This is a genomic window from Bradyrhizobium aeschynomenes (genome assembly GCF_013178945.1).
Taxonomy (GTDB): domain Bacteria; phylum Pseudomonadota; class Alphaproteobacteria; order Rhizobiales; family Xanthobacteraceae; genus Bradyrhizobium; species Bradyrhizobium aeschynomenes.
On sequence record NZ_JABFDM010000004.1, the window covers coordinates 1 to 227294 of the forward strand.

Annotated in this window: 207 protein-coding genes, 2 tRNA genes and 1 pseudogene (1 of these 210 running past the window's edge); 84 read left to right on the forward strand and 126 right to left on the reverse strand. The window is 65.9% G+C overall.

Annotation, left to right across the window (positions count from 1 at the left end):
• From HL666_RS12975 to sdhC, 10 genes and pseudogenes are all read right to left on the reverse strand, one after another.
• A pseudogene (locus HL666_RS12975) lies at positions 1-320 on the reverse strand (OmpA family protein); the annotation flags it as partial.
• 245 nt (positions 321-565) lie between these two features.
• The gene (locus HL666_RS34195) at positions 566-784 is read right to left on the reverse strand and encodes a hypothetical protein (protein ID WP_246739280.1); all 219 of its coding nucleotides are present in this window, start codon (positions 782-784) and stop codon (positions 566-568) included.
• Complete coding sequence (locus tag HL666_RS12980) at positions 784-1269, reverse strand: pyridoxamine 5'-phosphate oxidase family protein (RefSeq protein WP_172113055.1); 486 nt, start codon at positions 1267-1269, stop codon at positions 784-786. Before HL666_RS12980 ends, HL666_RS34195 begins: the two co-directional genes overlap by 1 nt.
• Before the next feature lie 91 nt (positions 1270-1360).
• Positions 1361-2188, reverse strand: a complete 828-nt coding sequence (locus HL666_RS12985; protein WP_172181820.1) for an FkbM family methyltransferase — start codon at positions 2186-2188, stop codon at positions 1361-1363.
• A 136-nt stretch (positions 2189-2324) separates the two neighbouring features.
• Positions 2325-4280, reverse strand: coding sequence for an ABC transporter ATP-binding protein/permease (locus HL666_RS12990; RefSeq protein WP_172113057.1), 1956 nt, complete (start codon positions 4278-4280; stop codon positions 2325-2327).
• Positions 4281-4340: 60 nt separating this feature from the next.
• Positions 4341-6491 carry an ATP-binding protein gene (locus tag HL666_RS12995; RefSeq protein WP_172113058.1) on the reverse strand — a complete coding sequence of 717 codons (2151 nt, stop codon included), beginning with the start codon at positions 6489-6491 and terminating at the stop codon, positions 4341-4343.
• A gap of 122 nt (positions 6492-6613) precedes the next feature.
• Entirely contained in the window at positions 6614-7396 is a 783-nt protein-coding gene (locus HL666_RS13000) for a succinate dehydrogenase iron-sulfur subunit (protein WP_172113059.1), read from the reverse strand.
• A gap of 34 nt (positions 7397-7430) precedes the next feature.
• Entirely contained in the window at positions 7431-9269 is a 1839-nt protein-coding gene (gene sdhA / locus HL666_RS13005; RefSeq protein ID WP_172113060.1) for a succinate dehydrogenase flavoprotein subunit, read from the reverse strand.
• Positions 9270-9272: 3 nt separating this feature from the next.
• A complete protein-coding gene (gene sdhD, locus HL666_RS13010) occupies positions 9273-9647 on the reverse strand; it encodes a succinate dehydrogenase, hydrophobic membrane anchor protein (RefSeq protein WP_172113083.1) in 375 nt (124 codons plus the stop codon).
• 20 nt (positions 9648-9667) lie between these two features.
• Entirely contained in the window at positions 9668-10066 is a 399-nt protein-coding gene (gene sdhC / locus HL666_RS13015) for a succinate dehydrogenase, cytochrome b556 subunit (protein ID WP_015663402.1), read from the reverse strand.
• Positions 10067-10636: 570 nt separating this feature from the next.
• Here sdhC and HL666_RS13020 point away from each other — a divergent pair.
• On the forward strand, positions 10637-10894 hold the full coding sequence (locus tag HL666_RS13020) for a hypothetical protein (RefSeq protein WP_172113061.1): 258 nt from the start codon (positions 10637-10639) through the stop codon (positions 10892-10894).
• A gap of 7 nt (positions 10895-10901) precedes the next feature.
• Here the strand turns inward: HL666_RS13020 and HL666_RS13025 are convergent, their stop codons facing one another.
• Positions 10902-12428: a malonate--CoA ligase gene (locus HL666_RS13025; protein WP_172181821.1), complete on the reverse strand. Its 1527-nt coding sequence runs from the start codon at positions 12426-12428 to the stop codon at positions 10902-10904.
• Positions 12429-12607: 179 nt separating this feature from the next.
• On the opposite strand from HL666_RS13025, the gene HL666_RS13030 reads away from it, so the two are divergent.
• A complete protein-coding gene (locus HL666_RS13030; RefSeq protein WP_172181822.1) occupies positions 12608-13366 on the forward strand; it encodes an SDR family oxidoreductase in 759 nt (252 codons plus the stop codon).
• A gap of 859 nt (positions 13367-14225) precedes the next feature.
• Here HL666_RS13030 and bamA read toward each other — a convergent pair.
• A complete protein-coding gene (bamA, locus tag HL666_RS13035; protein WP_172181823.1) occupies positions 14226-16730 on the reverse strand; it encodes an outer membrane protein assembly factor BamA in 2505 nt (834 codons plus the stop codon).
• Between the two features lie 884 nt (positions 16731-17614).
• On the opposite strand from bamA, the gene HL666_RS13040 reads away from it, so the two are divergent.
• The 3 genes from HL666_RS13040 (at position 17615) to HL666_RS13050 (ending at position 22259) form a co-directional block, all read left to right on the forward strand.
• Positions 17615-18829, forward strand: coding sequence for an aminotransferase class I/II-fold pyridoxal phosphate-dependent enzyme (locus HL666_RS13040; protein WP_172132613.1), 1215 nt, complete (start codon positions 17615-17617; stop codon positions 18827-18829).
• Positions 18830-18840: 11 nt separating this feature from the next.
• On the forward strand, positions 18841-21315 hold the full coding sequence (locus HL666_RS13045) for a DNA translocase FtsK (protein ID WP_172181824.1): 2475 nt from the start codon (positions 18841-18843) through the stop codon (positions 21313-21315).
• Between the two features lie 176 nt (positions 21316-21491).
• Entirely contained in the window at positions 21492-22259 is a 768-nt protein-coding gene (locus tag HL666_RS13050; protein ID WP_172182290.1) for an outer membrane lipoprotein carrier protein LolA, read from the forward strand.
• Positions 22260-22275: 16 nt separating this feature from the next.
• On the opposite strand, the gene HL666_RS13055 is transcribed toward HL666_RS13050, so the two are convergent.
• On the reverse strand, positions 22276-23361 hold the full coding sequence (locus tag HL666_RS13055) for a DUF2336 domain-containing protein (RefSeq protein ID WP_172181825.1): 1086 nt from the start codon (positions 23359-23361) through the stop codon (positions 22276-22278).
• A gap of 228 nt (positions 23362-23589) precedes the next feature.
• Here HL666_RS13055 and HL666_RS13060 point away from each other — a divergent pair, with 228 nt between their 5' ends.
• From HL666_RS13060 to HL666_RS13070, 3 genes are all read left to right on the forward strand, one after another.
• Complete coding sequence (locus tag HL666_RS13060) at positions 23590-25128, forward strand: YifB family Mg chelatase-like AAA ATPase (protein WP_172181826.1); 1539 nt, start codon at positions 23590-23592, stop codon at positions 25126-25128.
• Positions 25129-25229: 101 nt separating this feature from the next.
• On the forward strand, positions 25230-25709 hold the full coding sequence (locus HL666_RS13065; RefSeq protein WP_172181828.1) for a hypothetical protein: 480 nt from the start codon (positions 25230-25232) through the stop codon (positions 25707-25709).
• Between the two features lie 135 nt (positions 25710-25844).
• A complete protein-coding gene (locus tag HL666_RS13070) occupies positions 25845-28085 on the forward strand; it encodes a PAS domain-containing hybrid sensor histidine kinase/response regulator (RefSeq protein WP_172181829.1) in 2241 nt (746 codons plus the stop codon).
• A gap of 521 nt (positions 28086-28606) precedes the next feature.
• Here HL666_RS13070 and coaA read toward each other — a convergent pair.
• The 7 genes from coaA to hisB all read right to left on the reverse strand — a co-directional run bounded on the left by coaA (position 28607) and on the right by hisB (position 33375).
• The gene (coaA, locus tag HL666_RS13075) at positions 28607-29563 is read right to left on the reverse strand and encodes a type I pantothenate kinase (RefSeq protein ID WP_006612656.1); all 957 of its coding nucleotides are present in this window, start codon (positions 29561-29563) and stop codon (positions 28607-28609) included.
• Between the two features lie 34 nt (positions 29564-29597).
• On the reverse strand, positions 29598-29921 hold the full coding sequence (locus tag HL666_RS13080; RefSeq protein WP_172113676.1) for a phosphoribosyl-ATP diphosphatase: 324 nt from the start codon (positions 29919-29921) through the stop codon (positions 29598-29600).
• A gap of 80 nt (positions 29922-30001) precedes the next feature.
• Positions 30002-30778, reverse strand: coding sequence for an imidazole glycerol phosphate synthase subunit HisF (hisF, locus tag HL666_RS13085; RefSeq protein WP_172181831.1), 777 nt, complete (start codon positions 30776-30778; stop codon positions 30002-30004).
• Positions 30779-30789: 11 nt separating this feature from the next.
• Positions 30790-31524: a 1-(5-phosphoribosyl)-5-[(5-phosphoribosylamino)methylideneamino]imidazole-4-carboxamide isomerase gene (gene hisA, locus HL666_RS13090; RefSeq protein ID WP_172181832.1), complete on the reverse strand. Its 735-nt coding sequence runs from the start codon at positions 31522-31524 to the stop codon at positions 30790-30792.
• 60 nt (positions 31525-31584) lie between these two features.
• Entirely contained in the window at positions 31585-32235 is a 651-nt protein-coding gene (hisH, locus tag HL666_RS13095; RefSeq protein ID WP_172181834.1) for an imidazole glycerol phosphate synthase subunit HisH, read from the reverse strand.
• Entirely contained in the window at positions 32232-32756 is a 525-nt protein-coding gene (locus tag HL666_RS13100; protein WP_172113672.1) for a DUF2628 domain-containing protein, read from the reverse strand. The genes hisH and HL666_RS13100 overlap by 4 nt, the downstream gene beginning before the upstream one ends.
• Positions 32757-32781: 25 nt before the next feature.
• A complete protein-coding gene (gene hisB, locus HL666_RS13105) occupies positions 32782-33375 on the reverse strand; it encodes an imidazoleglycerol-phosphate dehydratase HisB (protein WP_172132601.1) in 594 nt (197 codons plus the stop codon).
• A gap of 195 nt (positions 33376-33570) precedes the next feature.
• Here hisB and hslV point away from each other — a divergent pair, with 195 nt between their 5' ends.
• From hslV to HL666_RS13130, 5 genes are all read left to right on the forward strand, one after another.
• Positions 33571-34131: an ATP-dependent protease subunit HslV gene (gene hslV, locus HL666_RS13110; protein WP_006612664.1), complete on the forward strand. Its 561-nt coding sequence runs from the start codon at positions 33571-33573 to the stop codon at positions 34129-34131.
• A gap of 3 nt (positions 34132-34134) precedes the next feature.
• Positions 34135-34734, forward strand: a complete 600-nt coding sequence (locus HL666_RS13115; RefSeq protein WP_172181835.1) for a DUF2585 domain-containing protein — start codon at positions 34135-34137, stop codon at positions 34732-34734.
• Positions 34735-34747: 13 nt separating this feature from the next.
• Complete coding sequence (locus tag HL666_RS13120; protein WP_172181837.1) at positions 34748-35260, forward strand: GNAT family N-acetyltransferase; 513 nt, start codon at positions 34748-34750, stop codon at positions 35258-35260.
• Between the two features lie 6 nt (positions 35261-35266).
• Positions 35267-36571: an ATP-dependent protease ATPase subunit HslU gene (gene hslU, locus HL666_RS13125; protein ID WP_172113667.1), complete on the forward strand. Its 1305-nt coding sequence runs from the start codon at positions 35267-35269 to the stop codon at positions 36569-36571.
• 217 nt (positions 36572-36788) lie between these two features.
• Entirely contained in the window at positions 36789-37910 is a 1122-nt protein-coding gene (locus tag HL666_RS13130; protein ID WP_172181838.1) for a hypothetical protein, read from the forward strand.
• A gap of 3 nt (positions 37911-37913) precedes the next feature.
• Here the strand turns inward: HL666_RS13130 and HL666_RS13135 are convergent, their stop codons facing one another.
• The 3 genes from HL666_RS13135 to HL666_RS13145 form a co-directional block, all read right to left on the reverse strand.
• On the reverse strand, positions 37914-38489 hold the full coding sequence (locus tag HL666_RS13135; protein WP_172132598.1) for a Smr/MutS family protein: 576 nt from the start codon (positions 38487-38489) through the stop codon (positions 37914-37916).
• Positions 38490-38501: 12 nt separating this feature from the next.
• Positions 38502-40145, reverse strand: a complete 1644-nt coding sequence (gene mltA, locus HL666_RS13140; RefSeq protein WP_172181840.1) for a murein transglycosylase A — start codon at positions 40143-40145, stop codon at positions 38502-38504.
• A 163-nt stretch (positions 40146-40308) separates the two neighbouring features.
• Positions 40309-41010 (reverse strand): Tim44/TimA family putative adaptor protein, encoded by a 702-nt coding sequence (locus HL666_RS13145; protein WP_172113663.1) that lies wholly within the window; start codon positions 41008-41010, stop codon positions 40309-40311.
• A gap of 391 nt (positions 41011-41401) precedes the next feature.
• On the opposite strand from HL666_RS13145, the gene secB reads away from it, so the two are divergent.
• Complete coding sequence (gene secB / locus HL666_RS13150; RefSeq protein ID WP_172113662.1) at positions 41402-41890, forward strand: protein-export chaperone SecB; 489 nt, start codon at positions 41402-41404, stop codon at positions 41888-41890.
• Positions 41891-41950: 60 nt separating this feature from the next.
• Here the strand turns inward: secB and dnaQ are convergent, their stop codons facing one another.
• Genes dnaQ through HL666_RS13170 form a run of 4 tightly spaced genes read right to left on the reverse strand, consistent with a single transcriptional unit; the run spans position 41951 to position 44776 of the window.
• Complete coding sequence (gene dnaQ, locus HL666_RS13155) at positions 41951-42649, reverse strand: DNA polymerase III subunit epsilon (RefSeq protein WP_172181842.1); 699 nt, start codon at positions 42647-42649, stop codon at positions 41951-41953.
• A 33-nt stretch (positions 42650-42682) separates the two neighbouring features.
• A complete protein-coding gene (gene coaE, locus HL666_RS13160; RefSeq protein ID WP_172181844.1) occupies positions 42683-43282 on the reverse strand; it encodes a dephospho-CoA kinase in 600 nt (199 codons plus the stop codon).
• A 35-nt stretch (positions 43283-43317) separates the two neighbouring features.
• Entirely contained in the window at positions 43318-43926 is a 609-nt protein-coding gene (locus HL666_RS13165) for a Maf family protein (RefSeq protein ID WP_172182292.1), read from the reverse strand.
• 10 nt (positions 43927-43936) lie between these two features.
• Complete coding sequence (locus tag HL666_RS13170) at positions 43937-44776, reverse strand: pyruvate, water dikinase regulatory protein (RefSeq protein ID WP_172113658.1); 840 nt, start codon at positions 44774-44776, stop codon at positions 43937-43939.
• A gap of 414 nt (positions 44777-45190) precedes the next feature.
• Here HL666_RS13170 and hemJ point away from each other — a divergent pair, with 414 nt between their 5' ends.
• From hemJ to HL666_RS13205, 7 genes are all read left to right on the forward strand, one after another.
• Entirely contained in the window at positions 45191-45613 is a 423-nt protein-coding gene (gene hemJ, locus HL666_RS13175; protein WP_172113657.1) for a protoporphyrinogen oxidase HemJ, read from the forward strand.
• A gap of 239 nt (positions 45614-45852) precedes the next feature.
• Positions 45853-47118, forward strand: a complete 1266-nt coding sequence (gene rho, locus HL666_RS13180) for a transcription termination factor Rho (protein ID WP_006612678.1) — start codon at positions 45853-45855, stop codon at positions 47116-47118.
• A 405-nt stretch (positions 47119-47523) separates the two neighbouring features.
• On the forward strand, positions 47524-48858 hold the full coding sequence (gene mnmE / locus HL666_RS13185) for a tRNA uridine-5-carboxymethylaminomethyl(34) synthesis GTPase MnmE (RefSeq protein ID WP_172132594.1): 1335 nt from the start codon (positions 47524-47526) through the stop codon (positions 48856-48858).
• Positions 48859-49093: 235 nt separating this feature from the next.
• Positions 49094-50983 (forward strand): tRNA uridine-5-carboxymethylaminomethyl(34) synthesis enzyme MnmG, encoded by a 1890-nt coding sequence (gene mnmG / locus HL666_RS13190; protein WP_172181846.1) that lies wholly within the window; start codon positions 49094-49096, stop codon positions 50981-50983.
• Positions 50980-51648, forward strand: a complete 669-nt coding sequence (gene rsmG / locus HL666_RS13195) for a 16S rRNA (guanine(527)-N(7))-methyltransferase RsmG (protein ID WP_376698595.1) — start codon at positions 50980-50982, stop codon at positions 51646-51648. The genes mnmG and rsmG overlap by 4 nt, the downstream gene beginning before the upstream one ends.
• A 31-nt stretch (positions 51649-51679) precedes the next feature.
• Positions 51680-52531 carry a ParA family protein gene (locus HL666_RS13200; protein ID WP_172113653.1) on the forward strand — a complete coding sequence of 284 codons (852 nt, stop codon included), beginning with the start codon at positions 51680-51682 and terminating at the stop codon, positions 52529-52531.
• Between the two features lie 159 nt (positions 52532-52690).
• Positions 52691-53584, forward strand: coding sequence for a ParB/RepB/Spo0J family partition protein (locus HL666_RS13205; protein WP_172113652.1), 894 nt, complete (start codon positions 52691-52693; stop codon positions 53582-53584).
• 445 nt (positions 53585-54029) lie between these two features.
• Here the strand turns inward: HL666_RS13205 and holA are convergent, their stop codons facing one another.
• Genes holA through leuS form a run of 3 tightly spaced genes read right to left on the reverse strand, consistent with a single transcriptional unit; the run spans position 54030 to position 58239 of the window.
• Entirely contained in the window at positions 54030-55058 is a 1029-nt protein-coding gene (holA, locus tag HL666_RS13210) for a DNA polymerase III subunit delta (RefSeq protein ID WP_172181849.1), read from the reverse strand.
• 18 nt (positions 55059-55076) lie between these two features.
• Positions 55077-55628: an LPS assembly lipoprotein LptE gene (lptE, locus tag HL666_RS13215; RefSeq protein WP_172113650.1), complete on the reverse strand. Its 552-nt coding sequence runs from the start codon at positions 55626-55628 to the stop codon at positions 55077-55079.
• Positions 55615-58239 carry a leucine--tRNA ligase gene (gene leuS / locus HL666_RS13220; RefSeq protein ID WP_172181850.1) on the reverse strand — a complete coding sequence of 875 codons (2625 nt, stop codon included), beginning with the start codon at positions 58237-58239 and terminating at the stop codon, positions 55615-55617. Before leuS ends, lptE begins: the two co-directional genes overlap by 14 nt.
• 325 nt (positions 58240-58564) lie before the next feature.
• Between leuS and HL666_RS13225 the strand changes: the two genes are divergently transcribed.
• Entirely contained in the window at positions 58565-59551 is a 987-nt protein-coding gene (locus HL666_RS13225; RefSeq protein WP_172113692.1) for a GGDEF domain-containing protein, read from the forward strand.
• 24 nt (positions 59552-59575) lie between these two features.
• Here the strand turns inward: HL666_RS13225 and HL666_RS13230 are convergent, their stop codons facing one another.
• Positions 59576-61276: a sensor domain-containing diguanylate cyclase gene (locus tag HL666_RS13230; protein WP_172113648.1), complete on the reverse strand. Its 1701-nt coding sequence runs from the start codon at positions 61274-61276 to the stop codon at positions 59576-59578.
• A 113-nt stretch (positions 61277-61389) separates the two neighbouring features.
• On the opposite strand from HL666_RS13230, the gene HL666_RS13235 reads away from it, so the two are divergent.
• Positions 61390-62076 carry a YggS family pyridoxal phosphate-dependent enzyme gene (locus HL666_RS13235; RefSeq protein WP_172113647.1) on the forward strand — a complete coding sequence of 229 codons (687 nt, stop codon included), beginning with the start codon at positions 61390-61392 and terminating at the stop codon, positions 62074-62076.
• Between the two features lie 25 nt (positions 62077-62101).
• Here the strand turns inward: HL666_RS13235 and HL666_RS13240 are convergent, their stop codons facing one another.
• Together HL666_RS13240 and HL666_RS13245 are read right to left on the reverse strand one after the other, a co-directional pair.
• Positions 62102-62887, reverse strand: coding sequence for a 2-keto-4-pentenoate hydratase (locus HL666_RS13240; protein WP_172181851.1), 786 nt, complete (start codon positions 62885-62887; stop codon positions 62102-62104).
• A 20-nt stretch (positions 62888-62907) separates the two neighbouring features.
• Positions 62908-63429, reverse strand: a complete 522-nt coding sequence (locus tag HL666_RS13245; RefSeq protein WP_172181852.1) for a L,D-transpeptidase family protein — start codon at positions 63427-63429, stop codon at positions 62908-62910.
• 276 nt (positions 63430-63705) lie between these two features.
• Here HL666_RS13245 and HL666_RS13250 point away from each other — a divergent pair, with 276 nt between their 5' ends.
• Positions 63706-64392 (forward strand): response regulator transcription factor, encoded by a 687-nt coding sequence (locus tag HL666_RS13250; RefSeq protein WP_006612692.1) that lies wholly within the window; start codon positions 63706-63708, stop codon positions 64390-64392.
• A gap of 66 nt (positions 64393-64458) precedes the next feature.
• A complete protein-coding gene (locus HL666_RS13255) occupies positions 64459-64902 on the forward strand; it encodes a cyclic nucleotide-binding domain-containing protein (RefSeq protein WP_172113644.1) in 444 nt (147 codons plus the stop codon).
• 16 nt (positions 64903-64918) lie between these two features.
• Here the strand turns inward: HL666_RS13255 and HL666_RS13260 are convergent, their stop codons facing one another.
• From HL666_RS13260 to rsmI, 4 genes are all read right to left on the reverse strand, one after another.
• Positions 64919-65734, reverse strand: coding sequence for an exodeoxyribonuclease III (locus HL666_RS13260; protein WP_172132587.1), 816 nt, complete (start codon positions 65732-65734; stop codon positions 64919-64921).
• 120 nt (positions 65735-65854) lie between these two features.
• The gene (gene gshB / locus HL666_RS13265) at positions 65855-66796 is read right to left on the reverse strand and encodes a glutathione synthase (protein ID WP_172132586.1); all 942 of its coding nucleotides are present in this window, start codon (positions 66794-66796) and stop codon (positions 65855-65857) included.
• A gap of 34 nt (positions 66797-66830) precedes the next feature.
• Positions 66831-67241, reverse strand: coding sequence for a YraN family protein (locus HL666_RS13270; protein ID WP_172113641.1), 411 nt, complete (start codon positions 67239-67241; stop codon positions 66831-66833).
• Positions 67228-68187 carry a 16S rRNA (cytidine(1402)-2'-O)-methyltransferase gene (gene rsmI, locus HL666_RS13275; protein WP_172181853.1) on the reverse strand — a complete coding sequence of 320 codons (960 nt, stop codon included), beginning with the start codon at positions 68185-68187 and terminating at the stop codon, positions 67228-67230. The genes HL666_RS13270 and rsmI overlap by 14 nt, the downstream gene beginning before the upstream one ends.
• A 304-nt stretch (positions 68188-68491) precedes the next feature.
• Between rsmI and HL666_RS13280 the strand changes: the two genes are divergently transcribed.
• Positions 68492-69712: a penicillin-binding protein activator gene (locus HL666_RS13280; protein ID WP_172113639.1), complete on the forward strand. Its 1221-nt coding sequence runs from the start codon at positions 68492-68494 to the stop codon at positions 69710-69712.
• A 40-nt stretch (positions 69713-69752) separates the two neighbouring features.
• On the opposite strand, the gene hemW is transcribed toward HL666_RS13280, so the two are convergent.
• Genes hemW through rph form a run of 3 tightly spaced genes read right to left on the reverse strand, consistent with a single transcriptional unit; the run spans position 69753 to position 72251 of the window.
• Complete coding sequence (gene hemW / locus HL666_RS13285) at positions 69753-70910, reverse strand: radical SAM family heme chaperone HemW (protein WP_172181854.1); 1158 nt, start codon at positions 70908-70910, stop codon at positions 69753-69755.
• Positions 70897-71541, reverse strand: a complete 645-nt coding sequence (rdgB, locus tag HL666_RS13290) for an RdgB/HAM1 family non-canonical purine NTP pyrophosphatase (protein WP_172113637.1) — start codon at positions 71539-71541, stop codon at positions 70897-70899. Before rdgB ends, hemW begins: the two co-directional genes overlap by 14 nt.
• Positions 71538-72251, reverse strand: coding sequence for a ribonuclease PH (gene rph / locus HL666_RS13295; protein ID WP_172113636.1), 714 nt, complete (start codon positions 72249-72251; stop codon positions 71538-71540). The genes rdgB and rph overlap by 4 nt, the downstream gene beginning before the upstream one ends.
• Before the next feature lie 176 nt (positions 72252-72427).
• Between rph and hrcA the strand changes: the two genes are divergently transcribed.
• The 3 genes from hrcA to HL666_RS13310 all read left to right on the forward strand — a co-directional run bounded on the left by hrcA (position 72428) and on the right by HL666_RS13310 (position 75976).
• Entirely contained in the window at positions 72428-73516 is a 1089-nt protein-coding gene (hrcA, locus tag HL666_RS13300; RefSeq protein WP_172113635.1) for a heat-inducible transcriptional repressor HrcA, read from the forward strand.
• A 119-nt stretch (positions 73517-73635) separates the two neighbouring features.
• Positions 73636-74256: a nucleotide exchange factor GrpE gene (gene grpE / locus HL666_RS13305; RefSeq protein ID WP_172113634.1), complete on the forward strand. Its 621-nt coding sequence runs from the start codon at positions 73636-73638 to the stop codon at positions 74254-74256.
• Between the two features lie 202 nt (positions 74257-74458).
• On the forward strand, positions 74459-75976 hold the full coding sequence (locus HL666_RS13310; protein ID WP_172132584.1) for a hypothetical protein: 1518 nt from the start codon (positions 74459-74461) through the stop codon (positions 75974-75976).
• Here HL666_RS13310 and HL666_RS13315 read toward each other — a convergent pair whose 3' ends face one another.
• Together HL666_RS13315 and HL666_RS13320 are read right to left on the reverse strand one after the other, a co-directional pair.
• The gene (locus HL666_RS13315) at positions 75977-76576 is read right to left on the reverse strand and encodes a class I SAM-dependent methyltransferase (RefSeq protein ID WP_172113632.1); all 600 of its coding nucleotides are present in this window, start codon (positions 76574-76576) and stop codon (positions 75977-75979) included.
• Positions 76573-77658, reverse strand: coding sequence for a glycosyltransferase family 2 protein (locus tag HL666_RS13320; protein WP_246739909.1), 1086 nt, complete (start codon positions 77656-77658; stop codon positions 76573-76575). The genes HL666_RS13315 and HL666_RS13320 overlap by 4 nt, the downstream gene beginning before the upstream one ends.
• 249 nt (positions 77659-77907) lie before the next feature.
• Here HL666_RS13320 and HL666_RS13325 point away from each other — a divergent pair, with 249 nt between their 5' ends.
• The gene (locus HL666_RS13325; protein ID WP_172132583.1) at positions 77908-78603 is read left to right on the forward strand and encodes a class I SAM-dependent methyltransferase; all 696 of its coding nucleotides are present in this window, start codon (positions 77908-77910) and stop codon (positions 78601-78603) included.
• A 19-nt stretch (positions 78604-78622) separates the two neighbouring features.
• Here HL666_RS13325 and pncA read toward each other — a convergent pair whose 3' ends face one another.
• Positions 78623-79342 carry a bifunctional nicotinamidase/pyrazinamidase gene (pncA, locus tag HL666_RS13330; RefSeq protein WP_172181855.1) on the reverse strand — a complete coding sequence of 240 codons (720 nt, stop codon included), beginning with the start codon at positions 79340-79342 and terminating at the stop codon, positions 78623-78625.
• A 184-nt stretch (positions 79343-79526) separates the two neighbouring features.
• Here pncA and HL666_RS13335 point away from each other — a divergent pair, with 184 nt between their 5' ends.
• Complete coding sequence (locus HL666_RS13335; protein ID WP_172132582.1) at positions 79527-81053, forward strand: hypothetical protein; 1527 nt, start codon at positions 79527-79529, stop codon at positions 81051-81053.
• 14 nt (positions 81054-81067) lie between these two features.
• Here the strand turns inward: HL666_RS13335 and HL666_RS13340 are convergent, their stop codons facing one another.
• A complete protein-coding gene (locus tag HL666_RS13340; RefSeq protein WP_172132581.1) occupies positions 81068-82003 on the reverse strand; it encodes a hypothetical protein in 936 nt (311 codons plus the stop codon).
• A 521-nt stretch (positions 82004-82524) separates the two neighbouring features.
• On the opposite strand from HL666_RS13340, the gene dnaK reads away from it, so the two are divergent.
• From dnaK to HL666_RS13380, 8 genes are all read left to right on the forward strand, one after another.
• Positions 82525-84420, forward strand: coding sequence for a molecular chaperone DnaK (dnaK, locus tag HL666_RS13345; protein WP_172113627.1), 1896 nt, complete (start codon positions 82525-82527; stop codon positions 84418-84420).
• A gap of 142 nt (positions 84421-84562) precedes the next feature.
• Positions 84563-85693, forward strand: coding sequence for a molecular chaperone DnaJ (dnaJ, locus tag HL666_RS13350; RefSeq protein ID WP_172113626.1), 1131 nt, complete (start codon positions 84563-84565; stop codon positions 85691-85693).
• Positions 85694-85921: 228 nt separating this feature from the next.
• Positions 85922-86524 (forward strand): class I SAM-dependent methyltransferase, encoded by a 603-nt coding sequence (locus tag HL666_RS13355; RefSeq protein WP_172113625.1) that lies wholly within the window; start codon positions 85922-85924, stop codon positions 86522-86524.
• Between the two features lie 45 nt (positions 86525-86569).
• Positions 86570-87148 carry an NADPH-dependent FMN reductase gene (locus HL666_RS13360; RefSeq protein ID WP_172113624.1) on the forward strand — a complete coding sequence of 193 codons (579 nt, stop codon included), beginning with the start codon at positions 86570-86572 and terminating at the stop codon, positions 87146-87148.
• 6 nt (positions 87149-87154) lie between these two features.
• Entirely contained in the window at positions 87155-87886 is a 732-nt protein-coding gene (gene pyrF / locus HL666_RS13365; protein ID WP_172132580.1) for an orotidine-5'-phosphate decarboxylase, read from the forward strand.
• 33 nt (positions 87887-87919) lie between these two features.
• Positions 87920-88222 (forward strand): DUF1330 domain-containing protein, encoded by a 303-nt coding sequence (locus tag HL666_RS13370; protein WP_172113622.1) that lies wholly within the window; start codon positions 87920-87922, stop codon positions 88220-88222.
• Positions 88223-88303: 81 nt separating this feature from the next.
• Positions 88304-89122, forward strand: a complete 819-nt coding sequence (dapB, locus tag HL666_RS13375; RefSeq protein ID WP_172113621.1) for a 4-hydroxy-tetrahydrodipicolinate reductase — start codon at positions 88304-88306, stop codon at positions 89120-89122.
• A gap of 24 nt (positions 89123-89146) precedes the next feature.
• Positions 89147-89770 (forward strand): 2,3-bisphosphoglycerate-dependent phosphoglycerate mutase, encoded by a 624-nt coding sequence (locus HL666_RS13380; RefSeq protein ID WP_172132578.1) that lies wholly within the window; start codon positions 89147-89149, stop codon positions 89768-89770.
• A gap of 804 nt (positions 89771-90574) precedes the next feature.
• Here the strand turns inward: HL666_RS13380 and HL666_RS13385 are convergent.
• From HL666_RS13385 to HL666_RS13400, 4 genes are all read right to left on the reverse strand, one after another.
• A complete protein-coding gene (locus tag HL666_RS13385; RefSeq protein WP_172181856.1) occupies positions 90575-91468 on the reverse strand; it encodes a restriction endonuclease in 894 nt (297 codons plus the stop codon).
• Between the two features lie 45 nt (positions 91469-91513).
• Positions 91514-91771 carry a hypothetical protein gene (locus HL666_RS13390; protein ID WP_172181857.1) on the reverse strand — a complete coding sequence of 86 codons (258 nt, stop codon included), beginning with the start codon at positions 91769-91771 and terminating at the stop codon, positions 91514-91516.
• Between the two features lie 250 nt (positions 91772-92021).
• Positions 92022-92921, reverse strand: coding sequence for a methylated-DNA--[protein]-cysteine S-methyltransferase (locus tag HL666_RS13395; RefSeq protein ID WP_172181859.1), 900 nt, complete (start codon positions 92919-92921; stop codon positions 92022-92024).
• Between the two features lie 455 nt (positions 92922-93376).
• Positions 93377-93910 carry a DUF2244 domain-containing protein gene (locus HL666_RS13400; RefSeq protein WP_172181861.1) on the reverse strand — a complete coding sequence of 178 codons (534 nt, stop codon included), beginning with the start codon at positions 93908-93910 and terminating at the stop codon, positions 93377-93379.
• Between the two features lie 22 nt (positions 93911-93932).
• Between HL666_RS13400 and nth the strand changes: the two genes are divergently transcribed.
• The 4 genes from nth to HL666_RS13420 all read left to right on the forward strand — a co-directional run bounded on the left by nth (position 93933) and on the right by HL666_RS13420 (position 98512).
• Complete coding sequence (nth, locus tag HL666_RS13405) at positions 93933-94766, forward strand: endonuclease III (RefSeq protein ID WP_172181863.1); 834 nt, start codon at positions 93933-93935, stop codon at positions 94764-94766.
• Between the two features lie 574 nt (positions 94767-95340).
• Positions 95341-96393, forward strand: a complete 1053-nt coding sequence (locus HL666_RS13410) for a type III polyketide synthase (RefSeq protein WP_172113615.1) — start codon at positions 95341-95343, stop codon at positions 96391-96393.
• Complete coding sequence (locus HL666_RS13415) at positions 96390-96896, forward strand: isoprenylcysteine carboxyl methyltransferase family protein (protein ID WP_172113614.1); 507 nt, start codon at positions 96390-96392, stop codon at positions 96894-96896. The genes HL666_RS13410 and HL666_RS13415 overlap by 4 nt, the downstream gene beginning before the upstream one ends.
• Entirely contained in the window at positions 96893-98512 is a 1620-nt protein-coding gene (locus HL666_RS13420; RefSeq protein WP_172113613.1) for a DHA2 family efflux MFS transporter permease subunit, read from the forward strand. Before HL666_RS13415 ends, HL666_RS13420 begins: the two co-directional genes overlap by 4 nt.
• On the opposite strand, the gene HL666_RS13425 is transcribed toward HL666_RS13420, so the two are convergent.
• Together HL666_RS13425 and HL666_RS13430 are read right to left on the reverse strand one after the other, a co-directional pair.
• Positions 98450-99202, reverse strand: coding sequence for a sulfate transporter family protein (locus HL666_RS13425; protein ID WP_172181865.1), 753 nt, complete (start codon positions 99200-99202; stop codon positions 98450-98452). The genes HL666_RS13420 and HL666_RS13425 overlap by 63 nt on opposite strands.
• A gap of 239 nt (positions 99203-99441) precedes the next feature.
• Positions 99442-102129, reverse strand: a complete 2688-nt coding sequence (locus HL666_RS13430) for a heavy metal translocating P-type ATPase (protein WP_283814790.1) — start codon at positions 102127-102129, stop codon at positions 99442-99444.
• A gap of 50 nt (positions 102130-102179) precedes the next feature.
• Between HL666_RS13430 and HL666_RS13435 the strand changes: the two genes are divergently transcribed.
• Positions 102180-102455, forward strand: a complete 276-nt coding sequence (locus HL666_RS13435) for a metal-sensitive transcriptional regulator (protein ID WP_006613634.1) — start codon at positions 102180-102182, stop codon at positions 102453-102455.
• 189 nt (positions 102456-102644) lie between these two features.
• On the opposite strand, the gene HL666_RS13440 is transcribed toward HL666_RS13435, so the two are convergent.
• Positions 102645-103625: a YiiX/YebB-like N1pC/P60 family cysteine hydrolase gene (locus HL666_RS13440; RefSeq protein WP_172181869.1), complete on the reverse strand. Its 981-nt coding sequence runs from the start codon at positions 103623-103625 to the stop codon at positions 102645-102647.
• 191 nt (positions 103626-103816) lie between these two features.
• On the opposite strand from HL666_RS13440, the gene HL666_RS13445 reads away from it, so the two are divergent.
• Positions 103817-105223 (forward strand): flavin monoamine oxidase family protein, encoded by a 1407-nt coding sequence (locus HL666_RS13445; protein ID WP_172181871.1) that lies wholly within the window; start codon positions 103817-103819, stop codon positions 105221-105223.
• Between the two features lie 272 nt (positions 105224-105495).
• Here the strand turns inward: HL666_RS13445 and HL666_RS13450 are convergent, their stop codons facing one another.
• The 7 genes from HL666_RS13450 to rpmI all read right to left on the reverse strand — a co-directional run bounded on the left by HL666_RS13450 (position 105496) and on the right by rpmI (position 112156).
• Complete coding sequence (locus HL666_RS13450; protein ID WP_172181873.1) at positions 105496-106440, reverse strand: MBL fold metallo-hydrolase; 945 nt, start codon at positions 106438-106440, stop codon at positions 105496-105498.
• Positions 106441-106472: 32 nt separating this feature from the next.
• On the reverse strand, positions 106473-107249 hold the full coding sequence (locus HL666_RS13455; protein WP_172181875.1) for a sulfite exporter TauE/SafE family protein: 777 nt from the start codon (positions 107247-107249) through the stop codon (positions 106473-106475).
• A complete protein-coding gene (gene pheT, locus HL666_RS13460; RefSeq protein WP_172181877.1) occupies positions 107246-109654 on the reverse strand; it encodes a phenylalanine--tRNA ligase subunit beta in 2409 nt (802 codons plus the stop codon). The genes HL666_RS13455 and pheT overlap by 4 nt, the downstream gene beginning before the upstream one ends.
• Positions 109651-110136, reverse strand: coding sequence for an endonuclease domain-containing protein (locus tag HL666_RS13465; protein WP_172181879.1), 486 nt, complete (start codon positions 110134-110136; stop codon positions 109651-109653). Before HL666_RS13465 ends, pheT begins: the two co-directional genes overlap by 4 nt.
• A 155-nt stretch (positions 110137-110291) precedes the next feature.
• Entirely contained in the window at positions 110292-111374 is a 1083-nt protein-coding gene (gene pheS, locus HL666_RS13470; RefSeq protein WP_172181881.1) for a phenylalanine--tRNA ligase subunit alpha, read from the reverse strand.
• 144 nt (positions 111375-111518) lie between these two features.
• Positions 111519-111878, reverse strand: coding sequence for a 50S ribosomal protein L20 (gene rplT, locus HL666_RS13475; protein ID WP_172113603.1), 360 nt, complete (start codon positions 111876-111878; stop codon positions 111519-111521).
• Positions 111879-111955: 77 nt separating this feature from the next.
• Positions 111956-112156 (reverse strand): 50S ribosomal protein L35, encoded by a 201-nt coding sequence (rpmI, locus tag HL666_RS13480; protein WP_008539890.1) that lies wholly within the window; start codon positions 112154-112156, stop codon positions 111956-111958.
• A 264-nt stretch (positions 112157-112420) separates the two neighbouring features.
• Between rpmI and HL666_RS13485 the strand changes: the two genes are divergently transcribed.
• Positions 112421-112786 carry a hypothetical protein gene (locus tag HL666_RS13485; protein WP_172113602.1) on the forward strand — a complete coding sequence of 122 codons (366 nt, stop codon included), beginning with the start codon at positions 112421-112423 and terminating at the stop codon, positions 112784-112786.
• Between the two features lie 72 nt (positions 112787-112858).
• Here the strand turns inward: HL666_RS13485 and infC are convergent, their stop codons facing one another.
• The gene (gene infC, locus HL666_RS13490) at positions 112859-113398 is read right to left on the reverse strand and encodes a translation initiation factor IF-3 (RefSeq protein WP_172113690.1); all 540 of its coding nucleotides are present in this window, start codon (positions 113396-113398) and stop codon (positions 112859-112861) included.
• Between the two features lie 323 nt (positions 113399-113721).
• On the opposite strand from infC, the gene HL666_RS13495 reads away from it, so the two are divergent.
• Positions 113722-114507 carry an alpha/beta hydrolase gene (locus tag HL666_RS13495; protein ID WP_172181883.1) on the forward strand — a complete coding sequence of 262 codons (786 nt, stop codon included), beginning with the start codon at positions 113722-113724 and terminating at the stop codon, positions 114505-114507.
• A gap of 11 nt (positions 114508-114518) precedes the next feature.
• Here the strand turns inward: HL666_RS13495 and queG are convergent, their stop codons facing one another.
• Entirely contained in the window at positions 114519-115697 is a 1179-nt protein-coding gene (gene queG, locus HL666_RS13500) for a tRNA epoxyqueuosine(34) reductase QueG (RefSeq protein WP_172182294.1), read from the reverse strand.
• Entirely contained in the window at positions 115646-116338 is a 693-nt protein-coding gene (locus HL666_RS13505) for a glutathione S-transferase family protein (RefSeq protein ID WP_172181885.1), read from the reverse strand. The genes queG and HL666_RS13505 overlap by 52 nt, the downstream gene beginning before the upstream one ends.
• 357 nt (positions 116339-116695) lie before the next feature.
• Here HL666_RS13505 and HL666_RS13510 point away from each other — a divergent pair, with 357 nt between their 5' ends.
• Positions 116696-117502 carry an undecaprenyl-diphosphate phosphatase gene (locus HL666_RS13510; RefSeq protein ID WP_172132561.1) on the forward strand — a complete coding sequence of 269 codons (807 nt, stop codon included), beginning with the start codon at positions 116696-116698 and terminating at the stop codon, positions 117500-117502.
• Between the two features lie 120 nt (positions 117503-117622).
• On the opposite strand, the gene HL666_RS13515 is transcribed toward HL666_RS13510, so the two are convergent.
• A complete protein-coding gene (locus HL666_RS13515) occupies positions 117623-118591 on the reverse strand; it encodes a complex I NDUFA9 subunit family protein (RefSeq protein WP_172181887.1) in 969 nt (322 codons plus the stop codon).
• A 225-nt stretch (positions 118592-118816) separates the two neighbouring features.
• On the opposite strand from HL666_RS13515, the gene HL666_RS13520 reads away from it, so the two are divergent.
• Positions 118817-118903, forward strand: a tRNA-Leu gene (locus HL666_RS13520).
• Between the two features lie 972 nt (positions 118904-119875).
• Here the strand turns inward: HL666_RS13520 and HL666_RS13525 are convergent.
• From HL666_RS13525 to HL666_RS13540, 4 genes are all read right to left on the reverse strand, one after another.
• Complete coding sequence (locus tag HL666_RS13525; protein WP_172181889.1) at positions 119876-121486, reverse strand: ORC-CDC6 family AAA ATPase; 1611 nt, start codon at positions 121484-121486, stop codon at positions 119876-119878.
• A gap of 12 nt (positions 121487-121498) precedes the next feature.
• Positions 121499-122143 (reverse strand): hypothetical protein, encoded by a 645-nt coding sequence (locus HL666_RS13530; protein ID WP_172181891.1) that lies wholly within the window; start codon positions 122141-122143, stop codon positions 121499-121501.
• Positions 122144-122469: 326 nt separating this feature from the next.
• The gene (locus HL666_RS13535) at positions 122470-123588 is read right to left on the reverse strand and encodes an NAD(P)-dependent oxidoreductase (protein WP_311975762.1); all 1119 of its coding nucleotides are present in this window, start codon (positions 123586-123588) and stop codon (positions 122470-122472) included.
• A gap of 6 nt (positions 123589-123594) precedes the next feature.
• Positions 123595-123981 carry a hypothetical protein gene (locus tag HL666_RS13540; protein WP_172181895.1) on the reverse strand — a complete coding sequence of 129 codons (387 nt, stop codon included), beginning with the start codon at positions 123979-123981 and terminating at the stop codon, positions 123595-123597.
• Positions 123982-124173: 192 nt separating this feature from the next.
• Between HL666_RS13540 and HL666_RS13545 the strand changes: the two genes are divergently transcribed.
• Entirely contained in the window at positions 124174-124524 is a 351-nt protein-coding gene (locus HL666_RS13545; protein ID WP_172113593.1) for a hypothetical protein, read from the forward strand.
• Positions 124525-125133: 609 nt separating this feature from the next.
• Here HL666_RS13545 and HL666_RS13550 read toward each other — a convergent pair.
• The 3 genes from HL666_RS13550 to HL666_RS13560 form a co-directional block, all read right to left on the reverse strand.
• Complete coding sequence (locus HL666_RS13550) at positions 125134-126426, reverse strand: TRAP transporter large permease (RefSeq protein WP_172113592.1); 1293 nt, start codon at positions 126424-126426, stop codon at positions 125134-125136.
• The gene (locus tag HL666_RS13555; RefSeq protein WP_172113591.1) at positions 126417-126962 is read right to left on the reverse strand and encodes a TRAP transporter small permease; all 546 of its coding nucleotides are present in this window, start codon (positions 126960-126962) and stop codon (positions 126417-126419) included. The genes HL666_RS13550 and HL666_RS13555 overlap by 10 nt, the downstream gene beginning before the upstream one ends.
• A 109-nt stretch (positions 126963-127071) precedes the next feature.
• Positions 127072-128043 carry a TRAP transporter substrate-binding protein gene (locus HL666_RS13560; RefSeq protein ID WP_172113590.1) on the reverse strand — a complete coding sequence of 324 codons (972 nt, stop codon included), beginning with the start codon at positions 128041-128043 and terminating at the stop codon, positions 127072-127074.
• A gap of 503 nt (positions 128044-128546) precedes the next feature.
• Here HL666_RS13560 and HL666_RS13565 point away from each other — a divergent pair.
• From HL666_RS13565 to ptsN, 7 genes are all read left to right on the forward strand, one after another.
• Entirely contained in the window at positions 128547-129161 is a 615-nt protein-coding gene (locus HL666_RS13565; RefSeq protein ID WP_172113589.1) for a ribonuclease D, read from the forward strand.
• Between the two features lie 150 nt (positions 129162-129311).
• Positions 129312-130013: an LPS export ABC transporter periplasmic protein LptC gene (gene lptC / locus HL666_RS13570; RefSeq protein ID WP_172113588.1), complete on the forward strand. Its 702-nt coding sequence runs from the start codon at positions 129312-129314 to the stop codon at positions 130011-130013.
• Positions 130014-130017: 4 nt separating this feature from the next.
• Positions 130018-130710, forward strand: coding sequence for an LptA/OstA family protein (locus tag HL666_RS13575; RefSeq protein WP_172113587.1), 693 nt, complete (start codon positions 130018-130020; stop codon positions 130708-130710).
• Between the two features lie 373 nt (positions 130711-131083).
• A complete protein-coding gene (lptB, locus tag HL666_RS13580; protein ID WP_172181897.1) occupies positions 131084-132118 on the forward strand; it encodes an LPS export ABC transporter ATP-binding protein in 1035 nt (344 codons plus the stop codon).
• Positions 132119-132329: 211 nt separating this feature from the next.
• Positions 132330-133967 carry an RNA polymerase factor sigma-54 gene (gene rpoN / locus HL666_RS13585; protein ID WP_172181899.1) on the forward strand — a complete coding sequence of 546 codons (1638 nt, stop codon included), beginning with the start codon at positions 132330-132332 and terminating at the stop codon, positions 133965-133967.
• Positions 133968-134039: 72 nt separating this feature from the next.
• Complete coding sequence (gene hpf, locus HL666_RS13590; protein WP_172132552.1) at positions 134040-134642, forward strand: ribosome hibernation-promoting factor, HPF/YfiA family; 603 nt, start codon at positions 134040-134042, stop codon at positions 134640-134642.
• 329 nt (positions 134643-134971) lie between these two features.
• Positions 134972-135433, forward strand: coding sequence for a PTS IIA-like nitrogen regulatory protein PtsN (gene ptsN, locus HL666_RS13595; RefSeq protein WP_008962742.1), 462 nt, complete (start codon positions 134972-134974; stop codon positions 135431-135433).
• 441 nt (positions 135434-135874) lie between these two features.
• Here ptsN and HL666_RS13600 read toward each other — a convergent pair whose 3' ends face one another.
• The 9 genes from HL666_RS13600 to HL666_RS13640 form a co-directional block, all read right to left on the reverse strand.
• Positions 135875-136381, reverse strand: coding sequence for a GNAT family N-acetyltransferase (locus HL666_RS13600; protein WP_172132551.1), 507 nt, complete (start codon positions 136379-136381; stop codon positions 135875-135877).
• Positions 136382-136541: 160 nt separating this feature from the next.
• Positions 136542-136805 carry a BQ00720 family protein gene (locus HL666_RS13605; RefSeq protein ID WP_172113582.1) on the reverse strand — a complete coding sequence of 88 codons (264 nt, stop codon included), beginning with the start codon at positions 136803-136805 and terminating at the stop codon, positions 136542-136544.
• Between the two features lie 58 nt (positions 136806-136863).
• Positions 136864-137289, reverse strand: coding sequence for an Hsp20 family protein (locus tag HL666_RS13610; protein ID WP_006613108.1), 426 nt, complete (start codon positions 137287-137289; stop codon positions 136864-136866).
• Positions 137290-137423: 134 nt separating this feature from the next.
• Positions 137424-138503 carry a sn-glycerol-3-phosphate import ATP-binding protein UgpC gene (locus tag HL666_RS13615; RefSeq protein ID WP_172113581.1) on the reverse strand — a complete coding sequence of 360 codons (1080 nt, stop codon included), beginning with the start codon at positions 138501-138503 and terminating at the stop codon, positions 137424-137426.
• Positions 138504-138640: 137 nt separating this feature from the next.
• Positions 138641-139489, reverse strand: coding sequence for a sn-glycerol-3-phosphate ABC transporter permease UgpE (ugpE, locus tag HL666_RS13620; RefSeq protein WP_172113580.1), 849 nt, complete (start codon positions 139487-139489; stop codon positions 138641-138643).
• Positions 139489-140370, reverse strand: coding sequence for a sn-glycerol-3-phosphate ABC transporter permease UgpA (ugpA, locus tag HL666_RS13625; RefSeq protein ID WP_172113579.1), 882 nt, complete (start codon positions 140368-140370; stop codon positions 139489-139491). Before ugpA ends, ugpE begins: the two co-directional genes overlap by 1 nt.
• Positions 140371-140455: 85 nt before the next feature.
• A complete protein-coding gene (ugpB, locus tag HL666_RS13630; protein ID WP_172113578.1) occupies positions 140456-141772 on the reverse strand; it encodes a sn-glycerol-3-phosphate ABC transporter substrate-binding protein UgpB in 1317 nt (438 codons plus the stop codon).
• A 190-nt stretch (positions 141773-141962) separates the two neighbouring features.
• Entirely contained in the window at positions 141963-143165 is a 1203-nt protein-coding gene (locus tag HL666_RS13635) for a CaiB/BaiF CoA transferase family protein (RefSeq protein WP_172113577.1), read from the reverse strand.
• Between the two features lie 155 nt (positions 143166-143320).
• A complete protein-coding gene (locus tag HL666_RS13640; RefSeq protein WP_172181901.1) occupies positions 143321-143746 on the reverse strand; it encodes an organic hydroperoxide resistance protein in 426 nt (141 codons plus the stop codon).
• Positions 143747-143916: 170 nt separating this feature from the next.
• Here HL666_RS13640 and HL666_RS13645 point away from each other — a divergent pair, with 170 nt between their 5' ends.
• Positions 143917-144378: a MarR family winged helix-turn-helix transcriptional regulator gene (locus HL666_RS13645; RefSeq protein ID WP_172181903.1), complete on the forward strand. Its 462-nt coding sequence runs from the start codon at positions 143917-143919 to the stop codon at positions 144376-144378.
• A gap of 4 nt (positions 144379-144382) precedes the next feature.
• Here HL666_RS13645 and HL666_RS13650 read toward each other — a convergent pair whose 3' ends face one another.
• The 3 genes from HL666_RS13650 to HL666_RS13660 form a co-directional block, all read right to left on the reverse strand.
• Positions 144383-144634, reverse strand: coding sequence for a GIY-YIG nuclease family protein (locus tag HL666_RS13650; RefSeq protein WP_172181905.1), 252 nt, complete (start codon positions 144632-144634; stop codon positions 144383-144385).
• 195 nt (positions 144635-144829) lie between these two features.
• A tRNA-Ala gene (locus HL666_RS13655) sits at positions 144830-144905 on the reverse strand.
• Positions 144906-144986: 81 nt separating this feature from the next.
• Positions 144987-145394 carry a TIGR02300 family protein gene (locus HL666_RS13660; protein WP_172113573.1) on the reverse strand — a complete coding sequence of 136 codons (408 nt, stop codon included), beginning with the start codon at positions 145392-145394 and terminating at the stop codon, positions 144987-144989.
• Positions 145395-145543: 149 nt separating this feature from the next.
• Between HL666_RS13660 and aroA the strand changes: the two genes are divergently transcribed.
• From aroA to HL666_RS13720, 12 genes are all read left to right on the forward strand, one after another.
• A complete protein-coding gene (gene aroA, locus HL666_RS13665; protein ID WP_172132545.1) occupies positions 145544-146881 on the forward strand; it encodes a 3-phosphoshikimate 1-carboxyvinyltransferase in 1338 nt (445 codons plus the stop codon).
• Entirely contained in the window at positions 146878-147516 is a 639-nt protein-coding gene (cmk, locus tag HL666_RS13670) for a (d)CMP kinase (protein ID WP_172181907.1), read from the forward strand. The genes aroA and cmk overlap by 4 nt, the downstream gene beginning before the upstream one ends.
• A gap of 249 nt (positions 147517-147765) precedes the next feature.
• Positions 147766-149475, forward strand: coding sequence for a 30S ribosomal protein S1 (gene rpsA / locus HL666_RS13675; RefSeq protein WP_172181909.1), 1710 nt, complete (start codon positions 147766-147768; stop codon positions 149473-149475).
• Between the two features lie 414 nt (positions 149476-149889).
• Positions 149890-150870, forward strand: a complete 981-nt coding sequence (gene sppA, locus HL666_RS13680; RefSeq protein WP_172181911.1) for a signal peptide peptidase SppA — start codon at positions 149890-149892, stop codon at positions 150868-150870.
• Between the two features lie 169 nt (positions 150871-151039).
• Positions 151040-151363, forward strand: a complete 324-nt coding sequence (locus HL666_RS13685) for an integration host factor subunit beta (protein WP_172181913.1) — start codon at positions 151040-151042, stop codon at positions 151361-151363.
• Positions 151364-151440: 77 nt separating this feature from the next.
• Positions 151441-151833, forward strand: a complete 393-nt coding sequence (locus tag HL666_RS13690; protein ID WP_172181915.1) for a lipopolysaccharide assembly protein LapA domain-containing protein — start codon at positions 151441-151443, stop codon at positions 151831-151833.
• An 80-nt stretch (positions 151834-151913) separates the two neighbouring features.
• Entirely contained in the window at positions 151914-152573 is a 660-nt protein-coding gene (locus HL666_RS13695) for a phosphoribosylanthranilate isomerase (protein ID WP_172181917.1), read from the forward strand.
• Complete coding sequence (gene trpB / locus HL666_RS13700; protein WP_172181919.1) at positions 152570-153793, forward strand: tryptophan synthase subunit beta; 1224 nt, start codon at positions 152570-152572, stop codon at positions 153791-153793. The genes HL666_RS13695 and trpB overlap by 4 nt, the downstream gene beginning before the upstream one ends.
• Positions 153790-154626: a tryptophan synthase subunit alpha gene (trpA, locus tag HL666_RS13705; RefSeq protein ID WP_172181921.1), complete on the forward strand. Its 837-nt coding sequence runs from the start codon at positions 153790-153792 to the stop codon at positions 154624-154626. Before trpB ends, trpA begins: the two co-directional genes overlap by 4 nt.
• A gap of 94 nt (positions 154627-154720) precedes the next feature.
• The gene (accD, locus tag HL666_RS13710) at positions 154721-155659 is read left to right on the forward strand and encodes an acetyl-CoA carboxylase, carboxyltransferase subunit beta (protein WP_172181923.1); all 939 of its coding nucleotides are present in this window, start codon (positions 154721-154723) and stop codon (positions 155657-155659) included.
• Complete coding sequence (locus tag HL666_RS13715) at positions 155656-156993, forward strand: bifunctional folylpolyglutamate synthase/dihydrofolate synthase (RefSeq protein WP_172181925.1); 1338 nt, start codon at positions 155656-155658, stop codon at positions 156991-156993. Before accD ends, HL666_RS13715 begins: the two co-directional genes overlap by 4 nt.
• 12 nt (positions 156994-157005) lie before the next feature.
• A complete protein-coding gene (locus HL666_RS13720; RefSeq protein WP_172113562.1) occupies positions 157006-157746 on the forward strand; it encodes a metallophosphoesterase family protein in 741 nt (246 codons plus the stop codon).
• On the opposite strand, the gene HL666_RS13725 is transcribed toward HL666_RS13720, so the two are convergent.
• The 12 genes from HL666_RS13725 to ubiE form a co-directional block, all read right to left on the reverse strand.
• Positions 157747-158760 (reverse strand): ATP-dependent DNA ligase, encoded by a 1014-nt coding sequence (locus tag HL666_RS13725; RefSeq protein WP_172182296.1) that lies wholly within the window; start codon positions 158758-158760, stop codon positions 157747-157749.
• 140 nt (positions 158761-158900) lie between these two features.
• Positions 158901-159224, reverse strand: a complete 324-nt coding sequence (gene trxA, locus HL666_RS13730) for a thioredoxin (RefSeq protein WP_006611141.1) — start codon at positions 159222-159224, stop codon at positions 158901-158903.
• Between the two features lie 99 nt (positions 159225-159323).
• Positions 159324-162797 carry a double-strand break repair helicase AddA gene (addA, locus tag HL666_RS13735; protein WP_172181927.1) on the reverse strand — a complete coding sequence of 1158 codons (3474 nt, stop codon included), beginning with the start codon at positions 162795-162797 and terminating at the stop codon, positions 159324-159326.
• Positions 162791-165937 (reverse strand): double-strand break repair protein AddB, encoded by a 3147-nt coding sequence (gene addB / locus HL666_RS13740; RefSeq protein WP_172181929.1) that lies wholly within the window; start codon positions 165935-165937, stop codon positions 162791-162793. Before addB ends, addA begins: the two co-directional genes overlap by 7 nt.
• A 451-nt stretch (positions 165938-166388) precedes the next feature.
• Positions 166389-167111, reverse strand: coding sequence for a nucleotidyltransferase family protein (locus tag HL666_RS13745; protein WP_172113559.1), 723 nt, complete (start codon positions 167109-167111; stop codon positions 166389-166391).
• Between the two features lie 153 nt (positions 167112-167264).
• A complete protein-coding gene (locus HL666_RS13750; protein ID WP_172113558.1) occupies positions 167265-167570 on the reverse strand; it encodes a PilZ domain-containing protein in 306 nt (101 codons plus the stop codon).
• A gap of 255 nt (positions 167571-167825) precedes the next feature.
• Positions 167826-169355 carry a tRNA (adenosine(37)-N6)-threonylcarbamoyltransferase complex ATPase subunit type 1 TsaE gene (gene tsaE, locus HL666_RS13755; RefSeq protein ID WP_172181937.1) on the reverse strand — a complete coding sequence of 510 codons (1530 nt, stop codon included), beginning with the start codon at positions 169353-169355 and terminating at the stop codon, positions 167826-167828.
• Positions 169352-171859, reverse strand: coding sequence for a sensor histidine kinase (locus HL666_RS13760; RefSeq protein WP_172113556.1), 2508 nt, complete (start codon positions 171857-171859; stop codon positions 169352-169354). Before HL666_RS13760 ends, tsaE begins: the two co-directional genes overlap by 4 nt.
• Positions 171860-172052: 193 nt before the next feature.
• On the reverse strand, positions 172053-172511 hold the full coding sequence (gene dut / locus HL666_RS13765) for a dUTP diphosphatase (RefSeq protein WP_172113555.1): 459 nt from the start codon (positions 172509-172511) through the stop codon (positions 172053-172055).
• Positions 172508-173935, reverse strand: a complete 1428-nt coding sequence (gene coaBC, locus HL666_RS13770; RefSeq protein ID WP_172181939.1) for a bifunctional phosphopantothenoylcysteine decarboxylase/phosphopantothenate--cysteine ligase CoaBC — start codon at positions 173933-173935, stop codon at positions 172508-172510. The genes dut and coaBC overlap by 4 nt, the downstream gene beginning before the upstream one ends.
• A gap of 272 nt (positions 173936-174207) precedes the next feature.
• Entirely contained in the window at positions 174208-175782 is a 1575-nt protein-coding gene (gene ubiB, locus HL666_RS13775; protein ID WP_172181940.1) for a 2-polyprenylphenol 6-hydroxylase, read from the reverse strand.
• Complete coding sequence (ubiE, locus tag HL666_RS13780; protein WP_172132534.1) at positions 175779-176540, reverse strand: bifunctional demethylmenaquinone methyltransferase/2-methoxy-6-polyprenyl-1,4-benzoquinol methylase UbiE; 762 nt, start codon at positions 176538-176540, stop codon at positions 175779-175781. Before ubiE ends, ubiB begins: the two co-directional genes overlap by 4 nt.
• Positions 176541-176645: 105 nt before the next feature.
• Between ubiE and mutM the strand changes: the two genes are divergently transcribed.
• A complete protein-coding gene (mutM, locus tag HL666_RS13785; protein ID WP_172113551.1) occupies positions 176646-177527 on the forward strand; it encodes a bifunctional DNA-formamidopyrimidine glycosylase/DNA-(apurinic or apyrimidinic site) lyase in 882 nt (293 codons plus the stop codon).
• Positions 177528-177594: 67 nt separating this feature from the next.
• Positions 177595-178089 (forward strand): Crp/Fnr family transcriptional regulator, encoded by a 495-nt coding sequence (locus HL666_RS13790; RefSeq protein ID WP_172181941.1) that lies wholly within the window; start codon positions 177595-177597, stop codon positions 178087-178089.
• Positions 178090-178305: 216 nt separating this feature from the next.
• Here the strand turns inward: HL666_RS13790 and HL666_RS13795 are convergent, their stop codons facing one another.
• Both HL666_RS13795 and HL666_RS13800 read right to left on the reverse strand, forming a co-directional pair.
• Positions 178306-179109 (reverse strand): nucleotide-binding protein, encoded by an 804-nt coding sequence (locus tag HL666_RS13795; protein ID WP_172113550.1) that lies wholly within the window; start codon positions 179107-179109, stop codon positions 178306-178308.
• A gap of 449 nt (positions 179110-179558) precedes the next feature.
• Positions 179559-180941, reverse strand: coding sequence for a peptidoglycan-binding domain-containing protein (locus HL666_RS13800; protein ID WP_172181943.1), 1383 nt, complete (start codon positions 180939-180941; stop codon positions 179559-179561).
• Between the two features lie 141 nt (positions 180942-181082).
• Here HL666_RS13800 and HL666_RS13805 point away from each other — a divergent pair, with 141 nt between their 5' ends.
• Positions 181083-181886 (forward strand): HesA/MoeB/ThiF family protein, encoded by an 804-nt coding sequence (locus HL666_RS13805; RefSeq protein WP_172182298.1) that lies wholly within the window; start codon positions 181083-181085, stop codon positions 181884-181886.
• Positions 181887-182098: 212 nt separating this feature from the next.
• On the opposite strand, the gene HL666_RS13810 is transcribed toward HL666_RS13805, so the two are convergent.
• On the reverse strand, positions 182099-183100 hold the full coding sequence (locus tag HL666_RS13810; protein ID WP_172113548.1) for a 2-hydroxyacid dehydrogenase: 1002 nt from the start codon (positions 183098-183100) through the stop codon (positions 182099-182101).
• Between the two features lie 352 nt (positions 183101-183452).
• Between HL666_RS13810 and HL666_RS13815 the strand changes: the two genes are divergently transcribed.
• Complete coding sequence (locus HL666_RS13815; protein WP_172113686.1) at positions 183453-183974, forward strand: SH3 domain-containing protein; 522 nt, start codon at positions 183453-183455, stop codon at positions 183972-183974.
• Between the two features lie 115 nt (positions 183975-184089).
• On the opposite strand, the gene irrA is transcribed toward HL666_RS13815, so the two are convergent.
• Entirely contained in the window at positions 184090-184563 is a 474-nt protein-coding gene (irrA, locus tag HL666_RS13820; RefSeq protein WP_042340464.1) for an iron response transcriptional regulator IrrA, read from the reverse strand.
• Positions 184564-185038: 475 nt separating this feature from the next.
• Between irrA and fabA the strand changes: the two genes are divergently transcribed.
• The 4 genes from fabA (at position 185039) to HL666_RS13840 (ending at position 190004) form a co-directional block, all read left to right on the forward strand.
• The gene (gene fabA / locus HL666_RS13825) at positions 185039-185560 is read left to right on the forward strand and encodes a 3-hydroxyacyl-[acyl-carrier-protein] dehydratase FabA (RefSeq protein WP_172113547.1); all 522 of its coding nucleotides are present in this window, start codon (positions 185039-185041) and stop codon (positions 185558-185560) included.
• Positions 185561-185636: 76 nt separating this feature from the next.
• Positions 185637-186860: a beta-ketoacyl-ACP synthase I gene (fabB, locus tag HL666_RS13830; RefSeq protein ID WP_172181944.1), complete on the forward strand. Its 1224-nt coding sequence runs from the start codon at positions 185637-185639 to the stop codon at positions 186858-186860.
• Positions 186861-187001: 141 nt separating this feature from the next.
• Complete coding sequence (gene fabI / locus HL666_RS13835) at positions 187002-187802, forward strand: enoyl-ACP reductase FabI (protein ID WP_172113545.1); 801 nt, start codon at positions 187002-187004, stop codon at positions 187800-187802.
• A 228-nt stretch (positions 187803-188030) separates the two neighbouring features.
• A complete protein-coding gene (locus HL666_RS13840) occupies positions 188031-190004 on the forward strand; it encodes an autotransporter family protein (protein ID WP_172181946.1) in 1974 nt (657 codons plus the stop codon).
• Positions 190005-190041: 37 nt separating this feature from the next.
• Here the strand turns inward: HL666_RS13840 and HL666_RS13845 are convergent, their stop codons facing one another.
• The 10 genes from HL666_RS13845 to rimP form a co-directional block, all read right to left on the reverse strand.
• Positions 190042-190884 (reverse strand): hypothetical protein, encoded by an 843-nt coding sequence (locus HL666_RS13845; RefSeq protein ID WP_172113543.1) that lies wholly within the window; start codon positions 190882-190884, stop codon positions 190042-190044.
• 224 nt (positions 190885-191108) lie between these two features.
• Positions 191109-191558 (reverse strand): GNAT family N-acetyltransferase, encoded by a 450-nt coding sequence (locus HL666_RS13850; RefSeq protein ID WP_172181947.1) that lies wholly within the window; start codon positions 191556-191558, stop codon positions 191109-191111.
• Positions 191559-191798: 240 nt separating this feature from the next.
• Positions 191799-193955 carry a polyribonucleotide nucleotidyltransferase gene (pnp, locus tag HL666_RS13855; RefSeq protein ID WP_172132527.1) on the reverse strand — a complete coding sequence of 719 codons (2157 nt, stop codon included), beginning with the start codon at positions 193953-193955 and terminating at the stop codon, positions 191799-191801.
• Between the two features lie 360 nt (positions 193956-194315).
• Positions 194316-194585, reverse strand: coding sequence for a 30S ribosomal protein S15 (rpsO, locus tag HL666_RS13860; RefSeq protein ID WP_009025947.1), 270 nt, complete (start codon positions 194583-194585; stop codon positions 194316-194318).
• Between the two features lie 2 nt (positions 194586-194587).
• On the reverse strand, positions 194588-195682 hold the full coding sequence (gene truB / locus HL666_RS13865; protein ID WP_172181949.1) for a tRNA pseudouridine(55) synthase TruB: 1095 nt from the start codon (positions 195680-195682) through the stop codon (positions 194588-194590).
• Positions 195682-196098, reverse strand: a complete 417-nt coding sequence (gene rbfA, locus HL666_RS13870; protein ID WP_172113685.1) for a 30S ribosome-binding factor RbfA — start codon at positions 196096-196098, stop codon at positions 195682-195684. Before rbfA ends, truB begins: the two co-directional genes overlap by 1 nt.
• Positions 196099-196259: 161 nt before the next feature.
• Complete coding sequence (infB, locus tag HL666_RS13875) at positions 196260-199019, reverse strand: translation initiation factor IF-2 (RefSeq protein WP_172181950.1); 2760 nt, start codon at positions 199017-199019, stop codon at positions 196260-196262.
• A 77-nt stretch (positions 199020-199096) separates the two neighbouring features.
• A complete protein-coding gene (locus HL666_RS13880) occupies positions 199097-199810 on the reverse strand; it encodes an RNA-binding protein (RefSeq protein WP_172132526.1) in 714 nt (237 codons plus the stop codon).
• Positions 199811-199876: 66 nt separating this feature from the next.
• Positions 199877-201490: a transcription termination factor NusA gene (gene nusA / locus HL666_RS13885; protein ID WP_172132525.1), complete on the reverse strand. Its 1614-nt coding sequence runs from the start codon at positions 201488-201490 to the stop codon at positions 199877-199879.
• A gap of 14 nt (positions 201491-201504) precedes the next feature.
• Positions 201505-202266 (reverse strand): ribosome maturation factor RimP, encoded by a 762-nt coding sequence (gene rimP / locus HL666_RS13890; protein WP_172113535.1) that lies wholly within the window; start codon positions 202264-202266, stop codon positions 201505-201507.
• A gap of 426 nt (positions 202267-202692) precedes the next feature.
• Here rimP and HL666_RS13895 point away from each other — a divergent pair, with 426 nt between their 5' ends.
• On the forward strand, positions 202693-203769 hold the full coding sequence (locus HL666_RS13895) for a DUF2336 domain-containing protein (RefSeq protein WP_172113534.1): 1077 nt from the start codon (positions 202693-202695) through the stop codon (positions 203767-203769).
• Positions 203770-203779: 10 nt separating this feature from the next.
• Here the strand turns inward: HL666_RS13895 and HL666_RS13900 are convergent, their stop codons facing one another.
• The 16 genes from HL666_RS13900 to murJ all read right to left on the reverse strand — a co-directional run bounded on the left by HL666_RS13900 (position 203780) and on the right by murJ (position 219330).
• A complete protein-coding gene (locus HL666_RS13900) occupies positions 203780-204514 on the reverse strand; it encodes a tRNA (guanine(46)-N(7))-methyltransferase TrmB (protein ID WP_172181952.1) in 735 nt (244 codons plus the stop codon).
• Positions 204511-205641, reverse strand: a complete 1131-nt coding sequence (locus HL666_RS13905; protein WP_172181953.1) for a M20 family metallopeptidase — start codon at positions 205639-205641, stop codon at positions 204511-204513. Before HL666_RS13905 ends, HL666_RS13900 begins: the two co-directional genes overlap by 4 nt.
• 326 nt (positions 205642-205967) lie before the next feature.
• The gene (locus HL666_RS13910; protein WP_006615449.1) at positions 205968-206384 is read right to left on the reverse strand and encodes a helix-turn-helix domain-containing protein; all 417 of its coding nucleotides are present in this window, start codon (positions 206382-206384) and stop codon (positions 205968-205970) included.
• Positions 206385-206618: 234 nt separating this feature from the next.
• Positions 206619-208214, reverse strand: coding sequence for an apolipoprotein N-acyltransferase (gene lnt, locus HL666_RS13915; RefSeq protein WP_172182300.1), 1596 nt, complete (start codon positions 208212-208214; stop codon positions 206619-206621).
• An 11-nt stretch (positions 208215-208225) separates the two neighbouring features.
• A complete protein-coding gene (locus tag HL666_RS13920; protein WP_172113531.1) occupies positions 208226-209401 on the reverse strand; it encodes a hemolysin family protein in 1176 nt (391 codons plus the stop codon).
• A 2-nt stretch (positions 209402-209403) separates the two neighbouring features.
• The gene (ybeY, locus tag HL666_RS13925; protein WP_172113530.1) at positions 209404-209913 is read right to left on the reverse strand and encodes an rRNA maturation RNase YbeY; all 510 of its coding nucleotides are present in this window, start codon (positions 209911-209913) and stop codon (positions 209404-209406) included.
• Positions 209914-209976: 63 nt separating this feature from the next.
• Entirely contained in the window at positions 209977-211014 is a 1038-nt protein-coding gene (locus HL666_RS13930; RefSeq protein WP_172113529.1) for a PhoH family protein, read from the reverse strand.
• A 4-nt stretch (positions 211015-211018) separates the two neighbouring features.
• Positions 211019-212422: a tRNA (N6-isopentenyl adenosine(37)-C2)-methylthiotransferase MiaB gene (gene miaB / locus HL666_RS13935; protein WP_172181955.1), complete on the reverse strand. Its 1404-nt coding sequence runs from the start codon at positions 212420-212422 to the stop codon at positions 211019-211021.
• A gap of 56 nt (positions 212423-212478) precedes the next feature.
• Complete coding sequence (locus HL666_RS13940; protein WP_172181956.1) at positions 212479-213198, reverse strand: HAD family hydrolase; 720 nt, start codon at positions 213196-213198, stop codon at positions 212479-212481.
• Entirely contained in the window at positions 213191-213643 is a 453-nt protein-coding gene (locus tag HL666_RS13945) for a Fur family transcriptional regulator (RefSeq protein WP_172113526.1), read from the reverse strand. The genes HL666_RS13940 and HL666_RS13945 overlap by 8 nt, the downstream gene beginning before the upstream one ends.
• Positions 213644-213686: 43 nt before the next feature.
• Positions 213687-214169, reverse strand: coding sequence for a ribosomal protein S18-alanine N-acetyltransferase (gene rimI, locus HL666_RS13950; RefSeq protein WP_172113525.1), 483 nt, complete (start codon positions 214167-214169; stop codon positions 213687-213689).
• On the reverse strand, positions 214169-214867 hold the full coding sequence (gene tsaB / locus HL666_RS13955) for a tRNA (adenosine(37)-N6)-threonylcarbamoyltransferase complex dimerization subunit type 1 TsaB (protein WP_172181958.1): 699 nt from the start codon (positions 214865-214867) through the stop codon (positions 214169-214171). Before tsaB ends, rimI begins: the two co-directional genes overlap by 1 nt.
• Positions 214868-215364: 497 nt before the next feature.
• Positions 215365-215934: a NifU family protein gene (locus HL666_RS13960; protein WP_172113523.1), complete on the reverse strand. Its 570-nt coding sequence runs from the start codon at positions 215932-215934 to the stop codon at positions 215365-215367.
• Between the two features lie 108 nt (positions 215935-216042).
• Positions 216043-216537, reverse strand: coding sequence for a universal stress protein (locus HL666_RS13965; protein ID WP_172181959.1), 495 nt, complete (start codon positions 216535-216537; stop codon positions 216043-216045).
• Between the two features lie 116 nt (positions 216538-216653).
• Complete coding sequence (gene trpS / locus HL666_RS13970; RefSeq protein ID WP_172113521.1) at positions 216654-217706, reverse strand: tryptophan--tRNA ligase; 1053 nt, start codon at positions 217704-217706, stop codon at positions 216654-216656.
• Positions 217707-217755: 49 nt separating this feature from the next.
• Positions 217756-219330: a murein biosynthesis integral membrane protein MurJ gene (gene murJ, locus HL666_RS13975; protein ID WP_172181961.1), complete on the reverse strand. Its 1575-nt coding sequence runs from the start codon at positions 219328-219330 to the stop codon at positions 217756-217758.
• A gap of 69 nt (positions 219331-219399) precedes the next feature.
• On the opposite strand from murJ, the gene HL666_RS13980 reads away from it, so the two are divergent.
• Positions 219400-220401: an adenosine kinase gene (locus tag HL666_RS13980; RefSeq protein WP_172113519.1), complete on the forward strand. Its 1002-nt coding sequence runs from the start codon at positions 219400-219402 to the stop codon at positions 220399-220401.
• Between the two features lie 224 nt (positions 220402-220625).
• Here HL666_RS13980 and HL666_RS13985 read toward each other — a convergent pair whose 3' ends face one another.
• Positions 220626-221819, reverse strand: coding sequence for a serine hydrolase domain-containing protein (locus HL666_RS13985; protein ID WP_172132516.1), 1194 nt, complete (start codon positions 221817-221819; stop codon positions 220626-220628).
• A gap of 342 nt (positions 221820-222161) precedes the next feature.
• On the opposite strand from HL666_RS13985, the gene HL666_RS13990 reads away from it, so the two are divergent.
• Together HL666_RS13990 and HL666_RS13995 are read left to right on the forward strand one after the other, a co-directional pair.
• A complete protein-coding gene (locus HL666_RS13990; protein WP_172113517.1) occupies positions 222162-222482 on the forward strand; it encodes a hypothetical protein in 321 nt (106 codons plus the stop codon).
• Between the two features lie 161 nt (positions 222483-222643).
• Positions 222644-224137 carry an NAD-dependent succinate-semialdehyde dehydrogenase gene (locus HL666_RS13995; RefSeq protein ID WP_172181962.1) on the forward strand — a complete coding sequence of 498 codons (1494 nt, stop codon included), beginning with the start codon at positions 222644-222646 and terminating at the stop codon, positions 224135-224137.
• A gap of 32 nt (positions 224138-224169) precedes the next feature.
• On the opposite strand, the gene HL666_RS14000 is transcribed toward HL666_RS13995, so the two are convergent.
• Complete coding sequence (locus HL666_RS14000; protein ID WP_172113515.1) at positions 224170-224772, reverse strand: hypothetical protein; 603 nt, start codon at positions 224770-224772, stop codon at positions 224170-224172.
• 292 nt (positions 224773-225064) lie between these two features.
• Here HL666_RS14000 and HL666_RS14005 point away from each other — a divergent pair, with 292 nt between their 5' ends.
• Positions 225065-225748, forward strand: a complete 684-nt coding sequence (locus tag HL666_RS14005) for a phytanoyl-CoA dioxygenase family protein (protein WP_172181964.1) — start codon at positions 225065-225067, stop codon at positions 225746-225748.
• Between the two features lie 58 nt (positions 225749-225806).
• A complete protein-coding gene (locus HL666_RS14010) occupies positions 225807-226436 on the forward strand; it encodes a glutathione S-transferase family protein (RefSeq protein WP_172113513.1) in 630 nt (209 codons plus the stop codon).
• 44 nt (positions 226437-226480) lie between these two features.
• Here HL666_RS14010 and HL666_RS14015 read toward each other — a convergent pair whose 3' ends face one another.
• Positions 226481-227294, reverse strand: partial view of a mandelate racemase/muconate lactonizing enzyme family protein gene (locus HL666_RS14015; protein ID WP_172181966.1) — the 3' portion only. 275 nt of this gene lie beyond the right edge of the window; the window shows 814 of its 1089 coding nt (coding positions 276-1089); its start codon lies beyond the right edge, outside the window; it ends in the stop codon at positions 226481-226483.

Sequence of the window (227294 nt, forward strand, 5' to 3'; positions counted from 1 at the left end):
GGTGGGGGCGGCGGAGGCGGGGCCGGGCGCGGTGCCGCAGCGGGCGGTGGAGGCGGAGGTGGCGCCGGGCGCGGCGCGGCAGCGGGCGGCGGAGGCGCCTGATGCGGAGGCGCAGCCGGCGGCGCGGCGCCAGGACCCTGACGTTGCGGCTGTCCCTGCTGCGGCTGCTTCGGTCGACCGTCGGGACCGACCTCTCCGCCAGGCCCGCCCGGACCTTGGGCCATGATCATGGGCGCGCTCTGCGCGTAGGATGCGGAGTTCGTCAGTTGCATCGCCGACAGCGCGGTCGTCGCAAGCAGCAGAACGCGAAGTTTGCTCATGTGTCCTGGTTTCCCGAAACGTTCTTTTTGAAGCACGGAGTGATCAACGTTTATGCGTTAGGCTGGATTGTGGCGCAGTTCAAACCCGCGAGCGGATTTATTTCGACGCGAACTGGTCGCCGGACCACTGCCATTCATGTTTCATTCAGTCATGATTTTCAAAGGCTTGGCGGAACACCACGCGAAGAAAGCCGGCATCCGGCCGGCCTTCTCTCTTGTCCATCATGATCACGGTTCAACCGCGGTCAATCCGTGACCGGATTGGGGGTGGTCGGACTGAGCGGGCCGCGGCCCGGTACTTCGTCGGGTGCCTGTCCCGGCAACTCACGCGGCGGCGCAGGCGTATCCGGCTCATGCACCGGCGGCGGCACTTCGGGGCTGGGGTTGCCGACCGGGTCCTCGGGCGGCGGCTCGACGGGGTGCCCGGGGGTTGCAGGCGGGATTTCTGGCGGCTCGATCGGCATCACATCGCGACCTTGCGATTGTCGCCGACGTCGGGCCGCGTGCCGGTCACGGCAGCCGCGGCCATCTTGACGTAGCTCACCACCGTGCCGGGCGAATCCCAGAACTCGGCGTCATCAGGCGTAATCCGCAGCAGGCGAATGTTCGGATCCTCGGCGCTGTCCCACCACGCCTTGGCCGTCGTCGTGAACAGCTCGCGGATCTTGACCCGATCGTTGGAAATGGCCGCGGTGCCGGTCAGCGAGACGTATTTCTGGCTGCCGGCATCGGCGAAAGCCAGGTTCACCTGTGGCGAACGCGCGATCTCCTCGTCCTTGTGATGCCGCGCATCGGTGAGGAAATAGATCATGCCTTCATCGCGGGCGAGATAGGCGCTCATCGGCCGCGACCGCAGCCTGTCACCGTCGCGGGTGACCAGCATGGCGAAGCCGATCTTCTTCATCAGATCCCAGACGCGATCCTGATCGCGCATGTCGTCGGTGCTCATGATTCGCTCCTGAATGATCAGGAACGTCAACGCCGCGCGGCCCCGCGATGTTCCGGGCTGTGCCGCGGAACTGCCGTGAATCCGCTCTCCCTCAGTCGCGCAGGAGGAGGGTGTTGCTGCGCGTGCGGCCGACCTCGCGGTAGCCGCGGCTGGTCATGTCGGCGAGACAATCGTTCTGCCACTCGTCGCGCGACAAGTGCTCGATCACGATAGCCCGCGGCCACAGCACGGAGGGCGCGTCGCGGAAGAAGCAGGTCAGCACGCGGTCCTCGAAGCCTTCGACATCGATCTTCAGCGCGTCAAGCTTTGTTGCACCGGCTCGTTCCAGGATGGCCTGCAGCCGCAGCGACGGGACCCTGAAGGCCTCGCCGCCGGCGGTGCCGGTGACGACGTGGCTGGCGCCGAGATTGTCACCGTCGGTTTCGATCATGACCTCGCCGTCGCTGTCACCCGCCGCAGCGGCGACGAGCGTGACTTGGGCCAGCGCGGATGCATCGCGGTTGAAGCTGAGCCGCGCATGGGTCACCGGGTGCGGCTCGATCGCGATCACGCGACCGCGCGGCCCGACGTGACGCGCGAGCGGCAAGGCGAATGTCCCGACATTGGCGCCAACGTCGACGGCGACGCCTCCTTCCGGGAGGTGGCTGCGCAAAAAGTCGAGCTCCTCGCGGTTGTAGTCGGGATTGAACAGCGCACCGCGCTCGGTCGCGCTGACCTGATGGTGGAAGCGGAAATTGGCGCCCTGATAGTCGACGTCGAGCGGTCCGGCCCGCAGCAGGTTGACGAACCGCGTCAGCATCGGTCGGAATGCACCGCGCTTCAACCCCGAACCATGCGCCAGCCGGATCACCAGGGCCTGCGCGGCATTGGGTGCGAAGGCTCCGAAAGGGGCCGGAGAAGGATCGTTGTCGGGCGTCAAGGTCGGGTCCTGGAATGAGGGCGCCGAGTGATAGCCGGTTTTGCCGCCGACTCCAATGCAGCCGAGATGGCCGCATTGTGGTCTCACCGCGACAACGCCCCGGCTCGCGCCAGACGTGCCGATGTCTCTGCGCCGGTCAGGCCGCCTTGCGCTGGCGCAGGAAGCGTCCGATCAGGCGCCGCTTGCCCTTGCGGGGAATGAGATCGATGTCGCTGACGAGCTTGGCGCCGCCCTTGCGCCGCTCCAGCACGATCTTGCGGCTGTGGAAAGCCTCGAGCTCGGCGCGATGCGCGACGCTGACGATGGTCGCCTTGGGCAATTCGCTCGTCACCATCTGCATCATCTGGTCCTGACTCTTTTCGTCGAGCGCGGACGTCGCCTCGTCGAGAACGACGATGTCGGGCCTGTGCAGCAGCAGGCGTGCAAAGGCAAGACGCTGCTTCTCGCCGCCGGACAGCGTCTGGTCCCATGGCGCCTCCTCCTCGATCCGATCCCTGAGATGATCGAGGCCGACCTTGTGGAGCGCTTCTCCAACCTGGTCCACGCTCCAGTCCTCGGCGGCGCCCGGATAGGCGACGGCACGGCGGAGACTGCCCGAGGGGACGTAAGGCCGCTGCGGCAGCATGAACAGCTGGCGGTCGGGGTGGAAGTTGATGCTGCCGCCACCCCAGGGCCAGAGGCCGGCGATCGCACGCACCAGCGTGCTCTTGCCTGTCCCCGATTCACCGGCGACGAGCAGTCGCTCGCCGGCATCGACCACGACCTCGGTCTCGCCGACGACCGCGGTGCCGTCGTCGAGCGTCACCGACAGATCATTCAGGGTCAGCATCGCCTCGCCCGTGGTCTCGCCACGCTTGATGCGGCCGAGACCATCGCCGCGCTCGGCGCGCTCCAGCGCATCCAGCGACATCATCAGCGAGGCGATACGGCGAGCGCAGGCGTTCCAGTCGGCGAGCCGCGGATAGTTGTCGACGAGCCAGCCGAAGGCCGTCTGCACGATCGTGAACGCGCTCGCCGCCTGCATCACCTGGCCGAGCGTCATGCTGCCGTCGAGGAATTTTGGCGCGCACAGCAGCAGCGGCACGACCGGCGCGATGAGACTCGAGCCCTGCGATACCAGGGTGGTGCGCATGTGCTGGCCGGCGAGCCGCGCCCATTGCCGCAGCACGTTGCCGAAGGTCCTGTCGATGCCGGCGCGCTCCTCGGTCTCGCCGCCAAGCAGCGCGATGCTTTCGCCATTCTCGCGCACGCGCGTCAGGGTGTAGCGAAAATCGGCCTCGGCCTGGTTCTTGTCCTCGGAGGTCTGCACGAAGCGGCGGCCGATCGTCATGATCGAGCCCGAGGCGATGGCCGCGTAAACGATCGCCGCGATCACCAGAAAGCCCGGGATGGTGAACTCGGTGCCGCCGAGGTGCAGCGTCAGCGCGCCGCCGATTGTCCAGAGCACGACGATGAAGGTCACGGCCGAAAGCAGCGCCGAGCTCACGCCTGCCACGAAGTCGACGGGCGAGTCCGTCGCGATGCGAAGATCCTCGGCGATCCGGTATTCCGGGTTCTTATGATCGCCACTGACGAGATTGAGCTGATAGTAGCGTCCGTTGGTCAGCCAGCGCGTCACCACGCTATTGGTCAGCCAGGCGCGCCAGCGCCGCTGGATCGCCATGCGCGCGTAGACTTGCGCAACGCCGAGGATGACGCTGCCGATCGCCAGGGGGAAGAAGATCGCGGTCAGATGAAAGACGGTCGCGGAATCGCGTTTCTCGATCGCATCGAAGATCGACCTGTTCCAGACATTGATGCCGTATTGGAACGCGACCGTGCCGACGATCAGGACGAGGAGACCGATCGTGAACGGCCACGCCAGGCGATCGCCCGTTTTTCCCCAGTAGCCGCGTGCGCTGATCCAGAACCGCGTGAGCAGATAGCGTTTGCGAACCTGCTCGGCCTCTTCAGGCGTCAGCTCCGGATCGGGCTCGACGACCTCCGGTGGTGGTGGCTCGACGTGATCGCCATTTTCGGCGGCGATCTCGATGATCGGCGCCGGCGCAGGCTCCGAAACAGCGGGCCGCTCGGTGTCCTGGACCTGTCCCATGCCGCAATAACAGCAGCCTGAGTAGAAGGTTCCCGGCCAGGGTTCCCCGTTTGCAACCGGTTAGCGCACCTCCGAATTCGGCGCCACCGGCGGCGCACGATGGTGCGGCACCGGGGCGACCTTGTGCAGCACGCGCGACAATTCCTCGATGGAGTAGGGCTTGCGCAGCAGCTCGAAGCCATTGGTGCCCTGCTGGGCCAGGACGTGGCTGTAGCCGCTCGCGAGCACGACGGGAATGTTCAGATCGAGCCGGCGAATCTCCTCCGCGAGCTCGAGTCCCGTCATTCCCGGCATGACGACATCCGTGAACACCACGTCGAACCGGCTGGCGCCGCCGACCAGCTCTTCCAGGGCGTCCCTGGCATTGTCGACCAGCGTGGTGAGATAGCCGAGCTCGGCCAGCGCCTCGGTCGCCGATCTCCCGACATCGATGTTGTCCTCGACCACCAGCACCGACATGCCCCGCCCGCCGATCGGCGCCGCGTGGCCGGCAGCTTCGCTCCGCGGCTCATGCGACGGCGCTACCCGCGGCAGATAGAGCGTGAAGGTGGCGCCGCGGCCGACTTCGCTGGTCACGCCGATTTCACCGCCGGACTGCTTGGCGAAGCCGAACACCTGCGACAGACCAAGACCGGTGCCGTGGCCGATGGTCTTGGTGGTGAAGAACGGCTCGAAGATGCGGCTGAACTGGTCCTGCGGGATTCCGATGCCGGTGTCCTGCACCGCAATGGCGACATAGCCGAGCGGCGGGCGGTGGTGCGGCGCGACGGGTGTTGGCAGATCGGACGCGGGGGCAACGGCGATGCTCAGAAGTCCTTGACCGGCCATGGCGTCGCGGGCATTGACGGCCATGTTGATCAGGGCCGTCTCGAACTGGCCGGCGTCGGCATTGACGTAGCAGGGCTCGGGCGGCACCGAAGTCACGACCTCGATGCGCGAGCCGACCAGGGTCTTGGTCATGTCGCGCAGGGCGACGACGCTGCGGCCGATGTCGAACACCTCGGGTTTCAGGGTCTGCCGGCGCGCAAAGGCCAGCAGCTGCGAGGTCAGCTTGGACGCCCGTGCGACGGTGTCAGAGATCGCGTCGATATAGCGCTGCCGCCGCTCGTCCGGCAGGTTGGGGCGGCGCAGCAGGTCGGCCGAGGCGCGGATCACCGTGAGCAGGTTGTTGAAGTCGTGCGCGACGCCGCCGGTCAGCTGGCCCAGCGCCTCCATGCGCTGGCCATGCTTGAGGGCATCCTCGGCCTCCAGGCGACGGGCGGCCTCGACGTAGAAGTGCTCGGTCCGGCGCCGGGCGAGGGTGAGGAAGATGATCAGCAGGACCGTTGCAGGAATGCCGAAGATCAGGTGCCGGCTCATGGTGCCAAGCCAGCGGTTGCGGATCGTCGCCGTGTCCAATCCGGCGGAGACGTAGACAGGATAGCCGGCCAGACGCTGGTAGCCGACGCGGCGCTCGATTGCATCAAGCGGCGAGGTCTCCGTGACCAGTCGGTCGGTGTCGGCGGCCATGGCCGGGATGTCGTGCGGGGCCGGGCCCGCGCTTCGCTCCGTCACCGGGAAGCGGGCGAGAACGAGACCGTCAAACCGCCGCAGCGCGAAGTAGCTGCCGGGGGCACGTCCGATGCGGGCATAGAAGTGCTCGAAATAGTCGGGCAGCACGGACGTCTGGATGATGCCGGTGAAGCTGCCGTCGTCGGACTGGCGGCGGCGGCTGATGCTGAAGAAGGCTGCGCCCTGATAGGGCGAGCGCGGCGTCAAGGTCGCGCCGATGAAGGTGCCGACGCTCTCCTTGACATGGGCGTCGAAGTAGTCGCGGTCCAGGAACGACATGTCCGGTGCCGGGTAGAGCATGCTGTTGACCAGCGGCCGGCCATGGGCGTCGAACACCCAGGCCGACTTCAGCTGCGGCAGCGCATCCGACAGCTGACGCAGTCGTGCATGCAGCACCTGCTCGCGCGCCTTGATATCCGCATCGGTGAGGTCGCGAACGATCTCGTCGATTTCCGACAGGCTGCGATCGATGGTCTCGAACACCTTCAGCGCATGCTCGTGGACGACGTCCAGCGAGCGGCGGATCTCGCGGTCGGCTTCCTCATAGGTCGTGCCGTAGGACACATAGCCCGCGATGAGGAAAAGCGCGACGGGCAGCGCCAGCGATGCGACCATCATCCAGCGCAGCATCGTCAGCGATTTGCGTTGTGCGGTCTGCACGGTCGCTCCGGCCCCAGAAGGCCACGAGCTTAACGCAATCGTTGCCGGCGACAAACCAGCTGCGCCCGGAACTTATGACGTTTCCGGGCGCGAAAGGTACAACGGCGAACCCTGCCGGGCGGCTAGATCTGCCGCTCGACCAGCTTGAGCTTGAGCTCGGCGATCGCCTCGGCCGGGTTCAACCCCTTCGGGCACGCCTTGGCGCAGTTCATGATGGTGTGGCAGCGGTAGAGACGGAACGGATCCTCGAGATTGTCGAGCCGTTCGCCGGTCGCCTCGTCGCGGCTGTCCTTGACCCAGCGCGTCGCCTGCAGCAGCGCGGCCGGACCGAGATAGCGCTCGCTGTTCCACCAATAGCTCGGGCACGAGGTCGAGCAGCAGGCGCACAGGATGCACTCGTAGAGGCCGTCGAGCTTCTCGCGATCCTCGTGGCTCTGCCGCCATTCCTTCTGCGGCGTCGGCGAGGTCGTCTTGAGCCAGGGCTCGATCGAGGCGTACTGGGCGTAGAAGTTGGTGAGGTCCGGCACGAGGTCCTTGACCACCGGCTGGTGCGGCAGCGGATTGATCTTGACCGCGCCGTCCTTGACGTCGTGCATCGAGCGGGTGCAGGCGAGCGTGTTCTGGCCATCGATGTTCATCGCACAGGAGCCGCAGACGCCTTCGCGGCAGGAGCGGCGGAAGGTCAGCGACGGGTCGATGTGATTCTTGATCCAGATCAGGCCGTCGAGCACCATCGGGCCGCAATCGTTGACGTCGACATAGTAGGTGTCGACGCTCGGATTCTTGCCGTCGTCCGGATTCCAGCGATAGACCTTGAACTCGCGGACCTCGGTGGCGCCCGCCGGCTTCGGCCACGTCTTGCCGCCGGTGATCTGCGAATTCTTCGGAAGTGCGAACTCAGCCATTTCGATAGGCCTTCTCAGGTTATGACGGACGGGCTCAGTACACCCGCGCCTTGGGCGGAATGTACTGGACGTCGTTGGTCATGGTGTAGTTGTGCACCGGGCGGTAATCGATCGTCGTCTTGCCGTCCTTGTTGTCGATCCACGCCAGCGTGTGCTTCATCCAGCTCTTGTCGTCGCGGTCCGGGAAGTCCTCGCGCGCATGCGCGCCGCGGCTCTCGGTGCGATTGACCGCGGAGTCCATGGTCACCACCGCCTGGGCGATGAGATTGTCGAACTCGAGCGTCTCGATCAGATCGGAATTCCACACCAGCGAGCGGTCGGACACGGCGATGTCGCCGATGCCGCCATACACCTTGTGAATGAGGTTATGGCCTTCCTGCAGCACCTCGCCGGTGCGGAACACGGCGCAGTTGGTCTGCATCACGTGCTGCATGCTCTCGCGCAGTTTCGCCGTCGGCGTACCGCCGGACGAATGGCGGTAGTGATCGAGACGGCCGAGCGCGAGATCCGCGGAATCCTTCGGCAGATCGGGCTGCTTGCCGTTCGGCGTCAGCTTTTCGGCCAGCCGCAGCGCCGCGGCGCGGCCGAACACTACGAGGTCGATCAGCGAGTTGGAGCCGAGCCGGTTGGCGCCGTGCACGGAGACGCAGGCCGCCTCGCCAACGGCCATCAGGCCGGGAACGATCGCATTGTCGTCGCCGTCCTTCTTGGTCAGCACCTCGGCGTGATAGTTGGTCGGGATGCCGCCCATGTTGTAGTGCACCGTCGGCACGATCGGGATCGGCTCGCGGGTGACGTCGACATTGGCGAAGATCTTGGCCGACTCGGAGATGCCCGGCAGACGCTCGGCCAGCACCTTCGGATCGAGATGGTCGAGATGCAGGAAGATGTGGTCCTTCTTCTTGCCGACGCCGCGGCCTTCGCGGATCTCGATGGTCATCGCGCGCGAGACGACGTCGCGCGAGGCGAGGTCCTTGGCGGAGGGCGCATAGCGCTCCATGAAGCGCTCGCCCTCGGAGTTGACGAGATAGCCGCCCTCGCCGCGCGCACCCTCGGTCACCAGACAGCCGGAGCCGTAGATGCCGGTCGGGTGGAACTGCACGAACTCCATGTCCTGCAGCGGCAGGCCGGCGCGCAGCGCCATGCCGCCACCGTCGCCGGTGCAGGTGTGCGCCGAGGTGCAGGAGGCATAGGCGCGGCCATAGCCGCCGGTCGCGAGGATGGTGGTCTGGGCGCGGAAGCGGTGCAGTGTGCCGTCATCCAGCTTCAGCGCGATGACGCCGCGGCAGACGCCCTGGTCGTCCATTATCAGGTCGATGGCAAAGAACTCGATGAAGAACTCCGCGGCATGGCGCAGCGACTGGCCATACATCGTGTGCAGCATCGCGTGGCCGGTGCGGTCGGCGGCGGCGCAGGTGCGCTGCGCCTGGCCCTTGCCGTAGTCCATGGTCATGCCGCCGAACGGGCGCTGGTAGATCTTGCCATCCTCGGTGCGCGAGAACGGCACGCCCCAATGCTCGAGCTCGTAGACGGCGTCCGGCGCGTTGCGCACCATGTATTCGATCGCGTCCTGGTCGCCGAGCCAGTCCGACCCCTTGACGGTGTCGTACATGTGCCAGCGCCAGTCGTCCTGATGCATGTTGCCGAGCGAGGCCGAGATGCCGCCTTGCGCCGCCACGGTGTGCGAGCGGGTCGGAAACACCTTGGTGATGCAGGCGGTGCGCAGGCCCGCCTCGCTGCAGCCGACGACGGCGCGCAGGCCCGCGCCGCCGGCGCCGACCACGACGACGTCGTAGGTGTGGTCCTCGATCGGATAGGCTTTTCCGTTCGTCGCGGGCGCGCCGTTCGCGCTGCCATTTGCTCCGCCGGCCATGGGCTAGACTCCAGTGGACAGTTTGATGAGAGCGTAGATCGAGGCGAGCGCCACGGTCACCGCAAAGAAGTTGTTGGCCATGATCGCAACGAGCTTGAGCGGCTCGTTGTGGACGTAGTCCTCGATCACCACCTGCATGCCGATCTTCATGTGCCAGCAGCTCGCGATTACGAACAGCAGCATGATCACGGCGATCGGGATCGAGCCGAGGATCTGCGCGGCACCGGCCTGGTTGCGGCCGAGCAGCATGATCACCACGACCACGACCGGCACGATCAGCAGGGTCATCGCGACCGCAGTGATGCGCTGGCGCCAGAAATCACCGGTGCCGGAATGGGCTGCCCCGAGATTGCGGACGCGGCCGAGCGGGGTCCGCATCGATTTCGCGCGTGCGTTGCTCATCGGCCGCCTCCCACTGCGTAAGCCACGATCCACACCAGAACGGTCAGGAAGATGCCGCCGATCAGGGCGCCCCAGGTGAGCGCCTCGCGCTCATTGGCCTTGAAGCCGTAGCCGAGGTCCCAGACGAAGTGGCGGATGCCGGACAACAGGTGGTGCAGCAACGCCCAGGTGTAGCCGAACACGATCAGGCGGCCGAGGAAGCTGCCCATAAAGCCCTGGACGTAGGAATAGGCGCTGGGGCCGGATGCGGCGGCGATGAGCCACCAGGCCAGCAGCAGCGTCCCGAAATATAATGCAACCCCGGTGGCGCGATGGACGATCGACAGGATCATCGTCAGCGTCCAGCGGTAGGTTTGCAGATGCGGCGAAAGCGGTCGTTCGATCCTGGCTGTCATTGGTTGCTTTGATGATTTCTTGTGGGCCGTGAACGGAAGGGGCTTGCGGCCGTGTGGATCGGCAAGGCGGCCTTTATTTACGGAGAAGGAACAGGTGTTGCAACGGACAAATGCCTCAAAACCGAACGATGATTCAATGCTACGGGACAGGTGAAGAAAGGATCAATCGCCGCCGTGGCATACCAGAAGGGGGCGCCTCCCGATGAAGCGAACTGAGATTCATCTCTATTCCCTCGGATCCGCTGCGCTCTGCATTCCCGGACCATTAAGTAACGTAGATCGTGGAGCATTGATTCACCGCTTAACTACGGTCGTGGCCTCCCCGGTTTCGCCGAGGCGCGGTCGTCGGGGCCGATGAATCTGCAAACCTGATCGGATGGATTCGCGGGACCCGAGCGAGGTGTCCGACTTCCCGGCCACGCGCCGCCGAGGCCAATCGCCACCAGCCCGCGGGCGTTCCTCCGTCCCGCGCAGCTCCAGGCCGGTCGATTTTGTCGCATGTCGGCGTCCGACGAAGCGGCCTAGGCTGAGTGGGAACGCCGGGAAAACGGCGCATGCGAGGGAGGTCCGATGCCCGTTCCCACGGTCCGGCCGACAACGACCGAACGCCCGGCTGCGCTGCCGGCGCGCAAGGCCTCTTCGCATGAGCCCGCCGAGGAGCCGCTGACCTGCGTGCTCGGCTTCGCCGCCGCCGGCCTGTTCGCGGCCTGCGCCGCGCTCGCCATCCAGCACGAGATCGCATCGCTCGCCGTCCTCGAACTGGTGCTGATCTGCGCCGCGCCGCCGCTGGCCGCACTCGCAGGTCTCGCAATCGCGCGACGGCGCTAGCACGTCGTCACTTCGTATAGATGTCCTTGTACTGATCACGCAGCACGTTCTTCTGCACCTTGCCCATGGTGTTGCGCGGCAGCTCGTCGACCACGAACACGCGCTTGGGCATCTTGAACTTGGCGAGCCGGCCGTCGAGACCCTTGAGAACACCGGCCTCGCTGACGTCGGCGCCCGGATGCTTCACGACGACGGCGGTGACGCCCTCGCCGAAATCGGCATGCGGCACGCCGATCACGGCGGACTCGACCACGCCCGGCATGGCGTCGATCTCGCTCTCGATCTCCTTCGGGTAGACGTTGAAGCCGCCGGAGATCACGAGGTCCTTGCCGCGGCCGACGATGTGCACGTAGCCTTGGCTGTCGATCTTGCCGAGGTCGCCGGTGATGAAGAAGCCGTCGTCGCGGAACTCCGACTTCGTTTTCTCCGGCATGCGCCAATAGCCCTTGAACACGTTCGGGCCCTTCACCTCGATCATGCCGATGTCGTCGCGGGCGAGCTCCTTGCCCGTCTCGGGATCGGTGACGCGCACGGCGACGCCGGGCAGCGGGAAGCCGACCGCGCCGGGGACGCGCTCGCCTTCATAGGGATTCGACGTGTTCATGTTGGTCTCGGTCATGCCGTAGCGCTCGAGCACGGCGTGGCCGGTGCGCGCGAACCACTCGCGATGGGTGTCGGCGAGCAGCGGCGCCGAGCCCGAAATGAAGAGACGCATGTGGCTGGTCGTCTCCTTCGACAGCCGCGGGTTCTGCAGCAGCCGCGTGTAGAAGGTGGGCACGCCCATCAGCACGGTCGCGCGCGCCATCAGGTTGATGATCAGGTCGGGATCGAGCTTCGGCAGGAAGATCATCGACGCCCGCGCGAACAGCGTGACGTTGCTGGCCACGAACAGGCCGTGGGTATGATAGATCGGCAGCGCGTGGATCAGCACGTCGTCCCTGGTGAAGCGCCAGTAGTCGATCAGGGTCAGCGAGTTCGAGGCGAGGTTGTCGTGAGACAGCATCGCTCCCTTGGAGCGGCCGGTGGTGCCCGAGGTGTAGAGGATCGCGGCGAGATCGTCGGAGGCGCGCGGGACGGTGGTGAAGGCGGTGTCGGCCTTGTCGGCCGCCTCGGTCAGCGAGCCCTTGCCGGACGCGTCGAGCGTCTCGACCTTGGCACCCACTTTCGCCGCGAGCGCGCCGATGCCCTCGGCCTTGGAGGGATCGCACACCACGACGGTCGGCTCGGCGTCGCCTATGAAATAGTCGAGCTCGTTGAGCGTGTAGGCGGTGTTGAGCGGCAGATAGACGCCGCCGGCTCGCACCGCGGCCAGATAGAGCACGAGGCCCGACACCGACTTCTCGGTCTGCGCCGCTACGCGATCGCCCGGCTTCACGCCACGCGCCACCAGCACATTCGCCATCTGGCCGGCGCGCGCGACCAGGTCGCCATAGGTGATGCGCTGGCCGTCATGGGTCTCGATGGCGAGCCGGCTGGGATCGTCGAGGCCGTCGAACAGGCGGGCGAACAGATTGGCGTTGGCGGCGTGGTTCATGCAACATTCCCCTGGAGCGGTGGCCGGCCGGCAGTGCCAGCCGGCGGAACATCGTGCTCGACGAAGACGAAAAGGGCCCGGACGGCTGAAAGCAGCGGCTGAAGCGCCGGGGCTGCCGTCTCTGATCGAGGCTGCCTTAGCAAAAACGCCCTTTCGAAGGCAACGGGAGACGCCAGGAAATGACCAAGGGGAAACGGATCGCGTGGATCACCGGGGGCGGTACCGGCATCGGCGAGGCCGGCGCGCTGGCGCTCGCCGCCGCGGGCTGGACCGTCGTGGTGTCGGGCCGGCGCAAGGCGGCGCTCGATGCCGTGGTGGCAAGGATCGCGGCTGATGGCGGCGCCGCCGAGGCCGTCGTGCTCGACGTCGCCAAGGCGGCTGACGTGCAGGCCGCCGCCGACGCGATCCTGATGCGTCACGGCCGCATCGATCTTCTGGTCAACTCGGCCGGCGTGAACGTGCCGCGGCGGCGCTGGGACGACATGACGCTCGAGGGCTGGAACCAGCTGGTCGAGATCAACCTCAACGGCGTGCTGTATTGCATGAAGGCGGTGCTGCCGACGATGCGCGCGCAAGCGGACGGCACCATCATCAACGTCTCGTCCTGGGCCGGCCGCCACGTCTCGAAGATGCCGGGCCCGGCCTACACCGCGACCAAGCACGCGGTGCTGGCGCTGACGCACTCCTTCAACATGGAGGAATGTATCAACGGCCTGCGCGCCTGCTGCCTGATGCCGGGCGAGGTCGCGACGCCGATCCTCGAACAACGCCCGGTGGTGCCGAGCGCCGAGGAGCAGGCGCGCATGCTGCAGCCGGAGGATCTCGGCCGGACGATCGCGTTCGTGGCCAGCATGCCGCCACGGGTGTGTGTGAACGAGATCCTGATCAGCCCGACGTGGAATCGGGGTTTCATCCAGACGCCGGCGAACAGGGAGTGAGATGGATCGATCGCCACCCTCGGCGTCATCGCCCGGCTTGACCGGGCGATCCAGTACTCCGAGACGCCTGTGACTGAATTGAGAGGCCGCGGCGTACTGGATGCCCCGCCTTCGCGGGGCATGACGGCGGGATATGCGGAAAAGTCCTCGCGACACGATGCGCCCGAGCTGTGCTGAAACTCACCGCCCTCAACTCACAGAGGGCGCGGGGAAGGCCGGGCGCTGGCCGCGCCCGTGGCCCGCCTGCAGAAAATAAAGCAGGCGGCAGTCACCACAGGTCTGGCCGAGAACGCCCGGCCTTCCCCGCGCAACGGTTTTAACGGCTGCTTCGCGTTCTCCCTGGTGCGCCGGCTTGCTGGCCACCATCCCCACGCGAAGCCAGAGCTTCGTCGTGAGTTGACATCAGCGTCGGGATGTCAGGACCGCGCGACTTGACCGTGCGTGCCTCGCCGTTCGTCCGCGCAGACTGATCCACGCTGCGTCGACACACGCCCATCGCATCCCACTGCCAACGTCTCGTGACGGTCGCGACACGCCCCTCATGCGGCAGCAGGGACGCGCGGAAATGTGCAGGTGATTTGCCCGACGACACAAGGGCTGATGCTGCGGCAAACTAACACGACGGGCAGTTTGCGCATGAGCGGGATGCTGAAAACGACGTTCACCACTGTCATTCCGGGGCGTGCGCAGCACGAGCCCGGAATCGATACGCCGTCTCCGCTATAGGTCGCACGATGTCGACCACCTGCCGTCTCACCACGGCCTGTGGTTATGATCCCGGGCTCGCGCTGCGCGCGCCCCGGGATGACGGCTGAGAGCCTAGCTGGAGCGAACTCGACGATCCCGCGTGCACCTCGCCTCAGAACGACGTTCCGCCGCCGAACCGGAACTCCTGCACGACGTCGTATTTGCCCTTGGACAGCGGCACCGCGTAGTCGAAGCGCAGCGGACCGAACGGGGAGGCCCAGATCAGGCCGACTCCGACGGAGGAGCGCACCACCTTGCTGTCGTCGTATTGCATGCCGCATTTGCAGGCCGACGTGTTGACCTCGCCGGTGGCCGCCCACGACGTCGGGCCCTGATAGCCCCATAGCGAGCCGGCATCGGCGTAGACCGAGCCCTTCAGGCCGACTTCCTTGGGCAGGAACCAGAACGGCATCTGCAGCTCGGCCGAGGCGCCCCAATATTTGGTGCCGCCGAGCGCGTCGCCGGTGACGCCGAAGCTGCGATAGGTGATGTCGCGCGGACCGATGCCGTTGGAGGCGAAGCCGCGCACCAGCGTCGGACCCATCTGGTAGTGGTCGAGCATGCGCAGGTCCTTGTCGCCGATCTTGTTCAGCACACCGCCCTGCAGATGGATCACGCTGACGATATCGGCCACCAGCGGCGTGAAGTACTTCGCGTCCACGGCCGATTTCAGATAGCTGACATTGCCGCCGACGCCGGCAAAGTCCTGGCGCCAGTCGATCAGCAGGCCGTCGGTCGGGTTCTTGGTGTTGTCGAGCGTGTTGTAGGTCAGCGTGTAGCCGAGCGCCGAGGTGAGCGCCGCGCCATCGTTCAGCTCCTTGCGCACCGCCAGGCTCGACTCGCCGTCGCCGTAGCAGCCGTAGCCGTACACGCCGGAGCTGGTCGAATTGGTCGGATCCACACCGCCGAGCACGCTCTGGACATAGGCCGGCGTCGGGTTGAAGGCGAGCAGCCCGTTGGCCGAGTTGTTGTTGCAGTTCGCGAGATAGGACGGCAGCGTGATCTCCTGCCGGTACAGCGAGTAGCGCAGCTGCAACGAGAGATCCTCGCGCAGCTGGAAGCCGAGCCGCGGGCTGAAGCCGACGGTGCGCGTGCCATAGCTGGTGTAGCTGTTGGCGAGCTGCTGGCGGTAGGAAACGTCGAGACCGAGCGCGATGCGGTAATCGAGCAGATAGGGCTCGACGAAGGACAGCGACACGCCGCGAGTATACTGCCCATAGGTGACGGCCGCCTTGGCATAAAGGCCGCGGCCGAGGAAATTGCGCTCGGAGATCGACACCTCGGCGAGCGCACCGTCGGTGGTCGAATAGCCGCCGGAGATCGAGAAGTCGCCGGTGGATTTTTCCTCGAGGTTGACCACCAGGATGACGCGGTCGCTGGACGAGCCCGGCTCCGCCGAGATCTTCACGTCCTTGAAGAAGTCGAGGTTCTTCAGCCGCCGCTCGGCGCGGTCGACCAGCGCGCGATTATACGCATCGCCCTCGGAGAGGTCGAACTCGCGGCGGATGACGTAGTCGCGGGTGCGGGTATTGCCGCGAATCACGATGCGCTCGATATAGCTGCGCGGACCCTCGTCGACCGAGAACACGATCGCCACGGTGTGCGCTTCCATGTTGCGGTCGCCGCGCGGACGCACGACCGCGAAGGCGAAGCCGCGGCGCGAGGCCTCGATCTGCATCTCCTCGACCGACTTCTCGAGCTGCTCGACATTGTAGAGCGCGCCGACACTGACGCGCGAATAGCCCCGCAGCGTGTTTCCGTCGAGGGCCGCGACGCTGGACTGGAACTGCACCGAGCCGACGCGATATTGCTGGCCTTCCTCGATCTGGAATGTGACCAGGAATCCCTTCTTCTCCGGATCGTACTCGGTCAGCGCGGCCACGACCTGGACGTCCGCATAGCCGTTCTTCAGGTAGAAGCGGCGGATCAGGTCGCGATCGGCCTCGACGCGATCGGGATCATAGATGTCGTTGTTGCCGAGGAAGCTCAGCCAATTCGATTCGTGCGTCTTGATCACGTCGCGCAGCCGCGCCGCCGAATAGGCGTTGTTGCCGACGAAGGTGATCGACTTAACGCCGGTCTTGGCGCCCTCCTCCACGGTAAAGACGAGGTCGACACGGTTGTTGGGCTGCTCGATGATCTCGGGCGTGACGCGCACGTCGTAGCGGCCGGAGCGGCGGTAGATCTCGGCGATGCGCTGCGCGTCGGACTGCACCATCGGGCGCGACAGCGTGCCGCGCGGCTTCGACTGCACTTCGGCCGTGAGCTGCTCGTCCTTGACTTTCTTGTTGCCCTCGAAGGCGACGCGGCCGATCACGGGGTTCTCGACCACGCGAACGATCAGCCGACCGCCCTGCTGCTCGATCTTCACGTCTGCGAACAGCCCGGTCCCGACCAGCGCCTTGAGCCCGTCATCGACCTGGCCGGCGTCGAGCGTGCCGGACGAGCCCGGCTTGAAGTAGGAGCGGATGGTGTCGGCCTCGATGCGCCTGTTGCCCTCGACGGTGATCGAGCTCGCAGCCACGGCGGGCGCCGCCACCGCCCTATCGGGCAGCGACGAAACGGGCATGGCCAGCAACATCAGGGCAAGCACGCCCGGCAGTCTCAGACGCATCATCGACGCTCTTTCGAAATGGAAGTCTCCGGCGCGCCGCATCTGTCGGCACGCCCACGGGAATCGGTGATGCCCGTCAAAGATGGTCGAGATGCGCCAATCTCGTTTCGCGAAATGTCGATTGATGCCGAGTGTGACGAAGTATTTCCGGTCAGACAAACTAACAGCGCAGCGAGGGACCTGCAGCTATCCGCCCATATTGAAGTGTGGCATCCTCACTGGCACCGGGAAGCCACAGCCGGCGTGGACATCTTCGTTAAGAAATCGGCCGGGCCACGCAGCACGGGACGTCTTCCGACATCAAATTCTACAAAATGACGAACACCGGCAATACGCCGGAAAAGCGACCATGCTAACTGGTGAGCATCCGAACTAAGCCCCCAAGTAGTTCGGACAAGGCCCGGTGCGCGCAGATTCCCATACTTATTCCGGCGCACCGGGCCGCCCGTTTTTCGAGTTGACGCGATGCCAGTAGATGCGCCCTCTCCCCTTGTGGGAGAGGGCATGTACGAGGGTGCGGCAGGCTCGGTTAGGTGAGGGGTTTCTCTCCACGAGTGGCGCGCGGAGAGAGACCCCTCACCCAAGCGCGTGCGCAGAAAAGCCGTTGATGCCCTCTCCCACAAGGGGAGAGGGCGCTGTATCGGAGAGCGCGCCCGCGGCTGCCGGCCTATCCGACGCCCGACCGGTTCCCTCCGCCGGCGCCCGAATCACCACAATGTCCGCCGCTGTTGCGAAATTGCCTCTGGATTGGGCGAGGAAAAACGATCAAAACGGGTGGCAGCGCCGATGGTTAATCGCGTCTTAACCTCGCCCCACCTATGGTGACCGCAACGGCACCGGTTCATGGGCGATCGGCGGCTTCCACTGGTTTGGCGCGCGTTTTACGTATGGCAATGACCGCTTCATCCCCCGCGCCCGCTGGCGCCAGCCATTCGGAGAGCGAACGCTCGCCGTTTGCGCGGCTGAACGAGCTGCTCGCCCCCTATCAGCCGGGCAAGCCGATGATCACGCTCGCCGTCGGTGAGCCGCAGCATCCGGTGCCGGATTTCGTCGGGCCCGTGCTGGCGCAGCACATCGCCGATTTCGGCCGCTATCCCGCCGCCAAGGGCATCGAGCCGTTTCGCAAGGCGGCGGCCGGCTGGCTGGCACGCCGATTCGCGCTGCCGCGCGCGGTTGATCCCGAGCATGAAATCCTGGTGCTGAACGGCAGCCGCGAGGGCCTGTTCTTCGCCGCGCATGCCGCGCTTCGTCACGTCGGCCCGCGCCGCGGCAAGCCCGCGATCCTGATGCCGAACCCGTTCTATCCGGTGTATGGCGTCGGCGCCCGCACCGCCGGCTGCGACTCCGTCTATCTGCCGACGACGCGCGACAACGGCTTCCTGCCGGACCTCGACGCGATCGACGAGGCGACCTTGGCGCGCACGGTCGCGTTCTACATCGCCACGCCGGCGAACCCGCAAGGCTCGGTGGCATCAGCGGACTACATGCGCAAGCTGGTCCGGCTCGCCGACCGCTTTGGTTTTCTGATCTTCAGCGACGAATGCTATTCGGAGATCTACACGAAGGCGGTGCCCGGCAGCATGCTCGAGCATGCCGGGCCCGACTACACCAACGTCGTCGCATTCCAGTCGCTGTCGAAGCGCTCCAACGTGCCGGGCATGCGGATCGGCTTTGCCGCCGGCGACCGCAAGTTTCTCGCCGCCTTCCACGAGCTGCGCAACGTCGCCGCGCCGCAGGTGCCGGTGCCGCTGCAGCACGTCGCGGTTGCCGCCTATGCGGACGAGGATCACGTCGAGGAGAACCGGCGTCTGTACCGCGCCAAGTTCGATCTCGCCGACCAGATCATCGGCAACCGCTACGGCTACCGGAGGCCCGATGGCGGCTTCTGCGTCTGGCTCGACGTCGCCGATCGCGGCGGTGACGAGGAGGTGACGGTCAGGCTGTATCGCGACGCTGGCGTGCGCGTGGTGCCCGGCAGCTATCTGGCGCGGTTGCAACCCGACGGCTTCAATCCGGGTGTCGGCTACATCAGGCTGGCGCTGGTGGCCGATGCCGCCTCGACCGGCGAGGCGCTGCACCGGCTGGTCGAGACTCTCGGATAATCGCGGGGCTGATGCGGATGCCGGCGATCGAACGAGTCATTCCCCTGGTCAACCACCTGCCGACGTCGCTGCGCGACGCGTTGGTGCGGCGGCTGCGCGAGCTCGCGGGCCTCTGTTTGATCGCGCTGTGCGGCGTCGCCGCCGCGGCACTGATGACCTGGTCGGTGCAGGACCCGAGCCTGTCCCACGCCACCTCGCGCGCGATCCGCAACATCGTCGGCTATCCCGGCGCGATCAGCGCCGACCTGCTGATGCAGATCCTGGGCCTCGGCTCGATCATGGCGATCCTGCCGCTGGCGATCCGCGGCTGGCGGATGATGACGCACCGGCCGTTCGACCGCGAGGCGCTGCGCTTCGGCGCCTGGGTGCTCGGCGCGGTCATCGCCGCGGGCCTCGCCAGCTGCTGGCCGCGTTCGCATGCCTGGCCGCTGCCGACCGGTTTGGGCGGCGTCGTCGGCGATGCGCTGGTGCGCGCGCCGGCCGTGGTGTTCGGACCGCCCGGCGTGATCTATCGGCTCGTGCTCGGCACGCTCCTGCTCGTCGCGATGATCGGCTGCCTGCTGGTGGCCGGCGGCATGGGTGCGAAGGACGCCGATCCGAGCCTGCTTGCCGACGAGGAAGATGATACGCCGTTGTCCGACCCCGAGGATGACGACGATCGCAAGGCAATCCGGCTGGGCTGGGTGTTCCACGCCATCATGAGCGCCAAGGCGCAGATCGGCTGGTTCCTCTCAACGGCCTATCGCGCGCTGGTCTCCTCCGGACCGCAGCCGCGCACGGCCGCGGCCGGCCGGCAGGAGCCGAGCCTGGCCCGCGGCCAGAAGAAGCCGACGCTGGCGCCCGAGATGGACGGAGACGAGGGCGAGGAGGAAGAGGCCGGCGAGGACGAGGAGGACGAAGAGGAGGAGGAGCCGGCACCGAAGGCGCGCAAGAAGCCGACGCCGAAAACGCCGCCGAAGAAGTCGAGCGACAAATACGACCTGCCGTCGGTCTCGATGCTGGCTGCGCCAAAATCCTCCGATCGCCAGCCGCTGTCGAAGAGCGAGCTGGAAGCCAATTCGCGCGCGCTCGAAGGCGTGCTGCAGGACTTCGGCGTGCGCGGCGAGATCGTCAAGGCGCATCCGGGACCGGTCGTCACGCTTTACGAGCTGGAGCCCGCGCCCGGCATCAAATCGTCGCGCGTGATCGGCCTGGCCGACGACATCGCGCGATCGATGAGCGCGCTGTCGGCGCGCGTCGCCGTCGTGCCCGGCCGCAACGCCATCGGCATCGAGCTGCCCAACGCGCATCGCGAGAAGGTCTATCTGCGCGAGCTGCTGGTCGCCAAGGAGGCCACCGAGAGCGTCGCCAAGCTGCCGCTCTGCCTCGGCAAGAACATCGGCGGCGAATCCATCATCATCGATCTCGCGCGCACCCCGCACATGCTGATCGCCGGCACCACCGGCTCGGGCAAGTCGGTCGCGATCAACACCATGATCCTCAGCCTGGTCTATCGCCTGCGGCCCGACCAGTGCCGGCTGATCATGGTCGACCCCAAGATGCTCGAACTCTCGGTCTATGACGGCATTCCGCATCTCCTCACGCCCGTCGTGACCGACCCGAAGAAGGCCGTCGTCGCGCTGAAATGGGCCGTGCGCGAGATGGAGGAGCGCTACAAGAAGATGGCCAAGCTCGGCGTGCGCAACATCGACGGCTACAACGCGCGCCTTGCCGAAGCCCGCAACAAGGGCGAGGAGCTGACGCGCACCGTCCACACCGGCTTCGACAAGGAGACCGGCAAGGCGATCTACGAGGAGGAGAAGCTCGACCTCGATCCGCTGCCCTACATCGTCATCATCGTCGACGAGATGGCCGACCTGATGATGGTCGCCGGCAAGGACATCGAAGGCACGGTGCAGCGCCTCGCGCAGATGGCGCGCGCCGCCGGCCTGCACGTCATCCTTGCGACGCAGCGTCCGTCGGTCGACGTCATCACCGGCACCATCAAGGCCAACTTCCCGACCCGCATCTCCTTCCAGGTGACGTCGAAGATCGACAGCCGCACCATTCTCGGCGAGATGGGCGCCGAGCAGCTGCTCGGCCAGGGCGACATGCTCTACATGGCCGGCGGCGGCCGCATCAGCCGCGTGCACGGCCCGTTCTGCTCCGACGAGGAGGTCGAGAAGGTGGTGCGCCACCTCAAGGCCCAGGGCTCGCCGGAATATCTCGAGGCGGTCACCGCCGAGGAACCGAGCGAGGAGGACGGCGCGGTGTTCGACGCCACCGGCATGGGCGGCGGCGGGGGCGACGACCTGTTCTCCCAGGCGGTCGCCGTGGTCAAACGCGACCGCAAGGCCTCCACCAGCTACATTCAGCGCCGGCTGCAGATCGGCTATAACAAGGCCGCGTCGCTGATGGAGCGCATGGAACAGGAAGGCATCGTCGGCCAGGCCAACCACGCCGGCAAGCGCGAGATCCTGGTGCCCGAGGAGGAAGGCGGGTTCTGACGGCGCGCTTTGGTCCCAGATCTGCCGTTTCCAGGTCGTAACTTCACGCAATTACGATCACGCTGACCGACCGAACCACGATAGAAACGCGTATGAATCAGGACGTCGTTTTGAAAAGCTCCTTGTTGAACAACCCCTTTTCGCTTCCGCCCGGACGCAGCCTGTCCGCCCGGCTGATGGCCTGCGTCGTTGCGGCCAGCGCCCTGACCGGCGTCGCCGGCCACGCGACCGCCCAGACCACGCCGGCCCCGAAATCCGCAGCGAAGAGCGGCTCCCAGCTCAGCGCCTCCGAGCAGCAGCGCGGCGGTCAGACGACCACCCAGACCGCGCCGCCCAACCCGGTCATTCCCGATCCGCGGCGCAACGTGCCGGCCAGCATCTTCACCTCGTTCGACGCCAACCAGAAGGCGCAGGCCGCCAAGGTCAGCGCCTATCTGTCGTCGCTGCAGACGCTGGTCGGGAACTTCGTTCAGGTCGGCCCCGACGGCAGCAAGACCAAGGGCGATTTCTACATCCAGAAGCCGGGCAAGGTGCGCTTCGAATATGATCCGCCGACGCCGATCGACATCGTGGCCGACGGCTCGTCGCTGGTCGTCCGCGACCGCAAGCTGGCGACCCAGGACGTCTATCCGCTGTCGCAGACGCCGTTGCGCTATCTGCTGTCGGACCGCATCGATCTGTTGAAGGACACCAACGTGATCGCCGTCGCCGCCGACGATCTCTACGTCACGATCACGATCGAGGAGAAGCAGGCGCTGATCGGCACCAGCCGGCTGATGCTGATGCTCGGCGCCAAGGACGGCCAGCTCAAGCAGTGGACCGTGACCGATCCGCAGGGCTACGACACGACGGTCGCCGTCTACAATCTCGACACCACCAAGAAGCTCGATCCGGCGATGTTCAAGATCGACTTCACGACCTACCCGTCGACGCCGCCGGGCTGACGCAGCCGCGTCGTGCTCAGCCGGCTTCGAGCCCGCGCACCTTCCGCTGCGCTTCCGACAGCGCGAGCTTCTCGAAGCGCTTGCGCGCCTCGTCGAGATCGTCGGCCGCGATCGCGTCGCAGCTCGGTCGGGCGCGCAGGATCATGGCGGTCGTCGCCCAGCTGAGCCGCGCCGCCTTGCAGGCGAGCAGCAGGTCCGTGAGGCGATCCTCCTGCAGGAGCGATTCGATCGTCTCGATCGAGACCACGCAGAGCAGCGCCAGCGCCGCGATCACCGCGGGGAAATCGCCGGTCACGCAGAAGCGGTTGACGGCGGAGTCGCCGAGCTTGCCGCTGCGGTTGAGCGTGGCGACCTCGGCCTTCACCTGCTCGTAATCCCAGATCGCGCGCATCGCCGCGCCGGCCGAGCGTGTCGGAGCAGCCTGCAGCGTGGCGCGGGTTGCGGGCGGCGCCGCCTTGATGAAGCGGGTGCGGGCGCCCTCGCTCGCGGCGGCGACGAAGGCGCGCGACAGCTTGGCCGGCAGATCGTTGCGCAGCGCCAGCTTCTCGGCGAGATCCTCGTCTCGCTCGGCAATCTTGAACAGGCTGCGATAGCCGTCCTCGGACAGTTTCGCGGTGAGATTCTGCGCCAGCGCCATGCGCACCGGCGGAAAGCCGCGCGCGATCAGCTGCGTCGTGAGGCTGTCGCCGATGCCGCGGCGGGCGGCGATCGCAACCAGATGCGCCGGGCTCGAGCTCCTGATGAACTCGGCGAGGTCGCGCTCGGTCAGCACCGCGGCCTTCGCCAGCATCGGCCCGGCGACACGCAGCTCGGGATGAACCGCCAACAGCCGCGCGGTGCCGTAAGGCGCGCGCTCGACGCCGGCCAGCGCCATGCTCAGCTCGGCCAGCACGTCGGTCGCCACCTGGGGCATCAGGCGGGCGAACATCTGGTCGTAGAGATCGAGCTGCTCGGCGGGCGCCGGCCGCGGCCCGGCCAGGAACAGGCTCGTCGTGCGTCGCAGAATGTCGGTGGCGAGCTCGGACACCGTCCGCGCCTCGACGGCGGGCGACTTGGCGGCGGGCGACTTGGCGGCCGGAGCGGCCGAAGGCGCTGGGGGCATCACACATCTCTTCTTGTCGGCACCCGTCGCTGTGATCGGGCGCAGGTCGATCAGCATTTTGCGAAAGAATGCGAAGGCCGGACTAAAGGGGCGTTAAGCTCAGTGCGGCCGCAGGACGCTGCACGAGGCCGTCGTTAATGGATTGCCTCGCCGACGAGCACCTCTGTTCCCGTATTGTTCTTGCGAACAGCGCCCGCTTCCGCTAGCCTCGCGGCCGGGAGGGGCATCATGGTCCAGCGCGTTTCCACCGTTGCCTTCGAGGGGATCGAGGCCCGCGCGGTCGACGTGCAGGTCCAGGTTGCACCGGGCCTGCCGGCGTTCGCGATCGTCGGCCTGCCGGACAAGGCGGTGTCGGAGGCGCGCGAGCGGGTGCGCTCGGCGCTGATCGCCTCGGGCCTGGCGCTGCCGGCACGGCGGATCACCGTCAATCTGGCTCCGGCCGACGTGCCCAAGGAAGGCAGCCACTACGATCTGCCGATCGCGCTCGGGCTGATGGCTGCGATCGGGGCGATTCCGCCGGATGCGCTGACTGGTTTCACCGTGCTCGGCGAGCTCGGGCTCGACGGCTCGATCGCGCCGGTGGCGGGCGTGCTGCCGGCGGCGATCGGCGCCAATGCGCGCGAGGAAGGATTGATCTGCCCAGCGGCCTGCGGCGCCGAGGCGGCGTGGGCCAGTCCCGACCTGCAGATCATCGCGGCGACGTCGCTGATCCAGATCGCCAATCACTTCAAGGGCACGCAGGTGCTGTCGCGGCCGCAGCCGAAAATCCAGGAAGCGCCAGCGAGCCTGCTCGATCTGCGCGACATCAAGGGCCAGGAGAGCGGCAAGCGCGCGCTCGAGATCGCCGCCGCCGGCGGGCATCATCTGCTGATGATCGGCTCGCCCGGCGCCGGCAAGTCGATGCTGGCGGCGCGGCTGCCGTCGATCCTGCCGCCGCTGTCGCCGGCCGAGCTGCTGGAGGTCTCGATGATCGCCTCGGTCGCCGGCGAGATCGAAGGCGGCGCGCTGACCAACCGGCGGCCGTTCCGCAGCCCGCATCATTCGGCCAGCATGGCGGCATTGACCGGCGGCGGCCTGCGCGCCCGGCCCGGCGAGATCTCGCTGGCGCATCAGGGCGTGCTGTTTCTCGACGAGCTGCCGGAGTTCGATCCGCGCGTGCTGGATTCGCTGCGCCAGCCGCTGGAGAATGGCGAGGTCTCGATCTCGCGCGCCAACCACCGCGTCACCTACCCTGCCCGCTTCATGCTGGTCGCCGCGATGAACCCCTGTCGCTGCGGCAATGCCTTCGAGCCCGGCTATGCCTGCAAGCGCGGCCGTATCGACCGCTGCACCGCGGACTATCAGATGCGCATCTCCGGCCCGCTGATGGACCGCATCGATCTGCGCATCGAGGTGCCGGCCGTCACGGCTGCGGACCTGATCCTGCCGCCGTCCAAGGAAGGCTCCGCCGAGGTGGCCGCCCGCGTCGCCGCCGCCCGCGATGTGCAGCGCGCCCGCTATGTCAAAGCGGGCCTGCCGCAGATCAGGACTAACGCCGAGGCGCCCGCCGCAGTGCTCGACGAGATCGCCAAGCTCGATGCGCCGGGCCAGAAGCTGCTGCGCGAGGCCGCCGAGACGATGCGCCTGTCGGCGCGCGGCTATCACCGCGTGCTGCGTGTCGCCCGCACCTTGGCCGATCTGGACCATGTCGACACCATCGGCCGGCTGCATCTGGCGGAGGCGCTGTCGTATCGCGCGCTGGCGGAAGACAATCGCCATGCGGCGTGAACGTCTCGTCTTTTTCAACACTCTGGTAACGACTTCTCTTTACGCTCCGACAACCATAAGGCCCGCGTTTCGTCATCAGGCCTTCCGCGTCGGTGCGTGTCATGTTGCGTTTCAAGGTCCTCGTGTCGGCCGTGCCGCTGATCGCGGCTGCGGTTTTTGCCAAGCTCGAATTGGCGCCCTCCCCGCAGCCCTGCATTGCCGTCGGTGCCGACACCGTCTCGCTCGGCTCCGCGCCTTATCCCGCCGATCTCCACGTCGACTTCACCGACGATCCTGCGCAGGCGACGGTCCGCGTGGCGCTGGCGGAGCGTCCGGAGACGGCGGATTTCGTCGTGGTCGACGATGCCCCCGCGCAGGAGGATCGGGGCTGCCGCATCAGCGCCGCAACGCAGCTGGTGGCGATCGCCGCCGATCCGCTTCCGGGTGCGCCGCGCATCTATCTCGGCGTCGACGGCGCGGCCGACGGCGATTTCGACTATCGCATCTACGTCCGCTCCAGCCGCACCACCGCAAGAGAGGTCGCCGCGCTGATCGTCGCGGCCCGTGGCCACGCATCGTCGCCGGCCAACCCGGTTCTGTGAGCCGGGCTAACGCCCGGTTCACCATCTCTGCAGCGCCAGGTCGGGCCTGCATGACCTTTCAAAGTCTCGGCAATACCGACGCCGCATGGTGCGGGTCGGCCACGACATCGGATCGACGGCACCGGGGGGATGGACATGGGACCGCTTTTTCGCATCAGGCTGCGCCTGCGCCGGTTCATGCGCCGTCATCGCACCATCGTCGCGATTCTGCGCTCGCTGATGATCTTCTCCGCCGGCTTCGGCGGTGCCTACGGCTTCATCAAGGCCAGCATCTCCGAGAACTCCGGCTACAACCCGCACACCTTTGCCATCGGCGCCAGCTTCCTGTTCGCGCTCGCCTGCGTCGGCCTGGCCACGCTGAGCATGCGGCTGCGCTTCGTCGCGAAGAAACTTCAGAAGATCGCGCTTCACAACGAGGTGCTGGCCGACCGGAACTGGGAGCTGCAGGAGGCCGAGCAGCGCGCGCGCAATCTGTTCGAGCAGCAGGGCGATCTCATCGTCATGCGCGAGCAGGACGGCGCGATCATCTTCGTCAATGATGCGTTTTGCCAGATGGCCGGTCTCGATCGCGAGAACCTGGTCGGCAGCCGCTTCGCCTTCGCGCTGATCGAGCAGGGCGAGAGCGCGCTGGAGACGAGCGGCACGCGCGTGCACGACCAGCGAATCGAGAGCGCGATCGGGCCGCGCTGGATCGCCTGGCGCGAGGCGCTGGTCCGCTCCGATGCCGGACACCCCGCCGTGCTGCAATGTGTCGGCCGCGACGTCACCGACCGCACGGAGACCGAGCGCGCGCTCGCCGACGCCCGCGATCAGGCCAATGCGGCCAACCGCGCCAAGTCGCGCTTCCTGGCGATGGCGAGCCACGAGATCCGCACGCCTCTCAACGGCATCCTCGGCATGAGCGGGCTGCTGCTGGAGACGCATCTGACGCCGGAGCAGACGACCTACGCCAAGGCGGTGCGCACGTCCGGCGAAGCGCTGATGTCGCTGATCGACGAGCTGCTCGACTATTCCAAGATCGAGGCCGGCAAGCTGGCGCTGGAGGCGCAGCCGTTCTCGCTTGCCGCGCTGATCGAGGAGATCACCGAGCTGCTGGCGCCGCGCGCCCAAGCCAAGCAGCTGGAGATCGCGGCCTACATGGATGAGCGGCTGCCGACCTGGGTGACCGGCGATGCCGCGCGGCTGCGCCAGGTGCTGCTCAATCTGGCCGGCAATGCGATCAAGTTCACGAGCAGTGGCGGCGTCGCTGTCATCGCCGAACCCGGCATCTGGCCGAACGAGATCAGCTTCCAGGTGCGCGACACCGGCATCGGTATCGCCGCCGAGGCGCAGGAGCGCATCTTCCGAGAATTCGAGCAGGCCGACGACAGCGTCGCACGCAGCTTCGGCGGCACCGGCCTTGGGCTGGCGATCTCCGACCGCATCGTCAAGCGGATGGGGGGCCGGATCAGCCTGCAGAGCGAGCTCGGCGCCGGCTCGACCTTCGAGGTTTGCGTGCCGCTGCCGGCGGCGCTGGAGCGCGGCGAGCAGAACAGTTTTCGCGGGCCCGATCTGACCGGACAGTCGATCATGCTGATCGCGCCGCCCGGCCTGCAGGCCGAGCTGATCGAGCGGCGCCTGCAGAACTGGGGCGCGCAGACCTGTCTCGTCGCCGAGACCGAGGTCGCCGAGGCGCTGCTGCCCGAGCGGGCCTGGCACGCTGTGCTGGTGGATGATGCCATCGGCAGCGAGACGGCGCGCGGCCTCGGCATGACGGCGCAGCGTCATACGACGCGGCTGATCGTCCTGGTGACGCCGGTGAGCCGCCACGAGCTGGCGCCGACTGCGCCGTTCAACTTCTATCTGGTGAAACCGCTGCGCGCCGCATCGCTTGCGGCGCGTGTCGGATTTGACGCCGATGGCGCCGCCTCGGCGCTGATCGACGATCCCGTTCCGATGATCGCGCCGCCGATTGCGGCGCGCGCCGGCGCGGGCCTGTCGATTCTCGTGGCCGAGGACAACGACATCAACGCGCTGCTGATGCGCTCGCTGCTGACCAAGCTCGGTCATCACGCCGACATCGCCGTGCATGGCGAGGCCGCGCTCGACTCCTGGCTTGCGGCACGTTCGGCCAGCACGCCCTACGACCTGATCCTGATGGACGTGCAGATGCCCAAGCTCGACGGTATCGCTGCCGCCAAGCGCATTCGGGCGCTCGAGGCCAGTGAGCCCGGCCGCCGCACGCCGATCCTGGCGCTCACGGCCAACACCCTGGTCGAGGACCGCTATGCCTGCTTCGAGGCGGGCATGGACGGCTTCCTCGTCAAGCCGATCGACCGCGACAAGCTGGACGAGGCACTGGCCAATCTGGCCGCGGCGCGGCAGGTGGCGGCGTAGTGATGAGTTTGTAGCACGGGCGGTGCCTGCGCTCCCTCTCCCCGTCCTTCACGGGGAGAGGGTCGGGGTGAGGGGCAGCCACACGGGTGGTGCCAATTATCTGCCGCTCAGAGCCGCCCTGCTCGTCCGAGAGACCGCGAACTAGGCAGCGTATGTGCCATGCCCCTCACCCGGATTGCTGCGCAATCCGACCTCTCCCCGCAAAAGGGCGGGGAGAGGTTGCACCGCGCAAGCCTAATAAGCCGGGCAGTAAGTGGGCATACGCAAGGCAAGCTCTCTCTCCGGGGCATTCCGGGGCATTCGCGCGCAAAATGGCGCAGCCATTTTGAAGCAGCGCGAATGAGCCCGGAATCCATAGCCACAGGCCGCTATTTCTTAAGGGACAATAGCCACGAGCATCTCGGTCCACATGACCGGTCGTGGTTATGGATTCCGGGCTCGCGCTTCGCACGCCCCGGAATGACGGAGACACTATTCAGCCGCCGAAACGTTTCGAGATCTCGCTCGGCTCAGCAGCGAACTCACAACCGCCGCAGCGCCACCGTCTCGATCTCGTGGTCCGCGCCCTTCTTCAGGATCAAGGTAGCGCGCGGCCGGGTCGGCAAAATGTTGTCCTCGAGGTTGGCGAGGTTGGTGCGCTCCCAGATCGCGATCGCGGTGGCGGTGGCCTCTTCGTCCGACAGCAGCGCGTAGCGGTTGAAGTAGGAGCGCGGGTCGTGGAACGCGGTGTCGCGCAAGGACAGGAAGCGCTTCACGTACCATTTGCGCAGCACCGCCTCGTCGGCGTCGATATAGACCGAGAAGTCGAAGAAGTCGGACACGACGGGCACCGCCTTGCCGTCGCGCGGCAAGGGTCCCGTCTGCAGCACGTTGACGCCCTCGACGATCAGGATGTCCGGCTGGTCGATCTCGGTCCACTGATTGGGCACGATGTCGTAGCTGAGATGCGAGTAGACCGGCGCACGCACCGGATGCCGGCCGGCCTTGATGTCCGAGAGGAAGGCGAGCAGCCGTGCCTTGTCGTAGCTCTCCGGAAAGCCCTTCTTCTGCATCAGGCCCTGCCGTTCGAGCACGGCGTTCGGAAACAGAAAACCGTCGGTGGTGATGAGGTCGACCTTGGGCCGCGGCGACCAGCGCGTCAGCAGCGCCTGCAGCACACGCGCGGTGGTCGACTTGCCGACTGACACCGAGCCGGCGACGCCGATGATGTAGGGCATCTTGCGGTCGCGGATGCCGAGGAACTGACGCTGCGCGTAGTACAGCCGCTGCGCCGCATCGACATACATCGACAGCAATCGCGACAGCGGCAGGTAGATGTCCTCGACCTCCTGAAGATCGAGGCGATCGTGCATCGAGCGCAGTTTTGAGAACTCGCCGGGCTCCAAGGTCATCGGCGTGTCGTTGCGCAGCTCGGCCCATTGCTGGCGGGTGAAGACGCGGTACGGATTATATTGTTGTTCGGTGGTGCGCATATCCATGACGCTGCCCTTCGTTTCCCCCGGCCGTCGCGCCCTACTCCGTCTTGCGCGACGCCTTTTCTTCCAAGCCCGATTGACCTGTCCGCTTTGCGAGCACGGCCTCGACCTCGTCGAGCCGGATGTCGCGCGACTTCAACACCACCAACAAATGAAACAGCAGATCGGCGCTTTCGGAGATCAGATGCTCACGGTCGGTGCCGACGGCGGCGATCACCGTCTCGACCGCCTCCTCGCCCATCTTCTTGGCGCACTGCGCCGGGCCCTTGTCGAGCAGCTTGCGCGTATAGGACGCCTCACCGCCCGCCGCGGCGCGCGCGTCGATGATGGCAGCCAGATCGTGAAGCGTGAAGCGGGACATCAGCCAGTTCTCAGGACACGCAGGCCCGCTCCTCAGCGGCCGGACCCGCGTTCATCTAACATTTTTTCGGCGCAATGTCGTCAGGGATCGAGCCGCATCGGCAGGCCCTGACGCAGCATGTGCTCCTTGGCCTGCCGGATGGTAAATTCCCCGAAATGGAAGATCGAGGCGGCGAGCACCGCGGTCGCCCTGCCCTGCCGGATGCCGTCGACCAGATGATCGAGATTGCCGACGCCGCCCGAGGCGATCACCGGCACCGGCACGCTGTCGGCCACCGCCCGGGTCAGCGGCAGGTCGAACCCCTGCCGGGTGCCGTCGCGGTCCATCGAGGTCAGCAGGATTTCGCCGGCACCGAGCGCGACCACCTCCTGGGCATATTCGATCGCATCGATGCCGGTCGTCTTGCGGCCGCCATGGGTGAAGATTTCCCAGCGCGACCCGCCCCCCGCCCGCGGCACCGACTTGGCGTCGATCGCCACCACGATGCACTGCTCGCCGAACTTCTCGGCCGCCTCCTTGACGAACTCGCGCCGCGCCACCGCGGCGGAATTGATCGAGACCTTGTCGGCGCCGGAGCGCAGCAATGTCTTGATATCGTCGATGGTGCGCACGCCGCCGCCGACCGTCACCGGCATGAAGCAGGCTTCCGCCGTCCGCCGGACGACGTCGAGCATGATGCCGCGGTTCTCATGGGTCGCGGTGATGTCGAGGAAGCAGAGCTCGTCGGCGCCGGCGGCGTCGTAGGCGACCGCCGCCTCCACCGGATCGCCGGCGTCGCGCAGATTGACGAAGTTGACGCCCTTGACCACCCGTCCGTCCTTGACGTCGAGGCAGGGAATGACACGGACCTTGAACATGCTGCTCTCCCCTACCCGCGCGCCGCGCGGATCAGCGCCAGCGCCTCGGCCGGATGGAGCCGCCCGTCATAGAGCGCGCGGCCGGCGATGGCGCCTTCGAGCTTTTTCGCACGCGGCGTGAGCATCGCCTTGACGTCGTCGATCGAAGCGAGGCCGCCGGAGGCGATCACGGGAATCGAAATCGCGTCGCCGAGCGCGATCGTGGCGTCGAGGTTGAGGCCCTTGAGCAGGCCATCGCGCGCAATATCGGTGAAGATGATCGCGGCGACGCCGGCGTCCTCGAACCGCTTGGCGATATCGAGTGCGGTGACTTCGGACGTCTCGGCCCAGCCTTCGACCGCAACCTTGCCGTCGCGGGCGTCGAGGCCGACGGCAACGCGGCCGGGAAAGGCTTTCGCGGCGGTCTTCACCAGCTCGGGATCGCGCACCGCGGCGGTGCCGATGATGACGCGGGTGATGCCCTTGCCGAGCCAGGCTTCGACGGTCTTGAGATCGCGGATGCCGCCGCCGAGCTGCACCGGCATCTTCACGACCTTCAGCATCGCCTCGACGGCCTGCGCATTCATCGGCTTGCCGGCGAAGGCGCCGTCGAGATCGACAACGTGCAGATACTCGAAGCCCTGGTCGGCGAAGCTCTTCGCCTGGGCGGCGGGATCGAGGTTGAACACCGTGGCGCGCGCCATGTCGCCCTGCTCGAGGCGCACGCACTGGCCGTTCTTCAGATCGATGGCAGGAAACAGGATCATGTCTGATGTCTTTCAAGAGCGTGCCCTACCCGCATGTTGCAGCGAGCAGGATGGCAGCGCTCACGGCTTCCACTTCAGGAAGTTGGAAATGAGGGCGAGACCGAAACGCTGGCTCTTCTCGGGATGGAATTGCGTGCCGATGGCGGTGTCCTTGCCGACAACAGCGGTGATCGGCCCGCCGTAATCGGCGCGCGCCAGCACCTCGTTCTCGTTGACCGCATTCAAGTGATAGGAGTGCACGAAATACGCGTGCAGTCCTTTCGGCCCGAGCGGCAGCTTCTCCAGCACCGGATGCTCTTGCAGCACATCGAGCGTATTCCAGCCCATGTGCGGGATCTTCAGGCTCTCGTCGCGAGGCGTGATCTTCTCGACGTCACCCGAGACCCAGTCGAAGCCGTCGGTCGTGACATGCTCCTTGCCCCGCGTCGCCATCAGCTGCATGCCGACGCAGATGCCGAAGAACGGCCGCGCCTTGTGGCGCACGGCCTCGGTCATCGCCTCCAGCATGCCGTCGACCGCGTCGAGGCCACGGCGGCAATCGGCGAAGGCGCCGACACCGGGCAGCACGATGCGGTCGGCGCGATACACCGTGTCGGGATCACGGGTCACCACGACCTTCTGCGGATCTTCCATGCTGCGCGCGGCGCGCTCGAACGCTTTCGCGGCGGAATGCAGATTGCCGGAGCCGTAATCGATGATTGCGACGCTCATCGTCCACCTCCGGGTTCGGGGAACAAGCCAATGATGCTCGCATGGGGCAGCGGCGGCGGATGCTGTCCATTGCCGTTGTCACGCGTCGGCGGTGCGGCGCCGCGATCGACGGTGTAGTTGTCGTAACCGAGATCGCTGCGCCTTGCGGCCCAGCGCTCGAAGAAGCGACGCTCGGCGGCGTCGAGATCGTCGGCCACGACGACATCGAGCTGGCGCCATTTGCCGCGCGAGTAGCTCCAGCGCTTGAGGCTGGAGGCTTCGAGCCCGAGCAGGACCGCGAGCAGCAGATCGACCAGCGCAATCGTGCCGCCGCCGATCCCGATCCGGACCAGCAGAACGTCGACGACGATCATCAGCGCGATCCAGCCGAGCATCGCGAGCCACAGACGGTGCCAGGCCAGCCAGACGGCGCCGAGCACGGCGGCCCAGAAATGGAAGCCGTCGCGGATGAACACGAAGCGATCCGTCGAACGCAGATCGGCCCCGGCGGCGAGGGGAGCGTGGATCGTATAGACGGGCATGTCGATAATCCCTTGGGGGAGGCGATCAGCCGCCGAGCTGACCCTTGGTGGATGGCACTTCGCCCTGGTTGCGCGGGTCGATCGCGAGCGCTGCGCGCAACGCCCGCGCCAGACCCTTGAAGCAGGATTCGGCGATATGATGGGCGTTCTCGCCGTACAGCGTCTCGACATGCAGGGTGATGCCGGCATTCATGGCAAACGCATTGAACCATTCGCGCACCAGCTCGGTGTCGAATTCGCCGATCTTGTCGCGCGCAAACGTCGTGCGGAACACCAGCATCGGCCGCCCCGACACGTCGATCACGACCCGGGTCAGCGTCTCGTCCATCGGCATGTGGATCGAGGCGTAGCGGGTGATGCCGGCCATGTCGCCGAGCGCCTGGCGCACGGCCTGGCCGAGGGCGATGCCGACATCCTCGGTGGTGTGGTGGAAGTCGATGTGCAGGTCGCCGACCGCCTTGACGGTCATGTCGATGCGGGAATGCCGGGCGAGCAGATCCAGCATGTGATCGAAGAAGCCGATACCGGTCGCAATGTTCACGACGCCGGTGCCGTCGAGGTTCACGGACACCTCGATATCGGTCTCTTTGGTCTTGCGCTTGATGGTCGCGCTACGCATGGGGTCAGCTTTCCCTTGAAAACGCGGCCCTTTTATCAGGCGGATGACACCTTAGCTACTGCGGGATGACGTGCTCCGGGCTTGATCTCGGGCCATGGTGAGCGGATTTCAAGGCCTGACGGGGCAGGGCAGCGACCCGGTAATTGTATCCCAACCCCTGAGCGCCTAAATCAGGCCATCAACCAGGGACTTTCCATGCACGCATCCTCCCATGAGCCCACCGTCTGGCACGGCACCACGATCCTGACCGTCCGCAAGGGGGGCAGGGTGGTCGTGGGCGGCGACGGCCAGGTCTCGATCGGCCAGACCGTGATCAAGTCCAACGCCCGCAAGGTGCGCAAGCTCGGCAAGGGCGACGTGATCGGCGGCTTCGCCGGCGCCACGGCGGATGCGTTTACCCTGTTCGAGCGGCTGGAGAGCAAGCTCGAGCAATATCCGGGGCAGCTGACCCGGGCGGCCGTCGAGCTCGCCAAGGACTGGCGGACCGACCGCTATCTGCGCCGGCTGGAGGCGATGATGATCGTCGCCGACAAGGAGGTCTCGCTGGTCCTGACCGGGACCGGCGACGTGCTGGAGCCGGAGGCGGGCGTGATGGCGATCGGCTCAGGCGGCAATTACGCGCTGGCGGCCGCGCGGGCGCTGATCGACACCGACAAGGACGCCGAGAGCATCGTGCGCAAGTCGCTCGACATCGCCGCCGACATCTGCGTCTACACCAACCGCAACATCACCATCGAAGCGTTGTCGGCCGAGTAGACGATGACCGCGGGCGAGATCAGTATCGCGTCCCGCCGATCGCCCGGGCTGTGGCTCGGGCTCGTCGTCGCGCTGCTGATTCTGCAAGCCGCGATCCTGTTCGCGATGGGCCGGCTGCCGATCTGCGCCTGCGGGACCGTGAAGCTGTGGCATGGCGTGGTGCAGAGCTCGGAGAACTCCCAGCATCTCACCGACTGGTACACGTTCTCCCACATCATCCACGGCTTCCTGTTCTATGCGCTGACGATCTTGGTGCTGCCGTTCCTGCCCTGGCAGGGCCGGCTGATCGTCGCGATGCTGATCGAGGGCGCCTGGGAGCTGGTGGAGAACTCCAGTCTCATCATCGAGCGCTATCGTGCCGCCACGATCTCGCTGGATTATTTCGGCGACAGCATCGTGAACTCGGTCGGCGACACCATGGCGATGATGACCGGCTTCCTGCTGGCGCGCGTGCTGCCGGTCTGGCTGACGGTACTGATTGCCATCGTGTTCGAGATCGGCGTCGGCCTGCACATCCGCGACAACCTGACGCTCAACATTTTGATGCTGATCTATCCGACCGAAGCGATCCGGCAGTGGCAGGCCGGGCCGCCGCTGCTGTGAGGGCAGGGCGGCGATGACTATTGGCTTCCGTCCGATGACCGAAGACGATCTGCCGGCCGTCCGCGACTGGCTGCAGCAGCCGCATGTCCGGGAATGGTGGGGCGATCCGGACGAGCAGTATGCCTTGATCGATGGCGACCGCGACGAGCCGGCCATGGATCAGTACATCATGCTGATGGATGGGGAAGCGGCCGGCTACCTGCAGTGCTACGCCCTCACCGCGTGGAACGACGGCTTCGGGCCGCAGCCGGACGCCACCCGCGGCATCGACCTGTTTATCGCCGGACATGAGCGCATCGGGCGGGGTCACGGCGCCCTCGCCATCCAGGCTTTTTGTGACCTGATGCTTCAGCGCGGCGTCCCGCGCGTGGTCACCGACCCCTCGCCGGCCAATGTGCGCGCCATCCGCGCCTATGAAAAGGCGGGATTCCGGCGCGAGCGCCTGGTCGACACGCCGGATGGCCCGGCGCTGCTGATGTCCTGCGATCCCGCCGACTTGCCTCGCCGCCCATCCGAGCCTAGCTAGAGCCTCATGACCGACTTTTCCCCTCGTGAAATCGTCTCCGAACTCGACCGCTTCATCGTCGGCCAGGCCGACGCCAAGCGCGCGGTCTCCATCGCGCTCCGCAACCGCTGGCGGCGGCTGCAGCTCGACGCGGGCCTGCGCGAAGAGGTGCTGCCGAAGAACATCCTGATGATCGGGCCGACCGGCGTCGGCAAGACAGAGATCGCGCGGCGGCTGGCCAAGCTTGCGGGCGCACCGTTCCTCAAGGTCGAGGCGACCAAGTTCACCGAGGTCGGCTATGTCGGCCGCGACGTCGAGCAGATCATCCGCGACCTCGTCGAGGTCGCGATCGCCCAGGTCCGGGAGCGCAAGCGCAAGGACGTCGCCGCGCGCGCGCAGCTCGCAGCCGAGGAGCGCGTGCTCGACGCGCTGGTCGGCGCCAATTCGAGTGCTGCGACGCGCGACTCGTTCCGCCGCAAGCTGCGCGCCGGCGAGCTCAACGACAAGGAGATCGAGATCGAGACACAGTCGTCGGGCGGCGGCATGCCGATGTTCGAGATCCCGGGCATGCCGGGCGCGCAGATGGGCGCGATCTCGATCGGCGACATTTTCGGCAAGCTCGGCGGCCGCACCAAGACGCGGCGGGTCACGGTCGAGGCTTCTCACGACCTTCTGATCGCCGAGGAGTCCGACAAGCTGCTCGACAGCGACCAGCTGGTGCAGGAGGCGATCAGCGTGGTCGAGAACAACGGCATCGTGTTCCTCGACGAGATCGACAAGATCTGCGTGCGCGAGAACCGCCACGGCGGCGACGTCTCCCGCGAGGGCGTGCAGCGCGACCTGCTGCCGCTGATCGAAGGCACCACCGTCTCGACCAAGCACGGCGCGGTCAAGACCGACCACATCCTGTTCATCGCCTCGGGCGCGTTCCATATCGCCAAGCCCTCCGATCTCCTTCCGGAGCTGCAGGGCCGCCTGCCGATCCGCGTCGAGCTGCAGGCGCTGACGCGCGACGACATGCGCCGCATCCTGACCGAGCCGGAGGCGTCGCTGATCAAGCAATATGTCGCGCTGATGAAGACCGAAGGCGTCACGCTCGACATCACTGACGATGCCATCGACGCCCTGGCCGACATCGCGGTTGCGGTGAACTCGACGGTCGAGAACATCGGCGCCCGCCGGCTGCAGACGGTGATGGAGCGGGTGCTCGACGAGATCTCGTTCACGGCATCGGACCGCAACGGCGAGACCATGCGCGTCGACGCCGCCTATGTGCAGCAGCACATCGGCGACCTCGCAAAGAACGCGGATCTGAGCCGGTTTATTCTGTAACCGTCGGACCTATTGCCCGAGCGGTCACAACGAATTCCGCTGTCGTCCCGGCGAACGCCGAGACCCATAATCACCAAAGTTGATTGCGACTCGCGATGGCGGCTCCACCCTTGCCTCACCACAAACGCCGGTGGCTATGGGTCCCGGCTCAAGGCCGGGACGACAGTGGGGGGTGGGGTAAGGACCTCCTGAACATCAGCGTCCGCTCGGCCGCCGCATGACCGGCGCGTACAGCAGACACTGGCGATTGATGCTCGCCGTCAACGCCGCCATGATGGTCGGCGTTTTCCTGCACAAGCTCACGCTGCCGCCCTACATTCCCTACATCCATCTGCTCGTCGACTATCACTTCGGCTTCATCAAGCGGGCGCTGATCGGGGCGATCGTGGGGCTGTTCGCCGCGAAGGTACCCGTCTCGCTGGTGTTCGCGTTGGCGGGCAGCATCTGGCTGATGACCTTCGCATTGTTCATTCATCTCTTCCGCCGGACATTCGGATCGAGCGGCTCGCAGCTGCCGCTGTTCGTGTTCACCGCCGGCTCGCCGTTCGTGTTCAAGAACTTCCTGTTCACCCTCGGCCATTTCGACATCTATGGCTGCCTCGGCGCCATCATCCTGTTGCTGTTGCCGGCGAGCTCGCTTGCTTACGTGCTGCTCGCGGCGCTCATCTCGGCGGTGCTGGTGCTGATCCACCACATCCATCTCTTGATGTACGTGCCGACCATCACCGCGATCGTCGTGCTGCGCTACTATCTCGCCCGCAGCATCGCACCACGCGATATCGTCGTTGGCGCGGCTGCGCTGCTCGGCCTCGGCGCGCTGTTCCTCGCGGCGCAATTCCTCGGCACGATGCCGTTGCCGGAGGCGGATTTCGTGAGCTATCTGAAAACGCGCATGGTCGATCCGTCGCGCACCGAGCTGCTGCAATTCGCCTATGTCTGGTACCAGCCGCTGGCCAAGGAGGTGCAGGATACCTGGGCGCGGCTGCCGTCGAATCTGCTCGGCGTGCCCGTCTATGCGCTGCTGCTCTGGCTACATCTGCCGCTGTGGCGGACCCTGCAAAATCACATCGGTGCGCTCGAGCACCAGCGCCACCGGCAGACCGTCATCGCAGCACTCTTGGTGATCAGCCTCGCCTATCTCGTGATGTTCGCGATGGTGTTCGACTATTCGCGCTGGATCTCGAGCTGGGTGATCTGCCTGGTGCTGATGCTGCACGCCGTGAAGACGCTGCCGGCGAGCAAACAGATCTCCGCCATCGATGCCGATGACCGCAAGACGACCATCCTCGGCTGGATAGTGACCGCGCTGCCGCGCGTCGGCATCATCCGGCCGTTCTGACAATCAGCCGCGCGGCCGACGGATGCGGACGTAGAGCGCGCCGGCGCCGCCGTGGCCGACATGGGCTTCCTCGAAACCGACAATCAGCGAGCGGAATTCCGGCAGGCTCAGCCAGTGCGGCACCTGCCGCCGGAGCACGCCGCGTTCGGGATCCGCGCCGATAGTGCCCTTGCCGGTGATGACGAGCACGAAGGTCAGTCCGTCATGCTGGGCGCGATGCAGGAAATGATGCAGCGCCTGGTGCGCGCGGCTCTGGGTCATGCCGTGCAGGTCGAGCCGGGCGTCGATCTCGCTGCGGCCGCGCGACAGTTTCGAGCGTTCCTTCCGCCCGAGCGAGACCAGCGGCGGGATCGCCGGCCTGACCGGCTTGGGGATGACAACGGGCGCGACCGGTCGCGGCGTCGTCATCGCTTTGTCGGCCTGCGGCTCGGCCGTTGCCATTGGCGGGTGGAGCCGCAGCGGACGCGGCGTCTTGCGCAGCGGCTTAACTTGGCGGGCGACCGTCTCCCAAAGCACCCGCTCGTCCTCGGAGAGGCCGCGCTTGCGACGGCCGCGCGGCGGCTCGGGATCATGTGACATGGCAACGGCGGTTCATCGATGGTTGCGGTGGCGCCTGCCATAACGCAATCGGCGGATATTGCGATCACTTTCCAGTCGCGGCCGGGCTTCAGGCAGTGGCACGGGCTGCGGGGCCGCCACGTTCTGCGCGACCGTGGTCGCCGCGCCTGCGTTGGCTGCCGGGGCAGGGGCCTTGGCATCCTTGGAAGGAGCGGCGGCCGCACTGACCTGGTCCTGGCCCTTCGCTTGATCCTTTCCCGTATCCTTGGCCATCTCCTTCGGAGCGTCCTTCCCCGGCTCCTTCGGCAGCACCTGCGGAAACAGTTTTGCGATCTTCTCCGACGGCCGCGCATCCGGCAGCGGCATCTTGCGGCCGCGCGCGACCGGATCGAGGCTGCGCGGCACCAGCATCACGAACTGCATGTTGTGCTTGAGCCGGCCCGAGACCTTGCCGGCTTCCTGTCCGGCGCCGAAATAGAGATCGGCGCGGGCAGGGCCTATGATCGCCGATCCCGTATCCTGCGCAATCATCAGCCGATGAAAGGCGGTCTTGGATTTCTCGGACTCGATCGGCAACTCGCCGGTGATGAAGAACGGCGTGCCGTAGACGTGCAGCGACTTGTCGACCGCGATCGAGCGGCCCGGCGTCAGCGGAATGCCCTGCGCGCCGACGGCCTCATCCTTGTCCGACAGCTGCACCTCGCGGAAGAAGATGTAGGAGCGGTTCGTCCGGCGCAGTTCGTTGGCGCCTTCCGGATTCTGCTCCATCCAGTCGCGGATGCGCTGCATCGACATCTGCTCGCGCGGGATGATGCCGCGCTCGATCAGGACGCGTCCGACCGGCGTATAGGGATGGCCATTGTAGGCATCGTAGTTGATGCGCACGGTCGAACCGTCGTCGAGGCTGATGCGCGCCGATCCCTGGATCTGTGCAAACAACAAGTCCGTCTGATTTCTGAGCCATGCGATCTCCAGGCCGCGGCCCTCGATGGCGCCGTCCTCGATCTCCGCACGGTCATAATAGGGGACCAGCTTGCGCCGACCGATCTTGCGATAGACCGGACCCTTGTTGGGCAGGCTCGTCGCATCCTGCTTGAAGCCGCGGACGAACAGGTTCGACGGGCGGCGATAGACCGGAACGTTGTAGACCTCGTTCTGCGTCCGCGAGCCCTCTATGACCGGCTCGTAGTAACCGGTGACGAAGCCGTCGGCGTCGCCGAGCTTGGAGATCTTCAGCGGCTCGAAGTGGCGTTCGAAGAAGGCTTTCGCCGCGGCGTTGTCGGCGAGCTCGGACGAACGCGCCTCACGACAGGGATCACGCAGGGAATCGCCGAGTGCCTTGTCTTCCGCCGCTGCGCCGTTGGGCCTCGCCGCAATCGGCTTGCAACTGGCGCGGAAGGTCCGGTAGGCCGCGAGCTGATCATCATCGTTCCAGCCGGGCACCTCGCTCCATTCCAGCGGCAGATACTGGCTATTGGTGATCTCGAGCGGCCAGTCGAGCGTGGGGTAGGGCAGGTGGCGTACCGGCGCAGCAGGCGCGGCCGACCGATGGCGGGCACGCACGGCCTCGGCCGCATAAGGCGCAAGCGCCACAGCGGCGACGCTCAAAGCGAGCGCCGGTGTCCAATATCTGAGGCTACGGGCGGAAAAGCCCCGCTTCCAAATTTCGCGAACCATGCCTGCACCGTCAAAGTACCACTCAACGCGAAATTCTGAAAAATGGGATCAAGAAATCAGCGCCGCCCGTCGTCTTGCTCCATTCGCGGCCGTGGCCGGTGTCGACTGCAGGTGCGAACTTTCCGAAACCGGACCGCACAAGGTCCGGGCCACACGGTCCTCGTCAATGACTGCCGGTGCCGACCAGCTTCCAGTTCGGATCACGCGAACCGGTGTCGCGGGCGAAGGTCCAGATGTCGGTGATGTCGGCGACCTTCTCCGGATTGCCGTCGACGATGTTGCCCATCTTGTCGCGGGTCACGGAGATCATCTGCGACACGAACCGCACGGTCAGCTGAGCGGTGCGGTCGCGCGCCTCGGCGCCGACGAGCTCGGCGGTGTCGATCGAGACGAAGCGGGTCTCGGTCTTCTGCTCCTGCTTCTCGCGCTCCTTGATCACGGAGTCGAAGCTGTCATAGACCTCGGACGACAGCAGGTCGCGCAATGCGCGGCGATCGCCATTGGCGAAGGCCAGCACGATCATCTCATAGGCGCTGCGCGCACCGGTGAGGAAATGGCGAGGATCGAATGAGGAGTCGCTGGCGACGATCGCGTCGAGGCCGCGCGCGAGCGGCGTGCCCGGCTCGGCCACCCCGCGCCAGCGGTCGCTCGGCGCACCGAAATCAGCGCCCGTGGCGGGGGCCGCCGGATCGATCGGCGCGCCGGGAACCGGCATGACATGGTTATCGGGCGCGCCCTGCACGGCGTTCCGGGCTGCGCGATCGAATGGGGCTCGCTCGTTGCCGGTGCGCTGGCCGAGCACGGCCCGCAGGCGCACGAAGATGAAGACCGCCAATGCCAGGAAGATGATGGTATAAATATCCACGTCGTGTTCGCTTTCTGACTGACTTGCCGGGCCGGACGCGGGGTCTGGCCACTGGATCCCGTTTACCAAGAACCGGGTAAGGACCCATGAATCGGTCCGTCTCGGGAGGATGTAGTCATCGAATTGGGCCGGGCCAATGGCACATTGTGGCACGGTGATCCTAACCCGTTTCACAGCCAAGGGGAAATCGGATCGCCGCATCCTAAAGCCTGGGTCAACGCTGCCGGCGCGACTGCAGTCGTAACGTGCGACAAATGGAGGCAGACCTTGCCGGAACCGCCATATTTGAGCGTCGCGGCAGCTTCGGCAGGCTCGTCCTTGTGGAACAAGCCGGCCCTATGGTAGCCACGCGCCGCAACGAACCGCCTTTTTGTGCCAGGAGAACACTTCGATGACCAACGGTAACGGCGCCACGTCCGAGGCGGCCCCTCCTCCTCAACTCAACGTGCTGGCGCAATACATCAAGGACCTCTCGTTCGAGAACCCCAATGCGCCGCAATCGCTGGCGCCGCAGGGCCAGGCGCCGCAGATCAACATCCAGATCAATGTCGGCGCCAACGCCCTGAATGAGACCGAATACGAGGTGACGCTGACGATCGAGGGCAAGGCCGAGAGCGGCAGCCAGGTCATGTTCAGCTTCGAGCTGGTCTATGGCGGGGTGTTCAGGCTGGTGAACATTCCCCGCGAGAACCTGTCGCCGATGCTGCTGATCGAATGCCCGCGGCTGCTGTTCCCGTTCGCCCGCGAGATCGTCGCCAACTCGGTGCGTGACGGCGGCTTCCCGCCCTTGATGCTCGACCCGGTCGATTTCGTCGGCCTGTACCGCCAGAACATGGAGCGCCAGGCCGCCGCCGAGGCCGCGCAGGGTCGGCCCAGCTGATCGGTCGAAACTTGATTGAAAGATGAGTGGCGGGCGTGATCCGCGGCAGAGGGCCGGGGATCACGACGCCGGCCAAAATTCCATCCAGATCGGCTTGTCGCCGAGGGTTGCGACGAAGGCGCGATGCGCCTCCCGCTCGGCGTCGGTGACCCGGGGAGCCAGCGGGACGTCACGCTGACGACGCGGCGTATCGCCGGCCGTCCCCACGCGGATCTCCTGCGTATCCTGGGTCAGGATCAGCTGTGACTGCCGCGCTCCGACGAGATCGACGTAGACCTCGGCCAGCAACTCCGCATCGAGCAACGCTCCGTGCTTGGTGCGCCGTGAATTGTCGATCGCATAACGCGAGCAGAGATCGTCGAGCCGGTTCGACACGCCCGGATGCTTGCGCCGGGCCAGCAGCAGCGTATCGACCAGACGGTCACGCGGGATGGCCGCCCGCTTCACCCTGTCGAGCTCGGCATTGATGAAGCCGATGTCGAAGGACGCATTGTGGATCACCAGCGGCGCATCGCCGATGAACGCCAGGAAATCCTCGACCACCTCGTGGAACAACGGCTTGTCCGCCAGGAACTCGCTCGACAGACCATGGACCGCGAAGGCCTCCGCCGGCATATCGCGCTCGGGATTGATGTAGCGGTGAAAGACCTGGCCGGTCGGCATCCGGTTGATGATCTCGACGCAGCCGATCTCGACCAGGCGGTCGCCGCGCAAGGCGTCGAGGCCGGTGGTTTCGGTGTCGAGCACGATCTCACGCATCGGTCAGTCCGTCGATCCAGCAGCGCTGGCGAATCAGGCGCGCCGCTGCGGCATCTTAACGACCTCGGCCAGGATGTCGCGGATCTGCGCCCGCACCGGGTCTATTCCATTGGACGTATCCACGACGAAATCGGCACGCGCGCGCTTCTCGGCATCCGGCATCTGACGCGCCAGCAGCGCATCGAGCGCCTCCTCGGTCATCGTGCCGCGCGCCAGAATGCGCTGACGCTGGATCTCGGGCGACGTCGAGACCACGACCACGGCATCGACGCGCTTGTCGCCACCGGTCTCGAACAGCAGCGGCACATCGACGACCGCGACCGGCACACCGGATCGCTCGGCGTCATCCAAGAACCGCTGGTGATAGGACCGCAGCATCGGGTGAACGATGGCTTCGAGACGGCGGATGGCTTCGGGGTCGCCGACCACCTTCGCCGACAATTTCGGCCGGTCGACCTTGCCGTCGACGGTCGTCCCGGGAAACGCGGCTTCGACCGCGGGAGCCGCCTCGCTCTCGTAGACCTTATGGACGGTCGCGTCGGCGTCGTAGACGGGAACACCGGCTTCCGCGAACAGCTTCGCCGTCGTCGACTTGCCCATCCCCATCGAGCCGGTCAGCCCGAGCACTCTCATCCCCATTCGCTCCCGTGGCCGTGTCGGCGCCGTCGTCAGAACCTGAGCAGCCTAGCGTCGCGGAAATACGCCAACAACGGCAGCAGCGGCAGGCCGAGAATGGTGAAGTGATCACCGTCGATGCGATCGAACAGATGCACGCCGAGACCTTCGAGCTGATAGGCGCCGACGCTCGACATCACCGCCTGGCCGGCCGTGTCGAGATAGGCGGCGACATCGCTCTCGCTCAGGGTCCGCATCGTCATCCAGGCGACGGCGACATGGGAGAACAGCACCTCGCCATTGCGCACGACCGCGATCGCCGAATGCAGCGCATGGGTGCGTCCGGCCAATGCCAGCAGCTGGTGCATTGCCTGCTGCCGGCCGGCGGGCTTGTTGAACATGCGCTCGCCGAGAGCCAGGGTCTGATCAGCGCCGAGGACATAGGAGCCAGGCCTGGTCGCCGCGACGGCGCGAGCCTTGGCGGTCGCCAGATGGAGCGCAACCTCATAGGGCGCGACCAGCCCGGCCTCGGATTGAATGGCCCGCTCGTCCACATCCGCCGGCACGGCCTCGCAGGCGAGGCCGGCATTCTCGAGCAACAGGCGCCGCGCGCGACTCTGCGAGGCCAGAACGAGCGGCTCGTCACCACACCATAGGGTCATCGTCGTCAACTCATTCCGGCAGGCGCTGCCGCTGCCGGTCGGTATAGAGTTTCAGGATCGCGGCCGCCGTCTCTTCGATCGAACGGCGCGTCACGTCGAGCATTACCCAGTTGAACTTTGCGCTGAGCTTGCGCGCGTAGGCGACCTCATCGGTCACCGACTGCTTGTCGACATAGTTCTCATTGCCGGTTTCGGCACCCATGCTGAGCAGCCGATTTTGTCGCACCTGAATGAGGCGTTCGGGCGTTGCGTGCAGGCTGACCACCAGCGGCTTCTTCAGCGTCTCCAGCTGATGCGGGATCGGAATGCCCGGCACCAGCGGCACGTTGGCGGTGCGGACGCCACGGTTGGCGAGGTAGATCGAGGTCGGGGTCTTGGACGTGCGGCTCACGCCCACCAGAACCACGTCGGCCTCCTCGAGACCGTCCACCATCTGGCCGTCGTCGTGCAGCATCGTGTAGTTCAAGGCATCGATCCGCGCGAAATATTCAGCGTTCAGCACGTGCTGCGCGCCGACCCGCCCGGCGGTGGATGCGCCGAGATAGGCCTCGAACAGCTGCATCACCGGACCGATGATCGAGAGACTCGGAATGTTGATCTGCTGGCACTTGGCTTCGAGCCGGCTGACCAGGTCCTTCTCGAGCAGCGTGAACAGCACGATGCCCGGCGCTTCCTCGATCTCGTCGAGCACGCGGTCGAGCTGCTTCTGGCTGCGCACCAGCGGATAGACATGCTCCACCGGCGTCACATTGGCGTATTGCGCGGCAACCGCTCGCGCGACCGTGATCAGGGTTTCGCCCGTCGAGTCGGAAACCAAATGCAGGTGAAAGTAATTTCCGGTGGTGGGCATCAAATCCTTAACGATCTGTGAATCCCTGTGAAGGATGGGGCCAAAAAGGCAGCCGGTGGCCGGCCCCTTTGGATAACCCCGAATCTTCTGCACATGGACGCCGTCCGGGAAAACGCGAGGCGACGAGCCGATGATATCGGGACAGGCTGTATTTGTCTTGGGATAAGCTGTCGAACGTTTTCAGCAAGCATTTGAATCACATCGGACTCACCCCGGAGTTGGAGCTCGAGCCCAGCCTGTTGAAGGATGTGAACAAGCTGCGGGCAGCTTGCGGATGACATTGCATGAGTCCAATCCACCGCTACCTAGACTCAAACCTTAAGATTCTAAAATTATTTGGTTTGGAGGGACGGAGCGAGCGGATATGTCTCGGCACGCAAGCTGATCACGAGCCGAGAGGGTCACCCGTTTCCGATGTATGAGTGGATCAAGGCCCTGCACGTCATTGCCGTCATCGCCTGGATGGCCGGCATGCTCTATCTGCCTCGGCTGTTCGTCTATCATTGCGACGCCGAGATCGGCTCGAAGCAGTCCGAGACGTTCAAGGTCATGGAACGGCGGCTGCTCAAGGCGATCATCAATCCGGCGATCACCGTGACCTGGTTGGCCGGACTGTATCTGGTGTGGGCGGGTCACTGGTATACCAGCGGTTGGTTCCATGCGAAGTTTCTGCTGGTCCTGATCATGTCCGGCGTGCATGGATTGTTCACCCGCTGGGTGCGGGAATTCGGCGCCGACAAGAATACCCGCAGCCAGAAATTTTATCGCTATGTCAATGAGGTACCGACGGTGCTGATGATCGGCATCGTGATTCTCGTGATCGTCAAGCCATTCTGATCGGATCTCTTGGAATACCGCTGCGCCCGAGATGCCTTGCGGACGGCGGCACAATTTTCTATATTAAGGATATCCCACCCCACGCAGGCGGATGTGGTTGCGTTCCGGCTTGACCGGCCGCCGCATCAGGTCTGGTGCCTCATCGGCGCCAACCTTGCTCAGACCTGCGGACCTCATTTCGTCCGCCTTCCCACAGCCACCTCGCATCCCTCCCAAGTCGCTTCCACAGGACCACCCCAATGCGGGAAATCAAACTACAGGACCTCAAGTCAAAGACGCCGGCCGAGCTCGTCTCCTTCGCGGAGGAAAACGGGGTCGAGAACGCCAGCACGATGCGCAAGCAGGAGCTGATGTTCGCCATCCTCAAGCAGCTCGCGATCCAGGAGACCGACATCATCGGTGAGGGCGTCGTCGAGGTTCTCTCCGACGGCTTCGGCTTCCTGCGCTCACCGGATGCGAACTACCTGCCCGGTCCCGACGACATCTATGTCTCGCCGTCGCAAATCCGCCGCTTCGGCCTGCGTACCGGCGACACGATCGAAGGGCACATCCGCAGCCCGAAAGAGGGCGAGCGCTACTTCGCGCTGCTCAAGGTCAACACGCTGAACTTCGAGGATCCCGAGAAGTCCAAGCACAAGGTCAATTTCGACAACCTCACGCCGCTGTTTCCGGACGAGCGTTTCCGGCTCGAGCTGGAAGATCCGACCCGCAAGGATCTGTCGCCGCGCGTGATCGACATCGTGGCGCCGATCGGAAAGGGCCAGCGCGCGCTGATCGTGGCGCCGCCGCGCACCGGCAAGACCGTGCTGATGCAGAACATCGCGCACTCGATCACGGCCAATCATCCCGAGTGCTATCTGATCGTGCTGCTGATCGACGAGCGCCCGGAGGAAGTCACCGACATGCAGCGCTCGGTGAAGGGCGAGGTCGTGTCCTCGACCTTCGACGAGCCGGCCGCGCGTCACGTCCAGGTCGCGGAGATGGTGATCGAGAAGGCCAAGCGCCTGGTCGAGCACGGCCGCGACGTCGTCATTCTGCTGGACTCGATCACCCGCCTTGGCCGCGCCTACAACACCGTCGTGCCGTCCTCCGGCAAGGTGCTGACCGGCGGCGTCGACGCCAACGCGCTGCAGCGTCCGAAGCGCTTCTTCGGCGCCGCCCGCAACATCGAGGAAGGCGGCTCGCTGACGATCATCGCGACCGCGCTGGTCGACACCGGCAGCCGCATGGATGAGGTCATCTTCGAAGAGTTCAAGGGCACCGGCAACTCCGAGCTCATCCTCGACCGCAAGGTCGCGGACAAGCGGACCTTCCCGGCGATCGACATCGCCCGTTCCGGCACCCGCAAGGAAGAGCTCATCACCGAGCCGCAGAACCTCAAGAAGATGTACGTGCTCCGCCGCATCCTCAACCCGATGGGCACGATGGACGCGATCGACTTCCTGCTCGACAAGCTGCGCAGCACCAAGAGCAACTCCGAGTTCTTCGAGTCGATGAACACCTGATCGGCACAGGATCCCGAAACTTTGGCAAGGGCGCTCCTCGGGGGCGCCCTTTCTGTTTGTGGACTAATCTATTTATGGACCAAGCGGTCGCCGTCACTGCTCGTCCTGCCCCGGCATCCACCGCCGGTGCTCGGAGGAATGAGAGAGCGAGAATCTCATCAGCGGTGAGGGTCGATCAGCAAAGACGCTTACGTCGATGACGACGTCCGAAATCACCACTCTCCGCTGATGCCCCTGAGATCTGTCTCGGCGCTGAGGTCGGCGTGCTGGTCCTATCCTTCCAGACGCTGCTGCACAGGTCGCTAGAGACGAGCGGATTGCGGTTCGTCCCACGTCGGCAGTCGGCGTAAAGCATGCCGCGGTAAACCGATTGTCTTTCTGCGCGGCTGAGCCCAACTGAGGATCATGCATCCTCGCGACCAGACCATCTTCGCGCTGTCCTCCGGACGCCTGCCCAGCGCGATTGCGATTATCAGACTGTCCGGCCCGCATGCCGGCGCAGCTCTTCAGACGCTTGCCGGAAAGATCCCGCCGGCGCGGATGGCCACACGGGTCATGCTTCGGGAGCACCAGGGCGAGCCGATCGATGATGCCGTCGTGCTGTGGTTTCCAGGTCCGGCGAGTGCGACCGGTGAAGATGTCGTCGAGTTGCATGTCCATGGCAGTCGCGCCGTCATCGCGACGCTGTTCTCGGTGTTGGCTGTCACGCCGCAGCTGCGCCCTGCGGAACCTGGCGAGTTTACGCGGCGAGCATTCGAGAACGGCAAGATCGATCTGACCGAGGCGGAAGGTCTCGACGATCTCATACACGCCGACACTGATCGCCAGCGTCGCCAGGCGCTGCGGCAGCTGACGGGTCTGCTCGGCGACAGAGCGCGAAGCTGGCGCGAGCAGATCATCCAGGCTGCGGCGCTGATCGAGGCGGGGATCGACTTCGCCGACGAAGGTGACGTGCCGGCCGAGCTGATAGCGCCCGCGCTATCGCGGATCGAACGGCTCCTGACCGATATCCAATCCGTGTTGTCGGCGCAGGGCCGGGCCGAGCGGCTGCGCGACGGTCTGACCGTGGTGATCGCCGGACCGCCGAATGCCGGCAAGTCGACCTTGATGAACCAATTGGCCCAACGCGAGGTGGCGATCGTCTCGCCGCATGCCGGCACGACGCGGGATCTCATCGAGGTGCAGCTCGACCTCGAGGGATATCCGGTGACGGTGATCGATACGGCTGGAATCCGGGAAACGAACGATCCGGTCGAGCAGGAGGGTGTCAGGCGCGCCCGGGACCGTGCCGCTCAGGCTGATCTGGTGCTTTGGCTGGCCGAAGATGATCAAGTGGCCGAGCCCCAGGAGGACGTCCCGGTCTGGCTTGTCCGGAATAAGATCGATCTGCCGACGTTTGAAGGCGTCGGCACGGGCTTGGCTCCGAGTGAAAGTCCCTTGTTTGAGATCTCAGCGCGAAGCGGAGAGGGACTCCCGGCGTTGCTCAAGGCGTTGGTCGGTTTTGCTCGCGACTATTTTGGATCGACCGAGAGTGGGCTCATCACCCGAGAGCGGCAGCGGACTTTGCTCAGCGAGACGGCCGCAGCCCTTCGCCGCAGCATCGCTGCCGTCAATCTTGGTGAGGAGCTCGCTGCGGAGGAATTGAGGATCGCGGCGCTCGCGCTTGGACGCCTTTTGGGCCGGGTCGATGTCGAGGATGTGCTCGACGTGATCTTCCGCGAGTTCTGCGTCGGGAAGTAGGCAGTCCACACACCGTGTCGGGAGATATACTTAACGAAGCGTTGTTTGGTTAACCGACCGTCAATTGTTTCACGTGAAACAGGGGCCGTGGAACCTCAGCTGGTGTTTCACGTGAAACAAAGCAGGTCTGTAGGAGAATCGAACTGTTTCACGTGAAACGCCCGTGGCTGCCGCCCTCCAGTGTTTCACGTGAAACGTCTTCCGGGCGTTGTCGGCAAGCGCTAGATATCCGGTCATGAGCGAGCATCAAACATCCTACGACGTCATCGTCATCGGCGGCGGCCATGCCGGCTGTGAGGCCGCCGCGGCTTCGGCACGCATGGGCGCCCGCACCGCGCTGGTCACCCACCAGTTTGCGACCATCGGCGCCATGTCCTGCAATCCCGCCATCGGCGGATTGGGCAAGGGCCATCTGGTTCGGGAAGTCGATGCGCTGGATGGTCTGATGGGGCGGGTCGCCGATGCCGGGGGCATCCAGTTTCGCGTTCTCAATCGCCGAAAGGGCCCCGCCGTCCGTGGTCCTCGGGCTCAGGCCGACCGGAAGCTCTACGCCGCGGCGATGCAGGAGGCGATCCGGGCGGCGGCCAACCTCGCCGTGATCGAAGGCGAGGCGGACGAACTGGTCGTCAGCGACGGACGTGTTGTCGGACTTCGTCTGGCCGACGGCCGTGCCTTTGCCTGCGGTGCCGTGGTGATCACCACCGGCACCTTCCTCCGCGGTCTCATCCATCTCGGTGACAAGACATGGCCCGCCGGTCGTGTCGGCGAGGCGCCGGCGCTGGGTCTGTCGAGGTCGCTCGAGGCGTTTGGGTTTCGTCTCGGCCGTCTGAAAACGGGGACGCCACCCCGGCTGGATGGCACCACGATCGATTGGTCTGCGGTGGAGATGCAGCCGGGAGACGATCCGCCAGAGCCGTTCTCGGTGCTGACTGCCAAGATCACGACTCCTCAGATCCAGTGCGGCATCACCCGGACGACGCCGTCGACCCACGATGTCATCCGGGCCAATGTCCATCGCTCGCCGATGTACTCGGGACAGATCAAGTCGACGGGACCGCGCTATTGCCCGTCGGTCGAAGATAAGATCGTCCGCTTTGGAGACCGCGACGGCCACCAGATCTTCCTGGAGCCAGAGGGACTCGACGATACGACGGTCTATCCCAACGGCATTTCGACGTCGCTCCCCGAGGAGGTGCAGCTGGCGCTGCTGCCGACCATTCCGGGACTGGAGCGTGTTCGGATGATCCGGCCAGGCTACGCGATCGAATACGACCACGTCGATCCGCGTGAGCTGGAGCCGACCTTGCAGACCAAGCGGATGAAGGGATTGTTCCTTGCCGGCCAGATCAACGGCACGACAGGCTATGAAGAGGCGGCAGCCCAGGGTCTCGTGGCCGGTCTCAACGCGGCGCTCGCGGCGGCAGCCGGGGAGCCGATCGTGTTCGATCGCGCCGACGGCTATCTCGGCGTCATGATCGATGATCTCGTGACGCGGGGGATCACTGAACCCTATCGGATGTTTACCTCGCGCGCCGAGTATCGTCTGACCTTGCGCGCCGACAATGCTGATCAGCGCCTCACCGACAAAGGCATCGCGTTCGGCTGCGTCGGTAGCGATCGGGCGCGCTTCCATCGCGCCAAGATGGATGCGCTCGAAGCGGCCCGCGCGCATGCGAAGTCGCTGACGATCACGCCGAACGAAGCGGCCAGGCATGGCCTGAGTTTGAACCGCGATGGACAGCGACGATCGGCCTTCGAGCTGATGGCTTATCCCGAGATCGGCTTCGCTCAGGTTCAAGCCGTCTGGCCAGAGCTCGGAACGATCGACCCTGTTATCGCGACCCATCTCGAGATCGACGCCAAATATGATGTCTATGTCCGCCGACAGAGCGAGGATGTGGACGCCTTTCGCCGCGACGAAGGCCTGGTGCTTGGCGACATCGACTACGCCCTCGTGCCCGGGCTTTCGAACGAGGCGAGGGCGAAGCTGACAGCCGCCAAACCGTGGACGATTGGGCAGGCGGGCCGGATCGATGGAATGACGCCGGCGGCACTGGGGATCCTCGCGGCGTATCTGCGGCGCGAAGCGCGCGGCAAATCCGCGGCTGAGGCACGTTTCACGTGAAACACTCCGGCTCAGCGATGGCCAACAAGGTGCACGACGCGGATAAGGCCGCGGCGCTCGCGCTGACTCCTGTTTCACGTGAAACGGAGCAGCGCTTGGACCGCTATGTCGCGCTGCTGCTCGAGTGGCAGGCCAAGACCAACCTTGTCGCACCCTCAACCTTGCCGCACCTCTGGACGCGGCACATTTCAGATTCGCTGCAGCTGCTCGATCTCGCGCCCGACGCCAAGATTTGGGTCGACCTCGGCAGCGGCGGTGGCTTTCCCGGCGTCGTCCTGGCGTGCGCCCTGGCCGAGCGGCCCGGCGCACAGGTCCATCTCGTCGAGCGCATCGCCAAGAAAGCGGCCTTCTTGCGCGAAGCAATTCGCGTCACCGGCTCGCCAGGAGTGGTGCATTTGTCTGAGATCGGGGATATCGTGGAGAAGTGGAGTGGGCGGGTCGATTGCGTGACCGCACGCGCGCTGGCTCCGCTACATCAACTCATCGGCTTTGCGGAGCCCTTGGTGAAAAAAGGTGCCAAAGCGCTGTTTCTCAAGGGTCAAGATGTAGAAGCGGAATTGACCGAATCTACTAACTATTGGAAAATTGAGCCGAAACTTCATTCCAGCCGGACGGGCGGGCAGGGCTGGATCGTCGCAATCGATTGCATCGAGCGACAGAGCTGAATTCCGCGAAGACAACCAATGGCGATCGCGCATGGCCGTAATTGATCAGATTTATCAAGAAGATAGAGCCCCTCATCCGGACGGGCATCCGCGCATCCTGGCGCTCGCCAATCAGAAGGGCGGGGTCGGCAAGACCACGACTGCGATCAACCTCGGCACGGCGCTGGCTGCCATCGGCGAGCGTGTGCTGATCGTCGACCTGGATCCTCAGGGCAACGCCTCGACCGGGCTCGGCATCGACCGCGGCAGCCGCAACTGCTCGACCTATGACGTCCTGATCGGCGAGGCCTCGCTGCGCGACGCCGTCGTCGCGACCGCGGTGCCGCGTCTGCACATCGCTTCCTCGACGATGGATTTGTCGGGTCTCGAACTCGAGCTCGGCACCAGCGCCAACCGCGCCTTCCGTCTGCGCGATGCCATTGCGGGGCTCAACAACAACGTCTCGCCGGAGAACGACTACACCTATGTGCTGGTCGACTGCCCGCCGTCGCTGAACCTGCTGACCGTTAACGCCATGGCCGCATCGGATGCGATCCTGGTGCCGCTGCAGTGCGAGTTCTTTGCGCTCGAAGGTTTGTCGCAGCTGCTGCAGACCGTGGAGCAGGTGCGCTCGACGTTGAACCCGAACCTGTCGATCCACGGCATCGTGCTGACGATGTTCGACTCGCGCAACAACCTGTCCAACCAGGTGGTCGCCGACGTACGCCAGTTCATGGGGTCGAAGGTCTACAACACGATGATCCCGCGCAACGTGCGCATCTCGGAGGCGCCGTCCTACGGCAAGCCGGTGCTGGTCTATGACCTGAAGTGCGTCGGCAGCGAGGCCTATCTCAAGCTCGCGACCGAGGTGATCCAGCGCGAGCGCGACCTGCGCACCAACTGATCAATGCCTTTGCTCCGGGTGGCCTCGCGTCACCCGGGTCTCATTGCAGGATGACGGCGGATCCCGGCTGCGGGATTCGCGATCCCTTTTCATTGCGCCGACGCTGCGGTTCGGCAGCAGACGCAAGCGGAGCGTGACGTGAATCCAAAGGAGAAGGCGATGGCGGACGAGTCGCGATCGCGATTGGGCCGGGGTCTTGCAAGTCTGATTGGTGACGTGAACCGCGAAGCCGGCGCGCCGCCGGAGCGGCCGCGCAATCAGCGCAAGGTGCCGATCGAGTTTCTCAAGCCGAATCCGCGCAATCCGCGCAAGACGTTTTCCGACGGTGAGCTTGCGGAGCTCTCCGCCTCGATCAAGCAGCACGGCGTGATCCAGCCGATCGTGGTGCGTCCGATCAAGGGCCAGCAGGATCGCTTCGAGATCATCGCCGGCGAGCGGCGCTGGCGGGCGTCGCAGGCGGCGGGCCTGCACGAGGTGCCGATCGTTCCGGTCGATGTCAGCGACAGCGACGCGCTCGAGCTCGCGATCATCGAGAACGTGCAGCGCGAGGATCTCAATCCGATGGAGGAGGCGCAGGGCTATCACGCCCTCGCCAACGAGTTCAAACGCAACCAGGAAGACATCGCCAAGATCGTCGGCAAGAGCCGCAGCCACGTCGCCAATATGATGCGGCTGACCAAGCTGCCGGCCGAGGTGCAGGGCTTCATCGCGACGGGGCAGATTTCGGCCGGTCATGCCCGCGCGCTCATCAACCTGCCGGATCCGATGTCGGCCGCGAAGAAGATCATCGCCGAAGGGCTGAACGTGCGGCAGACCGAGGCGCTCGCCCATGAAGAGGGCGTCCCCGAGCGCAAGCCGCAGAAGCCGCGCAGCAGTGGCAGCGCGCCGGCTGAGAAGAAGGACGCCGACACGCTTGCGCTGGAGAAGCGCGTCGGCGACGCACTCGGTCTGACCCTCTCGATCAGCCACCGCGATCCCGGCGGCACGGTGCAGATCACCTATCGCAGCCTGGAGCAGCTCGACGAGGTGATGCGTCGGCTGGAGCAGGGTTAGTCGTGGGTTCGGTGGCGCTGACGCGGTGCCATGCTTATGACCGTAGTGTCCTTGTCAGTTTGTTGCTCTGCTCTCACGCCGTCATGGCCGGGCTTGACCCGGCCATCCATCTTTGGTGACGACTTCGTGCGAAGTGGATGGATGGCGGGGTCAAGCCCGGGCATGACGAGCTCCTAGTTAGGAAGAGCCGCTCAACTGACGACGACGCATCAGACCTTTGCTTGCTGATCGCGGTCGCTCAAAGTGGTCCCCACTCTCCCCTCCGTCATTCCGGGGCGTGCGTAGCACGAGCCCGGAATCCATCTCACGGCAGACAATGTGGCCTGATGGATTCCGGGCTCGTCGCGCTGGCGCGCGTCGCCCCGGAATGACACCGGAATTGGGGAGCCGCCTCAGATCCCGTCTCGGACGTCGCTACTCAATTAGCCGGCGTTCCGAAACCAAGTCATCCCTTCCGCCGAGCATTCACCGCGATCGACAACAAGGTTCGTTGCGCGATCGCCGCCGCGAGCCCGGGCTGCTTGCGCATGTCGAGCGCGGCCGTCGCGAGCTGGTCGATGATCGGCAGCAGCCGGGCAGGGGAGAGGTTGCGTAGCGCCGTCTCGGCGCTCGGCTTGCGCGAGAAGTGCAAGCGCGGAAAGCCGCCTTCGAGGATGGATGAGACCGGCGTCCCCGAGGCGACGGCGAGCGCGGATTTGTGCAGCCATGCTGCATGTCGCTGCGCAGCAGAAATGATCACGCCAGGATAGGTGCCGGCGATCATCGCCTTGCCGAACTCGGTCTCGACCACGTCAGGCTTGCCGCCGAAGGCGCCGTCGACGATCGGGTCGAGCTTCATCTCCGAGGCGTCCGCGACCACGGCCATCACATGGTCGAGCGTCACCTCTCCCTCGCCATGCGCGAACAGCGTCAGCTTGCGCACTTCGTTGCGTGACGCCTGCCGGTCGCCGCCGAGCAGCGCCATCAGATAGGCGCGCGCATCTTGCGAGATGCGCAGGCTGGCGATGCGCAATTCGTCGTCGATCAGCTTGGCGAGATCGCGCTCGGTGTCCGGGTAGCAGGCGATCGCGACCGCGGACGCTGCCTTCTCGCAAATCTTGCGCAGCGGCGAATCGGGCCTGACGTCGCCGGCCTCGATCACGATGCGACAGTCGCGCACATTCATCTGGCTGAGCGTCTCGACGCCGCTGGCAAAATTGCGCGATCCGGCACGGACGCGAATGGCGCGGCGGCCGCCGAACAGCGGGACCGTCATGGCTTCGTCGACGAGCCGCGACGGCTCGGCGGCGAGCTCGTCCCCATCGAGCCTGACCACGGAAAACGGATCGTCGGGATTATCGACCGCGGAGGCGATCAGAGCCTCGGCCCGTTCCCGGACCAGGCCGGCATCCGGGCCATACAGCAGGATGAGCGGACGCGCGGCGTCCGGTCTGGCCAGGAAGGCATCGATGTCTCGTCCGCGCAGCGCGACCACGGCGTTGTCAGCCGTGGATCAGGTGCCCGCGGTGAAATAGGCCGCGAGCCGCGTCTTGATCTTCTCGGCCACCTCCTCGGAGGCGCGATCCTCGGCATCGCGGAACGCGCGCTGACGAGCGAAGCGCTGGTACGAGCCGGGGATGTCGTAGGACGTCCGAGCGAACGTCGTTCCGGTCATCACCGACTTGTTCGTGGCCAGATCGACCAGATTGTACTGCACGTCGAGGCCGACGTTTTCGGTGGTCGGCAGGCCGGTCGTCTGCGAGACGATCAGGGAGGACCGGCTGGTCTGGAACCTCAACACCAGCTTGTGGGTCGGGGCGGTGCCGGTCGCGGTGCCATAGAGCTTGAACGCAAGCGCGTTGCGGATGTCGACGCCGATGCGCGCCTCCGGCGAGGCGTTCGGCTTGTCGACCGGCGGCAACTCGATACCCATCAGCTTTTCGCGCAGGCCCGGCGTGCCGTCAGCATGCTCGGCATACATCGGCTGGAAGCAGCCGGCCGTCAGCCCGGCCAATGCGGCCACGGCAACCAGGCGTGCAGCGATCCGAAACCTAGCCGACGACATTCACGATCCTCTTGGGAACAATGATCACCTTGCGGACAGGCTTGCCGTCCAACGTCAGTTTTACTGCATCGAGGGCCAAAACGGCAGACTCAATTTCCGGATTCTGCGCGTTGCTGGCGACTGTGACTTCTCCGCGCTTCTTGCCGTTGACCTGCACGACCAGGGTCATGCTGTCCTCAACCAGCAAATCTCGTTCGATTTGCGGCCAGGCGGCCTCCGAGATCAGCCCGGAATGGCCGAGTACCTGCCAGCATTCCTCGGCCAGATGCGGCATCATCGGCGAGAACAGCTGCACCAGGATGCCCGCCGCCTCGCGGATCGCGAAGGCCAGGTCCGGCGCCGGCTTGGCCGGACGGGCCAGCGCGTCGGCGAGCGCATTGGCGAATTCGCGGATATGCGCCAGGCAGACGTTGAAGTGCAGCCGCTCGATGCCGCCGGTCACCTTGTCCAGCGCACCATGCGCGGCCTTGCGCAGCGCCACCGCGTCGGGGCCAAAGGTGGCCGGACGGGAGGAGGGGGCCTCCGCCGCTGCCGCGACCGATTCGTTGACCAGCCGCCACAGCCGCTGGACGAAGCGCGCCGCGCCCTGCACCCGCTCGTCGCTCCAGATCACGTCGCGGTCCGGCGGCGAGTCCGACAGCATGAACCAGCGCGCGACGTCGGCGCCGTAGCTCTCGATGATGTCGTCGGGGTCGACGGTGTTCTTCTTCGACTTCGACATCTTCTCGATCGGGCCGATCGTGATGTCCTCGCCGGTCGCGCTCAGCACCGCACGGCGGCCGTTGCCGCCGACCTCGATCTTGACCTCGGCCGGGTTGACGTAGGTGCCGTCGGCCTTCTGGTAGGTCTCGTGGACCACCATGCCCTGCGTGAACATGCCGGCGAACGGCTCGTCCATCGCGACGTGCCCGGTCGCCTTCATCGCGCGGGTGAAGAAGCGGCTATAGAGCAGGTGCAGGATCGCATGCTCGACGCCGCCGATATACTGGTCGACCGGCATCATCCGGTTGGCGACCTCAGGCGTCGTCGGCGCGCTCTCGTTCCACGGATCGGTGAAGCGCGCGAAGTACCAGGACGAATCCACGAAGGTGTCCATGGTGTCGGTTTCGCGCGTCGCCTTGCCGCCGCATGTCGGACAGGTGACGTGCTTCCAGGTCGGATGATGATCCAGCGCGTTGCCCGGCTTGTCGAAGCTGACGTCGTCTGGCAGCACCACCGGCAGCTCTTGCGCCGGCACCGGCACCACATCGCACTTGGCGCAGTGGATCACCGGGATCGGGCAGCCCCAATAGCGCTGGCGCGAGATGCCCCAGTCGCGCAGGCGGAAATTGACCTGGCGCTCGCCGACGGCAGCACCGCCGCGTCGTTCGGTCTCCAGCCGCTTCGCGACTTCGTCCTTGGCCTGCGCGATGGTCATGCCGTCGAGAAAGCGCGAATTGATCAGCCGCCCGTCGCCGTCGAAGGCGGTGTCGGTGATGACGAAGCTCGCGGGATCCTGTCCTTCCGGGCACACCACCGGCGTGTTGCCGAGGCCGTATTTGTTGACGAAGTCGAGGTCGCGCTGGTCATGCGCCGGACAGCCGAAGATGGCGCCGGTGCCGTACTCCATCAGCACGAAGTTCGCGACATAGACCGGCAGGGTCCAGCTCGGGTCGAACGGATGCACGGCGCGGATGCCGGTGTCGAAGCCCTGCTTCTCCGCGGTGTCGATCGCCTCCTGCGCGGTGCCGATGCGCTTGATCTCCGCGATGAACGCGGCGAGTTCCGGGTTCTTGGCGGCCTCTGCCTGCGCCAGCGGATGGTCCGCCGAGATCGCCATGAACTTGGCGCCGAACAGCGTGTCGGGACGGGTCGTGAAGATCTTCAGCTCGGTCTCGCCGGCGGGCGTGGTCGCCGCATCCAGCGCGAAGCGGATCAGCAGGCCCTCGGAGCGGCCGATCCAGTTGCGCTGCATCAGCCGTACCTTGTCGGGCCAGCGGTCCAGGCCGTCCAGCGCGTCCAGCAGCTCCTGCGAGTACTTCGTGATCTTGAACACCCACTGGTTCATCTCACGCTGTTCGACCACCGCACCGGAGCGCCAGCCGCGGCCGTCGATGACCTGCTCGTTGGCGAGCACGGTCATGTCGACCGGATCCCAGTTCACCTTGCGCTTCTCGCGCTCCACCAGCCCCGCCTGCATGAAGTCGAGGAACATCTTCTGCTGGTGCTTGTAGTAGGACGGGTCGCAGGTCGCGAACTCGCGGGCCCAGTCGAGCGACAGGCCGATCGAGCGCAGCTGCTTCTTCATCGCGGCGATGTTGTCGTAGGTCCACGCCTTCGGTGCCACCTTGCGCTCGATCGCGGCGTTTTCCGCCGGCAGGCCGAACGCGTCCCATCCCATCGGATGCAGCACGTTGAAGCCCTTGGCGCGCATGAACCGCGCCAGTACGTCACCGAGCGTATAATTACGGACATGGCCGATATGGATGCGACCCGATGGATAGGGAAACATCTCGAGTACGTAGTATTTCGGACGCGGATCGTCGTTCTTGGTGGCGAAGATCGCCTTGTCGTCCCACTCGCGCTGCCAGCGCGGCTCGGCTTCACGGGCGTTGTAGCGTTCGGATGTCATGGAATCGCTTATAATTTTCGAGGATTCGCGTCAGTTTTTCGACGGCGGACTAGGCCACAAAAGCGGCACCTCGGTCAATGGGGCGGCAGATGATGATACCATTTCGTGCAGCTGCTAAGCGACGGTAATCGCGCGTTTTTTGCGAGCCTCGCCGGGGGTGTCGGAGGTCGGGTTGAGGCGCGGTTAAGACTTGAATGGGAGACTGAGTGCATACATCCAGGCTTCAAGCCCGCATCTGGGATCACTCCTCATCGTGTCCGGCGCTACGTTCGACGAGCTTGACTTCGAGTACGCGACGACTGTCGCGGAAAAGGCCATGAAATCCATGGCTCAACAGCGCGTGCCACCGACGCCTAACAACTTCCATCTGTGGTTCAAATACTCACTGGGCTCGGCGTCCGACCTCAAGCGCGCGGTCGACATCCTCGTCAGCAACAAGCGCAAGTTCGACAAGACCACCAATCAGGCGCTGTTCGACACCTATATCGGCCAGCAGGGCACGGAAGCGGCCGTCGTCCATAAAGTCTCGCAGCAGTTGCATGGCGTGATGGACTCCGCCAAAAGTTATCTGACCGCCGCGATCGCCGACAACCGCACGCATATGGAGGCGATCGACGGCGTCGCCGAACGCAGCGAGCAGGGCGTCGATCCGAAGATCCTGATCGAGAACCTCGTCAGCGAGCTCGCCCAGGCGACCGCGCGCGCCGCGAAGCTGGAGGCGAGCTTCGCCGAGAAGTCGCGCGAGCTCGACACCATCAGGGACTCGCTCAACAAATCGGAGCAGCGCGCGCGCACCGATACGTTGACGGGCCTGCCGAACCGGCGCGCGCTCGAAGAATTCTTCCGTCACGTCCAGATCGAGGCAATGGAGCGCGACGAGCCGCTCAGCATTCTCCTGATCGACGTCGACCACTTCAAGAAGTTCAACGACAATTACGGTCACGGCGTCGGCGATCAGGTGCTGCGTCTGGTGGCCAAGGCACTGCGTGAGCGCGTGCGTGAGAAGGATCTGCCGGCCCGCTACGGTGGCGAGGAACTGATCGCGGTGCTGCCGCAGACCGACCTCGAAGGCTGCACGGCGATCGCCGAGCGCATCCGCCGCACCATTGCCGATTGCCAGTTCACCCGGCGCTCCACCGGCGAGGTATTGCCACAGATCACGGTGTCGATCGGCGTCGGCCAGTTCCAGTTCGGCGAGTCGATGGCCGATCTGATAGATCGCTGTGACCGTGCGCTGTACCTGGCCAAGAAGCTCGGCCGCAATCGCGTCGTCACCGAGCTCGAGCTCGACCGCAAGCTGGCGGTCGGCTGACGCTCGCAGCGCCGTCCCGCCGGATCAGCCGGCGCGCGCGACGTCTCTGCTGTCGTCGTCGTCGACACCGCCGAAGCCATGCGTAGCCACCGTGTTGCGGCCACGATGCTTGGCGGCATAGAGCGCGGCATCGGCGGCTTCGATCAGATCGGCGGACGTCAGTGATTCGTGCGCACGCGTCGAGGCGACTCCGACGCTGACGGTGACGCACCGATGCGCCGAGGTCGCATGCGGCAGCTCCAGGTCGAGCACGGCGGCACGGACCTGCTCGCCGATTTCGAGCGCCTGCCTCGCGTTCATGCCGGGCAGCAGCAGGCAGAATTCCTCTCCGCCATAGCGGCCTGCAAAGGCGGTCGTGGAGCCCGCGATCTGCGACAGCGTCTCGCCGAGGCGTGACAGGCAGGCGTCGCCCTCGGGATGTCCATAGGTGTCGTTGTAGAGCTTGAAATGATCGACATCGATCATCAGCAGCGACAGCTCGCTGCCGTTCTGCTCGGCGCGCGCCCACTCGATGTCGATCCGGTTCTGGAAGCCGCGCCGGTTGGCAAGGCCCGAGAGCATGTCGATCGATGCCATCACCGTCAGCCGGTCGTTGGCGGCGATCAGCTCGCGCTCGCGCTGGCCGAGCTTGGCGGCCATCGCGTTGAAGGATTTCGCCAGCGGCACGAACTCGGAGGGCAGATGCTTGGTCGCGACCCGCGCCGACCAGTGGCCATGGCCGAAGCGCTTGGCGGTGGCGGCGAGCATGTTGACGGGACGAACGATCAGCTTCTCGGCGGCGATCAGCGCACCCAATAGCACGATCAGGCAGACCAAGCCCGCCTGCAGATAGGCGTTGCGGATCTCGCGGTCGATCGCGGCGGTCACGCGGGTCTCGTCGATGCTGACGATCAGGCGCGAGCCGGTGTCGGCGATGCGCGTGAAGGTGATGGCGCGCTTGGAGCCGTCAGCGGCGGTGAAGCTCATCGTCTCCGTCGGCTTGCTCGAGCTCGTCGCCGTCTCGGCGAAGGCCGACAGCAGCGGCACGCTGTCGAGCGGCCGGCCGATCAGCTCGGTCCGGTCGGCCGGTGCCGCCAGCACGGTTCCCTCGCTGTCGATCAGCACCGCCGTGATGCCCGGGCGATTGCCAAGATTGCTCATGATCTTGGACATCCATTCCAGGTTCACGCTGGCGAGCATCACCGCATCCGGCTCACCGGTGATCGCACCGACCGGATAGGCAGCCATCACGATCGGCATGTGGGTCGGCTTCGACAGCAGATAATCGCTGAAGACGAAATCGCGCGATTCCTGCGCGCCCCGGAAATACGGCCGGTCGCTGAAGTCGAGCCCGACATATTGATTGTTGGTGGAGCACTGGATGCGGCCGTCGCGGCCGGCGATCATCAGGGTGCGAATCCAGGGCAGCGTCGCCGGCAGGCTGGCCCGCATCATGTCGCAGCTGCGGCTGACGCCGGTGGCCGACGCCCGGACGTAGGCGGTCGACTTCAGCACGGTCTCGACCGACATGATGACCTCGCGCTGCATGTCGGCACTCTGCCGGGCGAGAGCAAAGAATTCCTCGGATGCGAGCGCGATCTGCCGGGTCCTGGCGCCTTCCAGCGACCGGGCGCGCTCCAGCATCAGCGGCGCCACCAGGATCAGGGCGAGCAACGCCAAGCGTGCGCGGATCCCCATCAGCCGGTTCAGCTTCACTCTATTGCGATTGAAGCGGATGCTTGGCATTTCTTTCCCCTACCCCGGCCGTGAAGGGTAAGGAGAAGGGTTCAAGAACCCTTTCTCGAACTCTGTAAAATTGCACCCAAACCCGTAAATCTACCGATCGACGGACCCCCATCGTGCCTGATGCCTCGAATGCCTCAACCTCGTCTGCCCCTCCGGCCCTTGCCGCCGTCGAGCAGGAGATCCTGCGCGCCTGCCGCGAGGCGAAGCGTGAACGCGCCTCGGTGACATTGATTGCCGTCTCAAAGACCTTCGCAGCCGATGCGATCGAGCCGGTGATCGTGGCCGGACAGCGGGATTTTGGTGAAAACCGCGTCCAGGAGGCCAAGGGCAAGTGGCCGGCGCTGATGGCGGCGCATCCGGGTCTGGTGCTGCACCTGATCGGGCCGCTGCAGTCCAACAAGGCAAAAGAGGCGGTGGCGCTGTTCGACGCCATCCACTCGGTCGACCGTCCGAGCCTGTGCGCTGCCCTCGCCAAGGAGATTGCGGCCCAGGGTCGGCATCCGCAGCTGTTCGTCCAGATCAACACCGGCGAGGAACCGCAGAAGGCGGGCATCGCGCCCGGCGACGCCGACGCCTTCCTTGCGGCCTGCCACAAGGATTACGGCCTTCAGATTTCAGGCCTGATGTGCATTCCGCCGGTCGATGAGGCGCCGGGCCCGCATTTCGCCCTGACGGCCAAGATCGCGGCGCGCAATGGTCTTGCAAATCTCTCGATGGGCATGAGCGCGGACTTCGCCACCGCGATCCAGTTTGGTGCGACCCACGTGCGGGTCGGCTCGGCGATCTTCGGGCATCGCTGAGGCACTTGCCTCGCCTTCCTGCCGCTCATTCGAATTGGACCGACACCCGCCCGAGATCGCCGAAGTCGGCCTCCATCACGTCGCCACTGTCGATCGGCAGCGGCGGATGGCAGGTGCCGGTGGTGACCACCTGCCCTGCTCGAGCCGGGATGCCGAGCTGCCGCAGCTCGTTGACCAGCCAGGCCAGAGCCACGCGGGGATCGCCGAGCACGTTGCGGCCATGGCCGATGAAGGTTTCGCCGCGCAGGCTGATGCGCGGCCGCTCCTCGATCAGGTCGCGGCTGCGCCAGTCGGCGGTGGTCGGTTCGCCCAGCACGAACAGATGCGCGCAGGCATTGTCGGCGATCAGCTGCGCCTCGCCGGCGCTGACGAAATCGGCGAAGCGCGAATCCGGGATTTCGATTGCGGGGTGCAACGTGGCGACGGCGGCGAGCACCTCGGCGACATCATAAGGTGTTGGCCGCGGCGGCAGGTCGACACCGAGGCGGAAGGCGAATTCCGGCTCGGCCACGCGCATGGCGTTGCCGGCCATGGAAGCGGCGCCGCCCACCGGGAGCACGGTCTCGGCGAGGATCCGCCCGGCCATCGGGCCGGCGACATTGATATGGCGCTGTCCCGCCTCGCTGGTGGCCGCGATCTTCCAGCCGAACAACGGCTTGTCCGAGTGGTTCTCGAGCGCAGCCTGGATCGCATAGCCTGCGGCGCGGTCATGGGGACGCAGCTCCGGCGGCAGTTCGGCGAGCTTGCTCCCCTGCTGCCAGTGCGAGCGCAGAATGGCCGAGGCGCCGGCAGGCTGATCGGTCGCGCACATGATGTCCTCCCCGTCTCCCGTTATTCGATCACGATCCTGGTGCGCGGGCCGATCCTTTGCAACAGAAGGAGCATCGCAGGCCGGGTCATGGCGACGCAGCCCGCGGTCGGAGCGAAATGCGGCCGCGCCAGATGCAGGAACACGGCGCTGCCGCGGCCCGCGATCCGGGGCCGCGTGTTGTGGTCGATCTCGACGATGAAGTCGTAAAGATGGTCCGGGCGCGCCAGCCGGTCGCCGGGCTGGTCACCGCGCCGCCGGATCGGCTGGTTGTAGTGCCGGTCGGCGGGATCCTCGCACCAGGCGTCGTCGGGGCCGATCAGCCGGACCGGCAGCGAGGTGCGTGGGCGCGGATGCCGGTCGGCGCGCCACCATAGCCGGCGCGGATAGAAGGTCCCGCGCGGAGTGCCGCCGTCGCCCTCCCGCTTGTTGGCCAGGATGCCGCCACGGCCAAGAGCGACCGGGATGACGTGGCCCCAGACCTTGAGCCAGCCGCGCTGTCGGCACCCGGCCTTGGTGCTGATCGCGATCAGCGATGCTGGCATGCCACCAACCTTTGTCCATAAAGATATGAAACAACGTGCCTTTTCATTGCCATGCATTGCCCGGCAATTGCCTTAATGTCGGCGAATGGTCCGCCGCGAGGGTCGACCAGGACATTCATCGCATTCCCTGCCCAATTCTGGAGTAGAGTAGCCGGCGCTTGTGAATCGGTAACAGCCCCCTACTTCAAGACGAAACAGGGCTGATGAGCCTGTTTGCCCACCGTTGACGGCGCCACCTCCCGGATTCCCGCCGGCGCCACCAAGAGGATTGTACCAATGGCCAATGCCCGCAAGATCCTGATCGTGGACGACGACACCGATCTGCGCGACACCCTGATGGAGCAGCTCTCGCTGCATGACGAGTTCGAGGCCCAGGCGGTGGACACCGGCGCCAAGGGCGCCAGCGCGGCAAAGGCCAATTCCCCCGATCTGGTGCTGATGGATGTCGGCCTGCCCGATACCGATGGCCGCGAGGTGGTGCGGTCGCTGCGCAAGGGCGGCTTCAAGGCGCCGATCATCATGCTGACCGGGCACGACACTGATTCGGACACGATCCTCGGCCTCGAATCCGGCGCCAACGACTACGTCGCCAAGCCGTTCCGCTTCGCCGTCCTGCTGGCGCGCATCCGCGCCCAGTTGCGCCAGCATGAGGCGAGCGAGGATGCGGTGTTCTCGGTCGGCCCCTACAGTTTCCGGCCGGGCTCGAAGATGCTGACCGGCGCCAACGCCCGCAAGGTCCGCCTGACCGAGAAGGAGACGGCGATCCTGCGTTTCCTCTACCGCGCCGGCCAGCAGCCGGTGTCGCGCGAGACCCTGCTCCAGGAGGTCTGGGGCTACAATTCCGGCGTCACCACCCATACGCTGGAGACCCACATTTACCGTCTGCGGCAGAAAATCGAGAAAGATGCCGCGAATCCAGAGATTCTGGTGACGGAGGCCGGTGGATACAAGCTGGTGCCGTGATACGTTCGGGGATTGGCGGTTTGCCGTCTATGATATTGGTTCCATTTCGCCTTCCCCGGGCCCTCGATGTCGATCGAAGACGATATTGCGCTGCTGGAGCGCGTCCCGACCCTGCGTCTGTTGGGAAGCGATTCGCTGCGCATGATCGCGATCGGCTCCGAGCAGCGTAACATCCAGAGCGGCGAGACGCTGTTTCGCGAGGGCGACACGGCCGATTGCGGCTATGTCGTCCAGCGCGGCGCGTTGAGCGTCAGCGACGAAGGCGGGGCAGAGATCGTCGCCAGGCCCAGCATGCTGATCGGTGAGCTGGCGCTTCTGGTCGAGATGCGCCGCCCGGCGACGGCGACCGCTCTGGAATACTCCACCGTGGTGCGCATCTCGCGAAGCCTGTTTCAGCGCGTGCTGGAGAGCGATGCCGTGGCCGCGCGCCGCCTGCGCGACGAATTCGCCCACCGCGCCAGCCGAATCGCCAACGACATCCTGATGGCCGGCGCCAAGCTGACGTCGTGACCCCAAGCGCGGACCGCTAGACGTCCAGCGTCACCGTGACCGGGACGTGGTCCGACGGCCTCTCCCAGCTGCGCGCATCGCGCAGGATCTTGAAGTCGCTGACGTGGTCCTTCAGCGCGCGTGACACCCAGATGTGGTCGAGCCGGCGGCCGCGGTCGCCGACGGTCCAGTCGGCGGCGCGGTAGCTCCACCATGTATAGACCTTCTCCGACATCGGGATGCGCTCGCGCGCGACGTCGATCCATTCGCCATGGGCCTGCGCCGCCAGCAGCTTCTCGGTTTCGATGGGCGTGTGCGAGACCACCTTCAGGAGCTGCTTGTGCGACCAGACGTCGTGCTCATGCGGCGCGACGTTGAGATCGCCGACCAGGATGTGGCGGTCGTCGCCGCGCGGATGCAGCGGCTCGCACGCCTTCATCTCGTCGAGGAATTGCAATTTGTGCTCGAACTTCGGGTTCAGCGCGGGATCGGGAATGTCGCCGCCGGCGGGCACGTAGAAATTATGCAACACCAGCGGCTGCGCCAGCTGCGCCTTCTCGCCGAACGCCACCGTGATGTGGCGTGAGTCCACCTTGTCGCAGAACGTGCGGACGTTCGTATCCTCGAACGGCCATTTCGAGATCACGGCGACGCCGTGATAGCCCTTCTGCCCGTTCAGCGCGATGTGCTCATAGCCGAGCCGCTTGAACCGTTTCAGCGGGAAGGCATCGTCGATGCACTTGGTCTCCTGCAGGCACAGCACATCGGGCCTGACCTGCTTGATGAGCTTGGCGACGAGGTCGATGCGCAGGCGCACCGAGTTGATGTTCCAGGTGGTTAGGACGAGACGCATGGGATTTGCGATAGCATGAATTGAGCCGCCGTCAGCGCCCTGGCTGACGACGAGACGGGCCGGAGACAGCGCAGGCCGTGATATCCGCGAGCTTATCCCCAGCCATGATCCGTGAGGAAATCAGCGCCGCTTGGCCTCGATCACGTCCCACACGCGCGCGGCGATGTCCGGGCCGCCGAGCCGGGAGATCGCGCGGATGCCGGTCGGCGAGGTCACGTTGATCTCGGTGAGATTGCCGTCGATGACGTCGATGCCGACCAGCAGCAGGCCGCGGGCGCGCAGCTCCGGGCCGAGCGTGTCGCAGATCTCGCGCTCGCGCGGGCTGAGATCGGTCGCCTGCGCAGCGCCGCCGCGGACCATGTTGGAGCGAAGGTCATCAGCGGCGGGCACGCGGTTGACGGCGCCGGCGAACTCGCCGTCGACCAGGATGATGCGCTTGTCGCCATGCTTCACCTCGGGAAGGAAGCGCTGGATCACCCAGGGCTCCCTGAACGTCACCGAGAACATGTCGAACAGCGAGCCGAAATTCATGTCCTGCGGCATCACGCGGAACACCGCCGCGCCGCCATGGCCGTGCAGCGGCTTCATCACCACGGCGCCGTGCTGATCGCGGAAGGCGTTGATCTCGTCGAGATCGCGCGAAATCAAGGTCGGCGGCATCAGCTGCGGAAAGTTCATTACGAACAGCTTTTCCGGCGCATTGCGCACGCTGGCGGGGTCATTCACCACCAGCGTCTTCGGATGGATGCGCTCGAGGAAATGCGTCGAGGTGATGTAGGCGAGATCGAACGGCGGATCCTGGCGCAGCAGCACGACGTCGAACGATGTCAGCGCCGTCGGCTTCGGCTCGCCGAGCGTGAAGTGATCGCCGACCTGGTCGCGCACGGTCAGCGCCTGCACCGGTGCGTACAGTTCCTCGCCGCGCAACGAGAGCTTGTCCGGCGTGTAGTAGCACAGGCCATGGCCGCGCCGCTGCGCTTCGAGCAGCATCGCAAATGTCGAGTCGCCGCGGATGTTGATGCGCGCGATGGGGTCCATCTGGACGGCGACGTTCAGTTTCATGGGCAGGTCCCGGTCTGTCTGCAGTGGCTCGGTGTCATTGGCTGGCGTCGAACGCCGCGATCAGATGGCGCGGCAGGCTGCGCGGCGCAACCAGAATCGCGTCGAAGCGCAGCTCCAATTCGGCATGGTCGGGATGCGCCATCAGCCAAGCCTGCGCGGCATCGATGATACGATGCTGCTGGCGCGGCGTCACCGCATAGGCGGCGTCGTCGAGCGAGGCGCGCGCCTTGACCTCGACGAAGGCGACGAGGTTGCGTTTGCGCGCAATGATGTCGATCTCGCCATGTGGCGTGCGAAAGCGCTTGGCGAGGATGCGATAGCCCTTGGCCATCAGCAGTGCGGCGGCGCGGGCTTCGGCCGAGAGGCCGGTGCGGAAGGCGGCGACGCGCTCCGGCGCGGCGGTCTTGACGGGCTTGTCGGGGGACGCACGCTCAGTCTTCGCCATCGGCCTCTCCCGACCGCGCGTTCTTGGCAAGCTCGAGCGCGCGCGCATAGACCTCGCGGCGCGGCCGGCCCGACAATTCGACGGCATGCATGACCGCGTCCTTGACGCTCGACCGCGGCAGGAGATCCTTGAGCAGCGCGTCCAGTGCATCCTGCGTCAGCACCGCGGCATCGCGCGGCGGCGGCCCGATCACCAGCACGAACTCGCCGCGCGTTTCGAGTTCGTCGGCCTGGGCGGCGAGCGCGTGCACGGGGCCGCGGAGAACTTCCTCATGCAGCTTGGTGAGCTCGCGACAGATCGCGGCCTGCCGCCCCGCCATGACGCCGGCGAGATCGGCGAGCGTCTCCTGCACGCGGCTGCCCGCCTCGAACATCACGAGCGTGGCCTCGACGCGCGCCAGCTCCGCCAGCCGCGTGCGCCGCGCCTGCTGCTTGGCGGGAAGGAAGCCTTCGAAGAAGAACCGGTCGGTCGGCAGCGCCGCGACGCTCAGCGCGGCGAGCACTGCGGAGGGTCCCGGCAGGGCGGTGACGGCGTGTCCAGCTTCGCAGGCGGCGCGCACCAGCTTGTAGCCGGGGTCGGAGATCAGCGGCGTGCCGGCGTCCGACACCAGCGCAATGGCCGCGCCCTCGGACAGGCGCTGCAGAATCTTCGGCCTGACCGCTTCGGCATTGTGCTCGTGGTAGGCGGCAAGCTCGGCGCCCAGGCCGTAGCGCTCGGCCAGCCGCCGCGTGATTCGCGTGTCCTCGCAGAAGACGATGTCAGCGCCGGCCAGCGTCTCCAGGGCGCGCAGCGTGATGTCGCCGAGATTGCCGATCGGCGTTGCCACGAGGTACAGGCCCGGCCGCGCCCGGTGCGCCATCACGCGCTGTCCTGCCACCAGATATGTCCATGAGGTGGAAGATTTGCCGTCGTCCGGCGAGATGTTCGGGATTGCCTTGGCGCCCATCGGGGTAATTTAAAGGGCCGGGCCGGGGAATGCCACCGTGGAACAGTGGTTCTATGAATGTGAAGGTCCAACCGGCATGGCCGGCCGCGCCGTTCATCGGAGCTTCAAGTTCGAAAATGCACTTCAAAGGGCATTGCTTCGAGCAGGGGATAGGCCGTGCAAAACGTCGATTTGATATTCTGTGTGGCTCTGACAGCCTTTTGTTTTGCTTAACTATTCGTCGACAATATGAGTGAATCAGCACGGCCTGGGGGACGTGCGGTTGGGGAACTTGTGGCCGGTCTCGGCCGAGCGAAGAGATGCCATGGTGGGCCCGCGTCATCCCAGTTCTCACGGTCCGGGACCCCAGGGGGTTGCCCGGCGAACGGCGCTCGGCCTGATCCTCGGCGCGCCGCTGCTGTCGGCATGTTCCAACGTCCAGCAGGGCTTTGGCCAGCTTTCGAACCCATTCGAGCAGCCCACGGCGCCCGCCGGACCGCCGCAGCAGCCGGCGGTGGCCGGTAACGGCCAGGTCAAGGTCGGGCTGATCCTGCCGCTGTCGGCATCGGGCAATGCCGGCGTCGCCGCGCAATCGATGAAGAGCGCGGCCGAGATGGCGCTGGCCGAGTTTCAGAACCCCAACATCCAGCTCCTGATCAAGGACGACGCCGGTAGTCCGCAAGGCGCGCAGCAAAGCGCGCAACAGGCGTGCGACGAAGGCGCGGAGATCATCCTCGGGCCGTTGTTCGCCGGCTCGGTGCCGGCGACCGCGCAGGTGGCGCGGACGCGCAACGTCTCGGTGATCGCCTTCTCGACCGACTCGAGCGTCGCCGGACGGGGTGTCTATCTGCTGAGCTTCCTGCCGGAGTCCGATGCCACCCGCATCGTCGACTATTCCGCGAGCGTGGGAAAACGCTCCTTTGCCGCGCTGCTCCCGGACAATGCCTATGGCACCGTCGTCGAGGGCGCCTTCAAGACGGCCGTCACCCGCCGCGGCGGACGAATCGTGGCGTTCGAGAAATATTCCGGCGACCGCACGATGCCCGCCCGGGCCGTGGCGCAGGCGCTCGGTGGCGCCGATGCGCTGCTGCTGGCCGACGACGGCGATTCGGTCGTGGCGACCGCCGATGCGCTCACGGCGGCCGGTGCGAACCTGCGCAACATCCAGCTGCTGGGCACGGGGTTGTGGGACCATCCGCGCGTTTACAACAGCGCCAGCATGCAAGGCGGTGTCTATGCTGCGCCCGATCCTTCGGGCTTCCGTGCCTTCGCCGGCCGCTACCGCACGCGTTTTGGTGGCGATCCCGTGCGCACGGCGACGCTGGCCTATGATGCCGTGGCGCTGGTCGCCGCGCTGGCGCGCACCCAAGGCGCCCAGCGCTTCGCGCCGGATGTGCTGACCAACTCATCCGGCTTTGCCGGCATCGACGGGCTGTTTCGGTTCCGCAGCGACGGCACCAATGAGCGCGGGCTCGCGGTCATGCGCGTCGGCACCGGCGGCGCGCAGGCCGTGGCCGGTGCGCCCAAGAGCTTCAGCGCGACTTAGCTTCCGCGCGACGCAAACGACGACGAGTGCGCCGATCGGCTCAGGCGGCGAGATCGGCGACGACGGCGTCCAGCACCGGAAAACCCTCCTGCGTGACGCGCAGCCGTCCGTCCGTGTCGACGGCGATCGCGCCCTCCTCGCGCAGCAGCGCGATGCGGCGCGGATCGAGTGCTCGCCCCGAGATCGCGGCATAACGCCGTGGGTCGATGCCTTCGGCGAGCCGGAGCCCCATCAGCAGAAACTCGTCGGCGCGTTCCTCGCGATTGAGCAGATCGTCCGTCATGACGCCGTGTCCAGTGGACTCGACCCGCATCACCCAGGCCTCGGGCCGCTTGTCGGTCGCGGTGGCGTGTCGGATGCCATCGATATCGAGCCGGCCATGGGCGCCGGGACCGATGCCGGCATATTCCTGGCCGCGCCAATAGACGAGATTGTGCCGGCACTCCGCGCCGGGACGGGCATGGTTCGAGATCTCATAGGCCGGCAGGCCGTGACGGGCGCAGACCTCCTGGGTCACGTCGTACAGCGTGCGCGCCAGGCCCTCGTCGGGCGTCTTCAGCTTGCCGGCGGCATGCAGCCCGAAGAACGGCGTGCCCTCTTCGATCGTGAGCTGGTACAGCGACAGATGCTCGGCCGCCTCGCCGATCGCGCGGGTCAGCTCCTCCGTCCACATCGCCGGCGTCTGGTCGGGCCGGGCATAGATCAGGTCGAAGGAATAGCGATCGAAGGCGCCACGCGCGATCGCCACCGCCTGCATCGCTTCCTCCGCCGTGTGCAGACGTCCCAGCATCTTCAGCGAGGCATCGTCCATCGCCTGGACGCCCAGCGAGACGCGGTTGACGCCGGCGGTGCGATAGCCGGCAAAGCGCGTTGCCTCGACGCTGGTCGGATTGGCCTCCAGCGACACCTCGACGTCACCGGCGACGTGCCAGTGCTTGCCGATTGCATCCAGAATCGCGCCGACGGTCTGCGGCTGCATCAGCGACGGCGTGCCGCCGCCGAGGAAGATCGAGGTGACGGTGCGCGGTCCAATGCGGCCGGCGGTGGTCGCGATCTCCTGCGCGAAGGCGCGGGCGAACCGCTCCTGGTCGATGGCGGCGTGGCGGACGTGACTGTTGAAGTCGCAATACGGACATTTCGACAGGCAGAACGGCCAGTGCACATAGACGCCGAACGCTTCGCTGTCAGCGTTGGTCAAGGCAGATCTCCGCGAGCTTCACGAAGGCACGAGCCCGGTGCGACAGGCCGAGTCCGAGCGGCGGCAGGCCGTGCTTCTCGATGCTGGTCATCTCGCCGAAGGTGCGATCGTGCCCGTCGGGCAGGAACATCGGGTCATAGCCGAAGCCGGCGGTGCCGCGCGGCGGCCATACCAAGGTGCCGTCGACCCGCGCCTCGACCTCCTCGATGTGGCCGTCAGGCCAAGCGACGCACAGCGCCGAGACGAAATGGGCGCCGCGCCGGTCGGCGCCGACAGCGCCACGCTCCTGCAGCAGCCGCTCGATCCGCGTCATCGCCGCAGTGAAGTCCTTGCCAGGGCCGGCCCAACGGGCCGAGTAGATGCCCGGCGCGCCGTCGAGCCCATGCACCACGATGCCCGAATCGTCGGCGAAGGCCGGCAGTTGCGCGGCCTCTGCTGCGGCCACCGCCTTGATGCGGGCATTGGCTTCGAACGTCTCGCCGGTCTCGTCGGGCTCGCCGAGCCCGAGTTCGCCGGCCGAAACCGCCTCGATGCCGTAGGGCGCCAGCAGCTCGCGCATCTCGGCGAGCTTGCCGGGATTATGGGTCGCAATGACGATGCGGCCGGTGAGCTTGCGGTGGCTGCTGCTCACGCGACCGCCATCTTCTGCAAGTCGACCAGCCGGGCGACGCCCTTGCGCGCGAGCGCCATCAGCGCCAGGAACTCGGCCTCGGTGAACGGGGTCTTCTCCGCCGTGCCCTGCACCTCGATGATGCGGCCGTCGCCGGTCATGACGAAATTGGCGTCCGTCTCGGCCTCGGAATCCTCGGCGTAGTCGAGATCGAGCACCGGTGTGCCATTGTAGATGCCGCAGGAGATCGCGGCGACGTTGGCGCGCAGCACCTCGGTCTTGATCATGTTGCGCGATTTCATCCAGCGGATGCAGTCGGCCAGCGCGACCCAGGCGCCGGTGATCGAGGCGGTGCGGGTGCCGCCATCGGCCTGCAGCACGTCGCAATCGACCGTGATCTGGCGCTCGCCGAGCGCTTCGAGGTCGATCGCGGTGCGCAGCGAGCGGCCGATCAGGCGCTGGATCTCGACGGTGCGCCCGGTCTGCTTGCCGGCCGAGGCCTCGCGCCGGGTCCGCTCCAGCGTGGCGCGCGGCAACATGCCGTATTCGGCGGTAATCCAGCCGCGTCCCTGGCCCTTGAGCCAGGGCGGAAGCCGGTCCTCGAGCGTGGCGGTGACCAGGACATGGGTGTCGCCGAACTTCACCAGGCACGAGCCCTCGGCGTATTTGACGACGCCGCGTTCCAGGCTCACGGCCCGCAATTCATCTGGTGCACGGCGGCTCGGCCGCATGATTCTCTCCGTAAAAAGGGCAGAAGACCCATCTGCTCGGCCTTGTAGGAGCCGGGACCCGCAGCGGCAAGGGCATAATCGAGCGCGAATCAGCGCCGGAGCACCCGCTCAAGATCGGCTTGCCACCGAGCCGCCGCATGGCCAAATTACATGCAAATGGGTGAGGAGGATATCTGGTGGCCCACCACGATCCGATCAACCTGATGACACCGCCCGCGGGGCTCGCGCAGCTCAACGAGCGGTCGCGCGAGATCTTTCGCCAGATCGTCGAGAGCTACCTCGCGACCGGCGAGCCCGTCGGCTCGCGCAACATTTCGCGGCTGATCGCGGTTCCCCTGTCGCCGGCCTCCGTGCGCAACGTGATGGCCGATCTGGAGCAGCTTGGCCTGATCTATGCGCCGCATACCTCGGCCGGCCGGCTGCCGACCGAAGCGGGCTTGCGCTTCTTCGTCGACGCCCTGATGCAGGTCGGCGACATGACCGAGGCCGAGCGGCAGGCGATCCAGAGCCAGCTCGCTTCCGTCGGCCGCGCCCAGTCGGTGGAAGCAGCGCTCGACGAGGCGCTGACGCGGCTCTCTGGTCTGACCCGTGCCGCCGCCGTGGTTCTCACCGCCAAGTCCAACACGCGGCTGAAGCACATCGAATTCGTCCGCCTGGAGCCCGAGCGTGCGCTGGTCGTGCTGGTCGGCGAGGACGGACAAGTCGAGAACCGCGTGCTGACGCTGCCGCCCGGCGTGCCGTCCTCGGCGCTGACCGAGGCCGCCAATTTCCTCAATTCGCGGATTCGCGGACGGACCCTGGCGGAAGCGCGGCTCGAGCTCGAGACGGCGCTGGCGCGCGACCGGGCCGAGCTCGATCAGCTGACGCAGAAGGTGATCGCCGCTGGGGTCGCCAGCTGGTCGGGCGGTGACAGCGACGACCGTCAGCTCATCGTGCGTGGTCACGCCAATCTGCTCGAGGATCTGCATGCACTCGAAGATCTCGAACGCGTCCGCCGGCTGTTCGACGATCTCGAGACCAAGCGTGGCGTCGTCGATCTGCTCGGACGTGCGGAGAGCGCGGAAGGCGTTCGCATCTTCATCGGCTCGGAGAACAAGCTGTTCTCGCTGTCCGGCTCGTCGACGATCGTCTCGCCTTATTCGGACGCCACCGGACGCATCGTCGGCGTGCTCGGCGTCATCGGCCCGACGCGGCTGAACTATGCCCGCGTCATTCCGACCGTCGATTACGCGGCGCGTCTGGTCAGCCGCCTGTTGGGTGGCTGACATTCGACATGGTTAACCCGCAAACGGCGCCGCCGTCAGGCCGTGCTTGATTTTCCACGCCCAAAGCACGATATCCCGCCCATATCCCAAACCCGTCAGCCGAACTTGCGAGTCTGTCAATGACCGATCCCGACCTGCACAAGAACGATCCGGAAAACCCGGCGCAGGCCAGCGAACCCGTGGTCTCCAAACCTTACATCATGCCTGACGACCCCGAGACCGGCTCAGCGGAGGCTCTCGCCAAGGAGGCCGCCGAAGCACGCGACAGGATGCTGCGCACGCTGGCCGAGATGGAGAACCTGCGCAAGCGCACCGCCCGCGAGGTCGCGGACGCGCGGATGTACGGCATCACCGGCTTCGCGCGCGACGTGCTCGACATCGCCGACAATCTGCAGCGCGCGCTCGATGCCGTGCCGGCGGAAACGCGGGACAATGCCGATCCCGGCCTGAAGTCGCTGATCGAGGGCGTCGAGCTCACCGAGCGCTCGCTGCTCAACACGCTGGAGAAGAACGGCGTCAAGAAGTTCGATCCGACGGGGCAGAAGTTCGATCCCAACTTCCAGCAGGCGATGTACGAGGTCCCGGATGCGTCGGTGCCGTCGGGCACCGTGGTGCAGGTCGTGCAGGCCGGATTCATGATCGGCGAGCGCGTGCTGCGCCCGGCGCTGGTCGGCGTCTCCAAGGGCGGCGCCAAGGCGGCGCCGGCGGCCGGCAACGACCAGTCGAACAGCGCGGCCTGAGGCGGGCGCTGCTGCGGTTTTGACGCCCAGCTTCATTTGAAGACGAGAGGCGCCGATCCGGAATCGGATGCGGCGCCTCAATGCCGTCTGACTTGGCATGTGTCGGCGTTGCCGCCGCCACCAGACAGATCCCCGGCACCGGCAAATTGCGCCTTAACCAACCTCCGCTAGCGTCAGGCCGACTCTCGCAGAGGACCGTTCCATGAGCTCCCAGTTCGAAGCTGTGACGCGCCAGTCGCTGGCTCCGCCGGCGCGTGAGCGGCTGGCCATGACGCCGTGGCTGATGATCGGCGCCGTGTTCATCATCGCCATCCTGCTGCGCCAGGTCGTTCCGTTGAATACCGACGTCAGCTGGCTGTTGGTGGTCGGCGAGCGCATGCTGGACGGCCAGAAGCTTTATCGCGACATCATCGAGATCAATCCGCCGATGGCGGCGTTCGCCTATCTGCCGGGCGTCGCGCTGGGGCGCCTGCTGCATGTCGATCCGCGTCATGTCATCGACGCGCAGCTGCTGTTGCTGGCGGCCGGCTCGCTCTACGTCACCTCACGCATCATCCGGCTGTCGCAATCATCGGCCGCCCTGGGCTGGGGGCCGTTTGCGATCTGGGCCGCGGCCGTCCTGACGATCCTGCCGATGCACGTGTTCGGCCAGCGTGAGCATATCGCCACGCTCACCTTCCTGCCGGGGCTCGCGGTGTATGCGTTGCGCAGCGAGCGCGAGCCCGTGCCGGCCTGGGCGGTCATCGTTGCCGGAATCGGGGTCGGTATCACGCTCGCCTTCAAACCATTCTTCACGTTCCCCGCCCTGTTCTGCATTCTGGCGGGTGTCGTCCGTTCCCGCGCATGGCTTCAGACGTTCGCCCCCGAGAACATCATCGCCGGCATGATCGTGTCGGCCGTCAGTCTCGGCACCTACCTGCTTTATCCCGAGTACTTCACCGTCACCTATCCGCTGGTGCGCGACACCTATCTGTCGTGGTCGATGTCGCCGTCCGTCATCTTCCTGAACATGGCGACGCTTCTCCTCGTTGTCGCGCTCGCGACCGTCGCGTTGACGCGGCGGAGCGGCAGGCTCGGCGGGCCGTTGCTCGCCTTGATTCTCGCCTCCCTCGGATTTGCGATCTCGTTCTTTCTGCAGCGTCGCGGCTGGCCGTATCATTCCTATCCGATGGTCGCGATCGCCATGCTCACGATGGGCTACGCCGTGCTGACGGACACTGACGCCACCTCGCAGCCGCGCCGCTTCGGCGCAGCGACGGCCGTGATTCTGATCGCGGCCTTTGCCCTCGGTCTGCAATGGTTCAACACGAGAATCTATGTCGGTCCATTGCCGGAGGCGCTCGCCAAGCTCAAGCCGCATCCGCGCCTGCTGGTGCTGAGCGGCGAGGCGGCGATCGGTCATCCGCTGGTGCGGGACATCCGCGGCGCCTGGGTGTCGCGGCAGGAGAATCTGTGGATTCGCGAGTTCGTCCGGCTGACGCGCGAGCGGACGTCGGTGGACGCGGTGACCGACGCCCGACTGAACGCGTATCTGGCGCTGGAGCGGAATTGGCTGGTCGAGGACTTCAAGAACGGCAATCCCGACCTGGTGTTGGTCGACAATCTCAGGGGCGGCTGGGGCGATTGGGCGCGCGCCGATGCCGAACTGCCGGAGCTGCTCAAGTCGTATCGGCTGGTCGGAACGGTCGAGGGTGTCGACATCCTCGAACGGGCGGAGTGATTATTTCTGCGCGACGCCGATCGCGAAGGTGTAGGGCACGCGTGAGTAGTTGTCCCTGATCTCGAGTTTCACGCGGGCGAAGGCGCTGCACAGCAGGTCGTAATAGCCGTCACGATCGCGGACGAAGTGGCCGCGATCGTTGTCGAGCAGCCATTTCGCGATCCGCGATTGCCCGTCGCGATAGCAGCCGTCGAGCGTGAACAGCACGCCATCGGCGGCGAGGACGTCGCGGATGTTGGCGAGCGTTGTCTTCAACTCGTCATCGGCGATGTGATGCAGCACGCCGTTCATCATCACGACATCGGCGCCGGCAAACTCCTGGGCCGCGGCCGCATCGAAATGCCGGCAATGGAACGTGCCGAGATGGCCGAAGGACCGCCGCGCATGCGCGATATAGGCCTCGTCGACGTCGAAGCCCGTATAGTCGATTCCGTCGGGAAGATGGCGCAGGATATAGCCGGGGCCGCAGCCGATATCGATGACACGCATGCCCGGACGCAGCGTCAGATAATCCCGGATCGCCTTCAGCCGCGCGCCGAAGAAGCCGCCGGCGTTCTGATAGGCCTGGTACAGCGCCGGATGCTTCAATAGCTCCTTCACGAGGAGGCCTCGTCATAGACCGAGCGGCGCAGCTCCGGCCCGGAATGCGCCAGCAAGGTGTTGAGCGGCGGGCTCTCGATCGTCTCCAGCGAATCGGTCGACAGCTGTGGCACGCGGCCGCGCCGATGAATCTGCGAGATCAGGAACAGCGGCCTGTTCTTGGACTGGATGTAGATCCGCCCGACATATTCGCCGATCAGGCCGAGCACCAGCAGCTGCACCGAGGAGATCATGACGACGAGCAGAGTCAAGCTGGTCCAACCGGGCACGGTGCCGGAGAAGATCCAGCTCATGATTGCGGCAATGCCGACGAAGGTCAGCCCGGTCGTCAGCAGCGCGCCGACATAGGTGGCGATCCGCAACGGCACCATCGAGAAGCTGACCAGCGCATCGGCGGCGAAGCTGATCATCTTCAGCAGTGGATATTTGGTGCTGCCGGCGAAGCGCGGCTTGCGGTCATATTCGTAGGCCACCTGCTTGTAGCCGAGCCAGGCCACCATGCCGCGGATGAAGCGATCGTGCTCCGGCATCTGCACGAGCTGGTCCGAGATGCGCCGGCTCATCAGCCGGAAATCGCCGGTGTCGACGGGAATGTGGACGCGGGTGATCTTCGCGAGCAGGCGGTAGAAGGCCTCGGCCGACCATTTCTTGAAACGGGTCTCGCCGGCGCGGCTGCGGCGCTGGCCATAGACGACGTCGGCGCCTTCGCGCGCCATCATCTCGTACATCGGCGTCAGCAGCTCGGGCGGATCCTGCAGGTCGGCGTCGATCACCAGCACCAGGTCGCCGCGCACGGTGGAGAGCCCTGCGGTCAGCGCCAATTGGTGGCCGTGGTTGCGCGCCAGCTTGACGGCGACGACGTTGCGATCCTCGGCGAGCAGGGCGTTGATCACCTGCCAGGTCTTGTCGGTGGAGCCGTCGTCCACCAGGATCAGCTCGAACCGGTTGCCGCACAGCGCCCGCGCGGCCGCCGTCATCTGGCGGTGAAACTCGCGCAGGCCCTCCTCCTCGTTGTAGCAGGGCACAACGATCGAGACGAACATCTTGCCGGGGCGCGGCATCTCGTCCTGCGCGTCTGACAAATTTGAGGGCCTCATACTACCGGAAAGGACAGCTTGGCGGCATGTCGCGATCGTTGATGACGACGCGTTAATTGTTCACGAAATTAGCTAGCAGCGCGCGCAATCTACGTAGTACTTCGGAGTACGGGCGACTTGTTGATCCGCGCAATGGCAGCCTGGAGTTAAACATTGCCGGCTATACAGGACAGGACGGTATTGGGCTGGCGCCTGCCTTCTTCGAGCACCGCTTCAGGCGCAGCAGTGTGGACGATGGACAAAGCTGAATTCGACCGCTTCGCTGACGCGTATGACCAACAGCATCGTGCGAATATCGCGATCACTGGCGAGGATCCGGCGTATTTCGCCGAGTACAAGATTCGGCTGCTCGAGCAGATCACCGATCGCGATCGGCTGCAGGTGTCGCAGATCTACGATTTCGGCGCGGGCATCGGCAATTCGATTCCGTTCTTCCGGCGGTACTTTCCAGAGGCGATGCTGACTTCGTCAGACGTTTCGGAGCGAAGCCTCGCGCTCGCGCGGCAGCGTCATCCCGGCAGCGGCGAAACCCTGCTGATCGAGAACGACCGCATCCCCTGCGAGTCCGATCGTTTCGACGTGGTGTTCTCGGCCTGCGTGTTCCACCACATCCCTCACGAGGAGCACGTGGCCTGGCTGCGCGAGCTGCACCGGATCACGCGCCCGGGCGGCCTGATCGCGGTGTTCGAGCACAATCCGCTCAATCCGCTGACGGTCCACGCCGTCAACACCTGCCCGTTCGACGAGAACGCCAAGCTGATCTTCGCGCGCCAGCTGTCGAGATCGTTGCAGGCCGCGGGCTGGAGCTCGCCGCAGATCCAGTACAGCCTGTTCTTCCCGCGGGCGCTGGCGCGGCTGCGGCCGCTCGAGGACATGCTCGGCTGGCTGCCGCTCGGGGCTCAATACGCCGCGCTGGCGCGCAAATCCTGATCTCCAGAGCTGCCGCCGTTCATGCAGCAATGTCCCCGGAGGTGATCCGCTTCACACCGGCCGCCGCCATGTCGGTCCAGGCTTTGGCCAGCGAGCCCTGGGTGTCGATGCCGCGGCAGGCGTCCTCGATCACGTAGGTGTCGAGCCCCGCCTTGCGCGCGTCGAGCGCGGTCCAGGCGACGCAGAAATCGGTCGCCAGTCCGGCCACGAACACTTTGCTGATGCCGCGCGCCTTGAGATAGGCCGCGAGCCCCGTGCTGGTCTTCCCGTCCGCCTCGGTGAACGCCGAGTAGCTGTCGACGTCCTTGTGGAAGCCCTTGCGCAGAATCAGCTCGGCCTGCGGGATCGCGAGATCCTTGGACAGCGCCGCGCCGTCGGTGCCCTGCACGCAATGATCCGGCCACAGCACCTGCTTGCCATAGGCCAGGTCGATCAGCTCGAACGGCTTCTTGCCGGGGTGGCTGGAGGCGAACGAGACATGCGCCGGCGTGTGCCAATCCTGCGTCAGAACCACATGGCTGAACGCCTTCGCGATCCTGTTGACGACGGGCACGACCTGCTCGCCGTCTTTCACCGCGAGGCTGCCGCCCGGAAGGAAGCAGTTCTGCACGTCGATCACGAGCAGCGCCGAGGTGTCGTCGGGCTTGATCGACGCGGCTGCGCAAGCTTGCTCGGCGATCGATGCCGCAAAGGCCGAGCTGCCGAGCAGCCGGAGAATCTGCCGTCGGTTCATTCTCATCCTCCCGGGGGTGGAGGCAGCTCGAACGGACACGTGTCCATCGGACTTGCCGGATCTCTCTCGTCGCCGCAAGGAACCGCATTTAGTTACCAATCTTAAACCCAAGATTGTCACGGGTGAAAGCAGCAATTCGTTAAAGGTGCATGGGTACGGTCCGTAAATCTACGGGTAGGGGACCGGTACCATGACCACGAATCTCGATGCGGACGGCGGTCAACTGCAGCCGCTGCACAACGCCACGCTGCGATGGCTGGCGTTGCCGGTCTGGGCACCCCTGCTGCTGCTGTTCGCTGCCGGCATCCTGATGCGGCATCTGGTGGCCTCGAACACGGATGTGAGCTGGCTGCTGATCGCAGGCGAGCGCTGGCTCGACGGCCAGCGGCTGTATTCGGAGATCATGGAGACCAATCCGCCGATGGCGGTGCTGGTCTATGTCCCGGCGATCCTGATCGCGCGTGGCATTGGCGTGCCCGCGGAGCTGGTGCTCGACGTCCTGCTGTTCGTGGCCATCGCGTCGTCGCTCGCCGTGAGCATGCTCATCCTGCGCGACTCCGCGGCGTTGGCGCCCCGCCAGCGATGGCCGCTGGCGCTGATTACGCTCGCCGTTCTTGCCGTGCTGCCCGCCCAGTGCTTCGGGCAGCGCGAGCACATCGCGGTGATCGAGCTCGTGCCGGCGCTTGCGATGCTGGCGCTGCGGATCAACCGCGAGACACCGCCATTCTGGGCAAGCGCGGTTGCCGGCGCCGGGCTTGGACTGGCGCTCTGCTTCAAGCCGCATTTCGCGTTGGCCATGCTGTGCGTGCTCGGCGTCGTGGCGGTGCATCTGAGATCGGCGCGCCTGCTGCTCGCGCCGGAGAACCTCATCGCGGCGCTGCTGGTGTCAGTCTACAGCCTGTGCACCGTGCTGTTGTTTCCGGAATTCTTCAGCGACATGTGGCCGGTTCTTCGCGACGTCTATTCGATCGGCCTGCCGCTGCCGACCATGATTGCGAAGCCGGCCATCCTGCTCTATGCGCTCACCCTGGTCGCGACGCTACTGCTGAAGCGGAGCAGCGGCGTGACGCCGACCTTGATGTTGCTGCTCAGCGCCTCGGCCGCGTTTCTCATGGTCTATCTTCTGCAGCGCAAGGGCTGGCCCTACCATTCCTATCCGATGCTGGCCTTTGCCTTGCTCGGTTTCTTCTACGCCGTCACCGCCGCCCCTTCGGTCCAGACTGGCGCCCCGGCGCAGCGGGGCCTGGCCACATGGGTGGTCGGCGCGGCGCTGCTGGTGCCGGCGCTGGTCTGGTTCAACCGCGCCCTCGACGCGCGCTTTCTGCAGCCGGCGATCGCCCGTCTCGGCATCGCGCATCCGACCATCATGGTGGTGTCCGGCGATCCCGGCATTCCCCATCCGCTGACACGCGCCGTCGGCGGCGTGTGGGCCTCGCGCGAGCAGTGCCTGCTGGCGTCGAGCTATGAGGAATTCGCCCGCGACAGCGGAGCCGACGCGCACGTGCTGGCGCGGCTCGATCCGTACACGGAACGCGAACGCCGCTGGCTCGCCGACGATATCAGGCGGTCGCGGCCGTCGATCGTCCTGGTCGACAATCTGACCGGCGACTGGGGGCAATGGCTTCACGCCAGCCCCGAGCTCGATCGCCTCATGCAGAGCTATCGCCGCACCGAAACGGTGCAGGACATCGATATCTATGTCCGCGAGCCTGAGTGAGCCTCGGCCGTGCGCTAGCCTCTTGGCTGGATCCCGTCCCGGACCGCGCGGAAGCGCGGGAAGGCCGCCGACCACTGGTCGCGCGGCGCGCTGCCGATGATCCGCAGCGTGTTCGGGCCGCCGAAGCGCAACCACTGCACGACGGTGACCGGCGTATTGTCCTTGCCGCTGGTGGCGTCGATCCGCGTTTCATAGGCCGGCAGGCCGTCGATGCGGATCGGCTCGGACATCGTGATGCGGGCATCGCGCACGCCGGGAATGGTCGTGACCGCCTGCTGCGCCACGCGCGCCCGGTCGCCCGCCTCGGGCGCCACGCCGGCGACCAGTCCGATCACCACGAACGGCGCCGCCTCGAAGCCCTTCTCCTCGTCGCCGTCCGCCAGGATCAGCGCGCCCGGTCCCAGGGTGCGGACCGTCTTGAAATTGGAGAGCTCGGTGACCTTGAACGGCATGATCGACAATTGCTCGTCGATCGGCACGTCCTTGCGGACCACCGCGGAGGCGAACATCTGGCGTACGGCGTCGTCGGTGTAGATCTTGCTCGCGGTCTCTGGAATCTGCACCGCCACATAGCCGGAGAAGCCGGTGCCGGGCAGGATCATCGAATAGCGCCGCACGGGGGTGGCGCCGTCACGACCGTTCTCCACGGTGTAGTAGGCGGTGCCCGCTGATGTCTCGATGCTTTCCGGCTTGATGCCGCCGGTGCCGGCCGGATTGGCGGTGAACGCATTCTTGACCTCGCCATATGCCCCGGCCGGCAATTCGGTCAGCAGGACCTTGACGCTCTGATCCTCGGTCTCGAAGCCGGAGAAGGTCTTGGCCTTGCTGAGCCCGACCAGCGGTGCGAGCCCGATGCGGACGCCGGGCGGGAAAATGGCATCCGCCGCCAGCGCCGGTCGCAGCAGGGAGATCGAGACCAGCGCCGCGGCGAGAAGTCGGGAGAACATCATGAGGAAGCTGCCTCGTTTCACAAACCAGTTCGACGGCCGTGATCGTCCCCGCGGTGGCCGTCCTCGGATGGGTGCCTTGTAGCGGGTTTACCGCGGCCGCAACAGGTCGATGGGTGCGACCAGAAGTTCCGCCGGCGGGGACGCGTTGAGGTCCATGGCGACGGAGCATTATGGCTTCGCTAAGCATGATCGAGGTTGCCAGCCGTACCCGAATGAGGGCGACTTTGCGGCCTGAGGGAGCGCTGATGGCGGGTCGGTCGCAGTCACGGCGCCGGCCATCTGGCCGCACCGCGCGCGACGCCGGCCGGAGTACTCCGACTCCCATTGCGGCTTTCACGGAGCGCCGAAAATTCCGCGGCTTTTCCGCGCTCGCGGGTCTCCTCCGGTCCTTGCGGGTGCCTCCCCCCCTCCTATATGACGCTCATCGTCGCAATATCGCGAGCATTTGATCTGAGGGGGTTTTGGATGGGGGCGCCGTCAGGGCCCCACCCAACCTGCCGCAAAAAGAAGGATATGAGACCATGGGAAAGGTCATCGGGATCGATCTCGGCACCACGAATTCGTGCGTGGCCGTCATGGACGGCAAATCGTCGAAAGTCATCGAGAACGCCGAGGGCATGCGGACCACGCCGTCGATCGTCGCGTTCAGTGACGATGGCGAGCGACTGGTCGGCCAGCCGGCCAAGCGCCAGGCCGTCACCAACCCCGAGCGCACCTTCTTCGCAGTGAAGCGCCTGATCGGCCGCCGCTACGACGACCCGATGGTCGAGAAGGACAAGAAGCTCGTCCCCTACAAGATCGTCAAGGCCGGCAACGGCGACGCCTGGGTCGAGGCCGACGGCAAGACCTATTCGCCCTCGCAGGTCTCCGCCTTCATCCTGCAGAAGATGAAGGAGACCGCGGAAGCCCATCTCGGCCAGAAGGTCGACCAGGCTGTCATCACCGTCCCCGCCTATTTCAACGACGCCCAGCGTCAGGCCACCAAGGACGCCGGCAAGATCGCCGGCCTCGAAGTGCTGCGCATCATCAACGAGCCGACCGCGGCTGCGCTGGCCTACGGTCTCGACAAGACCAAGGCCGGCACCATCGCGGTGTACGACCTCGGCGGCGGCACCTTCGACGTCTCGATCCTGGAGATCGGCGACGGCGTGTTCGAGGTGAAGTCGACCAATGGCGACACCTTCCTCGGCGGTGAAGACTTCGACATGCGTCTGGTCAGCTACCTCGCCGACGAATTCCAGAAGGAGCAGGGCATCAACCTGCGCAACGACAAGCTCGCTCTGCAGCGCCTCAAGGAAGCTGCCGAGAAGGCCAAGATCGAGCTGTCGTCGACCACGCAGACCGAGATCAACCTGCCCTTCATCACCGCGGACCAGTCCGGTCCGAAGCATCTGACGATGAAGCTGACCCGCGCCAAGTTCGAGGCGCTGGTGGCCGACCTCGTCGAGAAGACCATCGAGCCGTGCCGCAAGGCGCTGAAGGATGCCGGCCTGACCGCCGGGGAGATCGGCGAAGTGGTGCTGGTCGGCGGCATGACCCGCATGCCGAAGATCCAGGAGATGGTGAAGCAGTTCTTCGGCAAGGAGCCGCACAAGGGCGTCAACCCCGACGAGGTGGTGGCGATCGGTGCGGCCATTCAGGCCGGCGTGCTGCAGGGCGACGTCAAGGACGTGCTGCTGCTCGACGTGACCCCGCTGTCGCTGGGCATCGAGACCTTGGGCGGCGTGTTCACCCGCATCATCGACCGCAACACCACGATCCCGACCAAGAAGAGCCAGGTGTTCTCGACCGCCGAAGACAATCAGAACGCGGTCACCATCCGGGTCTTCCAGGGTGAGCGCGAGATGGCGGCCGACAACAAGATGCTCGGCCAGTTCGACCTGATGGGCATTCCGCCGTCGCCGCGCGGCATGCCGCAGATCGAGGTGACGTTCGACATCGACGCCAACGGCATCGTCAACGTCTCGGCCAAGGACAAGGCGACAGGCAAGGAGCAGCAGATCCGCATCCAGGCCTCGGGCGGTCTGTCGGAAGCCGACATCGACAAGATGGTCAAGGACGCGGAAGCCAATGCCGCCGCGGACAAGAAGCGCCGCGAGGCAGTCGACGCCAAGAACCATGCCGACGCGCTGGTGCACTCCACCGAGAAGGCGCTCGCCGAGCATGGCTCGAAGGTCGCCGAGAGCGAGCGTCGCGCCATCGAGGATGCCGTCAGCGATCTGAAGGAAGCGCTGAAGGGCGACGACGCCGAAGCGATCAAGGCCAAGACCAACACCCTGGCCCAGGCGTCGATGAAGCTCGGCGAGGCGATGTACAAGCAGCAGGCCGAGAGCGACGCGGCCCGCGATGCTGCCAAGGATGACGTCGTCGACGCGGAGTTCACCGAGGTCGACGACGACAAGAAGAAATCTGCTTAAGCGACGGTAGAGGCTGACAGCCATGACCCCCATGCCAAAGAGCGCCGTGAGCGTCTCGTTGGATGGGGGTCATTTTCATTGAACTGGCGCGCGGATGCGCGCGAGCCGTTCAGGTCTGACGAAGTTCGGGCGGGTTTGATTGATGTCCACCAAGCGCTGCTATTACGAGACCCTGGAAGTCGAACGCGACGCCGACGAGACCAAGCTGAAGTCGGCCTTCCGCAAGCTGGCCATGAAATGGCACCCCGACAAGAATCCGGGCGATGCCTCCAGCGAGGTGAAGTTCAAGGAGATCAACGAGGCCTATGAGGTGCTGCGCGACGCCGACAAGCGCGCCGCCTATGACCGCTATGGCCACGCCGCGTTCGAGCAGGGCGCGGGCGGCGGTCCGCATGGCTTCGGCGCCGGCTTCGCGTCGTCGTTCTCCGACATCTTCGAGGACCTGTTCGGCATGGCCGGACAGCGTCGCGGCGGCACCGGCCGCGAGCGCGGTGCCGACCTGCGCTACAATATGGAGATCACGCTGGAGGAGGCCTTCCTCGGCAAGACCGCGCAGATCGAGATTCCGGTCTCGGTGACCTGCGAGTCCTGCTCCGGTACCGGTGCCAAGGCCGGCACCAAGCCGAAGACCTGCGCGATGTGCGGCGGCGCCGGCCGCGTCCGCCAGGCGCAGGGCTTCTTCACCCTGGAGCGGACTTGTCCGGGGTGCCACGGCCGCGGCCAGATGATCGAGGATCCCTGCCCGTCGTGCTCCGGCTCCGGCCGCGTCACGCGCGACCGTACGCTGTCGGTCAATATTCCCCAGGGCGTCGAGGACGGCACCCGCATCCGTCTCGCCGGCGAGGGCGAGGCGGGCCTGCGCGGCGGACCGCCCGGCGACCTCTACATCTTCCTGTCGCTGTCTCAGCACGAGTTCTTCCAGCGCGACGGTGCGGACCTGCATTGCCGCGTGCCGATCTCGATGGTGACGGCAGCGCTGGGCGGCGAGTTCGAGGTGCCGACCATCGACAACGGCAAGACCAAGGTGAAGATTCCCGCCGGCGCCCAGTCGGGCCGCCGCTTCCGGATCGCCGCCAAGGGCATGCCGGTGCTCCGCTCGCGCCAGACCGGCGACATGTATGTCCAGGTCGTCGTGGAGACGCCGCAGAACCTCACGAAGAAGCAGCAGGAGCTGCTGGCCGAGTTCGAGAAGCTGTCGTCCGGTGCCACCCAGCCGGAGGCCGCCGGCTTCTTTACCAAGGTCAAGGATTTCTTCGGCAAGGCGGCGAGCTGAGCCTTAGCGCGGCGGTCGGCCGGGATGTTGCCGAATGATCTCAGTTGCGGGATTTCACGGCCGTCTGCTGCTCTGCACAGCAAAAAAGACCAGATGCATCTGCCAGACTGCGGACCCAGCAGCCTTAATCGTGAGTTACGGTTCGGCTTGACCGCCCCGCCTGCGACCTATACGTCTTTGTGACTCTTTTCTGACATCGCCGTGAAAACGGTCCCGTCTGGTACTGAGATGCCCCTGCAAACGTCCGTGCGTGCGTCGAAAAAGCCTCTCCGTCTGGACGACGAAGTGCGCTTCCTCCGCTCATGGATCGAGAAGCCGCTGCACATGGGCGCCGTCATGCCGTCGGGACGGCTGCTGGCCCGGACCATGGCGCAGTATGTCGATCCTCATGGCACCGGTCCGGTCATCGAGCTCGGGCCCGGTACGGGTGCGATTACGGCCGCGCTGGTCGAGCGCGGCATTGACCAGAAGCGGCTCGTCCTCGTCGAATACAATCCGAGTTTCTGCGCGCTGCTGCGCGACCGCTACCCGCAGGCCAAGGTGGTGCAGGGTGACGCCTACCGTCTCCGCGACACGCTGTGGAACGTGCTGGGCGCGCCGGCCTCCGCCGTCGTCTCCGGCCTGCCGCTGGTGACCAAGCCGATGCTGACACGCATGAAGCTGGTCCGCGATGCGTTCGCGGCGATGTCGCCCAACGCGCCATTCGTGCAGTTCACCTATTCCGTCGTGCCGCCGATTCCGAAATCGCTGCCGGGCGTCACCACCCAGGCGTCCGAGCGCATCTGGATGAACCTTCCGCCGGCGCGCGTCTGGGTGTATCGCAAGCCCTGACCGGCAGCCGCGGCTCGTCGCGGCGGGTCGCTTCCCGGCCGTACGATGTCCGCGCTGAAAATCCTCGTCATTCCCGGATCGACCCGCGCCGGCTCGCACAATGCGAGGCTGGCCGCTGCCGCTGCCTATCGCTTCGTGCAGGCGGACGCCGACGTCACCCGCATCTCGCTGACCGACTTTCCGCTGCCGATCTACGAGGCCGATCTCGAGGCCGGATCCGGCGTGCCGCGCGCGGCCATCGATCTGAAACGGATGATCGACGCGCATGATGGCGTGCTGCTGGTGACGCCCGAATATAACGGCTCGGTGCCGCCGCTGCTCAGCAACGCCATCGCCTGGCTGTCGCGCGTCGACGAGCCGCCGGACGGCCGTGGCGCCGTGTTTCGCAACCGGCCCTTTGCGATCGCCGCGGCGTCCGAGAACCGCTTCGGTGGCGCCCGTGCACTCTCGGCCCTGCGGCTGATGCTGACGGCCTGCAACGCCACGGTGATCCCGAACCAGCTCGCGCTGGCCTTCGCCGACAACGCCTACAACGACATGGATCGGCTCAGGCTGCCGGCCGACGTCGACGCGCTCGATGCGCTGGTGCGGCAGCTGATCGAAACAGCGCAACAGACCACGTGAGGTGACATGCCGACCGAGATTGCTCCACGCGACCGCCTGATCGTGGCGCTCGACCTGCCCGGCGTGGCTGATGCCGAAGCCATGATCACGAGGCTCGGCGATCGCGTGACGTTCTACAAGATCGGCATGGAGCTGACCTATGCCGGCGGCCTCGGCCTCGCCGAGCGCCTCGCGGCTGATGGCAAGCACGTGTTCATGGACCTCAAGCTGCACGACATCCCGACCACGGTGGAGCGCGCGACCCGGCAGATCGCAAAGCTCGGCGCCCGCTTCCTCACCGTGCACGGCTTTTCGCAGAGCATGAAAGCCGCGCTCGCCGGCGCCGACGGCTCCAGCCTCGAGCTGCTCGCCGTCACCGTCATGACCTCCTACGACGATGCCGACCTCGCCGCCGCCGGCTATGCCATGGGCGTCAAGGAACTCGTCGCCAAGCGCGCCGTGCAGGCGAAGGAGATCGGCATCCATGGCCTGATCCTGTCGCCGGAGGAGACCCAGCTGGTGCGCCCGCTGGTCGGCCCTGACATGCAGCTGGTGACCCCGGGGATCCGCCCCGCAGGCTCGGACGTTGGCGACCAGAAGCGGATCATGACGCCGGCGCTCGCGATCGCCGGCGGCGCCGACCGCCTCGTCGTCGGCCGTCCCGTCACCGGTGCCGCCGATCCCGCTGCCGCTGCGGAGGCCATCGTCGCCGACATCGCCAGCGCCGTCGCGCTGGTCGGCAAGACCAATCGCTCGTAAGCAGAAACGCCCAACAACAAGGAGACCCCAGGGATGCCCAAGGCCTATTGGATCGCCCGCATCGACGTGCACAACATGGACGGCTACAAGGAGTACGTCGCGCAGAACGGCGCGGTGTTCCATCAGTACGGCGCCAAGTTCCTGGTCCGCGGCGGTCAGTACGAGACCCGCGAAGGCACCTCGCGCTCGCGCAACGTCGTGATCGAGTTCAAGGACTACGCCACCGCGCTCGCGTGCTACAATTCCCCGGAATACCAGCGCCTGGTCGCGATGCGCGCGCCGCATTCGCAAGGCGATCTGGTGATCATCGAGGGCTATGACGGCCCGCAGCCCTGAGCTGCGCCCGCGCAGCGGCAGCCTCGGTTGCCGCGGCCAACGGCCCCGGCTATAGCCCCTGACGGGGCGGAGGAACGCGAGATGTCGAAGATGCGCTTGATCGTTGCAGGAGCCGGCGGCCGCATGGGCCGGGCCCTGGTGCGTGCGATCGCCGACAGCGACGGCGCCGTGCTCGCCGGCGCGCTGGAGGCGCCGACCTCGGACTTGATCGGCAAGGACGCCGGCGTGCTCGCCGGCCTGCCGGCCAACGGAATCAAGCTTTCGGCCGATCTCTGGGCGATGTCGGCGGACGCCGACGGCATCCTCGATTTCACCGTGCCGGCCGCGACCATCGCCAATGTCGCCATCGCCGCCGAGCGCGGCCTCGTCCACGTCGTCGGCACCACCGGCCTGTCGTCGTCCGACGACGCCGTCATCAAGAGCGTCACCAAGCGCGCCATCGTCGTGCAGTCCGGCAACATGAGCCTCGGCGTCAATCTGCTGGCGGCCCTCGTCAGGCAGGTGGCGAAGTCGCTCGACACCGGCTTCGACATCGAGATCCTCGAGATGCACCACAAGCACAAGGTCGACGCGCCCTCCGGCACTGCGCTGATGCTGGGCCGCGCCGCCGCCGACGGCCGCGGCATCTCGCTGGAGGATCACTCCGCGCGCGGCCGCGACGGCATCACCGGCGCGCGCCGCTCTGGCGACATCGGCTTCGCCTCGCTGCGCGGCGGCACCGCGGCCGGCGATCACAGCGTCATCTTCGCCGGTCCGTCCGAGCGCCTCGTGCTGTCGCACCAGGCCGAGGACCGCATGATCTTCGCCCATGGCGCGCTGAAGGCGGCGCTGTGGGCGCATGGCAAGCCGCCGGGCTACTACACGATGGACGACGTGCTCGGCCTCAAGGATCTTTTCTAGTTCAACGTCGATGGAAGCGAACTGATGAGCGAACGTCTCCTGGTGCTGGTGCGCCACGGCCAGAGCGAGTGGAATCTGAAGAACCTGTTCACCGGCTGGAAGGATCCCGACCTCACCGAGCAGGGTGTCAGCGAGGCGAAGGACGCCGGCCGCAAGCTCAAGGCGCAAGGCCTGACCTTCGACGTCGCCTTCACCTCCGAGCTGACCCGCGCCCAGCACACCTTGAAGCTGATCCTCGACGAGCTCGGCCAGCCCGGCCTGCCGACGTCGAAGAACCTCGCGCTCAACGAGCGCGACTATGGCGACCTCTCCGGCCTCAACAAGGACGACGCCCGCGCCAAATGGGGCGAGGAGCAGGTCCACGTCTGGCGCCGCTCCTACGACGTCCCCCCGCCCGGCGGCGAAAGCCTCAAGGACACCCTCGCCCGCGCGCTGCCCTACTACGTCCAGGAGATCCTCCCCGGCGTCCTCCGCGGCCAGCGCACGTTGGTGGCGGCCCACGGCAACTCGCTCCGCGCCTTGATCATGGTGCTGGAGAAGCTGACCCCGGAAGGCATCCTGAAGCGCGAACTCGCCACCGGCGTGCCGATCATCTACCGCCTGAAGGCGGATTCGACGGTGGAGTCCAAGCTGGACCTGGCGGGCTGATCGACCGGATCGCACCACGCGAACTCATCAGCTAGCCCGTCATGCCCGGGCTTGACCCGGGCATCCATCCCCTTCGCCAGACTCTCTCCAAGATGATGGATGGCCGGGTCAGGTCCGGCCATGACGGTCCGAATAACGCAACGACGACCGAGCCCTGAGATCGCGCAGCTTGCTAACGTGCGTCTCTCCGCGCTCCGCATCATGCGGCCGCGATTCGCCGTCTCCCCGATTCACATCTCAAACAGCCCCGCCCACGGCTCCACGATCTCGCGGCGCTTCCGCCCGAGTCGTGCTTGCACCATGTCCCTCCGAAACATCGAGAGGGCGCAGGGAATGCCGGATGCTGGCCGCACCCATGGCCCGCCTGCAGAAATAAAAGCAGGCGGCAGTCACCACAGGTTCAGCCGAGAACAACCGGCATTCCCTGCGCGATGGTCTTCACGCTTATACGCAGTCTCCCTGGTGCGCCGGGCTTGTTGGCCACCATGCGCGACAATGCTTGCGCATTGCGCGGGACACCAGCATCGGGGTGTCAGGACGCTGCGACTTCACGTCCACGGTCCCACCGTTCGTCGGCGCGCCCGAAGATACGCCGCGGCAGACCCCGGCCACCGCTCTCCGCCCCGCGTGTCGTGACGATCGCGCGCGACGCCCCTGTCGTTGAGGCGGGATGCGGAGATAAGATCATGACTTCAGAAAAATAGCAAGGAAATTATTTTTATCGGAAGTTTTGGCGTCGCGCCGGCGCCTCTAAGGGAAGGATGAACGCGCGATCCCGTACTGCAAAATCAGAGCACGCGTACCTCAAGGCGCGAGAAAATAGACCGGCTCGAGGCGCAGTTTCGATCTCTTCGCTTCCGGGATTTTGCCGTAGTGCTGTTGCCAGAGCATCAGGAACCGATCGAGATCAACCAGCTCGATATGAACGGCGCCTATGCCGGCTTCGCGGCGTGCTTCTCGGGTAAAGCCGCCCGACGAGACGAACAGCCCGATCTCGCGGTCACCGCGCATGATCCCTCTGAGGGCCGCTACATCCTCCCGCGAGGCCGCTTGGTCTCGGTGCTTCACTTGAACCCGAATGTGCGGAGTCTGTGCTCCCAGCGGATCTGTATAGGCCAGGATGTCGGTCCCGCCGTCCGCTCCAGGCTTGGACACGGAACTGGTCGCATAGCCCATGCCTTCGAGCAGGGCGGCTACGAGATCCTGAAATTCGTAGCCGGAGAGCGTGTCGAGATACTCGTCGATCTCAGCCCGCGCCTTTTCCTTCGCATCCTCGAAGAGAACTGACGTTTCCGAAAGGGGCGGCGGTTCCTCGACGGTGGCGACGGTCTCAGCCCCCGGCTTCGCCCTTGGCTGTCCCCACCGCCATTCTCGATAGCGAGATCTCATCAAGCGTTTCAATTCGTCGTCTGGCAATTCGGCGGCCTTCAGGCCTTCCTCGGTCACTAGCCATTGCCCGTCCGACTTCGCGAGCAGCCCTGCCTTGCTGGCCGCGACCGAATGGAAATGGAGCAAGGCGCGCCAACGCGGCAGGCCGGACCCTTTCAGGATCTCCTTGTCGAAGGCATCAAGCGGTAGTTTGGCTTCGATCTCGGCATAGAGATCGCGTGGCCGCTTGCCCTCGGGATGTGATTTCAGAAGCCCCAGAACGAACTTGATCAACGTGACGCCACGATCGACGGCCTTGACCTGGCTCATGGCTTCCTTCCTCGACAAACGAGCCGATCAACCTAACGCCCTTCTTCAGGAACTCTGCTTGGCGATATCAGGCAGCTTCTTGTCCAACGCTTCCCACGACAGAAAATGATGGTTCTTGGTGCTTTTGCCCGGATACCAGCGGAGGCCTCCCTTGCTGACAACCAGGCGGCCGATTTGCCCGTTCCCATTGGTGGCTCGAAACGTAATCGGCTTCTGTTCCTTGCGAAGCTCATGGTCTGACGTCTGAAATGTTACCTTCGCCAAGACATTCCCTCCGGCAAAAATTTTACTCTGGGAAATCACCTATTAGTCCGACCACTCAACCCGATTTGTAGCCGATACGCAACCTAAAGCTGATGTGCTTGCCAACATCGCCGGCAAACCGCCCTTCCTCGGTAAGGAATTTGCCGGCCAAAGGCGCGGTGAAATTTCGTCTGCCGCGAGGTTGATAGTAGGAGCGACGAAATGGGCTTGTAAGTTCGCGGCTAGTGCAGTGCCGACCGCTCTCGATCAGCGCCGTGTCTTCGGCTGATCGCAACACGTGCACTCCCGCCTACCCGATCCCCACCTGCCCAGCCTCCCACCCGATCATCGCTTGCTTCCGCGTCAGCCCCCAATGATACCCCGTCAGCGCCCCCGTCTTGCCCAGCGCACGATGGCAGGGCACGACGAACGAGATCGGGTTCTTCCCCACCGCCGCGCCCACCGCGCGAGAGGCCTTTGGCGACTCCAGCCTTGTCGCGATGTCCGAGTAGCAGACGGCGCGGCCCATGGGGATTTTCAGCAGGGTTTCCCAGACGCGGACTTCGAAGTCGGTGCCGATCAGGACGACGCGGAGCGGCTGGTCCGGGCGCCACATACCCTTGTCGAAGATGCGCTGCGCCAGGCCGGCGGTGCCGGGGACGTCCTCGATATAATCAGCGCGGGGCCAGCGGCTCTTCATGTCGGCGAGGGCGGAGGCCTCCTCGCCGGGGTCGGCGAAGGCGAGGCCGGCGAGGCCGCGCGGGGTCGCCATGACCAGCGCCATGCCGAACGGGCAGGGGTGGAAGCCGTAGCGCAAGGTGGTGCCGGCGCCGCCGGTCTTCCATTCGCCGGGCGACATCGCCTCGTGGGTGACGAACAGATCGTGCAGGCGGCCGGGGCCCGACAGGCCGGAGTCGAGCGCGGCGTCGAGCACGCTGGCCGAGCCTTTCAGCAGGCCCTTGGCGTGGTCGAGCGTCAGCGCCTGCATGAACGCCTTCGGCGTCAGCCCGGCCCAGCGCCGGAACAGATGGTGCAGCTCGTCCGGCGTCAGGCTGGCGGCGTCGGCCATGTCCTCGATGGTCGGCTGCCGCCGCCAGTGCTCGGAGATGAACGCGATCGCGCGGCGCACCGCGTCGTAGTCGCGCAGCGCGGCGGATTGTTGCGGGCCCGGCTTGGCCAGGGCGGAATCGTGAATGGCGAGGGTCATCATGGGTCCGGATGTAGGGCCGCCGGGGAGGGCACTCCACCCGATTTCTGATCGGAGGGCTAGGGGTGGATGTGAGAGGCCTTTTCCTCGACCCGTGCCCTTCCTTGGTTTGCTCCGTCATTCCGGGGCATTCGCGCGCAAGCGCGAGTGAGCCCGGAATCCATACCCACAGGACGACGTGTGAGGCGAGATGCCCATGACCGGCGTGCCCCACACGACGTCCTGTGGGTATGGGTTCCGGGCTCGCGCTCTGCGCGCCCCGGAACGACAGCGGAGATGATGGCGCTGCGGTCGCCCGGGCGGCGAGGTAGGGGGCTTTCGGCGCGGTCGGTGGTTGTGGCGGCCTCTTACCCCAACCCTCTCAGCGCGAGCTAAGCTCGTCGCTGCCCCGTAAGAACGAGGAGAGGGGGCGCGCTGCCGTTCGGGCGGCAGCTCGGCTCCAACGGACTTACGATAGCCTACAGCGGATTAAACACCGGCCCGCGCTTCGCCGCTTGCAACCCTGCCCTCAGGGCCTTCGCAAAGCTCGCTTTTTCCTCCGGTCCCAGGAAGCTGGCGATGGCGACGCGCTGGCCGCGCGCCACCAGGTAGAGGCGCTCGATGCCGAATTCCTCGTGGGTCTCCTGGTCGAGGCGGACCCAGAGCGGGTTGAAGCGCCATTCCATGACGTGGCCCTTGTGGCTGACGCGGCGCAGGCGCAGCTCGGTGAGCGTAATGGTCACGTCCTCATAGGCACGGGCGCGGCGGAAGTTGACGCGGAAGGCCCAGTAGATCGCGAGGGCGTCGAGGCCGAAGAAGCCGAGCACCGGCCAGGCGCCCATCATCACCGAGGCGATGCCGCCGATGAAGCTGATGGCGCAGACCACGGCCATCAGCACCAGGAAGCCGGTGCGGCCGAGCGAGCGATGCGGCGTCAGCCGGGCCGAGAACAGCTCGGGATCAGCGGCGTCGTTGCCGGTCTCCTGATACGCAAAAGCATTGCCTGGCGTCATGGGGCCTCAGTATACCCGGATCATGGCCAAAATCACCCGCCCCCAACGCGCCAAGCCGGCCCCGGTTCGCAAGCCGTCCCCAAAGGCGGTCAAAGCCGCGCCGGGAACGGCGTTCAAATCCGCATCCAAAACGGCGAAGAAGGCCGGCAAGATCAGCCCGGCTGCCAAGGCGGGGGCAGGCTCGGTCAAGCCGGTCAAGACAGGGTTGAAGGCAACGAAACCCTGGACCCCGGCCGAGATCCGCGAGGCCTTCAGCCGGTTTGCGGCGTCGAACCCGGAGCCGAAGGGCGAGCTCGAACACGTCAACCCGTACACCTTGCTGGTGGCCGTGGTGCTGTCGGCGCAGGCGACCGACGCCGGCGTCAACAAGGCGACGCGGCCGCTGTTCGCCGTCGCCGACACGCCGCAGAAGATGCTCGCGCTCGGCGAGGACGCGGTGCGGGACTATATCAAGACCGTCGGCCTCTTCCGCACCAAGGCCAAGAACGTGATCGCGCTCTCGCAAAAGCTGATAGCCGAGTTCGGCGGCGAGGTGCCGCGCACGCGCGCGGAGCTGGAGTCGCTGCCGGGCGCGGGGCGCAAGACCGCGAATGTCGTGCTCAACATGGCGTTCGGCGAGCACACGATGGCGGTCGACACCCATGTCTTCCGCGTCGGCAACCGCACGGGGCTCGCGCCCGGCAAGACGCCGCTGGAGGTCGAGCTCGGGCTGGAGAAGGTGATCCCCGCCGAGTTCATGCTGCACGCCCATCACTGGCTGATCCTGCACGGCCGCTACACCTGCCTCGCCCGCAAGCCGCGCTGCGAACTGTGCCTGATCAAGGACCTCTGCCGCTGGCCGGAGAAGACGGCGTGAGGCGACGCGCAAGGCGAGGTCGGCCCGCTGCGACCCTCCCCTGGAGGAGGGCCATCGCATATGGCGATCGATGTTTTGCGCCTATCTCCCTCCGCGTCGTCATGGCCGGGCTCGTCCCGGCCATCCACGTCGTCCGGCATGCTGAGAACGACGTGGATGGCCGGGACAAGCCCGGCATGACGATCTGGAGACAGTTTCGCGATACGCTCAGAGTGGCCATATGCGATAGCCCTGCTTGGGGGGAGGGTGACAGCTGGACCTGCGCGCGCAGATCAACGCGACGAGAGAAACGATCGTCAAGCCGCGCTGCGAGCTGTGCCTGATCAAGGGCCTCTGCCGCTGGCTGGAGAAGACGGCCTGGTACGTCAAGCGCGACGTAAGGTTGCAAGCAGAGAACGCGTTTGACAGTCACTTTAGCGTCACGCCGCGACGCCGTCTCACCATGGCCGGGCCACATCGCCGCCCGCATTGGTCATAAGATGAAACCCGTCATCCGGGCGAAGTGAGTGGCGCGTGACTGAACCCCGCGTTCTCGGACGTCTGCTGCGCCGGGACGTGGGGAAGGATCAGTTGCATGGACAATACCGCCGCGCTCGTGTCGCTCGCGACCGCTGTGCCGCCGCATCAGTTTCGCCAGAACGAGGTGATGGAGGCGGCGCGCGTCGTGCTGTCGCCGCGCTTTCCGCAGTTCGACACGATGGCGAGCCTGTTCGCCAACACCGGCATCCGCGCCCGCTACGGCGTCAAGCCGATCGAATGGTACATGGAACGGCGCGGCTGGCCGGAGCGGACGGAGGCGTACCTCGACGGCGCGGAGGCGCTGTTCGTCGAAGCGACCAACAAGGCGCTGGCGCAGGCCGATCTCAGAGCTGATGAGATCGACACCATCGTCTCCGTGAGCTCGACGGGCATCGCGACGCCGACCCTGGAGGCGCGCGTCGCCGGCCGCATGGGGTTTCGCTCCGACGTCTCGCGCGTGCCGGTGTTCGGGCTCGGCTGCGCCGGCGGCGTCTCCGGCCTGTCGATCGCCGCACGGCTGGCGCAGGCGCGGCCGGGCACCAACGTGCTGTTCGTGACGTTCGAGCTGTGCACGCTGGCCGTTCGTCATGACGAGCTGAGCAAGGCCAACATCGTCGCACTCAGCCTGTTCGGCGATGGCGCGGCTGCCGCGATCCTGCGGGCCGGGGACGGCGGGGCGACGCGCGTCGAGGCGACCGGCGAGAAGCTGTGGCCGGATACGCTCGACATCATGGGCTGGAGCGTCGATCCCGAAGGGTTCGGCGTGATCTTCCAGCGCACCATTCCGGACTTCGTCACCGAGAACATGGGCCCGGCGGTCAACGAGATCCTCGGCAACATGAAGCTGTCGGCCGGAGAGGTCGATCGCTTCGTTTGCCATCCCGGCGGCGCCAAGGTGATCACGGCGCTGGAGCGCGCGCTGTCGATCGGGCAGGGCACGCTCGATCATGAGCGCGAGATCATCGCCGACTACGGCAACATGTCCGCTCCGACCGTGCTGTTCGTGCTGGAGCGCGCGCGGGCGAAAGGCTTGCCGCCGCGCTCGGTGCTGACGGCGCTCGGACCCGGATTCACCGCAAGCTGCGTTTCACTGAGGCACGCCGCATGACCTTCGCCGCCTTCGTCCTCGCCCTCGTCACGATGCAACGGCTCGGCGAGCTCGTGCTCGCCCGCCACAACACCCGCCGCCTGCGCGCCATGGGCGCGGTCGAGGTCGGGGCGGATCATTATCCGCTGATGATCTCGATGCATGCAGCCTGGCTGGTGTCGCTGTGGCTGCTCGGCGTCGATCAGGAGGTCGATCCCTGGCTGCTCACGGGCTTCGTGCTGCTGCAGGGCCTGCGCTGGTGGGTGCTGGCGACGCTCGGCCCGCGCTGGACGACGCGCATCATCATCCTGCCGGGCGCGCCGCTCGTCAGCGACGGGCCGTATCGCTACATCTCGCATCCGAACTACCTGGTCGTGACCGCCGAGATTGCGCTGCTGCCGCTGGCGCTGCATCTGCCGCTGATCGCGCTGATCTTCTCAGGTCTCAACGCCGCCGTGCTGTTCATCCGCATCCGCGCCGAATCCGAGGCGCTCTCCGGCGTCGGTGGCGGCCAGACGGCATGAGCGCAGCGGCCGCGCCGGAGGAGACGCCGAGCCTCGCCACCTGGCTCGGCTTCGTCCTGATGTGCGTCGGCATGTTCATGGCGATCCTGGACATCCAGGTGGTGGCGACCTCGCTGCCGACCATCCAGGAGGCGCTCGGCATCACGCCGGACGCGATGAGCTGGATCCAGACGGCGTATCTGATCGCCGAGATCATCGCGATTCCGCTGACCGGCCTGCTGACGCGCGTGTTCACCCTGCGCTGGCTGTTCACGGGCGCCGTCAGCGTGTTCACCGCCGCCTCGCTCGGCTGCGCGTTCAGCGGCAGCTTTCACATGCTGCTGGCGTTCCGCGTGCTGCAAGGCTTTTTCGGCGGCCTGCTGATCCCCGTGGTGTTCTCCGCGGTGTTCCTGCTGTTTCCGTCGCGGCTGCATGCGGTGGCGACGACGATCGGCGGCGTGGTCGCGGTGCTCGCGCCGACGATCGGCCCGGTGGTCGGCGGCTTCATCACCAACACCTGGTCGTGGCCCTGGCTGTTCCTGATCAACATCGTGCCCGGCATCATCGCCGCGCTGATGACGCCGAGCCTGCTGCCGAAGCAGCGGATGGATCTGGGCGAGCTGGAGAAGCTCGACCTGTTCGCGCTGATGCTGCTCGCGGTGTCCCTGGGGAGCCTCGAGCTCGGGCTGAAGGAGGCACCGAAGGGCGGCTGGCTATCGTCGAACTGCATTGCGCTGCTGGTGCTCAGCGCGTCCTGTCTCACCCTGCTGATCCAGCGCCTGCTGGCGTCAGGCGATCCGATCCTGCGCATCGGCAGCTTCCAGCGCCGCTCGTTCACGCTCGGCTGCCTGTCGAGCTTCTGTCTCGGCATCGGCCTGTTCGGCTCGGTCTATCTGATGCCGGTGTTCCTCGCCTTCGCGCGCGGCCATGACGCGTTCGAGATCGGCAAGATCATGCTGGTGACGGGCGTCGCGCAACTGGTCGCAGCCCCGCTGGTGACGGCGCTCGACGGCAAAGTCGACGCGCGGGTCCTGACCGCGTTCGGCTTCGCACTGTTCAGCATCGGTCTCGCGGCCAGCGCATTCCAGCCGCCGACCGCCGACTATCAGGAGATGTTCTGGCCGCAGGTGGTGCGCGGCGTCGGCATCATGTTCTGCCTGCTGCCGCCGACGCGGATCGCGCTCGGCGATCTGCCGCCGGCCGAGGTCGCCGATGCCAGCGGCCTGTTCAACCTGATGCGCAATCTCGGCGGCGCGATCGGCATCGCGCTGATCGACACCGTCATCTATGGCCGCGTCACCCTGCATGCGCAGGCGTTCCGTGATCGCCTGATGGCCGGCGACACCGCGACCGCCAAGGCGATCGGGCTCGCGCCGGAGCTTTTGCGCAACCGGCCGCGTGGCGTCACGGAGGAGCAGGCGATCGCCTATGTGCGGCCGCTGGTGGAGAAGGCCTCGCTGGCGCTCTGCGTCAACGAGGCCTGGGCGATGCTCGCCGGCGTGGCGCTGCTCGGCTTCGTTCTCATTCCCTTCGCCCGCAACAAGCCCGCCAGCCTGTCGCCGCGGATGATGGCGCTAGAGGCTGCGCAGCCGGCGCTCCGGCGACGGCTCGATCAGCTCGGGCCGCGGCCCCGATAGCCGCTTGTGCAGATGGACCATGAAAGCCATGCCGAACAGCGGCGTCGCCAGGTTCACGATCGGAATGGTGACGAACGCGGCGATGACCAGTCCGGCCGTGAACACGGTCACCGCATTGTCGCGCCGCATGGCCTTGGCTTCCGCCGGCGGCCGGAATCGCATCGCGGCCAGTTCGAAATATTCCCGGCCGAGCAACCAGGCGGTGGCGACGAAGAAGATCACGAAGCCGGCGCCGGCCAGGAACACGAAGGGCAGGGCGACCAGATAGATCAGGATGGTGAGGCCGGCCGCTTTCAGGCCTTCCATCATGGCGATACCGAACGGCAGCGCGACGCCGGGCCGCTCGGCCGGATAGTGCTCGCGCTCGACGAGGTCGGCGACGTCATCGACGAACAGGCTCGCGATCACCGAGGTGATCGCCGGCATCAGCATGATGCCGCCGAACACGACGCCGAAGCCGGCCGCGATCGAGATGATCCAGGTCAGCACCTCCAGCGTGCCGTGCGAATTCGGCCCGAGCATCGCCTCGGCCCAGCCCTCGCCGGCGGTGGCGAGCCATGTCAGCAACCGCTGCAGCCCGATCGCCAGCACCGTGACCAGCACCAGCGCCAGCCCGATCGACCGCCACAGGATCGACCGCATCGGCGGCGACAGAATCTGCGAAAGCGCCTTGATGGCGGCGTCGATCATGGGCGTGGGACCTCTCTGTTGACCTGGCGAAAGAGGTAGACATGGCGGACCGCCTCGGCAAGCCCGCGCTCCCGCCGGCGGTTCTTCACCCGCGGCTGTCCTTCGAGACGCCCGCCTCCGGCGGGCTCCTCAGGACGAGGAGGAGTGCGCGGCGATCACTGCGGCGGGATCTCGACCCTCATGGTGAGGAGCGCGCCCCTTGGCGCGCGTCTCGAACCATGAGGCCGCGATGCTGCGTCTCAGAGCTTGGCCGCGCGCAGCCGCAGCGCATTGCCCACCACGCTCACCGACGACAGCGACATCGCCGCCGCGGCGATGATCGGCGACAACAGGATGCCGAACACGGGATAGAGAATGCCCGCCGCGATCGGGATTCCGGCCGCGTTGTAGATGAAGGCGAAGAACAGGTTCTGGCGGATGTTGCTCATCACCGCCGCCGACAGCTTGCGCGCCCGCGCGATGCCGCCGAGATCGCCTTGCAACAGCGTGACGCCGGCGCTCTCCATCGCGACGTCGGTGCCGGTGCCCATGGCGATGCCGACATCGGCCGCCGCCAGCGCCGGCGCGTCGTTGACGCCATCGCCGGCCATCGCGACGACCTTGCCGCTCGCACGCAGCCGCGCCACGACCGCGCTCTTCTGCTCCGGCAGCACCTCGGCCTCGACCTCGGTGATCCCGATCTTGCGGGCCACCGCCGTGGCCGTGGTGCGGTTGTCGCCGGTCAGCATGATCACCTTGATGCCGTCGGCCGCCAGCGCCTTCAGCGCCTCGGGCGTCGACGCCTTGACCGGATCGCTGATCGCGAACAGCGCCGCCGGCTTGCCGTCGACCGCCATCGTGATGACGGTCGCGCCGTCCTCGCGCAGCCGTTTGCTCTCGACGCCGAGCGTGTCGCTGATGATGCCGAGCGAGGCGAGATAGGTCGGGTTGCCGAGCACGACCGCCTTGCCGTCGACCTCGCCGCGCGCGCCCTTGCCGGTCGGCGCGTCGAACCCCTTCACGTCGGCCAGCTTGAGCTTGCGCTCGCTGGCATGACGGACGATGGCCTCGGCCAGCGGATGTTCGCTGGCCCGTTCGACACTGGCCGCCAGCCGCAACGCCTCGGCCTCGTCGAAGCCTTGAGCGGTGACGATGCTGGTCACCTTCGGTTTGCCCTCAGTCAAGGTGCCGGTCTTGTCGACGACCAGCGTGTCGACCTTCTCCATGCGCTCCAGCGCTTCGGCGCTCTTGATCAGCACGCCCGCCTGCGCGCCCCGGCCGACGCCGACCATGATCGACATCGGCGTCGCCAGTCCCAGTGCGCAGGGGCAGGCGATGATCAGCACGCTCACGGCGGCGACGAGACCGAACGCGAAGCGCGGCTCGGGGCCGAACGCGTACCAGGCGATGAAAGCCGTGACGGCCGCTGCAATGACCGTCGGTACGAACCAGCCCGCGACCTGGTCGGCGAGCCGCTGGATCGGCGCGCGCGAGCGCTGCGCGTCGGCCACCATCTGCACGATCTGCGACAGCAGGGTCTCGCGGCCGACCTTGTCGGCGCGCATCACGAAGCTGCCGGTCTGGTTCAAGGTGCCGGCGATGACGCGCTCGCCTTCGTCCTTGGTCACCGGCATCGATTCGCCCGTCACCAGCGACTCATCGAGCGAGGAGCGGCCTTCGAGGATGATGCCGTCGACCGGCACCTTCTCGCCGGGCCGCACGCGCAGCCGGTCGCCGACCGCGAGGTCGGCGATCTCGACCTCGTGGTCGTTGCCGTCGGCGTCGAGCCGCCGCGCCGTCTTCGGCGCAAGCTGCAACAGCGCCTTGATCGCGCCCGACGTCGCCTCGCGCGCGCGCAGCTCGAGCACCTGGCCGAGCAGCACGAGAATGGTGATGACCGAGGCCGCCTCGAAATACACCGCGACAGTGCCGCCATGGCCGCGGAAGGCCGGCGGAAACGCCTGCGGCATCAGGGTCGCGATCACGCTGTAGACATAGGCGACACTGGTGCCCATCGCGATCAGGGTGAACATGTTGAGATTGCGGGTCTGGACCGATTGCCAGCCGCGCACGAAGAACGGCCAGCCGGCCCACAACACCACCGGCGTCGCCAGCGCGAACTGGATCCAGTTCGACAGCACGGGATCGATCAGCCCGAGGCCGCCCACGAGATGTCCGCCCATTTCCAGCACGACCACCGGCGCGGCGAGCACGGCGCCGATCCAGAACCGCCGGGTCATGTCGGCAAGCTCGGGATTGGGCGCGTCGTCCAGGCTGATGACATCCGGCTCGAGCGCCATGCCGCAGATCGGGCATGTGCCCGGGCCCTCCTGCCGGATCTCCGGATGCATCGGGCAGGTGTAGATGGTGCCCGCCGGCATCTCCGGCGGCGGTTCGCGCTCGCCGAGATATTTTGCCGGCTCGGCGGCGAACTTGGTGCGGCAGCCCGCAGAGCAGAAATGGAAGGTGTGGCCGTCGTGGTCGAAGCGGTGCTTCGACGTGGCCGGATCGACGCTCATGCCGCAGACGGGATCGATGACCTTGGTGTCATCTTGTGGATGCGCATGGTGATCGTGGCCGCCACAGCAGGACGTTGGAGCCGCGGCGGGTGTGAGATATTTGGCGGGGTCAGCGGCGAACTTGGTGCGGCAGCCCGCAGAGCAGAAATGGAACGCTTGCCCAGCGTGCTCGAAGCGGTGCTTCGACGTCACGGGGTCGACGGACATGCCGCAGACCGGGTCCTTGGCCTTCACCGGAGCAGGCGGCGCACGGTCGTGGCCGCCGCAGCAACCACCGGCGTCCGTCGAGGCGGGTTCGGCACGATCACTGCAACACGCCTCTGCAGCCGTCGCGGTTTGTCTGGTTTCAGCCGTGTCTGTCCCTGGTCCACAGCCGCCTCCGCCGGATTGCTTCGTTGCGACACCATGCCCGCGTTCGGTTTCCGACATTGCCAGCCTCGCCTCTTGAAACCTATACCCTGTAGGGGTATATAGAGCCCATGCGCGACGACATCAAGACTTCCTGTCAGAAACGTTTGAGCCGGATCGAAGGGCAGGTCAGGGGCCTCTCCAAGATGGTCGAGGACAACCGATACTGCATCGACATCGTGACGCAGATATCCGCCGTGCGGGCGGCGCTGCGCCGCGTGGAGGAGGAGATCCTGCGCGATCACGTCTCCCATTGCGTCGAGCACGCGATTGCGTCAGGCGACAAGGCTGATCAACGGCAGAAGATCGCGGAATTGATGGACGTAATCAGCCGGTCGGATCGGTGAGGAGCTACGGCGTGTTGTCGCGACGAACGATCCTGTAGCTTAGTCACTCCGTCATGCCCTGCCATGACCCGTGGAGAAAGACGAGCCCAAAGCTCAGATATCCGGATGCAGGACCATTGCCGTACGGACGGAACGAGCGGCCATCACCTGCGCGTGCTCGGTTCCAGCTCATGCTCCACTAGCAAGAACTCAAACCACAGCCTTGTCGCGGCGTCTGGTGGCCGGACGCGGCGCAATCTTCCGCACGGGCTCGGCGACGAGGAAATGCTCGCTGACAACCAGCCGCTCGCTCACCTTCTCGACCCTCACTTCCTCAGCCTCAACCGGCTGCGCCGCTTCTTCGTCAGCCGCTTCAGGAACGAGCGGCGGCGATGTGACGGCTCCTGGAAACACGGCGAACTCGCCCGCTACCTCCGCGAGCGGCTTCTGCTTGTCGGCCCAGTGGAGCGTGGTGTAGTCGAAGCCGTTGACGATGGTCGGTTTGACGATCTCGAAATACGGCGAGATGTCGAAGTCGCGCGGCATGTACAGCGATGAATCGCGGATGTGCAGGATCTCGCGCTTGGCCCGCCGCGACGGCGCGCGCGTAATCTTCGGCAGGATCGGATAGCGGACGGCGTCGAATGCCTGCGCGATCAGGGCCGAGCAGATCATCTTGGTCGGATCGCCCGAGCCCAGCGCGATCATGCGCCGACGCCAGCGTTGCGGGATCGGCATTGGAATCAGATAACGCATCAGGTCGACGATGTTCTTGGTGTCGTAGCCGAAGCCGATGCGGTTGATGGCGTAGCGGCAGACCGTGTGGCGATCCTCGTAGGTGAGGCCGACGGGCCGGCAGACGCGCGTATGATAGGCGAAGTATTTCGACAACGGCGCCGAGATCACGCCGTCGCCGACATAGGCCTCGACCAGCACATGTGGCTCGCCGTCCGGCTCGACAGCGCCGTCGATCGGACCGACATAGAGCGCGGCATGCGACCAGGTCGACTGTGTCAGGTATTTGATGATGCCGGAAATGCGGCTGTTGCCTTCGACCAGCAGCACGTCGCCGGGCTGAACGTCCTTGCGCAGATAGTCGGGATCACTGGGCGTGAACGGCTCATAGCCCGGGATCTCCTTCTGGAGATAGGCGGCAATCAGCCTGCCAATCTGATCGAGCACGATACCCATAACGCTCCCCGGGCGGTCCTTGCCGGCCGCCTGCTTATCCCTTCTTCCATGATGGTCGATTGCGGTTGCAATTTGGTTCATAGTCGAAGCGTCGCAGACGGTATCACGTTTACCATCCCGGTTGCCGCAGCGCGATAGATGCGGCAAATTCGACGAATTCGCTGCCTTCAAAAGCTTTCGGAAACCATCTCATGAACTTCACGCGCCGCGGCTTTCTCTCTGCGTCCGCGGGGCTTGCCGCCATGCCCGTCTTCCGCAGCGCGCAGGCGGCAGTTCCACGCGAAGCTGACATCGTCGTGATCGGGGCGGGAGCTGCGGGCATCGCTGCGGCTCGCCGTGTCGTGGCCGCCAATCGCAAGGTGATCCTGATCGAAGCATCGCCGCAGATCGGCGGCCGCTGCAGCACGGATGCAGCGACGTTCGGCCTGCCGTTCGATCGCGGTGCGCGCTGGCTGTTCAATGCCGACAGCAATCCGATCGGCAAGCTCGCCCGCGGTGTTGGCGTCGACGTCGTGGCAGCGCCCATCGGCCAGAAGATCCGCGTCGGCCGCCGCAACGCGCGGCCCGGCGAGACCGAGCAGTTCCTCGCCGGCCTGGTGCGCGCCAACCGCGCCATCGACGAGGCCGCGCGCGGCAAGCTCGATACGTCCTGTGCGGCGGCGCTGCCCAAGGACCTCGGCGACTGGGGGAACACCACAGCCTTCGTGCTCGGCGCCGGCGCGACCGGCAAGGATCTCGCTGATCTTTCGGCCATGGACAAGGCGCGTGCCCAGGACCGCAGCGCCCCGCTCGCGTGCCGCCAGGGTTTGGGCACGCTGGTCGGCAAGCTCGGCGAGTCGTTACCGGTGTCGCTGTCGACGCCGGCAACGCGCATCGTGTGGAGCAACCGCGAGGTCGCCGTGGAAACGCCAGCGGGACGGATCGCAGCGCGCGCCGTCATCCTCACGGTATCGACGAACGTGCTCGCGTCGGGCGCGATCAAGTTCACGCCGGAGTTGCCGAAGCGTCAGCTCGAGGCCGCGGCGAAGCTGAGCCTGGGCAGCTATGATCACATCGCATTGATGCTGTCGGGCAATCCGCTCGGCCTGTCGCGCGACGAGGTGATCGTCGAGCAGAGCAACTCGAACCGGACGGGCTTGTTGCTCGCCAATATCGGCGGCTCCTCGCTGTGCACCGTCGACGTCGCCGGCAGCTTTGGCCGGGATCTCTCCACGCAGGGCGAGGCCGCAATGACGGCCTTCGGCAAGGAGTGGATCGGCAAGCTGTTCGGCAGCGAAGCGGCCGCCGCAGTGAAGTCGTCGTCGGCCACCCGCTGGAATCAGGTGCCGGGCGTGCTCGGCGCGATGTCCGCGGCTGCACCCGGTGGCCAGGGCGCGCGCAAGATCCTCGGCGAGCCGCTGGGGCCGTTGTTTGTCGCCGGCGAAGCGACGCATGAGACGCTGTGGGGCACGGTCGACGGCGCCTGGGACTCCGGGGAGCGCGCCGCGGAAGCCGCGCTTCGCCGTATCGGTGCGTTGAAGGATTCCGAGCCGGAGCCGACGAGCGAGCGCCAGCGTGGTCGTCGTCGCAAGGTGAGGTCGGCCTCGCCGGAAGATTGATCTCGGACGCAGCGCTAAGATCGCAACCAAGATGTGGTGGGAGTGACTGCGCGCTCTCGCCTTGTAGGAGAGGGCATGTAGGAAGGTGCAGCAGGCTCGGTTGAGTGAGGGGTCTCTCACCACGAATGTCACTGACCGAGAGAGACCCCTCACCCGATCGCGTGCGTGGATCTGTCGGAGACCCTCTCCCACAAGGGGAGAGGGCGCATGCATGACGATCGCACCGCCATCTTGAGCCGTACTTCGACTGAAATTTGTAGTTCTAAGATCAATTACACCGGCAGCTTCAGCTCCATCAGGTCCTTCGCGACGACGATGCGGCCCGTGTAGTTCTTCTTCACGTCGCGGGTCCAATCCTCGTCGGTCACCTCGGGATCGTCGCCCGGCACGAAGTGACTGAGCACAAGCACCTTGACACCGGCCGCAGCCGCGATGCGACCCACGTCCTCCGTTGTGGTGTGGCTATCCAGCAGATGCTTCTTCAACGTCGATCCGTTCTTGGTCTTGAGGACGAGACGGTCGACCGCCGGCACGTAGAGACATTCGTGCACCAGCACGTCGGCGCCCTTGGCGAACTCCGCGAGCTTCGGGTTGTAGGCGGTATCGCTGGAGAACACGATGGTGCCGTCCGGCGTCTCGAACTTGTAGGCGAAATTATCGGTGATCGGCGGATGCGGCGTGCGGAACGCGGTCACCGTCACGTCGGCCGTCTTCACGACGACGCCGTCGGTGTCGATATCCTTGGCAGTCAGCAGCGGCCTCGGATCTGGCCGGCCCTCGTCATCGATGCGGGTGTCGACGTCGAACTTGTTGGTCTCCCAGAAGCTCCGCGTCATCGCCTCCAGGCCTTTCGGTCCGAACGACTGGATCGGCGTCGACAGCCCCGCGGCCCAGGCGTTGTAGAACAGATTGCCGTATTCCAGATTGTGATCGGAATGATGGTGGCTGATGAGGATGTATTTGATCGACGGGATCGGCACGCCGGCGCTGACGAGCTGGCGGCTGACGCCCATGCCACAATCGATGACGAACGGAGTGCCGTTGACGACGACGAGATTGGCGGGGTTCGAGGCACCGACACCGACGCGCGGCCCACCCTTGGTGCCGAGGAATACGATGCGTGTTCCGGTCTTGGCGCCTTGTGCGAACACCGACGGCGCCGCGATGGCCCCGGCTGAGCCCAACGCAAGCGACAGCATCGTTCGACGATTGATCATGGCGTCCTCCCGCGGGTCTCGCGGCGCGGAGGCTAGCCCCGGCCGAGCACGCCGTCGAGGGCCGGAAGTCCAAAGATCACGGCGATCGCGATCAGCGCATAGCAGATGATGCGGAACACGCGCTCGCTGGCGCGGCCGAACAGTGCGGCGCCGAAAGCGACGCCGACCGCGTAGACCGGCCCGATGAGCAAAGAGAGCTTGAGCGAGTCCCAGGTGATCAGGCTACTGGCGGCATAGCTGACCATCGCGAAGCCGTCAGAAGCACCGAAGAACAGCACGATGTTCGCGCGCGCGACCTTCGGCTCGATCGGCCGTCCCAGCCAGTAGCCGACGATCGGCGGGCCGCCGGTCTGCGCCACGCCGCTGCAGAAACCGGAGACGGCGCCGACGGCGACCGACAGCACCGTGTACGCCTTGCCGCGATAGCGCCAGCCGGAGAGCAGCAGCGCGAGAAGCGCGATCACGAAGCCCGTGATGATCCAGCGCACCGTCACCGGATCGAGCCGGGTGAGGAACCAGGTGCCGAGTGGCACGCCGACCAGGGCGCCGGCGACGATGACGGCGGTCGCCTTGCGATCGGCCTCGCGCCATGCGGCCGGCACGGTCGGTGCCATCGAGACGAAGTCGATCACCAGCAACAACGGCGCGACGAGGCGGGGCGTAGCAAAACTGCTCGCGAGCGGCATGAAGATCAGCGCCGCGCCGAATCCGGAGAAGCCGCGCGCGGTCGCTGCGATCAAGGCTGTGATCGCCAATGCGACCGTCGCGAACAGGTCGAGGTCGGACGGAATGAGCCCGGACAGGCTCATCCGCGCAACGTGCCGCCGGTCTTCTTGGCGACGTCCGCCGTGATCTTCGCCGCGACGCTGTCGATCTCCTCGTCCGTCATCGTCTTGTCGCGCGGCTGCAAGGTCACGGCGATCGCGACGGACTTCTTGCCCTCGTCGATGCCCTTACCCTCGTAGACGTCGAACACGGTGACGTCCGTGATCAGCTTCTTGTCGACGCCCTGCGCCGCACGCACGATGTCGCCGGCCTTGACCCTGCGATCGACGATGAAGGCGAAGTCGCGCGACACCGGCTGGAACGCCGAGAGCTCCAGCACCGACTTGGCGCGCGTTGGCTTCGCCTTGGCCGCGGGGATGCGATCCAGGATGACCTCGAAGGCAACCAGCGGACCGTCGGCCTTCAGCGCTTCCAGCGTGCGCGGATGCAGCTCGCCGAAATGCCCGAGCACGTTCTGCGGGCCCATCTGGATGGTGCCGGACCGTCCCGGATGCATCCAGGCCGGCCCGCCGGCAACGATCTGGAGCGAGGCCATCGGTGCGCCGGCCGCGGCGAGGACCGCGAGCGCGTCGGCCTTGGCGTCATAGGCATTCGCCGCCTGCGAGCCGCTCCAGTGGCGGCCGAGTCCCTTGGAGGACGCCATGCCGCGGCGAATGCCGCTGGCGGCCACGAACTGATCCTCCGGGCGATCGCCCTTGAAGATCTGCCCGACCTCGAAGATCGCGACGTCACCGAAGCCGCGATCGGCATTGGCCTGCACGGTGGTGATCAGGCCCGGCAGCAGGCTCGGGCGCATGTCGGAAAGATCGGACGCGATCGGATTGGCAAGCGCGAGCTCGGCCTTCCCTCCGCCGAACAGTTCGGCCGCGGGCTTGGAGATGAACGACCACGTCACCGCTTCGACCATGCCGCGCGCCGCCAGCGCGCGCTTGGCGCGGCGGGTGCGCAGCTGCAGCGGCGTCAGCACCGGCTTGCGTGGCGCGTCGCCGCGCTCGAACGGCGTCATCGGCACCTTGTCGACGCCGACGATGCGGACGATTTCCTCGACGATATCGGCCTTGCCGTGCACATCGCTGCGCCACGAGGGCACCGCGACCTTCACGACCGGGCCGGTGCCGGCCAGCGTGAAGCCGAGATGGGTCAGGATCCGCCGCATCTCCGGGAAGGGCACCTCGATGCCGGCGAGACGCTTCACCTCGGTGACGGGGAAGTCGATGATGCGGTCATCGCCATAGGCGTTGCCGACGACGACGGTCTCGGACGGCGTGCCGCCGCACAGATCGAGCACGAGCTTGGCCGCCATTTCCAGGCCCGGCACCATGAAGGCCGGATCGACGCCGCGCTCGAAGCGGTAGCGTGCGTCGGAGTTGATGCCGAGCTTGCGGCCGGTCTGGGCGATGTTGATCTCGTTCCACAGCGCCGATTCGATCAGCACGTCGGTGGTATTCTCGTCGCAGCCCGAGGCCTCGCCGCCCATGATGCCGGCCAGCGACTCGACGCCGGAATCATCGGCGATCACGCACATCGTCGGGTCGAGCGTGTAGGTGCGGCCGTCGAGCGCCAGCAGCGTCTCGCCATCGCGGGCGCGGCGGACGACCAGGTTGCCGTTGACCTTCTTGGCGTCGAACACGTGCAGCGGGCGGGCGCGGTCGAACGTCATGTAGTTGGTGATGTCGACCAGCGCGTTGATCGGACGCAGTCCGATCGAGGTCAGGCGCTGCTGCAGCCATTTCGGCGAGGGGCCGTTCTTGACGCCGCGCACCAGCCGCAGCGCGAAGCCGGGACACAGCTTCTCGTCTTCGACCGTGACGGCCACGGGGCAGGGAAATTCGCCCTTGATCGGCTTGATGCCGGGCTCTTTGAGCTTGCCCATGTCGGCGGCGGCGAGGTCGCGGGCGATGCCGTGCACGCCCGTGCAGTCCTGGCGGTTGGGCGTCAGGTTGATTTCGAACATGGGATCGCCGAGCCCGGCCCATTCGGCGTAGGGGGTGCCGATCGGCGCATCCGCCGGCAGCTCCATGATCCCGTCGTGATCGTCGGAGATCTGCAGCTCGGCGGCCGAGCACAGCATGCCGCGGCTCTCGACGCCTCTGATAGTGCCGACCGACAGCGTGATGTTCTTGCCGGGGATGTAGGTGCCGGGCGGCGAGAACACGGATACGAGGCCCGCGCGCGCATTCGGCGCGCCGCAGACGACCTGCACGGGCGCGCCACCGTCGCCGGTGTCGACCATGCAGACGCGCAGCCGATCCGCATTCGGATGCTGCTCGGCGGAGACGACGCGCGCGATCTTGTAGGGCGCGAGCAGCTTCGCCTTGTCCTCGAGATGCTCGACCTCGAGGCCGATCATCGTGAGCTTGTTGGCAAGTTTCTCCACCGGCTCATCGGTGTCGAGATGGTCCTTCAGCCAGGACAGCGTGAATTTCATGGCTGCATGCCTCGGGTCTTGCTGTTGTTCGTATCGGGTGTGTTGTCTTTGCCGCTTGCACCGTCCTCTCCGCTCCCTCCCCCCTTGTGGGGGAGGGCCGGGGAGGGGGGTAAGCCGCGGGCGCGATCGGCGAGAGCCTTGCGGATTGCTTCAACGACGCCTTCCAAGTTCGACGTCACCTGCTCGTTGGTGAAGCGAAGCACCTGGAAGCCTTCGACTGCAAAGAACGCATCGCGCTCGGCGTCTCTTGCCTGTCGCTCGACGAAATCGTGCGACTCGCCGTCGAGCTCGACGACAAGTTTTGCCGAGAAACAGACGAAGTCGGCAATGTAGTTGCGAAATGGCACCTGGCGGCGAAAGCTTGCGCCGTCAATTCGGTCCGCCTTGATGTAGCGCCACAGCAGGGTTTCGGCGCGCGTCATCTCCTGGCGAAGTTGCTTCGCTCTTCTGCGCTGGCGCTCGTTGACAACTGCGTGCGGCATCCGGGGCTACCCCCCTCCCTGGCCCTCCCCCACAAGGGGGGAGGGAACGGAGAGACCGGTGGCTGTCGAAGCAAGCGCGTGGAAAGTCCGGCCCTCCCCCGCAAGCGGGAGAGGAAGTCTCAGCGTCTGCTGGGAGACAGCGAGGCCGGCAACGCTCACGTGCTCAGCCCTCCCGCCAAGGTCGGCACCTCCAGCGGCTTGAAGCCGTAGTGCGACAGCCAGCGGACGTCGCCCTCGAACAGCTGGCGCAGGTCGCTCATGCCGTATTTCAGCATCGCGATGCGGTCGATGCCCATGCCCCAGGCGAAGCCCTGGTACTCGTCGGGATCGATGCCGCAGGCGCGCAGCACGTTCGGGTGCACCATGCCGCAGCCGAGAATCTCCAGCCAGTCCTCGCCCTCGCCGAAGCGGATCTCGCCCTTGTCGCGGCGGCACTGGATGTCGACCTCGAGCGACGGCTCGGTGAACGGGAAGAACGACGGCCGGAATTTCATGTTGATGTGGTCGACCTCGAAGAACGCCTTGCAGAACTCGTGCAGGATCCATTTGAGGTGGCCGAGATGCGAGCCCTTGTCGATGACGAGGCCCTCGACCTGGTGGAATTGCGGCGTGTGGGTCGCGTCCGAATCGATGCGATAGGTGCGGCCCGGGCAGATCACGCGGATCGGCGGCTTCTGGCTCAGCATCGTCCGCACCTGCACCGGCGAGGTGTGGGTCCGCAGCAGCATGCGCGAGCCGTCCGGCTTCGGATTGAAGAAGAACGTGTCGTGCATCTCGCGCGCCGGATGGCCTTCCGGGAAGTTCAGCTTGGTGAAGTTGTAGTCGTCGGTCTCGACATCGGGACCTTCCGCGATCGAGAAGCCCATGTCGGCGAAGATCGTGGTCAGCTCGTCCATCACCTGGCTGAGCGGATGGATGCGGCCGGTCTCAGCCGGCGAATCCTGCAGCGGCAGCGTGACGTCGATGGTCTCGGCCGCGAGCCTCGCGTCGAGCGCCGCGGCCTTGAGCACCTCGCGGCGCGCGGTCAGCGCCTGCGTGACCTTGTCCTTGGCAAGGTTGATCGCAGCGCCCTGCGTCTTGCGCTCGTCCGGCGACATCTTGCCGAGCGTCGCCAGCAGCGCCGAGATCGAGCCCTTCTTGCCGAGGGCGGCGACGCGGACCGCTTCGAGCGCCCCTTCGTCGCCGGCGGCGGCGATCTGGTCGAGGATCGAGGTTTCGAGCGAGGCGAGGTCGGACACGGTCAAAATCTCCGCGGGACAAAAGGCGGCTGGGTTGTCGCCGCGACGGCGACAGGGGTCAAGCGAAAGCAGCGATGTAATCGGACAGCAAAAAGCGGCCGAGAGCGTCGGCCGCTTTTGAAGTCCTCACGATGCGGAAGGCGATCAGGCGGCGAGCGCCGCCTTGGCCTTCACAACGATCGCCTCGAACGCGGCGGGCTCGTTGATCGCGAGATCCGACAGCACCTTGCGGTCGACGGTGATGCCGGACTTGGACAGGCCGTCGATAAATCGGCTGTAGGTGAGCTCGAACGGACGCACGGCGGCATTCAGGCGCTGGATCCAGAGCGCGCGGAAGGTCCGCTTCTTGCGCTTGCGATCACGGAACGCATACTGGCCGGCCTTCTCGACGGCCTGCTTGGCGGTGCGGATCGTATTCTTGCGGCGGCCGTAATAGCCCTTGGCGGCCTTGAAGACTTTCTTGTGCTTGGCGTGAGCGGTCACACCGCGTTTGACGCGAGACATGACGGAAATCCTTGGATTCAGAGATGACGATCAGCCGCGGCTTTGAGGCGGCCAGGGTTTCGGAAGCGAGTGGCCGGTCAGGCGTTCGGCAAGAAGTACTTCTTGACGTTGTCGCCGTCGGTCTTGAACAGCACGCGGGTGCCGCGCAGCTGCCGGATCTGCTTCTTCGTCCGCTTGATCATGCCGTGGCGCTTGCCGCGCTGGGCGTGCATCACTTTGCCGGTGGCAGTCACCTTGAAGCGCTTTTTGGCGCCGGATTTGGTCTTCAGCTTGGGCATTTGGCTCTCCTTAGATTGCCAACGGCAAGCCGCCCGCGAGAGCGGCGCCATCCGGCGAAAATGCTCGTTAGAGCGTTGGTTGTGCTCAGGTTTCGGGTCCAAACGAGGACCCACCCGCACAGGGACATCGCCACGGCAGCCCTTGATCAGCCGGGCGACGAAGGCCGCGCTTATGCCAGAGACGGTGGCGCTTGGCAACGTCGAACCATGGAATCAGCTATTCCGACCCATGATCAGCTTCCGTTAACCAAGCGAGGTCCGCTCATGGTCCGCATCGTCCGCTTCACTGCCGCCGCCGTCCTGGCCGCGGCTGCAATCGTGCCTTCCGCTCCGGCTCGCGCCGCCGGCTTCGACGGTCCCTGGACCGTCCTGATCATCACCGAGGCCGGCAGCTGCGACCAGGGCTACAGCTTCCCGGTGCAGATCAGCGGCGGGCGTGTGACCTCAGCGGGCTCCGCCAACATCACCGGCACGGTCGGCCGCGGCGGCGCCGTCACGGTGCGGGTCTCACAGGGCGGCTCCTCGGCCAGCGGTAACGGGCGGCTGGGCGCGACCTCGGGTTTCGGCCGCTGGAGCGGCAAAGGCTCGGCCGGGACCTGCAGCGGGCGGTGGCAGGCGACGCGGTCCTGATCTGGCCGCTCCAAGAGAAAAGCCCGCCAATCGCGTGGCGGGCCCGGTTTGGCGCGTTGGTATCCCGTGGGCCTAGCGCGGGGCCAGCACCATGACGACCTGACGGCCCTCGAACCTGGCGTCCTGCTCGACCTTGGCGAACGCCGCCACGTCGGACTTCACCTTGTCGAGCAGCTTGGTGCCGATCTCCTGGTGCGCCATTTCGCGGCCGCGGTAGCGCAGGGTGATCTTGACCTTGTCGCCCTCTTCGAAGAAGCGCTGCATCGCCCGCATCTTCACGTCGTAGTCGTGGTCATCGATCATCGGACGGAGCTTGATCTCCTTGATCTCGACGACCTTCTGCTTCTTGCGGGCCTCGGCGGCCTTCTTCTGCGCCGAATATTTGTACTTCCCGTAGTCCATGATCTTACAGACGGGAGGCGAATTGTTCGGCGAAATCTCGACCAGGTCCATGCCGGCCTCGGCCGCCATCTTGATCGCGACAACGGTCTCGACGACACCACGGTTGGTGCCTTCGGCGTCGATCAGCTGGATCTGCGCATTGCGAATCTCATCATTGGTGCGCGGCCCGTCTTTGACGGCAGCGGGCGGGGCTCGATTGGGGCGGCGAATGGGTAGTTCTCCAAGGTTGTGGAAGAAGGCGGCTAGTTTGAAGGAAGATGCCTTTGCGGGCAAGGTCGCGCGTGCTCGGTGCGTCGAAATTCCGCCCCGTCCTCGCGGCACTTGCGTCGCACGCGCAGTCAGCGTGACGGCTTATTCCCCCAAAAGGGACCAGCCGGCCGGGACGGCGCTCACGTGCGCGGGCCGAGCCTTGTGGTTCCGCCCGGGGACATAGAGTGCGCGCATCGCTTTCGCAAGCCGCACGGTATCCCCGCGACCGGATTGACGGAAACGGCCGGCTCGCCCACACAACGTTCGCCATCGGGTAACGATCCATGAACCAAGCAATCGAATCGACCGATCTCCCTGCCTTCATCGCTGTCGGCGCCGGCGAGCAGTCGCGCCAGATCGCGGTGCGGGCGCGTCCGGGCAGGCCGCCGGGGCTGTTTTGGCTCGGCGGCTTCAATTCCGACATGAAGGGCACGAAAGCGCTGGCGCTCGACGCCTGGGCGGCCGAGCGCGGCCGCGCCTGCGTCCGATTCGACTATTCCGGCCATGGCGAATCCGGCGGGCGCTTCGTCGACGGCACCATCGGCTGCTGGCTCGAGGAGAGCGTGGCCGTGTTCCGGCAGTTCTGTCGCGGGCCGCAGGTGGTGATCGGCTCGTCGATGGGCGGCTGGATGGCGCTGTTGCTGGCGCGCGAGCTGTTGAAGCAGCCGGGCGAGGCTTCGCTGGCCGGCCTGGTCCTGATCGCCCCGGCGCCCGACTTCACCGAGGAGCTGATGTGGAAGGGCTTCTCTCAGGAGATCCGGACCGAGATCGAGACCAAGGGCGTCTGGATGCGCCCGTCGGAGTATGGCGAGCCCTATCCGATCACGCGGGCGCTGATCGAGGACGGTCGCAACCATCTGTTGCTTGGCAGCGCCATCAATGTCGGTTGCCCGGTGCGCATCCTGCAGGGTGCGCAGGACCCGGACGTGCCCTGGCAGCATGCCTTTGCGCTGACCCACCGTCTGCCGGCCGAGGATGTGGTGCTGACCATGATCCAGGATGGCGACCACCGGCTGTCGCGGCCGCAGGACATTGCGCGCATGCTGGCGGCCGTCGGCGAGATGGGCTGAGGCGACCGTCGTCAGCATCGCATTTGCCACTCCGCGCGGACACTGTCGTCGGCCTCCGTTGCCAGTGCGCCGGTCGCACGTTGGGCAAATGAGGCCGGGTCGAGCAGCTGACCGAGCGCCCAGGCAGCGGCGCCGCGCACCAGCGGATTCGGATCGGCGGTCAGCCGCTCGGCGGCCGGCAGCAGCGCCACGTCGCCGGAGTTACCGATCGCGATCAGCACGTTGCGCAGGAAGCGGTCGCGGCCGATCCGCTTGACCGGCGACTTCGTGAACAGCGCGCGGAACGCGGCGTCGTCGAGCGACGCCAGCTCGGCCAGCGCGGGCGCCCGCAGTTGCTCGCGCGCTGCCAGCTTCGCCTCACGTCCCACTTGGGCAAACTTGTTCCACGGGCAGGCGGCGAGGCAGTCGTCGCAGCCATAGATGCGGTTGCCCAGCGCATGGCGGAACTCGGTCGGGATCGGCCCCTTGTTCTCGATGGTCAGATAGGAGATGCAACGCCGGGCATCGAGCCTGTAGGGCGCGGGGAACGCCGCCGTCGGGCAGCTGTCGAGACAGGCCCGGCACGAGCCGCAATGATCCTTCTCCGCCGCGTCGGCCGGCAACTCCAGCGTGGTGTAGATCGCACCCAGGAACAGCCAGGAGCCGAAGCCTGACGACACCAGGTTGGTGTGCTTGCCCTGCCAGCCGAGGCCGGCCGCTTCGGCCAGCGGCTTCTCCATCACGGCGGCGGTGTCGACGAACACCTTCACGTCGCAGCCGGCCTGCGCCACCAGCCAGCGCGCCAGGGTCTTCAGGTGCTTCTTGATGACGTCGTGGTAGTCGTCGCCGCGGGCATAGACCGAGATCGCGGCGCGGCTGCGCCGGGCGAGGATCGCACGCGGATCTTCGTCCGGCCCGTAATTGACACCGAGCATGATCACCGAGCGAACCTCGCGCCACAGCGTCCTCGGATCGGTGCGCCGCGAGGGCTCGCGGGCGAGCCAGTCCATGTCGCCGTGCCGGCCCTCGGCAAGGAAGCGCTCGAAGGCAGCGATGCGCTCGGGGCTCACCACCGGCGCGGTGATGCCGACGCAATCGAAGCCGAGCTTCAGCGCCTCGGCCGCCAGCGCCGCCTTCAGGGCGTCTGGCGCGTCTCCGCTCAGAAGTCGAGGTCCACATAGGTGCGGGATGCCGGCACGCCCGCCAGCCAGTCCGACAGCAGCGGACGGAACGAGGGTCGCGACTTGACCCGCGCGTACCATGCCTTGGCGGCGTCGTCCTCGATCCATGGCACGTCGCCGAGATAATCGATCGCGGAGAGATGCGCGGCGGCGGCGAGGTCGGCATAGGTCAGGCGGTCGCCGGCCAGGAAATTGCGCCGTTGCGCCAGCCAGCCGATATAGGCGAGGTGATAGCGCACATTGGTCTTGGCGGCGCGAATCACGTCGGTCGCCGGCGGCCCGCCGCCGTCCTCCTCGTTCATGAAACGCTTGTAGATGCGCTCGGTGACGAGCAGGTTCGAGGCCTCCTCGAAGAACTTGGTGTTGAACCAGTCCATCAGCCGGCGCACCTCGATGCGCTCGGCCGGCGAGGTCGGCATCAGCCGGCGGTCGCCCGCATCCGGCCCGCAGGTCTCATCCATGAACTCGGCGATCACGCCGACGCCGGGCACCGCGGGCATGCCGTCGACCGAGAGCACCGGCGTCGTGCCGGCCGGATTGAGCACGAGAAACGCCTCGCGGCGCTCCCAGGCGCGTTCCTCCACCAGGCGCAGGTCGAGCCCGTACTCGCCGAGCACCAGCCGGACGAAACGCGAATGCGGACAGAAGGGATGGTGGTAGAGCGTGTACATGGAGCCTTTCGACGATTCCGCGGTGACTGGCGCTTAACGAACAATCAAGCATCGGTTCGCACCGAGTCCTGGTCCCGATACCGGCGCACGGCGGCTTTGCGAATCGGACCATTAGCGCATGGTCGGCGAAAGTGTAAGCAGTAGGGCGACGGGCCGGCATGCGGGAAACGGCGTGTCCGGGACCGCGAATCACCCCGCCGGATCCGCGTTCCGGCGTCACCTCTTGCTGATTCGTATTGCCGACGGCGCGCCGGTTCATTCATCCGATGTGGCCGCTCGCAGCGCTTTTTGCAATTGCGGGCGGCAGCCGAATAGGCGAGAAGGGCGGCGTTTTGCCGGCAATCATGGATCGGATCAATGATGTCAGATACGCTGCGGGCGGTGCTTCTCGGCATCATCGAGGGCGTCACCGAGTTTCTTCCCGTGTCCTCGACCGGCCATCTCCTGCTTGCGGAACGTTTCTTCGGGCTCGGCGATGAAGGCTTCTGGAAGAGCTTTGCGATCCTGATCCAGCTCGGCGCCATCCTCGCGATCGTCGCGCTGTACTTCTTCAAGCTGTCCCGCGTCGCCATCGGCGCGCTGACGAACCCTGACGACCGCCGCTTCATCATCGGCGTGCTGATCGCGTTCCTGCCCGCGGTCGTCGTCGGCCTCATCGCCGGCAAATACATCAAGGCGCTGCTGTTCGATCCCTGGGTCGTGTGCTTCTCGCTGATCGTCGGCGGCGCCATCCTGCTGTGGGTCGACCAGATCGACCTCAAGCCGCGGGAGCACGACGCCACGCGCTATCCGCTGATGATGTATCTGTGGATCGGCGTCGCGCAGTGCATGGCGATGATCCCCGGCGTGTCGCGCTCCGGCGCCACCATCGTGGCGGCGATGCTGCTCGGCGGCGACAAGCGCTCGGCCGCGGAGTTCTCCTTCTTCCTGGCGATCCCGACCATGGTCGGCGCCTTCGTCTACGACTTCTACAAGAGCCGCGCCGAGATGACGTCCGATCACCTCGGTCTCATCGCGATCGGCTTCGTCGTCTCCTTCATCACCGCGATGATCGTGGTGAAGGCCTTCCTCGGCTACGTCACCCGCCACGGCTTCGTGCTGTTCGCCTGGTGGCGCGTGATCGTCGGCACGCTCGGCCTGATCGCGCTGGCGCTGGGCAAGTAGCTCTCCGCTCTGTCCGCCGTCATTGCGAGCGAAGCGAAGCAATCCAGGGCTACGCCGCGCGGCTCTGGATTGCTTCGTCGCTTCGGTCCTCGCAATGACGGCGGTTAACAGGTGTGCCCCTCACGCATTCTTGCGCTGAAACTGGCCCGCCGGGCGGAAGCGCCAGAGATATTGCGGGGCGACCGCCTCGAGCGAATCCGGATTGATGCCGAGGCCCTGCAACGTGAGGCCCGCCGCCTTTGCGGCCTCCGACACCACGTTGTCGTGGCGCAGCAGTTCGACCTGGTCCGGCGTCAGCTTCAGTGGCCCCGGCGCGAATTGCAGGAAGGTGGCCTGCAGCTTCGCCAGCCCGAACGGCAGCGGCAGCAGCGGACGGTCGCGGTCGGTGATGTCGAGGATGATCTTGAGGATCTCGCGGAAGCTCAGCACCTCCGGGCCACCCAGCTCATAGGCCGCGCCCGGCTGCGCCTTGCCGTCGACGGCCTCCGCGACGGCGGTCGCGACGTCGCCAACATAGACCGGCTGCATCCTGGTCTCGCCGCCGCCGACCAGCGGCAGGAACGGCGCGATGCGGGCGAGGCCCGCGAAGCGGTTGGTGAACTGGTCCTCGGGGCCGAACACCACGGACGGCCGCATGATGACCGCCTCAGGCACCGCGGCCAGCACGGCGGCCTCGCCGGCGGCCTTGGCGCGGGCGTAAGCAGATGCCGATTCAGCATCGGCACCGATCGCCGAGACGTGCACCATGCGCGCGCCGGCAGCGGCCGCGGCCTTGGCAACGGTGGCGGCGCCCTCGGCCTGCACGGCATCGAAGGTCTGCGCACCGCTCTCGGTCAGGATGCCGACGAGGTTGATCGCGACATGGCTGTCGCGCAGCGCCGCCGCGACCGAGTCGGGATAGCGCAGATTGGTCTGCACGGTGTGGATCTGGCCGACCCGGCCGAGCGGCTGCAAATGGCCGGCGAGCTCCGGCCGGCGCACCGCGACGCGGATGCGATAGTCGCGTTTGGCCAGCGCCCGGACGACGTTGCGGCCGACGAAGCCGGAGCCGCCGAACACGGTGACGAGGGTGTCCAGATTCGATGCCATTGGGATCATTCCTGGGATAGCCGGGCGGTCGATCCGCCCCGGACGAGAAGCCTGTCAGCGGCGATTCGCACCCCGCGGCCCGCCATCTTGCGCCGTTGTATAGCCCATCGTCCGCATTGCGGAAAAGGGAGCCGTGTTTTTGCGCCTGGGGTGAGAAAAATTGTCATCTTGGGCTCCGAGCGGTTTGACAAGCCGCCGTTCGATCCGTACACACCGCCTCCACATGCCCAGGTGGCGGAATTGGTAGACGCGCTGGCTTCAGGTGCCAGTGGCTTAACGGCCGTGAAGGTTCGAGTCCTTTCCTGGGCACCACGCTTCGCTCTTCGAGCTTCGCGTGGCGCCGCCGAGATCAAGGCTCGGCTTTTAGAATTTCCCCTGACATCCCGAAGATGCTGACGGCGCATGATATGTCGCTCATGCGAACAGGCATTGTCGCGCATTGCGGCTGACGCTTTGAGCTCGGTTTCGATTTTGGGATGTCGGGGCGGCCGCGAGCTCCCACCCTCCCCTGGAGGGGGAGGGTCGATCGCCCGCGAAGCAGGCGAGCGGGGTGGGGTGATCTCTCCACGCAGGCCAGCGCCAGAGGAGAGATCACCCCACCCCGCCTCACGTTTCGCTTCGCTCTCCGTGAGGCGACCCTCCCCCTCCAGGGGAGGGTGGGCACCGCCTTCGTGTTGAATGATCACCATGACCGCCGTGGTCTTTCTCGTTCAGGCAAGACCTGTCAGCCTCGCGACGCATCCGCGCCCGAGCTGTGCTGATCGTCTCGCCCTCGAAATTCTGAGGGCGCAGGGAGAGCCGGGTGCCGACTGCACCCATGGCCCGCCAGCGAGAAAAACTGCTGGCGGCAGGAACCACAGGTACGCGCCGGATCATCCGGCCCTCCCTGCGCAACGGTTTTAACGGCTGCTTCGCGTTCTCCCTGGTGCGCCGGCTTGCTGGCCACCATCCCCACGCGAAGCCAAAGCTCCGCCGTGAGTTGATATCAGCATCGGGATATCAGGACCGCGCGACTTGACCGTGCGTGCATCCTTGTTCGTCCGCGCGATTAGCTCACGCTGCAACGACACACGCCCATCGCATCCCACTGCCAACGTCTCGTGACGGTCGCGACACGCCCCTCATGCGGCAGCAGGGACGCGCGGAAATGTGCAGGTGATTTGCCCGACGGCGCAAGGGCCGATGCTGCGACAGACTGGCACGACGGGCAGTTTGGCGATGGGTGGTATGCGGGGGAGCAGTCGCGTTGCCTCTATACGAAAGCCGAGCTAATTAATGAGCACGCTAGCCAGAAAGATACTCAAGCACGGCAGCGATTGCAGCGTTGCGCATGCGCCGTGCCCTGACATCTCCAACGTAAAGCGCTTCTTTCAGCTTTTCTTCAGTTGCATCGAGAACTTCTCCGACCGTCTTTAGGCCCAGTTCTGTGAGCTTTCCCTTTTGCCAATCGGACAAGTCGAGGACATCGATCGACTTGCCAAGCTGCACGCTAAGTGCCGAGACGCGAGGTTCCTTTGTTGCGCTTAACCCGTCGTCGATAAGTGGCTTATAGGATGAATGATTCGAGCCGAGCTCGGTCATACGCTTGGGACCCAGTCCTTTCGCAATGTCGAATGCTGTCGAAGCTGGGAATGACTCAAGCGCGAATAGGCAACCCAAATTTACAATATATCGGGTGCCAATTTCTGCCCGAGTCGCCTTTATTCCTGACCCTTGTTCGCTCACGACACCTGTATATGACAGAACCCGTAGTGCTTCCTTGACCGTCTCAGGCGCATCCCTGTGAATCCAAAAATACGCGCTGGTCGTCTTATCGGTCGCCAGATATTGGTCATTCTTCGACTTGATTTCCGGAAGAACAATGGACTCAAGAAATTGACGTCCCCAATCAATAACAGCCCTATGCCCCGGGTACTTCTCGGCCAGCGAAGAATGTTCGGCCCAGATCTCCGTTCGATAATAAGTCCTGATCACCTCATTGACTTCCGCTGAGTTCACGGTCGGTGCCGCTGAAATTGTCTTCAGAAGCAAGCGTGGATTGCCAGACGCGGCGTACGCCAGGACAGCAAAATTCTTTCCATTCTGCAAAATTTTCTTAGAAACTGCACTGTCGGCCTGCCTCTCGACAATCTCTCTCATGCTTTCGATGTAAGTAGGAGCTAAGACATCTCTATCCAGTGAGATCATTGTGGCGTCGTGCGCCGGCTGAAATGTCTCTCCAAAGCTTGTCACCCCTGGATATACTGCTGCGTTGCAGGTGATACAGTGGCTTCTTAGGTCCCGGAATAGCGTGAAAAACTCGCGCTGCTGTTCAGGCACAAAAATGTGAGCCGCTTCGTCAATAAGAAGCGAAAATCGATCGATCTGCAGTTCGTTACTTAGGTCCTCTAGCGCATCCTTCAGAGTGTCGGTCGAGGGTATCGCATCAGGATCGATTAGTAGGGCGGGATTCTTCCAGGACTGTTCGTAGGCATCGGCGATGCGCTCAATGTTAGACAGTGTGGCTTCAGACGACGCATCCTCCCCCAGCAGTACCTTAGCAATCTGCGGAACTTTGCTTAGGAGGCCGGCCTTCATCAGAGACCGGATAATGGCCGAACAGATTCTCGCTAGCATCCAATTCTTGAACTGCATTGGGTCGCTAGATTGAAGCAGCGAGCTTCGTACAAAACTTATATAGATAGGAAATATGCGGTCGACTTCAAAGTTCTCGTTGAGTTCGCTCTGCGCAACCCTTAACAAAAACGACTTTCCGACTCCACGGCTGCCTACCAAGATTGTTGGATTTCGGCTTTTAAGGGCGCTGATTGTTGACCGGTCTTGTCGACTTTCAACAAAGTATTTCGTCACCTCGTCGGGCTTAATATCCTCTGTCCGAAAGAAAAATTCCGACATTGTACGAATTCCTCAGCGGTAGACCGCCTGAATGGCGGGGAGAGTACCAAGACTGTCGAGAAAAATATCTTCAAGGCGATTCAGGTTCTCTGGACTAAGCGATCCTAAAAAGCGCGACGCGAATGCAAAGATAACGCAGAGCCGGATCGTGTCTGCGAGACTGGCCCACTCTGCAAGGGTCTCCTTTTCGAATCCTGTTGGCGTTCCATTCGGCAGGTGTGTATGCACATTTCCATGAACATGCTCTGAGCATTCGCGGTAGGCTTTTTGAGCAAGTGCAGAGTACTGTTTAGCCGAGTTCGACAGCTCCGGTTGAAACGCGGACATGAATGCAGCGCCGAATACCCCATTATCTTCATGTATTAGCGTACTCCAAACAATGTCCGATCGATTGGCTAGCCAGAGTCGTAGTTTGAGTTCCGATGCTGAAAACTGTATTGATGCAAGTGAAAGCTCGAAGAACAGTCTTAAGCTTATAAACGCATGACGATAGTTGGCGGAAGCAAGCGCGCAGAGCGAGAAGTGATACTCGCGGATTGCAAGTAAGAAAACGTCCGCCTCCGGACGTGCGCTAATCGTGCTGTGCAACAATTCAAAGTCTGACATAAAATTGTGCGATCGATTGAAGGATGACAGAGCGTCTTCGTCGCTCGCCATCGCTCGTAGATGCTCTAGGCTTCGTTCAATCACTGACTTATAATGGCTTATAGAATTCATGTCGCTCGCCCCGGATTGTAACAAGTATCAAGGTGGCTGGATTGCGCGAAGAAGTCGGACTGCCGATTCGACTAAGTCGTTTGATGCCTGAACCGAGCTTTCTAGGATTTTGAGCTGGAATTAATGCTGTCGGGAATCAATCGAAGCAGAGTGTATTGCCCCCTATTTAGGCGTTTTTGCCTGAACGGCCATATCATATGAGGTTCGGCCAGTACGATCACTGCCCGAATACGTGAGATTGGCACCCACAAAGTCCGATCGGCGGCTCATTCCATCCGTGACGCCGCGATCACGCGCGCCAGGACCGGCCAATACAGATCGCCATACCCCGCCTCGATCGCCTCTCCGAGCCGTCGCTCGGCGAGCTCCGCGCCCGGCAGATCGATCTGCACGGACTTGGCGAGATCGAGGGCGTAACCGATGTCCTTGCGCGCATATTCGGTCGAGAACGCGCGCTCGGGAAATGTGTCGGGCAGCATCGCCTTCATGCCGTGGTTGCGCAGTGCGAAGCTGTCGGCGGAGCCCTTGGCGAGGGTCTCGAACAGCAGCGTGGGATCGAGGCCGGCGCGCTTGGCGGTCTCCAGCGCTTCGCCGAGCGCCACCACGGTCTGCATCAGCACCATGTTGTTGAGGATCTTCACGACCTGGCCGGCGCCGACGCCCCCGCAATGGGTGATGTCGGTGGCGAACATCGCAATCAGCGGCCGCAACCTCTCGAACGTGGCCGAGTCGGCCCCCACCATCACGCTCAAGGTGCCGTCCTCGGCCGCCTGCCGGGTGCGGGCGATCGGTGCGTCGGCGTAGGCGGCGCCCTTGGCCGCGAAACGCGCCGCGAGCTCGCGGGTGGCCTGCACCGGCGAGGTGCCGAGGTCCACAATGGTGTGACGCGCCTCGGCGTGTCGGAGCAGGCCGTCGTCGCCGTCGCATACGGCCTGGACATGCTTGCCGCTCGGCAACGCCATGAAGATCAATTCCGCCTCGCGCGCCAGCTCCGCGAGCGATGTGGCTCTGACGACGCCGACCGCGGCGAGTCTCTGCAGCGGTGCATCCGCGCGATCGAAGCCGAGCACCGTGGCGCCGGACTTGAGAGCGAGATTGCGGCACATCGGCTCGCCCATGACGCCCAAACCGATGAATCCGATTGCGCCCATTGCAAGTTCCTCTTCATTGGGCCCTGACCATCTCGACGATGGTCGCCAGCGCTGCCGGTTGGCGGAGTCACGCTCGGAATAGTCGTCTGAATACTCGCCGGTGTCGATCGAGCAAACGACCTGCCGGTGATGTCGGCAATGCGGATCTGGATCGAGAGCGGGGCGCCGCGCGCCGGACCGTGACCCGAACCGACGCGGGTGGCAAACCCATGAATCTGCCGCGATCAGGGCAATGGCCGCCTACTCGGTCTCCGCCTCGCCGCTGACGCCCAGCCGGCGCAGCATCACCGTCAGCGCGATCGCCGGCAGCATGATCCACAGCGTGAAATCATCCGGATGGCGCAGCGCGCCCAGTGTGGCGTGACGGGCGAGGAAGCGTCCGAGCGCCGTGCGGCGCGAGGTCACGCTGCGCAGCAGCAGCGGGACGCCAAAGACAAAGGCCAGGATGACGATCGTCATCGCCAGCGGCCATCCGCCGGGAAACCGGTCGACGCCGCGGGCCGCGAAGCCCACCAGCAGCAGCACGCCGACCAGCGTCACCACGCCGCCGCACAGGCCGGAGGCGACACGGATGAGCAGGTCGTCCCGCATCAGCTCGCGGTCGACCTGGCTGATCAGCTGCTTCATGGCCTTCGCTCCAAGCGCGCGGTTACAGTGAACCGCGATCGTCACTCGAATTCGTGTCGGGAGCACGGTGCAGGTTCGACGCGGGCGTCGCTGTCGGGTGAGCGGCGGCGATGCCGAGCCCTGCGATCTCAGATTGCCGAAGGTAGCATTCTCCCGCTCGGGCTCTGGAGCGCCGTTCGCCAGCCGATCTCATTGTCTCGTTCGCTGTCACGGACACATCCGTTCGGCGCCGGCGGCGCCTATGTCGAGATCGTGAGCCGGCCGACCTTCGCGAGCTTCCGCCATCGCCCGTATTGCAAGGGCGACGCTGCGCATGTCTCCCTGGCGATGATCCCGAACTCGAAATACGACAGCAATTTCGAGACGACGATGCGCGGCATCACAGCGGAGCGCGCGGTCGAGCTGATCAGCGACGCCGGCAAGCGCCGTTTTCCGCTCACGCTGGCGGCGCTGGAGGCCGCGCCGCAGGGGCCCCAGACCTCCGTCCAGATCGTCGGCGCGACCATGGCGGATCTGCAGGCGGCCAAGCGCATCGAAATTTAGGATGACGGGCTCGGCAAGCTCGAATCCGAGCTGCTGATGGGGCTGCAGTTCGACCTCGCAGGCGACCGCCGCAAGATCGGCATCGTCGCGCGCTCCTGTGGGAAGCGAGAGGCGGCGGCGATTTCGTCACTCAGCCGGGCCGTCCAGGCTCCGAGCATGTTGTGCGACCCTCCCCTGGAGGCCAGGGCTATCGCATATGACGATCGAGGTTATGCGCTTGTCTCTCTCCGCGTCGTCATGGCCGGGCTTGTCCCGGCCATCCACGTCGTCCGGCATGCTGAGAACGACGTGGATGCCCGGGACAAGCCCGGGCATGACGGAGTAACTCACGTGCAGGATCGCTCGCGGCGCGACAACCCCGCATCTCTATGTTCGATAGCCCTGGCCTGGACGGGGGGGAGGGTCGGTTCAGCTGCGCGAAGCGCAGGTGAGCCGGGGTGGGGTGATCTCTCCACGCGCACCGGTTTCCGCGGCTTCACCCCACCCCGCTCGCCCGCTTCGCGTGCGATCGACCCTCCCCCTCTAGGGGAAGGTGAGATCGAGGATGTCGCTGTCAGCAAACCATCGCATGCGCGGTTCGCCGGCCGAAGCCGGCGAACCTTGAGAACGCTACCCCTTATACCCCATCAGCAGCCGCGGCAGCCACAGCGAGAAGCCGGGAACGTAGGTCACGAACATCAGCGCGGCGATCAGGGCGCCGTAGAACGGCAGGATGGTGCGCATGACGGCGCCGACCGAGATGCCGCCGATGGCGCAGCCGACGAACTGGGTGGTGCCGACCGGCGGGGTGTTGAGGCCGAGCGCGCAGTTGATCAGCATCAGCATGCCGAACTGCACCGGGTCCATGCCCGCCTTCATCGCGATCGGCAGGAAGATGGGGGTGCAGATCAGGATCGTCGCCGCCATGTCCATGAAGGTGCCGAGCAGGAACAGGATGACGTTGATCAGCAGGAAGATGACCCAGGGCTGCGACGAGACCTTGTTCATCAGGTCGCCGGCGAAATCGGCGACTTCGTAAAGTCCCATCAGGTACTGGAACATGGTGGAGACGCCGATCAGCAGCAGCACCACGCCGGTGGTCTTCACCGCCTTGGCGGCGGCCCGCAGGAAGTTCTGCAGGGTCATGGTGCGGTAGATGAAGAAGGTCAGCAGGATCGTGTAGGTGACCGCGACGGCGGCGGACTCGGTCGCTGTGAACACCCCGGACAGGATGCCCGCCAGGATGATGCCGACGATCAGCAGGCCGGGCAGCGCCGCGGCCAACGAGCGGGCCACCTCGGACCAGCCGGGAAACTTGCCGGCGGGATAGCCGCGCTTCACGGCGACGGCGTAGGCCGCGACCAGCATGCAGACCATCAGCACCAGCGCGGGCAGGAGGCCCGCCGCGATCAGCGCGCCGATCGAGACCTTGCCGCCGGCGGCGAGCGCATAGATGATCATGTTGTGGCTGGTCGGCATCAGCGCGCCGACGAGGGAGGCGTGGGTGGTGACATTGACGGCGTAGTCGGTGTCGAACCCTTCCTTCTTCATCATCGGGATCATCACCGCACCCATCGCCGAGACGTCGGCGACCGGCGAGCCGGAGACGCCGCCGAACAAGGTGCAGGCGACGACGTTGGACATGCCGAGCCCGCCGCGGATGTGGCCGACGAGGTTTTTCGCGAGCTGCACGATCTTGTCGGCGACGCCGCCATGCAGCATCAGCTCGCCGCTGAACACGAAGAACGGGATGGCCAGGAACGAGAAGATGTTCATCCCCGACATCATCTGCTGGAAGATGACGGCGACCGGCAGGCCTTCGTAGAGAATGGTGCAGATCGCGGAGAGGCCGATCGCGAACGCTACGGGGACGCCGAGGATCAGGAAGCCGAAGAAGGTGGCGCCGAGAATGATCAGTTCCATGACGGGACGACCTCTTCACCGCGCAAGAGAGCGATGATGTGCTCGATGGAGAAGGAGACGATCAGCAGTCCGGACACGACCAGCGGGATGTAGCGGACGAGCTCGGGCAGGCCGAGATTGGCGATCTTCACGGTGCCGACGGAGGCGCCGAGGATCCAGCCATTATAGGCCATCGCAATGCCGAACAGCGCGACCAGCACGTGGATCACGAGCTCGATCTTCTCGCGCGTGGCGTCCGGCAGCATGACGAGAAGACTGTCCATGCCGATATGCCCGGCGTCGCGGACGCCGACGGCGGCGCCGATCAGGGTGACATAGAGGATCAGGACCAGCGCCAGGTTCTCGGTCCAGGTCGGGCTGGAGTTGAGCACGTAGCGGCCGAACACCTGGTAGAAGACGATGGTGACGATGACGAGCAGGCCGGCGACGGACAGATACATGCCGAGCCGCGCGATGATCGCGTTGATCCGCGACAGCGGACCGCGTGACGGGCGTCCCTCCCCGTGCTCGTGGTCTCCGACATGTGGGTCCGTCATTCCCGTCCCTCCCCTGGCTTTGCTCCGGCGCCGCCTGATGGCGACGCCGGATGTCTGTTTGTTGTTCTTGGTTGACGTCGCGACTTTGACGTCGAGACGTCGAAGTCGCTTACTTCGTGTCCTGGATGCGCTTGACGAGGCTCGAGAGCTTCTCGTCGCCGGCGAACTTCTGATACACGGGCTTCATCGCGTCGACGAATTCCTGCTTGTTGGCGACCGTCACGACCTGGACGCCGGCGGCTTCGACGATCTTGCGGGAAGCCTGCTCGCGCTCGTCCCACAGCTTGCGCATGACCGGCACGGACTCCTTGGCCGCCTTGCGGACCATCGCCTGGTCTTCCTTGCTGAGCGTGTCCCAGACCTTCTTCGACATCACGAGGACTTCCGGCGCCAGCGAGTGCTCGGTGATGTTGTAGTACTTGGCGGCCTCGAAATGGCGCGAGGATTCGTAGGACGGCCAGTTGTTCTCGGCGGCGTCGACCAGGCCGGTCTTGAGCGCGGTGTAGACCTCGCCATAGGGCATCGGGGTCGGGTTGGCGCCGAGGCTCTGGATCATGCCAACCCAGAGGTCGGACTGCTGGACGCGGATCTTCAGGCCCTTGAGGTCGGCGAGCGACTTGACCGGCGCCTTGACCGTGTAGATCGAGCGCGCGCCGCTGTCGTAATAGGCAAGGCCGATCAGGCCGGCGGGCTCCATGGCGGCGAGGATCTCGTCGCCGATCGGGCCGTCCAGCACGTTGCGCATGTGCTGGGTATCGCGGAACACGAAGGGCAGGCACAGCGCCACGGTCTCGGGTACGAAATTGTTGAGCGGCGAGGAGTTGATGCGCATCATGTCGAGCGCGCCGATCTTGAGCTGCTCGATCGTGTCCTTCTCGGAGCCCAGCGCCCCGTTCGGAAACACCTTGACGCCGAGCTTGCCGCCGCTCGCGGCCGCGAGCTGCTTGCCCATGAACTTGACGGCTTCGACGGTCGGATAGTCGGCGGGATGCACGTCGGCGGAGCGGAAATCGCGGGCGCTCGCCAAGGGCGACGAGACCGCCAGCACGGCGGCCGCAATGATCCCTGTCAGTGTCTTCATCTCGGTTTCCTCCTCATGTGATTGTGCCGTCGTTGGGCAGGTGCTGTCGGCCGCCTTGGGTCGCTCCACTCCAGATGCGAAGTCAAGCGCCATCGTCGTGCCTAGGGGGACCGGCATTTTCTGTCCAAGCCAAAGGCGGCATCGATCAATGCAAGACTTGCATCGATCGACGGAAGGCGTTCTTGCTGCGATGCAAACGGGTGGGCGGGTCCGCTCTCGCGGGGAGGTGATCGTCTCGCAGCACAACCGCGGCGACGCGGCCGGTCCGTCTCCGATGCGGGCCTTGTCCGATGCAGGTGTTGTCGATGCAGGTGTTGGGCCTCCGGTCCGGCCCTTGCGTCGGGGCGGCCGGGCTGGCATTCCCTCGACAGATCCTGGGGCCGGCGCCCCGCGCGTTTGCCGGTTGGTTACCGGCGCCGGGCTACAGCCGGCTCCTGAGCGCTTCCTGCGGCGTCGCTTCGGCCCGTCGCGTCCGACACGATTCGACCGAGGTTTTGACATCCATGACCGTCCGCCTGCACCGTGGCGACCTGCCTGATCTCTCCCGCTACACGACCTCGGTCGCGATCGACACCGAGACGATGGGGCTCAATCCGCACCGCGACCGTCTCTGCGTGGTGCAGCTGTCGCCCGGCGACGGCTCGGCCGACGTGGTGCAGATTCCCAAGGGGCACACCGACGCGCCGAACCTGAAGGCGCTGCTCGGCAATCCCGCCATCACGAAAATCTTCCACTTCGCGCGCTTCGACGTCGCGACGCTGTATCATACCTTCGGCGTGATGCCGCAGCCGGTGTATTGCACCAAGATCGCCTCGCGGCTGGCGCGCACCTATACCGACCGCCACGGTCTCAAGGACCTGGTGCGCGAGCTGCTCAACGTCGATCTGTCGAAGCAGCAGCAGTCGAGCGACTGGGGCGCCGATACCTTGAGCGAGCCGCAGCTCGCCTATGCCGCCTCCGACGTGCTGCATCTGCATGCGCTGCGCGAGAAGCTGGACGTGATGCTGGCGCGGGAAGGGCGGCTGGCGCTCGCCCAGGCCTGTTTTGCGTTCCTGCCGCACCGGGCGGCGCTCGATCTCGGCGGTTTCGAGGCCGAGGACATCTTCGCGCATTCCTGAGGCCCTTGCCCCGTTCACGATCATTAATCTCTCTTAATGATCGAGAGGGGCCCTGCGTCGCGATTTCGCGCCAGTTCCAGGCTGCAATGGCGGGCATGGCCATGGTAGAATGCTCGCTGTTGCGCGCGTCTTGTGCCCGTCGGAGCCCTGGTGAACTCGGTCCATAACCCCGCCTATGACCCCACTCTGCAGGCGCGCTTCGCCGTCGCGGCGCGCCACAGCCGCCTCGTGCGCGCGATGCGAATCGCGGTGCCGGCGGCGGTGGGCGTGGCGATGACCGTCATTCTCTACGTCGCCTTGTTCAACGATTTCCGCGTCACCGTCGATACCGGCAATCTCTCCGGCAACGTGGTGATCTCCGGCCGTAAGATCACGATGGAGACGCCGCATCTGACCGGCTTCACGCCGGACCAGCGGCCCTACGACCTCGTCGCCAAGAGCGCGGTGCAGGACCTCACCGACCCCGATCACGTCGAGCTCAACATCCTCCGCGCCAAGGTGCTCATGGAGGACCAGTCGACGGTGACCTTGAAGGCCAACACCGGCGTGTTCGATACCAAGCAGCAACAGCTCGAGCTGAAGAAGGACATCCTGCTGACGACGTCGACCGGCTATGAGGCGCGGCTGAGCCGGGCCTCGGTCGACATGGCCAAGGGCACCGTGAGTTCGGACGAGCGCGTCGACGTCAAGCTCACCAACGGCACGCTGTCGGCGGACCGGCTGCGCATCACCGAGAATGGCGAGGTGATCCGCTTCGAAGGCAATGTGGTGATGAACCTCGAGAACATGACTCCGCCGCCGGCCACGACGGCGAGCGCCGATCCTGGCCGTACGGCCCGCAACGTGAAGTGATCCCATGACGACGTGCCGTTTGATTCCCGCAGCGTTGCGCGGTGCCGGCGTCGCCGCGCTGGTGCTGATCGCGCTCGCCGATTCGCTGCAGGCGCAGAGCGCCACCACCGGCGTGCCGAACGCGCTGCAGGGGTTTTCGCAGAACCGCGACCAGCCGATCCAGATCGAGGCGGCTTCGCTGGAGATGCGGGACAAGAAGAAGGAGGCGACCTTCACCGGCAACGTCAAGGTCGTGCAGGGCGACACCACCATGACCTCGAAATCGCTGGTGGTGTTCTATGACGGCGGCGCTCAGCCGGGCGGCGGCAAGTCGACGAAGGCCACGCCGGCTGCGACACCGGGGCCGGACGGCAGCTCGGCGATCCGCCGGCTGGAGGCGCGCGGCGACGTCAAGGTGACGCAGAAGGACCAGGTCGTGACCGGCGAGACCGCGGTGTACGACACCAAGACCAACATGATCACGATGCAGGGCGGCGTGGTGCTGACCCAGTGCAAGAACGTGATGCGCGGCGATCGTCTCACGGTGGACATGACGACCGGTGTGTCGCGCGTCGAATCCGACAGCGGCAGGGGCGTGCAGGTACTGCTGCCGCAGGCGGGCTCGGGAGCGGGCGGCGGCGGCGGATGCGGTCCGTCGACAGCCTCGGGCGCCGGGTCTGCCCCGCCGCTTCAGCTCGGTCCAGGCAAACCCAAGTGATCACAAACTGAGTGATCTCAATTATTTAACGGAACGCTCGCGGCTGCAGTTGAACCCTGCCGCAAGCGCCTCTATCTAGCGGTCGGCGGATTCTGTTGCAGGACGGTACAGTTGGCGTATCTCAACGCCGCTGCCTGGACCGCGGCGGGTGATGCCGGACACGATTGCGATCTTGCGAGCGGTCGCCTGCTCTCGCGACCGCGACTTCGCCGTCAAACGATGAACTCCGGAGCGCGGGCGTTGCTCGCGCTTTGGCCGGCCTCGCGGCTCCTGTGATCCGCGAGTGAGGTGACATGCGTTCGCTCGCGGTGAGCGGGCGAGCCAACGCTGCGGCCGGTGACGGGCAGCCTCGAAGGGCGTAAGCGAAGCGGGGATGGTGGATCTACTGGGCATGTTTCGTGGGCGTCCCGCCAAGCGCGGCCAGCGTGGCTCGGCGCGGCGGCGCGACGACATCACGGCCATGGATGATCCGTTCAATCCCTCGCAGGTCGACGATCCCCTCGCCGCGCTCGCCGACTCCGTCCGCAATGAGTCCGCCCGTAACGAGCAGCAGCCGGCGATGCGCATCAATCCGCGCTCGCCTCAGAACACCGAGCAGATCCAGCGCAAGCGGCCCGCCTCGCAGCCGGTGCCAGCCAAGCCGCGCAACAACGGCGCGGGCGGCGGTGTGCAGCTGTTGCGCCGCCCCGGCTTCCTCGCGGTGCACTCGATCGAGAAGAGTTTTGGCAGCCGCCAGGTCGTGCGCGGGGTGTCGATCTACGTCCGTCGCGGCGAGGCTGTCGGCCTGCTCGGCCCGAACGGCGCCGGCAAGACCACCGTGTTCTACATGATCACCGGCCTGATCAAGGCCGATCGCGGCGCCATCGAGCTCGACGGCCACGACGTCACGCGTCTGCCGATGTACCAGCGCGCGCGGCTCGGCATCGGCTATCTGCCGCAGGAAGCCTCGATCTTCCGTGGCCTCACCGTCGAGCAGAACATCCGCGCGGTGCTCGAGGTCGTCGAGCCCTCGCGCAAGAAGCGCGAGCGCGAGCTCGATGCGCTGCTGGAGGAATTCACCATCACGCGGCTGCGCAAGTCGCCGTCGATCGCGCTGTCCGGCGGTGAGCGTCGCCGCGTCGAGATCGCGCGGGCGCTGGCGACGCGCCCGAACTACATGCTGCTCGACGAGCCGTTCGCCGGCATCGACCCGATCGCGGTCGGTGACATTCAGCAGCTGGTGCGCCATCTCACCAATCGCGGCATCGGCGTGTTGATCACCGACCATAACGTCCGCGAGACGCTGGGGCTCACCGACCGCGCCTACATCGTCTATGCCGGGCAGATTCTCACCGAAGGCAGCCCCGAGGAGATCGTCGCCGATCCCGACGTGCGCAGGCTCTACCTCGGCGAGGAGTTCAGGCTGTAGGATTACGGACCCGCTGTTTGTCGGCTTTGTCGCCCCTGCGACAGGCGATGGAAACGCCGCGATTAACGTTGTTTCCAAGGGGTTCGCGAGGGCCGGTAACCTCGTCCTCTCGCCGCGCCATACTCCGTTTTTCTTATTCGTCAAGCCGTGTACATCGCGCGCAGATTAGGATAAGCAAGAATTGGACCAGTAAGGGAATGTTCTTGCTCCCATGGCGTTGACGCAGAGACTAGAATTCCGCCAGTCGCAGTCGCTGGTGATGACGCCCCAGCTGATGCAGGCGATCAAGCTGCTGCAGCTGTCCAATCTCGACCTCTCCACGTTCGTCGAAGAGGAGTTGGAGCGTAACCCGCTGCTGGAGCGGGCCAGCGACGGCCCCGAGGCGCCGGTCGCCGGCGAGCAGCAGATGTCCGAGCGCGCTGAATTCTCCGATGGCGGCGACGCTGGTGGCGAAGATTTCACCGAGGGTGGCGGCAGCAGCGGCGAGAGCTACGAGAGCGCGCCCGAGGACTGGATGAGCCGCGATCTCGGCACGCGTACGGAGATCGAACAGACGCTCGATTCCGGCCTCGAAAACGTGTTCTCCGAGGAGCCCGCGGAAGCGGCCGCACGTACCGCACAGGATGCGGCTCCCACGACCTATACCGAATGGGGCGGCGGCGCTTCCGGTGACGAGGACTACAATCTCGAAGCCTTCGTGGCGGCAGAAACGACGCTGTCCGATCATCTCGCCGAGCAGGCCGCGGTGGCGTTCGTCTCGCCGGCCGACCGCATGATCGGCCAGTATCTGATCGATCTCGTCGATGAGGCGGGCTATCTGCCGGCCGATCTCGGCCAGGCCGCCGACCGGCTCGGCGCCGAGCAGGCCGATGTCGACGCCGTCCTTGGCGTCTTGCAGACCTTCGATCCGCCCGGGATCTGCGCGCGCAATCTGAGCGAATGCCTCGCGATCCAGCTGCGCGAGCTCGATCGCTACGACCCGGCGATGCAGGCGCTGGTCGAGCATCTCGATCTCCTCGCGAAGCGCGACTTTGCCGCCTTGCGCAAGCTGTGCGGCGTCGATGACGAGGACCTCGTCGACATGATCGGCGAGATCCGACGGCTCGACCCGAAGCCGGGTCTCAAATTCGGCACGACGCGCACGCAGACCATGGTGCCCGACGTCTATGTGCGCCCCGGTCCCGATGGCGGCTGGCTGGTCGAGCTCAACAGCGACACGCTGCCGCGAGTCCTGGTGAATCAGGTCTATTACTCCGAGCTCTCGAAGACGATCCGCAAGGACGGCGACAAGTCCTACTTCACCGATTGTCTGCAGAATGCGACGTGGCTGGTGCGTGCACTCGATCAGCGCGCGCGCACGATCCTGAAGGTGGCGACCGAGATCGTGCGCCAGCAGGACGGCTTCTTCACGCACGGCGTCGCGCATCTGCGGCCCTTGAACCTCAAGGCCGTCGCGGATGCGATCCAGATGCACGAATCGACGGTGTCGCGTGTCACCGCCAACAAATACATGGCGACCAATCGCGGCACTTTCGAGCTGAAGTATTTCTTCACGGCCTCGATTGCGTCGGCCGATGGCGGCGAAGCGCATTCGGCGGAAGCCGTGCGCCACCACATCAAGCAGCTGATCGATGCGGAAGATCCCTCCGCAATTCTCTCGGATGACACGATCGTCGAGAAGCTGCGCGCCGCGGGCATCGATATTGCGCGCCGCACGGTCGCGAAATACCGGGAGGCGATGCGGATCCCGTCCTCGGTCCAGCGCCGTCGCGACAAGCAGAGCATGCTGGCCCATGCCCTGTCGTCGCCTGCCAGCGCCGATCGCACCCGGGATACCGCGTCAGTTTGACCGCAGCTCAAGATTGCGCCTTAACCAAATAGGCTTAGTGTCATCATCGGTTCACATGAATCGAGGCGACACATGACCCTGCGGATTTCCGGAAAGAGCATCAGCGTCAGCGAAGCGCTGCGTGGGCGCGTCAGCGAGCGCACCGACGAGGTGCTGCGCAAATATTTCGACGGCAACTATTCCGGTCACGTCACGCTCTCCAAGGATGGTTTCGGGTTCAAGACCGATTGCGCACTGCACCTTGATTCGGGCATCACGCTCGAAGCCGAATCCAACGCGCCGGACGCCTATGCCAGCGCCGACCAGGCGCTCCTGATGATCGAGAAGCGGCTGCGCCGCTACAAGAGCCGGCTGAAGGACCGCTCGGCACGCAAATCCCATGCAGCCAGCGCGGCTCTGGCCAGTCTGGATGGCGCGGTACTCGATGCGCCGAGCTACGTGATCGAGGCGCCGGCCGAGGGCGACGAGGAGATCACCGGCTACAGTCCCGTGATCATTGCCGAGAACACCACCGCGCTGAAGCGGCTGTCGGTGTCGGAAGCGGTCATGGAGCTCGATCTTTCGGGCGCGCCCTGCATGGTTTTTCAGCATGGTTCCAGCGGCCGGGTGAACATCATCTACCGCCGTGCCGACGGCAACATCGGCTGGGTCGATCCTCCCGCCGTGAAGCCGTAGTCGTGCGGATGCTGTCCGGACGACGCGCGGCAGGGGGAAAAATCGGTTCCTGATCAGGTGGTTGGCGAGCCGATTGCGACGTCACGCCACGGTCGTGAACGGGTGCGATGAGGCGGTCGGAACGTTGGTGCCTTCAGGCTGCCACGCTCCGGCGATCTTTAAGGATAGGTGGCGGGAACATGCTTGCGGGTGTTGGCACGGCCGTTGCGTTGGGGTAGAAGCCCCTCGCATCGGACACGGGTTAAGCCCGCCTGCCGCCTCAGCTTCTTGACGCCGGTCTGTCCCGACCTATTTCGCACACTGACGGTTCAATCACCTCGGAACGCCCTATGCCGATTACCGATCTGGTCGCACCCGAGGCGATCCTGCCGGCTTTGAAGGTCATCAGTAAGAAGCAGGCGCTGCAGGAGCTTGCGGCGCGTGCCGCTGCGCTGACCGGGCAGAACGAACGCAACGTGTTCGAGGTGCTGCTGCAGCGGGAGAAGCTCGGCACCACCGCCGTCGGCTATGGCGTCGCGATCCCCCACGGCAAGCTGCCGAAGCTGGAAAAGCTGTTCGGCCTGTTCGCGCGCCTCGAGCGGCCGATCGATTTCGAGGCCATGGACGGCCAGCCAGTCGATCTGGTGTTCCTGCTGCTGGCGCCGGAAGGTGCCGGCGCCGACCATCTGAAGGCCCTGGCGCGCATCGCGCGCCTGCTGCGCGACCAGGACGTCGCCAAGAAGCTCCGCGCCTCGCGCGACGCCCAGGCGATCTATTCGGTGCTGGCCCTGCCGCCGGCGTCCGCGGCCTGACGACTGCTTCCGCGCCTGGTTGCCCGCTTCTGCCTGCTTCCAGCGCGTGTTGCGTTCCCGCGCAATCGCCTCATGCTGAGACTTCGACAATCACCGGTCTCTCCGTTCCCTCCCCCCTTGTGGGGGAGGGTCAGGGAGGGGGGTGGCCCAGGATGCCGCACGCAGTTGGTGAGCGACCGCCAGCACAACGGATCGCGCCAGCGGCAAGGGAAAATGCCGAGCGAGTCGTTCCTCAAATAAGGATCTCAGCTCTTCGCGTCACCGATGCGCATCCGAGGCCGAACGCCGGACGCGTTGTTGAAGCCATCCGCCAATGCGTCGTCGATTGCGCCCGCGGCTACCCCCCTCCCTGACCCTCCCCCACAAGGGGGGAGGGAACGGGGAGGGCGGTGATTGCGGCAGTCCGGAGCATCATGCGAGTCCGTCCAAACGCATTGCGCGCTAGGTCAACGGCTTGATCAGATAGCGCACCGTCTTGGTGCCGCCGTGGATGCCGGCTGTCGCCAGCGGCTCGAAGCCGAGCGCGGCGTGGAAGGCATCGGACTGCGGATTGGGCGGATCGAGATTGACCTCGCAGACGATGCGCTGGTGCGCCGCGGTTTGCGCGTCGCGAATCAGGCTGTCGTAGAGCAGGCGCGCCAGTCCCTGGCCTCGCGCACTCTGCGCCACCACGATCCGATCGACATAGATGAAGCGATCATAGCGGGCGCGGAACCAGCGATAGTTCGGACTGTCGTAGTCGACGTTCTGGTCCAGCGCGATGATCAGTGCATCGGCGTCGCCGATCCGCCAAGCGCGCCACGCCTGCCCGATCAGACGTGCGAGCGCCTCGGGCGTCAGCCAGGACAGCTCGGACGCATGCGCATTGTTGAGCGCGAGCAGACCCGTCGATAGCGAAGCGTCGCTTCGTAGCTCGGCCGCGCTCACCGGTGTGATCAACGGACTCATCTCGACGATCGTCATGGCAAGAAACTGGCAAGAAAAGCGGGCAAGAAAAAAGGGCCGTCCCCTGGCTGGGGACCGCCCTCGTAGAGGGTGCATGAGCCGCTTGAGTCTCACAACAACGGCGTCTCGCAAGACGCCGTCGCGCATGACCTCCCGGTCTGGCCTAGTGCACGCTTACGGCCTGCAACTCGTGGCTCCATGCGTTGGCAATCGCGGCTTCGCGGCTGTCGGTGAGCATGATCGGCGTGCCGTCAGCGGCATGCAAGGCGAACAGCTTCAGTCCCGGCGCGATACGCGGAGCCTGCGGAAACAGTCCCGGCACGTCTTCGGAGCGGATCTGCTTCACATAGGCAATGTGACCCTCGCCCAAGGTGGCCAAGGACTCCAGGGAGACGGGGGATTCAGACGCAACATAACCTTCAGTCATGGTCTCGACTCCTTCTGAGACTCAAGCGGTCGAGTCCGCTACTCGTTCCATCGAACCATTATTCGTGTTCATTGATCGCTATTGTCTTAACGATCCGCTCAGGCTCCGGCCTGGCCAGATCGACCGACAACAACCCGTTCTTCAGGTCAGCCCCGAGCACGTGCATTCCCTCCGCCAGCACGAAGGTGCGCTGGAAGTGGCGCGCGGCAATGCCGCGATGAATGTATTGCCGGGTCTTGTCGTCCTGCTGCCGGCCACGGATGACGAGCTGGTTTTCCTCAATGGTGACATCGAGTTGGTCGCGGGTGAAACCCGCCACCGCCAGCGTGATCCGCAGACGCTCGGGCTGGCCATTGGTGCGTTCGAACCGCTCGATATTGTAGGGCGGATAGCCGTCGGCACCTTTGACGACGCGGTCGAGCACGCGCTCGATCTCGTCGAAGCCCAGCAGAAACGGACTGGAGAGCGAAGGAACACGAGACATGGTTTACAAAGTCCTCTCGAAGCGACTTTGACGTTTCGGGACCCTGATGGCATCCCTTGAGCAGCAATATGGGCACGATCCCGGTCGCGTTCAAGCGCCGGGATGTCAGGGAATCGGCCTGTCTGTGGAAGGGCTTAAACCGGCAGCCTCTGCCGCCCATCGGCCGAGAACAGATGCAGCTTGGCGCGCGGCGCCACGGCGCGGATCCTGGCGCCGATCTCCGGCGCCGTGACGCCGGGCAGCCGCACGATGACGTCGTTGGCGGTCGCGGTCAGCCGGTCATCGCCGTCCGCGTCCTGCCGCGACCCGTAGACATAGGTCTCGGCGCCGACATGCTCGATCGCGTCGACGCGCAGGTCGAGCCCGACACCACCGGCGGGCACGGTCTCGCCGAGCTCGAAATCCTCGGGACGGATGCCGAGCTGGCCGGCCTCGGCCGGGACGGCGTCGGCGCCGTGCAACTGGCGGCGAAGGCCATCCAGCGGCATCAGGTTCATCGGCGGCGCGCCGATGAATGAGGCAACGAAGGTCGTCGCCGGCTTCTGATAGATGTCGAGCGGATTGCCGATCTGCTCGACCTTGCCGCCGTTCATCACCACCAGGATATCGGCGAGCGTCATCGCCTCGAGCTGGTCGTGGGTGACATAAATGGCCGTGGTGTTGAGCCGGCGCTGCAGCTTGCGGATCTCGACCCGCATCGCGATGCGCAGCTTGGCGTCGAGATTCGACAGCGGCTCGTCGAACAGGAACACTTTGGGCTGGCGCACGATGGCGCGGCCCATTGCGACGCGCTGACGCTGGCCGCCGGAGAGCTGGCGCGGCTTCCTTTGCAGCATGGTGCCGAGTTCGAGAATCCGCGCGGCGTCCTCCACCCGGGTCTTGATCTCCGCCTCCGGCATGCGGCGATTGCGCAAGCCATAGGCCATGTTGTTGTAGACGGTCATGTGCGGGTAGAGCGCGTAGTTCTGGAACACCATCGCGATGTCGCGCTCGGCCGGCTCGATCGCGTTGACGACGCGGCCGCCGATGTCGATCTCGCCGGACGAGATCGTCTCGAGGCCGGCGACCATCCGCAGCAGGGTGGACTTGCCGCAGCCGGAGGGACCGACGAGCACGCAGAATTGGCCGTCGCCGACCTCGATGTCGACGCCTTTGATGGCCTCGAATCCGCCGGGATAGATCTTGCGGACGTTGCGGAGCGTGACGTTGGCCATGGGGAGATTACCGGTGATTCTTGAATGGCGCGCGATTGCTGGCGAATGGCGAATGGGGAGGTGCGAATAGGGAAGGCGAATGGGTCCTCATGTTCGAATACCCCTATTCGCCCCTCGCCATCCGCACTTCGCTCCTCTCACTTTTCCGTCTCCACGAGGCCCTTCACGAACAGGCGCTGCATGAAGACGACGACGGCGACCGGCGGCAGCATTGCCAGCACGGCGGTCGCCATCGCGAGCTGCCATTCGGCGAGCTCGTCGGTGGTGGTCAGCATCTTCTTGATGCCGATCACGATGGTCTGCATCGAATCCTTGGTGGTGATCAGCAGCGGCCAGAGATACTGGTTCCAGCCATAGATGAACTGGATCACGAACAGCGCCGCCACCGTCGTCATCGACAGCGGCAGCAGCGTGTCCCAGAAGAACCGCAGCGGTCCGGCGCCGTCGATGCGCGAGGCCTCCAGCAGCTCGTCCGGAACGGTCATGAAGAACTGCCTAAACAGCAGCGTGCCGGTCGCGGACGCGATCAGCGGCAGGATCAGCCCGGCATAGGTGTCGAGCATGCGCAGGTCGGCGACGACCTTGTAGGTCGGGTAGATGCGGACCTCGACCGGCAGCATCAAGGTGATGAAGATGATCCAGAACGCCGTCTTGCGGAACGGGAAGCGGAAATAGACGATCGCGAACGCCGACAGGATCGAGATCAGGATCTTGCCGACCGCGATGCCGATCGCGGTGACGAACGAGTTCAGGAGCAGCACGCCGACGGGCTGGTTCATGAACCGCGAGCCGCCGACGAAGACCGCGCGATAGTAGTTCTCAAGCATCCGGCCGCCCGGCGTGAGCGGCAAATTGCCGCTGACCACGGTCGCCGCGTCATAGGTCGAGGCGATGAAGGCGACGTAGACCGGGAAGGCGAAGATCAGCACGCCCAGCGAGAGCACGATGTAGGCGACGAGGTCCCGGAGCGGGCGATGCTCGACCATCAGTACTGCACCTTGCGCTCGACATAGCGGAACTGGATCGCGGTCAGCGCGATCACGATCACCATCAGCACGACCGATTGCGCGGCGGAGCCGCCGAGATCGCCGCCGAGCCGGCCGTCGGCGAACACCTTGTAGACCATCGTGGTGGTCGAGCCGGCCGGGCCGCCGGCGGTGACCGCGTCGATGATGCCGAAGGTTTCGAAGAACACGTAGACGATGTTGACGACGAGCAGGAAGAAGGTGGTCGGCGACAGCAGCGGGAAGATGATGGTCCAGAACCGGCGCAGCGGACCCGCGCCGTCGATCGCGCCGGCCTCGATCACGCTCTTGGGGATCGCCTGCAGGCCGGCGAGGAAGAACAGGAAGTTGTAGGCAACCTGCTTCCAGACCGCGGCCATGACGACGAGGATCATGGCGTGGGTGCCGTCGAGCATCGGGTTCCAGTTGAAGCCCATGACGCGCAGCGGGCGCGCCAGTGTGCCCAAGGTCGGGTGGAAGATGAAGAACCACAGCACGCCGGCGATCGCGGGCGCGACCGCGTAGGGCCAGATCATCAGCGTCTTGTAGGCAGAGGCGCCCTTGAGGTTCTTGTCGGCTTGCGTCGCGAACAGCAGCGCGACGCCGAGCGACAGCACGGTGACCAGCGAGGAGAACACCACGGTCGTGCCGATGGCGGTGTAATATTCCGGCTGGGCGAACAGCGCCTGATAGTTCTCGAGCCCGACGAATTCGGAATTGAGGCCGAAGGCGTCCTCGCGCAGGAAGGACTGCCAGATCGCCTGGCTGGCCGGCCAATAGAAGAAGATCAGCGTGATCGCGAGCTGCGGCGCCAGCAGCAGGTAGGGCAGGAGCTTGCCGTTGAAGACGACCGACTTTTCCATGGAGCGCGCCGCGAGAGGGATAGAAGTGAGGCTTCCCCTCGGAGCGGAGGGGAAGCCTCTGGGACGGTCTTACTTTGCAGTTTCCTTACTTGGCCGTTTTCTCGAAGGTGCGCAACATGGCATTGCCGCGGGCAACGGCGGAATCCAGCGCCTCCTTGGCGGTCTTCTTGCCGGCGAGTGCGGCCTCGATCTCCTCGGCCCAGACGTCACGCATCTGCACCATGTTGCCGAAGCGCAGGCCGCGCGAATTCTCGGTCGGCGGCTTGTTGGTGAGCTCCTTCAGCGGCGTCTGCGGCACCGGGTTCTTGTCGTAGAAGCCATCGGCCTTGGTCTTCTCGTAGGCCGCGGTGGTGATCGGCAGATAGCCGGACTCCTGATGCAGCTTGGCCTGGCGGTTGGTGTCCGACAGGAAGGTGAAGAACTTGGCGACGCCCTTGTATTCGTTCGCCGTCTTGCCGCCCATCACCCACAGCGAGGCGCCGCCGATGATCGAGTTCTGCGGTGCACCCTGCACGTCCGGATAATACGGCATCGGCGCCGAGGTGAAGTCGAACTTCGCGGTGCTCTTGGCGGTGGCGTAGTAGCCCGACGAGGTCATGAAGATCGCGCATTCGCCCGAGCCGAAGCGGCTCTCGGAGGCTGAGCCGCGCCCGGAATAGTCGTAGGTCTTGTCCTTCTGCAGCTCGACCAGATTCTGCAGGTGCTTGACGTGCAGCGGGCTGTTGAACTCCAGCACGGTGTCGAAGCCGTCGAGGCCGTTGGCCTTGGTGCCGATCGGCACGTTGTGCCAGGCCGAGAACTGCTCGATATGGGCCCAGGACGCCCAGGCATTGGAGAAGCCGCAGGTCTCGTGACCGGCCGCCTTCAGCTTCTTGGCGGCGTCGAACACTTCCGGCCAGGTCTTCGGGATCTCGGCAACGCCGGCCTTCTTCAGCTCGTCCTTGTTGATCCACATCACCATCGAGGACGAGTTGAAGGGGAACGACAGCATGTCGCCCTTCGAGGTCGAATAGTAGCCGGTGATCGCCGGCAGATAGGCCTTCGGATCGAACGGCTCGCCGGCCTCCTTCATCAGCTCATAGACCGGCTTGATGGCGCCCTTGGCGCTCATCATCGTCGCGGTGCCGACCTCGAACACCTGCATGATGTGCGGAGCATTGCCGGCGCGGAACGCGGCGATGCCGGCGTTCATCGTGTCGGGATAGGCGCCCTTGAAGGTCGGCACGACCTTGTAGTCGCTCTGCGAGGCGTTGAATTCCTCGGCGAGCTTGTTGACGATGTCGTTGTTGCCGCCGGTCATGGCGTGCCACCACTGGATTTCAGTCACCGCGAGTGCGGGTGAAGCAGCAAAACCAAAGGTGGCTGCAACGGCAGTCGCGGCAGCGATTTGTCGAAATGACATCAAAATGATCCTCCCATGAACGTCATCGTCGTCGCGGCCGTTAACAGCGCCAGATGACAGTTATGTGAATGTATAGACGTATGATCTCAGGCGGGAAAGCGGTGTGCAGCGCGCCCGCGAAAAGCGGTCAACCGCTGTGCTTCGTCACCGCGTCCGGGTGCGACGCGGCGACGGAGCGCGTGCAATGCGATCAGCGTTTGCGTTGCGTGCAGACGGTTCCCGCGGCCTGCAGCGCCTCGATCTCCGTCGCCGAGTAACCGAACTCGCCAAGTACCTCCGCGGCGTGCTGGCTGAATTTCGGCGGCGTCGCGCGCAGGCTAGGCTTGGTGCGCTCGAGCCGGATCGGCGAGGCCACGCCCTTGTACCAGTCCTTCTCGATGACATCGCCGCGATGGAGCGTGTGCGGATTGGTCAGCGCCTGATCGATCTTCTGCACCGGTCCCGCCGGCAGGCCGGCCGCGAGCAGGCGGTCGCACAGCGGCTCGGCCTCGAACTGGCTGAACACGGCGGCGAGCTCGGCGCGCAGCGCTTCGCGATTGGCGACCCGGTCCCGGTTACGCGCGAAGCGCGGATCGGTGCCGAGCTCGGGGCGGCCGATCTCCTTCGCGAGCTTGCGGAAGGTGCCGTCATTGCCGACGCCGATGAAGATATCGTCGGTCCTGGTCGGGAAGATCGCGTAGGGAACGAGGTTCGGATGCTCGTTGCCGGTCAGCGACGGCGGCTTGCCGTGCATGAAGTAGTTCGCGGTATGCGGGTGCATGATCGCAAGCCCGGTCTCGTACAGCGTGACCTCGAGGAACTGTCCGAGGCCCGACCGCTGCCGCTCCGACAGCGCCATCAGGATGCCGATCGCCGCATAGAGGCCCGTGGTGATGTCGACCAAGGGCACGCCGATCCGCATCGGGCCGCTCTCGGGTGAACCGGTCGCCGCGATCATGCCGGTCATCGCCTGGATGATCGCGTCATAGCCGGGGTTGCCGCCGCGGGGTCCGTCGGCGCCGAAGCCGCAGATGCGGCAGTGCACGAGCTTGGGGAATTTCTCGCGCAGCACGTCGCTGCCGATGCCCCACTTCTCGAGCGTGCCAGGCTTGAAGTTCTCGATCAGCACGTCGGCGGTCTCGAGCATCTTCAGCAGCACCACGCGGCCGCCCTCGGAGGCGAGGTCGAGGCCGATCGAGCGCTTGTTGCGGTTGATGCCGACGAAGTAGGCCGCGTCCTCGTCGTGGAACGGAGGGCCCCAGTCGCGCACCTCGTCGCCGGCGGGCGGCTCGACCTTGATCACGTCGGCGCCGTGGTCGGCCAGGATCTGCGTGCAATAGGGGCCGCCGAGCACGCGCGTGAGATCGATCACGCGCAGGCCGGCCATGGCGCCGGGAGCAAATTGAGGGGTCATCAGGATGATCGCGAGGTTGGTTTCAACTCGCGGTCATTAAGCATTGCCGCAGCGCTCGCGCAAACGAGCTTGCGCGAATGCCGCCCTGGCGAAAACAGAGGGCAAGCCTGCGGCAGGAGCGCGTCGCGTCTCCTGCCGCAAGGCGGAATTCAGTCTCAGACGACCGACAACTTGACGTCGACATTGTTGCGGGTGGCGTTCGAGTAAGGGCACACTTGGTGGGCCTTCTCGACCAGCGCCTCGGCGTCCGCCTTGGCGAGGCCGGGCAGCGAGACCGCGAGCTCGACGGTGATGCCGAAGCCGCCCTCGGAGCGCGGGCCGATGCCGACCGTGGACGTCACCGACGCATCGGACGGAACCTTCGGGCCGCCCTGGGACGCGACGAACTTCATCGCGCCGATGAAGCAGGCGGCGTAGCCGGCGGCGAACAGCTGCTCCGGATTGTTGCCGGGGCCGCCGCCACCGCCGAGCTCCTTCGGGGTGGACAGCTTGACGCTCAGCGAGCCGTCGAGGGTTGCAGCCTCGCCGTCGCGGCCGCCAGTGGCCTTGGCGCTGGTCTTGTAGAGCACGTTCACGGACATGGGGTGTCTCCGGGTGGGGTGTGGAATTCAGCGCTAGTAATATTGCACGCAATTAGATTGCACACAATATAATTGTTCGGTAGAAAAATCGTGATCGGTGCGTCCCGGTCGTTGCCGGATCCCTTTCGCAACGCCCAAGATGCACCCGACGATCCATTCCTGGTGTGACGATGCCCAAGAAGACCACTGCCGACGTTCCGCTGCAGCTCCGCAGCCAGCTCTGCTTCGCGGTCTATTCGACCGCCCACGCCTTCAACCGCGTCTATAAGCCGCTGCTCGACCGGCTCGGACTGACCTATCCGCAATATCTGGTCATGCTGGTGTTGTGGGAGCGCGACGGACTGTCGGTGAAGGAGATCGGCGAGCGGCTGTTCCTGGATTCCGGCACGCTGACGCCGCTGCTGAAGCGGATGGAGGCCTTGCATCTGCTCAAGCGGACGCGATCGGCGCAGGACGAGCGCCAGGTGCTGGTCACGCTCTCCGCGCAGGGCTCGGCGTTGCGCGAGAAGGCGCGGGCCATCGTGCCGCCAGCGATCCTGGACGCGATGGGCTGCTCAATCGCCGAGCTCGCGGATCTGCACGGCAAGCTGGTGAAGCTGCGCGAGCGGCTCGATGCGGCGGTGGAGGGGTGAGCCCTCAGGAACGGCCAAGCAGCCGCTTCTTCGAGAAGGCGCGGCCTGAGTGCGACTTGAGGTAGGCCTCGAAGGCCAAAGCGCGATGTTTGTCCGGGAAGGCGCAATACCAGACCAGCGCCCACGGCAAAAATTTCGAGGTATGGGCAGAGCGCCCGGCGTTGTGATCCTCGAGGCGCTGTTTGATGTCAGCGGTCGCGCCTGCATATTCCTGATCGGGAAAACTGACGCTCCGGATGACGTAGACGTACCACATGCAGGCGTGCTCGCCGCTAAGGATGGCGGGGCCGCATTCTGGTGCGCACCGACGGCGTTGTCAGCCGGGTCAAGTTGGCGCTGGAGGATTTTGTTGCTGAGCAGCCCGGCTTCGCCAAGGGGCTTCGCCGGGCACCACGCTTCGCCCTCAGGGCTCCGTCGTGGCTGCGCCACGCGTAGCCCGGCGGGCGAAGCGTGGTGGAGCCAGGCGGGATCGAACCGCCGACCTCTTGCATGCCATGCAAGCGCTCTCCCAGCTGAGCTATGGCCCCTGAACCGAACCGGCGGTCTGGGTGACCGCCGGGGAGCACCGTGAACCACAGTTCGCGGCTGATCTCAAGTACCTTCGACGATTATTCTTCGTCGCCGCCGACATCGCCGATGATGTCCGTGACATCCTCGTCGCCTTCTTCCTCGTCGGCGATGAAGGTCGAGTCATCATCCTCGTCGTCGTCGAGCGTCTCGTCGATCTCGATGTCGTCTTCCGATTCGGGAACGACGGCCTTAACCTTGCCGGTGTTCTCCTCGGCATCGGCTTCCTCGAGCGACACCAGCTCCTCGGCCTCCGCGGCCTCCGGCGCCACGTCTGCCGTCGCCGCGGCCCGAGCCGCCTCGCCGCGCATGGCGCGGGTCGGAGCGACGGGCGCGATCGGCACGACCTCGCCGGTGTAGGGCGAAATCACCGGATTCTTGTTGAGGTCATAGAACTTTTTGCCCGTGGTCGGGCAAATGCGTTTGGTTCCGAGCTCGGATTTGGCCACGTGCAGGCGTCCTGGCAATGTCTGAAAAGCGGTGTCTCACTTGGCTAGTTGCCGCGCCGCTGTCAATAGCGCTTTCAACCGGAAATCACGGCCCGTGACGGGCGCGGGACCCTGTGATACCTGCCGCTCGGAAACACGAGGATCCCGCCGTGAGCACGTCAGCCGCCCCGACCCCACTCGAATCCCGCGCATCCGGCCCTCTTGCGGGCACGATTCGCGTGCCCGGCGACAAGTCGATCTCGCACCGGGCGCTGATCCTGGGTGCGCTGTCGGTCGGTGAAACCCGGATTTCCGGCCTGTTGGAAGGCGAGGACGTCCTCAACACCGCCAAATCGATGCGGACGCTCGGCGCCAAGGTCGAACGCACCGGCGAATTCGCCTGGACCGTGCATGGTGTCGGTGTCGGCGGCTTCGCCCAGCCCGCCGCGACGCTCGATTTCGGCAACTCCGGCACGGGCTGCCGGCTGGTCATGGGCGCGGTCGCCGGCTGTCCGATCACTGCCGTGTTCGATGGCGACGCCTCGCTGCGCAGCCGCCCGATGCGCCGCATCCTCGATCCGCTGGCGCTGATGGGGGCCAAGGTGACCGCCAGCGCCGAGGGCGGCAAGCTTCCGTTAACCCTGCAGGGCGCCAGCAACCCCATTCCGATCGAATATCGTACGCCGGTCGCCTCGGCCCAGATCAAGTCGGCCGTCCTGCTCGCCGGCCTCGCCGCCCCCGGCGTCACCACCGTGATCGAGCAGGAGGCGAGCCGCGACCACACCGAGCTGATGCTGAAGCATTTCGGCGCCGAGATCGTCACCACACCGGAAGGATCGCATGGCCGGCGGATCGCGTTGACCGGACAGCCTGAGCTGCGCGGTGCGCCGGTGATCGTGCCGGCCGACCCGTCCTCGGCCGCGTTCCCGCTGGTCGCTGCCCTGATCGTCGATGGATCGGACCTCGTGCTATCGGACGTCATGACCAACCCGCTGCGCACCGGCCTGTTCACGACCTTGCGGGAGATGGGTGCCTCGATCGAGGAGGACGACGTCCGCGGCGATGCCGGCGAGCCGATGGCCCGCCTGCGTGTGCGCGCCTCGAAGCTCAAGGGCGTCGTCGTGCCGCCGGAGCGCGCGCCGTCGATGATCGACGAATACCTCGTCCTTGCCGTCGCTGCGGCTTATGCCGAGGGCACGACCGTGATGCGTGGCCTGCACGAGCTGCGGGTCAAGGAATCCGATCGGCTGGAAGCCACCGCGGCGATGCTGCGCGTCAACGGCGTCAAGGTCGAGATCTCCGGCGACGACCTCATCGTCGAGGGCCGCGGCCACGTCCCGGGCGGTGGCGTTGTCGCCACCCACATGGACCATCGCATCGCGATGTCCGCTTTGGTCATGGGCCTGGCCTCCGACAAGCCGGTCACTGTCGACGATACCGCCTTCATCGCCACCAGCTTCCCCGATTTCATCCCGCTGATGCGCAAGGCGGGCGCGGATTTCGCATGATCATCGCCATCGACGGCCCGGCCGCGTCGGGCAAGGGCACCATGGCCAAGCGCCTTGCGGCGCATTATGGCCTCAGGCACCTTGATACGGGCGTCATCTACCGTGCCGTGGCGCATGCGCTGCTGACCGCCGGCATCGACCTGAGGGACGAGGCGCGGGCCGCGGCGGCTGCCATGAACCTGGATCCCTCGACCTTCGACAACCCGGCGCTCAGGTCGCACGCGGTCGGTTCCGCCGCCTCCGTGGTCTCGGCGCTGCCCCGGGTGCGCGAGGCGCTGGTCGCCTTCCAGCGCCAGTTCGCGAGCCGGCCGCCGGGCGCCGTGCTGGACGGCCGCGACATCGGAACCGTGATCTGCCCTGACGCCGAGGTGAAGATCTACGTCGTCGCCGATCCAAGGATCCGGGCGCATCGTCGCACCCTGGAGGCGCAATCGCGCGGCGAGCCCGCCGACGAGGCGGCGATCCTGGCTGACATCCTGGCGCGGGACGAGCGTGACCAGAACCGCGCGGTCGCCCCTTTGAAACAAGCCCCGGATGCTATCTTGCTTGATAACTCCCATTTGGATATAGAGAGCGGCGTCCGGGCCGCCATCGACATCGTCGAGGCCGTTCGAGCGGGCCGTCAGCGGGCTTGATTTCCGCTGATGTCATTGGAGGAACCGCCCGCTCCCGCCCTTGACCGTCGATAGCTCGATTGCGGTTCAATCGGGTCCGATCAGCCGGACGAAACTTCATACGTATCGCATGTGCAGGCATTGCCGGCCCGCGTCGTTGCGCTTTTCGCGCACCCGCGGACGTCTGGGGATTTGTGGACCTCCAGGCACTGCCCATCCGATGCGCCGATCAACCCCAAGCTGGCGAGAATGTCCGCATCTGGAGAACCAATGGCTTCGAGTATCTCTGCTAATTCCTACAATCCCAGCCGCGATGATTTTGCCGCGATGCTGGACGAGTCCTTCACGAAGGGCAACCTTCAGGAAAGCTCCGTCGTCAAGGGCAAGGTCGTCGCGATCGAGAAGGACATGGCGGTCATCGACGTCGGCCTGAAGACCGAGGGCCGCGTGGCGCTGCGTGAATTTTCTGGTCCCGGCCGCGACAGCGAGCTGAAGGTCGGTGACGAGGTCGAAGTGTTCCTCGACCGCATCGAGAACGCGCTCGGCGAAGCCGTGCTGTCACGCGACAAGGCGCGCCGCGAGGAGAGCTGGGGCAAGCTCGAGAAGGCGTTCCAGAACAACGAAAAGGTCAACGGCGTCATCTTCAACCAGGTCAAGGGCGGCTTCACCGTCGACCTGGATGGCGCAGTCGCCTTCCTGCCGCGCTCGCAGGTCGACATCCGTCCGATCCGCGACGTCGCGCCGCTGATGAACAATTCGCAGCCGTTCCAGATCCTCAAGATGGACCGTCGCCGCGGCAACATCGTCGTGTCGCGACGCACCGTGCTGGAAGAGACCCGCGCCGAGCAGCGCCAGGAGCTGGTGCAGAACCTCGAAGAGGGTCAGGTCATCGACGGCGTCGTCAAGAACATCACCGATTACGGTGCGTTCGTCGACCTCGGCGGCATCGACGGTCTGCTGCACGTCACCGACATCGCCTGGCGCCGTGTCAACCATCCGACCGAGGTGCTCTCCATCGGTCAGACGGTCAAGGTCAAGATCATCAAGATCAACCACGAGACCCACCGCATCTCGCTCGGCATGAAGCAGCTGCTGGACGATCCGTGGCAGGGCATCGAGGCCAAGTACCCGCTGCAGGCCCGCTTCCACGGCCGCGTCACCAACATCACCGACTACGGCGCGTTCGTCGAGCTCGAGCCGGGCATCGAAGGCCTGATCCACGTCTCGGAGATGTCGTGGACCAAGAAGAACATGCACCCCGGCAAGATCGTGTCGACCTCGCAGGAGGTCGAAGTGCAGGTGCTCGAGGTCGATTCCGTCAAGCGCCGCATCTCGCTCGGTCTCAAGCAGACCATGCGCAATCCGTGGGAGGTCTTCGTCGAGAAGCATCCGACGGGTTCGGTGGTCGAGGGCGAGGTCAAGAACAAGACCGAGTTCGGCCTGTTCCTGGGTCTCGAAGGCGACGTCGACGGCATGGTTCATCTGTCGGACCTCGACTGGAAGCAGCCCGGCGAACAGGTCATCGACAACTACAAGAAGGGCGACATGGTCAAGGCCGTGGTGCTCGACGTCGACGTGGAGAAGGAGCGCATCTCGCTCGGCATCAAGCAGCTCGAAGGCGACCCCTTCGCCGAGCCGGGCGATGTCAAGAAGGGTGCGGTCGTCACGTGCGAAGTGCTGGACGTCAAGGACGGCGGTATCGACGTCAAGATCACCGGCACCGACTTCACCACCTTCATCAAGCGCTCCGAGCTGGCGCGCGATCGCAACGATCAGCGCACCGAGCGGTTCGCCGTCGGTGAGAAGGTCGACGCTCGCGTGATCCAGTTCGACAAGAAGGCCCGCAAGGTCCAGGTGTCGATCAAGGCGCTGGAAGTCGCGGAAGAGAAGGAAGCCATCGCGCAGTACGGCTCGTCCGATTCGGGCGCGACGCTGGGCGACATTCTCGGCACCGCCCTCAAGAACCGCGATTCGAAGTAAGGCTTCGGACCGCGTGATCAGATCAAAGCCCCGGCTCGCGCCGGGGCTTTTTTTGTGGCGCCGAGACATGTCGTCCAGACCGCGTCCCACCTATCGCCTATGCTCATATGTCGCGGCGAACGAACCTGGAGCTTAGTTACTCCGTCATGCCCGGGCTTGTCCCCGGGCATCCACGTGGCTCCCAAGAAGCCGAACGACGTGGATGGCCGGGACAAGCCCGGCCATGACGACGTGGAGAAAGATGAGCGCAAAATTCGATGGTCGAAAACGGCAAGCCTGCGCCGAGCCCCCCGACCCTTCGGTGGCCCCGGGGCGAGCCTTCCTTTCTTCAAATTGCGCCGCGATTGATGTAATCGGATAACGAGATATTCAGGCTGCGGATGCAAAACGCGCCGAGACTTCCAGGAGCTGTCCATGTCGCTTGATTCCGATGTGATCGTCGATCGCCGCAGGCTGCGCCGCAAGCTGACGTTCTGGCGGGTGGTCGCAGTGCTGATTGCGGTTGCTGCTCTTTCCGCCATCGGCCTCGCGATGTCGCCGCGCGGGCGCACCGCGCTGTCCACCTCCGGCTCGATCGCCCGCGTCAACATCGAGGGCCTGATCCGCAGCGACCATGAGCGCGTCGAGGCGCTCGAGCGGCTCGAGAACTCGTCGGCCGAGGCCGTCGTCGTTCACATCAACTCGCCGGGGGGCACCACCGCGGGCTCCGAGCAGCTCTACGATTCGCTGGTGCGACTGAAGGCGAAGAAGCCGCTCGTCGTCGTGGTCGAGGGGCTCGCCGCCTCCGGCGGTTACATCGGCGCGATCGCCGCCGATCACATCGTCGCGCAGCAGAGTTCGCTGGTCGGATCGATCGGCGTGTTGTTCCAGTATCCCAATGTCAGCGAGCTGCTGAAGACGGTCGGCGTGAAGATCGAGGAGGTGAAATCCTCGCCGCTGAAGGCTGCGCCGAACGGCTATGAGCCGACCAGCCCGGAAGCGCGCGCCGCGCTCGACGCCCTGGTCAAGGATTCCTATGCCTGGTTCCGTGGGCTGGTGAAGGATCGCCGCGCCATGAACGATGAGCAGCTGGAGAAGGTGGCCGACGGCCGCGTCTTCACCGGACGGCAGGCGATCGAGCTCAAGTTGATCGACGAGCTCGGCGACGAGAAGACCGCGGTCGCCTGGCTGGTGGCCAACAAGAACGTCAAAAAGGATCTGCCGGTCCGCGACTACAAGCTGGTGCCGCGCTTCGGCGACCTCACCTTCCTGCGGACCGCGACCTCGGTGGTGCTCGACGCCGTCGGTCTGTCCGGCATCGCGCGGCAGATCGAGCGCACCGGCGTCGTCCAGGCCGTCGATCGGATCGGCCTCGACGGCATGCTGGCGCTGTGGACGCCCGCGCCGGGGAATTGAAACCCGCCAAGACCATGGTCATGACGATTGACACGTGGAGCGTGTGCCGCGGCGTGGCCCGAGATTGGGCCACGAAAGCCGATTCACGGGCCCGATGAATGATTTAGCGTCTTGACAGTCCTGCATATTTTCACGGAAATGGGACTGTCTCCCCGGGTACATTTTCTCGATGATCAAATCCGAGCTTGTTCAGCGTATCGCCGAGCACAACCCGCACCTCTACCAGCGGGATGTCGAGAACATCGTCAATGCGATCCTCGATGAGATCGTCGCGGCGCTCGCCCGCGGGGATCGCGTCGAGCTGCGTGGCTTCGGTGCGTTCTCGGTCAAGCACCGGCCGGCCCGCGCCGGGCGCAATCCACGGACGGGCGCCCATGTCCCGGTCGACCAGAAGAGCGTCCCGTTCTTCAAGACGGGCAAGGAAATGCGCGAGCGGCTGAATCGGGACCATCCCGGTGGCGCTAGCGCCGAGTCCGACGATACGGACGAGTGACGCGTTTTGCGCCGAACGTGCCGGTCGTTCGCGGCTGATTTCGAGGCGAGTCCGGCCAGACTGATACGAGCGAGCGCATGCGAAAATTCCTCACGGTTGTGATCGTCCTTCCGCTTCTGGTGTTGTTCGTCGTCTTTGCCGTCGCCAATCGGCATTTCGTTACCGTATCGTTCGATCCGTTCAACGCGACGGATCCGGCGCTTGCGGCCTCGGTCCCGCTGTTTGCCTTGATCCTCGCGGTTGCGATCCTGGGCGTGATCGCCGGCGGCTGCGCGACCTGGATCGGCCAGCGCCGCTGGCGACGGGCCGCACGCCGCCATCAGGCCGAGGCAGACGCGGCCCGGGCCCAGGTCGCGCAACTGAGCGCAGCGGCACGTGCCAATCAAGGCTCGGCACAATCCCTGGTTCCGGTTGCTCCGGCCCGACTCTTCGCCCCTTATGGGCGAGACAAGCAGGGCGCCGCGTTGTAGAAGGCGCGCAATGCCCGGCCGGCCTTCGGAAGCTGTCGGGCGCTGGTGATCCTTTCCCCCCGGACGTGCGTTGTTCAGTGATGTCCCTGCTCGTCAAAATCTGCGGCCTGACCACGCCCGACACGCTCGGCGCGGCGCTCGACGCCGGCGCCGACATGGTGGGGTTCGTGTTCTTTCCGCCGTCTCCGCGCCACGTCGGCCTGACCGCCGCGCGCGAGCTCGGCCAGCAGGCCAGGGGACGCGCGCTCAAGGTTGCGCTCACGGTGGATGCCGATGATGCGACGTTCGAGAACATCGTCGAGACCCTGCGCCCGGATCTCCTTCAGCTGCACGGCCGCGAGAGCATCGCGCGGATTCGCGACCTTAAGCAGCGCTTCGGCCTGCCGGTCATGAAGGCCATTCCCGTCGAGACGGCCGCCGACCTCGCGCCGCTGGCCGGCTATGCCGACGTCTGCGACCGCATCCTGTTCGACGCGCGGGCGCCGAAGGATGCGACGCGCCCGGGCGGACTGGGGGCCACGTTCGACTGGCATGTGCTTCAAGGGCTGACGCTCGATCGACCCTTCATGGTCTCGGGTGGCCTGAGCGCCGATAACGTCGCCGAGGCCGTGCGGACCACGCGCGCCGGCGGCGTCGACGTGTCGTCCGGCGTCGAGCGGACGCCGGGCGTGAAGGATTGCGACTTGATCAGGAATTTCATTCGCGCGGCGCGGGCCGCTGAAGAGTTGAGCGTTCAATGACGACAGCCATTCCCAATTCCTACCGCAGCGGTCCGGATGACCGCGGTCATTTCGGCATTTTCGGCGGCCGCTTCGTCGCCGAAACCCTGATGCCGCTGATCCTCGATCTGGAAAAGGCCTATGCCGAGGCCAAGGCCGACCCGGCGTTCCATGCCGAGATGACCGGCTATCTCAAGCACTATGTCGGCCGTCCCTCGCCGCTGTATTTCGCGGAGCGCCTGACCGAGCATCTCGGTGGCGCCAAGATCTACTTCAAGCGCGAGGAGCTCAATCACACGGGCTCGCACAAGGTCAACAACGTGCTCGGCCAGATCATGGTCGCGCGCCGCATGGGCAAGAAGCGCATCATCGCCGAGACCGGCGCCGGCCAGCATGGCGTGGCGACGGCAACGCTGTGCGCGCGCTTCGGGCTCGACTGCGTGGTCTACATGGGCGCCGTCGACGTCGAGCGGCAGCAGCCCAACGTGATCCGCATGGAGATGCTGGGCGCCAAGGTGGTGCCGGTGCAGTCCGGCGCCAAGACGCTGAAGGACGCGATGAACGAGGCGCTGCGTGACTGGGTCACCAACGTCCACAACACGTTCTACTGCATCGGCACGGTCGCCGGTCCGCACCCCTATCCGATGATGGTGCGCGACTTCCAGTCGGTGATCGGCGCCGAGACCCGTACGCAGATGCAGGAGGCCGAAGGCCGCCTGCCGGACTCGCTGATCGCCTGCATCGGCGGTGGCTCCAACGCAATGGGCCTGTTTCACCCGTTCCTCGACGATCCCTCGGTGGAGATCTACGGCGTCGAAGCTGCGGGCCATGGCCTGACGCAGCTGCATGCCGCCTCGATCGCCGGCGGCCGTCCCGGCGTCCTGCACGGCAATCGCACCTATCTGCTGATGAACGAGGACGGCCAGATCGACGAGGCGCATTCGATCTCGGCCGGCCTCGACTATCCCGGCATCGGACCGGAGCACTCCTGGCTGCACGACGTCGGCCGCGTGAACTATCTCTCCGCAACGGACGAGGAAGCGCTGGCCGCGTTCCAGCTGCTGTCGCGGCTCGAGGGCATCATCCCGGCGCTCGAGCCGGCGCATGCGATCGCCAAGGTGATGGAGCTCGCGCCGAAGAAGCCGAAGGACCACCTCATGGTGGTGAACATGTCCGGCCGCGGCGACAAGGACGTGCCGCAGGTCGGCGACATTCTGCGTGGAAGGGCGAGGGCACAGTGACCAGCCGGATGGATGCGCGCTTCGCGCAGTTGAAGAAGGAAGGCCGCTCGGCGTTCGTCACCTTCGTGATGGGCGGTGACCCCGATCCGGAGACCTCGCTCGCGATCGTGAAGGCGCTGCCGCAGGCGGGCGCTGATATCATCGAGATCGGCATGCCGTTCACCGATCCGATGGCTGATGGACCGTCGATCCAGGCGGCTGGTCTGCGCGCGCTGAAAGCGGGCATGACCTTGAAGAAGACGCTGGGTCTCGTGCGCAGCTTCCGCGAGAGCGACGCTGACACGCCAATCGTGCTGATGGGCTACTACAATCCGATCTACATCTACGGCGTCGACAAGTTCCTCGATGACGCCAAGAGCGCCGGCGTCGACGGCCTGATCATCGTCGACCTGCCGCCGGAGGAGGACACCGAGCTGTGCATTCCGGCTCTCAAGGCCGGGCTCAACTTCATCCGCCTGGCGACGCCGACCACCGATGACAAGCGGCTGCCGGCCGTGCTCGCGAACACCTCCGGCTTCGTCTACTACGTCTCGATCACCGGTATCACCGGCGCGGCTGCCGCGGATTCCTCCGCCGTGGGCGCCGCCGTGGCGCGAATCAAGCGTCACACGGCGCTGCCGGTCTGCGTCGGTTTCGGCATCCGGACACCGGAGACCGCCCGCGCCATCGCCGCCAATGCCGACGGCGCCGTGGTCGGCACCGCCCTGGTCGACGCGCTGAAGGCGAGCCTGGACGCCGAAGGCCGCGCCACGCCCAAGACCGTCAGCGCGGTCGCCGACCTCGCAGCCGCCCTGGCCCGGGGCGTCCGGGGCGCCCAGCAGGCCGCGGAATAGCCATCAACCACTCGTGTAGGGAGCGCCGCGGCATGGCTTGCCGTGGCGCTGCCGTCCCGCCATATATCCGGGCGACCGCCAAACGGAGCTTTTCATGAACTGGCTTACCAACGTGGTCCGGCCGAAGATCCGCAACATCCTGCGCCGCGAGACGCCGGAGAACCTCTGGATCAAGTGCCCGGATTCCGGACAGCTCGTGTTCTACAAGGACGTCGAGGCGAACCAGTTCGTCATTCCCGGCTCCAACTACCACATGCGCATGGGCGCGGGCGCGCGGCTGAAGTCGATGTTCGACAACGAGACCTGGTTCGACGTCGCGTTGCCCGAGGTGACGCCCGACCCGCTGAAATTCCGTGACGAGCGCCGCTATGCCGATCGCATCAAGGATGCGCGGGCGCGCACCGGCATGAACGATGCCGTGAAGGTCGGTTTCGGCAAGCTCGAAGGCATGGGCGTCGTCATCGCGGTGCAGGATTTCGACTTCATGGGCGGCTCGCTCGGCATGGCCGCGGGCGAAGCCATCGTGCGCGGGCTGGAGCTCGCGCTCGAGAAGAAGTCGCCGTTCATCGTGTTCGCGGCCTCCGGCGGCGCCCGCATGCAGGAAGGCATCCTGTCGCTGATGCAGATGCCGCGCACCACGGTCGCCGTGCAGATGCTGCGCGAAGCCAAACTGCCCTACATCGTCGTGCAGACCAATCCGACCACCGGCGGCGTCACCGCGTCCTATGCGATGCTGGGCGACGTCCACATCGCCGAGCCCGGCGCGCTGATCGGCTTCGCCGGCGCCCGCGTCATCGAGCAGACCATTCGCGAGAAGCTGCCCGAAGGCTTCCAGCGTGCCGAATATCTGCTCGACCACGGCATGGTCGACATGGTCGTGCACCGTCATGACCTGCGCCCGACCCTGGCGCGGCTGTGCCGGCTGCTGACCAAGGCGCCGGCCGTCGAACAGGCAAAACCCGCGCCGCAGCTGCCGCCGCCGGCCAAGCCCGCCGAAGCGGCGGAAGCGCCGGCGGTCGCAACGAGCGCGTGAACGTTTCCGCCGCAAAGCCTTCGCTCGACGAGCTGATCACGCGCCTCTCCGCGTTGCATCCGAGCAAGATCTCGCTCGGGCTGGAACGCATGCACCGGCTGCTCGCGCAGCTGGATCATCCCGAGCGCAAGCTGCCGCCGGTGATCCATGTCGCCGGAACCAACGGCAAGGGCTCCACGGTCGCGTATCTCCGCGCGATCCTCGAAGCCGCGGGACTGCGCGTTCACGTCTTCACCTCGCCGTGGCTGGTGCGCATCAACGAGAGCTATCGACTGGGCAAGGTTGGCGGCGGTGTCCTCGTCGAGGATGATGAACTGATCGACGCGCTGCTCGCGTGTGAGCGGGTGAACGCCGGCGCGCCGATCACCTTCTTCGAGGTGAAGACCGTCGCCGCCTTCGCGCTGTTCGCCAGGCATTCGGCCGATGTCGTGCTGCTCGAAGTCGGTCTCGGCGGTAGGCTCGATTCGACCAATGTGGTCGAGCAGGTCGCTGCGTCCGTGCTGACGCCGATCAGCATGGACCACATGGAATTCCTCGGCGACACCCGTGCGCTGATCGCGGCCGAGAAGGCCGCCATCATCAAGCGCGGCTGCCCGGTGATCTCGGCCGCGCAGGAGCCGGATGCGATGGCGGTGATCGAGCGCGAGGCCAGGCTGCAGCGCGCGCCGCTGTTCGCGGCCGGCGAGAGCTGGCACGTCAGTGTCGAGCGTAATCGTCTCGTCTATCAGGACGATCGCGGTCTTCTCGATCTGCCTGCACCGAAACTGTTCGGCCGGCATCAGTTCGACAATGCCGGTCTCGCGATTGCGACCCTGCGCGCGCTCGATCGTTTCACGCTGACGACGAAGGCGTTCGAGGACGGCATTGTCAACGCCGAATGGCCGGCGCGCATGCAGCGGCTGTCGAACGGCGCGCTGACCGCGATCGCGCCGCAGGGCGCGGAGATCTGGCTCGACGGCGGCCACAACGCCGAAGGCGGCCGTGTCGTTGCGGCTGCGATCGGCGATCTCGAAGAGCGCGTCTCGCGGCAGCTCGTCGTCATCGTCGGCATGATGGGCAACAAGGATGCCGCAGGCTTCCTCGCCAATTTCGCGGGACTGACGCGCCACATCATCGTCGTGCCGATTCCGAACGAGAGCAAGGCGATGGCCCCGGCCGATCTCGCGGCGGCCGCGCGCACGCTCGGCATGCGCGTCGAGATCGCCGACGGCGTCGCATCGGCGCTCGCCGGCATCGCGCGGCTTGCCTATGAGGTGCCGCCGCGTATTCTGATCACGGGGTCGCTTTATCTCGCAGGCCACGTGCTCGACCTCAACGGCACGCCGCCGACCTGAGGAAAACAACACATGCGCTTTGCCGCGATCGCCGACGTGCACGGCAACCATCTCGCACTCGAAGCCGTGCTCGCTGATATCCGTGCGCAGGGGGTGACCGAGATCGTCGACCTCGGCGACATGGCGAGCGGCCCGCTCGATGCGCGAGGGTCGCTCGACAGGCTGATGGCGCTCGACGCCGTGCATGTGCGCGGCAATCATGATCGCTGGCTGATCGATCGGCCATTCGAGACGATGGGCGCCTGGGAGCGGCCTGCCTATCCGCAGCTCGACGCCAAACATCTCGACTGGCTGCGCACGATCCCGGCGACGGCGGTGTATCGCGACCAGGTCTATCTCTGTCACGCGACGCCCGAGGACGACAACGTCTATTGGCTCGAGAGCGTGGCGCCGGATGGTGCGATCACCTGCGCGCCGCTCGATGAAATCGAGAGATTGGCCGCCGGCATTTCGCAGTCGCTGATCCTGTGCGGCCATACCCACACGGCACGCGCCGTCCGCCTGCGTGACGGCCGCCTCATCGTCAATCCCGGCAGCGTCGGCAGCCCCGGCTATTCCTACAACGTTCCACATCCGCATGTCGTGCAGGCCGGCACGCCCGACGCGCGCTACGCGATCCTGGAGCTGACGCCGGCGGGTTGGAGCGTGAGCTTCCGCCACGTGCCCTATGATAACAGCGCGATGGCCGACCTGGCGCGCGCTAATGGCGACGCAGAGTTCGCCTCGGCGCTCGCGACCGGCTGGATCCGCTGATCAGGCGAGCAGCTTCATGGGATCGACGGCCTTCTGCGCGAGCTGATCGAAGGTACATTGCTTCGGCGCCTTGTCCGGACGCCAGCGCAGGATCGAGGTGCCGTGGCGGAAACGCTCGCCGGAGAAGTGGTCGTAGCAGACTTCGATCACCAGCTTCGGCTTCAGCGGACACCATTCTGCCGAGCGCTCGGTCGACCACCGGCTTGGCCCGCCCGGCGCGTTGCCGGTGAAGCCCGACGGCGCAATCAGCGGCTCGAGCTTGTCAGTGAGTGCCGGCTTCTCGTCCTTCTTGAGCGCGGACGTGAAGCCGACGTGATGCAGCAGGCCATCATCGTCATAGAGCCCAAGTAACAGCGAGCCGACCAGCTTGCGTCCGCCTGCACCTCGATTCGTCGCATAGCGGAAGCCGCCGATGACGCAATCGGCCGAGCGATAGCGCTTGATCTTCTGCATGCCGTCGCGGCTACCGGCTTGGTAGGGGAGGTCGATGCGCTTGGCGATCACGCCGTCCGAGCCGCCGCCGGACTGGGCCAGCCAATCCTGCGCGGTTGCGTAGCGCGTGGTCACGGGTGAGAGCCGGAAGGTCGGATGTCCAACGAAGTTCGTCTTGGCGAACGCCTCCAGCGCCGGACGCCGTTCGTGCAGCGTTTGCGCGACCAGCTCCTTTTCCTTCGCCGTTGCCAGCAGGTCGAAGGCGAGGAATAGCGCGGGCGTCTCGGCCGACAGCTTCTTCACCCGGCTCGCGGCCGGATGGATCCGCTGCAGCAGTGCGTCGAACGAAAACGATTTGCCCTGCGGCACCACCAGCTCGCCATCGAGCGTGAAGCTGATCGCCTTCAGCTCGCGTGCGGCGGCGACGATCTCCGGGAAGTAGCGCGCGAGATCCTCGCCCGCTTTGGACTGCATCGTCACCTGAGCGCCGTCACGCGACAGCAGGCAACGGAAGCCGTCCCATTTCGGCTCGTACTGCCACTCCTCGCCGCGCGGGATCGCGTCCACCGAGCGCGCCTCCATGGCCAGAAGGCCTGATTTGCGGGAGGGCGAGCGATGAGCACGGGCGGGCATGGCGGCATCCGAAAACGCGAAAACATACCCCTCAACGCAAACGGCCGGCGAATCCGCCGGCCGTTCGAGAAAAATCCTGGTTCGAATCGTCACATCGACGACGAGATCCACTGCTGCAGCTTGGCCTTCGGCGCGGCGCCGACCTGGCGGGAGGCCATCTCGCCGCCCTTGAACACCATCAGCGTCGGGATCGACATCACGCCATACTTCGATGCCGTCTTCGGGCTCTCGTCGACGTTCAGCTTGACGATCTTGACCTTGTCGCCCATCGCGCTCGCGATCTCGTCCAGGGCAGGGGCGATCATGCGGCACGGACCGCACCATTCGGCCCAGAAATCGACCACGACCGGACCGTCGGCCTTGAGCACTTCGCTTTCGAAATCGGCGTCGGAAACCTTGGCTACGGCGGCCATGGAATTTACCTCGTTGGGTTGGAGGGAGCGGCACGGATGCGCCGCCTCAGCGTGGGTGTCAAAGTATGAATGGGCTGTTGCCGGGTCAAGCGCGCTCACTCAGTCGTGCTGGGATGGCAGCATGGCGTCCAGCGCGGAGGCTGGAAGCTCCATGAATTCAGGGGCTTCGGTCCAGAGCAGGGCGGCCCGGACGGCTCGTCCGGGGTACAACTGGCCGAGCACGGCGCGGTACAAAGCGAGCTGGCGGACATAGGCCTCGGGCACCTCGGCCAGCTCCGAGGGCGGCTGCCGGTTGGTCTTGAAGTCGACGATCAGCACCTCGGCCTCCGTCACGACGAGACGGTCGATCTGGCCGGACACCAGCGCGCGCGGCTGACCGGGGAGCGCCAAACGGCCGACGATCGAGACCTCGGCCCGGCTGCCGGGCGCGAACACCGCGGCAAAGCGCGGGTCCGCGATCACCGCGAGCACGCGGGCGGTGAGCTTGTCGCGCTCGTCCTCCGGCCAGTCCGCCGCATTGCGCAGGAGATAGCGCAGCGCGGCCTCGCGCCGCCGCTCCGGCGGCACGTCGGGCAGCGACTGCAGCAGGCGGTGCACCAGCGTGCCGCGCTGCATCGCGAGGCTGCGCGCGGCCAGCGATTCGCCTGATCGCACCGGCCGTTCGTCCGATCCGGGATCGGACGGCCGGAGCACGGCGACGTCATCCGGCGGCTCGATCGCCGCCGTGCGCAACCAAGCCGGCAACTCGACGGCTGTCTCCACCATCTGCGGCGCCTCGTCCTTGGCGGTCTCGGCGATGTCCTCAGGCCGCGCGTATCGCTTGACCGGTCCGTCCTCGGTCTCGATCACCTCGACCTGCAAGCCCGCCGCATCGAGGCCGCGCGCCATCAGGTCGTACCAGCTGCCGCCGCGGACGTTATTCATGTTGCCCGGCATGCAGCCGCCGATCACCAGCCGATCCGCCGCGCGGGTCATCGCGACGTAGAGCAGCCGGCGATATTCGTCCTCGGTCTCCTTGAGCATCGCCGCGCGCGCCGCCACGACGGTTTGCGGATCGTCGGCCTTGCGGCCGGCCCAGACCACGATCTCCCGTTCGCCATGCGGCACGTGGATCAGCCGCAGCCGCTGCGAATCCGCCGGCGACGAGGTCGTATCGACCAGGAACACGACCGAGGCTTCGAGGCCCTTGGCACCGTGCACGGTCATCACCCTGATCTCGTCGCGCGAGATCTCCATGTCGCGCTTCACCTCGGTGTCGGCGGCGCGCAGCCACGCGATGAAGCCCTGTAACGAGGCCGGCGCCTTGCGCTCGTAGGACAGCGCCAGCTCGAGAAATTCGTCGAGCGCGTCATTGGCCTCGTGGCCGAGCCGCGCCAGGATGCGGCGCCGGCCGCCATCGCCGCCGAGCAGCCAGGCATAGAACGCGAACGGCGTGTCCTCAGCCGCGCGGCGCTCGCATTGCTGCAGGCGTCGGACGACGGCCTGCAGCCCCGGGTCATCAGCGGCATGCGCACTCAGCGCCTCGCGCAAGCTGCCGCGGCGCTGCCAGGCGAGCTTGAAGAGATCGTCATCGTCTAGGCCGAACAGCGGGCTCTTCAGCGCGGTGGCCAGAGCCAAATCGTCCTGCGGCAGCAGCAGCGCGTCGGCGAGGTTCATCAGGTCGATGATCGCGATGTGCTCGGTCAGCTTTAGCCGGTCGGCGCCCGCGACGGGAATGCCGGCGTGCTTCAGCGCCTGAATGACGGCATCGAACGCGGTGCCGCGCCGGCGCACCAGGATCAGCATGTCGCCATAGCTCAGCCGCCGCCGTGCGCCGTCATGGCCGGTCATCGTGCCGACGCGGATCAGCCGCTTGATCTCGGCCTGGATGCGCCGGGACAGCTTCACCTCCGGGCTGGTCACCGAGACGCCGTCGAACGGCGCGCGCCAGCCCTCGATCTCCTTGCGGTCGTCGCGCTCGCACAACGACCACAGCTCGACCAGGCTCGGGCCCGCGTCTGTCAGTGCGTTGTGGATGGGGTAGCCGATATCGGGCGAATGGATGCTGCTGTAGACCTCGCGCTCGCGGAACACGTGATCGACCGCGTGCAGCACCGTCGGGCCGGAGCGGAACGAATAGGTGAACGACACCGGATCGAACAGCAGCCCGGCGTCGGTGAAGCGCTTCTGCAACTGACGCCGGCGCGCGTCGAATTCGTGCGGGTCGGCGCCCTGGAACGAGAAGATCGACTGCTTCTCGTCGCCGACCGCAAAGATCGTCCGCGTCAGCCCATCGCGTGCGCCGGCGCCTGAGGTGAACTCCTCGATGATGTGGGCGACGATGTCCCACTGCCTCGGGCTGGTGTCCTGCGCCTCGTCGATCAGCACGTGATCGACGCCGCGGTCGAGCTTGTAGTGCACCCAGCCGGCGGAGACGCGGTTGAGCATGACGAGCGTCTTGTCGATCAGGTCGTCATAGTCCAGGAGTCCGCGCTCTTCCTTCTCGCGGCGATAGTTCGCCGCCGCCGCGGTCGCGATCTGCAGCAGCGCCTCGGTGCGGTCGCGGACCACGGCGGCGCGGCGCTTCTCGATCAGGCGGTCGAGCCTACGCGCCTCCGCGTCGAACAGACCGGCAAGGCCGGGATTGCTCTCGGCGAACTTCTTGGTCAGCACTGATTTGCGCGGTTCCTTGTCGTCGGTGAGGAACACGCGAAGATACTCGTCGACCTGATCGCTGCCCGAGAACGCCAGCGCCGCGCGCAACTGATCGGCCTGCTTCTGGTCGGTCTTGGCCCCGCCGTCGAGCCGCGCGGCGATATCCTTCCAGTCGGCGCGCGGCAGATTGGGACCATCGAGAATGTCGCGCTCGATCGCCTCCAGCGTCTCATCAGCGCCAATGCCGAGCACCTCGCCGAGCTGCTGCGCCGCGACCTCGACCCGTCCGGCGCCATCGGTCCAGGCCATGAAATGATCGCGGCTGAGACAGGCGTCGCGCACGACCTCCTTGAAGGTCGAATCCGCTGCATTGGCCATCGCCACCTGCAGCGCGCGGCCGACCGCGCTGTCCGGCGCCCGTGCCGCATCCAGCAGCACCTTGAGATTGGCGCGCTCCATCATCTCGGTCTGGTCGCGCTCGTCGAGCACCGAGAACCGCGCCGGCACGTTGGCCTCGAACGGAAACTGCTGCAGCAGCCGCGTGCACAGCGCGTGAATGGTCTGCACCTTCAGCCCGCCCGGCGTCTCCAGCGCGCTGGCGAACAGCTTGCGCGCCGCCGCCCGCAGCTTCTTGTCGGACGTCAGAATGCCGGTGGACTTGATGGCGCTGTCGAGCGCGTCGTCGTCCAGCGTCACCCAATGGCCGAGCGTGGAGAATACGCGCTCGGCCATGTTGGCGGCGGCCGCTTTGGTGAAGGTGATGCAGAGGATCTTCTCCGGCGGCACGCCGTCGAGCAGCAGCCGGATCACACGCTGCACCAGCACATGCGTCTTGCCCGAGCCGGCATTGGCCGACACGAAGGCGGACGCCGCCGGATTCGACGCGCGCGTCTGCGCGTCACGCACGGCCTGCGGAATGGGGCGGGGCGCCTTCACCATTCCTCCACTCCCAGGCCGCCGGCCGCCGACCATTCCTTGATGCGCGCGAGGTCGTCATAGCTGCCGTAGCGGTTGGCCCACATCGACAGGTTCAATGAGGTGTAGCCCTGATTGACGTCCTCGAAGCTGCGGATCAGCTCTTCCAGCTTGGCGCGCGCCTCCTGCGCCGCCTGGTCCGGATGCTGCGGCGTGTCGCTCTTGTTGATTTTCAATTCGAGAATGCGCTCCTCGCCCGGCGGATTGTTGCCGGACAGCCTGACATAGACGAGCTGGCTGATCAGGCTGCCGGCCGGAATGCCCTCGAAGCCGCCCTCGCGCAGGATCGCGGCCTCTAACGTGAGTTGCGGCGACAGGCCCATGCGCACCTGCTTGGCGGTCGGCGGCTGTCCCGTCTTGTAGTCGAGGATGGCGTAGGTGCCTTCGGCCCGCTGCTCGATGCGGTCGGCGCGCGCGGACAGCATGAAGGTGCGGTCCTTGCCGAGCGGAATGCCGATCTCGCCGCGGATCTCCGCGGTGATCGCGCCGATCTGCTCGCGGCGCGCGGTCTCCCATGCTGCGAACCAGCCGGCGATGCGCTGGAAGCGCGGCCACCACAGCGCCCGCGCCTCGGGCCGCTCCATCAATGGCGCGAAATGCTTCTCGCCGATCACGCGCAGCGCATGCGCCGGATGCAGCGGCAGCACCTCTGCATAGGTCTGCGTGAATTCGCCGATCGCTTCGTGGATCGCCGAGCCGCGATCGGCGGCCGACAGCGGCATGTCGACGGGATCGAGCGGATCGAGGCGCAGGATGTAACGCGCGAAGATGGTGTAGGGATCGCGCAGCCAGTCTTCGATGGCAGTCACCGACATCCGCAGCGGACGCGCCTCCAGCGGCGGCTTCGGCGCCGGCTGCTCGACCGGCTTCACCTCGCGGGGCTGATCGAGCACCTCGGCATAGCGCACATAGGTCTCGCCCCGTGCCTCCGCCGCCTTCCAGCGCTCGGCACCGGCGACGGCTTCGAGGCGATGCAGGAAGCGCGAGGCCACGGCCGGCGCGCCGCCGGATTTCGCCGCATGCGTCAGGATCACTTCGGGCGCGCCGAGCAACTGCGCGAAGTCATGCGCTGATAGTCCGATGCGGCGCTCGGGCAGATCGAGGCCGAGCTGATGCCGCATCGGCCGGCTCAGCCAGGGATCGATGCGCGGCGCCGGCGGCCAGATGCCCTCGACGAGGCCGCCGATGATCATGCGGTCGGCCTGCATCAGCCGCGCTTCGAGCGGACCATAGATCTGCAGCTGCGCGCCGTGGCGCTCGGGGCGGCGTACCGCGCGATCGGAGAAGGCGGTGTGGAACAGGTCCGGATAATCCGACAGCGGCGCCATCAGGCCGCAGCGCTCGCCGGAGGCGAGGAGATCGTCGAAGCAGCGCGCCAGCGCCGCGCCGTCGCGGTCGGTGAAGGCGGTGGTGAGAGCGACATCATCGGTCGACAGGGCGATCAGCACCTCGCGATGCCGAGCGGCGAGCTCGGCGAAGTCCTGCGGGCGCGGAGAAGCGAGATTTTCCAGCGGTGCGAGCGCTGCCTGCAATTGCGCGATCAGCGCGCCGGCCTGGTCGAGCTGCTCTGGCCGGAGCCGCGCGCGCGGCTCGGCACGGTGCAGCGACGATGCTTCGCCCTGGTGCAGCTTGGTGTGCTCGTCACGGAAACGCGCGAAGTCGCGCGCCAGACCGCTGGACCCCGCTTGAGGTCGTGTCCCGCGGAGCAGAGCGAGCTCCAAGGTCTCGATCGCAGTCTTCCAGCCAGTCGCGGCGCGGCCGAGCCGGCACAGCGGATGCTTGAGCAGCGCCAGCAGCGTCGGCGGCTCGAGGCCGCGCGCGGCGGCTTCGGCGGCAAGGCGCGCGAAGATGCCGGCCGGCGTTTCCAGCAGCGCGTCACCGCCGGAATCGTCGAAGGTCAGGTGCCAGCGCGTCAGCGCCGCCATCACGCGGCGCGCCAGCGCGCGGTCCGGCGTCACCAGCGCGGCGGATCTGCCGAGATGGCGCGCCTCGCGCATGGCGGTGGCGATCGCCAGCGCCTCCATTTCCGGATTGGGTGCAGGGACCACGGACAGATTGTCCATCGCTTCGGCGATGTTGGCGGCGATGTCGAACTGGCGCAGCCGCTCGTGCCACACCGCGGTCGCCTCCGACGGCCGCATCGCTTCCGAAATCAGCACCTCGCGGCCGCCGCGACCGGGAGGCACGAGTCGAATGACATCGCGCCGCTCCAGGCCGAAGCGCTTGAGCAGCAGGTGCATCGCATATTGCGGATGGTTGACCGCGGGCGGCGTCAACACGCGGCCCGCGCGATCCCGGGCGCCACCGATCGAATTCCACGCGGCGTCGTCGAGATCGGTGTCGAGCCCGGGCAGCACCACGGCGCCATGCGGCAGCTTGGCCACCGCGAGCAGGAATTTTGCAGTCGCCGGCATCGAGCCGGTGGAGCCGGCAGCAATCACCGGGCCGTCCGGATGCGCCGAGAGCCGCGCGGCCTCGGCGGCGATCAGGAGATCGCGCCGCGCGGCCGGCTCGATCCGCTCGATCTCCTGAAGATAAGCCGGCCACGCCGTGCGCGCGATGCGCAGGAACTCCAGCGAATATTGCCAGTATTTGTCGAGCTGATCGGGCACCAGCGCGTCGAGCGCGTCCCACGACACGCCGCGCGTCACCATGTCGTCGATCAGACGCGCGAGGTCTCCGGCCAACGCGAGCGTCGAGGCGGGACCGCCGATCACCAAAGGCGCTGAAACCGGTGTCTTGGCCCAGGCCGCGACCAGCCGCGCCAGTGTGAGCCGGCGCTGCAGATCGTCGAGCCGTTCCGGGATCTCCAGCGGTGCTGGCCCGAGGAACGCGTCGCGATCCTCCGCGAAGGCGAGCTCGTCCTCGTCGATATCGCCCAGCGCGACAAGCCGCGGCAGCACTGCGGCATCGGTCTTCAGCTCGTCCAGGAACATCTCGCGCGCAACGCGGAGCGAACGGCGGGTCGGCAGATACAGCGTCGCCGTGGCGAGCCGCGCCGGGTCGCTGCGCGCCTCGAAGCCGTCGACCAGCCGGCCGTCCACCAGCGCCGCGATCACGCTGCGCAGGAACGGCGCCGAGATGGGAACGGTGAAGACGCGCATGGCCTGCGATTCGCGGGTTGTCTGTGGGCGTCTATATAGGGAGCGCGGCGCGCAAGGTCATATCGGGGGTGTGGATGGGTGTTGATAGGTGCGGGCGGCGCGCAACGGTGCACGGTCGCCGTGATTGCCCGGTCAGGCGCGGCAGTTCTTCCTGGCGCGAGGCGTACCTTCCGGTCAGCGTGTCCCCCACCGGCGTCAGTGAGTTGATCAGGCGGCATCCTTACATTCGGTGTCGTCCCGGGCAAGCCTTCGACGGCGCGCAGCGCGGTCAGAGGCGCCGACCCGGGATCCATAACCACAGGCTTGGGTTTGTTGCGGGATGGTCACGACGAGCCGTCGCAACACGCCCGCCGGTGGCTATGGGTCCTGGCTCTGCGCGCTGGCCTCGCTGCGCGACGCCAGCGCTTGGCCGGGACGACACCGAACTTGAGGAGACGGCGTCGGCCAAATATTACGCCGCGCTCTCCAGCAGCGCCTCTTCCGCCTCGATCACCGCAGCCGGCGTGCCGACATGCATCCAGACGCCTTCGAGGCGCAGGCCATACAGGCGGTCCTGCTCATTGGCCTTGTCGAACATCTTCGTCAGCGAGAACTCGCCCTTCGGCGCGCCGTCGAAGATCGCAGGCGAGATGATCGCCGCGCCGGCGTAGACGAACGGCACCACCTGGTGCTCCCTGCGTTTGCGCAGGCTGCCGTCGGCGAGCATGGCGTAGTCGCCGAGGCCGGAATAGCCGATCGAGGTCGCAGTCGGCGCCATCAGCAGCATGATATCCATGCGCTCGGGGTCGAACGCATCGGCGAGGCGCGCCAGATTCTGGCGCACGCCCTCGATCCACATCGTGTCGGAGTTGACATGGAAGAACGGCGCGTGGCCGAGCAGCGGCAGCGCCTTGACGACGCCGCCGCCGGTGCCGAGCACCTGGTCGCGCTCGTCGGAGATGGTCACGCGCGGTGAGCTGCGCGTCGCCGTGTGTTCGATGATCTGGTCGGCAAGGTAATGCACATTGACGACGGCCTCGGTGACGCCGGCATCGGCCAGGCGGTCGAGCACGTGGTCGAGCAGCGGACGGCCGGCGACGCGCACCAGCGGCTTGGGCATCGTCTCCGTCAGCGGTCGCATGCGCAATCCGAGACCGGCGGCGAGGACCATGGCTTTGTGCGGCTTGACGGGCATTTTCGGACAATCTCGATCAGAAGTGGCGCGAGCGAATCATAGCACGTGAAAAAGTGCAACGTCTCGATCGGCTGCGATAGCCCGGCCCGATGACGAATATGCGACGGAGGCGCTGGCCGTCCCCGACACAAGATGACGCAGGCGGCGATCTGATCAGGCCTCGGCGGTGGCGCGCTTGTTGCTCTTCTTCTTGCCCTGCTTCAGGAAGGTGACGCCGATCTGGTCGCCATTGACCCAGGCCAGCTCGCAGCGCCGATAGGCGAGGCCGGTCGACGACAGCAGCAGGAAGAATTCCTTCAGATGCAGGCCCTCGACGGAGCCCTCGACCGTCAGCTTGGCGCCGGTCTCGGAGACGTCCTCGATGGTGCAGTTGCGCCGCCAGGTGCCGTCGATGCCCATCATGAAAGCTGGAATGCCGCGCTCGAAGACGACGCGCTCGCCCTTCATCCGCTCTGCCATCGCAACCTCCATTCCGCACGGCGCCAAGCGCCGCGAGGGGCAAGGTAAAGGGGGATGGCTAAGAACCGGTAAAGCTACGGGGTGTGGTTTGACGCGGAGCCGCCGCCCACACCCCCGTCGTCCCGGCCTTGAGCCGGCCCATAGCCACCGGCCGTGGTGAGGCGGTCAACTGCCAGTCCCGTCCCTCGATAGCGTCCGCGGTATGGGTCCCGGCGTTCGCCGGGACGACGGCCTTTCTGTAGGCGCGATCGTGCCTCAGCTCACGCCCGCCGGCGGCGGCACGTTTGCGGCGTACCACGCCCGCACCGGGTCGAGCGCGGTGTGCGCCAGCGAGCGGTGCAGATAGTCCCAGATGCGGGGCTGGTGCTTGAGGTAGTGCGGCTTGCCGTCGCGGCGGTTGAGGCGGGCGAAGGTGCCGAGCAGGCGGGTGTTGCGCTGGGCGGAGAGGATGGCGTAGTCGGCATGGAAGGCGTCGGCGTCGAAGTCGGGGGATGCGGCGGCCCGGGCGGCGACGTATCGGGCGAGCAGGGTCTGCTCGATGTCGGCCGGGACGTCGATGCGGGCGTCCTGGGCCAGCGACACGACGTCGTAAGCGGGCGGGCCCATCACCGCGTCCTGGAAATCGATCACGCCGACTCGTGCGATGCCCTCGCGCGCCGGGAGCCACAGCAGGTTCGGCGAGTGATAGTCGCGGATCACCCAGGTCTTCTTGCCGGCAAGCGGTGCCTCCAGCAGGTCGCGCCACATCTCCAGGAATTCGGCGCGCAGCACCTGCGAGGGTTCGACGCCGCGGTCGGGCAGATACCATTCGAGCACTAGACTGATCTCGATCAGCATCGCGTCGATGTCGAAGGTTGGGACCGTGTAGGTCACCTGCGGCGCCAATGGCAGCACCGACGGCACGTCCTGCCCATGTAGCGCGGCCAGCAGATCCGTCGCAGCCTCGTAGCGTTCGACGATCGGCCGTGGCGGATCGCCTTCGATGACGCCCTCGCGGCCGAGGTCCTCGGTGATGAGAAAACCATGATCGAGATCGGCGTCGTTGATCTTCGGCGCGGAGACGCCACGCGCGCGCAGCGCGCCAGCCATCGCCACGAACGGGCGGACGTCCTCGGCGAGATGCACCGCGCCGCTATAAGGCTTGCCGTTGTAGATCGCCGGACCATCGGGCCGCTTCGGCGAGTTCATCAGGATGAAGACGCGCTCGCCCTTGTGCAGCCGTGCATAGGAGCGGGTCGAAGCATCGCCCGCCATCCGCTCGCGGCGCGATTTGGCGTGACCAGCTTCGGTAAGGAATTCGCGCAAGACCTTGAGCCGCGCGACCACAATGGCTGCTCCGCCGCTGCCGGTGATCTCGGCGCTGCGGGCAGTGTCACCCTGCGCTGCATCATGGCGGAGCGCGATGTCGATCCGATCTGTCGGCAGCGTCGTGCCGGCGCGGTCCGGCCATTCGACCAGCACCACCGTGCCATCCGGCAGTGGCGACAGGCCGATCTCCTCCAACTCGGACGCATCGCTGATGCGGTAGAGATCGGCATGCACCAGAGGGAAGCTCGGCAGGTCGTAGCTCTGCGCCAGGGTGAAGGTCGGGCTGGGCACCTCCAAATCGTTGTCGGAAGCAAGATAGCGGATCATCGCCCGCGCCGCAGCGGTCTTGCCGGCGCCGAGATCGCCCGTCAGCGTGATCAGCACGCCCGGGCCGATCAGCAAAGCGAGGTCGGCCATCAGGGCGGCGGTTGCGGTCTCGTCCGCCAGCGCGGTCGTGAATGTCTGTCGGTCGGTCATTCCGCAGCGTTGCGTTGCGCGATGTGGTCGGTCGGGAAGTCACAGGTGACCGTGGTGCCCTTGCCGACCACCGAATCCATCCGCACCTTGCCGCCGTGCAACTCGACGAAGGAGCGCACCAGCGACAGGCCGAGCCCGGCGCCGCGATGGCGCGAGCCCTGCGAGCGGCTGACGAACCAGTCGAACATCTGGTCCTTGATATCGGCCGGAATGCCCGGGCCGGAATCCGTGACCGCGAAGGCGACGCTGTGATCGGTGCGGCGGGCCGACACGATCACGGTCGAATCCTGCGGCGAGAAGCCGACGGCATTGGCGAGCAGATTGTACAGCACCTGCACGACGCGGCGCTCGTCGCCGACGAAGCTGCCGACGTCGGCGGCGACCTCGACCTTGAGACGGATACGGTCGGTGGCGAGCCGGTCCTGCACGCCCTCGGCGGCGGCCTCGATCGCCTTGGCGGCGTCGACCGGCCCGAGCTCGAGTTTCATGGCGCCGGCATCGATGGTGGCGAGGTCGAGAATGTTGTTGGTCAGCGCCAGCAGTGCGTTGGTCGATTTGGTGACGTAGTCGAGATACTCGGCCTGCTTCGGCGTCAGCGGCCCGGTCGACGGGTCGGACAGGAAATGCGCGAAGCCGATGATGGTCGTCAGCGGCGCGCGCAGCTCGTAGGACACGTGGTGGACGAAGTCGATCTTCATCTGCCCGGCGGCTTCGAGCGCCTCGTTGCTCTCGCGCAGGGCCCGCTCGACATTCTCGGTGTCGGTGATGTCCTGGAAGGTCAGCATGGTGGCGCCGTCGGGCAGCGGCCGGCTCATGCAGTCGAGCACGCTGCCGTCCTTGCGCTCGAGCTTCAGCGCGACATCGAGTCGGTTCTCGATCGAGGTGATGGCCTCGCGGATCGTGCGCCAGGCGACGCTGTCGTCATAGAGCGGGCGGCACCAGGATTCGACGGTGTCGATGTGCGGATGCTCTCGCAAGGAGTCCGGGGACAGCCGCCACATCTTTGCGAAGGCCGGATTGAACAGCTCGACCCGGCCGTTGCTGCCGAACACTGCAACGCCCTCGGCGAGGCTGTCCAGCGTCTCGCGCTGGACCCGGATCAGGCCGTCATAGCGGCGAGCCAGCGCGAAGCTCTCGGTGACGTCGTCGAACAGATAGGTGACGCCGCCTTCCGGGTTGGGCGTGGTGACGACCGACAGCGCGCGTCCGTCCGGCAGAAACCAGGTGTCCTTGGCGGCTTCGACCGCGCGATACGCCTCGTGCAGCTTGGCCTTCCAGGCGCGGAAGTCCGCCTGCTCCGGCAGCTTGCGCGACGCGCGCAGGCGGTCGAGCACGGAGGAATCATCCGGCTGGCCGTCGAGGAACGTCGGATCGAGATCCCAGAGCCGGCGGTAGGAGTCGTTATAGAAGGCGAGGCGACGCTGGCCGTCGAATACGGCAACGCCCGACGACAACTGGTCGAGCGTGCGGCGGTGCGCCTCGTGCATGCGCACCAGCGCGTCGGTCAGCGCCGCGACCTCGCTGGCGTCGATGGCGACCCCGGCACTGCCGCCGCCGAGCGTGAAGGCGCGCACGTCGTGGATGCGGCGCTCGCCGCCCATGACGATCGGCAGCCGTCCTTCGAAATGTCCGCCGACGCCGAGCGCACGCTGCAGGTCGGTACGGTCGGCGGAATCGAGCAGCTCGAGATTGCGGCTGATCGCATCGGGGATGTCGCGTGCGTCGGCGGCGCGGGCATAGGCAGCGTTGACGTAAGACAGCGCGCCGTTGGGCTGCCGTGCCCAGATCGGCCAGGGCAGTGCCGACGCCAGCGCGCGCAGCGATTCCGTCTCGTCGCCGAGCGCCTTCAATCTGATCTGGGTCTCGGCGAGCTCGCGGCGCAGGCCCGAGAGCTCGCGCATCCGCACGATGGCCTGGCCGCCGATGGCACGTCCCATCACCTCGATCGCATGGCCATGCGAGGTGGTGAGATTGAGCATGAACCCCTCACCCGCCTCGCGCAGCGCCTCGACCGCGCGGTCGAGCTGCAATGCGGGCTCCGGCGGCAGCCAGGTTCCAAACGCGAGAATGCGCTGCGGCTGATCGGATGGTACCAGCATCGAGGTGTCGCCTGAGATCTGCGGACGGTGGCCGCCGGCAGGCCAGGCGATCAGGATCTGCGGCTCGGCGAACAGCAGCGCGCGGTAGCGGTCGGCCTGCAACTGCAGCTCGGCGACGTCGGCGCGCAGCCGCGCCTCCTTTCGCGCAGCAGCCAGCCGCGTGCGCACCAGCGCGATGGCCGCGACCACGGAGAAGCCGAGCAGCGCCAGCATCGCCGTGACCTCGGCGACATCCTGGCGGCTCAGCTCGAACAGCGTTGAGATGGTATCCGCTGGCACGCCGTCGCCTGCGAGGCCCGGCGTTGCCGGCGCGAGCGCAGTCGCAGCGAGCCCCATCAGCCCTTTGCGCGCGAGTGACGTGCACGACAGCAGCGTCTGACGCATCACCACGATCACGCCCGACATATTTGCCCCAAACCGCACGAAGTTCCGCGCGGCGCCGATATCGCGTCGACCGCGCCGTTTCACGAATCAATCAACAATAACCGCTTCGGGACTCCAGCGGTAAGAGTCCAGACCGTGAACGGTGGTTGCACGGGATGAAAATGCGTTCATCGATGGGCATAGCCGAGTCGGAACTGTGGCGAAGTCCCGTAGTTCAACGGCCCGTCGAGCCGAAGCCGCCGCTGCCGCGCGCCGTCTCCGACAGGGTCGTCGTGATCGCGAGCTCGGCGCGCACGACCGACGCGATGACCATCTGCGCGATGCGCTCGCCGCGCTTGATCGTAAACGGGTCCTGGCCGTGATTGATCAGCAGCACGCAGACCTCGCCGCGATAGTCCGCGTCGACCGTGCCGGGTGAGTTCAGTACGGTGACGCCGTGCCGCGCCGCGAGCCCCGAGCGCGGCCGCACCTGCGCCTCGAAACCGTCGGGCAGTGCAAGCGAGAGTCCCGTCGGCACCATGACGTGGCGGCCGGGGCCGAGCACGACGGGCGCATCCGCCGGAACCGCGGCGAGCAGGTCCATGCCGGCGGCATGTGCGGTCTGGTAGGCCGGGAGCGGCATGCCCTGGCCATGCGGCAGGATCTGAACGTCGATCGCGATGGTCTGGCTCACGCAGAAGGCCCCACGGTTCTGGCGATCTCGGCGACCAAGGCGGTCGCAACCTCGTCCTTGGTCATGATCGGCCACGACGCGACATGGACGCCGTCGGCGTCCTTCGTCAAGAGATGCACGGTGTTGCGGTCACCGCCCATCACGCCGGTCGCCGGCGAGACGTCGTTGGCGACGATCCAGTCGCAGCCCTTGCGCGCGAACTTGGCTTTGGCGTTGTCGATCAGATGCTCCGTTTCGGCCGCGAACCCGATCACGAGGCTCGGGCGCTTCTCCGTGAGTTTGGAGATGGTGGCGAGAATGTCCGGGTTCTCGACCAGCTGCAGCGGCGGGATCGCCTTGTCCGTCTTCTTGAGCTTCTGGCCGCCTGCGTTGGCGACGCGCCAGTCGGCCACCGCCGCGGCGAAGATCGCGACATCGGCGGGCAGCTCGGCCTCGACGGCCTCGAGCATCTGCCGCGCCGATTCGACATGCGTCACCCTGACGCCCTTGGGATCGGTGAGCTCGACCGGCCCCGCGATCAGCCGCACGTCGGCGCCCGCGGCCTGCGCGGCGGCGGCGATCGCAAAGCCCTGCTTGCCGGAGGAGCGGTTGGCGATATAGCGCACCGGGTCGATCGGCTCATGCGTCGGCCCGGCGGTGATCAGCACGCGGCGGCCGGCGAGCGGGCGCGGCACTGGCGGCTTGAGCATCGCGACCACGGCGTCCGCAATCTCGGTCGGCTCGGCCATGCGGCCGACACCGGCCTCGCCCTTCTCGGCCATCTCGCCGGCGTTCGGTCCGATCATGTGGACGCCGTCGCGCTGCAAAGTCGCGGCATTGCGGCGGGTCGCGGGGTTGCTCCACATCATCGGGTTCATCGCCGGCGCCAGCAGGATCGGCCGGCTCGCGGCGAGCAGGATCGCGCTGGCGAGATCATCGGCCGCGCCCTGCGCCATCTTCGACATCAGGTCGGCGGTCGCGGGTGCGACGACAATGAGATCGCAGTCGCGCGCCAGCCGGATGTGGCCGACGTCGAACTCGCTGCGTGCGTCGAACAGGTCGGTGAACACGCGGTCGCCGGACAGCGCTGACGCCGCGAGCTCGGTGACGAACTGCGTGGCCGCTTTCGTCATGACGCAGCGGACCTGGATGTGGCGCTCCCGGAGGCGCCGGATCAGGTCGAGCGATTTATAGGCCGCGATGCCGCCGCCGATGATCAGGGTGACGCGCGCCTCGCGGGCAATGCCGGGGTGCGGGACGTGCGGTTCGGGAGGGGCGGCGGGAGGCGGCGGCGCTGACGGTGGCTCCGACGGATCGACCGGTTCGATCAGCGCGCGCAGGATGACGCGGACTTCCTCCTCGACGGAGCGGCCGTTCTGCGCGGAGCGCACGCGGAGGTAGGTTTTGAGAGAATCGTCGAGTTTGCGGATGGTCAGGCTGGCCATAACCGCCTCCCAGCATTGCCCTTATGAAGGCAATGCTAGCAGAAAATGAATGCAGTGCAATCAGAAGGCGGCCCATGGAGCCCAGCTCTCAGCTGCCGTCATTCCGGGGCGCGCGCAGCGCGAGCCCGGAATCCATAACCATGAAAGGCTATGGTCGCGAGATCGCAGTGGCGCCCGTCTTCGTCAAACGACGGCTCGGGGATATGGATTCCGGGCTCGCCCTTGCGGGCGCCCCGGAATGACCCCGTGGAGAGGGCGGCGCTCTCGTCGCATCAAAGCCTGAGCACCGCGAACAGGATGCCGATGAACGTCAGCGCGATGACCCATAGCGCGATGGCGCGCCAGCGGCTCTTCTTGCCTTCGGTGCGGCCCATCGCGGCGATGGTTTCCGGCGACAGGCGCAAGCCGTCGCGGGTCATGGTCTCCATGTGCTCCAGCACGGCGGCGGCGCGGGCGGCGAGCACGGGCAGGGTCGCGCTGAGCCGGAGCAGGTCGCCGACGCCGGACACGGCGCCTTCGATGCGGCCGAGCGGGCCGAGATTGCGCTCGATCCACTCGCGCACCACGGGGTCGGCGACCTTCCAGATGTCGAGCTTGGGATCGAAGCCGCGCGCCACGCCCTCGACCACCACCATCGTCTTCTGCAGCAGGATCAGCTCGGGGCGGGTGCGCATGTCGAACAGGCCGGTGACCTCGAGCAGCAGCGTGAGCAGCTTGGCCATCGAGATCTCTTCGGCCGTGCGGTTGTGGATCGGTTCGCCGATGGCGCGGATGGCTTGCGCGAAATTCTCGACCGAATGGTGCGGAGGCACGTAGCCGGCCTCGAAATGCACCTCGGCGACGCGGCGATAGTCGCGGGTGATGAAGCCGAGCAGGATTTCGGCCAGGAAGCGCCGCTCCTTCATGCCGAGCCGGCCCATGATGCCGAAATCGACCGCGACGAGGCGTCCCTGCTTGTCCAGGAACAGGTTGCCCGGATGCATGTCGGCGTGGAAGAAGCCGTCGCGGAGCGCGTGGCGCAGGAAGCTCTGGATCACCTTGCGGCCGAGATCGGGCAGGTCGACATTGGCCTGCGCAAGGCGGACGTGGTCGTTCAGCGCAATGCCGTCGATCCACTCCATGGTCAGCACGGTGTTGGCGGTCCGGTCCCAATCGACCGCGGGCACGCGGAAGTCGGGATCGTCCTTGATATTTTCCGCCATCTCGGACAGCGCGGCGGCTTCCAGGCGAAGATCCATCTCCATCGCGACCGAGCGCGACATCGTGTTGATGACCTCGACCAGACGCAAGCGGCGCGCTTCCGACGAATGCGCCTCGGCCTTCTCGGCGACGAAGAAGAAGTCCGCGAGGTCGCGGCGGAACCGGGCTGCGACGTTGGGCCTGAGCACCTTGACCGCGACCGCGTGGCGGATGCCCTCGCGCTCGACCTCGCCACGATGCACCTGCGCGATCGACGCGGCCGCGACCGGCGGGCCGAGCGAGGCGAACAGCTGGCTGATTGGACGCTCGAGCGCGGTGGCGATGACCGCCTCGGCCTCGGCCTGCGGGAACGGCGGCAGCCGGTCCTGCAGCGATTCGAGATCGCGCGCCATGATGACGCCGACGACGTCGGGCCGCGTCGCCAGGAACTGGCCGAGCTTGAGATAGGCTGGCCCCATCCGCTCCAGCGCCCGCGACAATCTTGGCCCGGACTTGGCGCCGGGACGCTCGACCAGGCGCGCCAGCTTCAGCGCGAGCTGGCCGGGCGGCGGCGCCAGGCTGGGATCGACGGCGCCGAACACGCCCTCGCGCGCGAACACCAGGGCGGCCCGGGCGAGCCGCGTAATATGAGTGAGTGCGGAGATCACAAACGCCAGCCGGAATGAAGCGCGACGATGCCGCCGGAGAGGGTCTGCCAGGACACGCGCGAGAAGCCGGCAGCCGAGATCATTTCGGCGAAAGCGTTCGGTCGCGGAAACTGGCGGATCGATTCGACGAGGTAGCGATAGGATTCGGCATCGCCGGTGACGGCGCGGCCAAGCTGCGGGATCACGTTGAACGAGAACAGGTCGTAGAGCCTGTCGAGCCCGGGCACCTCGACGGTCGAGAACTCCAGGCACAGGAAGCGGCCGCCATGCTTGAGCACGCGATGGGCCTCGGCCAGCGCCAGCTCGATCTGCGGCACGTTGCGGATCCCGAACGCGATCGTATAGGCGTCGAAAGAGCGGTCGGGGAAGGCGAGCTTCTCGGCATTGCCCTCGACGAACGAGACCTTGTCCTCGAGATACTGCTTCAGCGCGCGCTGGCGGCCGACCTCGAGCATGTCGCCATTGATGTCGCAGACGGTCGCATGGAAGCCTGCGCCGGCCTTCTTGGCGGCGCGGAAGGAGATGTCGCCGGTGCCGCCGGCGACGTCGAGCAGCGCGAACGGCGCGTCGCTCTTCGGCGGGTTCAGCGTGTTGATCATGATGTCCTTCCAGACGCGGTGCAGCCCGCCGGACATCAGGTCGTTCATCAGGTCATAGCGGGAGGCCACGCTGTGAAACACGTCGTTCACCAGCGTCTGCTTCTCGCCCAGCGGCACGTCCCTGAAGCCGAAATGAGTGGTCTGGTCCGTCTGATCCATCACCCTTACTCCGATACGGCACCATAGCGCCGGTGCGGCCAAGGCGCTATCACGTCAGCCGGACAAGGTGAATGGTCGTGGATGCAAAAGGTGAAATGAAGCGGCATGCCTGAGCTGCCTGAAGTCGAGACCGTCCGGCGCGGGCTGCAGCCGGTCATGGAAGGGGCCGTCATCGTCACCGCCGAGGCCCGGCGCGGCGATTTGAGGTTTCCGTTTCAGCCCGATTTTGCGAAGCGCCTGCAGGGCCAGACCGTCCGAGGTCTCGGCCGTCGCGCGAAGTATCTCCTGGCCGATCTCGGCTCCGGCGACGTGCTGCTGATGCATCTGGGCATGTCCGGCTCGTTCCGGGTGATCAAGCAGGATGACGAGGAGACGCCGGGCGAGTTTCACTATCCGCGCGGCAAGGACAGCGTGCACGACCACGTCGTGTTTCACATGTCCTCCGGCGCCGACATCGTCTTCAACGACCCGCGCCGCTTCGGTTTCATGAAGATCATCGGTCCTGGCGAGATCGAGACCGAGCCGCATCTGAAGGATCTCGGCCCGGAGCCGCTCGGCAATGCATTCGACGCCGCGATGCTGGCGCGCGCCTGCGCCGGCAAGAAGACCAGCCTCAAGGCGGCGCTGCTCGACCAGCGCGTCGTTGCGGGCCTCGGCAACATCTATGTCTGCGAGGCGCTGTTCCGCGCACATCTGTCGCCGCGCCGTCTGGCCGCGACGCTCGCCACCAAGAAGGGCGAGCCCACGGACCATGCCAGGCGGCTGGTCGATGCGATTCACACCGTGCTCAACGAGGCGATCCGCGCGGGCGGCTCGTCGCTGCGCGATCATCGCCAGACGACGGGAGAGCTTGGCTATTTCCAGCATTCGTTCCAGGTCTACGACCGCGAGGGCGAGCCGTGCCGGACCGATGGCTGCGGCGGCGTAGTCAAGCGCTTCGTTCAGAACGGACGGTCGACATTCTGGTGTCCGAAGTGCCAGCGGTGAGGTGACGGCCGACGCTCGGCGTCCAAGCGCGGCTTGTCGCGACCGGACGCGGGCGTATATTGGCACCATGGCTGTCAGCTCGCCCGATCTGAAAGCATTCCTGCTCGCCACGCCGTTCTTTGGCGGCCTGTCGAACGCGAGCCTCGACCTGCTGATCTCCATGCTGGTCGTGCTTGAGTTCGACAGCCGTGCCACCATTGTCGCCGAGGGCGAGCCGGGCCGCTCGATGTTCGTCGTGCACAGCGGTACGCTCGAGGTCAGCGAGCGTCTCGAGACTGGCGGCGCGATCCGCATGTCGAGCCTTCAGCCCGGTGATTTCTTTGGCGAGATGACGTTGCTGGAGATGCAGAACAGGTCGGCGACGGTGGTCGCGGAAACGCCGACCGTGCTGTACGAGCTGACGGCGCAGCAGCTCTATGCGTTCTACAAGGCGGATGCCCACGCCTATGTGATCGTGATGCAGAACATCAATCGCGAGCTGTGCCGTCGCCTGCGCCGTGCTGACGACCGGATCAAGGCGCTGGAGATGCGGAAGACGGACGCGCGGTCGTCTGGCTTCTGAACCGCGGTAGCAGCTGTCTCATTTGAAGACGCGAAAATCGCAGCACCGACACCGGTCTCTTCGTTGCCCGTCATGCCCGGGCTTGTCCCGGGCATCCATGTCGTTCCGCGAGTGCCGGCCGACCTGGGTGGCCGGGACAGGCCCGGCCATGACGAGTTGTCGAGTGCGACGTGCAATCGCGCTGTCCGCGCCGTCAGAGGTCGCAGATCATTCAAACTACAATCCTGCCTTCCAGTCGATGCCGTTGTCGGCCCAGGTCGGATAGACCCGCGCGACCGGCAGCTTGGGCTCCTCGGCGGGCGGTGTCAGCATGATCGGGAATTCGAGATCGGAGTGCTCGCTGGCGTCCTTCAGCTCACCCGCCTCGTGCATGACGTGGTCGCCGGCGAGCTTGCCGGCGGTCCAGCGCCACAGGCTCTTGATCTCTTGCGCCGACTTGCCGTCGGTGTCGAACTCGCTGACTCCCAGGCCGGCGGCAAGCGCGTCCTGATGGTCGTTGCGCATCATGATGAAAGGTTGGGCCAGCACCTCGGCGATGTCGCGCGGCGCATCGGCATCGAGCGCCGATGTCGCGTCGCTGATGCGGTGGCCGCCGCGGATGGGCGCCTGGTTGAGCACGAAGGCGAACGGTTTGCGCCACGCGCGGACGACGCTGAGCGTCGGCGCCGTGGCTTCGATGTCCGCGACGCTGGGGCGCGCCGGGATCAGGCAGAGATCGCAATAGCGGATCGCCGCGGTCGTCGAGGCGGTGATGCCGGCGCCTGTGTCGATCACGCACACGGTCACGCCGTCGCGGGCCAATGCCTCCAGGCGGGGCTCGATCATCTTCGCATCGTACACGGCCTCGACGATCGGCTCGCCGGCGTTGCGGCGCGCCTGCCATTTGGTGAGCGTGCCCTGGCGGTCGGTCTCGATCACGCGCACTTTGTGGCCGGCCTGCTGGGCCGCCACGGCCAGACCGATAGCCAGCGTGCTCTTGCCGCTGCCGCCCTTCTGCGTGGCCAAAACGATCGTGTACATCGGGAGACAGTCCTTCGGATGTTGACGGAACTAATGAGAACGCCAAAGCTGAGTTGCATCGCGATTGCGCTATGCGGAGCTATTCTCGCTCAGGACAGTCCCGGCCCGATCCAACATGAGAGGATCGCGGTGGTCCGAATCAGCACGCCGACAGAAACTGTTCGAACTATCTCACGCTCGGCCTGCGATTGGACAGACCGGTTGATTACGGCGGGAGCCGTTCCGAGTTGATAGCAAGGTGCTAGGAAGTTGAGCGATCGCGCCGCGCAGGAGCGCTCGGCATCGGCGAGCACCATCCGATGCAGTCGCGATGCTGCACATCAGATCCCCGCCGGCCGCCGTTGGGCCCTTAATTTTTTGTAAAATGACATGCTTAATTTTGCGTAAACGCCTGCTCGCGCTGCGGTGCGCGCCACGCCGGGGAGGCGGCAGACTCTCAGGGGCGTGCGCTATTTGCGCACGCAGATCACCCGGACCGTCGCAGCCTTGGCGTCGAGTGAGCTGCCATCGAGCTTGACGCCATGCGACGCCAAAAAGGCGCGGGTCGCCTCGACGCTGACCAACGCGGCCTGAGCCGCCGGCACCGCGGCAGCTCCCGCCACCATGGCAGGCTTGAGCAGCACGACGCCCGCGAACTTGCCGTCGCCGTCGAGCGCAGCCGCGCCCGAGAAGCCAAGGCCGGGCGCCGGCGCCAGCGAGGTGTCGCCCGAACCATTGCCGGTGAGCTGCGCCTTCACGTTGCTGATTCCGGCACCACCGCCCTGGCTCTGCGGATCGGCGATGCCGACGATGTCGAGGGTCGATTTCGCGTTGCCGCCAGACAGCATCAAGGGCTTGAGACCGCGCGCGCCATAGATGTGCAGCAGCGCCAGCCCGCGCTCCTTGTCCTCTGCGACGCGCTCGGCATGGCCAAAGCCGGGAATGGTGATCGCGACGCAGCCATCGGTGACCTCGCGGTCCGCGATGATGGCACCGTCCTGGCTGGCGATGAGGCCGGTGCCGTAATCGACCTTGCGTCGCGGCGCCGGCTGGGCGGCCAGCGCCGCCGGCGGGAAGGCGTTGAAGGCGCTCGACATCGCGATCACGACCGGCTCGACCGTGTTCTCGGTGGCCTGGTCGTACAGGATGGTCAGGATGCGCACCTCGTCGCCCCTGAAGGTGCCGCGGATGTAGAACTTCTTCAGGTTCTGCAGTCCGGACAGCACGAAGAAATCGGGCTTCACGACGCTGTAGTCGACGGTGCGGCCCGGCTCCTTCTTCTCGCGGTCGGCCAGTGCCGCCGTGGTCGGGTTGGCCTCCTTGCGGCGCGACAGCACCACCTGCACGGTGCCGGTGGGCGAGGTCCATTTCGAGCCGTTGCCGTCGCTGGTCTGCTGCGGCACCAGCTTGGTCGGAATGCCCACGCGCGCGCCGCTGGTGGACTCCGTCATGATCTTCCAGCCCACGCTCTCCTGTTTGCGGCGTGCGGTGTCCGCAAGCACGGCGCGCTCCTGCGGGTTGAGCACGCCGGTCGGCTTGCCGCCCTTGAGCTTCTGGTACTCCTTGATCGCATTGACCATGCGCTCGCTGACGTCGCCGGTGATCGCGCCATTGTATTGGCCCACCCAGGCGAGATCGGATTGCAGCGCCAGCCGCTCGGCCTGTCCCATCGCATTGGCGGTGTCGGCCGGCGCCTGCACGCCGGGCCGCACGGCCTGGGTGGCGACGGGCTTGGGCTTGACGCCGGGGAGCTGGCCTTGCGCTGATGGTGCGGGCGCCGTCTGCGCCTGCGCCGCCGAGCACGTGGCGATCGCGGTTGCGCATATGAAGGTTGCCGTGGCCAGCCGTCTCATGACAAATCCCGATGCTCTTGCCGCTGACATAAGTAAGCACATCTGCTTGGTCGGTCACAATCCGGCGAGGGTTCAGTGTGGAGAACCGCTGCCTCCATCATGGACCGACGGCAATGCGGCAGCGGAGGGAAGTCCGTGGCGATGCTAAGCGACGAGGAACTGGAGCGTTATGCCCGTCACATCGTTTTGCGCGATGTCGGCGGTCCTGGTCAGGCGGCGCTGAAGCGCGCCTCCGTGCTGGTGATCGGCGCGGGCGGGCTCGGCGCGCCGGCGCTGATGTATCTCGCCGCCGCCGGTGTCGGTACGATCGGCGTGGTCGATGATGACGTGGTGTCGCTGTCCAATCTGCAGCGCCAGGTCATCCATGCGACGCCCGACATCGGCCGTCCCAAGGTCGACAGCGCAGCCGAGCGCATCAACGCGCTCAATCCGCATGTCCGTGTCGTGGCGCATCGTGGATGGCTCAACGCCGACAACGCGCTCGATCTGATCGGCGGCTATGATCTCGTGCTCGACGGCTCCGACAATTTCGACACCCGCTATCTCGCATCCGATGCCTGTTTCCTGGCGAAGAAGCCATTGATCACAGGCGCGCTCGGGACCTTCGATGCATCGCTGACGACGATCCGCGCGCATGAGCGCAATGACAAGGGCGAGTTCAACTCGACCTATCGCTGCCTGTTCCCGGAGCCGCCGCCGCCCGGCACCGTGCCGGCCTGCGCCGAAGCCGGCGTGATGGGCGCGCTCGCTGGCATGCTCGGCTCGATGATGGCGCTGGAGGCGATTCGCGAGATCGTCGGCTTCGGCGAGGGCCTCGTAGGGAGACTGCTGATGCTGGATGCGCGGACCATGCGGTTCGAGACGCTGCGCTACGGGCGCGATCCGGCGAATCCGCTCAATGGCGATGGCTTGGTGATCGCGGATCTGAGCGCGCATCGGAAGTGACGCGTGGCGCGGGCCGAGTGGCTCGCCATACGTTCCGCCGTCGTCCCGGACAAGCTCATCGGCGCCACGCGTCGGTGAGCGCCGATCCGGGACCCATACTCCGTGAAGGCCATGAGGCGCGGGGACGGGCGGCATGCCCGTTACAGACATCACGCGGTATGAGTCCCGGCTCAAGGCCGGGACGACACCGTGTGCGAGGCTGGCTGACGGGCCTACAGCATGCTCGGCAGCACGCGGTCCGGCGGGCGGTGGTTGTCGAGGAAGGTCTTGATGTTGATGATGACCTTCTCGCCCATCTCGACGCGACCCTCGATGGTGGCCGAGCCCATGTGCGGCAAGAGCGTCACCTTGCCGGCCTTGGCCAGCCGCACCAGGCGCGGATTGACGGCGGGCTCGTGCTCGAACACGTCGAGGCCGGCCCCGGCGATGTCGCCGGCTTCGATCAGCCGCGTCATCGTCTCCTCGTCGATCACCTCGCCGCGCGCGGTGTTGACGATGTAGGCATCCTTGCGGATCAGCTTCAGCCTTCGGGCCGACAGCAGATGGAACGTCGCCGGGGTGTGCGGACAGTTCACCGAGATGATGTCCATCCGCGCCAGCATCTGGTCGAGGCTTTCCCAATAGGTGGCGCCGAGCTCGTCGGCGATCACGGGGGCGACCGGGCGGCGGTTGTGATAATGAATCTGCAGGCCGAAGGCGCGGGCGCGTCGCGCCACCGCCTGGCCGATGCGGCCCATGCCGATGATGCCCAGGCGCTTGCCGCCGATGCGGTGGCCGAGCATCCAGGTCGGCGACCAGCCCGCCCAATTCTTGCCCTCGGTCAGGATCGAGGCACCCTCGATCAGCCGCCGTGGCACCGCCAGGATCAGCGCCATGGTCATGTCGGCGGTGTCCTCGGTGAGGACCTTCGGCGTATTGGTCACGGTGATGCCGCGCGCCACCGCCGCCGCGACGTCGATATTGTCGACGCCATTGCCGAAATTGGCGATCATGCGCAGCTTGCATTCAGGCTGATTGAGAATGTCCGCGGTGATGTGATCGGTCACGGTTGGAACCAGCACCTCGGCAGTCCGCACGGCGTCGGCGAGCTGCTCCTGGCTCATCGGTTCGTCGTCGAGATTGAGCCGTGCGTCGAACAGCTCGCGCATGCGGGTCTCGACCGAGTCCGGCAGCTTGCGTGTCACCACGACGAGGGGCTTTTTCCTACCTGACATGTGCTGCTCTCATGAGATCCTTCAGACCTCATTAACCGGGTTCGCCGAAACTACCGTCGTCGCTTGAGAAGAGCGCTTCCCTGGACTGGTCGTGTCGGATCTCGCAGGTGGGCCGATCCGTCCCTGACAGGGTTTCGCGAGCGATTCTCAGGCGCTTCCTGGCCGCTTGTGTTCGGTCCTGTCTAGCAGAAGGCCGGGCCAAGACAAGAAGCCAACGGCGGGTCGGGACTGGCGCTTTCGGCAAGCCCTCTCTGTGCACGAAGGGGGGCAGCCGGGCGGTTCAATGGGGATCGGGCGAAGGATCGCATGCGACGAGCGCGCGTTCCTTGCGAGGGAGAGCGAGTTGAGTTCAATGGCGTTGGGGCGTTTTGGTGCGGTCGCAGTTCTCGTTGTCTGTCTGCTCGATGGGGTCGGCGGCGCGTTGGCCAAGGATTCGGCTCTCAGCACCAGCGGCCTGCCGGTGCCGCGCTATGTCAGCCTGAAATCCGACCATGTGAACGTCCGCGCCGGTCCGACCAAGGACAACGACGTGGCATGGGTCTACACCCGCTCCGGGCTGCCGGTGGAGATCACCGCGGAATATGAGAACTGGCGCCGCGTGCGCGATTCCGAAGGCTCGGAAGGCTGGGTCTATCACTCGCTGCTGTCCGGCCGCCGCACCGCGGTGGTCACGATGAAGAACAAGGACGAGCTCGCGCCGATCTATGAGAGCGCCGACGCGACCAGCGCGGTCACGGCGCGGCTGCAGGCAGGGGTCGTGGCGCAGGTGAAGAAGTGCGGCAATGGCTGGTGCCGCGTGCTCGGCAACGGCTTCGAGGGCTGGATCCAGCAGCAGCGGCTGTGGGGCGTCTATGCCGACGAGCAGGTGAACTGACGCGTCGTCGACGCGCGGCGTTGGCCGCGTTGCCGACGCACTCTCGACATCAAAATGCCCGCGCCGGGCGGGCATCGGTTCGACTTAGATGATTGTCTGAGATCGTTGCCGCGTCTCAGCGCTTCTTGCGCAGCCGCACCACCATGTCGATGCGCGCGATCTCGTAACCCTCCGGAGCCTCCGGCAACTTCGACAGCGCCAGATGCTGGTCAGGAATGTCGACCAGCTCGTGGTTGTTCTCGAGATAGAAGTGGTGGTGCGCCGTGACGTTGGTATCGAAGTAGGTCTTGGTGCCGTCGACGCTGACCTGACGCAGCAATCCGGCATCCGTCAGCTGGTTCAACGTGTTGTAGACGGTGGCCAGCGAGACCGGAACCTTGGCCAGCGTCGCTTCCTCGTACAGCATTTCGGCGGTCAGATGCCGCGCACCCTTGCCGAACAGCAGCCAGCCCAAAGCCATGCGCTGGCGCGTCGGACGCAGCCCCGCAGTCTGCAGCATTTCGTTGACGTCGTGCCACGGGCAACCATTGAGCGCAGGCTGCCGCCCGGTCCCCAGCCCTTCCGGACTGGCCCGGTCGTGACCACTCATCGAAGCGTTGTTGCTGGCGTCCACTTCAAGCACCAAAAAATTCACACTGACCCATCCCGATATAGGAAGAAACCCTGTCAGATGCAAGCTTATCGCAACTAACGTATCTAGAACGCCCCTAAACTGCAATTCGTGCGCGGCCCGGTTGCACGTCCCGGTCTGCCGTCAAATTACCCGGACACGCGCATTGACGCCGCAATCCCCTATGTTAGAGAGCGCGCGGACCCGATTTGACCTGCCATGGCGGGCGCGGCCGGACGACATGGCAGCCATCGCCATTTCGATCGTCCGGCGCGGGGCCGCCAGCCGGCAGAGGTCATCGTCGTCCGGCGCGATCGTGGAACGTTCGCGCCGGGGGAATGGCCGCAAGGCGGGCGGGGGGCATGGACGGGTCGACGCGCGAAGGGGCATCTCGCGCGGCACATTTTCCACCTGGGATCGTTCGACGGGGATCGTTGAGAAAGGCGCATCAAGCATGCTGGATCGGCGCGGCAGTTATGAATACGAAGACCTGCTGGCCTGCGGCCGCGGGGAGCTGTTCGGCCCCGGAAATGCGCAGCTGCCGCTGCCGCCGATGCTGATGTTCGATCGGATCGTCGAGATCACCGAGACCGGCGGCGAGTACGGCAAGGGTCTGGTCCGCGCCGAGCTCGACGTGAAGCCGGATCTCTGGTTCTTCGGCTGCCATTTCAAGAACGATCCCGTCATGCCGGGCTGTCTCGGCCTCGACGCGATGTGGCAGATGGTCGGCTTTTTCCTCGGCTGGACCGGCGGCGCAGGGCGCGGCCGCGCGCTCGGCCTCGGGGATCTCAAATTCTCCGGCCAGGTTCTGCCGACCGCCAGCAAGGTTGTGTACAACGTCGACATCAAGCGCGTGATGCGCTCAAAGCTGGTGCTCGGCATTGCCGACGGGTGGCTTTCGATGGATGGCGAGATTATCTATCGCGCGAAGGACCTGAAGGTCGGCCTGTTCAAGCAGGGCGCCGCGCCGTCTTGAACCGACGGGCTGCGACGACAGACAGTGCAGCAGGCGTGACTGCAACAGAACACACGAGCAAGGCGAGGCGGACATCATGAGGCGGGTCGTCATCACGGGCATGGGCATCGTCTCGTCGATCGGCAACAACACTCAGGAGGTGTTGGCGAGCCTGTACGAGGCGAAGTCCGGCATCTCCCGTGCTGAGAAATATGCCGAGCTTGGTTTTCGTTCGCAGGTGCAAGGTGCGCCGACGCTGAATCCGGCCGAGGTGGTCGACCGTCGCGCGATGCGTTTCCTCGGTGAAGGCGCGGCGTGGAATCACGTTGCGATGGAGCAGGCAATTCAGGATTCCGGACTCGAATCGTCCGACGTGTCCAACATCCGCACCGGCATCATCATGGGTTCCGGCGGGCCGTCGACGCGGACGCTGGTCGAAGCCGCCGACATCACCCGCACCAAGGGTCCGAAGCGGGTCGGCCCCTTCGCAGTGCCGAAAGCGATGTCCTCGACAGCGTCGGCGACGCTCGCGACCTGGTTCAAGATCAAGGGCGTCAACTACTCGATCTCGTCGGCCTGCGCGACCTCGAACCATTGCATCGGCAATGCCTATGAGATGATCCAGTACGGCAAGCAGGACGTGATGTTCGCCGGCGGCTGCGAGGAGCTCGACTGGACGCTGTCGGTGCTGTTCGACGCGATGGGCGCGATGTCGTCCAAGCACAACGACACGCCCGCGACCGCGTCGCGTCCGTATGATGTGAGCCGCGATGGCTTCGTGATCGCCGGCGGCGCCGGCGTCCTCGTGCTGGAAGAGCTCGAGCGCGCCAAGGCACGCGGCGCCAAGATCTATGGCGAGATTGTCGGCTATGGCGCGACCTCGGACGGCTACGACATGGTCGCGCCGTCGGGCGAGGGGGCCGAGCGCTGCATGCAGATGGCGCTGTCGACGGTGAAGACCAGGATCGACTACATCAATCCGCACGCGACCTCGACACCGGCCGGCGATCCGCCCGAGATGGAGGCGATCCGGAAGGTATTCGGCGTCGGTGAGAAATGTCCCCCGATCGCCGCGACCAAGGCGCTGACCGGTCATTCGCTCGGCGCCACCGGCGTCCAGGAGGCAATCTATTCGCTGTTGATGATGAAGAACGGCTTCATCTGCGAGAGCGCCAACATCACCGAGCTCGATCCGGTGTTCGCCGACATGCCGATCGTGCGCAAGCGCATCGACAACGCCAAGCTCGGCACCGTTCTGTCGAACTCGTTCGGCTTCGGCGGCACCAACGCGACGCTGGTCTTCAAGCACCTCGACGCTTAGAATCTTGAACGGTACTGGTTCCTCGGCGCCGGCCGGACAACAGCGCGAAGCTCTTTCGCCCCGCTGTCCGGCTATCGGCGTCTTCGGAGACTGACGATCATCCCGGCTGGGTCGGCCCCGGCATGACGAAGGAGAGTGAGCATGCAGGGTCTGATGGCAGGCAAGCGCGGTCTGGTCATGGGCATCGCCAACGACCATTCGATCGCCTGGGGCATCGCCAAGACGCTGGCTGCGCACGGGGCCGAGATGGCCTTCACCTATCAGGGCGACGCGCTCGGCAAGCGCGTGCGTCCGCTCGCCGATGAGCTCGGCGTCAAGCACGTGCTGCCCTGCGACGTCGAGGACATCGCCAGCGTCGACGGCGTTTTCTCTGCGCTGCGCGAGGCCTGGGGCGGGCTCGACTTCATCGTCCATGCCGTGGCCTTCTCCGACAAGAACGAGCTGAAGGGTCGCTACGCCGACACCTCGCGCGAAAACTTCTCGCGCACGATGCTGATCTCCTGCTTCTCGTTCACCGAGATCGCCAAGCGCGCCGCGGAGCTGATGCCGGAGAGCGGCGGCAGCATGATCACGCTGACCTTCGACGGCTCGAACCGGGTGATGCCGAACTACAACGTGATGGGCGTCGCCAAGGCGGCGCTGGAGGCGTCGGTGCGCTATCTCGCCGCCGACTACGGCCGCCGCAGCATCCGCGTCAACGCGATCTCGGCCGGGCCCGTACGTACGCTCGCCGGCTCCGGCATCGGCGATGCGCGTTTCATGTTCGCGTTCCAGCAGAAGCACTCGCCGCTCGGTCGCGGCGTCACCCTGGAGGAACTCGGCGGCTCCGCGTTGTATCTGCTGTCGGAGCTGTCCGGCGGCGTGACGGGCGAAATCCACTACGTCGATTCCGGCTACAACGTCATCTCAATGCCGCGGCCGGAGGACCTCAAGGGCGAATAACCCCGGCCTTCGCCGCTCCCGGCGGCTGCCCGAAGGCAGCCTTGGATGATCCGCTCGATTTTTCCCAGTTGAAGACGATCCGTCCACGCGGATAATCAGGCGTCATTTGGCGCTACTCCGGCAGCGACGTTTTCGCTCGATGCGAGACTGAGGCATCTTCGATCCGTCAGCCTCGGCTGTCAGAAAGCCGGTTGCGCCGGCAGCAAGACAAGTCGTGGGGGCGATGCGATGCTGCGTTGGAGAACCTCCGTCATCGTGATGTCCGCGATGATGGGCGCTACATGTGTCGCAGGCTGCGCCCGCCCGGCGCAGGCGCAATCGACCGTCTGGGACTCCACGATCTCCAATACGAACTGGTACGTGCCGACGGCGCAGCTGCTGGCTTACATCTCGCCGAAGACCGGCTTCACGAACCCCATTCCCATTGGTGATCAGACGCTGTGGACCCTTGGCACTGCAACAAATGGCGCCTTCACCGGGACCAGCGTCGCCCAGCTCAGGATCGGTCCGGCGTTGCTGACCGACACCTCCACCATCCAGGGCTTCGTCACCACCAGCGGCCAGATCACGATGCTGTTCACGCCGACCGGAGGCGGCACGGCGACGGTCGGGCTGGGATACATGCGCGCGGTCAACGGTGTGACCAGCATGGAAATGCAGATGATCACCGGCGACAGTCTGCTGGTGACGCATTGGGCCTACATGCTGCCCTACGATCCCGCGACTTTCACGCCACCGCCATCAGCCCCGGTGCCCGCCAATTCGGTGCCGCAATGGGCTTGGACGGAGGGAACGCCGTGGCGGATCGTCAGCCCGGCCTTGTTCGGCACCCAGGCGCCCGGCCGGTTCGTCATCACCAGCTATCAGAACGGCTATTTCTGGGGTGCCGGGATTGCGCCGGCCGGCAGTACGGCGGGTGGCTTCACCTTGCTCGGCTCGGTCACCCCGGAGGGAAGCGTCCTGTTCAACACGCTGTCCCGTGGCAGCCTGACCAGCCTCTACGGTGCGATGAGCGGCAACGCGTCGAATGCGCAGATGGTCACCTCGACCTATGATCTCACGGGAAGCATGACCGGCGATCTGGCGACGATGGCGCTGATCCAGCCCTATGGCACGGCGCTTCGGTCGGCCGGCGGCCGCGTCGGCCTGGAGGCCGCCGACATGCTGTACCGGCTGTCGACGACGTCGGCGGGCTGGAGCGGGTCGATGGCGCCGGGATTTGCCGCGCTCGATAATCTCAGCGGCCCTTCGCTCAGCAATGCCGTCAAGCAGACGTTGCCTGTGCTCACCGGCGCGGCGTCGCAGGCGACCTACGTGACGCAGCAGGCGTTTCGGCAGACGATGATCAACCGGCTCGACGATATCGGCCGTACCGGCCGGCATGTCTGGATGCAGCCGCTCGGCGGCACCGCGCGGCAGGCGGACCGCGATGGCATCGCGGGCTACGGTGCCTCTGGCGGCGGCCTGGCCTTTGGCGCCGATGCCGCGCTTTCGCAGCGGGCGATGGTCGGCGGTGTGTTCGGCTATTCGCGGCAGACGATCACCGGAAGCGATGATGCCGTGCCGAACCGTCTCGGCCTGTCATCCTATCAGCTCGGACTGTACGGAGCTTACGCGATCCGTCCCGACCTGATGCTGGACTATCAGCTCGACGGAGGATGGAGCGACAATGGTGAAAGCCGTTCGCTCAGCTTCGCGAACATGTCGGCCGGCGGAAGCTATCGCTCCTCTACGGGTCATGGAGGCGCCGGCCTCAAGACGCGCATCCCGGTGGCAGACAGTTTCGCGCTCATTCCGTCGCTGCGCCTCGACTATGGCATGGTCCGCAGCAACGCCTATCGCGAGAGCGGCGCCGGCGGCTTCAGCCTGAATGTCGATCCCCAGACCTATCAGGAGCTGACGGCCACCGCCGGCCTGAAGGCCGTCTATCAAGTCGCACGCCAGGTCCGTCTGACGGCCGACGTCGGTGCCGGCTACAACGCTCTGAACCAGCGGCTGCAGATCGGTGCCGCCTTCTCCGGCGGTGGCGACGGCTTCGTCACCAGCGGCCTCGGCCTGTCACCCTGGACCTACTCGGCTGGCCTCGGGGTCGCGACCGCAGGCACCGATCGCCTGGAGTTGAGCATGCGATACGGCGTCAATGCGACCTCATCCGGTCTCGTCCAGCACTCCGGGCACGCGGTGCTGAAACTGAGATTGTGACCGGGCAGCGCAGCTTCGTCGCGATGGAGGACGACGTCTATTCGCGTGCGAAATAGACCGGCAGGCGCTGATCTAGGCGGAACTTCAGCATCGAGCGGGCCATGTCGCGCAACACCGTGTTGCTGGCGGCGTCTGCGGGCGTCGTTGGGAAGTTGGCGTTGTCGACGTCACCGGCGCGCGAGGGCGGCCCGATGCCGGTAGTGAGACGCGACATCAGCGAGCCGGCGCTGCCGGCGACCGCGCGCTTCTCGAACGTCGTACCATCATAGAGCTCGATGTCGATCATGATGAAGACGTGCGTGTAGCGGCCAAAACCCTCGCCGCGGTTGATCACGCCGACGCCCAGCACCGTGTCGTAAGTCGATGGCTCGCGTCCGGCCCGGCGCGTGACGACGAGGTAACGAGCGCAGCGTGTCGTGCCCGCGACTCGCTTGACGATCGCGGGAAGCATGTCGTTGTCGGCAGTCACCCGATCCGACCGATAGAATGCGTCGAACGCGCCTTTGGGGACGGCAATGCGACGGACCGCGGCGCCGCCGGCGGCGGCCATCACGCGCGCATGGACGAGATCATCGAAGCCCCAGGTCACCGGCACTTCGGTGTAGTCATCGCTCAGGCGAGTGATGCCGTTCTTCTGCACTGTGAAGACGTCGCCGAGCGCTGCGATCACCCCGGTCTCGCAGGGGCCGCTCTCTCGTCCGGCCGCTCCGGCACCGGCCTTCGGACCCGCGCCGCCGATCTTGGGCGCCGCCTTCGCAGCCGACGTCGACGATGGAGATTGTGCCGGCGCCTCGCTTGAGGTGAAGGCGAGCGCGAGCAGCAGCGGCGCGAGCCCACGCCAGAGCGATCTGGTGAACGCGCGGTGATCCGAATACGTCATGGCGGATCTCATGTCGTCTGGGCCTGTCCTTGTCACTGCGCTTCCGAGTTGAAATAGGCCGGCATGTCGCGATCGAGATGCCCGGCGACGAGACGGGGCGGTTCGAGAACGACGGAAGCCGTCCGGGAACCTGACCCTAGTTCCCCAGGAAAGGCGCGCGCAATGCCTTTCCGGCCACAGGCGAGACATGTCGCTAATGCACGCGGCGCAATCAGGCCCGGGCTTTAGCGCTTCCAGCGATAATACTTCATCATCCGCCCGTGCACGGGGTCGGCCTGCGTCTTTTCCAGCAGGAAGCCTTCGCGCTCGTACCAGCGCCACGCCTTCTCGTTGCCCTCGGCGCAGCGCAGCCAAACCTCGTCGGGCAGCAGCTCGCGGGTGAAGCCGAGCAGACGGCGGCCGAGCGAGCGGCCCTGATGAGAGGGAGCGATCATCAGCTGGTCGAGATAGAGCTTGGGCATGTCGATCGCGAGCATCGCCGCGAGCGCGCCGCCGTCATCGACGACATAGAGGCTCCAGCCGCCGGCCACCTCGCGCGGCACGCGCGCCTTCAGCAGGCTCAGCAGCGTGTCGCTCGGGCGCTCCAGCCCGGTCGAGCACCAGCTCTCCATCCAGAGCCTCGCGATGGCGTCATATTCGTCCGGCCTCGCGGGACGGATGATCAGCTCGGACATCGGACGTAGGGTCTCCAGCAAGACGTAGAGGGAACGTAAGCCCTCTTCATCGTCATTGCGAGGAGCCAGCGGATCCCGATGCGCGCGGCCCGATTGCCGGGCTCGGCGGCGAAGCACTCCAGAGTCCCGGGCGCGGCCCTGGATTGCCTCGCTTGCGCTCGCAATGATGCGGATGGGCCGGCACAAATAAAAAGGGCGGCTCGAAAGCCGCCCTTTGTGTCTCATCCAAGATCGCGCGGCTTACTCGCCGGCGGCTTCTCGCGCCTCGGCGGGCGCATCCTTCTGCTTGGCTTCGAGGTCCTCGCCGGTGGTCTGGTCGACCGCCTTCATCGACAGCCGGGTCTTGCCGCGGTCGTCGAAGCCGAGCAGCTTGACCTTGACCTTGTCGCCTTCCTTGACGACGTCGGAGGTCTTCTGCACGCGCTTGTCGGCCAGCTGCGAGATGTGCACGAGGCCGTCGCGGGTGCCGAAGAAGTTCACGAAGGCGCCGAACTCCATCACCTTGACGACGGTGCCGTCGTAGATCTGGCCGACCTCCGGATCGGAGGCGATCGACTTGATCCACTTGATGGCGGCCTTCATCGCCTCGCCATCGCTGGAGGCGACCTTCACGGTGCCGTCGTCCTCGATGTTGACCTTGGCGCCGGTCTTCTCGACGATCTCGCGGATCACCTTGCCGCCGGTGCCGATCACTTCGCGGATCTTGTCGGTCGGGATCTTGAAGGTCTCGATGCGCGGCGCGTATTCGCCGAGCTCGGCGCGGGCTGCGGTCAGCGCCTTGGACATCTCGCCCAGGATGTGGATGCGGCCATCGCGCGCCTGGCCGAGGGCCACGCGCATGATTTCCTCGGTGATGCCCTCGATCTTGATGTCCATCTGCAACGAGGTGATGCCGCTCTCGGTGCCTGCGACCTTGAAGTCCATGTCGCCGAGATGGTCCTCGTCGCCGAGAATGTCGGACAGCACGGCGAAGCGGCTGCCCTCCAGGATCAGACCCATCGCAATGCCCGCGGTCGGCCGCTTCAGCGGCACGCCGGCATCCATCAGCGCCAGCGAGGAGCCGCAGACGGTGGCCATCGACGATGAGCCGTTCGACTCGGTCACCTCCGACACGACGCGCGTCGTGTAGGGGAACTCGTGGTGCGGCGGCAGCACCGGGTGGATCGCGCGCCAGGCGAGCTTGCCGTGGCCGATCTCGCGGCGCTTGGTACCGCCGAGGCGGCCGGTCTCACCGACCGAGTAGGGAGGGAAGTTGTAGTGCAGCAGGAACGTCTCTTTGTACGTTCCCGACAGTGCGTCGATGTACTGTTCGTCCTCGCCGGTGCCCAGCGTGGTCACGACCAGCGCCTGCGTCTCGCCGCGGGTAAACAGCGCCGAGCCGTGCGCACGCGGCAGCACGCCGACCTCGCAGACGATGTTGCGGACCGTCTTGGCGTCGCGGCCGTCGATGCGCTTGCCGGTGTCCAGGATGTTCCAGCGGACGATCTTGGCCTCGAGCTCCTTGAACACGGCGGCGACACGGAGCTTGTCGTATTTCGGCTCCTGCCCCTCGGGGAAGAAGTAGGCCATCACCTTTTCCTTGACGGCGCCGACGGCAGCATAGCGCTGCTGCTTGATCGGAATCGCATAGGCGGTGCGCAGGTCCTGCTCGGCGATGCCGAGCATCTCCTTCTCGATCGCGCTGTTGTCGATGATCGCGACGTCGCGCGGATCCTTGGCGGCCTTCTCGGCGAGCTCGATGATCGCGTTGATGACCGGCTGGAAGTGACGATGACCGAACATCACCGCGCCGAGCATGATGTCCTCGTTGAGCTCCTTGGCCTCCGATTCCACCATCAGCACGGCGTCCGAGGTGCCGGCGACGACCAGGTCGAGCTGGGTGTCGGCCATCTCGTCGAGGGTCGGATTGAGGATGTATTCGTCATTGGCGAAGCCGACGCGGGCCGCGCCGATCGGGCCCTTGAACGGAACACCCGAGAGGGTCAGCGCAGCGGACGCGCCGACCAGCGCCACGATGTCCGGATCGTTCTCCATGTCGTGCGACAGCACGGTCACGATGACCTGCGTCTCGTTGCGCCAGGAGTCGACGAACAGCGGGCGAATCGGGCGGTCGATCAGGCGGGAGACCAGCGTCTCCTTCTCGGTCGGACGGCCCTCGCGCTTGAAATAGCCGCCGGGGATGCGACCCGCAGCGTAGGTCTTTTCCTGATAGTCGACGGTCAGCGGCAGGAAGTCGACGCCCTCGCGCGGCGCCTTGGCGGCGACGACGGTCGCGAGCACGACGGTCTCGCCATAGGTGGCGACGACAGCGCCGTCAGCCTGGCGGGCGATCTTGCCGGTTTCCAGCTTGAGCGGACGCCCACCCCAGTCGATCTCGACGGAATGCTTGGTAAACATGGGTATCTTCTTTCATGAGATGATCGAAGGCGGACCCCCCTGAAACAAAAAAACCATGCGCAAGATTGCAGGACGCTGGAAAACGATCAGCGCCCTGCGATCCTGCCATGGTTTTCTTATTTCGGATGGCGTCCATCCTTCTCGTAAATAACGGGCACCTTGCCCGTCACGCCCAGCGGCCGGATTGCTGCTGAGGCGTACTGCACCGTCTGGGCGGAATCGGCGGGTCAGCGTATCGCTTCTTTCCGGATTCCGGCCAGACCGCATGATCCCGGACTTAGCGAACGCCGCAATCTGCGGCGTTCTCAGGACCATGCCATCACGCGCGCGAACCAGCGCGCGCTCATTCCGTAGCGAAGCTCAACGACGGATGTTGTGCTTCTCAAGCAGCGCCTTGTAGCGCGCCTCGTCGTTCTTCTTCAGATAGTCCAGCAGCGAACGGCGGGTCGACACCAGCTTCAGGAGGCCGCGGCGGGAGTGGTTGTCCTTGCCGTGGGTCTTGAAATGGCTGGTCAGGTTGTTGATGCGTTCCGACAGGATCGCAACCTGCACCTCGGGAGAACCGGTGTCACCGGCCTTGGTGGCATTCGCCTTGATGATTTCCGCCTTGCGCTCTGCGGTCACCGACATCGTCAGTCTCTTTCGTTGCGACCGGAGCTAGCAGTCAGTCCGGTCAGGTTGAACACGCGCTTGGGGATGAGTTCGCCATTGCCAATTTCGGCAAGCGCCAGAAGGCGGCCTGCGACCGTGACATAGACTGTGCCGCTACTATGGGGCGCATCCCGTCCGCGCAACAAGACGGCCTGGCCCCGATGGAGCCTTGCCGCATCAGCCCGAGTGACGGCCAGTGCCGGGATGTCGTCCAGCGCGGTCTCAACGGGCAAGAGTGCGTCGGCGAGGCTTCCCTCACCGGACGCGGCTCTATCGCACAAAGCCTCCAACTGTTCCAGCGGAATCATGTCGTTCTCGGTAAACGGACCGACCAGGGTCCGCCGGAGCGCGCTGATATGGCCGTAGCAGCCGAGGATTCGGCCCATGTCGCGGGCCAGCGCCCGGACATAGGTTCCCTTGCCGCATTCCGCCTCGAACACCGCGTGATCGGGGTCGGGCTGGTCGACGAGGGTCAATTCGTGGATCTCGACCGGGCGCGGCTGCAACTCGACGACCTCGCCGTCCCGGGCGAGGTCATAGGCGCGCTCGCCCTGGATCTTGATGGCGGAATAGCGCGGCGGCGTCTGCTCGATCCGGCCGGTAAATTGCGGCAGCAGCGCGCGAATGGCCTCCGCGTCCGGCCTCTGCTCGCTGGTGTGGACCACGCGGCCCTCGGTGTCGTCGGTATCGCGCTCCTCGCCCCAGCACACCGTAAAACGGTAGCGCTTGCGGCCGTCCATCACGAACGGAACGGTCTTGGTGGCTTCGCCCAGCGCAATCGGCAGACCGCCGGAGGCGAGCGGATCCAACGTTCCGGCATGGCCGGCGCGCTTGGCCTGGAACAGGCGCTTCAGGATGGCCACGGCCTGCGTCGACGTCATGCCGATCGGCTTGTCGAGCACAACCCAGCCGTGGACGTCGCGGCGGTCGCGGCGAGGCTGGTTGCCCTGCTTCTGTCTGCTGCGCGGGTCGTTGTTGTCGCGCGGCGCGCGCCCGTCGGAAAAATTGCTGGCTTTGACAACGGTCGGCTCGGCGCTCAGCGCATCGACAGTGCCGGTTTCGGGGGGAATGGTCATCAGCTCTCTTCCGAATCCGAATGGAGGTCTCTCTGCACCGCGGGTGTTCGCAGTAATTTCTCGATCCGTTCTGCTTCGTCGAATCGCTCGTCGACGCGGAAGCGGATGTCAGGTGCAAATTTCAGGTTAACGCGGCGCGCGACTTCGCCGCGCAGGAACTTCTTGTTGCGCTCGAGCGCGGCGAGCACGACGTCGGTGTCGCGTCCGCCGAGCGGCATGATGTAGATTGTGGCGAGCTTCAGGTCTGGGGACATGCGGACTTCGGGCACCGTAATGATGTGTCCCTCCAGGTCCGGATCATGCGCGTGACCCTGGCTGAGAATGTCGGCGACAGCGTGACGCACGGTCTCGGCCACGCGCAACTGACGCTGCGAGCCGCCGGAAGCTGCGCTCCCTCTCTGGTGATGGCGAGGCATTTTGCAAAAATCCAACGGATCATCGCCCGGCGTCAGCGCGGGCGAGAGGATCATTCTGATTGAGTTCAACGACGCTTGGTTAAGTTCAAGATGCGCAGCGATTCCGCAGACGCACGGAATCGCTGCTCACTTGATCGCAGCGCGCTCTGTAGGATTCGGACTTACAGCGAGCGCTGAATGGTCTCCACGCGATAACACTCGATGACGTCGCCGACACGCATGTCGCCGTAGTTCTCGAAGGCCATGCCGCATTCCTGGCCGGCCTGCACTTCCTTCACTTCGTCCTTGAAGCGCTTCAGCGTCGACAGTTTGCCCTCGTGAACCACGACGTTGTCGCGGATCAGGCGGACATTGGCGCCGCGCTCGACGGTGCCGTCGGTGACGCGGCAGCCGGCGACCTTGCCGACCTTGGAGATGTTGAACACCTCGAGGATCTGCGCATTGCCGAGCATGGTCTCGCGAAGCGTCGGCGCAAGCAGACCGCTCATCGCCTTCTTCACGTCGTCCACGAGGTCGTAGATGATGTTGTAGTAGCGGATCTCGATGCCGTTGCGCTTGGCGAGCGCGGCGGCTTCCTTGTTGGCTCGGACCGAGAAGCCGATGATCGCGGCGTTGAAGCCTTCGGCCAGCGTCACGTCCGACTCGCTGATGCCGCCGACGCCGGCATGCAGGATCCGGGCGGCGACCTCTTCAGTGCCGAGCTTCTCGAGCGAGCCGAGGATGGCTTCCAGCGAGCCCTGCACGTCGGCCTTGATGACCAGCGGGAATTCCTTGCGGCCCGCGGTCTTCAATTGCGACATCATCTGCTCGAGCGAGCCGCGCATGCCGGAGATCGAGGCAGCGGCGTTCTCGCGCTTCTGGTGCGCACGATAGCTGGTGACCTGGCGGGCGCGGGCTTCGTTCTCGACGACGGCGAGACGATCGCCGGCTTCCGGCGGACCGTTGAAGCCGAGCACCTCGACCGGCACTGACGGACCCGCCTCCTGCAGGGTCTCGCCCTGATCGGAGATCAGCGCGCGGACGCGGCCCATCTCGGCGCCGGCGACGATGATGTCGCCGACACGAAGGGTGCCGCGCTGGACCAGCACGGTGGCGACCGGACCACGGCCGCGATCAAGCTTGGCTTCGATCACGGTGCCCTCGGCCGGACGATCCGAATTGGTCTTCAGGTCGAGGATGTCGGCCTGCAGCGCGATCATCTCGAGCAGACGATCGAGATTGGTCTTGTTCTTGGCGGACACCTCGACGTCGACGACCTCGCCGCCGAGCGATTCGACCTGCACCTCGTGCTGCAGCAGCTCGGTGCGGACGCGCTCGGGGCGGGCATCGGGCTTGTCGATCTTGTTGATCGCCACGATCATCGGCACCTTCGCCGCCTTGGCGTGGTTGATGGCCTCGATCGTCTGCGGCATGACGCCGTCATCGGCCGCGACCACCAGCACGACGATGTCGGTGACCTTGGCGCCGCGGGCGCGCATCGCGGTGAACGCGGCGTGGCCGGGCGTGTCGATGAAGGTGATCTTCTTGCCGCTGTCCGGCGCCGTCACCTGATAGGCGCCGATGTGCTGGGTGATGCCACCGGCCTCGCCCGAGACCACGTTCGCGTGGCGCAGCGCGTCGAGCAGCGAGGTCTTGCCGTGGTCGACGTGGCCCATGACGGTCACGACCGGCGAACGCGGCTCGGTGTCGGTCGAATCGTCGACGACGTCGAACAGGCCCTCTTCCACGTCCGACGCGGCGACGCGCTTGACGGTGTGGCCGAGCTCTTCGGCGATCAGCTGCGCGGTGTCGGCATCGATCACGTCGGTGATCTTGTGCATCGCGCCCTGGCGCATCAGCAGACGGATCACGTCGACCGCGCGCTCCGACATGCGGTTCGCGAGCTCCTGGATCGTGATCGCTTCCGGAATCGTGACCTCGCGGATCAGCTTTTCCTTCTGCTCATTGGCGGCATGGCCCTTCAGGCGCTGGGTGCGGCGGCGGAACGAGGCGATCGAGCGCTCGCGCACGTCATCGGCCGTGAGCGCCGTGACAACGGTCAAGCGGCCGCGCTGCTTCTGCGGGCCTGGCTTGTGCGTGGTCTTCGGCGGCGGGGCCGGACGCGCGGCGCCGCCGGGACCCCGGCGGATCTGCCGCGGACCCTCATCCTCGTCGGGACCTGCGGCGACACCCGGTGCGCGGCCGAGCGGGCCGCCGCCGGCCGGGCGGGCTCCGGCAGGACGTGCGCCGGCGGGCTGCGCGCCACCGGGGCGCGAGCTGGTGCCGATCTGCTGCGGCCGGCTGCCCGGCGCGCCTTGCGGGCGGCCCGGAGCCTGCGCGGGCCGGGCCGGCGCGGTCACCGTGGGCTGCGGCGCTGACGATGTCGTCGGGCGGGGCGCCTCGCCTTCGCCAAAGCGCTTCTTGGCCTCGAGCTCGGCCTTGCGCTTGGCTTCCTCTTCGTGGCGATGACGCTCTTCCTCGGCCTTGCGGCGCGCCTCGGCAGCCTCGCGCTCGGCGCGTTCGGCGGCTTCGCGCTCGGCACGGCGGCGGGCTTCCTCCTCGGCCTGGCGGCGTTCCTCGATGTCGCGGACGCGGGCGTCGGCCAGCGCGCTGGCGCGGGCCGAGCGCTCATCCTCGGTCAGGGTCCGCAGCACGACGCCGGACCCGCTGCGCTGAGGCCCGGACGAACGCGGCCCCGATGGGCGGTTGCTCGGCGGCGGCGGCGGTGGCGCCTTGGCGACGGTCGGCTCCGGCGCATGCGGCGCATCGGGCGCCCCATCGCCGACGCGGCGCTTGGTGCCGCGCTTCTCGACCACCACCTGCTTGCTCCGGCCGTGTGGGAAGCTCTGACGCACCGTGCCAGTCTCGACGCGCGGCTTGAGCGTCAAGGTCTTGCTCGGGACACCGAGTTTCTTGTCGCCCGGAGTGTTTTGATCGGCCATTCAGTCGTCCTAATCTCGTTTACCAGCGTGCGGGTCTGCCGCACCGTCCCATTCGTGCAATCGTCGCGTATTCGTAGCTATGTCGTCGAAGTCGAAGCAGATTTCGTGGCCGCGGTTCCGGCAATCTTGTCAGCGTCGGCCGACCGGTATCGGACCAGTGTCTGGCTGCGCGACAGGAATGTCCTGCTCGCCGGGCCTGCGAGCACGGCAGCATGTATCACATTTGAGCGCCCAAGTGCCAAATCCAATTCTGCCGAAGTGAGACAGCAGATGATCGGAAATGGCAGGGCTTGGCCCTGGTCCCCGTCAGGCGTCCGGACCAGGGCGTCGAGCTTGCGGATCCCGTCGGCTGCGCCGTCCGCAGCGTGGATCAGGGCCGCCAAGGTGGTCCGCGACTGGCGCTGCGACAGCGCCGCTTCCACCTTGGAGAAACCCGAGACAACCTGGCCCGCCTTGGCGGCGATGCCCAGCGCCTCGATCGCGCTGCGGGCCAGCAAGGCCTCGAGATCCTCGGCAAGTGTCGGATGGACGCGGACGTTCGCCTTGAACCCGCGGCTGAAATGGTGACGCCGCACCGCTTCCGCAACCGCCTGTCGTGATGCGGTGATCCACAACCCCCGCCCGGGCAGCTTGCGCTTGATGTCGGGCACGACCTCGCCCGACGGGCCGACGACGAAGCGGATCAGCTCGCCGATCGGCCGCACCTCGCGGCTGACCGCGCACATGCGCATGGTCGCGGACTTGTCGGTCCGCGGTCCATTGTCGAGCTCGGGGTCGGCCAAAGCGAGCATGCGGTGATGCGGCTCCTCATCTCAAGCGATCATGGTCATGGCGGCTGTCATCACGGCGTCCATGGCTCAGGCGGTCTGTTCTTCGGATTCATCCTCGGCATCGGCCTCGGCCTTGGCGAGATCGGCCTCGCTGATCCAGCCCGCCTTGACGCGGGCCTGCATCACCATGGCTTCGGCGTCGTCGCGGGATACGTCGAGGCCGTCGAGAATGCCGGGGAATTTGGTGGCTTCCCCGCCGTCCTTGCGCTCGGTCCAGCCGACCAGATCGTCGGTGGCGCAGCCGGCGAGATCGTCGACCGTCTTGATGTCGTTCTCGCCGAACTTGACCAGCATCTTGGTGGTCACGCCGGGCACCGCCTTCACGGCGTCCTCGACGCCGAGCTCCTTGCGCTTGGCCTCGAGCTCGGCCTCCTGCTGCTCCAGGAACTCGCGGGCGCGGGTCTGCAGCTCGGTCGCGGTCTCCTCGTCGAAGCCTTCGATGCCGGCGAGATCCTTGAGATCGACCAAAGCGAGCTCCTCGACCGAGGTGAAGCCTTCGGACGCCAGCAGCTGGCCGACGACCTCGTCGACGTTCAGTGATTCCATGAACACGCGGGTGGAGTTCTCGAAGTCGGCCTGGCGGCGCTCGGACTCCTCCTGCTCGGTCAGGATGTCGATGTCCCAGCCGGTCAGCTGCGAAGCGAGGCGGACATTCTGGCCGCGGCGGCCGATCGCCAGCGACAGCTGGTTGTTGGTGTCGGGCACGACCACCTCGATGCGCTCGCGATCCTCGTCGATGACGACCTTGGCGACTTCGGCCGGCGCCAGCGCGTTGACCACGAAGGTCGCGATGTCGGGCGACCACGGGATGATGTCGATCTTCTCGCCCTGCAGCTCGTTCACCACGGCCTGGACGCGCGAGCCGCGCATGCCGACGCAGGCGCCGACCGGGTCGACCGAGGAATCGCGGGAGACGACGCCGATCTTGGCGCGCGAGCCGGGGTCGCGGGCGACCGCCTTGATCTCGACGATGCCGTCATAGATTTCTGGCACTTCCTGCGCGAACAGCTTGGCCATGAACTGCGGATGGGTGCGCGACAGGAAGATCTGCGGGCCGCGGGTCTCGCGGCGGACGTCGAAGACGTAGGCGCGGACGCGATCGCCGTTGCGGAACACCTCGCGCGGCAGCATCTCGTCGCGGCGGATGATCGCCTCGCCACGGCCGAGGTCGAGGATCACGCTGCCATATTCGACGCGCTTGACGACGCCGTTGACGATGTCGCCGATGCGGTCCTTGAACTCCTGGTACTGCCGGTCGCGCTCGGCCTCGCGCACCTTCTGCACGATGACCTGCTTGGCCGACTGCGCGGCGATGCGGCCATATTCCAGCGGCGGCAGCGTATCGGCGATGGTGTCGCCGATCTGGGCGCCCGGATTGGCGCGGCGGGCATCGTCGAGCGAGATCTGGTTGGAGGGGTTCTCGACCTTCTCGACCACCAGCATGTGGCGCGACAGCCGCAGCTCACCCTTCTTCGGATCGATCTCGGCATGGACGTCGGTCTCGCTGCCATAGCGGGCGCGGGCGGCCTTGGCGATCGCGTCTTCCATGGCGGCGATCACGATGCCGCGGTCGATCGACTTCTCGCGCGCGACGGCGTCGGCGATCTGCAGCAGTTCCAACCGGTTGGCGCTGACGGCCATGGGTCTAGTCTCCTCTAATCAGGATCGATCTCGCCTCTGCGCGCGCGATCGGCGGCGAGGCGATGTTTCTTGGTGTTGGTCGGCAGCGGCTTCTTGACCGGCTGCTTGTCCTTCAACTTCGGTTTTGGCTTGGCCTGGGCCGCAGGCTTGGCGTGCGGCGCCAGCGGCGGCGCCAATCCGAGGTCGCGCTTCTTCTCGCGCTCGGCGGCCTTGCCGCGGCGCATGGACTCGGCGATCAGCTCGTCGGTCAGCACCATCTTTGCGTCGCCGATGTCGGCCATCGGTAGCACGACCTCCGGGTCCTGGTCCTTCGCCACGTCGTCGCGCGTGATGCGCACGCCATCGCCTTCGACGCCTTTGATGATGCCGCGGAAGCGCTTGCGGTTCTGGTAGGCTACGGCCATCTCGATCTTGACCAGATGACCGATGTGACGCTCGAAATCGGAGCGGCGGACCAGCGGCCGGTCGATGCCCGGCGAGGAGATCTCGAGCCGATAGGCGCGATCGATCGGATCGGCGATGTCGAGCACGGGCGATAGCGCCCGCGACACCGCCTCGCAATCCTCGATCTGCATCGAGCCGTCGGGGCGTTCGGCCATCACCTGCACCGTGCAGCCGGACTCGCCGGAGATGCGGATCCGCACCAGCCGGTAGCCCATTGCCTGCAACACCGGGTCGGCCACGGCAGCCACGCGCGCCGCCACACCCGGCTCGACGACGAGCCGGGGCTCGGTCAGAAGGTCGGTGTCAGCGGTTGCGAGGGTCGGTTCCGTCATCGAGGCGTCGATCGCGTGTCTTGCTGCTTGCGGCCGTCAGGCCTGGCCGATCGCGCTCACCGGATCGATCGCGCCGATGGCAGGGCGATCCAGGTAACAAAAAAGAGCGGGTCCGGAAGGGCCCACCCTCACTACGCGATCGTATATGAGATGATGTTTGATGGCGCTCATATAGCCGCTTTGGCGCCTGACGGCAAGGGTCGTCTCGGCCAAAAGGGATCGTCTCGACCAAACAGGCCCGGAACTGCAGAAAGCCCTTCGCGTCGGCGATCCGGCCCTGGACGCACGCGACGGCTCGGAATCAGGTGCCTAACCCTTCATTCACCAAGATACGCTAAAAACAGAATGAATTCGGGCGCTTTTGCTCTGGAGCCGTGAGGGGCGGAGCGCGCGGACGTGTGTTGTGTTGCGTATCGGGTAGACATCATGACCCCCGCCACCGCATTGATCCCCGGACTCGACGGGATCGTGAGGCATCGTGACGCCGAGCGCGGCCTCGAGGCGACACGGCGCATCGCCGACCTGTTTTTCGAAGATGCCGGCAGGCTGCGTCCCGAGCACATCAATCTGTTCGATGGGTTGCTGATCGATCTGGTCCCACTCGCGGATCAGCAAACGCGGATCGATCTGGCCGAGCGGCTGTCGCGGCTTGCCAGGGCGCCGCGTGCCGTCGTCGGCCAGCTCGCCCGTGACGACGAGGTTGCGGTGGCCGGTCCGCTGCTGCGTCGTTCTCCCGTGCTCGACGACGACGTGCTCATCGATGTCGCGCGCGACAAGGGCCAAGGCCATCTGCTGGCGATGGCCGAGCGTCCACGTTTGTCGGCCGACATGACCGACGTGCTGGTGCGGCGCGGTGACAGGGATGTGGTGCGGCGGACCGCAGCCAATCCCGGTGCGGCGTTCTCCGAGCCCGGCTATACCGAGCTGATCAATCGCGCGAGCTTCGACGGCGTGCTGACGCTCACGGTCGGCAAGCGCGAGGATCTCTCCGACGATCATCTCAAGAGACTGCTCGATGGCGCGCTCGACGTCGTCAAGCGGCGGCTGTTCGATGTGGTCGGACCGGAGCGGCAGGCGAAGATCAGGCAGGCCTTGGCGATGCCCGGCGACTTGACCGGTGCGAGCGCAGGCCAGCGCAATTTCGTTCCCGCGCAGCGGATCATTCTTGCGCTGTATGAAGCGAACACCCTCGACGAGGCTGCGCTGCTCGGGTTTGCGCGCGCCTACAGATATGAGGAGGTCATCGCTGCGCTGGCTGCGATGACCGGGCTCAAGCTCGCGACGCTCGATCGTCTCGTCTCCGGCGACCGCCACGACCCGCTGCTCATTCTCGGGCGCAAGATCGGGCTCGACTGGGGCACCGTGCACGCGCTGATCCTGCTCCGGCTCGGACGCAAGCGCGTGCCGGCACAGCGCGACATCGAAGCGATCAAGCTCAACTACGCGCGTCTGCTGTCATCGACGGCCGAGCGCGTCGTCGCGTTCTGGAAAACGCGCCACTGACGCGCCCGCGTCAGCGCCGCCGGAAGATCAAGTAGTTGGCGACGCGGCCTTCGCGCGTCGCCTTCCGGCCGTAGCGCGTCATCGTGTAACCCGGCCACGGTAGACGCCAATCATCGGCCCGTTCCGCCGTCCAGACGAAATCCGGCGAGCGCAGCAGGTGCCACAAGGTCCAGGCGCAATAGTCGGCGATGTCGCTGACGAAGCGGAATTCGCCGCCGGGCTTCAGCGCGCGCGCCATCGCGGCGATGGTCGCGTCCTGCACGAAGCGCCGTTTCCAGTGCCGTCGCTTCGGCCAGGGATCTGGGTGGATCAGGTCGATCCGCTGCAGCGACTGCGGCGGCAGCCAGGCGAGCAGCTCGGCGGCGTCGCCTGCCAGGAGCCTGACATTGCCGATGTTGTCGGCCTCGATCGCGGACAGGATCTTGGCCATGCCGTTGACATAGGGCTCGCAGCCGATGAAGCCGGTGGTCGGAAACGCCTTGGCTTCTGCAGCCAGATGCTCGCCGCCGCCAAAGCCGATCTCGAGCCGCAGCGCTTCGACGGGGGGATCGTATAGCGCCGGCAGCACGGCGTCGGCCGGGGCGGAAAGATCGAGCGCGAGGTGCGGCAGCAGGTTCTCGACCAGGTCGGCCTGGTGCGCGCGGAGCTTGTGGCCCTTGCGCCGGCCGAAGAACGAGCCCTGGCCGTGCAGGGCCTCATTGCCGGTGTGATCGTCATCGACGGGCATGGAGATCGCGGCGCTCATCGCAGGGTCTGGAACAGGCGGTGGAGAAGCCGCGTCCGCGGCTCGATCGAGGAGATGTACATCTGCTCGTAATGCGTATGCGCGCCCTTGCCGTCGACGCCGAGCCCATCGAGCGTTGCGGTGAAGGGCGCGGTGAAATTGCCGTCGGAGCCGCCGCCCGTGTAGGTGTCGGCGAGCTCGAAGCCGATTTCTTCCGCCAGCGATCTGGCGTGCTCGAACAAGGCTGCGCCCGCGTTGCCTTTGACATAGGGAGGCCGGTTGACCTCGCCCTTCACTTTGACGGTGACGCCCTCGCTGCGGGATGTGAGACCAAGAATCTTGGGCACGATCTCGTCGGCATCCGCAGGCGTCGGCAGCCGCGCGTCGACCTCCGCATAGGCTTCCTCTGCGATCACGTTCGGGCGCGTACCGCCCCGGACCACGCCGACATTCACCGTCACGCCGCGCGCGGGATCGTTCAGCGCTTCGAGCGCATGGATCACGTTGGCGAGTTCGCGGATCGCACTGCGTCCATCCTGTGGACGCGCGCCAGCGTGGGCGGGGACGCCGCGGATCGCAACGTCGAAGCGCGCGACACCCTTGCGTCCGGTGACGATCTTGCCGCCGTCGCGCGCCGGCTCGGTCACCAGCACGTATTTGGCCCTGCGGCCTTCCTCCTCGATCAGCGCGCGCGACGTGGGGCTGCCGATCTCTTCATCCGAGACGAACAAATGAGTAATGCCGAGCGGCGATCGTTCTCCGTCCGCGCAGAGCTGACGAAAGGCATGATGAGCGAGATAGGCGCCGCCCTTCATGTCGTAGATGCCGGGGCCGAATGCGACGTCGCCGTCGATCGCGAACGGCAGGCGCTCGATGAAGCCGAGCGGATGCACCGTGTCGAGATGGCTGAGCACGAGGATGCCCGGCTCGTTCTGTCCCCACGCCGAGCGCACCAGCAGATGGTCGCCGCAGCCATCGCGGCCGGCGATCCGTTCGACCGAGGCGTCGAGCCCGCGATAGCCGTCGGCGACCAGCGAAGCCAGCTCGTTGACGCGATCGGGCGCCTCGGTTGGGGTCTCGATCTCCACCCAGCGGCGGATGCCTTCAAGAATTGTGCGACTATCGAACGGATTGCTGTTGGCGATCATGAGCTTTGCGAGCAGTTCTCTATGGTTAGCAAATGGTAGTCGGGGAGGATGGCGTGGAGGACCGGTTTTCGCCCGGGGCGCGCCGGCGCGCCGCCAACTCCCCGCGCCACATGCGCACAAAATGATTTAGAGCGCGACAGCATTTCCCGAAGGATAGCCAGCGCGCTCTATTGGTCGTGATCTGGTCTGTCTATCGGCTCATTCGTCCGGCGGAACGGCGCGTGCCCAGTGCGTCGTTCGCCAAACGTGGTCTGCTAATGGCCCCCCGAGGCGCTGACATTCATATGAGAGTGTCCGCAATAGGAATGTCAGCGCCGGCGCATCAGCTAGCCTTCCTCTGGAGCCTCGCGATCAGCAATCTGCTCGACCAGGTCGACGATGCTGCGCCGAAGCTTGGAATCGTGGATCCGCGTGAATGCGCGGGTCAACGCCAGTCCTTCGGAGGTTGCCAGAAAATCAGATACATAGGCGGGAGAAGCGCCCTCGCCGAAAGCCTCACCGTTGGTCCCGCCACTGGGGACGCCTTCGAACAGGAACGAGACAGGGACCTGCAGGACTTCTGAGATCTGCTGGATCCGGCTGGCGCCGACTCGATTGGTGCCTTTTTCGTACTTCTGTATCTGCTGGAACGTGAGTCCGAGAGCCTCACCAAGTTTTTCCTGGCTCATGCCCAACATGATACGGCGCATCCGCACCCGGCTGCCGACATGCTTGTCAACAGGGTTGGGCGCTTTCGTCGACATCTCTCAACTCCTTAGAATCAGGCCTCGGAACGAGGCGGTCGCAGTATGCCTCAGGCGCTCACACCGTCAATTTCTGCGCGCAGATCGTACTAACGAAGACGGGCTGAGCAACGGACTGGACGGCTCATGCTGCCGCGCGAGAATGCGAATTGCAGCAGCTATCTGTCAACACTTGGGGTTTTGCTTGTCAAAAAAAATCTTACGCAGCCGGAAAGAATCCAGATCTTGCTGTCGTCAGGGAAGCTTTTGAGCAACACGTCTGCGAACGACAGTGCTCAGGGCGAGCACTAACAGGATTGCGGCCGGAATGTCGCCTAATCGCGCGTAAACTGTGGGCTGCAGTGCAAGAGGCAGCGCGGAATCGAGCACGCCTTCGGCGCCGAGAGATAGTTGCGACGTGATGCGGCCGACAGGATCGATCACCGCGGAGATCCCTGTGTTCGCTGATCGAACTAATGGAAGGCCCTGTTCGATAGCGCGCCACTGCGCCTGCTGCAGATGCTGATGAGGACCGGTCGAGATACCGAACCAGCCATCATTGGTCAGGTTGACGATCCAACCTGGACGCTCCTCGTGGGGCACGCCGTCGCTCGGAAAGATCGCTTCGTAGCAGATCAAAGGAAGAACACGCGGTGCGTGTGGCACGTCCAGGTTGTGTCGCACCGTGCCTGCAATGAAGCCGCCCTGCACCCGCGTCAGCTGCTCCAGGCCGATCCGCTCCAGCAGGTTCTGGAACGGGAGGAACTCGCCGAACGGCACCAGATGGAGCTTGTCGTAAACCGAGAGCACGGTGCCGTCGTGATCGATCACATAGATCGAATTGTAGGCCCGGGTGATCGGCGTGTTGCGGGGCCCGTCCGGGGCGCGGACCGAACCGGTGATCAGCACCGTGCCCGGCGACAGCAGATCGGCGATCTGCCCCATCGCGTCCGCCTCACGGGTCAGGAAGAAGGGAAACGCCGATTCCGGCCAGATCAGGACGTTGGTGTCGCGTACGCCGGTCGCCTTCGGCCCCGCGGCGCGGTCCGACAGCGCCAGATAGCGCCGCATCACCTCGGCCTTGGCGCCGTAGTTGAATTTGACGTCCTGCTGCAGGTTGGGCTGCATGATCCGCAGCCTGAAGTCGGGAACGAAGGCGGTCGGGTTCAGGCCGAGCCGGATGGCGCCGAACACGCCCATCAGGACGAGGAGAGCGGCGGCTGCGGCCGGCACCCGCAAGCGCGCTCGCCAGGTCTTGCCGTCGATCAGCACGGCGGGGCTGGCAAAGATCGCGACCGTCAGGAACGTCATGCCCCAGAGGCCGATGAGCGAGGTGGATTGCGCCAGGGCCAGCGGCTGCGACAGCGCATAGCCGAAGCTGTTCCAGGGAAAGCCGGTCAGCGCGTGGCCGCGCAGCCATTCGCTTGCGGTCAGGCAGACTGCCAGCGCGAGGATGCGGGTCGAGTCGCGCGTCCAGATCAGCCGGGCCACGGCAAAGCCCAGTGCCGGGAACAGCGCCAGATAGGCCGGCAGGCCGAGGACGGCGAACGGCATCAGCCAAGCGAAGGTCTGCGCATCGACCAGGAACGCGTTGCCGATCCAGTACAGGCCCGGCACGAAATAGCCCATGCCGAAGCAGAATCCGGTGAGGGCCGCAGCCGGGATGCCGCGCCGCCGCCCCGCCGCCGCGCCGTCGATCAGCCAGACCAGGACCGGAAAGGTGAGTGCAAGCACGGGCCAGGCGTTGAATGGCGCCATCGCCAGTGCGGAGAGGGCGCCGGCGGCGATCGCGATGCCGGCGCGCTTCCAGCCCCAGGCCAGCACGACGCCAAGGGCGAGGCCGCGGATCATCGAGGGACGGATCACTGTGAGTTCGCTCCGTCGCCGCCTCGTGCTGGGCTGCTGCCGTCACCATTCGGCACCGGGCCGGCCTCTGCCGGCCGCGGCGGCTCAACCGGTGCGCCCGGGTCCGGCGCAGTCACTTCCGGTGCGGCCTCGCGGCGCCGGCTCTCGCGTGGCGGCCTTGGCACGGGCCGCTCCTTGCGCGGCGCGATCCGCAGGCGCTTGACGCGGCGCGGGTCGGCGTCGAGCACCTCGACCTCGAAATTTCCGGGGCCGGAGATCAACTCGCCGCGTACCGGCAGCCGGCCGACATGGTTGACGAGATAGCCGCCCAGCGTCTCCACGCCTTCGCCGGCTTCGCCGGTGACGAACTCCTCGCCGATCACGCGGCGGACGTCGTCGAGGCTCGCGCGGGCATCGGCGATGAAGGCGTTGTCGGCCTGGCGCATGATCGCCGGCGGCTCGTCGCTGTCGTGTTCGTCGTCGATCTCGCCGACGATCTGCTCGACGATGTCCTCGATCGAGACCAGCCCGTCGGTGCCGCCATATTCGTCGACGACCAGCGCCAGATGGATGCGCGAAGCCTGCATCTGGGCCAAGAGGTCGATCGCCCGCATCGACGGCGGCACGTAGAGCAGCTTGCGGATGATGTTGGCCTCGAACAGCGGCATCGACAGGTCGACGGCCTTGAGATCGAGACCGGCCGGCAGCGGCTTCTTGCGCCGCGCCTTCACGTCATCCGGAACCCGCGCCTGCGCGGTGGTGTAGGCGAGCAGATCGCGGATGTGCACCATGCCTTCGGGGTCGTCGAGCGTGTCGTTGTACACGACGAGGCGCGAATGCGACGCGCTCTCGAACAGGCTCATCAGCTCGCCGAGCGTGATGTCGCGCCGGACCGCGACGATGTCGGCACGATGCACCATCACGTCGGCGATGCGACGCTCATGCAGATCGAGGATGTTGCGCAGGAGCGTGCGCTCGACTGCGGAGAAGCCGATGTCGTCGGGCGTCGAGGCATCGAGCACGACCTGTAGGTCGTCGCGCACCGAGCCGCCGCCCTTCCAGCCGAACAAATTGCGCAGCGCGCGCAGCAGCCAGTTTTCGCTCGGCGAGCGACCGAGCTCGGAGGGCGGCACCACGGCCGGAAGATTGCGCGTGTTGCGCGGGTTGTCGTGGATGGGCTCGGAATCGGCCATGGTCAATTCGTCCGTTCCCGGTCGGCGTAGGGATCGGGGATGCCGAGATGGGCCAGGATCTCGCGCTCCAGCGCCTCCATCTCCTCGGCCTCGTCGTCGGTCTCGTGATCATAGCCGATCAGGTGCAGGAAACCGTGCACCGTGAGATGGCTGAGATGCTGGTCGAACGGCTTCTGCTCCTCGTCGGCCTCGCGCCGCATCGTCTCATAGGCGATCGCGATGTCGCCGAGCATCCGCGGCGCATCGTCATCGCTCCGCGGTCCGGTCGGCTGCAGCGCCGGAAACGACAATACGTTGGTCGGCTTGTCGATGCCGCGCCAATTGTTGTTCAGGGTGCGGATGCCGGCATCGTCCGTCAGCATCACTGCGACCTCGGCCTCGCCGACGTCGGCGTCCACCGTCTCCGCTGCGGCGATGATGGCGCGATGTATGACGTCCTCGGCGTCAGGCTGGTCCTGCCAGCACTCGGCTGCGACGATCACCTCGGTGGTTGGAATGGGACTTTGTGGCATCCTGATCGAGTTCTGTGCGGATGGCGCTGACATCACACGCCGATCGGCGTGCTTGCTCTGAGGTCAGCGGGCCTTCGGGCCTTCATAGGCTGCAACGATGCGCGCGACCAGCTCGTGGCGAATGACGTCCTCGCCGGTGAACCTCACCTGCGCGATCCCTTCGACGCCGTCGAGCAGCCGCGCAGCTTCCGCGAGGCCCGACGTCTGGCCGTTGGGCAGGTCGACCTGCGAGGGATCGCCGGTGATGATCATGCGACTGTTTTCGCCGAGACGCGTGAGGAACATCTTCATCTGCATCGATGTCGTGTTCTGCGCCTCGTCGAGGATGATCGCGGCATTGGTCAAGGTACGCCCGCGCATGAAGGCGAGCGGCGCGATCTCGATCTCGCCGGCCTGCAGCGCGCGCTCGACCACGCGCGCATCCATCAGATCGTAGAGCGCGTCGTAGATCGGGCGCAAATATGGATCGACCTTTTCGCGCAGGTCGCCGGGCAGGAAGCCGAGCCGCTCACCGGCTTCGACGGCAGGCCGCGACAGGATGATGCGATCGACTTCCTTGCGCTCGAACAGCTGCGCGGCGTGCGCGACCGCGAGCCAGGTCTTGCCGGTACCGGCCGGACCGATGCCGAACACCAGCTCATGGCGCTTCAGCGCGCGGATGTAGGAATCCTGCGCGGCCGTGCGGGCGCGCACCGGCCGCTTGCGCAGGTTGATGCTTTCGAACCCGCTCTTGGCGCCCTTGGCGTCGAACTCGAACAGCGATCCCTGCGCGACCACGGCGCGAATTGCGCCTTCGACATCGCCCTGCGCCAGATCCTGTCCCTTGACGGCCTGGGCATACAGCGACTCCAGCACCCGGCGCGCGGCATCGCAGCCGTCCCGCGAGCCGCCGATCGTGATGTGGTTGCCGCGCGAGTCGACGACGACTCCGAGCCTGCGCTCGAGCAAAGCGAGGTTCTGGCCGTAGGGCCCGACCAGGGCGGAAGCGGCGCGGTTGTCGTCGAAATCGATGACGACCTGAGTCTCGGGGGGCATGGACATGTCGCGGTCGAACTTGCGGCTGGGAGCGAGCGAAGAGGAATCCGATGCGCTCTTGGGCAAGTGCTCAGCCTCCGATGGACACAAGGGGCAGGGCGGCGTCCGGAATCGGAGCCGTTGTCGTCGTGACGAGTTCGCCGAGCAGGCTGTAGCGCTCGAGGCTGTCGATCCGCACGGGGAGGACCTGACCGATGATGTCGTCGGACGCCATCACATGGGCCGGCTGCAGATAGGCGGTCCGTCCGACCAATTGACCAGGCTTGCGGGCCGCGCGTTCGAACAGCACGTCGACAACCGCGCCAATTGCAGCCCTGTTGAAGGCCGCCTGCTGGCTGTCGATCAAGCTCTGGAGGCGCTCCAATCGCTCGTCCATCTCGGTCGCTGACACCATCTCCTGCATGTCCGCGGCCGGGGTTCCCGGACGCGGCGAATACTTGAATGAATAGGCTGCAGCGTAGCCGATTTGGTCGATCAGCGCGAGGGTGGCACGAAAATCTTCCTCGGTCTCGCCGGGGAACCCGACGATGAAGTCCGAAGAGAATGCAATGTCCTGGCGGGCCGCGCGAAAACGGTCGACGACTTTGCGATAGTCGGACGCGTTATGTTTCCGATTCATGAGGCCGAGGATCCGGTCGGAACCGGACTGCACCGGCAGGTGCACGAACGGCATCACCGATCTGAGGTCGCGATGCGCCGCAATCAGGTCGTCGTCGACATCGTTGGGATGGCTCGTCGAGTAGCGGATCCGCGCCACGCCGGGAATCTCGGCGATGCGATGGAGCAACCGCCCGAGTGTCCAGGCGCGGCCGTCGGGACCTTCACCGTGATAGGCGTTGACGTTCTGGCCGATCAGCGTGATCTCGCGGACGCCGTTCTCGGTCAGTTGAATGACGTCATCGACGATCCGCGCCACCGGGCGCGACATCTCGCTGCCGCGGGTATATGGCACCACGCAGAAGGTGCAGAACTTGTCGCAGCCTTCCTGCACGGTCACGAAGGCCGAGATGCCGCGGGCGCGGATGGCCTCGCGGCTCGGCCTGGGCAGCAGGCCGAACTTGTCCTCCGCCGGGAATTCAGTGTCGATCGCCGGTTCGCCCCGGTCAGCGCGTGCCAGCAGCTCCGGCAGATGATGATAGCTTTGCGGCCCGACCACGACGTCGACCGTCGGCGCGCGCGCGATGATTTCGGCGCCCTCGGCCTGGGCCACGCAACCGGCCACGGCGATCTGCATCGCGCGCCCCGACTTTGCAGCCTCCTCCTTGGCCACCCTGAGACGCCCGAGCTCCGAATAGACCTTTTCGGAGGCCTTCTCGCGGATATGGCAGGTGTTGAGGATCACGAGGTCGGCGTCGCCGGCATCGGCGGTCTCGACGAAGCCCTCAGCCCCCAGCGTGTCCACCATGCGCTGGGCATCGTAGACGTTCATCTGGCAGCCATAGGACTTGATGTGCAGCTTGCGCGGCGGCGTCATGAACCCTTGCATGCGGTCGGGGGCACGCCAATTTCGGCGCGGGGCTCAGATATAGGCTAGACGGCCGAAAATCCAGCGAGGGGGACGGTTTTCTCGCCGAGCCTGCTGAGAATGAGTGGCAATTGCCGCATGTCGTCGAAAACCAGCGTTGCGCCGGCCGCCCGCAGACTGTCGGCATAGCCGGGACGGCAATGGCTGCCGCCGTGAAACCCGAGCACGGCCATGCCAGCGGCCAGCGCGCCCCGGATCCCGGCGAGGCTGTCCTCGACCACCACGCAGGCCGCGGGCCGCGCCTTCATCTGGGCCGCCGCGAACAGGAACAGGTCCGGGGCGGGCTTACCGTTCTCGACCTGGGAGGACGAGAAGATGTGCGGAGCAAGGCGATCATAGAGCCTGGTCGCGCCGAGGCTCACGCGCATGCGCTGGTGGGAGCCGGAGGAGGCGACGCAGACCGGCACGTCGATGCCGTCGAGCGCTTGGCCGATGCCGTCCACGGCGCGCAGATCCTGCTCGAAGGCGCGGAACAGCTGGTCCTGCAGCCTGGCGTTGAAATCTTCGGGAAGGCTGCGGCCGAGCTCGGCCTCGACTTCGAATGTCGCCTGCTTGGACGAGCGTCCCAAGAAGCGATCGAACACCTGATCGGCCGTGATCGGATAGCCACACGACGTGAGAACGTCGGCGTGGGCCTGACAGGAGATCACCTCACTGTCGACCAGCACGCCATCGCAATCGAAAATGACCAGATCGAGGTTGGAAGCCGGCGTGACGTCAGCCATTCGTCTCTTCGTCGAGCGGTACGCAATAGAGCTCGAGCCGATGATCGACGAGCTTGTAGCCGAGCCGGCGCGCGATCTCCGCCTGCAGCTTCTCGATTTCCTCGGAGGTGAACTCGATCACCTTGCCGTCCCGCAGGTTGATCAGATGATCGTGATGGCTGTCGCGCATCTGCTCGTAGCGGGCACGGCCCTCGCGGAAGTCGTGACGCTCGATGATGCCGGCGTCTTCGAACAGCTTCACGGTGCGGTAGACCGTCGAGATCGAGATCTTGTCGTCGACGGCGACGCAGCGCCGGTACAGCTCTTCGACGTCGGGATGGTCGCAGGCTTCGGCGAGCACACGGGCAATGACCCGGCGTTGCTCGGTCATCCGCATGCCGGTGGCGGCGCAACGGGCCTCGATGCCGGTGGAGTTGAGCGCTGGCGTTGGTTTCAAGGAGGTCATCGTGTCTCGCCTCAAGGATGCGCTTTCTGCCACCAAGCGCAGGTTACGACAAGTCCCGGCGCATCAGAAGCGCATTCAGCTGTTCCCCGCCGGGCTGAAGGTAATAACGTTCCCGTCGACCGACGGTCGCAAATCCGGCGCGTTCGTAGAGTCGGCGGGCCGGCTGGTTGTTTTCCTCGACCTCGAGAAACACCGTCCGGACCCCGCGGCCTGCAAGATGCCCGAGATGCTGCAGCAGCAGATCACGAGAAAGCCCTCGTCCGCGCTGATTTGGGTCAAGGGCGACCGATAAAATTTCTGCCTCGTCCGCGCCGATCCGCGAGACGATGAAGCCGATCAGCTTCCGCCCGAGCCGCAGGCGATGGATCATCGTGTTGCGCTCGGCCAGCATCGTCTCGAATTCGCCTTCGCCCCAGCCGCGATGAAACGAGGCGGCGTGAATCTGGGCCAGACGGGGGGCGTCCCGCAGCGAGGCGGTGTCGATGGAGGGTTTGGCGCGGCCAAGCCACCGGAAGAACATGTTCATTACGAAGCGGCCGTCCGCACCGGTTCGAGCGGCGCGCTTGCGGGCGGCTTGACGTCGGGCGCGCGCAGGTAGAACGGCCGCGCCGGCGCGTGGGCGGGGTCCGCCGCCGCCCCGAGCCAGGCGACCCACGTGATGTCGGGGCCGGCCTCGGTGTCGACCGCGACCGGCGCGGCCCCATTGCCGGGCCACCGTCCGGCCAGGATCGCCGCGGCGTTGCCGACGAGATGAGGGGCACCGAAGCGTGCAGCGGCCAGCACGTCGTCGATCGCCCCCACTTGCGGTGCGACCAGCTCTTCGCCGCTGCCGCTCACGACTTGATAGTAGACATGGTCGTGCCGGGCATCGATCGCGGAGATCACCGGGCCTGCGCGGTCCTCGCTGACAATGGGCGCTGCGTAGGCAGAGAGCGTGGTGACGCCGACCACCGGCTTGTGGGCTGCCAAAGCAATGCCGCGCGCGGCGGAGAGTCCGACGCGCAGTCCCGTGAAACTACCGGGGCCGGTCGTCACGGCGATCCGGTCGAGGTCGGAAAAGCCGACACCGGATTGCTGCATGACGCGCGCCAGCAGCGGCATCAGCGCCTCCGCGTGGCCGCGCTTCATGGGCAGCGTGTCCTGGGCGCGCATCGCGGCCGAATCAGTGTCCAGGACGGCGGCGGCGCAATGGTCGAGGGCGGTATCGATGGCGAGTATCAGCATCCGTCAGATTCGCGTTTGAAAGGGGCGCCCAATACCGATTGTGGTACCTTGATAAAGTCAGTTGACGCCTTCTTACATCCTGACCCGAAAAAACGCATCAAGGCTCAACCGACGAAAAGCTAAACTACTGAACTAGCAGCTATTTGAGCAAATCTTTCCGGGCCTGTGGGAATTGTCCCCCGCATTTCGCGGCCGATGCGCCGTGCCCAGGCGCCCGCGCGGCTCCCAGCGTCAGGAGCAGAGGGCGTCCCATGTCGTTCTGGCGAGCCCGCGCGGTATCGCGCGATGCGATGGCTCAGGTCGATGCGACCAACAGGGCGCTACAGAGCGTCAATGAGAATGAGTATGTGTCATCGACGGCGCAAGCGGTCGGCGAGCAGCGCGTCGAGATGTCGGAGCGCATGCGCCACAAGCGGCCGCTTCCATTGGCAAGGCAGGTAGGAGGCGAATGGGCGAATAGGGAGCAGCGTTTGAATCTGCTCGCCACTCGCCCCGTTTCACATCGGACGGACTTCGACGACCTCGGGCACGAAGTGCTTCAAGAGGTTCTGGATGCCGTGCTGCAAAGTCGCCGTGGATGACGGGCAGCCGGAGCAGGCACCCTTCATGTTGAGATAGACGATGCCGTCCTTGAAGCCGCGGAAGGTGATGTCGCCGCCATCATTGGCGACGGCGGGGCGGACGCGGCTCTCGATCAGGTCCTTGATCATGCCGACGGTCTCGGTGTCGGCCTCGTCATAGAACTCGTCGTCCTCGTCGGCGGACTCGTCATTGGCGGCGCTGCCGTCGGCGAGCAGCGGCGCGCCGGACATGTAGTGCTCCATGATCGCGCCGAGGATGGCCGGCTTCAAATGCTGCCATTCGCCGTCGCTCTTGGTCACCGTGATGAAATCGGCGCCGTAGAACACGCCGGTGACGCCGTCGACGCCGAACAGGCGCTCGGCGAGCGGGGAGCGGGCGGCGGCGTCCCGGCTCGAAAATTCCATCGTTCCGGCCGGCAGCACGACGCGGCCCGGAATGAACTTCAAGGTGGCGGGATTGGGGGTGGCTTCAGTCTGGATGAACATGGTTTTCTCCGGCAGCGCCGGTTCAAGGCCGGCCTGTGACGTTGTCATAGCAGATGGCAAGGAGACGCGCACGATCAAGGGGACAGCGCGTGGATTTCGTCCTTAAGCCTATGAAAGCGCGTCGATATCGGGGTCCTTGAGGTCGCCGGGCACGATCACCAGGGGGATCGGGAACGCGCCGATGGTCTTGGTGACATGGGTGACCAGCGGTCCCGGGCCGTCGACGCCGGAGTTGGCTGCCAGCACCAGCAGCGCGATGTCGCTGTCGTGCTCGATGGTGGCCAGGATCTGGGCCGTCGGCTCGCCCTCGCGGATCACCCGTTCCGGCGCGGCTGCGCCGATGGCGGACAGCAGCGCTGCCGCCTGGTCGAGCGCGGCATTGGCCTCGTCCTGCGCTTCGGCCCGCATCAGGTCGGCGACCCCCAGCCATTGCTGGTTCTGGTCCTCGGTCTCGATGATGTGCAGCGTCACGATCCGGCCGCCGGCGCGCATGGCCCAACGCCCCGCATAGCGAATGGCGCGGTCCCATTCCGCGCTGTCGTCGACGACGACCAGGCATTTCGGCGCATGGCCGGTCTGGTAGCTCTGCCGCTGCGCCGCCATCCTCGTTCCCGCCTGTTGCTGCGAGTCGATCCGGCCGCGATGCTGCCACAGCCCGTCTCCGTTGGGGAGAGGGGCGTCGGTTCCGTAGCGGCGGGATTTGCGGCTTGCAGCTCCGTTCAGGGCTTGCGGATGAATCCAACGATGTCCTTCGCGGTCTTCATCGTCTCGGCCGCGATGGTCTGGGCCCGCTCGCCGCCATCGACGAGCACGGAATCCACATAGCCCGGGTCCGCCGTCAGCCGCTTCATCTCGGCCGCGATCGGGCCGAGCTTGGTGACGCACAGCTCGACCAGCGCGTTCTTGAAGCTGGAGAACTGGCCGCCGCCGAAATCCCTGAGCACGTCGGCCTTGCTGCGGTCTGACAGCGCCGCGTAGATGCCGACGAGGTTGTCGGCCTCGGGGCGGGTGTCCAATCCCTTCTCCTCGCTGGGCAGCGGCTCCGGATCGGTCTTGGCCTTGCGGACCTTCTGCGCGATCGTATCGGCATCGTCGGTCAGGTTGATGCGCGAGTAGTCCGAGGCATCGGACTTCGACATCTTCTTCGTGCCGTCGCGCAAGGACATCACGCGCGTCGCGGGCCCGGTGATGAACGGTTCCGGCAGCGGGAAGAACAGGCCGTCGCCAAAACCCTGGGCTCGGATCGCGTCGCCGAAATCATTGTTGAACTTCTGCGCGATGTCGCGCGAGAGCTCGAGATGCTGCTTCTGGTCCTCGCCGACCGGAACATGGGTGGCGCGATAGAGCAGGATGTCGGCAGCCATCAGCACCGGATAGTCGTAGAGACCGACCGACGCATTCTCACGATCCTTGCCGGCCTTCTCCTTGAACTGCGTCATGCGGTTCAGCCAGCCGATGCGCGCAACGCAGTTGAAGATCCAGGCGAGCTCGGCATGTCCCGAGACCTGGCTCTGGTTGAACACGATATGCTTCTTCGGATCGATTCCGGCTGCGATGAAGGCTGCGGTCACCTCGCGGGTGTTGCGCGCGAGCTCGGCCGGACCGCCCCAGACGTCGATCGGCATCGTGATGGCGTGCATGTCGACGACGCAATAGATGCAGTTGTGCGTCTCCTGCATCTTCACGAAGTTGACGATCGCGCCGAGATAGTTGCCGAGATGCAGGTTGCCGGTCGGCTGGACGCCCGAGAAAACCCGTTCCACGAAGGCCATGGTCGCTGTTCCAGATGATGGATTTGCTGCGTCGTTTGGCACGGGCGCCTCAAAGGTGCAAGTCGCCAGCGGGCAGGTCGCGGGCGGGCCGCTGCCGGATCGCGAGCATCGTCTCGCGCAAGCTGACGACGCCGAGGGCGGCCAGGAGCGTCGCGTACAGGATGGCCGCGCCGCCGATCAGGGCGGTGAGCAGGAGCGCGGCTCCAAGATGATGGCCGCCGTCCGCCTCGCCGGCATGGGCCGCCGCGATCCAGAGCACTGCGGCCATGATGGCTGCGGCGAGTGCGATCCGCGGCAGCCGGCGCCGTGATGCCGGCTGGAGATCGAAGCCGAAGCGCGTGCTGCCGCGCCGGAGCAGCACGGCGGCGTTGGCCCAGGCGCCGAGCGCGAGTCCGGCGGCGATGCCGCTGACCGCAAAGATCTGGCCGAGCAGGAACGCCAGCGCGATCGCCGTGCCGCATCCGATCAGCGTCGCGCGCAGCGGCGTCTGTGTGTCCTCGCGTGCGAAGAAGGCCGGCTGCAGCGCCTTGGTCAGGACCTGCGCCGGCAGCGCGGCGGCGAGCCAGGTCAAGACCCGTGCTGTCGCGGCGGCATCCTGCGAGCCGAACGCGCCGTGTTCGAACAGCAAACGAACGATCGGCTCGTTCAGGATCATCAGTCCGAGCGTCGCGGGCAGTGCGAGGCCCATCGTCAGCTCCACGCCGCGCGATTGCACGCGCGACAGCGCCTCCTTGTTGCCGGCCTGCAGCGCGCGCGTCAGCTCCGGCACCAGCACCGTGCCCGTCGCCACGCCGACCAGGCCGAGCGGCAGCTCGATCAGGCGGTTGGCGAAATAGAGCCATGACACGGCCGAGGGCGTGGTCGACGCGATGATCGCGCCGCCGATCACCAGCAGCTGCGGCGCCGCGCTCGCCACCATGCCGGGCAGCGCCTTGGCGAAGAAGCCGCGCATCTCGGCATCGAGCGAGACGCGCACCGGCGAGGCGACGTTGCTCCTGCCGCCGCGCTGCGCCAGCATCGCGAGCTGCAGCAGACCGGCGATGCCGATCGTGGCGGCGAGCAGCAGCGCGGCCCGGGAGGGATCCGCATGTTGCGTTAGCAGCACGATCGTCACGGCGATCAGCGCAACGTTGAACAGCAGCGGCGCGAACGCGGCCAGCGCGAAGCGGCCGCGGGCACTGGAAAGCGCGAGCAGCACCGTCGAGGGACCGGCGAAGGCCAGATAGGGCAGCATCAGCCGGGCGTCGTTCACCGCAAGGGTGAGCGTCTCGTCACCGGCAAAGCCCGGCGCGAGCACCATCATCGCGATCGGCATCAGCAGTGCCAGCGCGATCGTGGCTGCGAGCAGGCAGGCGCTGACGGTGCCGAGCACGCGGCCGGCAAAAGCTGCCGCCTGCGTCGATCCCGCCTGCTGGTATATTCGCAACCACGCCGGCACCAGCGCGGCGTTGAGTGCGCCTTCCGTCAGCAATCGCCTGGCGACGTTGACGAGCTGAAACGCCGCGAGAAACGCGTCCGCAACCGGTCCGGCGCCCAGCAGCGCGGCCATCAGCGCGTCCCTGCCGAAGCCGAGCAGGCGTGAGGTGAGTGTTCCTGACAACACGGTCACGAATGATCGGATCATGAGGCTTCTATAGCAGCGCTGCTTGTGATAGGCCGCAGCGTTTGCAAACGCCGTAAACGGGGCCAGTGGATGACTGACGCGAAATACGATGTTCTCGGCATCGGCAACGCGATTTTCGACGTGTTGGTGCAGGCCGATGAAGCCTTTCTCGCCAGGCACGGCATGACCAAGGGCGGCATGGCCTTGATCGACGAGGCCCGCGCGGCGGCGATTTACCGTGACATGGGACCGGCGACCGAGATGTCGGGCGGCTCGGCAGCCAACACCATCGTCGGCCTCGCCAGCCTCGGCGCGCGCGCGGCTTATGTGGGCAAGGTCAAGGACGATCAGATCGGCCGGATGTATTCGCATGACATCCGCGCCGCCGGCGTCGCCTTCGACACGGCGGCCGCGACCGATGGGCCGGCCACCGGCTGCTCCTACATCCTGGTGACGCCGGATGGCGAGCGCACGATGAATACCTATCTCGGTGCCGCGCAGAACCTCACGGCGGCCGACATCGATCCCGCTCAGATTGCAGCCGCCCGCATCATCTATCTCGAAGGCTATCTGTGGGATCCGAAGGACGCCAAAGATGCGTTCGTGAAGGCCGCGACGATCGCGCACGATGCCGGCCGCGAAGTCGCGCTGACCCTGTCGGACTCGTTCTGCGTCGACCGCTATCGCGACGAATTCCTCGAGCTGATGCGCGGCGGCACCGTCGATCTGGTGTTCGCCAACGAGGCTGAGTTGCATTCGTTGTACCAGACCTCAGATTTCGACGGCGCGCTGAACCAGCTGCGCGAGGATGCCACGCTCGGCATCGTCACCCGCAGCGACAAGGGCTGCGTCGTGGTGTCGAACGACGGCGTGATCGCGGTGCCGGCGCATCCGATCGAGACGCTGGTGGATACGACCGGCGCCGGCGACCTGTTTGCCGCGGGCTTCCTGTTCGGGCTGGTGCGCAAGTCCGGTTACGAGATGGCCGGCAAGCTCGGTGGCCTCGCCGCCGCCGAGGTGATCCAGCACATCGGCGCCCGGCCGCAGGTGTCGCTGAAGGAGCTGGCGGCGCAGAACGGGCTGAAGGTCTGACTGACATCGGCGCCAGACTCGCGGATGCGGCTTGGTCAGTGGCTCCCACCTCTCCCCGCCTGAGGGGGAGAGGTCGGATCGCATCGTCAGATGCGATCCGGGTGGGGGTTACAGCTCGCTCCACGCGCACATCCCGCGCGTTTGGTAGCTGATTAGTTCGTGTTGCCGAAGGCCTGGAACGCAGTGAGCTCCGCGATCACCCGCCGCTCCACGCTCTCGGCTGTTCATGCCGCCTTCTTGCCGCCGGCAGCATCCAGCCCGGCATACACCCCGCGCTCGAAGCCCGCGAACGTCTCCAGGCACAGCCGGTCTGCGAACGGCAACAGCTGCATCAGGATCACGCCGGTGACGTCGCGGGCCGGATCGATCCAGTAGTAGGTGTTGGCAAGGCCTGCCCAGGCGAGGCTGCCGGCGCTGCGTCCCTCCGCTGTCTGCGACGTCGTGATCATGAAGCTGAGGCCCCATTTCTTGACGATGTCGGGATAGAGATCGACGTCGTTGGTCACGCCGGGCACGGCCGCGGCCATCTTCGTCATCTCCAGCTCGCCGATGTGATTGTCGCGCATAGCCGCGACCGTCTCGGGCTTGAGCACCTGGTTGCCGTTGCCCCGGCCGTTGTTGAGGATCATCCGCGTGAAGCGGATGTAGTCGCCCGCCGTTCCGTAGAGGCCGCCGCCACCCATGTGGAATTCCGGCTCCTGCTCGATCTCGAACGGGATCGGCGCCAGCGTGCCGTCCTCGCCGCGCGCATGCATGCCGACCAGGCGTTCGCGTTGCGACGGCCCGAGCCTGAAGCCGGTATCGTCCATGCCGAGCGGTGCGAACAGATGGTCGCGCAAATACGCATCGAGCGTCTGACCGCTCGCGGCCTCAACCGCCTTGCCGACGAAATCGATGTTGATGCCATATTCCCAGCGCGTGCCGGGATCGGACGCGAGCGGCAATTTCAGCGCGTCGTTCTTGCAGGTGATGATGCCGGGCGTGCCGGCCTTCTGCACGTAGGTCGCCATGTCGCCGTTCCACATGTCGTAGCAGAAGCCCGCGGTGTGGGTCATCAGATGGCGCAGCGTGATCGCGGTCTTCGCCGGCCGCAGGATAGGCTCGCCATTGGCATCGAAGCCGTCGAGCACCTTGGGCGCCGCGAGATCCGGCAGCACCTGCCCGATCGGCGCATCCAGCGACAGCCGGCCCTGCTCGACCAGCTGCATGCCGGCGGCGCAGGTGATCGCCTTGGTCATCGAGGCGATCCAGAACACGCTGTCGGTGGTCATCGGATCGTCGCGGCCGAGATCGCGCTTGCCGAAGGCGCCTTCGTAGATGATGCCGTTGCTGTCAGCTGCGATGGCGACGACGCCCGGAATCTCCTTGGCCTCCGCCTTCTGTCGTAGCACGCCATCGATGTCGGTCTTGTTCTGCATGGTCTCCTCCGTTCCGTTCTTGTTGACGGTACGGGATTGTTCCCTGCCAAGATCGGAGCGGCAAGAACCCTCGCCGACGCATCTGGTCGCGATCTCGTGATGATGCGGCGCGAACGAAGACGAGGCGGGAGAACCGGGGCCGCGACGCCACAGCGCTTCAAAATCCTCAGAGAATCATGATTAGTTCCATCGAGCCGCGAGTCCGTCACATGGGCGCCATGTTCCCACCACGGGCCTCGGACTGTTGTGAGTTGCAACCATTTTTGCATTAAAGGGTTCAACAACCGGCTTTTTCGAGCCGACGGTATGGCTATGGCGGCAAATTCCGCCAGTGGGGGCGATATGATTTCGAAGTGGAGCGAGTGGAAGCGGTATCCCCGCCCGGGTCGTGGTGACAATATCGAGGCACCGATCACCCCGGGGATCTATGAAGTGCGCGTCGCCGCCACGGGGGCGCTGTATGCGTTCGGTGCGGTCGACAATGTGGCGCAGGCGCTGGCGCTGCTCCCGGTCGGGCAGAAATCCTGGTTCGGGCGCCGCGATCCCGCCACCTTGCCGGACCTCGAATACAGGACGTGCGCGACCTCGACCAAGGCCGACGCCAAGGCCGCGGCCGAGCGTATGATCGGCCGTCGCGAGACCTACATGAGCGGCGCAGCCTGAGACCGCGCTGAGCGGATACGGGTCCCGTCACCGCATTTGGTGCTGTCAGGGCACGGTTGGCCCGGTCGAATGTACCGTTCGTGAGGCGCACACACCGTGCGCCTGCGCCGTGCGGGGGCTATATTCGGAGCGAGATACCGACCGCTTCGAGGAGATGCCCAATGACACCGCCCGCCGCCGCCCGCGCGTCCGACGCCACCCTCAGCCTGCGCGACCGCCTGAAGGATCCGTCGCTGCTGCGTGAGCAGAGCTATATCGATGGCGGCTGGGTCGGCACGCCGGAGTTCCCGGTCGTCAATCCCGCCACCGGCGTGGCGATTGCGAAGGTTGCGCAGCTCGGCGCTGCCGAGGCTACGCGCGCCGTCGAGGCCGCCTCACGCGCCTTTCCGCTGTGGGCCAGGCTGACCGCCAAGCAGCGCTCCAATACCTTACGCAAATGGTTCGAGCTGATCATTGCGAACCGCGAGGATCTCGCGCTGATCCTGACCTCCGAGCAGGGCAAGCCGCTGACCGAGGCGCTGGGCGAGGTCGACATCGGCGCCGCCTATATCGAGTTCTTCGCCGAGGAGGCGCGCCGCGTCTATGGCGAGACCATTCCGACGCAGAAGCCCGATGCGCGCCTGCTGGCGCTGAAGCAGCCGATCGGCGTCTGCGGCGCGATCACGCCGTGGAACTTCCCGAACTCGATGATCACCCGCAAGGTGTCGCCGGCGCTCGCCGCCGGCTGCACCGTGGTGCTCAAGCCGGCCAACGAGACGCCGCTGTCGGCGCTGGCGCTTGCCGTGCTGGCCGAGCGCGCCGGCATCCCCGCGGGTGCGCTCAACATCGTCACCGGCGACGCGCCGCCGATTGGAAAAGTGCTGTGCGAGCATCCCTCGGTGCGCTTCGTGGGCTTCACCGGCTCCACCGAGGTCGGCAAGATCCTGTATCGCCAGTCGGCCGGCACGGTGAAGAAGCTCGGCCTCGAGCTCGGCGGCAACGCGCCCTTCGTGGTGTTCGACGATGCCGACGTCGATGCGGCCGTCGAGGGCGCGATCGTCTCCAAATATCGCAACATGGGCCAGACCTGCGTCTGCGCCAATCGCCTCTATGCGCAGGATGGCATCTACGACGCCTTCGTCGAGAAGCTCGCCGCCAAGGTCTCGGCCATGAAGATCGGCGAGGGCACGGAAGCCGGCGTCACCCAGGGCCCGCTGATCAATGCGGAGGCGGTCGAGAAGGTCGAGCGCCACATCGCTGATGCGGTCAAGGGCGGTGCGACGATCGTCACCGGCGGCAAGCGTCATGCGCTCGGCCGCACCTTCTTCGAGCCGACCGTGCTGCGGGACGTGAAAGCCGACGCGCTGGTCGCGCATGAGGAGACGTTCGGCCCGCTGGCTCCCGTCATTCGTTTCAAGGACGAGGCCGACGTCATCGCGATGTGCAACGCGTCGCCGTTCGGTCTGGCGTCCTACTTCTACGCCCGCGACCTCGGCCGCGTCTGGCGCGTGGCGGAGGCGCTCGAATCCGGCATGGTCGGCGTCAACACCGGCCTGATCACCACCGAGGTCGCACCGTTCGGCGGCGTCAAGGAGAGCGGCCTCGGGCGCGAGGGCTCACATCACGGCATCGAGGAATATCTCGAGATCAAATATGTGATGATGGCGGGAGTCTGAACTTCGAGCGTCTGAACTTCGAGAATCTGAGCTCAGGCCGTCTTGGGCAGCTTGTCCACCGGAACGAGGTAGGACTTGTTGCCGACCTGGAAGATGACCTTGCCGCTCTTGCCGTCGGTCGTCGAGATCTGCGACTGACCGAACATGATGACGTTGTTGTAGACGATCCCGGTGCCCTGTCGCGTGACGCCGTTGGTCGTCACGCTGACCTGGGCCTCCTTGCCGTTGACGGAGAGCACGCGAAAGCTCGCGCTCTGGCCGTTTTCGCCGTTGTAGCCGGCCCAGCTGCCGACGAGATTGCTCTCATTGGCGGGCGGGGCCTGCTTTTCGAGCATTGCGGTGGCCTTGCCGCCGCCGGCCGAGAACAGCAGCACCGCGTTCTTGCCGTTCTTGGTGCCGAGCGTGACCGCGCCGAAGTCGATGGTCGAGCCGTTGACCTCGCCGATGCCGCGCTCGGTGCGGCCGTTGTGGGTGTACTCCACCGTGGCGGCGGCGCCTCTGATGTTGACGACCTTGAAGCTCACGGCCTGGCCGTTGGCGGTCCAACTGCCCTTCCACTCGCCCAGCAGGTTGCTCTGGCGATAGACGCGCTCATTGGCGGGCGAGATCTGGTTGGTGCTTTGGATGGCTACCATGTGTGCTTCCAAGGAGCTCGGATCGCTCGTTTACCCCGTTTGTCGGATCGTTGCAGAGTGTTGCTAACGAGAGGTAGGTCGAGAGGGTTAACGAACGGTGAACCGGCGTCGGCGATCCGGCCGTTCCGCACTGCGGCCCATCGCCTCAGCGTCGTCTGCAGCGATGGACGTCACGGCCGGATGAATGCGACGGCGCGAAGCGCCACCGACGGGCGCAAGCGAGCTTGCCGAGGCGCGCCGGATCGTCGACCATGACGCGGCGAACCACGACCCCTCAATGTGCGAGCTCACCATGTCTGCAGCCCTCACGCGTGTCGGCGTCGGCCAGCTTCCGGATGCGGAGGCACGCCGCCTCGATGCGGACGGCTATCTGCTGTTGCGCGGTGCCATCCCGGCGGACTGGCTTGCGCCGCTGCGCGATGCGTTCGAGGCCGGCACGCTGCCATCCGAGCAATGGCCGGTGCCGCGCGGTCGCGACTGGCGCCACGCCATGGTCGATCTCGATGCCACCGTGCAGCGCGTCTGCCGCCTGCCGGTGATGCTCGCGGCCGTGCATCACATCCTGAAGGCGCCGTTCTTTCTCGGCCAGGTCGAAGGCCGCGAGCCGCTGCGCGATGGCGGCCAGCAGCCGCTGCATCGCGACAGCATCGAGCGCACGCGCACCGACGCGGTCTCGGCGCTGGCCTTTCTCGATCCGTTCGGCCCCGCCAATGGCGCGACGCAGGTGGCGCCGGGCACGCATCGCCAAGACACGGATGATGCGCAGGCTGCCCCGTTCGTCACGACCGGCGAGGCCGGCGACATCCTGCTGTTCGACGTCAACGTGCTGCACGGTGCGACCCGCAACGGCAGCGGCGCGCGCCGCCGCTCGCTGCTGATCACCTACGCCACCTCGGTCCAGCAGGAGGAGTGGCGCCGGACGCGCGCTCTGCGCGCGGTGCGGATGGATCAGGACGACATTTTCGGCGCGGAGTAGTCGCGCCGTCCCGCCCCTGTTGCGCACCTCCCAGCCAGATCATGCAAAGAGATTGCCGATGAAGCTGTACGATTCCGCGACTGCGCCAAGCCCGCGCCGCGTGCGCATCTTCCTCAGCGAGAAGGGCGTCAAAATTCCTACCGTTCAGCTCGACCTGCGTGCCGGCGAGCAGTTTCAACCGGAATTTCGCGCGCTCAATCCGCAATGCACCGTCCCGGTTCTGCAGCTCGACAGCGGCGCAGGGATCACCGACGTCATCGCCATCTGCCGCTACATCGAGGAGCTGCATCCCGCGCCGTCCCTGATGGGTCGAGACGCGGAAGAGCGGGCGTTGATCGAATGCTGGGTGCGGCGGATCGAGTGGGATGGCATCGTTGCGATCCAGGAAGCGTTTCGCAACAGCGCGCCAGGGCTGGAGCATCGCGCGCTGCCCGGACCGCTGCCGCTCGACCAGATTCCGGCACTCGCCGAGCGGGGCCGCCGGCGCGCCACGCATTTCTTCGCATGGCTCGACGCGCGACTGGCGGATCATGCCTACGTCTGCGGATCCGACTTCACGATCGCCGATATCAGCGCTCTGGTGGCCACCGATTTTGCGGCGCGGGCGAAGCTCGACCTGCGCGCTCAGTTGCGCCATCTCGAGCGATGGTACGACGACGTCGCGAGCCGCCCCTCCGCGAAGGCGTGATAGGCTCCTCCCCTGGGCGAGAGAGCGGCGAATCGCGCGCGGCATCACCCCGCGAGCTTCGCCAGCCCCTTCCAGTCGAACGCGATCCCATGCCCCGGCCTCGTCGGCGCGAGCGCCATGCCGTCGTCGAGCACGAGCGGATCGGCGATGTAGCGGTCGAGGCCGAAGCCGTGGGCTTCCAGGAAAGAGCGGTTAGGACACGCCGCGAGCAGGTGCACGGTGATGTCGTGCGCGCCGTGGCTGGTCACCGGCAGGTTGAACGCCTCGGCCAGCCGCGCGATCTTCATGAACGCGGTGACGCCGCCACAATTTGTCACGTCGGGCTCCGGATAGGACACCGCGCCGGCGGCGATGTAGTTCTTGAAGTCCCACAGCGAGCGTAGATTTTCGCCCGCCGCGATCGGCACGCCGCCGGCGCCGAGGATGCGGGCATGACCGGCGATGTCGTCCGGAATGGTCGGCTCCTCGAGCCAGGTGAGATCGAACGGCAGCAAAGCGCGGGCGGCGCGGATCGCCTCCTCGACCGTCCACTTCATGTTGGCGTCGGCCATCAGCGGAAAGCCGTCGCCGAGATGCTGCCGCATCGCGCGCACGCGCGCGACGTCGGCGGAAAGCGCGGGCCGGCCGACCTTCATCTTGATGGCCCGAAAACCCTTGGCGAGATTGTCGTCTGTCTGCTTGAGCAGCGCGTCGACGGAGAGATCGAGGTCGATGCCGCCGGCATAGCAGGGCACGCTGATATCGAAGCCGCCGAGCAGGCGGAACAGCGGCAGCTTGGCCCGACGCGCCTTGAGGTCCCACAGCGCGATGTCGAGCGCCGACAGCGCCAGCACGACCGGGCCGCCGCGCCCGCCATAG

Bases quoted from the DNA above. Each gene is read 5' to 3' on its own strand.
- HL666_RS34195 (WP_246739280.1), bottom strand. From the start codon at position 784: ATGCCGATCGAGCCGCCAGAAATCCCGCCTGCAACCCCCGGGCACCCC.
- HL666_RS12980 (WP_172113055.1), bottom strand. From the start codon at position 1,269: ATGAGCACCGACGACATGCGCGATCAGGATCGCGTCTGGGATCTGATG.
- HL666_RS12990 (WP_172113057.1), bottom strand. From the start codon at position 4,280: ATGGGACAGGTCCAGGACACCGAGCGGCCCGCTGTTTCGGAGCCTGCG.
- HL666_RS13000 (WP_172113059.1), bottom strand. From the start codon at position 7,396: ATGGCTGAGTTCGCACTTCCGAAGAATTCGCAGATCACCGGCGGCAAG.
- sdhA (WP_172113060.1), bottom strand. From the start codon at position 9,269: ATGGCCGGCGGAGCAAATGGCAGCGCGAACGGCGCGCCCGCGACGAAC.
- sdhD (WP_172113083.1), bottom strand. From the start codon at position 9,647: ATGCGGACCCCGCTCGGCCGCGTCCGCAATCTCGGGGCAGCCCATTCC.
- sdhC (WP_015663402.1), bottom strand. From the start codon at position 10,066: ATGACAGCCAGGATCGAACGACCGCTTTCGCCGCATCTGCAAACCTAC.
- HL666_RS13020 (WP_172113061.1), top strand. From the start codon at position 10,637: ATGCCCGTTCCCACGGTCCGGCCGACAACGACCGAACGCCCGGCTGCG.
- HL666_RS13025 (WP_172181821.1), bottom strand. From the start codon at position 12,428: ATGAACCACGCCGCCAACGCCAATCTGTTCGCCCGCCTGTTCGACGGC.
- HL666_RS13030 (WP_172181822.1), top strand. From the start codon at position 12,608: ATGACCAAGGGGAAACGGATCGCGTGGATCACCGGGGGCGGTACCGGC.
- bamA (WP_172181823.1), bottom strand. From the start codon at position 16,730: ATGATGCGTCTGAGACTGCCGGGCGTGCTTGCCCTGATGTTGCTGGCC.
- HL666_RS13040 (WP_172132613.1), top strand. From the start codon at position 17,615: ATGGCAATGACCGCTTCATCCCCCGCGCCCGCTGGCGCCAGCCATTCG.
- HL666_RS13045 (WP_172181824.1), top strand. From the start codon at position 18,841: ATGCGGATGCCGGCGATCGAACGAGTCATTCCCCTGGTCAACCACCTG.
- HL666_RS13050 (WP_172182290.1), top strand. From the start codon at position 21,492: ATGGCCTGCGTCGTTGCGGCCAGCGCCCTGACCGGCGTCGCCGGCCAC.
- HL666_RS13055 (WP_172181825.1), bottom strand. From the start codon at position 23,361: ATGCCCCCAGCGCCTTCGGCCGCTCCGGCCGCCAAGTCGCCCGCCGCC.
- HL666_RS13060 (WP_172181826.1), top strand. From the start codon at position 23,590: ATGGTCCAGCGCGTTTCCACCGTTGCCTTCGAGGGGATCGAGGCCCGC.
- HL666_RS13065 (WP_172181828.1), top strand. From the start codon at position 25,230: ATGTTGCGTTTCAAGGTCCTCGTGTCGGCCGTGCCGCTGATCGCGGCT.
- HL666_RS13070 (WP_172181829.1), top strand. From the start codon at position 25,845: ATGGGACCGCTTTTTCGCATCAGGCTGCGCCTGCGCCGGTTCATGCGC.
- coaA (WP_006612656.1), bottom strand. From the start codon at position 29,563: ATGGATATGCGCACCACCGAACAACAATATAATCCGTACCGCGTCTTC.
- HL666_RS13080 (WP_172113676.1), bottom strand. From the start codon at position 29,921: ATGTCCCGCTTCACGCTTCACGATCTGGCTGCCATCATCGACGCGCGC.
- hisF (WP_172181831.1), bottom strand. From the start codon at position 30,778: ATGTTCAAGGTCCGTGTCATTCCCTGCCTCGACGTCAAGGACGGACGG.
- hisA (WP_172181832.1), bottom strand. From the start codon at position 31,524: ATGATCCTGTTTCCTGCCATCGATCTGAAGAACGGCCAGTGCGTGCGC.
- hisH (WP_172181834.1), bottom strand. From the start codon at position 32,235: ATGAGCGTCGCAATCATCGATTACGGCTCCGGCAATCTGCATTCCGCC.
- HL666_RS13100 (WP_172113672.1), bottom strand. From the start codon at position 32,756: ATGCCCGTCTATACGATCCACGCTCCCCTCGCCGCCGGGGCCGATCTG.
- hisB (WP_172132601.1), bottom strand. From the start codon at position 33,375: ATGCGTAGCGCGACCATCAAGCGCAAGACCAAAGAGACCGATATCGAG.
- hslV (WP_006612664.1), top strand. From the start codon at position 33,571: ATGCACGCATCCTCCCATGAGCCCACCGTCTGGCACGGCACCACGATC.
- HL666_RS13115 (WP_172181835.1), top strand. From the start codon at position 34,135: ATGACCGCGGGCGAGATCAGTATCGCGTCCCGCCGATCGCCCGGGCTG.
- HL666_RS13120 (WP_172181837.1), top strand. From the start codon at position 34,748: ATGACTATTGGCTTCCGTCCGATGACCGAAGACGATCTGCCGGCCGTC.
- hslU (WP_172113667.1), top strand. From the start codon at position 35,267: ATGACCGACTTTTCCCCTCGTGAAATCGTCTCCGAACTCGACCGCTTC.
- HL666_RS13130 (WP_172181838.1), top strand. From the start codon at position 36,789: ATGACCGGCGCGTACAGCAGACACTGGCGATTGATGCTCGCCGTCAAC.
- HL666_RS13135 (WP_172132598.1), bottom strand. From the start codon at position 38,489: ATGTCACATGATCCCGAGCCGCCGCGCGGCCGTCGCAAGCGCGGCCTC.
- mltA (WP_172181840.1), bottom strand. From the start codon at position 40,145: ATGGTTCGCGAAATTTGGAAGCGGGGCTTTTCCGCCCGTAGCCTCAGA.
- secB (WP_172113662.1), top strand. From the start codon at position 41,402: ATGACCAACGGTAACGGCGCCACGTCCGAGGCGGCCCCTCCTCCTCAA.
- dnaQ (WP_172181842.1), bottom strand. From the start codon at position 42,649: ATGCGTGAGATCGTGCTCGACACCGAAACCACCGGCCTCGACGCCTTG.
- coaE (WP_172181844.1), bottom strand. From the start codon at position 43,282: ATGAGAGTGCTCGGGCTGACCGGCTCGATGGGGATGGGCAAGTCGACG.
- HL666_RS13165 (WP_172182292.1), bottom strand. From the start codon at position 43,926: ATGACCCTATGGTGTGGTGACGAGCCGCTCGTTCTGGCCTCGCAGAGT.
- HL666_RS13170 (WP_172113658.1), bottom strand. From the start codon at position 44,776: ATGCCCACCACCGGAAATTACTTTCACCTGCATTTGGTTTCCGACTCG.
- hemJ (WP_172113657.1), top strand. From the start codon at position 45,191: ATGTATGAGTGGATCAAGGCCCTGCACGTCATTGCCGTCATCGCCTGG.
- rho (WP_006612678.1), top strand. From the start codon at position 45,853: ATGCGGGAAATCAAACTACAGGACCTCAAGTCAAAGACGCCGGCCGAG.
- mnmE (WP_172132594.1), top strand. From the start codon at position 47,524: ATGCATCCTCGCGACCAGACCATCTTCGCGCTGTCCTCCGGACGCCTG.
- mnmG (WP_172181846.1), top strand. From the start codon at position 49,094: ATGAGCGAGCATCAAACATCCTACGACGTCATCGTCATCGGCGGCGGC.
- HL666_RS13200 (WP_172113653.1), top strand. From the start codon at position 51,680: ATGGCCGTAATTGATCAGATTTATCAAGAAGATAGAGCCCCTCATCCG.
- HL666_RS13205 (WP_172113652.1), top strand. From the start codon at position 52,691: ATGGCGGACGAGTCGCGATCGCGATTGGGCCGGGGTCTTGCAAGTCTG.
- lptE (WP_172113650.1), bottom strand. From the start codon at position 55,628: ATGTCGTCGGCTAGGTTTCGGATCGCTGCACGCCTGGTTGCCGTGGCC.
- leuS (WP_172181850.1), bottom strand. From the start codon at position 58,239: ATGACATCCGAACGCTACAACGCCCGTGAAGCCGAGCCGCGCTGGCAG.
- HL666_RS13225 (WP_172113692.1), top strand. From the start codon at position 58,565: ATGGCTCAACAGCGCGTGCCACCGACGCCTAACAACTTCCATCTGTGG.
- HL666_RS13230 (WP_172113648.1), bottom strand. From the start codon at position 61,276: ATGCCAAGCATCCGCTTCAATCGCAATAGAGTGAAGCTGAACCGGCTG.
- HL666_RS13240 (WP_172181851.1), bottom strand. From the start codon at position 62,887: ATGTGCGCGACCGATCAGCCTGCCGGCGCCTCGGCCATTCTGCGCTCG.
- HL666_RS13245 (WP_172181852.1), bottom strand. From the start codon at position 63,429: ATGCCAGCATCGCTGATCGCGATCAGCACCAAGGCCGGGTGCCGACAG.
- HL666_RS13250 (WP_006612692.1), top strand. From the start codon at position 63,706: ATGGCCAATGCCCGCAAGATCCTGATCGTGGACGACGACACCGATCTG.
- HL666_RS13255 (WP_172113644.1), top strand. From the start codon at position 64,459: ATGTCGATCGAAGACGATATTGCGCTGCTGGAGCGCGTCCCGACCCTG.
- HL666_RS13260 (WP_172132587.1), bottom strand. From the start codon at position 65,734: ATGCGTCTCGTCCTAACCACCTGGAACATCAACTCGGTGCGCCTGCGC.
- gshB (WP_172132586.1), bottom strand. From the start codon at position 66,796: ATGAAACTGAACGTCGCCGTCCAGATGGACCCCATCGCGCGCATCAAC.
- HL666_RS13270 (WP_172113641.1), bottom strand. From the start codon at position 67,241: ATGGCGAAGACTGAGCGTGCGTCCCCCGACAAGCCCGTCAAGACCGCC.
- rsmI (WP_172181853.1), bottom strand. From the start codon at position 68,187: ATGGGCGCCAAGGCAATCCCGAACATCTCGCCGGACGACGGCAAATCT.
- HL666_RS13280 (WP_172113639.1), top strand. From the start codon at position 68,492: ATGGTGGGCCCGCGTCATCCCAGTTCTCACGGTCCGGGACCCCAGGGG.
- rph (WP_172113636.1), bottom strand. From the start codon at position 72,251: ATGCGGCCGAGCCGCCGTGCACCAGATGAATTGCGGGCCGTGAGCCTG.
- grpE (WP_172113634.1), top strand. From the start codon at position 73,636: ATGACCGATCCCGACCTGCACAAGAACGATCCGGAAAACCCGGCGCAG.
- HL666_RS13310 (WP_172132584.1), top strand. From the start codon at position 74,459: ATGAGCTCCCAGTTCGAAGCTGTGACGCGCCAGTCGCTGGCTCCGCCG.
- HL666_RS13325 (WP_172132583.1), top strand. From the start codon at position 77,908: ATGGACAAAGCTGAATTCGACCGCTTCGCTGACGCGTATGACCAACAG.
- pncA (WP_172181855.1), bottom strand. From the start codon at position 79,342: ATGAGAATGAACCGACGGCAGATTCTCCGGCTGCTCGGCAGCTCGGCC.
- HL666_RS13335 (WP_172132582.1), top strand. From the start codon at position 79,527: ATGACCACGAATCTCGATGCGGACGGCGGTCAACTGCAGCCGCTGCAC.
- HL666_RS13340 (WP_172132581.1), bottom strand. From the start codon at position 82,003: ATGATGTTCTCCCGACTTCTCGCCGCGGCGCTGGTCTCGATCTCCCTG.
- dnaK (WP_172113627.1), top strand. From the start codon at position 82,525: ATGGGAAAGGTCATCGGGATCGATCTCGGCACCACGAATTCGTGCGTG.
- dnaJ (WP_172113626.1), top strand. From the start codon at position 84,563: ATGTCCACCAAGCGCTGCTATTACGAGACCCTGGAAGTCGAACGCGAC.
- HL666_RS13355 (WP_172113625.1), top strand. From the start codon at position 85,922: ATGCCCCTGCAAACGTCCGTGCGTGCGTCGAAAAAGCCTCTCCGTCTG.
- HL666_RS13360 (WP_172113624.1), top strand. From the start codon at position 86,570: ATGTCCGCGCTGAAAATCCTCGTCATTCCCGGATCGACCCGCGCCGGC.
- pyrF (WP_172132580.1), top strand. From the start codon at position 87,155: ATGCCGACCGAGATTGCTCCACGCGACCGCCTGATCGTGGCGCTCGAC.
- HL666_RS13370 (WP_172113622.1), top strand. From the start codon at position 87,920: ATGCCCAAGGCCTATTGGATCGCCCGCATCGACGTGCACAACATGGAC.
- dapB (WP_172113621.1), top strand. From the start codon at position 88,304: ATGTCGAAGATGCGCTTGATCGTTGCAGGAGCCGGCGGCCGCATGGGC.
- HL666_RS13380 (WP_172132578.1), top strand. From the start codon at position 89,147: ATGAGCGAACGTCTCCTGGTGCTGGTGCGCCACGGCCAGAGCGAGTGG.
- HL666_RS13385 (WP_172181856.1), bottom strand. From the start codon at position 91,468: ATGAGCCAGGTCAAGGCCGTCGATCGTGGCGTCACGTTGATCAAGTTC.
- HL666_RS13395 (WP_172181859.1), bottom strand. From the start codon at position 92,921: ATGATGACCCTCGCCATTCACGATTCCGCCCTGGCCAAGCCGGGCCCG.
- HL666_RS13400 (WP_172181861.1), bottom strand. From the start codon at position 93,910: ATGACGCCAGGCAATGCTTTTGCGTATCAGGAGACCGGCAACGACGCC.
- nth (WP_172181863.1), top strand. From the start codon at position 93,933: ATGGCCAAAATCACCCGCCCCCAACGCGCCAAGCCGGCCCCGGTTCGC.
- HL666_RS13410 (WP_172113615.1), top strand. From the start codon at position 95,341: ATGGACAATACCGCCGCGCTCGTGTCGCTCGCGACCGCTGTGCCGCCG.
- HL666_RS13415 (WP_172113614.1), top strand. From the start codon at position 96,390: ATGACCTTCGCCGCCTTCGTCCTCGCCCTCGTCACGATGCAACGGCTC.
- HL666_RS13420 (WP_172113613.1), top strand. From the start codon at position 96,893: ATGAGCGCAGCGGCCGCGCCGGAGGAGACGCCGAGCCTCGCCACCTGG.
- HL666_RS13425 (WP_172181865.1), bottom strand. From the start codon at position 99,202: ATGATCGACGCCGCCATCAAGGCGCTTTCGCAGATTCTGTCGCCGCCG.
- HL666_RS13430 (WP_283814790.1), bottom strand. From the start codon at position 102,129: ATGTCGGAAACCGAACGCGGGCATGGTGTCGCAACGAAGCAATCCGGC.
- HL666_RS13435 (WP_006613634.1), top strand. From the start codon at position 102,180: ATGCGCGACGACATCAAGACTTCCTGTCAGAAACGTTTGAGCCGGATC.
- HL666_RS13440 (WP_172181869.1), bottom strand. From the start codon at position 103,625: ATGGGTATCGTGCTCGATCAGATTGGCAGGCTGATTGCCGCCTATCTC.
- HL666_RS13445 (WP_172181871.1), top strand. From the start codon at position 103,817: ATGAACTTCACGCGCCGCGGCTTTCTCTCTGCGTCCGCGGGGCTTGCC.
- HL666_RS13450 (WP_172181873.1), bottom strand. From the start codon at position 106,440: ATGATCAATCGTCGAACGATGCTGTCGCTTGCGTTGGGCTCAGCCGGG.
- HL666_RS13455 (WP_172181875.1), bottom strand. From the start codon at position 107,249: ATGAGCCTGTCCGGGCTCATTCCGTCCGACCTCGACCTGTTCGCGACG.
- pheT (WP_172181877.1), bottom strand. From the start codon at position 109,654: ATGAAATTCACGCTGTCCTGGCTGAAGGACCATCTCGACACCGATGAG.
- HL666_RS13465 (WP_172181879.1), bottom strand. From the start codon at position 110,136: ATGCCGCACGCAGTTGTCAACGAGCGCCAGCGCAGAAGAGCGAAGCAA.
- rplT (WP_172113603.1), bottom strand. From the start codon at position 111,878: ATGTCTCGCGTCAAACGCGGTGTGACCGCTCACGCCAAGCACAAGAAA.
- rpmI (WP_008539890.1), bottom strand. From the start codon at position 112,156: ATGCCCAAGCTGAAGACCAAATCCGGCGCCAAAAAGCGCTTCAAGGTG.
- HL666_RS13485 (WP_172113602.1), top strand. From the start codon at position 112,421: ATGGTCCGCATCGTCCGCTTCACTGCCGCCGCCGTCCTGGCCGCGGCT.
- HL666_RS13495 (WP_172181883.1), top strand. From the start codon at position 113,722: ATGAACCAAGCAATCGAATCGACCGATCTCCCTGCCTTCATCGCTGTC.
- HL666_RS13505 (WP_172181885.1), bottom strand. From the start codon at position 116,338: ATGTACACGCTCTACCACCATCCCTTCTGTCCGCATTCGCGTTTCGTC.
- HL666_RS13510 (WP_172132561.1), top strand. From the start codon at position 116,696: ATGATGTCAGATACGCTGCGGGCGGTGCTTCTCGGCATCATCGAGGGC.
- HL666_RS13515 (WP_172181887.1), bottom strand. From the start codon at position 118,591: ATGGCATCGAATCTGGACACCCTCGTCACCGTGTTCGGCGGCTCCGGC.
- HL666_RS13525 (WP_172181889.1), bottom strand. From the start codon at position 121,486: ATGTCGGAATTTTTCTTTCGGACAGAGGATATTAAGCCCGACGAGGTG.
- HL666_RS13530 (WP_172181891.1), bottom strand. From the start codon at position 122,143: ATGGCGAGCGACGAAGACGCTCTGTCATCCTTCAATCGATCGCACAAT.
- HL666_RS13540 (WP_172181895.1), bottom strand. From the start codon at position 123,981: ATGAAGCAGCTGATCAGCCAGGTCGACCGCGAGCTGATGCGGGACGAC.
- HL666_RS13550 (WP_172113592.1), bottom strand. From the start codon at position 126,426: ATGGAACTGATCATTCTCGGCGCCACCTTCTTCGGCTTCCTGATCCTC.
- HL666_RS13555 (WP_172113591.1), bottom strand. From the start codon at position 126,962: ATGACGGACCCACATGTCGGAGACCACGAGCACGGGGAGGGACGCCCG.
- HL666_RS13560 (WP_172113590.1), bottom strand. From the start codon at position 128,043: ATGAAGACACTGACAGGGATCATTGCGGCCGCCGTGCTGGCGGTCTCG.
- HL666_RS13565 (WP_172113589.1), top strand. From the start codon at position 128,547: ATGACCGTCCGCCTGCACCGTGGCGACCTGCCTGATCTCTCCCGCTAC.
- HL666_RS13575 (WP_172113587.1), top strand. From the start codon at position 130,018: ATGACGACGTGCCGTTTGATTCCCGCAGCGTTGCGCGGTGCCGGCGTC.
- lptB (WP_172181897.1), top strand. From the start codon at position 131,084: ATGGTGGATCTACTGGGCATGTTTCGTGGGCGTCCCGCCAAGCGCGGC.
- rpoN (WP_172181899.1), top strand. From the start codon at position 132,330: ATGGCGTTGACGCAGAGACTAGAATTCCGCCAGTCGCAGTCGCTGGTG.
- hpf (WP_172132552.1), top strand. From the start codon at position 134,040: ATGACCCTGCGGATTTCCGGAAAGAGCATCAGCGTCAGCGAAGCGCTG.
- ptsN (WP_008962742.1), top strand. From the start codon at position 134,972: ATGCCGATTACCGATCTGGTCGCACCCGAGGCGATCCTGCCGGCTTTG.
- HL666_RS13600 (WP_172132551.1), bottom strand. From the start codon at position 136,381: ATGAGTCCGTTGATCACACCGGTGAGCGCGGCCGAGCTACGAAGCGAC.
- HL666_RS13605 (WP_172113582.1), bottom strand. From the start codon at position 136,805: ATGACTGAAGGTTATGTTGCGTCTGAATCCCCCGTCTCCCTGGAGTCC.
- HL666_RS13610 (WP_006613108.1), bottom strand. From the start codon at position 137,289: ATGTCTCGTGTTCCTTCGCTCTCCAGTCCGTTTCTGCTGGGCTTCGAC.
- HL666_RS13615 (WP_172113581.1), bottom strand. From the start codon at position 138,503: ATGGCCAACGTCACGCTCCGCAACGTCCGCAAGATCTATCCCGGCGGA.
- ugpE (WP_172113580.1), bottom strand. From the start codon at position 139,489: ATGGTCGAGCATCGCCCGCTCCGGGACCTCGTCGCCTACATCGTGCTC.
- ugpA (WP_172113579.1), bottom strand. From the start codon at position 140,370: ATGGAAAAGTCGGTCGTCTTCAACGGCAAGCTCCTGCCCTACCTGCTG.
- ugpB (WP_172113578.1), bottom strand. From the start codon at position 141,772: ATGTCATTTCGACAAATCGCTGCCGCGACTGCCGTTGCAGCCACCTTT.
- HL666_RS13635 (WP_172113577.1), bottom strand. From the start codon at position 143,165: ATGACCCCTCAATTTGCTCCCGGCGCCATGGCCGGCCTGCGCGTGATC.
- HL666_RS13640 (WP_172181901.1), bottom strand. From the start codon at position 143,746: ATGTCCGTGAACGTGCTCTACAAGACCAGCGCCAAGGCCACTGGCGGC.
- HL666_RS13645 (WP_172181903.1), top strand. From the start codon at position 143,917: ATGCCCAAGAAGACCACTGCCGACGTTCCGCTGCAGCTCCGCAGCCAG.
- HL666_RS13650 (WP_172181905.1), bottom strand. From the start codon at position 144,634: ATGTGGTACGTCTACGTCATCCGGAGCGTCAGTTTTCCCGATCAGGAA.
- cmk (WP_172181907.1), top strand. From the start codon at position 146,878: ATGATCATCGCCATCGACGGCCCGGCCGCGTCGGGCAAGGGCACCATG.
- rpsA (WP_172181909.1), top strand. From the start codon at position 147,766: ATGGCTTCGAGTATCTCTGCTAATTCCTACAATCCCAGCCGCGATGAT.
- sppA (WP_172181911.1), top strand. From the start codon at position 149,890: ATGTCGCTTGATTCCGATGTGATCGTCGATCGCCGCAGGCTGCGCCGC.
- HL666_RS13685 (WP_172181913.1), top strand. From the start codon at position 151,040: ATGATCAAATCCGAGCTTGTTCAGCGTATCGCCGAGCACAACCCGCAC.
- HL666_RS13690 (WP_172181915.1), top strand. From the start codon at position 151,441: ATGCGAAAATTCCTCACGGTTGTGATCGTCCTTCCGCTTCTGGTGTTG.
- HL666_RS13695 (WP_172181917.1), top strand. From the start codon at position 151,914: ATGTCCCTGCTCGTCAAAATCTGCGGCCTGACCACGCCCGACACGCTC.
- trpB (WP_172181919.1), top strand. From the start codon at position 152,570: ATGACGACAGCCATTCCCAATTCCTACCGCAGCGGTCCGGATGACCGC.
- accD (WP_172181923.1), top strand. From the start codon at position 154,721: ATGAACTGGCTTACCAACGTGGTCCGGCCGAAGATCCGCAACATCCTG.
- HL666_RS13720 (WP_172113562.1), top strand. From the start codon at position 157,006: ATGCGCTTTGCCGCGATCGCCGACGTGCACGGCAACCATCTCGCACTC.
- HL666_RS13725 (WP_172182296.1), bottom strand. From the start codon at position 158,760: ATGGAGGCGCGCTCGGTGGACGCGATCCCGCGCGGCGAGGAGTGGCAG.
- trxA (WP_006611141.1), bottom strand. From the start codon at position 159,224: ATGGCCGCCGTAGCCAAGGTTTCCGACGCCGATTTCGAAAGCGAAGTG.
- addA (WP_172181927.1), bottom strand. From the start codon at position 162,797: ATGGTGAAGGCGCCCCGCCCCATTCCGCAGGCCGTGCGTGACGCGCAG.
- addB (WP_172181929.1), bottom strand. From the start codon at position 165,937: ATGCGCGTCTTCACCGTTCCCATCTCGGCGCCGTTCCTGCGCAGCGTG.
- HL666_RS13745 (WP_172113559.1), bottom strand. From the start codon at position 167,111: ATGCCCGTCAAGCCGCACAAAGCCATGGTCCTCGCCGCCGGTCTCGGA.
- HL666_RS13750 (WP_172113558.1), bottom strand. From the start codon at position 167,570: ATGGCAGAGCGGATGAAGGGCGAGCGCGTCGTCTTCGAGCGCGGCATT.
- tsaE (WP_172181937.1), bottom strand. From the start codon at position 169,355: ATGACCGACCGACAGACATTCACGACCGCGCTGGCGGACGAGACCGCA.
- HL666_RS13760 (WP_172113556.1), bottom strand. From the start codon at position 171,859: ATGTCGGGCGTGATCGTGGTGATGCGTCAGACGCTGCTGTCGTGCACG.
- coaBC (WP_172181939.1), bottom strand. From the start codon at position 173,935: ATGGCCAGCCTGACCATCCGCAAACTCGACGATTCTCTCAAAACCTAC.
- ubiE (WP_172132534.1), bottom strand. From the start codon at position 176,540: ATGGATCAGACGGACCAGACCACTCATTTCGGCTTCAGGGACGTGCCG.
- mutM (WP_172113551.1), top strand. From the start codon at position 176,646: ATGCCTGAGCTGCCTGAAGTCGAGACCGTCCGGCGCGGGCTGCAGCCG.
- HL666_RS13790 (WP_172181941.1), top strand. From the start codon at position 177,595: ATGGCTGTCAGCTCGCCCGATCTGAAAGCATTCCTGCTCGCCACGCCG.
- HL666_RS13795 (WP_172113550.1), bottom strand. From the start codon at position 179,109: ATGTACACGATCGTTTTGGCCACGCAGAAGGGCGGCAGCGGCAAGAGC.
- HL666_RS13800 (WP_172181943.1), bottom strand. From the start codon at position 180,941: ATGAGACGGCTGGCCACGGCAACCTTCATATGCGCAACCGCGATCGCC.
- HL666_RS13805 (WP_172182298.1), top strand. From the start codon at position 181,083: ATGCTAAGCGACGAGGAACTGGAGCGTTATGCCCGTCACATCGTTTTG.
- HL666_RS13810 (WP_172113548.1), bottom strand. From the start codon at position 183,100: ATGTCAGGTAGGAAAAAGCCCCTCGTCGTGGTGACACGCAAGCTGCCG.
- HL666_RS13815 (WP_172113686.1), top strand. From the start codon at position 183,453: ATGGCGTTGGGGCGTTTTGGTGCGGTCGCAGTTCTCGTTGTCTGTCTG.
- irrA (WP_042340464.1), bottom strand. From the start codon at position 184,563: ATGAGTGGTCACGACCGGGCCAGTCCGGAAGGGCTGGGGACCGGGCGG.
- fabA (WP_172113547.1), top strand. From the start codon at position 185,039: ATGCTGGATCGGCGCGGCAGTTATGAATACGAAGACCTGCTGGCCTGC.
- fabB (WP_172181944.1), top strand. From the start codon at position 185,637: ATGAGGCGGGTCGTCATCACGGGCATGGGCATCGTCTCGTCGATCGGC.
- fabI (WP_172113545.1), top strand. From the start codon at position 187,002: ATGCAGGGTCTGATGGCAGGCAAGCGCGGTCTGGTCATGGGCATCGCC.
- HL666_RS13840 (WP_172181946.1), top strand. From the start codon at position 188,031: ATGCTGCGTTGGAGAACCTCCGTCATCGTGATGTCCGCGATGATGGGC.
- HL666_RS13845 (WP_172113543.1), bottom strand. From the start codon at position 190,884: ATGACGTATTCGGATCACCGCGCGTTCACCAGATCGCTCTGGCGTGGG.
- HL666_RS13850 (WP_172181947.1), bottom strand. From the start codon at position 191,558: ATGTCCGAGCTGATCATCCGTCCCGCGAGGCCGGACGAATATGACGCC.
- pnp (WP_172132527.1), bottom strand. From the start codon at position 193,955: ATGTTTACCAAGCATTCCGTCGAGATCGACTGGGGTGGGCGTCCGCTC.
- rpsO (WP_009025947.1), bottom strand. From the start codon at position 194,585: ATGTCGGTGACCGCAGAGCGCAAGGCGGAAATCATCAAGGCGAATGCC.
- truB (WP_172181949.1), bottom strand. From the start codon at position 195,682: ATGACCATTCCCCCCGAAACCGGCACTGTCGATGCGCTGAGCGCCGAG.
- rbfA (WP_172113685.1), bottom strand. From the start codon at position 196,098: ATGCCTCGCCATCACCAGAGAGGGAGCGCAGCTTCCGGCGGCTCGCAG.
- infB (WP_172181950.1), bottom strand. From the start codon at position 199,019: ATGGCCGATCAAAACACTCCGGGCGACAAGAAACTCGGTGTCCCGAGC.
- HL666_RS13880 (WP_172132526.1), bottom strand. From the start codon at position 199,810: ATGCTCGCTTTGGCCGACCCCGAGCTCGACAATGGACCGCGGACCGAC.
- nusA (WP_172132525.1), bottom strand. From the start codon at position 201,490: ATGGCCGTCAGCGCCAACCGGTTGGAACTGCTGCAGATCGCCGACGCC.
- rimP (WP_172113535.1), bottom strand. From the start codon at position 202,266: ATGACGGAACCGACCCTCGCAACCGCTGACACCGACCTTCTGACCGAG.
- HL666_RS13895 (WP_172113534.1), top strand. From the start codon at position 202,693: ATGACCCCCGCCACCGCATTGATCCCCGGACTCGACGGGATCGTGAGG.
- HL666_RS13900 (WP_172181952.1), bottom strand. From the start codon at position 204,514: ATGAGCGCCGCGATCTCCATGCCCGTCGATGACGATCACACCGGCAAT.
- HL666_RS13905 (WP_172181953.1), bottom strand. From the start codon at position 205,641: ATGATCGCCAACAGCAATCCGTTCGATAGTCGCACAATTCTTGAAGGC.
- HL666_RS13910 (WP_006615449.1), bottom strand. From the start codon at position 206,384: ATGTCGACGAAAGCGCCCAACCCTGTTGACAAGCATGTCGGCAGCCGG.
- lnt (WP_172182300.1), bottom strand. From the start codon at position 208,214: ATGATCCGCGGCCTCGCCCTTGGCGTCGTGCTGGCCTGGGGCTGGAAG.
- HL666_RS13920 (WP_172113531.1), bottom strand. From the start codon at position 209,401: ATGGCCGATTCCGAGCCCATCCACGACAACCCGCGCAACACGCGCAAT.
- ybeY (WP_172113530.1), bottom strand. From the start codon at position 209,913: ATGCCACAAAGTCCCATTCCAACCACCGAGGTGATCGTCGCAGCCGAG.
- miaB (WP_172181955.1), bottom strand. From the start codon at position 212,422: ATGACGCCGCCGCGCAAGCTGCACATCAAGTCCTATGGCTGCCAGATG.
- HL666_RS13940 (WP_172181956.1), bottom strand. From the start codon at position 213,198: ATGGCTGACGTCACGCCGGCTTCCAACCTCGATCTGGTCATTTTCGAT.
- HL666_RS13945 (WP_172113526.1), bottom strand. From the start codon at position 213,643: ATGACCTCCTTGAAACCAACGCCAGCGCTCAACTCCACCGGCATCGAG.
- rimI (WP_172113525.1), bottom strand. From the start codon at position 214,169: ATGAACATGTTCTTCCGGTGGCTTGGCCGCGCCAAACCCTCCATCGAC.
- tsaB (WP_172181958.1), bottom strand. From the start codon at position 214,867: ATGCTGATACTCGCCATCGATACCGCCCTCGACCATTGCGCCGCCGCC.
- HL666_RS13960 (WP_172113523.1), bottom strand. From the start codon at position 215,934: ATGTTCATCCAGACTGAAGCCACCCCCAATCCCGCCACCTTGAAGTTC.
- HL666_RS13965 (WP_172181959.1), bottom strand. From the start codon at position 216,537: ATGGCGGCGCAGCGGCAGAGCTACCAGACCGGCCATGCGCCGAAATGC.
- trpS (WP_172113521.1), bottom strand. From the start codon at position 217,706: ATGGCCTTCGTGGAACGGGTTTTCTCGGGCGTCCAGCCGACCGGCAAC.
- murJ (WP_172181961.1), bottom strand. From the start codon at position 219,330: ATGATCCGATCATTCGTGACCGTGTTGTCAGGAACACTCACCTCACGC.
- HL666_RS13980 (WP_172113519.1), top strand. From the start codon at position 219,400: ATGACTGACGCGAAATACGATGTTCTCGGCATCGGCAACGCGATTTTC.
- HL666_RS13985 (WP_172132516.1), bottom strand. From the start codon at position 221,819: ATGCAGAACAAGACCGACATCGATGGCGTGCTACGACAGAAGGCGGAG.
- HL666_RS13990 (WP_172113517.1), top strand. From the start codon at position 222,162: ATGATTTCGAAGTGGAGCGAGTGGAAGCGGTATCCCCGCCCGGGTCGT.
- HL666_RS13995 (WP_172181962.1), top strand. From the start codon at position 222,644: ATGACACCGCCCGCCGCCGCCCGCGCGTCCGACGCCACCCTCAGCCTG.
- HL666_RS14000 (WP_172113515.1), bottom strand. From the start codon at position 224,772: ATGGTAGCCATCCAAAGCACCAACCAGATCTCGCCCGCCAATGAGCGC.
- HL666_RS14005 (WP_172181964.1), top strand. From the start codon at position 225,065: ATGTCTGCAGCCCTCACGCGTGTCGGCGTCGGCCAGCTTCCGGATGCG.
- HL666_RS14010 (WP_172113513.1), top strand. From the start codon at position 225,807: ATGAAGCTGTACGATTCCGCGACTGCGCCAAGCCCGCGCCGCGTGCGC.